205 protein-coding genes, 3 tRNA genes and 2 other RNA genes (2 of these 210 running past the window's edge) are annotated in these 225703 nt (G+C 69.3%); 103 read left to right on the top strand and 107 right to left on the bottom strand.

Annotated features, from left to right (window positions below; translation table 11 throughout):
* Nucleotides 1-1396, top strand: partial view of a SulP family inorganic anion transporter gene (locus D2K64_RS01570; protein WP_120005987.1) — the 3' portion only. 80 nt of this gene lie to the left of the window's left edge; 1396 of the gene's 1476 nt are visible here — the last part of the coding sequence; its start codon lies off the left edge, out of view; the stop codon is at nt 1394-1396.
* A 105-nt stretch (nt 1397-1501) separates the two neighbouring features.
* Nucleotides 1502-2779, top strand: a complete 1278-nt coding sequence (locus D2K64_RS01565; protein ID WP_120005984.1) for an Hsp70 family protein — start codon at nt 1502-1504, stop codon at nt 2777-2779.
* Here the strand turns inward: D2K64_RS01565 and proB are convergent.
* From proB to rplU, 4 genes are all read right to left on the bottom strand, one after another.
* Nucleotides 2771-3901, bottom strand: a complete 1131-nt coding sequence (proB, locus tag D2K64_RS01560) for a glutamate 5-kinase (RefSeq protein ID WP_120005982.1) — start codon at nt 3899-3901, stop codon at nt 2771-2773. The two genes, D2K64_RS01565 and proB, sit on opposite strands and share 9 nt — an antisense overlap.
* Nucleotides 3898-4920, bottom strand: a complete 1023-nt coding sequence (gene obgE / locus D2K64_RS01555; protein WP_120005980.1) for a GTPase ObgE — start codon at nt 4918-4920, stop codon at nt 3898-3900. The genes proB and obgE overlap by 4 nt, the downstream gene beginning before the upstream one ends.
* A gap of 112 nt (nt 4921-5032) precedes the next feature.
* Complete coding sequence (gene rpmA, locus D2K64_RS01550; protein ID WP_120005978.1) at nt 5033-5302, bottom strand: 50S ribosomal protein L27; 270 nt, start codon at nt 5300-5302, stop codon at nt 5033-5035.
* Nucleotides 5303-5328: 26 nt separating this feature from the next.
* Nucleotides 5329-5646 carry a 50S ribosomal protein L21 gene (gene rplU, locus D2K64_RS01545; RefSeq protein WP_120005976.1) on the bottom strand — a complete coding sequence of 106 codons (318 nt, stop codon included), beginning with the start codon at nt 5644-5646 and terminating at the stop codon, nt 5329-5331.
* A gap of 241 nt (nt 5647-5887) precedes the next feature.
* Between rplU and D2K64_RS01540 the strand changes: the two genes are divergently transcribed.
* Nucleotides 5888-5977 (top strand) — tRNA-Ser (locus tag D2K64_RS01540).
* Nucleotides 5978-6225: 248 nt separating this feature from the next.
* Here D2K64_RS01540 and D2K64_RS01535 read toward each other — a convergent pair.
* Nucleotides 6226-6852: a LysE family translocator gene (locus D2K64_RS01535; protein ID WP_120005974.1), complete on the bottom strand. Its 627-nt coding sequence runs from the start codon at nt 6850-6852 to the stop codon at nt 6226-6228.
* A gap of 351 nt (nt 6853-7203) precedes the next feature.
* Here D2K64_RS01535 and D2K64_RS01530 point away from each other — a divergent pair, with 351 nt between their 5' ends.
* The 5 genes from D2K64_RS01530 (at nt 7204) to arsH (ending at nt 11214) form a co-directional block, all read left to right on the top strand.
* Nucleotides 7204-7557, top strand: coding sequence for an ArsR/SmtB family transcription factor (locus tag D2K64_RS01530; protein ID WP_120005972.1), 354 nt, complete (start codon nt 7204-7206; stop codon nt 7555-7557).
* Nucleotides 7558-7568: 11 nt separating this feature from the next.
* Nucleotides 7569-7991 (top strand): arsenate reductase (glutaredoxin), encoded by a 423-nt coding sequence (gene arsC / locus D2K64_RS01525; protein WP_120005970.1) that lies wholly within the window; start codon nt 7569-7571, stop codon nt 7989-7991.
* Between the two features lie 108 nt (nt 7992-8099).
* On the top strand, nt 8100-9413 hold the full coding sequence (locus D2K64_RS01520) for an arsenic transporter (RefSeq protein WP_120005968.1): 1314 nt from the start codon (nt 8100-8102) through the stop codon (nt 9411-9413).
* Nucleotides 9410-10477 (top strand): ArsO family NAD(P)H-dependent flavin-containing monooxygenase, encoded by a 1068-nt coding sequence (locus tag D2K64_RS01515; RefSeq protein WP_120005967.1) that lies wholly within the window; start codon nt 9410-9412, stop codon nt 10475-10477. The genes D2K64_RS01520 and D2K64_RS01515 overlap by 4 nt, the downstream gene beginning before the upstream one ends.
* Nucleotides 10477-11214: an arsenical resistance protein ArsH gene (gene arsH, locus D2K64_RS01510; RefSeq protein WP_120005965.1), complete on the top strand. Its 738-nt coding sequence runs from the start codon at nt 10477-10479 to the stop codon at nt 11212-11214. The genes D2K64_RS01515 and arsH overlap by 1 nt, the downstream gene beginning before the upstream one ends.
* A gap of 255 nt (nt 11215-11469) precedes the next feature.
* On the opposite strand, the gene D2K64_RS01505 is transcribed toward arsH, so the two are convergent.
* The 3 genes from D2K64_RS01505 to D2K64_RS25305 all read right to left on the bottom strand — a co-directional run bounded on the left by D2K64_RS01505 (nt 11470) and on the right by D2K64_RS25305 (nt 14295).
* Nucleotides 11470-13371 carry a hybrid sensor histidine kinase/response regulator gene (locus D2K64_RS01505; RefSeq protein ID WP_202910413.1) on the bottom strand — a complete coding sequence of 634 codons (1902 nt, stop codon included), beginning with the start codon at nt 13369-13371 and terminating at the stop codon, nt 11470-11472.
* 93 nt (nt 13372-13464) lie between these two features.
* Nucleotides 13465-13926: a PAS domain-containing protein gene (locus D2K64_RS01500; protein ID WP_120005961.1), complete on the bottom strand. Its 462-nt coding sequence runs from the start codon at nt 13924-13926 to the stop codon at nt 13465-13467.
* A 6-nt stretch (nt 13927-13932) separates the two neighbouring features.
* Nucleotides 13933-14295, bottom strand: coding sequence for a type II toxin-antitoxin system ParD family antitoxin (locus tag D2K64_RS25305; protein ID WP_238383942.1), 363 nt, complete (start codon nt 14293-14295; stop codon nt 13933-13935).
* 155 nt (nt 14296-14450) lie between these two features.
* Here D2K64_RS25305 and D2K64_RS01490 point away from each other — a divergent pair, with 155 nt between their 5' ends.
* Both D2K64_RS01490 and map read left to right on the top strand, forming a co-directional pair.
* On the top strand, nt 14451-15068 hold the full coding sequence (locus tag D2K64_RS01490; protein ID WP_120005957.1) for a TetR/AcrR family transcriptional regulator: 618 nt from the start codon (nt 14451-14453) through the stop codon (nt 15066-15068).
* Nucleotides 15069-15100: 32 nt separating this feature from the next.
* On the top strand, nt 15101-15928 hold the full coding sequence (map, locus tag D2K64_RS01485) for a type I methionyl aminopeptidase (RefSeq protein WP_120005955.1): 828 nt from the start codon (nt 15101-15103) through the stop codon (nt 15926-15928).
* Nucleotides 15929-16141: 213 nt separating this feature from the next.
* Here map and D2K64_RS01480 read toward each other — a convergent pair whose 3' ends face one another.
* From D2K64_RS01480 to hflX, 3 genes are all read right to left on the bottom strand, one after another.
* Nucleotides 16142-16714: a hypothetical protein gene (locus tag D2K64_RS01480; protein ID WP_157985682.1), complete on the bottom strand. Its 573-nt coding sequence runs from the start codon at nt 16712-16714 to the stop codon at nt 16142-16144.
* Between the two features lie 73 nt (nt 16715-16787).
* Complete coding sequence (gene yghU / locus D2K64_RS01475) at nt 16788-17663, bottom strand: glutathione-dependent disulfide-bond oxidoreductase (protein ID WP_120005951.1); 876 nt, start codon at nt 17661-17663, stop codon at nt 16788-16790.
* 170 nt (nt 17664-17833) lie between these two features.
* Entirely contained in the window at nt 17834-19192 is a 1359-nt protein-coding gene (gene hflX, locus D2K64_RS01470; RefSeq protein WP_120005949.1) for a GTPase HflX, read from the bottom strand.
* Between hflX and D2K64_RS01465 the strand changes: the two genes are divergently transcribed.
* Entirely contained in the window at nt 19185-19550 is a 366-nt protein-coding gene (locus tag D2K64_RS01465; protein ID WP_238383941.1) for a hypothetical protein, read from the top strand. The two genes, hflX and D2K64_RS01465, sit on opposite strands and share 8 nt — an antisense overlap.
* 133 nt (nt 19551-19683) lie before the next feature.
* The gene (locus D2K64_RS01460; protein WP_120005945.1) at nt 19684-20031 is read left to right on the top strand and encodes a hypothetical protein; all 348 of its coding nucleotides are present in this window, start codon (nt 19684-19686) and stop codon (nt 20029-20031) included.
* A 76-nt stretch (nt 20032-20107) separates the two neighbouring features.
* On the opposite strand, the gene dinB is transcribed toward D2K64_RS01460, so the two are convergent.
* A complete protein-coding gene (gene dinB, locus D2K64_RS01455; RefSeq protein ID WP_274379284.1) occupies nt 20108-21238 on the bottom strand; it encodes a DNA polymerase IV in 1131 nt (376 codons plus the stop codon).
* 1259 nt (nt 21239-22497) lie between these two features.
* On the opposite strand from dinB, the gene D2K64_RS01450 reads away from it, so the two are divergent.
* Nucleotides 22498-22680: a hypothetical protein gene (locus D2K64_RS01450; RefSeq protein ID WP_120005940.1), complete on the top strand. Its 183-nt coding sequence runs from the start codon at nt 22498-22500 to the stop codon at nt 22678-22680.
* Between the two features lie 478 nt (nt 22681-23158).
* Here the strand turns inward: D2K64_RS01450 and D2K64_RS24160 are convergent, their stop codons facing one another.
* Nucleotides 23159-24070 carry a transglycosylase SLT domain-containing protein gene (locus D2K64_RS24160; protein WP_157985681.1) on the bottom strand — a complete coding sequence of 304 codons (912 nt, stop codon included), beginning with the start codon at nt 24068-24070 and terminating at the stop codon, nt 23159-23161.
* 316 nt (nt 24071-24386) lie between these two features.
* On the opposite strand from D2K64_RS24160, the gene D2K64_RS01440 reads away from it, so the two are divergent.
* Nucleotides 24387-25817, top strand: a complete 1431-nt coding sequence (locus tag D2K64_RS01440) for a M20 family metallopeptidase (RefSeq protein WP_120005936.1) — start codon at nt 24387-24389, stop codon at nt 25815-25817.
* 414 nt (nt 25818-26231) lie between these two features.
* Here the strand turns inward: D2K64_RS01440 and D2K64_RS01435 are convergent, their stop codons facing one another.
* From D2K64_RS01435 to D2K64_RS01410, 6 genes are all read right to left on the bottom strand, one after another.
* On the bottom strand, nt 26232-27728 hold the full coding sequence (locus D2K64_RS01435) for a glycosyl hydrolase (protein ID WP_162306137.1): 1497 nt from the start codon (nt 27726-27728) through the stop codon (nt 26232-26234).
* Between the two features lie 490 nt (nt 27729-28218).
* Nucleotides 28219-28410 (bottom strand): hypothetical protein, encoded by a 192-nt coding sequence (locus tag D2K64_RS01430; protein ID WP_120005932.1) that lies wholly within the window; start codon nt 28408-28410, stop codon nt 28219-28221.
* A gap of 31 nt (nt 28411-28441) precedes the next feature.
* A complete protein-coding gene (locus D2K64_RS01425; RefSeq protein WP_120005930.1) occupies nt 28442-28813 on the bottom strand; it encodes a phage tail fiber protein in 372 nt (123 codons plus the stop codon).
* A 28-nt stretch (nt 28814-28841) separates the two neighbouring features.
* Nucleotides 28842-30059, bottom strand: coding sequence for a phage head spike fiber domain-containing protein (locus tag D2K64_RS01420; protein ID WP_120005928.1), 1218 nt, complete (start codon nt 30057-30059; stop codon nt 28842-28844).
* Between the two features lie 2 nt (nt 30060-30061).
* A complete protein-coding gene (locus D2K64_RS24980; RefSeq protein ID WP_202910406.1) occupies nt 30062-32512 on the bottom strand; it encodes a glycosyl hydrolase family 28-related protein in 2451 nt (816 codons plus the stop codon).
* Between the two features lie 39 nt (nt 32513-32551).
* Nucleotides 32552-33205, bottom strand: a complete 654-nt coding sequence (locus D2K64_RS01410) for a hypothetical protein (RefSeq protein WP_120005926.1) — start codon at nt 33203-33205, stop codon at nt 32552-32554.
* A gap of 300 nt (nt 33206-33505) precedes the next feature.
* On the opposite strand from D2K64_RS01410, the gene D2K64_RS01405 reads away from it, so the two are divergent.
* The 9 genes from D2K64_RS01405 to D2K64_RS01365 all read left to right on the top strand — a co-directional run bounded on the left by D2K64_RS01405 (nt 33506) and on the right by D2K64_RS01365 (nt 43017).
* The gene (locus D2K64_RS01405; protein WP_120005924.1) at nt 33506-34621 is read left to right on the top strand and encodes a polyamine ABC transporter substrate-binding protein; all 1116 of its coding nucleotides are present in this window, start codon (nt 33506-33508) and stop codon (nt 34619-34621) included.
* 5 nt (nt 34622-34626) lie between these two features.
* Complete coding sequence (locus tag D2K64_RS01400; protein ID WP_120005922.1) at nt 34627-35679, top strand: ABC transporter ATP-binding protein; 1053 nt, start codon at nt 34627-34629, stop codon at nt 35677-35679.
* The gene (locus tag D2K64_RS01395) at nt 35679-36518 is read left to right on the top strand and encodes an ABC transporter permease (protein ID WP_120005920.1); all 840 of its coding nucleotides are present in this window, start codon (nt 35679-35681) and stop codon (nt 36516-36518) included. Before D2K64_RS01400 ends, D2K64_RS01395 begins: the two co-directional genes overlap by 1 nt.
* Nucleotides 36515-37327, top strand: a complete 813-nt coding sequence (locus D2K64_RS01390) for an ABC transporter permease subunit (RefSeq protein WP_120005918.1) — start codon at nt 36515-36517, stop codon at nt 37325-37327. Before D2K64_RS01395 ends, D2K64_RS01390 begins: the two co-directional genes overlap by 4 nt.
* A 164-nt stretch (nt 37328-37491) precedes the next feature.
* Entirely contained in the window at nt 37492-38304 is an 813-nt protein-coding gene (locus D2K64_RS01385) for a DUF2189 domain-containing protein (RefSeq protein WP_120005916.1), read from the top strand.
* Nucleotides 38305-38395: 91 nt separating this feature from the next.
* Nucleotides 38396-39598 carry a pyridoxal phosphate-dependent aminotransferase gene (locus D2K64_RS01380; RefSeq protein ID WP_120005914.1) on the top strand — a complete coding sequence of 401 codons (1203 nt, stop codon included), beginning with the start codon at nt 38396-38398 and terminating at the stop codon, nt 39596-39598.
* Nucleotides 39599-39799: 201 nt separating this feature from the next.
* Nucleotides 39800-40582, top strand: coding sequence for a M48 family metalloprotease (locus D2K64_RS01375; RefSeq protein WP_120005912.1), 783 nt, complete (start codon nt 39800-39802; stop codon nt 40580-40582).
* A gap of 162 nt (nt 40583-40744) precedes the next feature.
* Entirely contained in the window at nt 40745-41944 is a 1200-nt protein-coding gene (locus tag D2K64_RS01370; RefSeq protein WP_120005910.1) for a pyridoxal phosphate-dependent aminotransferase, read from the top strand.
* A gap of 80 nt (nt 41945-42024) precedes the next feature.
* Nucleotides 42025-43017: a GNAT family N-acetyltransferase gene (locus D2K64_RS01365; RefSeq protein ID WP_120006727.1), complete on the top strand. Its 993-nt coding sequence runs from the start codon at nt 42025-42027 to the stop codon at nt 43015-43017.
* 22 nt (nt 43018-43039) lie between these two features.
* Here the strand turns inward: D2K64_RS01365 and D2K64_RS01360 are convergent, their stop codons facing one another.
* Nucleotides 43040-43369, bottom strand: coding sequence for a multidrug DMT transporter permease (locus D2K64_RS01360; RefSeq protein WP_120005908.1), 330 nt, complete (start codon nt 43367-43369; stop codon nt 43040-43042).
* Nucleotides 43370-43513: 144 nt separating this feature from the next.
* Here D2K64_RS01360 and D2K64_RS01355 point away from each other — a divergent pair, with 144 nt between their 5' ends.
* Entirely contained in the window at nt 43514-43846 is a 333-nt protein-coding gene (locus tag D2K64_RS01355; RefSeq protein ID WP_120005906.1) for a hypothetical protein, read from the top strand.
* Nucleotides 43847-43857: 11 nt separating this feature from the next.
* Here the strand turns inward: D2K64_RS01355 and D2K64_RS01350 are convergent, their stop codons facing one another.
* The 3 genes from D2K64_RS01350 to trxB all read right to left on the bottom strand — a co-directional run bounded on the left by D2K64_RS01350 (nt 43858) and on the right by trxB (nt 46627).
* Nucleotides 43858-44130, bottom strand: coding sequence for a hypothetical protein (locus D2K64_RS01350; RefSeq protein ID WP_120005904.1), 273 nt, complete (start codon nt 44128-44130; stop codon nt 43858-43860).
* A 629-nt stretch (nt 44131-44759) separates the two neighbouring features.
* Entirely contained in the window at nt 44760-45653 is an 894-nt protein-coding gene (locus tag D2K64_RS01345) for a LysR family transcriptional regulator (RefSeq protein WP_120005902.1), read from the bottom strand.
* On the bottom strand, nt 45653-46627 hold the full coding sequence (gene trxB, locus D2K64_RS01340; RefSeq protein ID WP_238383939.1) for a thioredoxin-disulfide reductase: 975 nt from the start codon (nt 46625-46627) through the stop codon (nt 45653-45655). Before trxB ends, D2K64_RS01345 begins: the two co-directional genes overlap by 1 nt.
* Before the next feature lie 138 nt (nt 46628-46765).
* Here trxB and D2K64_RS01335 point away from each other — a divergent pair, with 138 nt between their 5' ends.
* Nucleotides 46766-47239: an Lrp/AsnC family transcriptional regulator gene (locus tag D2K64_RS01335; protein WP_120005898.1), complete on the top strand. Its 474-nt coding sequence runs from the start codon at nt 46766-46768 to the stop codon at nt 47237-47239.
* A gap of 28 nt (nt 47240-47267) precedes the next feature.
* Here the strand turns inward: D2K64_RS01335 and D2K64_RS01330 are convergent, their stop codons facing one another.
* The 5 genes from D2K64_RS01330 to carA all read right to left on the bottom strand — a co-directional run bounded on the left by D2K64_RS01330 (nt 47268) and on the right by carA (nt 54609).
* The gene (locus D2K64_RS01330; RefSeq protein ID WP_120005896.1) at nt 47268-48521 is read right to left on the bottom strand and encodes a threonine ammonia-lyase; all 1254 of its coding nucleotides are present in this window, start codon (nt 48519-48521) and stop codon (nt 47268-47270) included.
* 4 nt (nt 48522-48525) lie between these two features.
* Nucleotides 48526-48999 (bottom strand): transcription elongation factor GreA, encoded by a 474-nt coding sequence (greA, locus tag D2K64_RS01325; RefSeq protein WP_120005894.1) that lies wholly within the window; start codon nt 48997-48999, stop codon nt 48526-48528.
* Between the two features lie 128 nt (nt 49000-49127).
* Nucleotides 49128-52373 (bottom strand): carbamoyl-phosphate synthase large subunit, encoded by a 3246-nt coding sequence (gene carB, locus D2K64_RS01320; RefSeq protein WP_120005892.1) that lies wholly within the window; start codon nt 52371-52373, stop codon nt 49128-49130.
* 28 nt (nt 52374-52401) lie between these two features.
* Nucleotides 52402-53151 carry an SDR family NAD(P)-dependent oxidoreductase gene (locus tag D2K64_RS01315; RefSeq protein ID WP_120005890.1) on the bottom strand — a complete coding sequence of 250 codons (750 nt, stop codon included), beginning with the start codon at nt 53149-53151 and terminating at the stop codon, nt 52402-52404.
* A 45-nt stretch (nt 53152-53196) separates the two neighbouring features.
* The gene (gene carA, locus D2K64_RS01310) at nt 53197-54609 is read right to left on the bottom strand and encodes a glutamine-hydrolyzing carbamoyl-phosphate synthase small subunit (protein WP_277819104.1); all 1413 of its coding nucleotides are present in this window, start codon (nt 54607-54609) and stop codon (nt 53197-53199) included.
* Between the two features lie 160 nt (nt 54610-54769).
* On the opposite strand from carA, the gene D2K64_RS01305 reads away from it, so the two are divergent.
* The 5 genes from D2K64_RS01305 (at nt 54770) to D2K64_RS01285 (ending at nt 61439) form a co-directional block, all read left to right on the top strand.
* On the top strand, nt 54770-55228 hold the full coding sequence (locus tag D2K64_RS01305) for a GatB/YqeY domain-containing protein (RefSeq protein ID WP_120005885.1): 459 nt from the start codon (nt 54770-54772) through the stop codon (nt 55226-55228).
* A 41-nt stretch (nt 55229-55269) separates the two neighbouring features.
* Nucleotides 55270-57141 carry a DNA primase gene (dnaG, locus tag D2K64_RS01300; protein ID WP_120005883.1) on the top strand — a complete coding sequence of 624 codons (1872 nt, stop codon included), beginning with the start codon at nt 55270-55272 and terminating at the stop codon, nt 57139-57141.
* A 239-nt stretch (nt 57142-57380) separates the two neighbouring features.
* Nucleotides 57381-59306 carry an RNA polymerase sigma factor RpoD gene (gene rpoD / locus D2K64_RS01295; RefSeq protein WP_120005881.1) on the top strand — a complete coding sequence of 642 codons (1926 nt, stop codon included), beginning with the start codon at nt 57381-57383 and terminating at the stop codon, nt 59304-59306.
* Between the two features lie 2 nt (nt 59307-59308).
* On the top strand, nt 59309-59884 hold the full coding sequence (locus tag D2K64_RS01290) for a GNAT family N-acetyltransferase (RefSeq protein ID WP_120005879.1): 576 nt from the start codon (nt 59309-59311) through the stop codon (nt 59882-59884).
* An 85-nt stretch (nt 59885-59969) separates the two neighbouring features.
* Nucleotides 59970-61439, top strand: a complete 1470-nt coding sequence (locus D2K64_RS01285; protein ID WP_120005877.1) for a cache domain-containing protein — start codon at nt 59970-59972, stop codon at nt 61437-61439.
* Nucleotides 61440-61512: 73 nt separating this feature from the next.
* Here the strand turns inward: D2K64_RS01285 and ppa are convergent, their stop codons facing one another.
* Entirely contained in the window at nt 61513-62034 is a 522-nt protein-coding gene (gene ppa / locus D2K64_RS01280) for an inorganic diphosphatase (RefSeq protein ID WP_120005875.1), read from the bottom strand.
* 190 nt (nt 62035-62224) lie between these two features.
* Here ppa and D2K64_RS01275 point away from each other — a divergent pair, with 190 nt between their 5' ends.
* The 6 genes from D2K64_RS01275 to D2K64_RS01250 all read left to right on the top strand — a co-directional run bounded on the left by D2K64_RS01275 (nt 62225) and on the right by D2K64_RS01250 (nt 68155).
* Nucleotides 62225-63418 carry an E22 family MetX-like putative esterase gene (locus D2K64_RS01275; protein WP_120005873.1) on the top strand — a complete coding sequence of 398 codons (1194 nt, stop codon included), beginning with the start codon at nt 62225-62227 and terminating at the stop codon, nt 63416-63418.
* Between the two features lie 52 nt (nt 63419-63470).
* Nucleotides 63471-63543, top strand: a tRNA-Ile gene (locus D2K64_RS01270).
* A 178-nt stretch (nt 63544-63721) separates the two neighbouring features.
* Nucleotides 63722-65200 (top strand): sensor domain-containing diguanylate cyclase, encoded by a 1479-nt coding sequence (locus D2K64_RS01265; protein ID WP_162306136.1) that lies wholly within the window; start codon nt 63722-63724, stop codon nt 65198-65200.
* A 91-nt stretch (nt 65201-65291) separates the two neighbouring features.
* Complete coding sequence (gene ettA, locus D2K64_RS01260) at nt 65292-66971, top strand: energy-dependent translational throttle protein EttA (RefSeq protein ID WP_120005869.1); 1680 nt, start codon at nt 65292-65294, stop codon at nt 66969-66971.
* Nucleotides 66972-66975: 4 nt separating this feature from the next.
* Nucleotides 66976-67530, top strand: a complete 555-nt coding sequence (locus tag D2K64_RS01255) for a GNAT family N-acetyltransferase (protein ID WP_120005867.1) — start codon at nt 66976-66978, stop codon at nt 67528-67530.
* A 217-nt stretch (nt 67531-67747) separates the two neighbouring features.
* Nucleotides 67748-68155 carry a hypothetical protein gene (locus D2K64_RS01250; RefSeq protein ID WP_120005865.1) on the top strand — a complete coding sequence of 136 codons (408 nt, stop codon included), beginning with the start codon at nt 67748-67750 and terminating at the stop codon, nt 68153-68155.
* 18 nt (nt 68156-68173) lie between these two features.
* Here the strand turns inward: D2K64_RS01250 and D2K64_RS01245 are convergent, their stop codons facing one another.
* From D2K64_RS01245 to D2K64_RS01230, 4 genes are all read right to left on the bottom strand, one after another.
* Nucleotides 68174-68980: an ABC transporter permease gene (locus tag D2K64_RS01245; RefSeq protein WP_120005863.1), complete on the bottom strand. Its 807-nt coding sequence runs from the start codon at nt 68978-68980 to the stop codon at nt 68174-68176.
* A gap of 4 nt (nt 68981-68984) precedes the next feature.
* Nucleotides 68985-69830, bottom strand: coding sequence for an ABC transporter permease (locus tag D2K64_RS01240; protein ID WP_120005861.1), 846 nt, complete (start codon nt 69828-69830; stop codon nt 68985-68987).
* A gap of 61 nt (nt 69831-69891) precedes the next feature.
* Nucleotides 69892-71184 carry an ABC transporter substrate-binding protein gene (locus D2K64_RS01235; RefSeq protein WP_120005859.1) on the bottom strand — a complete coding sequence of 431 codons (1293 nt, stop codon included), beginning with the start codon at nt 71182-71184 and terminating at the stop codon, nt 69892-69894.
* Between the two features lie 98 nt (nt 71185-71282).
* Nucleotides 71283-72275 (bottom strand): ABC transporter ATP-binding protein, encoded by a 993-nt coding sequence (locus D2K64_RS01230; RefSeq protein WP_238383938.1) that lies wholly within the window; start codon nt 72273-72275, stop codon nt 71283-71285.
* 291 nt (nt 72276-72566) lie between these two features.
* On the opposite strand from D2K64_RS01230, the gene D2K64_RS01225 reads away from it, so the two are divergent.
* The gene (locus tag D2K64_RS01225; protein ID WP_157985679.1) at nt 72567-73460 is read left to right on the top strand and encodes a hypothetical protein; all 894 of its coding nucleotides are present in this window, start codon (nt 72567-72569) and stop codon (nt 73458-73460) included.
* A 7-nt stretch (nt 73461-73467) separates the two neighbouring features.
* On the opposite strand, the gene D2K64_RS01220 is transcribed toward D2K64_RS01225, so the two are convergent.
* Together D2K64_RS01220 and D2K64_RS01215 are read right to left on the bottom strand one after the other, a co-directional pair.
* On the bottom strand, nt 73468-74100 hold the full coding sequence (locus D2K64_RS01220; RefSeq protein ID WP_238383937.1) for an MlaC/ttg2D family ABC transporter substrate-binding protein: 633 nt from the start codon (nt 74098-74100) through the stop codon (nt 73468-73470).
* Between the two features lie 33 nt (nt 74101-74133).
* Nucleotides 74134-74940, bottom strand: a complete 807-nt coding sequence (locus tag D2K64_RS01215; RefSeq protein WP_120005851.1) for an MlaA family lipoprotein — start codon at nt 74938-74940, stop codon at nt 74134-74136.
* Nucleotides 74941-75155: 215 nt separating this feature from the next.
* Here D2K64_RS01215 and metF point away from each other — a divergent pair, with 215 nt between their 5' ends.
* Nucleotides 75156-76121 carry a methylenetetrahydrofolate reductase gene (metF, locus tag D2K64_RS01210; protein ID WP_120005849.1) on the top strand — a complete coding sequence of 322 codons (966 nt, stop codon included), beginning with the start codon at nt 75156-75158 and terminating at the stop codon, nt 76119-76121.
* A gap of 21 nt (nt 76122-76142) precedes the next feature.
* Here the strand turns inward: metF and D2K64_RS01205 are convergent, their stop codons facing one another.
* The gene (locus D2K64_RS01205) at nt 76143-76988 is read right to left on the bottom strand and encodes a hypothetical protein (protein ID WP_238383936.1); all 846 of its coding nucleotides are present in this window, start codon (nt 76986-76988) and stop codon (nt 76143-76145) included.
* Nucleotides 76989-77156: 168 nt separating this feature from the next.
* Between D2K64_RS01205 and D2K64_RS01200 the strand changes: the two genes are divergently transcribed.
* The 4 genes from D2K64_RS01200 to D2K64_RS01185 all read left to right on the top strand — a co-directional run bounded on the left by D2K64_RS01200 (nt 77157) and on the right by D2K64_RS01185 (nt 81766).
* Nucleotides 77157-77672 carry a pentapeptide repeat-containing protein gene (locus tag D2K64_RS01200; RefSeq protein WP_120005845.1) on the top strand — a complete coding sequence of 172 codons (516 nt, stop codon included), beginning with the start codon at nt 77157-77159 and terminating at the stop codon, nt 77670-77672.
* Nucleotides 77669-79876: an ATP-dependent helicase gene (locus tag D2K64_RS01195; protein ID WP_120005843.1), complete on the top strand. Its 2208-nt coding sequence runs from the start codon at nt 77669-77671 to the stop codon at nt 79874-79876. Before D2K64_RS01200 ends, D2K64_RS01195 begins: the two co-directional genes overlap by 4 nt.
* On the top strand, nt 79873-80772 hold the full coding sequence (locus D2K64_RS01190) for a 50S ribosomal protein L11 methyltransferase (RefSeq protein WP_120005841.1): 900 nt from the start codon (nt 79873-79875) through the stop codon (nt 80770-80772). Before D2K64_RS01195 ends, D2K64_RS01190 begins: the two co-directional genes overlap by 4 nt.
* A gap of 220 nt (nt 80773-80992) precedes the next feature.
* Nucleotides 80993-81766 (top strand): response regulator transcription factor, encoded by a 774-nt coding sequence (locus D2K64_RS01185; protein WP_157985678.1) that lies wholly within the window; start codon nt 80993-80995, stop codon nt 81764-81766.
* Between the two features lie 116 nt (nt 81767-81882).
* Here D2K64_RS01185 and D2K64_RS01180 read toward each other — a convergent pair whose 3' ends face one another.
* Both D2K64_RS01180 and D2K64_RS24975 read right to left on the bottom strand, forming a co-directional pair.
* Nucleotides 81883-82713, bottom strand: coding sequence for a hypothetical protein (locus D2K64_RS01180; protein WP_120005837.1), 831 nt, complete (start codon nt 82711-82713; stop codon nt 81883-81885).
* Between the two features lie 266 nt (nt 82714-82979).
* Nucleotides 82980-83318, bottom strand: coding sequence for a DUF1127 domain-containing protein (locus D2K64_RS24975; protein ID WP_202910404.1), 339 nt, complete (start codon nt 83316-83318; stop codon nt 82980-82982).
* A gap of 180 nt (nt 83319-83498) precedes the next feature.
* Between D2K64_RS24975 and D2K64_RS01170 the strand changes: the two genes are divergently transcribed.
* Entirely contained in the window at nt 83499-85280 is a 1782-nt protein-coding gene (locus tag D2K64_RS01170) for an aminopeptidase P family protein (protein WP_120005835.1), read from the top strand.
* A complete protein-coding gene (locus D2K64_RS01165) occupies nt 85280-86038 on the top strand; it encodes a lysophospholipase (RefSeq protein WP_238383935.1) in 759 nt (252 codons plus the stop codon). Before D2K64_RS01170 ends, D2K64_RS01165 begins: the two co-directional genes overlap by 1 nt.
* A gap of 31 nt (nt 86039-86069) precedes the next feature.
* Here D2K64_RS01165 and ligA read toward each other — a convergent pair whose 3' ends face one another.
* Nucleotides 86070-88220: an NAD-dependent DNA ligase LigA gene (ligA, locus tag D2K64_RS01160; RefSeq protein ID WP_120005831.1), complete on the bottom strand. Its 2151-nt coding sequence runs from the start codon at nt 88218-88220 to the stop codon at nt 86070-86072.
* Nucleotides 88221-88351: 131 nt separating this feature from the next.
* On the opposite strand from ligA, the gene D2K64_RS01155 reads away from it, so the two are divergent.
* Nucleotides 88352-89452, top strand: coding sequence for a TRAP transporter substrate-binding protein (locus D2K64_RS01155; RefSeq protein ID WP_120005829.1), 1101 nt, complete (start codon nt 88352-88354; stop codon nt 89450-89452).
* Between the two features lie 71 nt (nt 89453-89523).
* Here the strand turns inward: D2K64_RS01155 and recN are convergent, their stop codons facing one another.
* The 22 genes from recN to D2K64_RS01045 all read right to left on the bottom strand — a co-directional run bounded on the left by recN (nt 89524) and on the right by D2K64_RS01045 (nt 114643).
* Nucleotides 89524-91203, bottom strand: coding sequence for a DNA repair protein RecN (gene recN / locus D2K64_RS01150; RefSeq protein ID WP_120005827.1), 1680 nt, complete (start codon nt 91201-91203; stop codon nt 89524-89526).
* Nucleotides 91204-91225: 22 nt separating this feature from the next.
* Nucleotides 91226-92077, bottom strand: a complete 852-nt coding sequence (locus tag D2K64_RS01145) for an outer membrane protein assembly factor BamD (protein ID WP_120005824.1) — start codon at nt 92075-92077, stop codon at nt 91226-91228.
* A 94-nt stretch (nt 92078-92171) separates the two neighbouring features.
* Nucleotides 92172-93119, bottom strand: coding sequence for a UDP-3-O-acyl-N-acetylglucosamine deacetylase (lpxC, locus tag D2K64_RS01140; protein ID WP_120005822.1), 948 nt, complete (start codon nt 93117-93119; stop codon nt 92172-92174).
* Between the two features lie 227 nt (nt 93120-93346).
* Entirely contained in the window at nt 93347-94912 is a 1566-nt protein-coding gene (gene ftsZ / locus D2K64_RS01135; RefSeq protein WP_120005820.1) for a cell division protein FtsZ, read from the bottom strand.
* 61 nt (nt 94913-94973) lie between these two features.
* The gene (gene ftsA, locus D2K64_RS01130; RefSeq protein WP_370764146.1) at nt 94974-96269 is read right to left on the bottom strand and encodes a cell division protein FtsA; all 1296 of its coding nucleotides are present in this window, start codon (nt 96267-96269) and stop codon (nt 94974-94976) included.
* Nucleotides 96266-97174, bottom strand: a complete 909-nt coding sequence (locus D2K64_RS01125) for a cell division protein FtsQ/DivIB (protein WP_120005818.1) — start codon at nt 97172-97174, stop codon at nt 96266-96268. The genes ftsA and D2K64_RS01125 overlap by 4 nt, the downstream gene beginning before the upstream one ends.
* Nucleotides 97164-98075 (bottom strand): D-alanine--D-alanine ligase, encoded by a 912-nt coding sequence (locus D2K64_RS01120; protein WP_120005816.1) that lies wholly within the window; start codon nt 98073-98075, stop codon nt 97164-97166. The genes D2K64_RS01125 and D2K64_RS01120 overlap by 11 nt, the downstream gene beginning before the upstream one ends.
* Entirely contained in the window at nt 98072-98974 is a 903-nt protein-coding gene (gene murB, locus D2K64_RS01115; RefSeq protein ID WP_120006721.1) for a UDP-N-acetylmuramate dehydrogenase, read from the bottom strand. The genes D2K64_RS01120 and murB overlap by 4 nt, the downstream gene beginning before the upstream one ends.
* Before the next feature lie 58 nt (nt 98975-99032).
* Entirely contained in the window at nt 99033-100469 is a 1437-nt protein-coding gene (gene murC, locus D2K64_RS01110; protein ID WP_120005814.1) for a UDP-N-acetylmuramate--L-alanine ligase, read from the bottom strand.
* 1 nt (nt 100470) lies between these two features.
* On the bottom strand, nt 100471-101583 hold the full coding sequence (gene murG, locus D2K64_RS01105) for an undecaprenyldiphospho-muramoylpentapeptide beta-N-acetylglucosaminyltransferase (RefSeq protein ID WP_120005812.1): 1113 nt from the start codon (nt 101581-101583) through the stop codon (nt 100471-100473).
* On the bottom strand, nt 101580-102704 hold the full coding sequence (locus D2K64_RS01100) for an FtsW/RodA/SpoVE family cell cycle protein (RefSeq protein WP_456316358.1): 1125 nt from the start codon (nt 102702-102704) through the stop codon (nt 101580-101582). The genes murG and D2K64_RS01100 overlap by 4 nt, the downstream gene beginning before the upstream one ends.
* Entirely contained in the window at nt 102701-104092 is a 1392-nt protein-coding gene (gene murD / locus D2K64_RS01095) for a UDP-N-acetylmuramoyl-L-alanine--D-glutamate ligase (RefSeq protein WP_238383933.1), read from the bottom strand. The genes D2K64_RS01100 and murD overlap by 4 nt, the downstream gene beginning before the upstream one ends.
* On the bottom strand, nt 104092-105180 hold the full coding sequence (mraY, locus tag D2K64_RS01090) for a phospho-N-acetylmuramoyl-pentapeptide-transferase (protein WP_120005806.1): 1089 nt from the start codon (nt 105178-105180) through the stop codon (nt 104092-104094). Before mraY ends, murD begins: the two co-directional genes overlap by 1 nt.
* The gene (locus D2K64_RS01085) at nt 105177-106562 is read right to left on the bottom strand and encodes a UDP-N-acetylmuramoyl-tripeptide--D-alanyl-D-alanine ligase (protein ID WP_120005804.1); all 1386 of its coding nucleotides are present in this window, start codon (nt 106560-106562) and stop codon (nt 105177-105179) included. The genes mraY and D2K64_RS01085 overlap by 4 nt, the downstream gene beginning before the upstream one ends.
* Nucleotides 106559-108034 (bottom strand): UDP-N-acetylmuramoyl-L-alanyl-D-glutamate--2,6-diaminopimelate ligase, encoded by a 1476-nt coding sequence (locus D2K64_RS01080; protein WP_120005802.1) that lies wholly within the window; start codon nt 108032-108034, stop codon nt 106559-106561. The genes D2K64_RS01085 and D2K64_RS01080 overlap by 4 nt, the downstream gene beginning before the upstream one ends.
* On the bottom strand, nt 108024-110102 hold the full coding sequence (locus D2K64_RS01075) for a peptidoglycan D,D-transpeptidase FtsI family protein (protein WP_120005800.1): 2079 nt from the start codon (nt 110100-110102) through the stop codon (nt 108024-108026). The genes D2K64_RS01080 and D2K64_RS01075 overlap by 11 nt, the downstream gene beginning before the upstream one ends.
* 7 nt (nt 110103-110109) lie before the next feature.
* The gene (gene ftsL, locus D2K64_RS01070; protein ID WP_120005797.1) at nt 110110-110940 is read right to left on the bottom strand and encodes a cell division protein FtsL; all 831 of its coding nucleotides are present in this window, start codon (nt 110938-110940) and stop codon (nt 110110-110112) included.
* Nucleotides 110940-111875 carry a 16S rRNA (cytosine(1402)-N(4))-methyltransferase RsmH gene (gene rsmH / locus D2K64_RS01065; protein WP_274379282.1) on the bottom strand — a complete coding sequence of 312 codons (936 nt, stop codon included), beginning with the start codon at nt 111873-111875 and terminating at the stop codon, nt 110940-110942. The genes ftsL and rsmH overlap by 1 nt, the downstream gene beginning before the upstream one ends.
* Complete coding sequence (gene mraZ, locus D2K64_RS01060; protein ID WP_120005795.1) at nt 111872-112345, bottom strand: division/cell wall cluster transcriptional repressor MraZ; 474 nt, start codon at nt 112343-112345, stop codon at nt 111872-111874. The genes rsmH and mraZ overlap by 4 nt, the downstream gene beginning before the upstream one ends.
* Nucleotides 112346-112635: 290 nt before the next feature.
* An RNA gene (rnpB, locus tag D2K64_RS01055) (RNase P RNA component class A) lies at nt 112636-113047 on the bottom strand.
* A gap of 34 nt (nt 113048-113081) precedes the next feature.
* Nucleotides 113082-113762, bottom strand: coding sequence for an N-acetylmuramoyl-L-alanine amidase (locus tag D2K64_RS01050; RefSeq protein ID WP_238383989.1), 681 nt, complete (start codon nt 113760-113762; stop codon nt 113082-113084).
* Between the two features lie 125 nt (nt 113763-113887).
* A complete protein-coding gene (locus D2K64_RS01045; RefSeq protein ID WP_120005793.1) occupies nt 113888-114643 on the bottom strand; it encodes a TerB family tellurite resistance protein in 756 nt (251 codons plus the stop codon).
* Between the two features lie 189 nt (nt 114644-114832).
* On the opposite strand from D2K64_RS01045, the gene D2K64_RS01040 reads away from it, so the two are divergent.
* Both D2K64_RS01040 and D2K64_RS01035 read left to right on the top strand, forming a co-directional pair.
* Nucleotides 114833-118453 (top strand): hydantoinase B/oxoprolinase family protein, encoded by a 3621-nt coding sequence (locus tag D2K64_RS01040; RefSeq protein WP_202910402.1) that lies wholly within the window; start codon nt 114833-114835, stop codon nt 118451-118453.
* A complete protein-coding gene (locus D2K64_RS01035; protein ID WP_120005789.1) occupies nt 118453-121374 on the top strand; it encodes an AsmA family protein in 2922 nt (973 codons plus the stop codon). Before D2K64_RS01040 ends, D2K64_RS01035 begins: the two co-directional genes overlap by 1 nt.
* Before the next feature lie 53 nt (nt 121375-121427).
* Here D2K64_RS01035 and D2K64_RS01030 read toward each other — a convergent pair whose 3' ends face one another.
* The 5 genes from D2K64_RS01030 to D2K64_RS01010 all read right to left on the bottom strand — a co-directional run bounded on the left by D2K64_RS01030 (nt 121428) and on the right by D2K64_RS01010 (nt 124893).
* Nucleotides 121428-121679, bottom strand: coding sequence for a ribbon-helix-helix domain-containing protein (locus tag D2K64_RS01030; protein ID WP_120005787.1), 252 nt, complete (start codon nt 121677-121679; stop codon nt 121428-121430).
* 275 nt (nt 121680-121954) lie between these two features.
* Entirely contained in the window at nt 121955-122308 is a 354-nt protein-coding gene (locus D2K64_RS25300; RefSeq protein ID WP_120005785.1) for a hypothetical protein, read from the bottom strand.
* Nucleotides 122309-122449: 141 nt separating this feature from the next.
* A complete protein-coding gene (locus tag D2K64_RS01020) occupies nt 122450-122854 on the bottom strand; it encodes a VOC family protein (RefSeq protein WP_120005783.1) in 405 nt (134 codons plus the stop codon).
* Nucleotides 122854-123279: a RidA family protein gene (locus D2K64_RS01015; protein WP_120005780.1), complete on the bottom strand. Its 426-nt coding sequence runs from the start codon at nt 123277-123279 to the stop codon at nt 122854-122856. Before D2K64_RS01015 ends, D2K64_RS01020 begins: the two co-directional genes overlap by 1 nt.
* On the bottom strand, nt 123280-124893 hold the full coding sequence (locus tag D2K64_RS01010) for a fumarate hydratase (protein ID WP_120006715.1): 1614 nt from the start codon (nt 124891-124893) through the stop codon (nt 123280-123282).
* Between the two features lie 366 nt (nt 124894-125259).
* Here D2K64_RS01010 and D2K64_RS01005 point away from each other — a divergent pair, with 366 nt between their 5' ends.
* Nucleotides 125260-126885 (top strand): helicase HerA-like domain-containing protein, encoded by a 1626-nt coding sequence (locus D2K64_RS01005; protein WP_120005778.1) that lies wholly within the window; start codon nt 125260-125262, stop codon nt 126883-126885.
* Between the two features lie 51 nt (nt 126886-126936).
* Here the strand turns inward: D2K64_RS01005 and D2K64_RS01000 are convergent, their stop codons facing one another.
* Together D2K64_RS01000 and ssrA are read right to left on the bottom strand one after the other, a co-directional pair.
* Nucleotides 126937-127485, bottom strand: coding sequence for an SspB family protein (locus D2K64_RS01000; RefSeq protein WP_120005776.1), 549 nt, complete (start codon nt 127483-127485; stop codon nt 126937-126939).
* Nucleotides 127486-127588: 103 nt separating this feature from the next.
* Nucleotides 127589-127920: a transfer-messenger RNA gene (gene ssrA / locus D2K64_RS00995) on the bottom strand.
* Between the two features lie 126 nt (nt 127921-128046).
* Between ssrA and thyX the strand changes: the two genes are divergently transcribed.
* Both thyX and D2K64_RS00985 read left to right on the top strand, forming a co-directional pair.
* Nucleotides 128047-128985, top strand: a complete 939-nt coding sequence (thyX, locus tag D2K64_RS00990; protein WP_120005774.1) for an FAD-dependent thymidylate synthase — start codon at nt 128047-128049, stop codon at nt 128983-128985.
* A gap of 100 nt (nt 128986-129085) precedes the next feature.
* Nucleotides 129086-129310, top strand: coding sequence for a hypothetical protein (locus tag D2K64_RS00985; RefSeq protein ID WP_157985677.1), 225 nt, complete (start codon nt 129086-129088; stop codon nt 129308-129310).
* A gap of 7 nt (nt 129311-129317) precedes the next feature.
* On the opposite strand, the gene D2K64_RS00980 is transcribed toward D2K64_RS00985, so the two are convergent.
* Nucleotides 129318-130409: an Mrp/NBP35 family ATP-binding protein gene (locus D2K64_RS00980; RefSeq protein ID WP_120005770.1), complete on the bottom strand. Its 1092-nt coding sequence runs from the start codon at nt 130407-130409 to the stop codon at nt 129318-129320.
* A 186-nt stretch (nt 130410-130595) separates the two neighbouring features.
* On the opposite strand from D2K64_RS00980, the gene hflK reads away from it, so the two are divergent.
* From hflK to D2K64_RS00960, 4 genes are all read left to right on the top strand, one after another.
* Complete coding sequence (hflK, locus tag D2K64_RS00975) at nt 130596-131810, top strand: FtsH protease activity modulator HflK (RefSeq protein WP_120005767.1); 1215 nt, start codon at nt 130596-130598, stop codon at nt 131808-131810.
* Nucleotides 131807-132718, top strand: a complete 912-nt coding sequence (hflC, locus tag D2K64_RS00970) for a protease modulator HflC (RefSeq protein WP_120005765.1) — start codon at nt 131807-131809, stop codon at nt 132716-132718. Before hflK ends, hflC begins: the two co-directional genes overlap by 4 nt.
* Before the next feature lie 10 nt (nt 132719-132728).
* Entirely contained in the window at nt 132729-132923 is a 195-nt protein-coding gene (locus D2K64_RS00965) for a DUF2065 domain-containing protein (RefSeq protein ID WP_120005762.1), read from the top strand.
* Between the two features lie 179 nt (nt 132924-133102).
* On the top strand, nt 133103-134635 hold the full coding sequence (locus D2K64_RS00960; RefSeq protein ID WP_120005760.1) for a DegQ family serine endoprotease: 1533 nt from the start codon (nt 133103-133105) through the stop codon (nt 134633-134635).
* A gap of 163 nt (nt 134636-134798) precedes the next feature.
* Here D2K64_RS00960 and serB read toward each other — a convergent pair whose 3' ends face one another.
* Nucleotides 134799-135689: a phosphoserine phosphatase SerB gene (gene serB / locus D2K64_RS00955; protein ID WP_120005758.1), complete on the bottom strand. Its 891-nt coding sequence runs from the start codon at nt 135687-135689 to the stop codon at nt 134799-134801.
* 26 nt (nt 135690-135715) lie between these two features.
* Here serB and miaA point away from each other — a divergent pair, with 26 nt between their 5' ends.
* From miaA to ilvC, 4 genes are all read left to right on the top strand, one after another.
* On the top strand, nt 135716-136714 hold the full coding sequence (gene miaA, locus D2K64_RS00950) for a tRNA (adenosine(37)-N6)-dimethylallyltransferase MiaA (RefSeq protein WP_120005756.1): 999 nt from the start codon (nt 135716-135718) through the stop codon (nt 136712-136714).
* 70 nt (nt 136715-136784) lie between these two features.
* Nucleotides 136785-138581 (top strand): acetolactate synthase 3 large subunit, encoded by a 1797-nt coding sequence (locus D2K64_RS00945; protein WP_120005754.1) that lies wholly within the window; start codon nt 136785-136787, stop codon nt 138579-138581.
* On the top strand, nt 138581-139099 hold the full coding sequence (ilvN, locus tag D2K64_RS00940) for an acetolactate synthase small subunit (RefSeq protein WP_120005752.1): 519 nt from the start codon (nt 138581-138583) through the stop codon (nt 139097-139099). Before D2K64_RS00945 ends, ilvN begins: the two co-directional genes overlap by 1 nt.
* 133 nt (nt 139100-139232) lie before the next feature.
* Nucleotides 139233-140249 carry a ketol-acid reductoisomerase gene (ilvC, locus tag D2K64_RS00935; RefSeq protein ID WP_120005750.1) on the top strand — a complete coding sequence of 339 codons (1017 nt, stop codon included), beginning with the start codon at nt 139233-139235 and terminating at the stop codon, nt 140247-140249.
* A 76-nt stretch (nt 140250-140325) separates the two neighbouring features.
* Here the strand turns inward: ilvC and D2K64_RS00930 are convergent, their stop codons facing one another.
* Nucleotides 140326-141933 (bottom strand): ABC transporter substrate-binding protein, encoded by a 1608-nt coding sequence (locus D2K64_RS00930; protein ID WP_370764291.1) that lies wholly within the window; start codon nt 141931-141933, stop codon nt 140326-140328.
* Between the two features lie 119 nt (nt 141934-142052).
* Between D2K64_RS00930 and D2K64_RS00925 the strand changes: the two genes are divergently transcribed.
* From D2K64_RS00925 to D2K64_RS00910, 4 genes are all read left to right on the top strand, one after another.
* Nucleotides 142053-143225: a zinc-binding metallopeptidase family protein gene (locus D2K64_RS00925; protein WP_120005746.1), complete on the top strand. Its 1173-nt coding sequence runs from the start codon at nt 142053-142055 to the stop codon at nt 143223-143225.
* 54 nt (nt 143226-143279) lie between these two features.
* Nucleotides 143280-144203, top strand: a complete 924-nt coding sequence (gene puuE, locus D2K64_RS00920) for an allantoinase PuuE (protein WP_120005744.1) — start codon at nt 143280-143282, stop codon at nt 144201-144203.
* A 262-nt stretch (nt 144204-144465) separates the two neighbouring features.
* Nucleotides 144466-146049, top strand: coding sequence for a 2-isopropylmalate synthase (locus D2K64_RS00915; RefSeq protein ID WP_120005742.1), 1584 nt, complete (start codon nt 144466-144468; stop codon nt 146047-146049).
* A gap of 176 nt (nt 146050-146225) precedes the next feature.
* Nucleotides 146226-146444, top strand: coding sequence for a hypothetical protein (locus D2K64_RS00910; protein WP_120005740.1), 219 nt, complete (start codon nt 146226-146228; stop codon nt 146442-146444).
* Nucleotides 146445-146492: 48 nt separating this feature from the next.
* Here D2K64_RS00910 and D2K64_RS00905 read toward each other — a convergent pair.
* The 6 genes from D2K64_RS00905 to D2K64_RS00880 all read right to left on the bottom strand — a co-directional run bounded on the left by D2K64_RS00905 (nt 146493) and on the right by D2K64_RS00880 (nt 152177).
* A tRNA-Lys gene (locus D2K64_RS00905) sits at nt 146493-146568 on the bottom strand.
* Nucleotides 146569-146654: 86 nt separating this feature from the next.
* On the bottom strand, nt 146655-147803 hold the full coding sequence (gene rodA / locus D2K64_RS00900; protein WP_120005738.1) for a rod shape-determining protein RodA: 1149 nt from the start codon (nt 147801-147803) through the stop codon (nt 146655-146657).
* A complete protein-coding gene (gene mrdA / locus D2K64_RS00895) occupies nt 147800-149671 on the bottom strand; it encodes a penicillin-binding protein 2 (RefSeq protein ID WP_120005736.1) in 1872 nt (623 codons plus the stop codon). The genes rodA and mrdA overlap by 4 nt, the downstream gene beginning before the upstream one ends.
* Before the next feature lies 1 nt (nt 149672).
* Complete coding sequence (gene mreD, locus D2K64_RS00890) at nt 149673-150206, bottom strand: rod shape-determining protein MreD (protein WP_120005734.1); 534 nt, start codon at nt 150204-150206, stop codon at nt 149673-149675.
* 8 nt (nt 150207-150214) lie between these two features.
* Nucleotides 150215-151078 carry a rod shape-determining protein MreC gene (mreC, locus tag D2K64_RS00885; RefSeq protein WP_120005732.1) on the bottom strand — a complete coding sequence of 288 codons (864 nt, stop codon included), beginning with the start codon at nt 151076-151078 and terminating at the stop codon, nt 150215-150217.
* 55 nt (nt 151079-151133) lie between these two features.
* Complete coding sequence (locus D2K64_RS00880; RefSeq protein WP_120005730.1) at nt 151134-152177, bottom strand: rod shape-determining protein; 1044 nt, start codon at nt 152175-152177, stop codon at nt 151134-151136.
* 177 nt (nt 152178-152354) lie between these two features.
* Between D2K64_RS00880 and D2K64_RS00875 the strand changes: the two genes are divergently transcribed.
* Entirely contained in the window at nt 152355-152594 is a 240-nt protein-coding gene (locus D2K64_RS00875; protein ID WP_120005728.1) for a YMGG-like glycine zipper-containing protein, read from the top strand.
* Between the two features lie 411 nt (nt 152595-153005).
* Here the strand turns inward: D2K64_RS00875 and D2K64_RS00865 are convergent, their stop codons facing one another.
* Together D2K64_RS00865 and D2K64_RS00860 are read right to left on the bottom strand one after the other, a co-directional pair.
* On the bottom strand, nt 153006-153689 hold the full coding sequence (locus D2K64_RS00865; RefSeq protein ID WP_120005724.1) for a Fe2+-dependent dioxygenase: 684 nt from the start codon (nt 153687-153689) through the stop codon (nt 153006-153008).
* Nucleotides 153690-153694: 5 nt separating this feature from the next.
* Complete coding sequence (locus D2K64_RS00860) at nt 153695-155905, bottom strand: TonB-dependent receptor (protein WP_238383932.1); 2211 nt, start codon at nt 155903-155905, stop codon at nt 153695-153697.
* A 225-nt stretch (nt 155906-156130) separates the two neighbouring features.
* On the opposite strand from D2K64_RS00860, the gene D2K64_RS00855 reads away from it, so the two are divergent.
* The 7 genes from D2K64_RS00855 (at nt 156131) to D2K64_RS00825 (ending at nt 167086) form a co-directional block, all read left to right on the top strand.
* Nucleotides 156131-157237 (top strand): imelysin family protein, encoded by a 1107-nt coding sequence (locus D2K64_RS00855; protein WP_120005720.1) that lies wholly within the window; start codon nt 156131-156133, stop codon nt 157235-157237.
* Nucleotides 157238-157331: 94 nt separating this feature from the next.
* Nucleotides 157332-157991 (top strand): carbonic anhydrase, encoded by a 660-nt coding sequence (locus D2K64_RS00850; protein ID WP_238383931.1) that lies wholly within the window; start codon nt 157332-157334, stop codon nt 157989-157991.
* A gap of 170 nt (nt 157992-158161) precedes the next feature.
* Nucleotides 158162-159694, top strand: a complete 1533-nt coding sequence (locus D2K64_RS00845) for a glucan biosynthesis protein (RefSeq protein ID WP_120005718.1) — start codon at nt 158162-158164, stop codon at nt 159692-159694.
* A complete protein-coding gene (gene mdoH, locus D2K64_RS00840; protein ID WP_120005716.1) occupies nt 159682-161820 on the top strand; it encodes a glucans biosynthesis glucosyltransferase MdoH in 2139 nt (712 codons plus the stop codon). Before D2K64_RS00845 ends, mdoH begins: the two co-directional genes overlap by 13 nt.
* A gap of 81 nt (nt 161821-161901) precedes the next feature.
* Complete coding sequence (locus tag D2K64_RS00835) at nt 161902-162909, top strand: FkbM family methyltransferase (RefSeq protein WP_120005714.1); 1008 nt, start codon at nt 161902-161904, stop codon at nt 162907-162909.
* Nucleotides 162910-162986: 77 nt separating this feature from the next.
* The gene (locus D2K64_RS00830; protein WP_120005711.1) at nt 162987-164408 is read left to right on the top strand and encodes a M20 family metallopeptidase; all 1422 of its coding nucleotides are present in this window, start codon (nt 162987-162989) and stop codon (nt 164406-164408) included.
* Between the two features lie 182 nt (nt 164409-164590).
* Nucleotides 164591-167086, top strand: coding sequence for a cellulase family glycosylhydrolase (locus D2K64_RS00825; RefSeq protein WP_120005709.1), 2496 nt, complete (start codon nt 164591-164593; stop codon nt 167084-167086).
* Here D2K64_RS00825 and D2K64_RS00820 read toward each other — a convergent pair.
* Entirely contained in the window at nt 167083-167415 is a 333-nt protein-coding gene (locus D2K64_RS00820; RefSeq protein WP_120006711.1) for a DUF1491 family protein, read from the bottom strand. The genes D2K64_RS00825 and D2K64_RS00820 overlap by 4 nt on opposite strands.
* Nucleotides 167416-167528: 113 nt before the next feature.
* On the opposite strand from D2K64_RS00820, the gene D2K64_RS00815 reads away from it, so the two are divergent.
* Entirely contained in the window at nt 167529-167744 is a 216-nt protein-coding gene (locus D2K64_RS00815; RefSeq protein WP_120005707.1) for a hypothetical protein, read from the top strand.
* Between the two features lie 5 nt (nt 167745-167749).
* On the opposite strand, the gene D2K64_RS00810 is transcribed toward D2K64_RS00815, so the two are convergent.
* Nucleotides 167750-168271 carry a cytochrome b gene (locus D2K64_RS00810; RefSeq protein ID WP_120005705.1) on the bottom strand — a complete coding sequence of 174 codons (522 nt, stop codon included), beginning with the start codon at nt 168269-168271 and terminating at the stop codon, nt 167750-167752.
* Nucleotides 168272-168357: 86 nt separating this feature from the next.
* On the opposite strand from D2K64_RS00810, the gene D2K64_RS00805 reads away from it, so the two are divergent.
* Nucleotides 168358-169233 carry a hypothetical protein gene (locus D2K64_RS00805; RefSeq protein ID WP_238383930.1) on the top strand — a complete coding sequence of 292 codons (876 nt, stop codon included), beginning with the start codon at nt 168358-168360 and terminating at the stop codon, nt 169231-169233.
* A gap of 16 nt (nt 169234-169249) precedes the next feature.
* On the opposite strand, the gene D2K64_RS00800 is transcribed toward D2K64_RS00805, so the two are convergent.
* Together D2K64_RS00800 and D2K64_RS00795 are read right to left on the bottom strand one after the other, a co-directional pair.
* The gene (locus D2K64_RS00800; RefSeq protein WP_120005701.1) at nt 169250-170227 is read right to left on the bottom strand and encodes a ketopantoate reductase family protein; all 978 of its coding nucleotides are present in this window, start codon (nt 170225-170227) and stop codon (nt 169250-169252) included.
* 114 nt (nt 170228-170341) lie between these two features.
* The gene (locus D2K64_RS00795; RefSeq protein WP_120005699.1) at nt 170342-171541 is read right to left on the bottom strand and encodes a M20 metallopeptidase family protein; all 1200 of its coding nucleotides are present in this window, start codon (nt 171539-171541) and stop codon (nt 170342-170344) included.
* Between the two features lie 422 nt (nt 171542-171963).
* On the opposite strand from D2K64_RS00795, the gene D2K64_RS00790 reads away from it, so the two are divergent.
* The 3 genes from D2K64_RS00790 to D2K64_RS00780 all read left to right on the top strand — a co-directional run bounded on the left by D2K64_RS00790 (nt 171964) and on the right by D2K64_RS00780 (nt 175638).
* On the top strand, nt 171964-172557 hold the full coding sequence (locus D2K64_RS00790; RefSeq protein WP_120005695.1) for a hypothetical protein: 594 nt from the start codon (nt 171964-171966) through the stop codon (nt 172555-172557).
* 12 nt (nt 172558-172569) lie between these two features.
* The gene (locus D2K64_RS00785) at nt 172570-174072 is read left to right on the top strand and encodes a tripartite tricarboxylate transporter permease (protein WP_120005693.1); all 1503 of its coding nucleotides are present in this window, start codon (nt 172570-172572) and stop codon (nt 174070-174072) included.
* 132 nt (nt 174073-174204) lie between these two features.
* Entirely contained in the window at nt 174205-175638 is a 1434-nt protein-coding gene (locus tag D2K64_RS00780) for a mannose-1-phosphate guanylyltransferase/mannose-6-phosphate isomerase (protein WP_120005691.1), read from the top strand.
* A gap of 84 nt (nt 175639-175722) precedes the next feature.
* Here the strand turns inward: D2K64_RS00780 and gluQRS are convergent, their stop codons facing one another.
* On the bottom strand, nt 175723-176631 hold the full coding sequence (gluQRS, locus tag D2K64_RS00775) for a tRNA glutamyl-Q(34) synthetase GluQRS (protein ID WP_120006709.1): 909 nt from the start codon (nt 176629-176631) through the stop codon (nt 175723-175725).
* A gap of 66 nt (nt 176632-176697) precedes the next feature.
* Here gluQRS and D2K64_RS00770 point away from each other — a divergent pair, with 66 nt between their 5' ends.
* Both D2K64_RS00770 and D2K64_RS00765 read left to right on the top strand, forming a co-directional pair.
* Nucleotides 176698-177366 carry an alpha/beta hydrolase gene (locus D2K64_RS00770; protein WP_120005689.1) on the top strand — a complete coding sequence of 223 codons (669 nt, stop codon included), beginning with the start codon at nt 176698-176700 and terminating at the stop codon, nt 177364-177366.
* Nucleotides 177367-177535: 169 nt separating this feature from the next.
* Complete coding sequence (locus tag D2K64_RS00765) at nt 177536-178105, top strand: HNH endonuclease (protein WP_120006707.1); 570 nt, start codon at nt 177536-177538, stop codon at nt 178103-178105.
* On the opposite strand, the gene D2K64_RS00760 is transcribed toward D2K64_RS00765, so the two are convergent.
* The gene (locus D2K64_RS00760) at nt 178102-178560 is read right to left on the bottom strand and encodes a disulfide bond formation protein B (protein WP_120006705.1); all 459 of its coding nucleotides are present in this window, start codon (nt 178558-178560) and stop codon (nt 178102-178104) included. The two genes, D2K64_RS00765 and D2K64_RS00760, sit on opposite strands and share 4 nt — an antisense overlap.
* An 8-nt stretch (nt 178561-178568) precedes the next feature.
* Nucleotides 178569-179435, bottom strand: a complete 867-nt coding sequence (cysE, locus tag D2K64_RS00755) for a serine O-acetyltransferase (protein ID WP_120005687.1) — start codon at nt 179433-179435, stop codon at nt 178569-178571.
* Nucleotides 179436-179578: 143 nt separating this feature from the next.
* Between cysE and D2K64_RS00750 the strand changes: the two genes are divergently transcribed.
* A complete protein-coding gene (locus D2K64_RS00750; protein ID WP_120005685.1) occupies nt 179579-180202 on the top strand; it encodes a glutathione S-transferase family protein in 624 nt (207 codons plus the stop codon).
* A 41-nt stretch (nt 180203-180243) separates the two neighbouring features.
* On the opposite strand, the gene D2K64_RS00745 is transcribed toward D2K64_RS00750, so the two are convergent.
* The 6 genes from D2K64_RS00745 to rfaD all read right to left on the bottom strand — a co-directional run bounded on the left by D2K64_RS00745 (nt 180244) and on the right by rfaD (nt 185972).
* Nucleotides 180244-181176: a ribose-phosphate pyrophosphokinase gene (locus D2K64_RS00745; RefSeq protein ID WP_120005683.1), complete on the bottom strand. Its 933-nt coding sequence runs from the start codon at nt 181174-181176 to the stop codon at nt 180244-180246.
* A gap of 181 nt (nt 181177-181357) precedes the next feature.
* Entirely contained in the window at nt 181358-182299 is a 942-nt protein-coding gene (locus tag D2K64_RS00740) for a hypothetical protein (RefSeq protein WP_120005681.1), read from the bottom strand.
* 65 nt (nt 182300-182364) lie between these two features.
* A complete protein-coding gene (gene pgeF, locus D2K64_RS00735; RefSeq protein WP_120005679.1) occupies nt 182365-183135 on the bottom strand; it encodes a peptidoglycan editing factor PgeF in 771 nt (256 codons plus the stop codon).
* Nucleotides 183132-184106 (bottom strand): class I SAM-dependent methyltransferase, encoded by a 975-nt coding sequence (locus D2K64_RS00730; protein WP_120006703.1) that lies wholly within the window; start codon nt 184104-184106, stop codon nt 183132-183134. The genes pgeF and D2K64_RS00730 overlap by 4 nt, the downstream gene beginning before the upstream one ends.
* 56 nt (nt 184107-184162) lie before the next feature.
* On the bottom strand, nt 184163-184972 hold the full coding sequence (gene lgt, locus D2K64_RS00725) for a prolipoprotein diacylglyceryl transferase (protein ID WP_120005677.1): 810 nt from the start codon (nt 184970-184972) through the stop codon (nt 184163-184165).
* A gap of 7 nt (nt 184973-184979) precedes the next feature.
* Entirely contained in the window at nt 184980-185972 is a 993-nt protein-coding gene (gene rfaD, locus D2K64_RS00720; RefSeq protein ID WP_120005675.1) for an ADP-glyceromanno-heptose 6-epimerase, read from the bottom strand.
* A gap of 172 nt (nt 185973-186144) precedes the next feature.
* Here rfaD and D2K64_RS00715 point away from each other — a divergent pair, with 172 nt between their 5' ends.
* Nucleotides 186145-186543 (top strand): accessory factor UbiK family protein, encoded by a 399-nt coding sequence (locus D2K64_RS00715; RefSeq protein WP_120005673.1) that lies wholly within the window; start codon nt 186145-186147, stop codon nt 186541-186543.
* 38 nt (nt 186544-186581) lie between these two features.
* On the opposite strand, the gene D2K64_RS00710 is transcribed toward D2K64_RS00715, so the two are convergent.
* A complete protein-coding gene (locus D2K64_RS00710) occupies nt 186582-186893 on the bottom strand; it encodes a hypothetical protein (RefSeq protein WP_120005671.1) in 312 nt (103 codons plus the stop codon).
* Nucleotides 186894-187022: 129 nt separating this feature from the next.
* Entirely contained in the window at nt 187023-188357 is a 1335-nt protein-coding gene (gene purB / locus D2K64_RS00705; RefSeq protein ID WP_120005669.1) for an adenylosuccinate lyase, read from the bottom strand.
* 230 nt (nt 188358-188587) lie between these two features.
* Here purB and D2K64_RS00700 point away from each other — a divergent pair, with 230 nt between their 5' ends.
* From D2K64_RS00700 to D2K64_RS00690, 3 genes are all read left to right on the top strand, one after another.
* Nucleotides 188588-189244 carry a TerC family protein gene (locus D2K64_RS00700; RefSeq protein ID WP_120005667.1) on the top strand — a complete coding sequence of 219 codons (657 nt, stop codon included), beginning with the start codon at nt 188588-188590 and terminating at the stop codon, nt 189242-189244.
* Nucleotides 189245-189434: 190 nt separating this feature from the next.
* Nucleotides 189435-190064: a YjbE family putative metal transport protein gene (locus tag D2K64_RS00695; RefSeq protein ID WP_120005665.1), complete on the top strand. Its 630-nt coding sequence runs from the start codon at nt 189435-189437 to the stop codon at nt 190062-190064.
* Nucleotides 190061-190690, top strand: a complete 630-nt coding sequence (locus tag D2K64_RS00690; RefSeq protein WP_157985676.1) for a hypothetical protein — start codon at nt 190061-190063, stop codon at nt 190688-190690. Before D2K64_RS00695 ends, D2K64_RS00690 begins: the two co-directional genes overlap by 4 nt.
* A 45-nt stretch (nt 190691-190735) precedes the next feature.
* On the opposite strand, the gene D2K64_RS00685 is transcribed toward D2K64_RS00690, so the two are convergent.
* From D2K64_RS00685 to D2K64_RS00675, 3 genes are all read right to left on the bottom strand, one after another.
* Nucleotides 190736-191122 (bottom strand): hypothetical protein, encoded by a 387-nt coding sequence (locus D2K64_RS00685; RefSeq protein WP_157985675.1) that lies wholly within the window; start codon nt 191120-191122, stop codon nt 190736-190738.
* 21 nt (nt 191123-191143) lie between these two features.
* On the bottom strand, nt 191144-192136 hold the full coding sequence (gene moaA, locus D2K64_RS00680) for a GTP 3',8-cyclase MoaA (protein WP_120005659.1): 993 nt from the start codon (nt 192134-192136) through the stop codon (nt 191144-191146).
* Nucleotides 192137-192232: 96 nt separating this feature from the next.
* Nucleotides 192233-192406 (bottom strand): DUF3553 domain-containing protein, encoded by a 174-nt coding sequence (locus tag D2K64_RS00675; RefSeq protein ID WP_120005657.1) that lies wholly within the window; start codon nt 192404-192406, stop codon nt 192233-192235.
* A gap of 140 nt (nt 192407-192546) precedes the next feature.
* On the opposite strand from D2K64_RS00675, the gene D2K64_RS00670 reads away from it, so the two are divergent.
* The 6 genes from D2K64_RS00670 (at nt 192547) to D2K64_RS00645 (ending at nt 198805) form a co-directional block, all read left to right on the top strand.
* On the top strand, nt 192547-193134 hold the full coding sequence (locus D2K64_RS00670) for a histidine phosphotransferase family protein (protein WP_157985674.1): 588 nt from the start codon (nt 192547-192549) through the stop codon (nt 193132-193134).
* 149 nt (nt 193135-193283) lie between these two features.
* A complete protein-coding gene (locus tag D2K64_RS00665; protein WP_120005653.1) occupies nt 193284-195875 on the top strand; it encodes a hybrid sensor histidine kinase/response regulator in 2592 nt (863 codons plus the stop codon).
* Nucleotides 195876-195888: 13 nt separating this feature from the next.
* Nucleotides 195889-196380, top strand: a complete 492-nt coding sequence (locus D2K64_RS00660; protein ID WP_120005651.1) for a chemotaxis protein CheW — start codon at nt 195889-195891, stop codon at nt 196378-196380.
* 12 nt (nt 196381-196392) lie between these two features.
* Nucleotides 196393-196782 carry a response regulator gene (locus D2K64_RS00655; protein ID WP_120005649.1) on the top strand — a complete coding sequence of 130 codons (390 nt, stop codon included), beginning with the start codon at nt 196393-196395 and terminating at the stop codon, nt 196780-196782.
* Nucleotides 196779-197993: a protein-glutamate methylesterase/protein-glutamine glutaminase gene (locus tag D2K64_RS00650; RefSeq protein WP_306418926.1), complete on the top strand. Its 1215-nt coding sequence runs from the start codon at nt 196779-196781 to the stop codon at nt 197991-197993. The genes D2K64_RS00655 and D2K64_RS00650 overlap by 4 nt, the downstream gene beginning before the upstream one ends.
* Nucleotides 197990-198805, top strand: a complete 816-nt coding sequence (locus D2K64_RS00645) for a CheR family methyltransferase (RefSeq protein ID WP_120005645.1) — start codon at nt 197990-197992, stop codon at nt 198803-198805. The genes D2K64_RS00650 and D2K64_RS00645 overlap by 4 nt, the downstream gene beginning before the upstream one ends.
* Before the next feature lie 197 nt (nt 198806-199002).
* Here D2K64_RS00645 and D2K64_RS00640 read toward each other — a convergent pair whose 3' ends face one another.
* From D2K64_RS00640 to D2K64_RS00630, 3 genes are read right to left on the bottom strand one after another with little or no spacing between them, the layout of a single operon-like run.
* Nucleotides 199003-199113, bottom strand: coding sequence for a DUF2474 family protein (locus D2K64_RS00640; RefSeq protein ID WP_120005643.1), 111 nt, complete (start codon nt 199111-199113; stop codon nt 199003-199005).
* Nucleotides 199113-200210, bottom strand: a complete 1098-nt coding sequence (cydB, locus tag D2K64_RS00635; RefSeq protein ID WP_277819102.1) for a cytochrome d ubiquinol oxidase subunit II — start codon at nt 200208-200210, stop codon at nt 199113-199115. Before cydB ends, D2K64_RS00640 begins: the two co-directional genes overlap by 1 nt.
* The gene (locus D2K64_RS00630) at nt 200191-201606 is read right to left on the bottom strand and encodes a cytochrome ubiquinol oxidase subunit I (protein ID WP_120005641.1); all 1416 of its coding nucleotides are present in this window, start codon (nt 201604-201606) and stop codon (nt 200191-200193) included. The genes cydB and D2K64_RS00630 overlap by 20 nt, the downstream gene beginning before the upstream one ends.
* Nucleotides 201607-201752: 146 nt before the next feature.
* Between D2K64_RS00630 and D2K64_RS00625 the strand changes: the two genes are divergently transcribed.
* The 3 genes from D2K64_RS00625 to D2K64_RS00615 all read left to right on the top strand — a co-directional run bounded on the left by D2K64_RS00625 (nt 201753) and on the right by D2K64_RS00615 (nt 204895).
* Nucleotides 201753-202520: an SDR family NAD(P)-dependent oxidoreductase gene (locus tag D2K64_RS00625; protein WP_120005639.1), complete on the top strand. Its 768-nt coding sequence runs from the start codon at nt 201753-201755 to the stop codon at nt 202518-202520.
* Between the two features lie 106 nt (nt 202521-202626).
* Nucleotides 202627-203913, top strand: a complete 1287-nt coding sequence (hisD, locus tag D2K64_RS00620; RefSeq protein WP_120005637.1) for a histidinol dehydrogenase — start codon at nt 202627-202629, stop codon at nt 203911-203913.
* Between the two features lie 4 nt (nt 203914-203917).
* Entirely contained in the window at nt 203918-204895 is a 978-nt protein-coding gene (locus D2K64_RS00615) for a LacI family DNA-binding transcriptional regulator (protein ID WP_162306135.1), read from the top strand.
* A gap of 168 nt (nt 204896-205063) precedes the next feature.
* On the opposite strand, the gene D2K64_RS00610 is transcribed toward D2K64_RS00615, so the two are convergent.
* From D2K64_RS00610 to D2K64_RS00600, 3 genes are read right to left on the bottom strand one after another with little or no spacing between them, the layout of a single operon-like run.
* Nucleotides 205064-206446: a GntP family permease gene (locus D2K64_RS00610; protein WP_120005634.1), complete on the bottom strand. Its 1383-nt coding sequence runs from the start codon at nt 206444-206446 to the stop codon at nt 205064-205066.
* Nucleotides 206447-206482: 36 nt separating this feature from the next.
* Nucleotides 206483-207427: a 3-hydroxyacyl-CoA dehydrogenase gene (locus D2K64_RS00605; protein ID WP_120005632.1), complete on the bottom strand. Its 945-nt coding sequence runs from the start codon at nt 207425-207427 to the stop codon at nt 206483-206485.
* On the bottom strand, nt 207424-208467 hold the full coding sequence (locus D2K64_RS00600; protein ID WP_162306134.1) for a LacI family DNA-binding transcriptional regulator: 1044 nt from the start codon (nt 208465-208467) through the stop codon (nt 207424-207426). Before D2K64_RS00600 ends, D2K64_RS00605 begins: the two co-directional genes overlap by 4 nt.
* Nucleotides 208468-208779: 312 nt before the next feature.
* Between D2K64_RS00600 and D2K64_RS00595 the strand changes: the two genes are divergently transcribed.
* On the top strand, nt 208780-209547 hold the full coding sequence (locus tag D2K64_RS00595; RefSeq protein ID WP_157985673.1) for a hypothetical protein: 768 nt from the start codon (nt 208780-208782) through the stop codon (nt 209545-209547).
* A 7-nt stretch (nt 209548-209554) separates the two neighbouring features.
* Nucleotides 209555-210847: an OmpA family protein gene (locus D2K64_RS00590; protein ID WP_120005625.1), complete on the top strand. Its 1293-nt coding sequence runs from the start codon at nt 209555-209557 to the stop codon at nt 210845-210847.
* Nucleotides 210848-210858: 11 nt separating this feature from the next.
* Here the strand turns inward: D2K64_RS00590 and purN are convergent, their stop codons facing one another.
* Nucleotides 210859-211515, bottom strand: a complete 657-nt coding sequence (gene purN, locus D2K64_RS00585) for a phosphoribosylglycinamide formyltransferase (RefSeq protein WP_120005624.1) — start codon at nt 211513-211515, stop codon at nt 210859-210861.
* Nucleotides 211512-212582 (bottom strand): phosphoribosylformylglycinamidine cyclo-ligase, encoded by a 1071-nt coding sequence (gene purM, locus D2K64_RS00580; RefSeq protein ID WP_120005622.1) that lies wholly within the window; start codon nt 212580-212582, stop codon nt 211512-211514. Before purM ends, purN begins: the two co-directional genes overlap by 4 nt.
* Nucleotides 212583-212657: 75 nt before the next feature.
* Between purM and D2K64_RS00575 the strand changes: the two genes are divergently transcribed.
* The 7 genes from D2K64_RS00575 (at nt 212658) to D2K64_RS00545 (ending at nt 220362) form a co-directional block, all read left to right on the top strand.
* Nucleotides 212658-213503, top strand: coding sequence for a hypothetical protein (locus tag D2K64_RS00575; protein WP_157985672.1), 846 nt, complete (start codon nt 212658-212660; stop codon nt 213501-213503).
* 19 nt (nt 213504-213522) lie between these two features.
* Nucleotides 213523-214062 carry a CDP-alcohol phosphatidyltransferase family protein gene (locus D2K64_RS00570; RefSeq protein WP_120006699.1) on the top strand — a complete coding sequence of 180 codons (540 nt, stop codon included), beginning with the start codon at nt 213523-213525 and terminating at the stop codon, nt 214060-214062.
* Nucleotides 214059-215252, top strand: coding sequence for an AI-2E family transporter (locus D2K64_RS00565; protein WP_238383928.1), 1194 nt, complete (start codon nt 214059-214061; stop codon nt 215250-215252). Before D2K64_RS00570 ends, D2K64_RS00565 begins: the two co-directional genes overlap by 4 nt.
* Nucleotides 215253-215258: 6 nt before the next feature.
* On the top strand, nt 215259-216008 hold the full coding sequence (locus tag D2K64_RS00560) for a P-loop NTPase family protein (RefSeq protein WP_202910400.1): 750 nt from the start codon (nt 215259-215261) through the stop codon (nt 216006-216008).
* A gap of 9 nt (nt 216009-216017) precedes the next feature.
* Nucleotides 216018-218288 (top strand): RNA degradosome polyphosphate kinase, encoded by a 2271-nt coding sequence (locus tag D2K64_RS00555; protein WP_274379281.1) that lies wholly within the window; start codon nt 216018-216020, stop codon nt 218286-218288.
* Between the two features lie 30 nt (nt 218289-218318).
* Entirely contained in the window at nt 218319-219845 is a 1527-nt protein-coding gene (locus tag D2K64_RS00550; protein ID WP_238383927.1) for a Ppx/GppA family phosphatase, read from the top strand.
* A gap of 94 nt (nt 219846-219939) precedes the next feature.
* Complete coding sequence (locus D2K64_RS00545; RefSeq protein ID WP_202910398.1) at nt 219940-220362, top strand: DUF805 domain-containing protein; 423 nt, start codon at nt 219940-219942, stop codon at nt 220360-220362.
* Between the two features lie 5 nt (nt 220363-220367).
* Here D2K64_RS00545 and rnd read toward each other — a convergent pair whose 3' ends face one another.
* The gene (gene rnd, locus D2K64_RS00540) at nt 220368-221555 is read right to left on the bottom strand and encodes a ribonuclease D (RefSeq protein ID WP_120005616.1); all 1188 of its coding nucleotides are present in this window, start codon (nt 221553-221555) and stop codon (nt 220368-220370) included.
* A gap of 140 nt (nt 221556-221695) precedes the next feature.
* Between rnd and aspS the strand changes: the two genes are divergently transcribed.
* Nucleotides 221696-223498: an aspartate--tRNA ligase gene (aspS, locus tag D2K64_RS00535; RefSeq protein ID WP_120005614.1), complete on the top strand. Its 1803-nt coding sequence runs from the start codon at nt 221696-221698 to the stop codon at nt 223496-223498.
* Nucleotides 223499-223576: 78 nt separating this feature from the next.
* On the top strand, nt 223577-224464 hold the full coding sequence (locus D2K64_RS00530; RefSeq protein ID WP_238383926.1) for an EipB family protein: 888 nt from the start codon (nt 223577-223579) through the stop codon (nt 224462-224464).
* Between the two features lie 30 nt (nt 224465-224494).
* On the opposite strand, the gene D2K64_RS00525 is transcribed toward D2K64_RS00530, so the two are convergent.
* Nucleotides 224495-225322: a siderophore-interacting protein gene (locus D2K64_RS00525; protein WP_120005612.1), complete on the bottom strand. Its 828-nt coding sequence runs from the start codon at nt 225320-225322 to the stop codon at nt 224495-224497.
* A 228-nt stretch (nt 225323-225550) separates the two neighbouring features.
* Here D2K64_RS00525 and D2K64_RS00520 point away from each other — a divergent pair, with 228 nt between their 5' ends.
* Nucleotides 225551-225703 carry the start of a winged helix-turn-helix domain-containing protein gene (locus D2K64_RS00520; RefSeq protein WP_120005610.1) on the top strand. Its footprint extends 528 nt past the window's final position, so the window shows 153 of its 681 coding nt (coding positions 1-153); the start codon lies at nt 225551-225553; its stop codon lies off the right edge, out of view.

Raw genomic sequence — 225703 nt, 5'->3', positions numbered from 1 at the left:
GATGGTCGGCACCTTCGCCCTGATCCCGGAGGTGATCGCCTTCTCCTTCGTGGCGGGCGTGGACCCCGAGGTCGGGCTGTTCGCCTCCTTCATCATCGGCCTGGTGATCGCTCTGGCCGGCGGGCGGCCGGCGATGATCTCGGGGGCCGCCGGATCGGTGGCGCTGGTGGCGGCCGCGCTGGTGGCCAGCCACGGTTTGCAGTACCTGCTGGCCGCCACCGTGCTGACCGGGCTGATCCAGATCGCTTTTGGCCTGCTCCGGCTCGACGTGCTGATGCGCTTCGTGTCGAGATCGGTGCGCACCGGCTTCGTGAATGCGCTGGCCATCCTGATCTTCTCGGCCCAGGTGCCGCAGATGCTGGGCGTCACCTGGCACACCTACGCGCTGATCGCCGCAGGACTGGCCATCATCTATCTGCTGCCGAGGCTGACCACGGCGATTCCCTCGCCGCTGATCTGCATCCTGTTGCTGACCGGCTTCACCATGGTGGTGCCGATGCCCGTGCTGACCGTGGCCGATCTGGGGCGCCTGCCGGACTCGTTGCCCTCCTTCCTGATCCCGGAAGTTCCATTCAGCCTGGAAACACTGGGCATCATCGCGCCCTACGCGCTGGCCATGGCCATGGTCGGGCTGCTGGAATCCATGATGACGGCCAGCGTGGTCGATGACCTGACCGAAACCACCTCCTCCAAGGCGCGGGAATGCACCGGGCTCGGCCTCGCCAATCTGGCGGCCGGGATGTTCGGGGGCATCGCCGGGTGCGGCATGATCGGCCAGACGGTGGGCAATGTGCGTTTCGGCGGGCATGGCCGCCTGTCCACCCTGACGGCAGGGGCCTTCCTGCTGGTGCTGATGGTGCTGCTGCGCCCCTGGGTGGCGCAGGTGCCGGTGGCGGCGCTGGTGGCCATCATGATCATGGTCTCGGTGGAAACCTTCTCCTGGGCCTCGCTGCGCGACATGGTGCGCCACCCGAAGGTCTCCAGCATGGTGATGCTGGCCACCGTGGCGGTGACGGTGTTCACGCACAACCTGGCCGCGGGCGTGGCGGTCGGGGTGATGCTCAGCGGCGTGTTCTTTGCCTTCAAGGTGATGCGCCTGATGAACGTGCGGTCGGAATACGATGCCGCCACCGATACCCGCACCTATCGCGTCACCGGCCAGGTGTTCTTCGCCAGCGCCGAGATGCTGGCGGACAGCTTCGACCTGCGGGACGCGGCCCGCCGCATCCGCATCGACCTCACCGCGGCCCATCTCTGGGACATCACGGCGGTGGGCGCCCTGGAGGGCGTGGTCACCAGGCTTCGCCGCCACGGCGCCGAGGTGGAGGTGATCGGACTCAATGCCGCCAGCGCCGTGCTGGTGGACCGGCTGGGCCCGCAGATCCAGACGAGGTGAGGCGCACGCGGCGGTGTTTTCCGGCGCACATGTCCGGGGCTTGCCATCGGCCCCCATCCCTGCTGAATGGCCCGCCCCTTCGGGCAGCTTCGGGTTGGATGGCGGATGACGGCGATCATCGGACTGGATTTCGGCACCACCAACAGCGTCATTTCGCTGCTGGACGAGAACGGGCAGGCGAGCACCGCGCGCTTCGACGTCGGCGCTGGGGCGTTGGACGTGTTCCGCTCCGTGCTGTGCTTCTGGGCGGAAACCGGCCGCGGCAACGCGCTGCGCCACGAAGCCGGGCCGGCCGCCATCGAAGCGTATCTGGAAGACCCGCTGGCCAGCCGCCTCATCATGTCGATGAAGAGCCACCTGGCGACGGCGAGCTTCACCGAAACCCGCATCTTCGGCCGCGCCTACACGCTGGAGGGGCTGATCGCCCTGTTCCTGCGCGCGCTGCTGGGTGCTGCGGGAGAGCCGGCGCCGGATGCGCTGATGGTGGTCGGCCGTCCGGTGCGCTTTGTCGGCGAAACGGCAGATGACGTGCTGGCCGAGCGCCGGTTGCGCGCCGCCTTCGTCCAGGCCGGCCGCGATTCGCTGCACTTGGCGCTGGAGCCGGAAGCCGCCGGAACCCGTTTCGCCGCCACGCTGGACGGTCCGGCCACCGTGCTGGTTGGCGATTTCGGCGGCGGCACCAGCGACTTTTCGATCCTGCGCTTCGACCCGGCGGAGAATGGCGTCACCGCGCTGGGCCATGCCGGCGTCGGCATTGCCGGTGACGCGCTGGATTACCGCATCATCGACAAGGTGGTGTCCCCGGCGCTGGGCAAGGGCGACACCTACCGCGTCATGAACACTGACCTGCCGGTACCGCCAGCGTTCTTCTCCAACTTCGCGCATTGGCACCGCTTGTCGATGATGCGCGGCCCGAAGACCCTGCGGGAGATCGAGGAGGTGGCGCGGCTGACCGGCAACCCGGCCAAGCTGCGCCACCTGATCACGCTGATCGAGGACGAAGCAGGCTACGGCCTGTACCGCGCCGTCTCGGGCGCCAAGGCGGCGCTGTCCGGCGCCGACAGCACGCGGCTGGTGTTCGAGCATGAGGGCTTCCACGTCGATGCCGCCGTGACGCGCGCCGAATTCGAAAGCTGGATCGCGCCGGAGATCGCCCGCATGGCCCAGGCGATCGACGCGGCGCTGGCTGATGCGGGTCTGGCAGCGGAGGCGGTCGACCGGGTGTTCCTGACCGGCGGCACCTCGCTGGTTCCGGCGGTGCGGCGGCTGTTCGACCAGCGCTTCGGGGCCGAGCGGGTGGCCGGGGGCGGCGAGTTCGTCTCGGTGGCCGAGGGGCTGGCGCTGATCGGCCAGCGGATCGAGCGACGGACTGCCTTACAGTAACACCAGATCGTCGCGGTGGATGATCTCGTCCCGGCCGCGCCAGCCGAGGATGTCCTCGATCTCGACCGAGCGGCGGCCGGCGATCTGCCGAGCCGCTTCGGAAGCATAGGCGGACAGGCCGCGCGCCACCTCGTTGCCGAGGAGGTCGCGCACCGAGACCGGGTCGCCACGGCCGAAGCTGCCCGACACCTCGCGCACCCCGGCCGGCAACAGGGAACCGCCCTCGCGCAGCGCCCGCGCCGCGCCGTCATCCACCCGCAACGCGCCGAGCGGCGCCAGCGAACCGGCGATCCACTGCTTGCGCGAGGAGCGGCCTTCCGGCGCGGGCAGGAACCAGGTGCAGCGGGCGCCGTCGCGCAGTGCCGCCAGCGGGTTGTCGCGCTGGCCCAGCGCAATGGCCATGGCGCATCCGGCGCCCGTCGCGATCCTGGCGGCGATCAGCTTGGTGCGCATGCCGCCCGAGGAATAGCCCGGCGGCGGCTCGCCCCCCATGGCCATGATGTCGTCGGTCAGCCGCTCCACCACCGGCAGGTGCTGCGCCGCGGGATCGTTGCGCGGGTCGGCGGTGTAGAGCCCGTCGATGTCGGACAGCAGCACCAGCGCGTCGGCGTGGATCATCTCGGCGACACGGGCGGCGAGGCGGTCATTGTCGCCGAAGCGGATCTCGGCCGTGGCGACGGTGTCGTTCTCGTTGATCACCGGCACGCAGCCGAGGTCGAGCAGAGTGCCCAGCGTGGCGCGGGCGTTCAGGTAGCGGCGGCGGGCCTCGCTGTCTTCCAGCGTCAGCAGCAGCTGCGCGGCGTTCAGGCCGTGGCGCGACAGGGCGGTTTGCCAAGCACCGGCAAGGCGGATCTGGCCCACGGCCGCGGCGGCCTGCTTCTCCTCCAGCCGCAGCTTGCGGCGGGTCAGCCCCAGCGCGTGGCGGGCGAGCGCGATGGCGCCGGAGGACACCAGCACCACCTCGGCACCGCCCGCCCGCAGCGCCGCCACGTCGGCGGCCACCGAGGCCAGCCAGGCTTCGCGTGGCGCGGCCGTCTTGTTGTCCACCACCAGGGCCGAGCCGATCTTGACGACGATGCGCTTCGCCGCGGCGAGGCCGGGCGCGGTGGGGCGGGTGGTCATGCGGTCCTGGTTTCGGCTTCGGCTTCGCGATGGCGGTAGACGGTGTCGGCCAGTTCGCGCAGCACCGCCGGCACGCCTTCCTGGGTGGCGCCGGAGATCAGCCGCACGGGCCGGCCGGTGGCGCGCTCCAGCGCCTTGACGCGGCTGGCGCGGGCCTGCGGCGTCATGGCATCGAGCTTGTTCAACGCCAGGATCTCCGGCTTCTCGGCCAAGCCGCCGCCATATTCCGCCAGCTCCGTCCGCACCGTCTCATAGGCGCGCACCGGGTCGGGCTGGCTGCCATCGATCAGGTGCAGCAACACGGCGCAGCGCTCCACATGGCCAAGGAAGCGCGTGCCGAGCCCGGCGCCTTCCGCCGCGCCCTCGATCAGGCCGGGGATGTCGGCGAGGACGAATTCCTCGGTGGCGTTCAGCCGCACCACGCCGAGCTGCGGATGCAGCGTGGTGAAAGGATAATCGGCGATCTTGGGCTTGGCGGCGCTGACCACAGACAGGAAGGTCGATTTGCCGGCATTCGGCAGCCCCACCAGCCCGGCATCGGCGATCAGCTTCATGCGCAGCCACAGCCAGCGCTCCTCGCCCGGCCAGCCGGGATCGGCGCGGCGCGGGGCGCGGTTGGTCGAGGTTTTGAAATGGGCATTGCCGTGGCCGCCATCGCCGCCGCGGCAGATCACCACCCGCTGGCCGGGCTCCACCATGTCGGCCAGCACGGTTTCCTTGTCCTCGGCCAGGACCACGGTGCCGAGCGGCACCTTCAGCACCACATCCTCCGAGCCCGCGCCGGTGCGGTCGGCGCCGGCGCCGTTGCCGCCTTTCCGCGCCTTGAAGTGCTGGGTGTAGCGGTAGTCAATCAGGGTGTTCAGCCCCGGCACGGCCTCCACCACGATGTCGCCGCCCTTGCCCCCGTTGCCGCCATCCGGTCCGCCATACTCGATGAACCGTTCGCGCCTGAAGGCGACGACGCCGTTGCCGCCATCACCGGCTTTCACCCAGATCTTGGCTTCGTCGAGGAACTTCATCGGGGGAGGGGGTCCAGTGGCCGTATCGGAAATCTGTGAGGGAGCGAATACGAAAACGGGGGCCTCGCGGCCCCCGTCTGGTCTTTGGCGTCGTGCCGCGGGTGGCGCGAGATTACTCGGCGGCCTGCGGCAACGGCTCCACGGACACGTGGACGCGGCCTTCGGCGCGGCGGGTGAACTTCACCTTGCCCTCGACCGCGGCGTGAATCGAATGGGTGCGGCCGACCAGCACGTTGGTGCCCGGGACCATCTTCGTGCCGCGCTGGGTCACGATGATGTTGCCGGCCAGCACGTGCTCGCCACCGAACTTCTTGACGCCGAGGCGCTTGCCCGCGGAGTCGCGGCCGTTGCGGGAAGAACCGCCTGCCTTTTTGTGAGCCATGGGAAGTGTCTCCTACGGAAGCCGGATCAGGCCGCGTTGATGGCGGAGATGCGCAGCACCGTCTGGTGCTGGCGGTGACCGTTCTTGCGGCGGCTGTTCTGCCGGCGGCGCTTCTTGAAGATAATGATCTTGTCGCCGCGGTTCTGCTCGACCACGGTGGCGGTCACCGTGGCGCCGGCCACCGTGGGGGCACCAATGGTCAGGCCGCCTTCGCCGCCGATCGCCAGCACGTCCTGGAAGGTGATGGTGGCGCCGGCCTCGGCCTCAAGGCGCTCCACCGTCAGAACGGCGTCCGGGGTGACGCGGTACTGCTTGCCGCCGGTGCGGATCACTGCGTAGGTCATGGTTCGCCCTGAAAACTCTGCCGTTCGGCCTGATCTGAAACAAGGTGTCGGCCGAGAACGGCCATCGGCGGAAGCACAGGGCCCCGCCGGGAGGACGGGCGTATAACGCCACAGGGGGCGGAGAGTCAATCTTCAGGCCTGTTCGCCCCCGGGTTTTCGGTGTTTTCCGCCACCGCATCCGTTGCGCACCGCCGCGGCTGCCTTTATACCCCGCCCCGCCCGACGGCCAGGGCTTCACCGCGGAGAGGTGACAGAGTGGTCGATTGTGACGGTCTCGAAAACCGTTGTCCTCGCAAGGGGACCGTGGGTTCGAATCCCACCCTCTCCGCCACCTCATCCTCCCTGCATTGTTCTGGTCGGGATTCTTGAGCCATGGCTCGGGCCGGTCCGCGTTCCAATCCGCCTGGACCATTGGCAGGCTTTGCGCGGCAATCGATGCCGAAGCTCTCGAAATCATTGGCGGACCAAAAGCAGCTACCGTCGGCGACCATCGATGTGGTCTGAAAATGGCTCTGTGGCGGGCGGCCGGCGCCGGGTGGACGTATGTACGCCTTTACGGGCGCATCTCCCCCTCAGCCCTCACCGGCTCGTCGTGACCAGCGCCGCGCCGATGCCAACAAAGGTGCCGCCCGCCGCGCGGTTGAATATACGCCCGTGGCGCCCGAGCCATGGTGCGATCCGCCCCGCGAGGCCGGCCAGCAGCAATTCATAGACGACCTCCACCACCACGAAGGTGCCGCCGAGGAACAGGAACTGCGAGGCGAAGGAAGCCCCTGCGACCATGAACTGCGGAAGAAAGGCCGCGAAGAAGAGCAGCGCCTTGGGATTCGACACCGCGACGAAGAGGCCATCCCCGAACAACCGCAGCGGCCTTGCCGCGCCTCCCTCCGGCAGCCCGGAGGCATGGGCGAGCACCACCGGGGCTGGCGAGCGCCACAGCCGCACGCCGAGGTAGATGAGGTAGGCCGCACCGGCCCACTTCGCCGCCGCGAAGGCGGTTCCCGACGTTGCGAGAAGCGCCCCCAGACCAGCGAGCGAGGCCGCGATCAGGAGAAGGAAGCCGAATGCGCCGCCGAGCACCGTCCAGATGGTGGGTTGCAGGCCGTAACGAGCACCATGGGTCAGAGCGAGCAACCCATTCGGTCCTGGCGTGAGCGACAAACCGACTGCCGCGGCGAGGTAGACCAGCCATAGCTCCAGGCTCATCGCGCAGTTCTCCAGCTTTCTCCAAGCAAGCCATGACAGGGCATTGGCCCGCAAGCGACGGGCAGGCATGCAGTCTTGCTCATTTCGTAGCAAAGACCCAAATCCGGCGGAGCGCCGCGATTTCGCGCGGGTTCTCGGCCGCCAGACCGAGGTCGGGTCGAGAAGCATGCTGACGCCGCACTGTCGCGGCGGAGGCATTTCCAAAAGGCGGCGCGCCGGGACCGAGCCTCAGACGTCCTTCTGGATGTCATCCCCTGGGGGAGCGGATAACGATTCCACATTCTTCGAAATGTCATTGACTCTGGGCCGACAAACAGTGTTTTGATATTCCTCAAAGAATGGAGTGATGTCGTGGAACCGGATCAGGCCGTGGCGGCGCTTGGCGCCCTGGCCCATGAGCACCGCCTCACGGCCTATCGCCTGCTCGTGGAGGCAGGCCCTGACGGGCTGCCTGCGGGCACCATCGCGGAACGGCTCGGAACGCCATCCTCGACGCTGACCTTCCACCTCCAGCAGCTCCTGCACGCCGGACTGGTCTCGCAGCGCCGCGCCAGCCGCCAGATCATCTACGCCATGGTCCCGGCGTCCATGAACGCGCTGATGGCCTATCTGACCGAGAATTGCTGCGGCGGCCAGGCGAGCCGCGCCCCCGCCTGCGAACCGGCTGCCCCAGCGGCACGTTCCCGCAAGAGCCCCGCTGTTTGAGGAAGCACGCCGTGACCGTCACGATCTACCACAACCCGGCCTGCGGGACGTCCCGCAACACCCTGGCCCTCATCCGCAACAGCGGCGAGGAGCCGGAGATCATTGAGTACCTGAAGACCCCGCCGACGCGGGAGGTTCTGGCCGACCTCATCCGGCGCATGGGAATCACGACCCGCGACGTTCTGCGCCAGAAGGGCACCCCCTATGAGGAGCTTGGTCTCGCCGATCCGTCGCTCACGGACGACCAGTTGCTCGACGCCATGATGGCGCACCCCATTCTCATCAACCGCCCCATCGTGGTGACGCCACTCGGCGTGAAGCTGTGCAGGCCGTCCGAGGCCGCGCTGGACCTGCTGCCCAATCCGCAGAAGGGTGCCTTGGCCAAGGAAGACGGCCAGAAGGTCGTGGATGAGCAAGGCCGTCGCCTGACCTGAACGGCGTGTCTGCGCCGTTCCGTTCCGAAGAACAACACGTCGCGCCGCTGGCCGTTCCTGGACAGCGGATGACCCGGCGCGAGCCCATGTCCGAGAAAGCACGCCTGCATGCTGGCCCTGGCCATCTTCGTTCTCACCCTCGTCCTGGTCATCTGGCAGCCGCGCGGCCTCGGCATCGGCTGGTCAGCCATGGGTGGCGCCGTGCTGGCCCTGCTGACGGGCGTTATCGGCTGGGCCGACGTGCCGGTGGTCTGGGACATCGTCTGGGACGCCACCTTCACCTTCGTGGCGCTGATCGTCATTTCGTTGCTGCTCGATGAGGCGGGGTTTTTCCAATGGGCCGCGCTGCACGTCGCGCGCTGGGGCGGCGGAAACGCGCGGCGGCTGTTCCCGCTCATCGTCGTGCTGGGCGCCGTGATCTCCGCCTTCTTTGCCAATGACGGTGCCGCCCTGCTGCTGACCCCCATCGTCATGGCCATCCTGCTTCGGCTGAATTTTTCCGCGGGTGCCACGCTCGCTTTCATCGTGGCCTGCGGCTTCGTGGCCGACACCACCAGCCTGCCGCTGGTGATCTCCAACCTCGTGAACATCGTCTCGGCCAATTACTTCGGCATTGGCTTCGACCGCTACGCCACCGTCATGGTGCCGGTGAACCTGGTGGCGCTGGCTACGACGCTGGCCGTACTGTGGGCCTTTTACGGCCGTCAGTTGCCCGCCGCCTACGCGTTGGACCGGCTGGAGCGGCCCGGCGCCGCCATCCGCGACCACCTCGTCTTCCGGGTCGCCTTTCCGCTACTGGCGGTGCTGCTGCTGGCCTACTTCATCCTGGCACCGCTCGGGGTCCCGGTCGCAGTGGTGACCGGCGCCGCGGCCCTGGTGCTGCTGGTATTGGCGGGACGCTGGCACCGCGGCGGCGGCGGCGCCGTGGTGTCCATTCGCAAGGTGCTGGGCGAGGCGCCGTGGCAGATCGTTATCTTCTCGCTCGGCATGTATCTCGTGGTCTACGGCCTGCGGAACGCCGGGCTGACGGATCATCTGGCCGAGGCGCTGGAATGGCTGGCCGGGCATGGCCTGTGGGCGGCCACCATCGGCACGGGCATCGGCGCCGCGCTGATCTCCTCCGTGATGAACAACATGCCCAGCGTCCTGGTCGGTGCCCTGGCCATCGAGCAGGCGAAGAACATCCCGCCCGCCATCCGCGAGGCCATGATCTACGCCAACGTCGTCGGCTGCGACCTCGGCCCGAAATTCACCCCCATCGGCAGCCTGGCGACCCTGCTCTGGCTGCACGTGCTGGCGCGCAAGGGCACCATCATCACCTGGGGGCAATACATGAAGGTCGGCCTCGTCATCACGCCGCCCGTGCTGTTGGCCGTCCTGGCTGCCCTGGCGGCCTGGCTGCCCGTGGTCAACGCGTCATGAGCGGCCGCATCCTGCGCGACATGGTGGTCATCGGCGGCGGGCAGTCCGGCCTCGCCGCCGGGTACTTCCTGCGCCGCAACGGCATCGACTTCGAGATCCTGGACGCGAATGACCGGCCTGGCGGCGCCTGGCCCGATGCCTGGGACTCGCTGCGCCTGTTCTCGCCCGCCCCGATGAGTTCGCTGCCCGGCTGGCCCATGCCGCCCGCAGCGGGCTATCCGTCCCGAGATCACGTGGTGGACTACCTCACGCAATACGAGCAGCGATACAGCCTGCCCATCCAGCGGCCGGTGCGCGTCAAAGGCATCCTGCGCTCGGCCGACGGCTTGTTGGTGAGGACGGACCGCGGCACCTGGCTGGCCCGGGCGGTGATCAGCGCGACCGGCGGTGCCAGCCAGCCCTACATCCCGCCCTATTCTGGCCGGGCGCTGTTCCGGGGCAAGCAGATCCATTCCTCCGCTTATCGCTCCGCCGACGAATTCGCAGGCCAACGCGTGCTGGTGGTGGGCGGCGGCAATTCGGGCGCGCAGATCCTGGCGGAGGTTTCCGGGGTCGCCGACACGGCCTGGGTCACGCAGAAGCCGCCCCGCTTCCTGCCGGATGACGTGGATGGCCGCGCGCTGTTCGAACGTGCCACCGAACGGGTGCGCGCCCAGATGGAAGGCCGGGAGCCGGATCTGCCGAAGGGCAGCCTGGGCGACATCGTCATGGTGCCCTCCGTGCGGGAGGCGCGCGACCACGACGTGCTCCACAGCCTCCGGCCATTCGACCGCTTCGTGGGGGATGGTGTTGTCTGGCCGGACGGCGCGCGTACGGCGGTGGACGCCGTGATCTGGTGCACCGGCTTTCGGCCCGACCTGAGTCACCTGGCGCATCTGAACGTGCTGGAGGCGAATGGCGGCGTGGCCGTGGAGCATGGCCGTTCCACGCGTGAGCCACGCCTCTGGCTACTCGGCTATGGCGACTGGACCGGGACCGCCTCCGCGACGCTGGCCGGCATCACCCGCTCAGCCCGCGACACCGTCCACCACATCCAGCAATTCCTGACGCTGGGGAGAACCTGATGCCCGCCGACCGTGACCTCCCGCTGCCCAACATCGCCCGGGCGCAGTTCGAGACGCCGGATCCGCGCAGGCTCGGCATGCCTGGCGCCAGGCCGCATCCGCCGCGCATCCTGCTGCTCTATGGCTCGCTGCGCGAGCGGTCCTACAGCCGGTTTCTGACGCTGGAGGCCGAGCGCATCCTTCGCGGCCTCGGCGCCGAGACACGGGTCTTCGACCCCCGCAACCTGCCCCTGGCCGACAATGCGCCCGCCGACCATCTCAAGGTGGTTGAGCTCCGGGAACTGTCCCTGTGGTCCGAGGGCCAGGTCTGGTGCAGCCCCGAGCGGCACGGCGCGGTCACCGGCGTCCTGAAGAACCAGATCGACTGGCTGCCGCTGGAGAGCCGTGGCGTGCGGCCGACGCAGGGGCGCACCCTGGCGGTGATGCAGGTGTCCGGCGGCTCGCAAAGCTTCAATGCGGTGAACACCCTGCGCCTGCTCGGCCGCTGGATGCGGATGGTCACGATCCCCAACCAGTCCTCGGTACCCAAAGCCTACGAGCAGTTCGACGAGGCGGGCCGGATGCTGCCCGGGCCGCTTTACGACCGGGTCGTCGACGTCATGGAGGAGCTGGTGAAGTTCACCCTGCTGACGCGAGACCTCTCAGGCTACCTGACCGACCGCTACAGCGAGCGGAAGGAGCGGGCCGAGAAGGAAGCGAAGGCCGATCTGGCGAGGCTGTCCGGCGCCGTCGAATAGGTTCGCTTGCGGCCTCTCCGTTGACGGACGGGGGTGCCCCTGCCGGTTCGGGATGCCGGGCCCACCTGCGGGGCTGCGCCAGCGCCGGTGCCGAGCCAGCGCCGTGGTGCCGTCCCGCCGGGCGCGGCGTGCCGAACGGACGTATTCCGACAAGGCCGGGATGACAACAGGCCGGCCTGTCCGGAAACGGGCTGGAGGGCGCCGGCAGCCTTTGGGCAGTCACGGGGCCGGGCTGATACGGGCTGCGGTTCCGTGTCAGGCTTCGGCGATGATCTCTCTGACGCGGGTGGCAAGCAGCTCCATGGAGAACGGCTTCACCATCACCTGCATGCCTTCTGCCAGATGGTCGTGGCCCAGCACGGCGTTGTCTGCGTAGCCGGTGATGAACAGCACCTTGAGGCCAGGACGCAGCGCACGCCCCGCCTCGGCCATCTGCCGCCCGTTCATGCCGCCGGGCAGGCCCACATCCGTCACCAGCAGATCGATGCGCGTGTTCGAGCGCAGGATGTGCAGCCCTCCAGCGCCATCCGCCGCCTCGATGGGCGTGTAGCCGAGTTCCTCCAGCACCTCGGTCACCAGCATGCGCACGGTGGGCTCGTCATCCACCACCAGCACCGTTTCGCCCTGCTGCGCCAGCGGTGCTTCGGCCGGATCGAGGGAAGGTTCCTCCTCGACCGGCCTTCCGGCATGCGGAGGCAGATAGAGGCACACCGTGGTGCCCTGTCCCGGGCTGGAGGCGATGTGCGCCTGACCGCCGGATTGGCGCGCGAAGCCGTAGATCATGCTCAGGCCCAACCCGGTGCCCTCGCCGAGAGGCTTGGTGGTGAAGAACGGATCGAACGCTCGGGCGATTACCTCGGGCGTCATGCCGGTGCCGTTGTCGGTGACGCAAAGCGTCAGGTACTCGCCCGCCGGGATTTCGAGCTCCTGCGCCGCATGGCAATCCAGCGTCCGGTGGTGGGTCTCGATCCGCAGCCTTCCGCCATCCGGCATCGCATCGCGCGCGTTGATGCAGAGGTTCAGCAGCGCGTTCTCGAGCTGATTGGGGTCGATCAGAACCGGCGGAAGCTCCGGTTCGCCCACGATCTGGACCGTGATGGCCGGACCCACGGTGCGTCGGATCAGGTCCACCATGTCCCTGACCAGGCGGTTCATGTCGGTAGGCTTCGGATCGAGCGTTTGTCGCCGCGAGAAGGCCAGCAGCCGGTGCGTCACCGCCGTCGCGCGGTCGGCAGCGCCCCGGGCGGCACTGATGTAGCGTTCCAGGGAGCCGACCCGGCCCTGGGCCACCCGGGCCTGCAGGAGTTCCAGGCTGCCGGTGATGCCCGTCAGCAGATTGTTGAAATCATGGGCGAGGCCGCCCGTGAGTTGCCCCACCGCCTCCATCTTCTGGGATTGCCGGAGCTGCTCCTCGGTCCTGAGGAGGACATCGGCGATCGTCCTTTCCTCGGTGACGTCGCGGCCGGCGGCGATGATCAGGCCGTCGCCGGGTCCGGCGGCCCAGTTGATCCAGCGATAGGTACCGTCCGCGTGGCGGCACCGGTTCTCGAAACGCTTGAATGCCTGCCCCCCTGCGATGGCGGCCGCGCAGGCAGCCGTCCGTTCGAGGTCCTCCGGATGGACGAGGTCGAACAGGTTGCGGCCCACCAGATCATCCTCCGGCCAGCCCAGCGACTCGGCCCAGGCGGGGTTCGTGGCCTGGATGGTGCCGTCGAACCCGGCCACCAGCATGATGTCCTTGGACAAGGTCCAGAGCCGGTTGCGATCGGCGGTGCGCTCGGCGACCTGCTGCTCCAGGCTCTCGTTCAATCGGCGGAGTGCCTCCTCCGCGGCGCGGCGCGCCGTCACGTCGTTGGCGGTGCCGAACCATTCCGTGATCTCGCCTGCCGGACCGAGCAGGGGCACGGCCCTCGACTGCGTCCAGCCGATGCCGCCTGCCGCGAGCCGGACCTGGTGCTCGAGCGAGAACACCGCCTTGTTCCGGATCGCCTCCTGGATCGCCGCGGCGACGCGCGCCTGCTCGCCATCCGGGATGTGATCGGTCAACCACCGGGGGTTGGCCGAGCCCGTATCTGCCAGGAATCCGCCACCGGTGAGCTGGCGCATCTCGGACCAGTCGGCGCTCATGGAGTAGAGCACCTCCGAGGAAGCGCTCACCACGGCGGCCAGCCGCGCCTGGCTCGCCTGGAGGGCCTGGTTCTGCTGCGCGAGGGCGGCGTTGGCCTGGAGCAGGTCGCGCTCGGCGACGACTTAGCGTGTTGTCTCGGTTACCACCAGGAAGATGCCCGCGACCTTGCCTTGATCGTCCCACAGCGGGCTGTGGCAATGCGTGAAGTAGGCGTCCTTCTGCGCCCCGTCGCGATCCGGCGTGTACCGGGCGTTCTCGACAAAGAAGGATTGGCCGGACAGCACGCGGTCGAAAATGGGCGTGAGCTGGTCCCACATCTCCGACCACCACTCGTAGGCCGGTCGGCCGAGATTGCCCGGATGCTTCCGGCCCAGGCTCGGCGCGTAGGCGTCATTGTAGAAGGTGATCAGCTCCGGGCCCCAATGGATCATCATGGGGAATTCGGAACTGAGGAGGATGCGCACCGCCGTCTGCAACGAGAGCGGCCACCCCTCCACGGGACCCAGCGGATTGCTGGCCCAGTCGACCGCGCGCAGCCTGGCGCCAGCCGCTCCGCCGCCAGCAAGACACGTGTTGTCCAGCACGGGCGTCTAGCGCTCCGTTTCGGAGGAACAGGCTGCGAGGCGCAGGAATCGCTCCTGCTCGATGGCCTCCTCCCGCTCCAGCACCCGGAGTGCCGCCCGCACAACCTCGCTGGCGTTTTGGTAGCGGCCCGATGCGATCCGCTCGGCGATGAAGCGATCCATGGCGGGGGTGATGGAGACGTTTTTGCAGATCTGGCGGGTCATGCGTCGGGTGATGTGATGACTCAAAGGGACCATCAAAGATTGATGGCCATTGCCGGGCGTGGCAACTCCTTCCGGCCCGGAAGGTCTGCGCCCCATCGTAACGATGATCATGATGCGCGTTGGCGGTGCGCCGGTCAGCCTATGCCCGCTCGTCGAAAGGTCCATGCAACCGGTCAGTACCCGCGACCTGCACCGAGAGGCCGTTCAAGAGCAAAGGGGATGCAGCGGATCCACCCGCTTGCTCCGGACAGGATGCACATGGTCCCGAGGATAGCGAGCATGATATAGACAGACCATTCTAGAATGATTAATCTAATTGAATGGTCAGGACCGCACGCTTCTCGGCAGAGCACTTCATTGACGCTGCCATCGCCCTCGTCGCCGAAGGTGGCCCGGGCGCTGCCACCATGCAGGCCATTGCCCGGCGGGTCGGCGGACCGACCGGCTCGATCTATCACCGCTTCGCGTCCCGATCCGCCATTCTCGCCGCCGCGTGGAATGCCGGCTACGGCTCTCTGGTCCAGGTGCTGGTGCCGCTGTTGCATGCGGGCAGGCCGCGTGAGGCCGCCCTGGCGCTGCTGCCCTGGGCAGGCGAGGACCGGCATCGTGCCCGCTTCGTCCTGCTGCACGAGCCCGTGGCCCTGTTCGAGGACGCGCCGCCCCCGGAGCCGCTCCGGCAGGAGATGGAGCGGCTGGAAACCGGAATGGACGAGGCGTTCGGCGCCTGTATCGGCCGGGTCGGCGGCGGCGCCATCCGGGAGGAAGATCTGGCCCGCGCGAAATTCCTGATCTTTGACGCGCCCATCGCCATTCTCCGCCCGCACCTGCTGTCGGAGAATCCCGTTCCATCGTTCGCCGGACAGATGATCGCCGAGCTGCACGCCGGCGTGCCCTTCGCCAGCGCGAGCCATCGCGCCGGAACCACGCAGGCGGCCTGAGTTCCTGTCCGCCACACCGCCTCAGAGCAAACATGAACAACATCGTCGACGGCCGGCTCATCCCGCTGCACGGGCCTGAAGATTTCGCCGGGATGCGTGCGGCGGGACGGCTGGCGGCCGCCGCGCTCGACATGATCACGGCGCATGTCCGCGAGGGCGTCATCACCGCGGAACTTGACCGGCTGTGCCACGCCTTCATCCTGGAGCACGGCGCCGTCCCAGCTTCCCTTGGCTACCGGGGTTACACCCACGCGACCTGCATCTCCCTGAACCATGTCGTGTGCCACGGGCTGCCCGGCGACCGCATGCTGATGGAGGGAGACATCCTCAACATCGATCTGGCCGTTATCCTGGACGGATGGCACGGGGACAGCAGCCGCATGTACGCGGTGGGCGAGATCGGCACTCGCGCGGTACGGCTGATCGACGTCGCCTACGGGGCGATGATGCGCGGCATCGCGGCTGTGCGCCCCGGCGCGACCCTGGGTGACATCGGCTTTGCGATCCAGAGCCATGTCGAGGCCGCGCGGTTCAGCGTGGTGCGGGATTTCTGCGGCCATGGCCTCGGCCGCACCTATCACGACGCGCCCAATGTCCTGAATCACGGGCAGAAGGGCAGGGGTCCCGCGCTCCGGCCCGGCATGTTCCTGACGGTGGAGCCGATGGTCAATGCTGGCCAGGCGGACGTGAAGATGCTCAGCGATGGCTGGACGGCCGTGACCCGCGACCGCAGCCTTTCCGCACAATTTGAGCACAGCATCGGCGTGACCGAGAGCGGCTGCGAAATCTTCACGCTGTCTCCTGCCGGCTTCACCAAGCCCCCGTACCCGAGGGAGCAGCAAGCGGCGGCGGCTGGATAAGGCAGGGCCGGGACCTGCTTTCCCGATGCGTCAACTTGCGATCGGAGTTTTTCTTGGATCAGGCCGCGCCATGGAAGCCTGGTTGCTGGGTGGGCAAGCCATGGCGGTCGGAGGCATGGCTCCGATCCGGCGCCTAGGCTGGTTGCGCCGGCCCGTCCGGCGGGACCGCCGCCCACGCCACCTTCTGGCCTGATCGGCCACGGCCATCAAGGCTCAGCTCGGCGCCGCGTCCGGCGACAGGGCCACCGAGAGCCGGAAGCCGCGCAGGGTGCTCGCGTCCTGCCCGGATGCCTCGGCCGGCATCAGCAGGACGGGAGAGCTCTCCCCCATCTGCGACAGCATCTCGGGCAGGCTGATGGCGGTGACCAGACCCCTCACCTGGCGGGTCTCCTCGTCTTCCTCCCCGGCGCCCGCGCCGAATGGCACCGTCACGGCCCCCACCGGCTCCGGCGCGGCCTGATCCCCGGAGCCGATGCTGAAGCCCCGCACGGTCAGCCCGCCTGGCTTCTTCTCCACCACCCATCCGCTGATCCCATGGGCGCCGGGCCCGTCTCCCCTTGGCGCCTCGAGCCAGAACAGCGGCGGCAGGACGTCCAGCACGGCAGGGGATCGCGACACCTCGGAGACGGCCAGCCCACGGGCCAAGCCAGCGATATCCTCGCCCACCGCCAGGGCGGGCGCGCCTTCCGCCCGCAGGCGCCGCGCCGCGCGCCGGGCGTCCACCGGGGCGTGCTCGCCCAGCATGGCGGCCAGCAGGCTGTTGTCCGGAAATATCAGCCTCGGCATGGCCTGCACCTGCGCCTCCTCCATGGTGCCTGGAGAGCCCTTTCCCCAGGGCTCTCCCCCTCGTTCTTCGGCCTCAGGATGCGGGCGAGCCCGGCGGGGCCATGATGGCCGCGAAGTCGCTGGCGTCGTGCCTTTCGCGCAGCTGGTGCGACGGGTCGCCGGTGACACGGTTCACCATCGCGCCACGTTGCACCGCGGGCCTGGACCCGATCTGTGCCGTCCAGCGCTGAAGGTTGCGATACTCCTGCACCTGGAGGAATTCGCCGGCCCCATACAACTCGCCTTTCGCCAGCAGGCCGTACCAGGGCCAGATCGCCATGTCGGCGACGGTGAACTCCGGACCCGCGACGTATTCGCTGATGGCCAGGCGCTGGTCGAGGACGTCGAGCTGCCGCTTGACCTCCATGGCGAAGCGGTTGATCGGGTATTCGAATTTCTCGGGGGCATAGGCATAGAAATGCCCGAAGCCGCCGCCGAGAAAGGGGCCGCTTCCCACCTGCCAGAACAACCAGGACAGGCATTCCGCCCGGGCGGCGCCATCTCGCGGAAGGAAGGCGCCGAACTTCTCGGCCAGGTGGAGCAGGATGGCGCCCGATTCGAAGACGCGCACCGGCTCCGGACCGCTGCGGTCCATGAGGGCCGGGATCTTGGAGTTGGGGTTCACCTCCACGAAGCCGCTACCGAACTGATCACCCTTGCCGATCTCGATGAGCCAGGCGTCGTACTCGGCGCCGCTGTGGCCGGCCGCCAGCAGCTCCTCGAGCATGATGGTGACCTTCACGCCGTTGGGGGTGCCCAATGAGTAGAGCTGCAGCGGATGCCGGCCGACCGGCAGGGCCTTCTCATGCCTCGCGCCGGCCGTGGGACGGTTGATGTTGGCAAAGGTCCCGCCATTGTTCTGGTCCCAGGTCCAGACCTTGGGTGGCGAATAGCTGGAAGTGTTGTCCATGGTTCTCTCCGATCGATCTGTGGGCCGTGTCCAGCCATGGTTGGGCCGAATGGCAACCGGCCTGCGTCACGGCAGCCGCCGGGAAGCCGGCGGTCGCATTGATGGCCTGCGCTCATCGCGCCAGCCGTGGCGGGCGGCAGACACAAACACAGTGCCGCGCAGGGTGCCTGTCAGGCCCCATGCGCGGCGAGGCTCCGCCGCAGCCGTGCGATGGCCCCGGGCAGGCCGCGCACCTTCAGCACCCGCCCATTCTCGTCATACTCCTCCGACAGGACCCGCACGCTGTCGTAGATCTCGCCGATCAGCCCCTGCTGGGTGTAGGACAGCGCAAGCACATCCTCCACCATCTCCGCCTCGAAGAAGGCGACGATGGTGTCCCGTAACGCGCTGACGTCACCGGGCGCGTGGGCGGAGAGCAGGATGGCATCTGGATGCTTCTCGATCAGGGCGGCGCGTCCGGCCGCGTCCACGCGGTCCATCTTGTTCAGCACCAGACGGGACGGCACGGCATCCGCCCCGATCTCGCGCAGCACGCCGCGGCTCACCTCCAGCTGCGCCTCGTAGGTCGGGTCCGATGCGTCGACGACGAACAACAGCAGCGATGCTTCCAGCGCCTCCGTCAACGTCGAGCGGAACGAGGCGACCAGGTCGTGCGGCAGTTGCTTGATGAAGCCCACCGTGTCCGACACGAGCACGCGCGGCCGTGTCTCGGGTTGCAGGATGCGGACGGTGGTATCGAGCGTGGCGAACAGCTTGTCCTCCACCAGCACCTGGCTGCCGGTGAGCGCCCGCATCAGCGAGGATTTGCCGGCATTGGTGTAGCCGACCAGCGCCACCCGGAGCTGGTCCCGCCGGGCGGCGCGGCGGTTGTCGCTGTCGCGCTGCACGGCTTCCAGCTGGTCCTTCAGCTCCGCGAGCCGGTCGCGGATCTTGCGGCGGTCGAGGTCGAGCGTGCTTTCGCCGGCGCCCGGCCCCTGCCGCCGCTCGCCGCCACCCGAGGATTCCCGCAGGCGGGGCGCGACGTATTTCAGCCGCGCCATCTCCACCTGCAGCTTGGCCTCGCGTGTCTTGGCGTGGCGGTGGAAGATCTCCACGATGACGCCGGTGCGGTCCAGCACCTCGGCACCGGTGGCGCGCTCCAGGTTGCGGATCTGGCTGGGCGAGAGCTCGTGGTCGACGATGACGAATTCGGGCCTGCGGGTGACGTCGGGATCGGCCTCCGGCAAGGTGGCAGTCTCGGCGGCCTCCTCGAACCGGGCCCTGGCCTTGGACTTTAGGGTTGGCGCCGTGGAGCCGATCACGCCGGACCCGCCGGTCAGGGCCGCCAGTTCCGCCAACTTGCCGCTGCCGAGCAACGATCCGGCGCCGGTGCCTTCGCGGCGCTGCGATACGGTGCCGACCACCTCGTAGCCCAGCGTCTTCACGAGGCGCCCCAACTCTTCGAGGCTGGCCTCGTGGGCGACATCGTCGACCTCGGGCGTCTGGATGCCGACAAGAACGGCGCGGGGAACAGGGGGTCTGGTGTCCATGGAGCGTCCAGTAGCATGGGTCGGCCAATCTTCCGGCGTTCATGAACGCCGCACGCGGACGCGCGTTGTCACCGCGATGAACAACGGTCTGGAAGCGGCCCTCGCCCGGCTGGCGGCCCTGCCTGCCGGCTACAGTGATGGCCTGTACGGCGGCCGTCGCTACGGCGTCACCGTGAGAGCGTCGGAGGATGGGAGTCGCCGCTCGCTTTATGGCGAGGAACTCGGCGGCCGCGACCGCGTCAGCTGCAATGTTTATCGGCTAAACGGCGGTAGCTTGGCGTTGAGGCCCTGCGAGATGCCGCTCGGCAAGGTGGTCCGCTTTCTTCTGGAGTTCAGCCCGTTATCCCATCTCGAATAAGGACTTCTGTGGCAGTCCGGCTCCTGCGGAACGGCTAGGAACCGCCTATATGGTGGTGATCACACAGCATCCCTGGCCCTGCGCGGTACCTGGCTCCGGCAGCCGGGTCTGCGCCGCCGACACAGGATCCAGAATGAGCAAGAAGTCTGCCGCCGCCCGGAAGCCCGCCCGGGTCAATCTGCCGAAGCAGGCCCTGACACGCATCGCCGAGGTGGTCGGACGCGGCGGCTCTCCCGATCGGGTGGCGAGGGAGGTCCAGGCCATCGCGACCGCCTGGCGTGCGGATGCGGAACTGGACCAGGGCGAAGTCAACGAGCATCTGGCGGAGTGTTGCGAAAGCCTGGCGGAAGGCGTCGAGGCAGCGCGCACGCAGATGGAGGACGGCGACAGCAGCGACAAGGCCGCGGCCGCCCAGGGTGCCCGTTCCCTTGCCGCGCTGGAGGCCGCCTACCGGGCGATGAGCGAGGCCAGCCGCGGCTGAGCCGGCCGGAGCCCGCCCGGGCAGCGCCGGTGATCAGTCCGGCAACGACGAGCCGCCCACGCCTGCGCCACGACCATCAGGATGCTGAGGAACGCGACGCCGTTGTGCGGTCTGGCGCGATGGCGCCATCGTCGAAATCAAAGGCCATCTGGGCCTTGCCCGGTGCCTGATCACCCTCGAAGTTCGACACCGTGACGCCGAGGAGACGCACCTTCTTGAGCAACGGAAACAGGCCGCGCGCCAGTTCAATGGCCGTGCCGGCCAGCGCGGCGCGGCTCGACACCGGCTCGAAGGAGGAACGGCTGCGGGTGATCTGCTGGAAATCGGCGTACTTCACCTTGAGTGTCACGGTTCGGCCGAGCTTGCCACTCGTTTCGCACCATTCCCACACCTCGAGGCCGAGCGCCTCGACGCCCGCCTCGATCTCCTCTGGGCTGGCGAGGTCGCGCGGATAGGTGGTCTCCGAGCCTGAGGATTTCCGTGGCCGGTCGGGCACCACGGGCCTGTTGTCCTCGCCGCGGGAGATGGCATGGAAGTGGGCGCCCGCCTTTCCGAAATGTGCGGCCAGGAAGGCGAGGCCCTGCTCGCGCAGGTCACGCCCCGTGCGGATGCCGAGGCTGTTCATCCTGGCCGCCGTCGCCGGGCCGATGCCATGGAACCTGCCTACCTCGAGTTCAGCCACGAACTCGGCGCCCATCTGCGGCGTGATGACGAACTGGCCGTTGGGCTTGCGGTGGTCGGAGGCCAGCTTGGCAAGGAACTTGTTGTAGCTGATCCCCGCCGAGGCCGTCAGCGCGGTCTCACCGAGGATGCGCCCTCGGATCTCGCGGGCGATGCGCGTCGCCGTCGGCACGCCCTGCAGGTTCTCGGTGACGTCGAGATAGGCTTCGTCGAGGGACAGCGGCTCCACGAGCGGCGTGTAGTCGAGGAAGATGCCCCGGATGCGCTGCGAGATCTCGCGGTAGCGCTCGAAGCGCGGCGGCACGAACACCAGATCGGGACACAGCCTGAGCGCCGTCCGCGACGGCATGGCGGAGCGCACGCCGAACCGGCGTGCCTCATAGCTGGCGGCTGCCACAACGCCGCGCTCGCGCGAGCCGCCAACCGCCAGCGGCCGTCCGCGGAGGGACGGATCGTCGCGCTGCTCAACGGACGCGTAGAACGCATCCATGTCGATGTGGATGATCTTGCGGACTGGCGATGTCACGAGGAAAGCGACGGGATTGGTACGATGGTTGTAGCCCAGCGCCTCCCATGCATTCCAGCCGCTGGAGACGTCATCTGCCCCGAACTCACGACAGGTCTGGCACCGCGACTCAGCGCGGCACCGGGGCGGGGATGGCGAACCTGGCGAGGATCGATGCCGCGGCAGCGCAGCCGGTCGGCTGCTGGCCGATTCGGAGGTAAGCGCACCTGCGATCCTGGCGCTCGCCATCCGGACCAGGCGCGCACCCGACACAGCATGTTCCCGATCGGTTCCCAGAAGCCTGCGCCGGGCCTTCAGCGCTGGGCGTATCGCCGCCGATTCGCCAGCATCTGGCCAACCGCGCCATGCTGCAGCGGCATGCCGGGTCCGGGTGGGCAGGCGGCCTCCGTTTCCGGCCTCATGAGCGCTGTGCCATCCCAGGACTTGGGACCGCCGTGCAAGCCCGAGCGCCGCGCCTTGATCCGTACCGTGGTTGGTTCAAGCGCTTCTCGCTAGGCGCTGAGCGGGCGAGCTTCGCGGGAGGTGCCTCGGCGATGGTGCTGTCGATCATTGGCAATGCGGCGACGTCACCCGTCCCATTCTCCAGGCTTCGGCAACATTTCTCAGCCACCAGAGGTGGTCCAGCGCTGACATCGCCGGAAATGAGGTTCAGCCGCCCCGTTCACACGGCAGGCCGCGCCGGGGAAGAGCCGCCGCGCCGCCCCGAAGGCGGTATCCCGGACCGATGCCGGCTGGCCGATCGGGACCACGGAATGGGCCGGCTGCGACCATGCAGAACGTGAGCGAGGCTCACTCCTCGCACGGTCAGCACGCCGCAACAGCAGCGCCGCCGGCCAGGAGGTACCTTGAGGCACCTGCCAAGCCATCTCCTGCCTGACCCGGAATGCCGAGGCATGGTTGCTGTCTGGCCGTTATCCCGTATCCACGCGATTTACGGCTCCTGCCAATCCTGAGGCGGGTTCCGGGACTGGATGGCATGACCTTCAGCCAGGCAGGCGGATCAACAGACTGCGGCTCTGCCTCCCGGATTGGACCAGACAAGGCGCCGGTTCAGGCTCGCAGCGGCAACAAGAACGCCACGCATGTTCATTGCTGCCGGGAGGAGGGTCGAGCTGTTCCATGGCAACAATCCTGCCGCTCCTGAGCTTTCCTCATGTCACGGGTGACCCGCTCAGCCAGGGAAAAGGGCTGGGGCTGGACGAGCAAGGGCAGTACCCTCAGCGGGTTGCTTTGTTCTCAACCCAAGCAAGGATTTGCCGATGAGAAAGCCCAACTACAATTTCGAACGGTCGCAGCGTGAAAGTGCGAAGCGGACCAAGCTGGAAGCCAAGCTCCAGAAGAAGCAGGAGCAGGCTGCCGAGAAGGAGAAGCCTGATTCGGAACTTCAGGAAGCCCATCCTGAGGAGGAAGGGCGTGGCGGAGATGAGGTGGCGGAGAAATAGGCGCTACTGCCCGGACAGGGGCAGGCAACACCGGTCGGGAGCGTAACTTGCCTTTGAACCAGGCGCTTGAATGGTTTGCGCAGCACAGAACAGGCGCCATCATCATGGTGGCGGTGTTGTTTCTCACGCTGTGGCTGCGCAACCGTCGCTGAGGCCGGTGAGATACCACCGCCTCGCCGTCGGAACCGTCCGGAGATGCCTCTGCGCATTTCCGCGGTTCTGGCGGCGCAGCAATCAAGCCTGTCTAGACATATTCAGCATCAATGACACGCCCGGAAGGCCGGCTGCCTCGCCGGGAAGCTTCCCGGATAGAGCCACTGCCTCCCCGAAGCTACGCTTCCCGGGGTCGCCGCCGGCTCAGGGCCTGCCTGCTGACGGAGAAGCCGAGGCGTGGCCATAGGGCGCGGCCCGCGCCATTCTTCCTCACCGTGGTGCCGCCCCTGGGCATCGACCCTGGCCATCGGCCGAAATGCCGTGATCACTCCTCCGCGGCCGATGCCAGCATCTGCTGGGTCCGCCGCTCGGGCGGCGGCTCGAACATCTCCGCCACTTCCGCGTACACATGTGAGACGGGCAGTGGGCGCCCGCCGCGTTCGAAGACGCCAGGATTCACCGCGGCTGCCTGCCCCACGACCGCCAGGCTGGACCGGCTGGGTGTTTTCCGGAGAGCGGTAAGGAAGCGCCGTGCTCCGGTAGGGCCCAGCAAGTGCACCAGGTAAAGATCGGCAGGGCGAACGCGCCGGCCGACGGAATCCTCGAGACTGGAACCCACCTCCTTCATCCTTTCGGCCGCCAGCGTGGCGGAAAGCTGAGGATCGTCCCTGAGCTTGAGGATGCGCTGCAGGGTCTTCCAATCCCGCGCGCCGATGGTGCCGTCGCGATCCGTGGTCAGTGCCGCCGCCTGCCGGGCCAATCCGTGGCGCGGGCCGAAATCCCGGACCACCTCCAGCCAGGTATCGCGGGTGAACTGCATGAGGCCGCGGGCCGAGGAAAGGGGATTGCGCGCGTGGGGATCGAGCCGGCTTTCCCGCTCGGCGATGCGCCGCAGCACCTCGGCACTCATCCCTGTTGCATGTTCGGCACGCTGGAAGACGCGACTGCCCACCGGATTCGCTATGGCGGTGCCGCGGCCAGCGGAGCGGGCCTGGGGCCGGGAGGCGGCCTGCCTCGGGGCAGCCGCGCGCTTCGGCTGGGCGCGGGCTCGCGCACCGCGCTTCGCCTCGATTCGGGTCGGCGTGCGCTGTGCCGCATTGCGGCGCACGGTGCGTTGCGGTCGCGCATCTCGCCGCGCGTCACGGCGTGGCCTGACCGCCGCCTTCTGCGTACCGGCAGCGGCACGTGCCTGCGTTTCCCTGGCTGCCACGGCATCGGGGCTGATGAAGGTCAGCAAGGAAAACGCCGTGGCAAGGGCGAAAACAACCAGATGACCTTTCCACCGTGAGGTTAGGCTCCGCTGGATGGGGAGGGCAGGAGCGGGTGTAGGATAGGCGGGGGCCTTTGGGGGCACGTCGGACTCCTGGGGGAAGGGGCGGCGTGGATGGCAAGCCCGTCCTTAACGACGCAGCGCGCGATCGGTTCGTCCCAGAGATGAATCATCTGCATCCCGCAGGTCGGATGCATTTTGAGATGCATCCGCGATCCCGGCGGCTTGACGCGGCGCGTTGGCGCGCGGCACTCCGGAGAACCAGCGAGGCGGAGCCGCGATCATGCGCAATAGCGAAAACATCTGGAACCTGGTGGAGGAGCGCAAGCAGGCCTTCATCGAGCTCAGCGACCGCATCTGGGATATGCCGGAGCTGCTCTACAACGAGCACCGCTCCTGCGCCGAACATGCCTCGATGCTGGAGCAGCAGGGCTTCCGCGTCACCCGGGAGGTGGCTGGCATTCCCACGGCTGTGATGGGCGAGGCCGGGGAAGAAGGGCCGGTGATCGCCTTTCTGGGGGAATACGACGCGCTGCCGGGCTTATCCCAGGAATCGGGCGTCGCCGAGCGCCGTCCGGTCACGATCGGCGGACATGGCCATGGCTGCGGCCACAACCTGCTCGGCGCCGGTGCGCTGCTGGCAGCTGCCGCGGTGAAGGATTGGCTTCAGGAGAACGGAGTCAAGGCCCGGGTGCGCTATTACGGCTGCCCGGCCGAGGAAGGCGGCGCCGCCAAGACCTTCATGGTGCGCGCCGGCGCCTTTCGCGATGTGGATGCGGCGATCACTTGGCATCCCTTCGCCTGGGCCGGGGTGCAAGAAGCCGACTCTCTGGCGATGACGCGGATTGATTTCGCCTTCACCGGGCGATCAAGCCATGCGGCCGCGGCGCCGCATCTCGGCCGCTCGGCGCTGGATGCGGTGGAATTGATGAACGTCGGCGTGAACTACATGCGCGAGCACATGCCGAGTGATGCGCGCATCCATTATGCTTACCTGAATGCCGGCGGGATCGCCCCCAATGTGGTGCAGGGCGAAGCCAAGATCCGATACGCGGTGCGTGCGCATACCTTGCACGAGATGTTCGCGCTGATCGAGCGGGTGCGAAAGATCGCCGATGGGGCAGCGTTGATGACCGAAACCACTGTGGCGGTGAAGATCCTGTCCGCGACCGCCAACCTGCTGGGAAACGCGCCGCTGGAGCAGGTGATGCAGGACAATTTCATGCGGCTCGGTCCCGTGCCCTTCGACGAGGCGGACCGCGACTTCGCGCGGCAGATCCAGGCAACGCTGTCGCCGCAGGACATCGCCAGCAACTATAACCGATCCGGCTTCGCGCCGCGCAAGGACCTGCCGCTGACGGATGCCATCCAGCCGCCGATTGCCGAGCGCATGGGTGCCAGCCTGCTCGGCTCCACCGATGTGGGGGACGTATCCTGGGTAGTGCCGACGGTTCAGGCCAGCGGCGCCACGGAGGCGATCGGCACGCCGGCGCATTCCTGGCAATGGACGGCGCAGGGCAAGATGCCGGCCGCGCACAAGGGCATGGTGCATGTGGCCAAGGTAATGGCCGGCACGGCGCTCGATCTGATCAACAATCCGGCGTTGCTGACGGCGGCCAAGGCCGATCTCGCGGCGCGCACGGCCGCCACGCCGTATGTCTGCCCGATTCCGGAGAATGTGGCGCCGCCCCTGGCGATGGCGAGTGGCGGCTGAAACCAGCATGCAGGGCAAATCACTGCCCTGACAGGTGCTTTTCCGGATGTGGGCGCCGGCTTGTTCCATGAGAGCGGAGGCGCCTGCAGCCGGGACAGAGTTCAGGCAATGCCCATCGCCGCGATCGGTTTCAGCAGGATGGCTGCGGCGCGGGGAAGCCGCGAGAATGGCGGCTCCGCCCATGTCGTGATGGAGCGCGTTGCGCCATGGCGCGGCAGGTTGGGGAGCAGAGCGGTGAGTTTGCCGGTGATTCGCGGCCTCTGCTTTCCATTCCTCCGCGATCCGGCGCATGTTGGAGCGTCGAACGGTGCCCACCGTCCTCATGCCGCTATCGCCGACGGACATTGTCCGTTGGCAGGCAGCCAGGCCCGGCGAGAACGCCATGCCTGGCTGCATCATCGAGCGACAGGGAAATCAGCTCCAGCTGTAATCGCTGGCGGACAAGCTGGTGATACCGCTGATCGTCACCTTGGTCACCGAACCGTCAGCGCTGCGCAGGGACCAGACATCGCCCTCATGGCTGATGTAGGTGCCGCCGCCGAAGCCCTTAAACGCGATCTTATCGCCTTCCCACTCACGGAAGTCGGTGATGCGGTCGTGGCCTTGTGCCTTGCCGATCACAAAGGTATCCGCACCACTGCCGCCGGCGAGCCGGTCCTGGCCACCCATGCCATTCAGCACATTGTGGCCGCTATTGCCGATGATGATGTTGGCTAGGCCATTGCCGGTTCCGCTCGACCAGCCATGGCCGGTCAAGGTCAGGTTCTCGACATGGTCCGGAAGGGCGTAGCTGCCGATCCAGGTCTGCACCGTGTCAGTCCCCGATCCGGCCTTCTCCACCACGCGATCATGGGCTGAGGAGATGACATAGGTATCATCGCCGGCGCCGCCCTGCATGGTGTCTCGGCCGCCATTCGACTGGTACCGGTCGTTGCCGCTGGTGCCATACCAATTGTCGTAGCCGCTGCCGCCCCAGGCCTGCTTGGTCCAGCCGCCCGACGCATGCGCGTTGCCCGCGCCGCCGCCTGACGACGTACCACCGGAGCCGCTGCCGACATTGGCAGGAGGGGTGCTGGCGTCACCGAAATAGGATTTGTAGGTCCGGCCAGAGTTCGGATCACTGCCATCCGATGTGCGACCGGGATAATTGGCATTCGAATCCCAGAACGACTGGTAGACGACGTTATGGCTGTCGAACCAGTCATGCGCCGCCTTGATGAAGCCGGACGCGTTGTCGCCCTGTGCGCCCCATTCCGAATAAGCGGTGGGTTTGCCGTGGGATTTGGCGAAGTTCTCCACCCATTGCAGGCCATATTTCTGGTCGCGCACATGGGCAAAGGCCTTGGCCGAGTCCCAGTCCTGCCACTGTGGATGGAAGTAGAAATCCATGCCGACGATGTCGACGTATTTGTCACCGGGATAAGCTTTGGACGGGTCCATGCCGCCATGAGCTTCATTCGCGTTCCACTCGAACTTGAAGCGGTCCGAGACGGAGCGGAAGGTGTCGACGAACTGCCGAAAGGCGCCGATGAAGGCGGTCTCTTTGCCTTCGGCGGACCACTGGAACCAGCTTCCGTTCATCTCCCAACCGGTGCGGACATAGATGTCCCCCGTCGGATTGTTAGCATATCGGACCAGATTCTGGGCGACCTGCTTGTAGTAATGGTTGTAATCGCCATCGGAGGCGGACCAGAGATCGGCGCCGCCTGCGAGCAGTGGAACAGACCAGAATACCTCGCGCCCGGTCGGCTTCCACAGCGTGTCCACGGACCACCGGGAGCTGGAAACGAAGTCGCCCCAATTGGCGCTGCCGACCACGCCGTGAATGCCGTCTACCGGCCGACCCAGCCATTTCTCAAACTGCCTGACATGCTGGGCGCTGTTATCAACATAGACCCCGAGAAGAGCCATTCTTGCTTCCTGTGCGTCGGGTACAAGAGTTTCCATTCCCGGCTGCGTGCGGCAGCAAGGTTGGTGAACTCCGGTACGAGTTGCGCGAGGTTCGCTGGCGAAAGTGGCCGCCCGCCATGCGCTCGGAACACGCACTGCCTAGCCTGAGGCTCACGAAAACGCGAGCAGTTATTACAGCTCTTCGATGAAGTCGCAGCGCAAAAATTCAACTTTTAGTAAAATTGCTGTCTCTTACAGGGAAGATCCAGAGCATCCCAGAAAAAAGATTCTTCACAGCTGCCGCAGCAGTTCCTTTTGATGAAAATACTAAAAAAGAATTCTACTTTCTGGATTGTAGTGAATGTTGGCTTGGCCCACCAGAGCGCCCGTACTCATTGTCGTTACCTGATACCCAAGGCGCTGAAGGCACCCCGATGCGCGGCTGCCAGAAGGCCGGCGGCTACCATCGAGGCGCAAATGCCAGAACACTGGGCGTGATGGATGCCCTGGATCAGGCACCCGGTTCGCCGAATTGGCGGCCTTTGCGGATCGCCTCCCAGACGCCCAGCAGGGCGATAGCGAGGTTGGGAATAGCCGTCTGCAACTCGGCCGAGATGCTGACGCCGAACAATGCGGTGATCAGCAGAAACAGCCCGCGCCAAGTGCTCGGCTGGGTCAGCTGCATGCGAATCCAAACGTCCATCGCGATGATCCTTTGCGTCGGAAAGAGTTGGTCAGTCGCCACTCACGGTGAGCGCCTCGGCGGCGATGGTGACCGTGCCCGGGCCGGTGATGGCGGCGCTCTGCGTCAGCAGCCCGTAGGCCAGCGCATTGCCGCCGGAGAGCGCGTCATACAAACCGACATGGGTGAGCGTTCCGACCGCGGCGTTGAAGATGAAACGCACCACCTCCGCGTTGCGCTGGGCACCGGTGCCGGTGAAGGTGATGCGCTGGCGGGCATAGCCGTTGCCGGCCGGCTCCCCCGTTACGCCATTGGTGCCGCCGCCGCTGCCGAGGGCGACATATACGGCGTTCGGCAATGCCGGGTTGCGGCCGCACAAGGCACGGGCGAGCAGATTGCGGCCATGGTCGGTCAGGATAGGCATGGTTCATTCCTTTGGAGGAGGGGAGGCTTCAGGCCGCGGCAGTCATGGCCCGGAGGTGGCTGTCGGGCAGCCGCGCCGCGCTGAGGTGAAGCTCGGCGATCTCGCCATTCGCCGCCTTGTTCAGGGCCGCCGAGGCATGGCCGACCAGCAGGCGGTTCAGCGCGGCCGGCATGCTGGACGAGGTGGATTGCACGGCCGCGCCGTTGAGGCAGAGCGCGAGGCCGGCGGGTGACCAGGCCAATGCGATGCGGAACGGCTGGCCGGGCACCATGTCGCCGGCTGACAGGGCGGCGAGGGCTGCTCCGCCGATGACCGGGAAGCCCTGGACGCTGCTTCCGCCAGCGGCATTGCACAGAACCAGGCGATTCTGGTCGGTGCCGTCATCCAGTTGCAGCAGGCCCTGTTCGAGGCCGGCAGGCGCCGCTTGCGGCAACTGCGCCTGGAGGAGCAGCGTGCCCGCCGCGTTGAACGCCAAGGGATGATCCCAGAACGGCTGATCGGCCGCGCGCGTCGTCATGGCCATCGTTCCCGCTGGCGGCAGGATGGGTGACGTCGCGGTGGCACCAATCTCAAGCTGCGGCGCCGCGATACGCAATGTGACATCGAAGCTGCCGCCGGCCTGGAAGCGCAGTCGGTTGACCAGCGAGGTCGCGGAGCCGGAATGCGTCCAGATCCACGTTGTACGTTGCCTGCCGAGGGACTGATCCACGGGCGTCACCGCCAAGGAGCTTTGCGCGCTGCCGCCCGTAATGAAGTTGTTCTGGATCAGGAGGTTTGACAGGCTGCCGCCCGTGAGCCGCAGAAAGAAGCTGGAGGCATAGCTTTGCCCTGAGATCGCAGTCAGCGGGTTGGCAGCATCGAAGCGGATCGCGAAGGTCGAGGAGCCGGTGAAGCGAACCTCGACGAAGGGCAGCCCGTCCTCGACGCCGGTGGCGAGAACGGTGATGCCGGGAACCGTGCCATCGATCTGCCAGTATTCCGGAAGTCGGGCGCTGCCGCTGCCCGGCGTCGCCCCTTCGCCGCGGGGATTGCGCAGGAAATTGCTGCGCGCCTCCTCCACGAGCAAGCGGCGTGCCGCGCCCTGGAAGCGCGGCGTGTCCTGATTGGCGGTTTCGAACCCACCCGAGGAGGCCTGCACCAGCGCTGCCCCGGCGCGGCTGTGTTGCAGGCGATCCGCATAGCCGGAGCCGACGAGCCGGAGTGCCTGGCCCGATGCAATGAAGCCGGGAGCGAGAACGGCCATCATGCTCAGGGAGCTCCCGCTCCGGCCAGCTGGCAGATCCGGGTGGTGCCACCATCCGGCGAATACACCATCAGGGTCGCCACGCCGCCGGACCGGATCCGGGTGAAGCCGTCGCTGTTGGTGGGCGCGGTGTTGCTGGTGAAGCCGGACAGGGTCAGCCCCAGATCAGCGCCGCTGCGGTTGATCACCGTGCAGGAAAAGCCATCCAGCGTGTTGCTCCAGGACAGGCTCAGCGAGGTGCCGGCATTGGCCATCAGCACGCGGTTGTTGTGCGCGGCGTAGTTCACCGTTGTGGCCGTCGCGAGCGGCAGGGTAGCCATGCGCCGCTCGGTAAACTGGCTGTCCACATATTGCTTCGGCGCGGCCTGCAGATTCGCCGTGGGATTGGCGGGCAGCAGCAGCGGGCCGGCCAGCGTCACGGTGCCATTCGCGGACAGGCGGAACCGCTCGGCGATGCTGCCGCCAGATCGGGTTTCCAGCACCACCGCGCCCGCCTTCGACCCCGTGGCGACGTTCTCCGCCACTGTCACCAGCCGGGCAAAGACCTGCTCGGTGCCGCCACTGTTGTTGCCGGCCGCTTCCAGCACGCTGATGCGGTCGCTGCTGGCTGGGTTGGCGGAGAGCCGCCGCAGCCGCACCGTCTGCGGCGCCGTCATGCCGCTGCCGCCGAAGGTGAAGCCTGCATTGAGATTGCCGGTGTCGCCGGCGAAGACGCAGTCCGTGCCGCTGAGGGTGAGGCTGGCGGCGCTGGCATTGCCGGCGTTGAACAGCTTGATCTGGCCGCCGAGGCTGGCGCTGCGACGATGGATGTTGATGGCGCCGTCGGTATCAGTGGAGAGCCGCGTCTCGATCGCGGCGGCCGATGACACGGATGCCAGCTCAACCCGGCCCGCGGCGATGCGCTGGGTCGTCGCGGCGCCGGGCAGCCGGTTGCCCAGCAATTGCAGCTTCTGCATGGCCGCCGCAGTGTCGGCCGTGAAGGTGACGGCGGTGGTGTCGCAGCCGGCGACGATCAGGTTGCCGGCACCGCTGCCCATGTGGATGGCGCTGACCGTGACGTTGCTCGTGCCTGGCGCACCGGTGAAGTCGCAGCCGATCAGGGACAGTTGGCCGCCCAGCACCTCGGCAATGCGACGGCCACCACCCGTGACATTGACGCCAATTACCTCATGCTGCTCGGCACCGGTGGTGTTGACCTGGATCGAGCAGGCCTTGGAGGACAGGAAGCCGCCCACCCACTTGGTGCGCAGCGCGGTGCCGCCGATGCGGATGCCGACCGGCACCGGATCCGCCATGTCCACCCAGCCATCGGCGCCGATGTTGAAGAAGGAGCAGGAATGCACCGCGTCCTGCACATCATAGCCGACATCGTGACCGTATTCGAAGCAGTTCTCGAAGCTGGCCATGTCGCAGTCCTTGACCACGTAGCCGCTGCCGAGCCGGCGATTGGCGTTGACGTAAACCGCCCCACCCGAGGTCCAGCCGGCCGCGAAGCTGGAGCCCACCAGATCGAAGCGGCTGCCGTCCACCACGGTGATGGTCCAGCGCCCATAGAGGGTGGAGGCACCGGAACTGCGGACCTCGGCGATGTTGATCAGGTCTCCGGTGGCGAGACCATGCGCGGTCGCGGTGGTCACGCGGAACTGGCCGGCGCCGTTGTTGGCGACCGCGGAAATCAGCAGCCGCGTGTTGGACCAGGAACGCGAGGTGGTCACCAGCGGATGGAAGTTCACCGCACTGATCCGCGACACATCGTAGGAGCGGCCGAGATACAGGCCGTTGGTGCAGTCGCCCAGCACGTCGCTGACGCGGAGCCGCGCATTGCCGTCGCTGTAGATGCCCCAGTGGAAGCCCAGGATCAGCAGCCGCGTCAGCAGCGCATCGGCGCCATTGCCGTCGCTGTTGCCGCTGCCCCCATCACCCACGGTGACGGCCGTGCCGCCGAAGGCCGCGGCGGCGTCGAGGCCCTGGCGCAGCGTGGTGGGGGCGGTCAGGCCTTCGCGCAGGATGGCCATGCCGGCCAGGCCGGCATTGCGCCGCACCCGCACCGTGCGCGCCGGGTGCAGCAGCAGCGCGTAATTGACCTGGGCAAAGTTGCCATCCTTGCGCCAGCCGCCGGACCCGGGCCGCCCCTGCAAAAACACGTCGTCCTTGACGTCCAGCTCCGCCGAAGCGATGCGGTAGCGCCGCGGGCCGAGCTGCACCGTGCCTCCGCCCTGCGCCGCCGCCGCGTTGATGGCGGCCTGGATCGCGGCGGCGTCATCGGTCACACCGTCACCGATCGCGCCGAAATCGCGCACATGAACGCTGCGTTCGGTCAGGATCGCACCGCGCAGCTGCGCCACGGTGGCGCGCCGGGTCTCGGCCAGCGCCAGGCTGCCCTGAACAAGCGGTGCGGCGTCATGGTCGTTGAGAACCGTGACAATGGGAAGTTCACTGATCTTTTTATCGGACATGGGGAAGGTTCTCCGGATGCGGGGCGGGCAGGCGGCGGTTCAGAGCAGGATCTCGCCGCCCTCATCGGCGGTGAGGGTGGCGCCGCTTTCCGTCAGCAGCGCGTAGGGCTCGGTGACCACGAAGGACGGGGAGGTCTGGGTTGCCAGCGGCTCGGCCGCATCGGCGACGCGGATGCGGTAGCCCGAGCCCGGGTCGGGCGCGGTGAAGGTGGCGGACGCCCCGCCCGAGGCGACCTGCGCCGAGACCGGTCCCGCGATCACCGCACCGGCCGCGTTGAGGATGCTGAACACCAGGGTGTCGACCGGTCCGGTGGCCGTGGCGCCGATGGTGAACTGCCGGCCCACATAGAGCCCGCTCGGCACCGCCCCCAAGGCCACGCTGCGCGCCACCGCCTCGATGGGCGGGATGTTGAAGGAGAAGCCGAGCCCGGCGTAGCCATTGAGGCGTAGCGGCGGCGCGGAGGCATCCAGCACGAGGCCGTTGCCGACACCGGCATTGCTACGCACCGGCAGGAAGTTCATCGAATCGGCCGCCTGCACGATCAGCATGTGCCCAGGCAGCAGGCGATCGGCGACGCTGTTGAAGTAGCCGCTGGCCAGCACCCCGGCGCGCGTGTCGGTGGTCACGTAGAGCCAGAGCGTGAAGCTGCCGGTGCTGCTCAACGCCGAGAGCCCACGGGGGTCGAAGGGCATGCGGATCTCCTGATGGGTGCAAGGGCGGCGATCCACCCGGTCCGGCACGGCGCGCTTCACCGGAAAGGCCGCGCAAACGCGGGCGCCCGGCCGCGGAAAGCCGCAGGCCGGGTGGGGAAGGCGCCATCATGGTGGGGTGTGGTGCGGACGCATGTCGCCCGCTGACAGCGCAGGAATTAATAGATAAAGCGCGTCTTTGTCAAGGATAAAAATCCTATGTTGGCGTCAGCCGTGGACCCGCCCTGCAAGCTCTTCTAGCCTGCGCAGCCTTCTTCCTCATTGCCGCGATGGAACGCCGCCATGCTCCGACGCCTGCTCGCCGCCACGATGTGTGCCGCCGTTCTGCTGCCATCGGCGGGCCTGTTCCCCGCCGCCATGGCGCAACAGGCGCCGACATTGAATGTCTACAACTGGTCCGACTACATCGATCCCAAGGCGGTGGAGCGCTTCCAGCAGGAGACGGGAATCCAGGTCCGCTACGATGTGTTCGACAGCCTGGAAACGCTGGAAGGCAAGCTGTCGGCCGGCCGCTCAGGCTATGATGTCATCGTACCGACCAGCGAGCCGACCTTTGCCCGGCTGATCCGTGCCGGCGCGCTCCGCCCGCTCGATCGCGCGGCCCTTCCGAACTGGAACAACCAGGACGCCACGCTGCTGCGGCGGGTGGAGAGCAGCGACCCCGGCAACAGGCACGGTGCCATCTACCTGTACGGCTCTGTCGGGCTCGGCATCCGTCCGGACAAGGTGCGCGCGGTGCTTCCCGACGTGCCGCTCGACAGCCTGGACCTGCTGATGAAGCCGGAAAATGCCAAGGCCCTGGCCGGCTGTGGCATCGCCGTGATGGATTCGGCCATCGACGTGCTGCCCAGCGTGCTGCGCTGGCTCGGGAAGGATCCGAACAGCACCGATGCCGCCGACCTCCGTGCCGCCGAGCAGGCCATGCTGGCAATCCGCCCGCATGTGCGCGCCATCACCGCCAGCGGCAGCATCCTGGATGCGCTGGCCACCGGCGAATACTGCGTCGCGATGACCTATTCCGGTGACGTGATCCAGGCCAAGGCGCGTGCCGCCGAGGCAAGGCGCGGCGTCGACATTGCCTATGTGCAGCCGAAGGAGGGCGCGCAGCTCTGGTTCGACATGCTGGCTATCCCCGCCGATGCGCCGCATCCGGACGCCGCACAGCGCTTCATCAACTTCCTGCTGCAGCCGGAGGTGATGGCAGGCATCACCAACGAGGTGCGCTACCCCAACGCCATTCCGGCCGCCACGCCGCTGGTCGACGATGCGGTGCGCGGCGACCCGAACGTGTATCCGACGCCGGAGATGCTGGGCCGCTCCTTCACCGCCGAGGCGCTGGGGCCGCAGGCGGAGCGTGCGCGCTCGCGGCTCTGGAGCCGCTTCAAGGCCGGGCGCTGAGCACCTTGGCACTGCTGTCCCTAAGGGGCTTGGTGAAGCGCTTCGGTGACACCGTGGCGCTGGACCACCTCGACCTCGACGTGGCGCCGGGCGAGTTCCTGACGCTGCTGGGCGGCTCAGGCTCCGGCAAGTCCACGCTGCTGCGCGTGGTGGCCGGCTTCGAGACCGCCGAGTCCGGCGCCGTGCTGCTGGAGGGTCGCGACATCGCCGCCGTGCCGCCGCATGCGCGGCCGCTCAACATGATGTTCCAGTCCTACGCGCTGTTTCCGCACCTGTCCGTCGCGGGCAACGTCGCCTATGGGCTGAAGCGGGATGACGTGCCGCGGGCCGAGCGCGACCGCCGGGTGGCCGAGGCGCTGGCCCTGGTCAGGCTGCAAGGCTTCGAGCGCCGCCTGCCATACCGCCTGTCCGGCGGGCAGAAGCAGCGTGTGGCGCTGGCCCGTGCGCTGGTGAAGCGGCCACGCCTGCTGCTGCTGGACGAGCCGCTCGGCGCGCTGGATGCCAACCTGCGTGAGCGCACCGGCTTCGAGCTGCGCGCCCTGCAGCGTGAAACCGGCGCGGCCTTCATCATGGTGACGCATGACCAGAACGAGGCGCTCGCCCTGGCCGACCGCGTCGCCGTGCTGGAAGCGGGGCGGCTGGTGCAGGCCGGTCCGCCGCGGGCGGTATATGAGCGTCCGGCCACCCGCTTCGTCGCGGGCTTCCTCGGCGGCGCCAACGTGCTGGAAGGACAGCCTGACGGGGCAGGGGGCTTCGATTGTCCCGGCCTGGCCGCCACGCTGCGGGCCGAGGCGCCGGTTGATCGGGGCACCGCCGCCTGCGCCCTGCGCCCCGAGCGCATCACCCTGCGCCCCTCTCCCCTGGCAGGCGCCAACGCGTCGCAGGGCGTGGTCGAGGAGGTCGCCTTCCGCGGCGATGACAGCCTCCTCCTGGTGCGCGCCGCCGGCGGCGCGCTGCTGCGCGTCGGCCATGCCGAGGAGGATGGCGCCCCGCCACCGCGCGGCAGCACGGTGCATCTGGCCTGGGAGGCGGCGGCCGTGGTGCCGCTGCGCGGCTGATGCGGCGGCTTCCCTTGCTGCTGCCGGCGCTGTGGCTCGCCCTGCTGGTGGCGGTGCCGCTGCTGGTGGTGGTGGCTTTGTCGGTCTCCTTTCCGGCCGAGGGCATCCCGCCCTTCGCGCTGCCCGGCCGCGCCGAGGGCATCAACGGCGAGCCCTTCGCTCTGCTGCTGGAGGACCCGTTCTACCGCGACGCCTTTCTCGGCGCGGTGCTGGTGGCCGGCGGCACCGGGCTGCTCTGCCTGGGGCTGGCCTTTCCCATGGCGCTGGGCCTGGTGCGGGCGGCGCCGCGCTGGCGGCCCTTGCTGCTGGCGCTTGTGCTGCTGCCGTTCTGGACCGGCTTCCTGCCGCGCCTCGGCGCCTGGATCGGCCTGTTGCGCGACGAGGGCTGGATCAACACCCTGCTGCTCGGCCTGGGTTGGATCGCGGCACCGCTGCCGCTGTTGTATTCCTGGCCGGCATTGTTTCTCGGCATGACGCATGCCTACCTGCCTTTCGCCGTGCTGCCGCTCTATGCCAGCCTGTCGCGCCTGGATCCGGTGCTGGAGGAAGCCGCCGCCGATCTCGGCGCCACGGGGCCGGTCGCCTTTCTGACCGTGACGCTGCCGCTGGCGCTGCCCGGTGCCGCGGCGGCGTTTCTGCTGGTGTTCATTCCCGCGGCCGGGGAATACGTGATCCCGGAGCTGCTCGGCCCGCCCTCGGCGCAGTTGGTCGGTCGCGTGCTGTGGGGCGAGTTCTTTCAGAATCGCGACTGGCCGGTGGCGGCGGCCTTGGCGGTGGCATTGCTGGTGATGCTGATCATCCCGATCCTGCTGTTTCAGCGGCTGGAGGCCCGCCGATGAGGCGGCTGCCCGTGGCGGCGCTGGGCCTCGCGCTCGGCCTTCTGTTTCTGTGGCTGCCCGTGTTGCTGCTGGCCGCCTATGCGTTCAGCGACGCGCGCATCCCGTTCCAGTGGGGCGGCTTCTCGTTGCGCTGGTTCGCCGCCCTGGCGGCGAATGCCCGGCTGATCGAGGCCGCGTTGCTGTCGCTGCGGGTGGCATGCGGCGCCGCGACCCTGGCGGTGCTGCTCGGGGGTGCCATCGGCTGGGTGCTGGCGCGGCGCGGGCCGTTCCGCGGCCGCGCCCTGTTCGGCGCGCTCGCCGGCACGCCGCTGGTGCTGCCGGACGTGGTCACCGGGCTGTCCCTGCTGCTGTTCTTCGTGCTGCTGGAGGGCATCACCGGCTGGCCAGCCGAGCGGGGCGCCACCACCATCCTGTTGGCCCACGCCACGATCGGTGCCGCCTACGTCGCGGTGCTGGTGCAGGCGCGGCTGGCGGAAATAGCGCCGGAGCTGGAGGATGCGGCCCGTGACCTGGGGGCCTCGCCGCCGGTGGCCTTCGCCACCATCACCCTGCCGCTGCTGGCGCCCAGCCTGGTGGCCGGCTGGCTACTCGCCTTCACCCTGTCGGTCGACGACGTGGTGGTGGCCAGCTTCGTGTCCGGCCCGGCCGGCACCACTCTGCCGATGGTGGTGTTCTCCATGCTGCGCCTCGGGCTGACGCCGGAGGTCAACGCGCTGGCGGTGGTGATCCTGGTGCTGGCGGCCGCGCTGCTGGCCGCGGGCGCGCTGGCGTTGCGGCTGGCGCGGCGGCGGCGCGGCCCGGCGATCTGATGTCAGGACTGATCTCCTGATCTCCGGTCGGTGCTTGCAACGCCGCCGCCACATCCCAGATCGAAGCCTGTGGACGACCCGACCGTGGTCGCTTCCGGGACCGTCGGGCCTTCCGCGCTCATGGCGAGGCCTGCGGACAATCCGCAGGCCCGGGAGGACACATAATGGAATCCACTTGGTCCCTGCAGCAAACGGTTCCGGCCGAAGCACCCCGCATCCGCCGGATCACCATGGCCGATGCCGTGGACGCGCTGCGTCTCGGCTGGCGCGACTTCCAGGCAAACCCGACCCAGCTGATCTTTCTGGCCATCCTGTATCCGGTGATCGGGCTGGTCGCGGCCCGCGCCATGGCGGGCGGCGCGGTGCTGCCCCTGGTCTGGCCGCTGGCCTCCGGCTTCGCCCTGGTGGGCCCCTTCGCCGCGCTGGGCATCTATGAGCTGAGCCGGCGCCGCGAGCGGAACCTGCCGGTATCCTGGCACCATGCCGCCGACGTGCGGCACAACCCCGCACTGGGCGCCATCCTGCTGATCGGCGTGATGCTGCTGGCGATCTTTGCGGCCTGGCTGCTGGTGGCCGGTCTGATCTACAGCACCACGCTCGGCGCCACTGCCTACATGCCGGCCAACCTCGCCGAACTGGTCGAAGCGGTGTTCACCACGCCCGAGGGGTGGCGGCTGCTGCTGCTGGGCAATGGCGCCGGCTTCCTGTTCGCCGTTCTGGTGCTGAGCCTGACGGTGGTGTCCTTCCCGCTGCTGCTCGACCGCGGCGCCGAGGGCCGCCCGGTCGATGCCGGCACCGCCTTGCGCACTTCGCTGCGGGCGGTGCTGTCCAATCCGGGGCCGATGGCGCTGTGGGGGCTGCTGGTGGCGGGGCTGCTGGCGCTGGGCAGCGTGCCGTTGTTCGTTGGCCTGGCGGTCGTGCTGCCCGTGCTGGGTCACGCCACTTGGCACCTGTATCGGAAGGTGGTGGTGCGCTAGGCCGCGGGGCGGGAGCTGCCGCGGGTTGCCCCCGCAGCCCGGAGAGGGGTAGGGTCCGGCGCATTTTTTCGTTCCGGACCCGTCCCGCACCATGACCCTGACCGCCGAGCGGCTCGACCGCGTTTCGCCATCCCAGACCATCGCCATCACTTCCAAGGCGCGTGCCATGAAGGCCGCGGGCAAGGATGTGATCAGTCTTTCGGCCGGCGAGCCGGATTTCGACACGCCGGACAACATCAAACAGGCGGCGGTGAACGCCATCATGGCCGGCGAGACGCGCTACACCGATGTCTCCGGCACCCGCACGCTGCGCCAGGCGGCCGCCGATTATTTCAGGCGCGAACACGGGCTGGACTACACGGTGGAGCAGATCGTCGTTTCCACCGGCGGCAAGCAGGTGATCTTCAACGCCATGCTGGCCACCATCAATGCCGGCGACGAGGTGATCATCCCGGCGCCGTGCTGGGTGTCCTACCCGGACATCGTCTCCCTGGCCGACGGCAAGCCGGTGATCGTGGCGGCGGGACCGAACCAGGGCTTCAAGATCACGCCCGAGCAGCTCGAGGCGGCGATCACGCCCCGTACCCGGTGGCTGATGCTGAACAACCCGTCCAACCCGACCGGCGCCGCCTACAGCGCCGCGGAGCTGAAGGCATTGGCCGAGGTGCTGCTGCGCCATCCGGATGTCTGGGTGTTCACCGACGACATTTACGAGCAGCTGGTCTATGGCGGCTTCAAGGCCTCCACCATCGCCGCCGTCGAGCCGCGGCTGAAGGACCGCACCGTCACCATGAACGGCTGCTCCAAGGCCTGGGCGATGACCGGCTGGCGCATCGGCTTCGCCGGCGCGCCGCTTCCGCTCGCCAAGGCGATGGACAAGCTGCAGAGCCAGTCCACGTCCAACACGTCCTCCGTGTCCCAGGCGGCGGCGGTGGAGGCGCTGAACGGCCCGCAGGACAGCGTCGCCGCCATGCGCGTGGTGTACCAGCGCCGCCGCGACCTTGTGGTGGGTATGCTGAACGAAGCCGCCGGCATCCACTGCCCGACGCCGGAAGGGGCGTTCTATGTGTTTCCCTCATTGGCCGGCTGCATCGGCAAGACCAGCAAGGGCGGCACGCCGATCGCGGATGACGAGGCCTTCGTCACCGCCCTGCTGGAGGAGGAGGGCGTCGCCGCCGTGCACGGCTCGGCCTTCATGTTCCCAGGCCACATGCGCATCTCCTATGCCACCTCGGACGCGCTGCTGACCGAGGCCTGCACCCGCATCCAGCGCTTCTGTGCCGGGTTGAAGTAGGCGGAAGGCAGGGGTGGGTTCCGACCCGCCCTTTCGCGGCCACGGGCGCTGCCGGGGCCGGAGGGAGCAGGCCGGGCGCGGGTTCCGCCGCGCCGCTGCTTCCCGCCGGCCGCCCTGCCTCCCTGAACGGGCCGTGACGCCGCCCTGCATCCCGGTCAGCCACCGGGCGTTGCAACCCTGACCGCCGGAGCCCGTTCCGCCATGCGCCCTGCCTTGCTGCTGCTGCTGCTGCTGCCGTTGCTGGCCTGCGCCGATCCCTACTACCAGGGCCCCGGCTTCACGCCCGAACAGCAATATGCCGCCACGGCCGAAATCGCCGGCGGGCAGGCCCCCGTGCGCCGGCCGATGAGCGAGGAACAGGCCAAACAGGCCGTGGCCCGCGTCGCGCGGCGCCTGGCGCCGGCCGGCAGCAGTGCCTGCCAGGAACTGGGCCGCAGCTGCAACTGGCGCTTTATCTACGACCCGAGCCAGGAACTGAACGCGGCGGCCACTGGCGAGGGTGACATCATCATCCAGCGCGGTGTCGCCGAATACGCCCGGACCGATGACGAGATGGCGTTCGTGATCGCGCACGAGATGGCGCACCACGCCGCCAACCATGTGCAGAGCACCACGCAGCGGGCCCAGATCGGCGGTGCGCTGGCAGGCATCCTGGCGTCGCTGGCGGGGGCCTATGCCGGCGTGTCGGCGGATGGGCTGGCACAGGGGGCTGCCGGAATCGGCTCGAAGCTGGCGGTGATCTCCTACAGCAAGGCACAGGAGCGCGAGGCCGACGCCATCGGCGCCACCATCATGCGCCGTGCCGGCTATGACGTGGCGCAGGCGCGCACCATGCTGCTGGCCCTGGCGCGGCTGTCAGGGCGGACCGAGACGTCCCTGCTGTCCACCCACCCGGCCGGTCCGGATCGGATCGCCTCCTTCGACGCAGCGGTGGCCGACATGCAGGCGGCGAACTGGCGCCTGGGGCGCAGCCAGGGCGGTTGAGGCGCCGCGGCCGAAGGAACAGGCCGGGCGGCGCGTCGGTCGGCAGAGCGGGCGAGGCATCAGCCGCATTGATGGAGGCATCAGCCGGGGTGGCCTTGGCGTGGCCTTCCGCCGCTTCTAGGGTGTCAGGCCTCAGCCTCGCTGCTCGGAGTTCACGCTGCCATGCCTGCCCTCGCCGGTCGCCTGAAGGACATCGCCGTTTCCGCCTCGGTCATCATGGGCACCCGCGCCCGTGAGTTGGCCGCCGAGGGCAAGCAGGTCATCAGCCTTGCCGCCGGCGAGCCGGATTTCGCCACCCCCACCCACGCCATCGAGGCCGCCTACCAGGCGGCGCTGCGCGGCGACACCAAGTACCCGCCCACGGACGGCACCCCGGCGCTCAAGAAGGCGGTGCAGAAGAAGTTCAAGCGCGACAACAACCTCGACTACGCGCTGGACGAGATCCTGGTGGCCAATGGCGGCAAGCAGATCATCATGGATTCGCTGCTGGCCACCTGCGATCCGGGCGACGAGGTGCTGATCCCGGCGCCGTTCTGGGTCAGCTACGCCGACATGGCGAAGCTGGCGACGGCCACGCCGACCTTCGTCAATTGTCCGCAGAACAACGGCTTCAAGCTGCGCCCGGAGGATCTGGACGCCGCCATCACGCCGAAAACCAAATGGCTGTTCCTGAACTTCCCGTCCAACCCGACCGGCGCCGCCTGTTCCCGCGCCGAGATGGCGGCGCTGGCCGCCGTGATGCTGAAGCACCCGCATGTCTGGATCCTGACCGACGACATGTACGAGCACCTCGTCTATGAAGGCGAATTCTGCACCATTGCCGAGGTCGAGCCGCGGCTGAAGGACCGGGTGCTGACGGTCAATGGCGCCTCCAAGACCTATGCCATGACCGGCTGGCGCGTCGGCTTCGCCGGCGGCCCGAAGCCGCTGATCAAGGCGATGGCCAACATGCAGGGCCAGCTCACCTCCGGCATCAGCACCATCAGCCAGGCCGCCGCCACCGCCGCGCTGGACGGCCCCCAGGATTTCCTGGCCGAGCGCGCCGCCATCTACCGGCAGCGCCGCGACCTCGTGGTGTCCATGCTGTGCGAGGCGCCGGGGTTGACCTGCCACAAGCCGGAAGGCGCCTTCTACGTCTACCCGAACATCGCCGCCTGCCTCGGCAAGACCAGCAAGGGTGGCAAGAAGCTCGACACCGACACCGACTTCGCCCTGGCGCTGCTGGAGGAGAAGCTGGTGGCCACCGTGCAGGGCACGGCCTATGGCATGAGCCCCTATATCCGGATCTCCTATGCCACCGACACGGAAAGCTTGCGCGAGGCCTGCACCCGCATCCAGGAATTCTGCCGCGAACTGCGTTGAAGGGTCCTCCGGCCTACCATGACCGCCTTGCGGCCTGCCGATTCCGGCCGGCGGCCGCCGAAGAACTGCTCAGGACTGCCATGCTCACCATCCGCCCGGGCCGCGACAACGATGCGGCCGACTTCATCCGCCTGATCGGCGACGCCTGGGCGGAATACCCTAACTGTATCCTGGACGTGGATGGCGAGGTGCCGGAGCTGCGCGCCCTGGCCAGCCACTTCCGGCGGGCTGGCGGCGCGGTCTGGGTGGCGGATCGGGATGGACGCATCACCGGCATGGTGGCGGCGCGGCCGCTCGGCTCGGACCGTGCCTGGGAAATCAACAAGATGTATGTGGAGGCGTCGGAACGCGGCAGCGGTCTCGCGCACCGGTTGCTGGGCGATGCCGAGGCGCATGCGCGGGAGCAGGGCGCCGAGCGCCTGGTGCTGTGGACCGACACCCGGTTCGAGGCGGCCCACCGCTTCTACGAGAAGCGCGGCTATGTACGCGCCGGCTCGATCCGTATTCTGGACGACGTTTCGAAATCGCTGGAGTTCCGCTACGCCAAGCCGGCGCGCGGCCTGGTGGTGGAGGCGCTGGACGCCGCCGCCGCGGCCAGCGCCGAGCGCAGCCTGGCCGAGATCCTGGTGGCCTGCGTCGCCGATGGGGCGCCCCTCGGCCACCGGCACCCGTTGTCGCTGGATGCGGCGCGGGTCCAGTGGCGCAAGACCTCGGCCGAGGTAGCGATGGGCAACCGGCTGCTGCTGGTGGCGTGGCAGGAGGGGCGCATGGCCGGTACGGCGCAGCTCGATCTCACGACGCCGGATACTGAGGCGCACCGGGCCATCCTGCGGCAATTGCTGGTGCATCCCGAATTCCGCTGCGCGGGGGTGGGGCGTGCCCTGGCGCAACGGGCGGAGCAGGCGGCGCGGGGCATCGGCCGCTCCTTGCTGACGCTGGATTGCCGGGCGGGAGAGGCGGCGGAACGGTTGTTCGGCGGCCTCGGCTGGGTGGAGGCGGGCCGTATTCCGGGCTTCGGCCGCGACGCCGCCGGGCGGCTGGCGGACCAGCTGCTGCTCTACCGGGCGCTGTAGCCCGCCGGACACAGCAAAGGCTTCAGCCGGCCAGCACCGTGTAGACCCCGAGCGTCAACCCGATCGAGGCCAGGATCATCGACAGGCCGGGCCAAATAGGCCTTGGGCCGCGAATGGCCAGCAACACGTTGAACAGCAGCGACAGCACAAAGGCGGCCACCACCGTCATCAGCGGCCGCTGGTAAGCGCCCCAGACCAGCAGGCCGATCCAGAGAAAGAAAGCGAAGCGGGCCAGCAGCTTCCACGCCGTGTCGGCGGCTTCGGATGCGGGGCGCAGCTCGGGCACGTTCGAGCGGCTGTGGATAAAGGCGCCGCCGGACAGCAGCATCATCGCGGGAAGGTAGAGGTCCATGCCTGGGCGGTAGCCTCCGCCATGCCGCTTGCCAAGACTTAAGCGCATCCTGCCCATCGACAGCGGCGCCGTCATGCGTAGTGTCGGGCCCATGATTGGCCGGCCCGCGAATCCCTGGGCCGTGCCTGGCAATGGAGTGATGCGATGGGGCGTGGCCGATCCAAGGGAACCGTCAGGCCGACGCGGCAGATCACGGACCCGGGGCGTGAGATTTCCCGGCTGCGGCAGGAGCTGGAGGAAGCACAGGCGTTGCTCAGGCAGGTGGAGCTGAGCCGCACTGAGGCGGGCAGCCTCGTGCTGGCCAAGCGCCTGGCGACGCTCGAGGAGGAGCGGCAGGTGGCGCGCGGTCTGGCCGTGGAGGCGACGCTGGCGCGCTCCAAGGCGGAAGCCGAGTTGCGCCAGCTCCGAGATGCCATCGACAAGGCATCCGGATGGCAAGGCTGGCTGCTGCGCCGCGCGAAGCGCGGACTGCGCTGATCTTCCCTGCTTCAGCCCGCCGGGACGGCTTGATCACGATGCGGCGGCATGGTCTCGGCTGCGGGCAGGGAAGCACCGGCAAGGCAGGCGGCGCGCGCCGTGCCAGCGAGGCTGATGCCGACGAGACCGGAATTGACCGTGCGAAGCCGGTCTTCCGTTTCCCGCCCGACAACGGCACAATCCAGTTCGTCGGGGGCGAACAGGGACTGGGTCAACAGGCCGCTCGTCATCCAGAAGCACAGCAGGAAAGCGACCGACCCCAGAAGCAGCTTGAGGCTACGCATGTGATCCCTTCTTGGGACAGGAGGCGAGCCGGACGGGGGGACCGGCCCTGGAGGCAAGTCTAGCGCTGTAAATCTCACCGAATCGTTAAGGTTGCAGAATTCCGAATCAATGCGCGTGGATTGTCAGGCAGGTCTGACGCTCCCGGATGGCGCCGGCCTGGGTTCGGCAATCATTCGGCAGGTCTCGAGAACTCCGGATGACGAACAAGCTCAGGGCGTCCCGGGTGCCGGTGAAAAGCCATAGATCAGCAGGCTGCCGACAATGACGACGGCCAGAACAATGATGATGATCCGGAAGGGCTTCGTGGCTTTGGCCATGATCAAACAACCTTTGTCGTTGATAAGGGCCACCTGGGGTGAGGCGGTCTCCGGGGCAACCCGCCAGGACGCCTAAGGTTAACGGCCGAGCCAGAGCAGGAGGCAGAGGCCAACCCATAAAAGAAAGCCCGCTCACCCAGAGGGTTCGCGGGCCAAGTGATACAGGGAGGCTTCACGTCTGGGAGACGTAGGGTCAATGACCCTGTCCGAAGAATCAGTCGGATAACCAGACGGTAAGCTCCACCATCTCATGCAAGAAGATGCTTTATCGCGGCGCACCCATGCGGAACATGCATAGTGCGCCTTGCATGTCAGCTGTTCGCCGCGGCGAGTTCCGCAACAAGAAAGTCGCGGAACACGCCCACCCGTTTGGAATTCCGCATTTCCTCCGGATACACGAAATACGCCTCGATGCGGGGCGCCTTGTAATCCTGCAGCACGGGAACGAGGTCGTTCAGCTGATCGCCCATGTAGTCCGGCATGGCCGCCAACCCGAGGCCGGAGCGCACCGCGTGCAGCATCGCGGGAAGGGAGTTCACCTCCACCGCCGCCCGACGTGGGCTGCCGGGGCGGCGGCCTGCTTCCAACAGCCAGTTGATGCTTTCCACCGGCGGGCGGTAATCGCCGTAAACGATCAGCCGGTGCGCATCGAGGTCCTCTGGCCGCTGCGGGATGCCCGCCTGTTTCAGGTAATCGGCATGGCCCACCACCTTCCAGCCGAAGGTCGCCACGTGGCGCTGGATCAGGTCCGGCTGCTTCGGCGGATGCATGCGGATCGCCACATCGGCCTCCCGCATGGCGAGGTCGAGTTCGGCATCGTCCAGCAGCATGGTGACCGTGACGTCCGGATTGATCCCCATGAACTTGCGCAGCCGCGGCGCCAGCCAGGTGGCGCCGAAGCCGGTGGTGGTGGTCACCTTGAGGCGGCCGGCCGCGCGCTCACGGCTTTCAGTCAGCAAGGCCTCGGTCATGGCCAGCTTGGCGAACACCTCCCGCACTGTGCGGTTCAGCGTCTCCCCCTGCTCGGTCAGGATCAGGCCCCGCGCATGGCGGTGGAACAGGGGCACCGCCAGCGCTTCCTCCAGCGCCTGGATCTGGCGCGACACGGCGGACTGGCTGAGATTCAGCGATTCCCCCGCATGGGTGAAGGAGCCGGCCTCGGCGACGGCATGGAAGACCCGGAGCTTGTCCCAGTCGAGCGGCATCAGGCGGCCTCGGCCGCTTGCTCTTCCTCGCTGACGGCGAGGAACTTCTCGGCCTCGAGCGCTGCCATACACCCGGTGCCGGCGGCGGTGACCGCCTGCCGATAGGTGCGGTCCTGCACGTCGCCGGCGGCGTAGACGCCTTCGCGGCTGGTGCGAGTCGAATCAGGCGCCGTCACCAGATAGCCCTCCGCATCCATGTCGAGTTGTCCGTGGAACAGGCTGGTCGCGGGGGCATGGCCGATGGCGACGAAGACGCCATCCACTGCCAGTTCCCGTGCCTCGCCGCTCCTGCGGTCGCGCAGGCGCAGGCCGCGCGCGACGGGCGTGCGGCCGCCGGTCTCGGCCAGCACCTCCTCCGTCACCGTGTCCCACAGCACCGTCACGTTGGGCTTGGCAAGCAGCCGCTTCTGCAGGATGCGCTCGGCGCGCAGCGAATCGCGGCGGTGGATCAGCGTCACGTGCTTGGCCAAGTTGGCGAGGTAGAGTGCCTCCTCCACCGCCGAGTTGCCGCCGCCGATCACCGCCACGTCCTTGCCGCGGTAGAAGAAGCCGTCGCAGGTGGCGCAGGCTGAGACACCGAAGCCGGACAGCTCCTTCTCGCCGGGAATGCCGAGCCACTTGGCCTGGGCCCCGGTCGCGATCACCACGGCATCCGCCACATAGGTGTCGCCCGAATCGCCGGTGGCGCGGAATGGCCGCTGGCCGAGATCGACCCCGGTTATCAGGTCGTACTGGATGCGGGCGCCAACATGCTCGGCCTGCTCCCGCATCTGCTCCATCAGCCACGGTCCCTGGATCGGCTGGGCGAAACCGGGAAAGTTCTCGACCTCGGTGGTGATGGTGAGCTGCCCGCCCGGCTGCATGCCGGCGACCACCAGCGGCTCCAGCCCGGCCCGGGCGGCATAGATGGCGGCCGTGTACCCGGCGGGTCCGGCGCCGAGGATCAGCAGGCGGGTACGATGGGTCTCGGGCAAGGCTCTGGTCCTGAAATCGCTTTGGGTTCCAAGCATATCGGAAAGAAGACCGTTGCTGGCAACCCGATGCCTTGAAGTGGGAGGGCTCTGCAAGGATATTGCGTCGGAAACGCCGCGCCAGCAACGAAATGGTCTCTGATGAAGTCTGATTCGACCGAAGCCCTGGATGCCGTGGATCGCCAGATCCTGGCCGAGCTGCAGGCCGATGGCCGCATGACCAATGTGGAGCTGGCCCGGCGTGTGGACCTTTCGGCGCCGCCCTGCCTGCGCCGGGTGCGCCGGCTGGAGGAGGCGGGCATCATCCGCGGCTACCATGCTGACATCGACCCTGTGGCGCTGGGCTGGCAGATCACCTTCTTCGCCGTGGTCGGGTTGGAAAGCCAGAAGCACGCCGTGCTGTCCGCCTTTGAGGCCGATGTCACCACCTGGCCGGAGGTCCGCGAATGCCACATGATTCGCGGCGGCGGCGATTTCATGCTGCGGCTGGTGGCGCGCGACACGGCGCACGAGAATCAGTTGACCAGCCGCCTTACCTCAGCCTCCAACGTGGCGCGGGTGATGACGCTGCAAACCATCCAGACGGCCAAGGAAGAGCCCGGCGTGCCGATCTGACGGCGTCAGCCCGCCTCGACCGGATGCCTCACTGTGCCCGGCGCACCACGTAGTCCGCCGCCACCAGCGCGGCGATGATAGCCTGGCCCTGCACGGAGTCGCGCACCTCGATCATCAGTTCCAGCTCGGTGGATTGCACCGTGGGCGCCCCGAACAACTGCTGGTGCTTGACCTCGATGACGTTGCCGCCGGCGTCCGAGATGCGCTTCGAGATATCGGCCAGCATGCCGGGCCGATCCGGAATGTCGAAATGCAGCCGCAGGATGCGGCCGTCGCGCAGCAACTGCCGCAGCAGCACGTTGGACAGTGCGCGGGCATCAATGTTGCCGCCACAGACCGGAGTGCCGACGCGGCGGCCGGCGAAGCGGACGGGATGGGTCAGCAGGGCGGCAACGCCGGCGGCCCCGGCACCCTCCGCCACTACCTTGGCGCCCTCCGCCAGCAGCGCGATGCCCTGTTCCACGGCCCGCTCCGGCACCACCAGCACCTCGATGTCCAGGCGCTTCAGCAGGGCGTAGGGGTTTTCCCCCACATCGCGCACGGCGATACCCTCGGCGATGGTGGGGCCGCCCACCGAAACCGGCTGGCCGGCCAGGCGCTGCGCCATGGCGGGGTATCCCTCCACCTCGACGCCATACACCTTCAGCGCGGGATTTAGCTCCAGCGCGGCGGCGGCGCAGCCAGCCAGCAGCCCGCCGCCGCCGACCGGGAATATCAGGGTGTCGAGGCCCGGGCCGTCCTCGATCATCTCGATCGCCATGGTGCCCTGGCCGGCCATGACGCCCGGATCATTATAGGGATGGATAAAGGTCAGCCCGTCGCGCAGGGCCAGCAGATGGGCATGGGCCGCGGCCTCGGCCAGGGTTTCGCCATGCAGCACCACGGTGGCGCCCCAGCTCTCGGTGCGGACCACCTTGGTGGCCGGGGTGAAGCGCGGCATCACGATGGTGGCGCGAATGCCAAGCAAGCTGGCATGTCGCGCCACCGCCTGGGCGTGGTTGCCGGCCGACATGGCGATCACGCCGGTGGCCTTCTCCCGCGCCGTCAGCAGCGCCAGCCGGTTGGCCGCGCCGCGCTCCTTGAAGGCGCCGGTGGCCTGCAGGTTATCGAGTTTCAGCCACACCTCGCAGCCGGCGACGCGGCCGATGGCCGGCGCCGGCACGAGCGGCGTGCGCAGCACCGCACCCGCGATCCGCACGGCGGCCTCCCGCACATCGGCCAGGGTAATGAAGGTGGGCGAGGGGTCCTCGATCAGCGATCCCGGCAGGCTGCGACTGGGCATCGCGTTAGACGAAGCGGACCTTGGTGATCTCATAAGCCCGGGCGCCACCCGGCGCCGGCACCTCGACCGTGTCGCCCACCGACTTGCCGAGCAGCGCCTTCGCCAGCGGCGAGGACAGCGAGATCGAGCCCTGCTTGGTGTCGGCCTCATGCTGGCCGACGATGCGGTAGGTCTTTTCTTCCTCGCTGTCGTCGTCGATGATCGTGACGGTGGCGCCGAAGCGGACCTGGTCGCCCGACAGCTTCGACACGTCGATCACCTCGACGGAGGGAATCACCCCTTCCAGTTCGGCGATGCGGCCCTCGATGAACGACTGGTGCTCACGGGCCGCGTGGTATTCGGCATTTTCCGACAGGTCGCCATGCTCGCGCGCCTCGGCGATCGCCCGGATGACGGCGGGGCGTTCCTCCGACTTCAACTGCCGCAACTCCTCCTCCAGCTTGGCGAGGCCCTGTGCGGTCATCGGGAACTTCTGCACGGCAGTCCCTTCCTTCATACGCGGCTACGGCCGCCGGGCTGTTCGCCGGGCGGCTGCCGGCCCCTCCAGCGGGGCCTGTGGCGAAAAATACGGAACGGGCGGATCCGGTTGCACGGATCCGCCCGTCATCAGAAAGAGGTATGAAAATAAGCCTGAAGCGGCGCCACATCAAGGGTTCCGGCCTTCAGCGCCGCAATGGCGTGCACGGCGGCCCGCGCGCCGGCCATGGTGGTGTAGTGCGGAACGCCCTGGGTCAGCGCGCCGCGGCGGATGTCGAAGCTGTCCGACACCGCCTGGCCGGTGCCGGTGGTGTTGATCACCAGCTGGATCTCACCGTTGCGGATGGCGTCCACGCAATGCGGCCGGCCCTCCATCACCTTGTTCACCACCGAAACCGGCAGGCCAGCATCGCGCAGCACTGCGGCGGTGCCCTTGGTGGCGGTCACCTGGAAGCCCATTTCAGTCAGCCGGCGGGCGAGCTGGATGGCGGTCTTCTTGTCGCTGTCCTTGACGGAAACAAACGCGTTCCCGGCCTCTGGCAACTTCACGCCCGCCCCCAGCTGCGACTTGGCGAAGGCACGTTCGAAGGATGCGTCGAGACCCATCACCTCGCCGGTCGACTTCATCTCGGGGCCGAGGATGACGTCGACATTGGGGAAGCGGTTGAAGGGGAACACCGCTTCCTTCACGGCGACGTGGCGGCTGATCGCCTCGTCATCCAGCTTGAATTCGGACAGCTTGGCGCCGGCCATCACGCGGGCGCCGATCTTGGCCACCGGAACGCCGGTCGCCTTGGCGACGAAGGGCACGGTGCGGGAGGCGCGGGGGTTGACCTCCAGCACATAGATCTCACCGTCCTTGACGGCGTACTGGACGTTCATCAGGCCCTTGACCTTGAGGGCCTTGGCCATCGCCTCGGTTTCCGCCTTCAGCTCGGTGATGATGGCGGGCGAGAGCGAGTAGGGCGGCAGGGAGCAGGCGCTGTCGCCGGAATGGATGCCGGCTTCCTCGATATGCTCCATCACGCCGGCGACGTAGACCTCGCCCGCCGCGTCGGCGATGCAGTCCACGTCGACCTCGATGGCGTCCTGCAGGTATTGGTCAATCAGGATCGGGTTCTCCCCCGACACCTTCACCGCCTCCTGCCCGAAGCGCAGCAGCTGCTCCTTGTTGTAGGCGATCTCCATGGCCCGGCCGCCGAGCACATAGGAGGGGCGCACCACCACCGGATAGCCGATGCGCTCCGCCTCCTCCACCGCCTCCTCCAGCGTGCGGACGATGCCGTTCTGCGGCTGCTTCAGCCCCAGGCCCTTCAGGAGCTGCTGGAACCGCTCGCGATCCTCGGCGATGTCGATGGCCTCGGCGGAGGTGCCGAGGATCGGGATCCCGGCCTTGTCGAGCGCCTGGCTCAACTTCAACGGCGTCTGGCCGCCATACTGCACGATGCAGCCCAGCACCTCGCCACGCTCCTGTTCCTTGCGGATCAGCGAAATCACGTCCTCGGCCGTCAGCGGCTCGAAGTAGAGGCGATCGGAGGTGTCATAATCGGTGGACACCGTTTCGGGATTGCAGTTGACCATGATGGTCTCGAAGCCGGCGTCGCGCAGCGCATAACAGGCATGGACGCAGCAATAGTCGAACTCGATGCCCTGGCCGATGCGGTTCGGACCGCCGCCCAGGATCACGATCTTCTTCCGGTCCGTCGGCTGGGATTCGCACACCGGCGTGCCGAAGCCACCCTCATAAGTGGAATACATGTAGGGCGTGTCGGAGGCGAACTCGCCGGCGCAGGTGTCGATGCGCTTGAACACCGGCAGCACGCCCAGCTCCTGCCGCAGCGCCATCACCGCGGCCTCGTTCTGCCCGGTCAGCACGCCGAGGCGCTTGTCGGAGAAGCCCATCGCCTTCAGGCGGCGGAGGCCGGTGGCATCCTGCGGCAGGCCCTCGGCGCGGACGCATTCTTCGGCGCGGACGATTTTCTCGATCTCGCGCAGGAACCAGGGCTCGAACTTGCAGGCGGCGTGGATCTCCTCGACCGTGAGGCCGGCGCGGAAGGCCTGTGCCACGTTCAGCACGCGGTCCGGCTTCGGCGTGGCGAGGGAGGCGATGTGCGCCTCCTTCGAGCCGTCGCTCGGATGGCCGATATCGTCGAGGCCGGAGAGGCCGGTCTCGAGCGAGCGCAGGCCCTTCTGCAGCGCCTCGTTGAAGGAGCGGCCGATGGCCATCGCCTCGCCCACCGACTTCATCGAGGTGGTCAGCGTGGCCGGCGTGCCGGGGAACTTCTCGAAGGTGAAGCGCGGGATCTTGATGACGACGTAGTCGATGGTCGGCTCGAAGGAGGCCGGCGTCACCATGGTGATGTCGTTCTTCAGCTCGTCCAGCGTATAGCCGACGGCGAGCTTGGCGGCGATTTTGGCAATCGGGAAGCCGGTGGCCTTGGAGGCCAGCGCCGAGGAGCGCGACACGCGCGGGTTCATCTCGATCACCACCATGCGGCCGTCAGCAGGGTTGACGCCGAACTGCACGTTGGAGCCGCCGGTGTCGACGCCGATCTCGCGCAGGCACGCGATCGAGGCGTCGCGCATGCGCTGATATTCCTTGTCCGTCAGCGTCAGCGCCGGCGCCACCGTGACGCTGTCGCCGGTGTGCACGCCCATCGGGTCCAGGTTCTCGATGGAGCAGACGATGATGCAGTTGTCCGCGCTGTCGCGGACCACCTCCATCTCGTATTCCTTCCAGCCCAGTACCGATTCCTCGATCAGGACCTCGTTGGTCATCGAGGCGGACAGGCCGGCCGAGACGATCTGCTCGAATTCTTCCTTGTTGTAGGCGATGCCGCCGCCCGTGCCGCCCAGCGTGAAGGAAGGCCGGATGACGCAGGGCAGCTTCACCTGCTCCAGGCCCGCCCGCGCCTCCTCCATGGTGTGGGCGATGTGCGAGCGCGGGCTCTCGATGCCGATCTTGGTCATCGCGTCGCGGAACTTCAGCCGGTCCTCGGCCTTGTCGATCACCTCGGCCTTGGCGCCGATCAGCTCGCAGCCATACTTCGCCAGCACGCCGGCCTCGGCCAGCTTCAGGGAGGTGTTGAGCGCCGTCTGGCCGCCCATGGTGGGCAGCAGCGCGTCTGGCCGTTCCTTGGCGATGATCTTCTCGACCATCTCCACGGTGATCGGCTCGATATAGGTGGCGTCCGCCAGGCCGGGGTCGGTCATGATGGTGGCGGGGTTGGAGTTCACCAGGATCACCCGGTAGCCCTCCGCCCGCAGCGCCTTGCAGGCCTGCGCCCCGGAATAATCGAATTCGCAGGCCTGGCCGATGACGATGGGGCCGGCCCCGATGATCATGATGGACTTGATGTCGGTGCGCTTCGGCATCGGGGGACCCCGTCGTTAAGGGAGAAATTCAGCCATGCACCGACAGGCCGCCATCCACGGGGATGGCGGTGCCGGTGATGAAGGCGGCATCGTCGCTGGCCAGAAAGGCGGCGATGCCGGCGAAGTCGCGGGGCAGGCCCCAGCGCTTCTGCGGCGTGCGCGACAGCACGCGCTCGTTCAGTTCCGGCATGTCGCGCTTGGCGCCGGCTGTGAGTTCCGTCTCGATCCAGCCGGGCAGGATGGCGTTGGCCGTGATGCCGTCCGGTCCCCAGGCCACCGCGAGCGACCGGGTGTATTGCACGATGCCGCCCTTGCTGGCGCCGTAGGCTGGCGAGAGCGGCAGGCCGAAGATCGACATCATGGAACCGATGCAGATGACGCGGCCACGGCCATTGGCCTTCAGATGTGGGTAGGCGGCGCGGCTCATCCGCATGGCGCTGGTCAGGTTGGCATCCATCACCGCGTGCCAGTCCTCGTCCGTCACCTCCTGCGGCAGGCGGCGGATGTTGGTGCCCGCATTGTTAACCAGGATGTCGAGGCCGCCCGCCTGATCCACCACCTGCGCGATCACGCGGTCGGCGGCGCCGGCTTCGGCCAGATCGGCCTGGATGGCGAAGGCGTCCTTGCCCAGCTCGGCCACAGCGGCCTTGTTCTTGTCGGCGTTGCGGCCCACCACGGCGACCCAGGCGCCGGAGGCGGCCAATCCACGCGCCATGCCGAGGCCGATGCCGCCATTGCCGCCGGTGACCACTGCGACGCGGCCGCTGAGATCGAACATGCCCTGCTTCCTTCCCGTGTTCGGCCGTGGAGATCCCCTCCGGGATCAGCCCTTGTGCTTCTCGATCATCTCAACGAAGCGGTGGAAGAGATAGTGGCTGTCGGACGGGCCGGGGCTGGCTTCCGGGTGGTACTGCACGGAGAAGGCCGGCCTGTGCTCGGCGGCGATGCCCTCGTTGGAGCCGTCGAACAGCGACACATGGGTGATCTTCACGCCTTCGGGCAGGGATTTATCATCCACCGCGAAGCCATGGTTCTGCGAGGTGATCTCCACCCGCCCCGTCGCCAGATCCTTCACTGGCTGGTTGGCGCCGCGATGGCCGCGATCCAGCTTGTAGGTCCTGGCGCCCAGCGCCAGCGCCAGCAGCTGGTGACCGAGGCAGATGCCGAACACCGGCTTGCCCGCCTCCAGCACGCCCCTGATGGCCGGCACCGCGTACTCGCCCGTTGCCGCCGGGTCGCCGGGACCGTTGGACAGAAACACGCCATCCGGGTTCTGCGACAGGATATCCTCGGCGGTGGCGGTGGCGGGCAGCACCGTCACGTCGCAGCCGGCATCGGCCAGGCAGCGCAGGATGTTGCGCTTGGCGCCGTAATCCACGGCCACGACCTTGTGCTTCTTGGCCGGCGACGGCTCGAAGCCCTCGCCCCAGTGCCAGAGTCCTTCTTCCCAGCGGTAGGACTGGCGGCACGACACTTCCCTGGCGAGGTCCATGCCTTCCAGCCCCGGCCAGCCAGTGGCCTGCGCCCGGAGGGCCGCGAGGTCGAACCGGCCATTGGCGGGAAAGGCCAGCACGCCGTTCGGCGCCCCGGAGTCGCGGATGCGGGTGGTCAGCGCCCGGGTGTCGAGGCCGGCGATGCCGGGAATGCCATGGCTCTTCAGCCAGTCATCCAGGTGGCGCGTGGCGCGGTAATTCGCGGGCTCGGTCAGGTCCAGCTTCACGACAAGGCCGCGCGCGGCAGGGGTGATGCTTTCCACATCCTCGGCATTGGCGCCGACATTGCCGATATGGGGAAAGGTGAAGGTGATGATCTGCCCGGCGTAGGAGGGGTCCGTCAGGGTTTCCTGATAACCCGTCATGCCGGTGTTGAAGCAGATTTCCCCGACGCTGGTGGTGTGGGCGCCGAAGCCCAGGCCCCAGAACACGGAACCATCGGCCAGCACCAGGGCCGCGGTGGCGCCGGCGGGCGGCTGCTGCTGCGGTGCGGCGCCGGGGGTGATGCCTGGGACGGTTTCGGGGGCCATGCTCGTCTCCGCGTTCGAAGGGGTCGTGGGGGAGGACAGCCGGGCCAGCGCATCCAGCGGCAATCCGGTGGCGGCACTGACGGCCGGCCAGTGCTTGGGTGGAATGGCACGCGCTTGCCGCCACTTCCGCACGGCTTCGGTGCCGACGCCGCATCGCGTCGCCAGGGCTTCGGCGCCGCCCATCAGGGCAATGATATCTTCCACGGACCGCATGATGTCCTTATCTGGGAAAATATTTCCCAGTTCAAGGCGTATCCGCCACTTGGGAAAATTCTTCCCAAGTGGCTTCCCGGTGTTGCCGGGTTCTGAAGCCGCTTTATACCCCGCCCTCGCGAGAGGGCCTACCCTCCGCCCGAACCAGGAGCTTCAAGCCATGAGCCTGCGCGCGCGCTTCACCGAGGAATTGAAGATCTCCATGGTGGCCAAGGATGCGCCCCGCACCTCCACCATCCGCATGATCATGGCCAAGCTGAAGGATGCTGACATCGCCGCCCGGCCCACGGGGATCGAACAGGTACCGGAGGAGCAGATCGTCTCTATGCTGCGCGGCATGGTGAAGTCCCGACGGGAAAGCGAGGCTCTGTACCGCCAGGGCAACCGCCCCGAGTTGGCCGACAAGGAAGCTGCCGAGATTGCCGTGATCGAGGGCTTCCTGCCGCAGCAGATGGACGAGGCCGCGCTGCAGGCGGCGGTGGCCGAGGCGGTGCAGGAAGCGGGCGCCACCTCGATCAAGGACATGGGCAAGGTGATGGCGGTGCTGAAGACCAGGCACGCGGCCAGCATGGACATGGCCAAGGCCGGGCCGCTGGTGAAGGCGGCGCTGGGCGCCTAAGCTCGACGCGGCCGGAACGGAACAGAACAGAGGAGGATCGGGTGTCGCTGCCGCCGAACTTCCTGGAGGAGCTGCGCCTGCGCACGCCGCTGGCGGCGCTGATCGGGCGCAACACCAAGCTGACCCGTGCCGGCCGGCAATGGAAAGGGTGCTGCCCGTTCCACGGGGAAAAGTCTCCCTCCTTCTACGTGTACGACGACCACTACCACTGCTTCGGCTGCGGTGCGCATGGCGACGCGATCGCCTTCGTGATGCAGAGCCAGGGCGCCACCTTTCCCGAGGCCGTGGAGCGGCTGGCCGCCGAGGCCGGGCTCGACGTGCCCAAGGCGACGCCGCAGCAGGCGAAGCGTGAGGCTAAGGCGCGGGACCTGCACGGCGTGCTCCAGGCGGCCGCCGACGCGTTCCAGCGCCGGCTGCGCCTGCCGGAAGGCCGCGCCGCACTGGACTACCTCCTGCGCCGGGGCCTGACCGAGGAGACCATCCGCAAATTCGGCCTGGGCTGGTCCGGCGGCGGCCGCGGCGCCCTGGCGGCCGACCTGAAGGGCCAGGGCATCGAGATCCGCCAGCTCTGCGAGGCCGGGCTCATGCGGGAAGGGGAGGGCGACCAGCCACCCGTCGACCTGTTCTTCAACCGCGTCATGTTCCCGATCCGCGATCGGCGCGGCCGCATCATCTCCTTTGGCGGGCGCATCCTGGGCGACGGGCTGCCGAAATACGTGAATGGTCCGGAAACCGAACTGTTTTCCAAGCGCCGCAACCTGTACGGCCTCGACTTGGCGCGGGAAGCCGCCTTCAAGGGGGCGCCGGTGGTGGTGGCGGAAGGCTACATGGATGTCATCGCCCTGCATCAGTCGGGCTTTGCCGGCGCTGTTGCCCCGCTCGGCACCGCGCTGACGGAGGAACAGCTGGCGGAGCTCTGGCGGCTCGCGCCGCAACCCCTGCTGTGCTTCGACGGCGATGCCGCGGGTGCCCGCGCCGCCGCCCGCACCGCCGAGCTGGCGTTGCCGCTGCTCTCGCCTGACCGGTCGCTCGGCTTTGTCGCCCTGCCATCGGGCGAGGACCCGGACACGCTGATCAAGTCGGGCGGACCGCGCGCCTTCCAGGCGGTGCTGGAGGCGGCCAAGCCCCTGTCCGGCGTGCTCTACGACATGCTGGCGGCACGCTTCCCCGGCGGCGACACGCCGGAAAGCCGCGCGGCGCTGCGCCACCTCCTGGAGGAAACCGCCGGCAAGATCCCCGACAAATTCCTGGCCGGCGAATACCGCCGGACGCTGCTGGACCGCTTCTTCGCCAGCCAGCGGCGGTCGCCTCCGCCACGCCCCTGGAGCGGACGGGATGGCGGGCGCGGGGGCGGTGACCGTGCGGGGCGCGGCCTCCGCCACGCCCCCGGCTTCACGCCGCTCCGGCCCGGCATCGACCCGGCCCAGGTGCGGGTGGAACAGGCGCGCTGCCTGTTGGCCATCACGGCCGCGCATCCCTGGCTGCTGCCGGAGATCGAGGAAGCCCTGGGCCAGCTCGACCTGCCGGATGGCCTGCCGCACCAGCTGCGGCAATGCCTGCTGGCCTGGCACGGCGCGGCGTCCCAGCTTGAAGCCGCCCTGTTATCCGACCATCTGCAGGCAACCGAGCCGGAAGGCTGGCGATGGCTGCGGCAATCGCCCCGCATGCTGCCCGCGGCCTGCGCGGCGGAAGCCCTGCCGAAGCTGGTGGCGGAGCAGTGGTGGTATTTCTTCGGCCGTTTCCGTGGCGAAGCCGCCTTGCTGGCCGAGCGCCAGCAGGCCGAGCGCGACTTCGCCGCCACGGGCGACGCGGTGGCGCAGACGCGGTTGATCCGGCTCAACGAGCTGCTGGCCGCCCAGCGTCGCGGCGACCTGCAGGAAGAAGCCTTCGGCGACGCCGGCGAGTTGCATTAGTCGCCGGCGCGCCGGGCACTCGCGCGGCGATGCCCGGCGCGCCGTCATCAGACAACCATCTTCGGTACGCTCACGCGCGCTCTTGTGTTGGCGGGGGCGGGGGCGTTATGGCCCTAGGGTGGGGTGCCTTGTGCCTCTGCGCGGAGGCCACCGGCCGGTCCGACAGGGCGGGTTGCGGAACCAGGGTGAGGCACCCGGGCCAAAACGGGCCTGGGCAGTGTCAGACGGAGCGAATCGGCATGGCGAGCAAGGTCGCAAACGGCACCGACACGGTCGAGAACCGCGACGAGGCGGTGGAAGGGGCGCTCCTCGACACCCTCTCGGCGGCGGTCAAGAAGCTGGTCGCGCGCGGCAAGGAGCGCGGCTACGTCACTTATGACGAGTTCAACGCCTCCCTGCCGCAGGAGCAGGTGTCCTCCGAGCTGATCGAAGACACCATGGCGATGCTGAGCGACCTCGGCATCAACCTGGTCGAGGCCGAGGAAGCCGAGGACCCGGAAGGTGCCAGCAAGGCCCCCGCCAAGGCGGAAGGCACCGAGGGCGAGGAGGAAGAGGAAGAATCCTCCGGCAATGTGGACGAGGAAAGCGTCGGCCGCACCGACGATCCGGTCCGCATGTACCTGCGCGAGATGGGCAGCGTCGAACTGCTCTCCCGCGAGGGCGAGATCGCCATCGCCAAGCGCATCGAGGCCGGGCGCGACATGATGATCGGCGGGCTCTGCGAGAGCCCGCTCACCTTCCAGGCCATTCTCACCTGGCACGAGGCGGTCAAGGACGGCCGCATGGCGCTGCGCGAGGTGATCGACCTCGAGGCGACCGCCAGCGCCGACAGCCCGGACGTGCCGCCGCCGGCCGAGGCCGAGGAATTCGAGGAGGGCGAGGAAGGCGAGGGCGTCGGCCTGTCGCTGTCGGCGCTGGAGGAAAAGCTGAAGCCCGAGGCGCTGGCCGCTTTCGAGGCGATCGAGGACCTGTACGGCAAGCTGCAGAAGCTGCAGTCCAAGCGCATGGACGCCTACACCGCCGGCGAGGAACTGGTCGGCAAGAGCGAGAAGACCTACGAGAAGCTGCGCGACGAGCTGGTGGCGCTGGTGGAGAAGGTTCAGCTTCACAACAACCGCATCGAGGAGCTGGTCGACCAGCTGAAGGGGCTGAACCGCCGCATCACCGGCTTCGAGGGGCAGGTGCTGCGCCTTGCCGAGGCCAGCAAGGTGAAGCGCGAGGATTTCCTGCAGCATTGGCGCGGCGCCGAGATCGATCCGGCCTGGTTCGAGCGTATCGCCGCCCTGCCGCAGAAATCCTGGAAGAACTTCGTCGAGCGCTCGCGCGGCGATGTGGAGCAGATCCGCGCGCAGATCAGCCAGACCGCGGCGCTGACCGGACTTCCGGTGGACGAGTTCAAGCGGGTCTATTCCACCGTGTCGCGCGGCGAGCGCGACATGACCCAGGCGAAGAAGGAGATGATCGAGGCCAACCTCCGCCTCGTCATCTCCATCGCCAAGAAATACACCAACCGTGGCCTGCAGTTCCTGGACCTGATCCAGGAAGGCAATATCGGCCTGATGAAGGCGGTCGATAAGTTCGAGTACCGCCGCGGCTACAAGTTCTCGACCTACGCGACCTGGTGGATCCGGCAGGCGATCACCCGCTCCATCGCCGACCAGGCACGCACCATCCGCATCCCCGTGCACATGATCGAGACGATCAACAAGCTGGTGCGGACCAGCCGCCAGATGCTGCACGAGATCGGCCGCGAGCCGCAGCCGGAGGAACTTGCGGAAAAACTCGGCATGCCGCTGGAGAAGGTGCGCAAGGTCCTCAAGATCGCCAAGGAGCCGATTTCGCTCGAAACGCCGATCGGCGACGAGGAAGACAGCCACCTCGGCGACTTCATCGAGGACAAGGCCGCCATCATCCCGCTGGACGCCGCCATCCAGACCAACCTGCGCGAGGCCACGACGCGGGTGCTGGCCAGCCTGACCCCGCGCGAGGAGCGCGTGCTGCGCATGCGCTTCGGCATCGGAATGAATACCGACCACACCCTGGAAGAGGTCGGCCAGCAATTCAACGTGACGCGCGAGCGCATCCGCCAGATCGAGGCCAAGGCGCTGCGCAAGCTCAAGCACCCGAGCCGCAGCCGCAAGCTGCGGTCCTTTCTGGACAGCTGACCATGGGATTGTCCCTGGTGGAGCCGGCGATCCGCGTCGCCGTGCAGGTGACCTTTCTGCGCATGGCGACGCCGCCTGCCGAGGCGGGGCCGCCGCTTCCGGGTGATGCCCATCTGGACAAGCTGGCGCGCTGTACCGTGCCTTTCTATCGCTACCTCTACAATACGGTCGGCGGCGACTACGTCTGGTGGCTGCGTCGCGCGGCGTCCAATGCCGAGCTGGATGCCATCCTGGGCGATCCGGCCGTGTCGGTGCATGTGCTGTACCGCGGCGGTGCTCCGGCCGGCTTCTTCGAGCTGGAGCGGCGGCCCGCCACCGGCACCACCAACATCGCCTATTTCGGCCTGCTGCCGCATGCGGTGGGCCACGGCCTGGGCCGCGGCTTCCTGCGCGCCGCCATCGGCGCGGCCTGGGCCACGGGCTGTGGCGTGGTGACGGTGAACACCTGCACCGCCGATCATCCGCGCGCGCTGCCGAACTATCTGGGCGCCGGCTTCACCCGCCTGCGCACCGTGCGGGAAATCTGGCCGGTGCCGGTCCGGCTCGGGCTGAAGGTTCCGGAACACCTGCTGGCCTGAGCCCGCTCCGGCGGGAAAGATCTTCTTAACACTTCCGCGCCATGGTCGCCGCGCCGCCGGTGGCTGGCGGCCGGAGGCCGGCCTGATGCCCTTTGCTCCTCGCGCCGCTCACCTCGGGCGCCGCCTGTGGACGTCTCCCTGGGGCGTCGCAGGTCTGGCGCTGGCAGCGTTGCTGCCGCTTCTGATCCTGCTGGCGCTGCCACTTCGGCCGGCACCGGATATGGCGCTGGAACGGGCGCGCCTCGACACCGCACGGGCCGCGATCGGCTGGGTGGCGGTGTTGGCGGCCAGCCAGGCGACCGAGGTGGAAGCCGGCCGCCTGCCGCTGGACCAGGCGCAGGCGGCGACGTTGCGCGCCGCGCGTGGCCTGCGGCACAGTGGCGTCGAGAGTGTTTTCATCCTGGATGCGGCAGGCGACGTGTTGCTGTTCCCGGCCCAACCGGAGCTGGAAGGCCAGCCGGCCAGCGCCGTGCGCGATGTTGACGGGCAGCCCTGGCTCGCGGCCATGGCCGCCACGGCCGCGGCCGCCGATTGGACGTTGGTGCCGTTCCGCCAAGCATCGCCGCAGACCGGGCACCGGCAGGAGAAACTCGGGACGTCGCGGCGCAGCGTGGCCTGGAACTGGACCATTGGCAGCGCGGTGGCCGTGGACGACCTGCGGACTGCGTCGCGGGGAGTGGCCTCGCGCCATGGTTTGGTGCTGGCGCTGCTGGGTGTCGGCTCGGCCGCGCTTCTGTTGCTGCTGGGGTGGCGGGGTTTCCGACCGGGACCCGCGGCCCGCCCTGCCGCGGCACCCGCCGGCGGGGCGGGTCCCGGGCCGGGCCTGGAGCCGTCACCCTTGCAGCAAGCCTCCACGGTGACGCGGGATGCGGCCACAGCACTGGAACAGGCCGATCCCAACTGGGATCAAGCCCTCGGACGTGCCGAGGCGCTGGTCGCGACCTTGCTTGCCGCGGCACCCGCCCCGCGCGATGCGGAGCGTCTCGTCGTCGCGGTGGACCATGTGGCGTCCCTGGCCGCGGCGCTGGGCGCCAGGCTGCGCGAGGCTGCCACTGCCGCCGGCGACGCAGCCCAGCTGGCCCGCGCCGGAGCGCGGAGCGCCGGGTCCCTGACCGAACAGACGCTCGGGCTGGGGGAGACGGCGCGGCGCATGACCGGTGGTGCCGGTTCCGTCGCGCGGCTGCTTCCGGCTGTTCAGCGCGCCGACAGGCCCCGGCGGCCGGGGATGGAGCGGGTGCATCGCTTGGCCGACGATGCCGGCCATGCCGGTGGGCAGGCCAGTGCCCAGTTGCGGATGCTGCAGGAGGCCACGATGCGGATCGTGGCAGGGCTGCGGGCGGTGGAGGCGGCGCTCCTCGAGCCAGACCAGGCAGCATCGCCGGAGCCGCGCGGTGCAGCGCCGCACCGCGCGGAACCAGCGGCGGCGCCCGCGCGGGAAACCCACCCGGCGCAGATCAAGGAAGCGTTGCAGCAGGTCGCCCTTCAGGGCGAAGCGCTGCACGCAGCCTTGCACGGATTGCAGCAGCGGATGGATCGCGAAGCCGCCACCGACTAAGAGGTGGCGGCAGCGGCAGGCCCGGAAACGTCGTGCCGCCGTGGCGCCAGGATAATCGCTGGCGCCGATCGGCTCACCGGGCGGCGGCGATCTGCTTCTCGATGATCTCGGCGGCCTGGGCGGCGTTGCCCCAACCCTTCACCTTCACCCACTTGCCCGGCTCCAGATCCTTGTAGCGGGTGAAGAAGTGCTCGATGGCGTCGCGGGTGATCTTCGGCAGGTCTTCCAGCTCCTTCACATCGGTGAAGGCAAGGGTGATCTTGTCGTGCGGTACGCAGACCAGCTTCTCGTCCTGGCCGCTTTCATCCTCCATGAACAGCACGCCGACGGGGCGCGCGCGGATCACCGCGCCGGGCACCACCTGGGTCGGAACCAGCACCAGCGCGTCGGACGGATCGCCGTCATCGGCCAGCGTGCCGGGGATGAAGCCATAGGCGGCGGGATAAGCCATCGGGGTAAACAGGAAGCGATCCACCACCACGGCGCCGCTGTCCTTGTCCACCTCGTACTTCACCGAGCTTCCCTGCGGAATCTCGATCACCACGTTGATGTCGTGCGGCGGCGTCTTGCCGGTGGAAATCTTGGTCACGTCCATGGCTGGAATCCGTTCCGAAGGAAGAGGTGAGGCGGTGGCTGGTTAGCAGGGGGCGGCGGCAGCGGCAACGCAAGCATGGCCGGCTGGTGGGGGCTTGCCGGACGGGCCGGGCTCCGCGCAGCATGCCCGATCAACCCGGCGCGCGGCCACGCAGCACGGGACGCCAGGGATGCAGAGGGGACGCCCGACCATGACCACCCGCCGCCGCTTGCTTTCGGCAACCGCCGCCCTGCCCATGCTCGCCCTGCCGGCCGTCGGACGTACCCAGCCGGCCGCGGCGCCTGTGGTGGCGCGGCTGGATTTCAGCTTCACCGACTACACCACGCGTGGCGGCGGGCGCCTGCCGGTGGTGCGCATCGGCTACCAGACGGCCGGACGACTGAACGCAGCAGGCGACAACGCCGTGCTGATCACGCATTTCTTCAGCGGCAACGGCCACGCCTTCGGCCGGCTGGAGCCGCAGGGACCGCTCGGCTGGTGGGACAGCATCATCGGCCCCGGCAAGCCGATCGACACGGACCGTTTCTACGTGGTCGCCTCGGACAGCCTGGTGAACCTGAACGCCCCGGACCGGCACACCATCACCACCGGGCCCGCTTCGGTGAACCCATCCACCGGGCGGCCCTGGGGGCTGAATTTTCCGGCCGTCTCGATCCGTGACTTCGTGGAGGTGCAGAAGCGGCTGCTGGAATCGCTCGGCGTCCGGCGCTTGGCGCTGGTGGCGGGACCCAGCATGGGCGCGCTCCAGGCCGTGGAATGGGCCGCCGCCCATCCCGCCATGGTGGAGCGGGTGATCCCGGCGATCGGCACTGGCGAGGTGGATGCCTGGATGATGGGCTGGCTCGACCTCTGGTGCGCTCCGATCCGGCTCGATCCCAATTGGCGCAACGGCGATTATTACGGCCAGGGACGCGACGCGCCGCTGCGCGGGCTGGCCGAATCGCTGAAGCTGGTGACCTTGCATTCGCGCGATCGCGGCTGGGCCGCGCAATTCGGCCGCCGCCCGGCGGAAGGCCAGGAGCCGGCCCGCCGCGTGCAGGACCGCTTCGCCATCGAGCAATGGCTGGACAGCGCCGCCAGCGCCCGTTCGCGGCTCTCCGATGCCAATTCCTTTCTCTATCTCGCACGGGCCAATCAGTTGTTCTTGAACGAATACGAGAGCGGCGCCGCGGCATTGGCCGGCGCGCCGCAACGCTGGCTGGTGCTGCCGAGCCAGGGCGACCGCGTGTTCCCGATCGAATACAGCCGTGAACTGGAGGCCACGCTGCGCCAGGCCGGCAAGCAGGTGGAACTGGTGCCGCTGCGCGGCGGCCTCGGCCATCTGGAAGGGGTCAGCAACATCGCCCAGGCCGAGGACGCGATCCGGCGCTTTCTTGCTCCGTGACGCGGCTCGGTTTAGCACTGCGCTGGGCGCTCAGGGCGCCCGTCGCTGCCTCGCGCCCGTAGCTCAATGGTCAGAGCGGGCCGCTCATAACGGCTTGGTTGCGGGTTCGAGTCCTGCCGGGCGCAAGGCGTGACGAAAAACCAGGACGGGATGCAGCTACAGGTTGCTTTCAGGCCCGTGTGATGATCCATAGAGCGAGGTTCTGGCAGGTGGCCAGCCTTGGAGGGTGGATTGTCCAGTTCCCTGCTCTTGCCGCCTCCTGAGAGCCGGGCCGGCAATGCCTCACCCATGATCTGGCGCGACATGGCCGCAACGCCTGACTGGTGCCAGCGAGGCGGGCTGGAGCTCTGGATCGGCCTGAACCTCGGAGTGGCGCTGGCCTATCTCGGCCTGGGCTGGGCCGTGGGCCGCTTCTTCGCCGCCTATGGATTGTTTCCGGCCCCGATCTGGCTGCCGGCCGGCCTTGCCGGGGTGGCGGCGATGCTGGGCGGCCCCCGCTTGCTGCCCGGTGTCTTTCTCGGCTCCTTTCTGGTGAATGCCGGCGTCTTCGGCAGCGCGCCGCCGCTGGCGGCGATGATCTCGGCCGGCAATGCGCTGGGTCCCTGGGCGGGCGCCGTGCTGACCCGGCGTTTTCGCCCCCACACCGGCTTGTTCACCCGCTTCCGCGGGGTGGTGGCATTCCTGGCCGGCGTCGTGCTGCTGCACGCCGCCTTGTCCGCGGCTGGCGGCACCCTGTCGCTCTGGCTGGCGGGCGAGGCGCCGGCCGGGGCGCTGCCCGGCATCTGGAGCCGCTGGCTGCTCTGCGATGCGGGCGGCACCTTCTTCTTCGCGCCGTCCCTGGCCCTGTGGCTGGGGGTCGAGCGGATTCCGGCGGATGCGGGCCACACCCGCCTGGCACCACTGGATGCCACCGTGTGGTTCGGCACCGCCGGGCTGGCCCTGCTGGTGTTCCTGAGCAAGCTGCCGCCGGCGCTGCCTTCGGCCCAACTGGTCTTCCTGCTGGCGGTGCCGCTGTCCTGGATCGCGCTGCGGATCTCGCTGCGCGCCGCCTATACCTTGCTGACGCTGATCTGCGTGATCGCCTCGGCCGGCACGGTGGCGGGGTATGGGCCATTCCAGAATGGCGGGGCCGGCAACCCGATGCAATCGGTCGGGCTGCTGATCGTGCTGTGCGCCATGAACGTCCTGACCCTGCTGGCCCTGGTCAGCGAGCGGCGGGAGGCGGAGGTGGCGCTGGCCGAGGCCAATCTGCTGCTGGAACGGCGGGTCAGCGAACGCACCGCTGAGCTGCGGCGGCTGGCCGAGACCGACGTACTGACCGGGCTGGCGAATCGGCGCTGCTTCATGGCGGCGGCCGAGGCGGCGCTGCAGCGGGGTGGCCGACCCTTCGCCCTGATCGCCTTCGACCTCGACCACTTCAAGAGCATCAACGACACCGCCGGCCACGCCGCCGGGGACACGGTGCTGCGGCTGGCCGCTGAGCGCTGCACCGCGCAGCTGCGCCAGCGTGACCTGTTCGGCCGCATCGGCGGCGAGGAATTCGCCATCGCGCTGCCGGTCACCGGCCGCGCTGAGGCGCGGCGCCTGGCCGAGCAGCTGCGCCTGGCACTCGCCAGCATCACCCTGCCGCCGGCGGCGCCGCGGCCGCGCGTCTCGGGTAGCTTCGGCCTGGCCATGGCGGAGGAAGGGGAGGACGGGCTGGAAGGATTGCTGCGACGGGCGGATCTGGCGCTGTATGCCGCCAAGCATGCCGGGCGCGACCAGGTGTGCGAAGCGGTCTGAGCCGCCCTGCCAGCCCTACGCTTGGCGTTCGGCGCCATGCTGGCTAGAACCGGGGGCCGAACCCCCCTCGCATTCCCGGAAGTGTGTGATCATGGCCGCTCACCAGTATGTCTACGTGATGAAGGATCTCACCAAGTCCTACCCGGGCGGCCGAGAGATCTTCAAAGGCATCACCCTGTCCTTCCTGCCCACCGCGAAGATCGGCGTGCTGGGGCCGAACGGCGCCGGCAAGTCGACGCTGATGCGGATCATGTCGGGCATGGACAAGGAATTCGGCGGCGAGGCCTGGGCCGCCGAGGGCGTCAAGATCGGCTACCTGCCGCAGGAGCCTCATCTCGATGCCAGCAAGAACGTGGGCGAGAACGTGCGCGACGCCTTCGGCACGCTGGCCGCCGACCTGGAGCGCTTCAACGAGATCTCCATGAAGTTCGGGGAGGAGATGAGCGAGGAGGAGATGAACACCCTTCTCGCCGAGCAGGCTGAGCTGCAGGAGCGGATCGACGCCGCCAATGGCTGGGACCTGGACCGCACCATCGACATCGCGCTGGACGCGCTGCGCTGCCCGCCGGCCGAAAGCGCCGTGGCCCACCTGTCGGGCGGCGAGCGGCGCCGCGTCGCGCTGTGCAAGCTGCTGCTGGAAAAGCCCGACCTGCTGCTGCTCGATGAGCCGACCAACCACCTCGACGCCGAGAGCGTGAGCTGGCTGGAGAAGACGCTGCGCGACTACCAGGGCGCCGTGCTGATCGTCACCCACGACCGCTACTTCCTCGACAACGTCACCAACTGGATCCTGGAGGTCGATCGCGGCCGCGGCATCCCGTATGAGGGCAATTATTCCGCCTATCTCGCCGCCAAGCGCAAGCGCCTGCAGCAGGAGGAGAAGGAGGAGAGCAGCCGCCAGCGGCAGCTGGCCGAGGAGCAGGAATGGATCGGCCGCTCCCCCGCTGCCCGCATGTCCAAGAGCAAGGCGCGTATCGCGGCGTATGAGGAGCTTCTGGCCAAGTCGCTGGACCGCGCCCCGGACCCCACCGAGATCCAGATCCCGCCCGCGCCGCGGCTGGGCAACACCGTCATCGAGGCGGAAGGGCTGCGCAAGGGCTTCGGCAACGAGCTGCTGATCGACGACCTGTCCTTCAAGCTGCCGCCCGGCGGCATCGTCGGCGTGATCGGCCCCAACGGCGCCGGCAAGTCCACCCTGTTCAAGATGATCACCGGCAAGGAGAAGCCGGACGCCGGCACGCTGAAGGTCGGCGAGACGGTGTCGCTCGGCTATGTCGACCAGTCGCGCGACACGCTGGACGACAAGCGCACCGTCTGGCAGGAAATCTCCGACGGCCAGGACATGATCATGATGGGCAAGCGCGCGGTGCCGAGCCGCGCCTATGCCGCCGCCTTCAACTTCAAGGGCGGCGACCAGCAGAAGCCGGTGGGCGTGCTGTCGGGGGGCGAGCGCAACCGCCTCCACCTCGCGAAGATGCTGCGCGACCCGCACAATGTCATCCTGCTCGACGAGCCCACCAACGACCTCGACGTGGACACGCTCCGCGCCCTGGAGGAGGCACTGACCGACTTCGCCGGCTGCGCCGTGATCATCTCGCATGATCGCTGGTTCCTCGACCGGCTGGCCACGCACATCCTGTCCTTCGAGGGTGAGAGCCACGTCGAGTGGTTCGAAGGCAACTACCAGGCCTATGAGGCGGATCGACGTCGGCGCCTCGGCGCGGCGGCCGACCAGCCGCACCGGATCAAGTACCGCCCGCTCACCCGGTAACGCCATGGACGCGCTGGCGCGGGTGGGATCCCCGCACACCGTCCGTACGCGCCGCTTGGTGCTACGGCCGGTGGAGGCCACCCATCTGGCCGATCTCGTGGCCCTCAAAGGGGATGAGGCGGCCTTCGGGCTGATGCTGCACGGCGTCCGCACGCCGGATCGCACCGAACAGGAACTGCGGGACGACATCGCCTTCTGGGCGGTGCGCGGCTATGGCACCTGGGCGGTGCACCGGGCGGAAGACGACGCCTTCCTCGGAATCGCCGGGCTGATGGAGCGCCCGGATGGGCGCGGCGTGGCGCTGCGCTTCGCCTTGTGGCCCTGGTCGCGCGGCCAGGGCTACGCGCGGGAAGCGGCGCGGGCCGCGCTGGAGTTCGGCCATCGGGCAGGGCTGAAGCGCATCATCGCCGTGGCGCGGGACAGCAACCACGCCTCGCGCGCCGTACTCGGCGATCTGGGACTGCGGCCCTGCGGCGGCTTCGAGCACCAGGGTCATCCCATGCTAGTTTTCGAGAGCCTGCGCGCACCAAGCCCACCGGCACAGCAGACGCCGCGCTGAAGCCGTTCTGCATTGTCCGACATGTCTCCCGCCTTCTTCGCGCCTGCGAAGGAAGCGCTCAACACCGCATCAACAGGTTGGGGGTAGTTCCGACGTGACGGATAGAAGAAATCAAGGCGAGGCTGCCACATTGTGGTTGAAATAGGGCAAGCTTAAGCTTCATACGGGCGGCAACAACACAGGGAGGGAGCAACGGCCTGACAGGAGCTTTCAGCCGATGCATCCCCAGCGTACCGGGTGGCTTGCCGCCGCCCTCGTAGCCTTCGCCGCCACCGTCTCCGTGGCACCCGCGCAGGCCCAGCCTCGCCCGGGCTTCACCTTGAATGCCGCGCTTGGCGGCTCAGTGCCCTATGCCGGCCGGGAATCCTTCGTGGTCGCGAGACTGGCCGGCGTGCAGGGCGCAGCGCAGCGGGTCGTCGTCTCCGGCACCTTACCGCTGGTCAGCCTGGCACGGCCCGTCTTCGATCCGCGGCCGCAGCTCGTGCTGCAAGGCGGCATGCCGCTGGCGGAGATCGGTGGCGCGGCGTTGTCGCTGAACGCCTACATGTCCACCGGCGTTCTGCACAACACGCCGGACGAGCCGCGACCTTTGCTGGGTTTCGCGGCGCTGCGCCTGTTGTTCTGAGGCGGGTGGGCGCGGAGCTCAGCGTCCGCGCCGGCGGCCCATCACCCGCGCGCCCAGGATGGCGCCGCCGATCACCAGAAGGGACACGGCGGTGGAAACGCTGCCGAGCGCATACAGCACCGGCGTCGTCACCGTGGTGGTCATGCCCAGGATCTCCAGCGGCAGGGTGTTGCCGCTTCCCGCGGTCAACAGGGTGCGGGCGAACTCATCGAAGGACAGGGTGAAGCCGAACAGCGCGATGCCGATCACGCTCGGCGCGATGATCGGCAGCACGACGTGCCAGAAGCCCTGCCAGCGCGTGGCGCCGAGGTCGCGTGCCGCTTCTTCCCAGGAGCGGTCGAAGCGGTTGAAGACTGCGAACATGATCAACAGGCCGAAAGGCAGGGTCCAGGTCAGCTGCGCCCCGAAGGCCGAGGAATACCAGGCCGGCTCCCATTCCATCAGCGTGAACAAGAGCCCGACGCCGAGGCTGACCAGGATCGATGGCACGATCAGGCTGGCGATCGTCAGGATGAACAGCGCGCTGCTCCCGGCGAAGCGGTGGCGGAAGGCCATGCCGGCGGCGAGCGACACCACCACCGTCACCACCGTCACCATGGCGGCGAGGCCCAGCGTGCGCGTCATGGCGGCGCCGAGGTCGCCCACCGCCTGCGGCTGGAACAGCCGGGTGAACCACACCGTGGACATGCCGTTCATCGGAAAGGTCAGCCCGCCATCCGGCCCCTGGAAGGACAGGATGCCGATGGTGATGGTCGGGCCATACAGGAACAACAAGAACAGCGCGAACAAGGCGCCGAGCAGGAAGCGCGCAACGTGGCCGGGCATCGGCTCAAAGCTCCTTGCGGATGTCGATCATGCGCAGCATGGCGCCGACCAGCAGCAGCACCATGGCGAGCAGCACCACCGCGTTGGCTGCCGCCGCCGGATACTGCATCAGCCCGATCTGGTTGGAGATCATCAGCCCGACGGAAGCACTCTGGCCGCCGCTCATCAGCCGCACCGTGGCGAAGTCACCCATCACCAGCACCACCACGAAGATCGATCCGATGCCGATGCCGGGCTTGCACAGCGGCAGGATGATGAACCACAGCGCCTGCCAGAAGCCGGCGCCGGCATCGCGCGCGGCTTCCAGCAATTGGCGGTCGATCCGCATCATGGTGTTGAAGATCGGCACCACCATGAACAGCGTATAGAGATGAACAAGGGCCAGGATCACCGCGAAGTCGGAGAATAACAGGAACTCCAGCGGCCGATCGATGGCGCCGGCCTTGATCAGCGCGTTGTTCAGGATGCCGTTGCGCCCGAGGAAGGGGATCCAGGCGATCATGCGGATCAGGTTGGAGGTCCAGAACGGAACGGTCGTCAGCACGAAGAGCAGCATGCGCCAGCCCGGGTCCCGCACCACGAAAGCCAGGAAGTAGGCCAGCCAGAAGCCGAGGCCGAGCGTGATCGCCCAGGTCAGCGCGGCGAACCACACCGTCTTGAGGTAGGTCTGCCAAGTCACCCAGGAGGAGAACACGTCCCGGTAGTTGGTCAGCACGAAGTCCGGGATCAGGCTGAAGCTGTCGTAGTCGTAGAAGCTGACGACGACCAGCATGGCCATCGGCACCAGCAGGAACACCGCCAGGATCAGGAACAGCGGCGCGGCCTGCAGGAAGGGCAGGTATCTGGACATGGAGCGTGGTTCCCCGTCACGCCCTCCGGTGGGAATGATCTCGCCGGAGGGCGCTTCAGCCTCAGGCGGCGATGAACTCGTTCCATTTCTGGACCATGTAGCGGTCCTCGTTCATCACCGAGTTCCAGCAGACCACCTTGCCCATACGCTCCGTGAAGGAGCCGCCGTCGCGGACCGCGCCGGCCTTCTCCATCTCGCGGCCATCCGGCGACATGATGGAGGCGGTGGCAGGCTTGCCTTCCATCCAGTAGCCCCACTCATTCTCGCTCATGTTCTGCTGCGCCGTCTCCAGCACCGCCGAGTAGTAGCCCTGGCGGTTGAGGAAGGCGCCGACCCAGCCGGAGAGATACCAGTTCAGGTATTCATAGGCTGCGTCGAGCTGCAGCCCCGAGACATGCCGCATGATGCCAAGGCCGGAGCCCCAGGCGCGATAGCCCTCGGTCAGCGGCTGGTAGGTGCAGGCGATGCCGCGCGAGCGCACCGCGGCCACGGCGGGCGACCACATGGACTGGATCACCACCTCGCCCGAGGCCATTAGGTTGACGCTCTCATCGAAGGTCTTCCAGAAGGCGCGGAACTGGCCGGAGCGCTTGGCGTCGATCAGGAAGGCGATCGTCTTGTCGATCTCGGCGCGGGTCATGTTGCCCTTGTCGCCATATTTCACGATGCCGGCGCTTTCCGCCACCATAGCCGCGTCCATGATGCCGATACCCGGGATGTTCAGGATCGCCGCGCGGCCCTTGAAGGCCGGGTCCAGCAGATCCTTCCAGCGGGCGATCGGACGGCCCACCAGGTCGGGGCGGATGCCCAGCGTGTCGGCGTTGTAGATGGTGGGCAGCAGCGTCATCAGCTCGGTGCGCTGGCCGGCGAAGCCCTTGGCGCCCTTGCTGTTGACGAAGCCGACCGAGAAGGGCGAGGTGCCCTGGCCCATCTGGCCGTCCGGCGTCAGGCGGCCGGTGGTGAAGATCGGCACGATCTTGTCCATCAGCTTGATGCGCCCGGTGTCGATCGGCTGCACCGCTCCGGTCGGGTAGACCTTCTTGATCGAGAAATACTCGATGTCGGCAATATCGAAGGAGCGCGCCTGTGTCGCCGCGCGCTGCGCCACCGCGTCGGTGTCGGAGACGGTAAGCTGCAGGTTGAAACCCAGATCCTTCTTCACCTGCTCGGCAATCGGATTCAGGCCCGAGACGCCGGTGCCGATCTGGCGCAGCGTCACGTCCTTGATGTTCTGCGCCCAGATGGTGGGGAAGCCGGACACGGCGCCGCTGCCCAGCGCCGCGCCAGACAGGGCCAGCAGGCTCCGGCGGGACCAGGAGGTCCGGGACAGGGCGGTCTTGTTGCTGTTGGTCATGTTGAACGCATCTCCTGTGCAGGATGATCGACACGGCTCGAGGGGGGAGGGGGCGGACCCGCAGGGATGCCCGATCCTGTCCCTGGGCTGGGGCGGGATCAGGCCGGGGTGGGGGCTGGAAGGCGATGGGCGGCGGCGGTATCCCAGCCGAGCGTCGCCGCTTCGCCTGGGGCGACCGGCGCGGCGTGGAACAGGTGGTCGGGCAGCAATGCCTCGGCGCTCTGGCCATTCGCCGCCTGCACCACCACGCGCACGGCCGTGCCCTGGTATTCCACCGCCGTGACGCGCCCGGACAGGCGGGCACCGCCCGGCGGCGGCGAAAGCGTGGTGCGGTCGGTCCGGATCGCGAAGCGCCCTTCCGGAAGGTCCAGAACATTGTGGCCGCCGATGAAGCGGGCCACGAAGGCGCTGGCCGGGCGCTCGAAGATGTGGCGCGGCGGAGCGGCCTGGGCGATGCGGCCATGGTCCATCACCACGGCCAGGTCGGACAGGGCCATAGCCTCCTCCTGTCCATGGGTGACATGGATGAAGGTGATGCCCAATTCCCGCTGCAGGCGCTTCAGTTCCTCGCGCATCCGCGTGCGCAGAAACGGGTCCAGCGCCGATAGCGGCTCGTCCAGCAACAGCACCTTGGGCCGGGTGATCAGGGCCCGCGCCAGCGCCACGCGCTGCTGCTGCCCGCCGGAGAGCTGGGCCGGCAGGCGTTCGGCCATCGCCTCCAGCTGCACCAGCCTGAGGTATTCCGATGCCCGGGCCAGACGTTCTGCCTTGCCGACGCCCCGCATGCGCAATCCGAAGGCAATATTCTCCAGCGCGGTCAGGTGCGGGAACAGGGCATAGGATTGAAACATCATGGCGGTGCCGCGCTCGGCCGGTGCCAGTTCCGTGACGTTGCGACCGGCGAGCAGGATGTCGCCGTCGCTGATGCTTTCATGCCCCGCGATCATGCGCAGCGTACTGGTTTTGCCGCAGCCGGAGGGGCCGAGCAGGCAGCAATAGCTGCCGGAAGGAATTTCCAGCGAGATGGCATCCACGGCCGCGGTGGTGCCGTAGCGCTTGGTCACCTTGATCAGTTCAACATCGGGTCGCAATGCGTCAGGCCTTGTCCCAGCGGGTTCGGCCATGAACCATGCAAGTGCCGCACCACTGGCGGACACCACTGGACCCTGTCGCCGGGCAAAGGCTGAACAAGCGCCCGAGACCACCTCCAGAGGGCGTTCCAAAAATGATGCGGCAGCAACAATGTTGCGTCGGCGCCGCTGTCTTTGTTATCAGTTTGGTAAGAAATATTGGGGCGGGAATCGGCCGACATGTCGGATACGTCGCTGCCTTTCACGGCAGGTTCAGCAGATCTCGCTGGTTCCACGGAGCTGAAGCAGACCTTGGATGCTCTGGTGGAGTTGGCGTGGGAGCCCGGCTGGGCGCCACTCTTTCTGCAGAGACTGGTCTCGATCTGCGAGACGTTGCGGAAACAAGGTGACGTGGCCTGGGCCGATGCGGTGGCCCAGCTTCGTGCCCATCCGGTGCGCCGCCTGATCCATGAGGACCCTGTCTCGGCCCTGACCTACGTCACGGCAGGGCGCGACCCGTGCAGGCTGCTCGACCTGCTGGACCACCACCCGGCGGCCGCGCCGCTGCTGCAAGGCAGTTCAAGGGCCGGGATGGACCTTATGGCCGCTGTCTCGGAACTGGGATTTTTTGCGGCCCAGCGGGGAATTCCGCGCTACCTCGCCCGCATCGTGGACACGGTGGCCGACCAGAAGAACGGCGCCGAGATCCTCACCTTGTCGGCCGGTTATTTGCGGGAAGCAGGATACGTCACACAGGAGAAGCGCATTGCCCGCTGGGTGGCGCAGGATGCGAGCCGGGAAGCGCTGCAGGTGCTGCGCCACGATCTGCACGCCCGGCTGCCGCTGCGGACGCTGCATTGCGGTCTGCCGCACTTCGCCCGCCGGCCCTATCAGCGTGGCGCCTTCGACCTCATCACCCTGGCGAGCCTGCCGGAGGATCAGCCGGCCCACCGCCTGCGCGAACTGGTGGAAGCCAGCTTCGACGCGTTGAAGCCGGGAGGGCTGCTGCTGTTGGGCAGCCCCGCGGCAGCGCCGCCGGAAGCGGCGCTGCTCGAAGCCCTGATGCGGCTGACCCCCCGCTGGCGTGGTCCGGAGGAGATCTCCGGGTTGCTGGCGGGCCTGCCTGCGGCCAAGGTGGCGCGGCGCCGGATCGTCACCGATGGGCAGGGCCGCAGGATTTATGCGCTGGTCAGCCGCGTCGGCTGAACTGCGCTCAGCGCCCTTCGCGCGCCGCGAGGGCTGAGATCTGCCGCCGCATGGCATCGAGCAGGGCAGCGACCTTGCCGCCGTTGCGGCTGATCACCGCCGAATATTCGCTGCGCTGGGTCAGCCGCAGCGAGGTGCCTTCGGCGATCACGTCCACCACCCGCGGCTGCCCGCCGACCTCGCCGACCCGCCAGTCGAGGCTGAACGCCGCCATGTTCGGACGGTCGATCACGGTGTTCACCAGCGCGTCATCCTCGGTGCGCTGTTGCGACCGGCCGAGGCTGAATGTGACCCCCTGGTACTCGCCGAAGCGGGCGGACAGGTTGCGGATCAGCGTTTCCTCGAACAGCGTCATGTATTCCTGCTGCTCGGCCGGTGTCGCGACGCGCCACCAGCGGCCCAGGATGAAGCGGCCGACACCTTCGACATCCACGGCCTGGCGCAGGATGTCGGCCACCTTCTGGCGGCGCGCGGTGATCGGCTGGTCCGAGTTCAGCGTCGCCACCAGCTCGCGGCCGGTGTTCTCGATGAAGGAGGAGGCGCGGTTGATGTCCATCTCTGCCCGGGCCGGCACGACGCTCAGCAGACCGGCGGTCAGCGGCAAGGCCAGGGCGGTGGACAACAGGATGCGGCGGTTCATGCGGGGGGTTCTCATGCTGGTGTCTGGCTGGGCTCAGCGGGGCGCGCTGCTTGAGCCGCCGGCGCCCAGGCCGGTGCCGATCGCGTCGGCCGGCGCGGCATTCGCCCCGCCATTGCGGATTTCCTGGGCACGGCGCTGGCGGTACGCGCTGCGCAGCGTCGCATAAGGGTCCAGACTGGTTTCGTTCACGCTGTCGATGGCCTCGATCAGGCTTTCCCGGGTATCCAGGGCCGTCAGTCCGGTGCGGGTCCAGCCCAACGCCTCGGCCGTGCTGTCGCCATCGGCGATAACCCAGGTCATCGGGTCGGCGGCGATGTCCACACCAAACCCGGCCAGGTCACGCGGGTTGCTCGGGCCGAGCACCGGGATGAACAGGAACGGGCCATCGCCCAATCCCCAGACTGCCAGGGTCTGGCCGAAATCCTCGGTATGGCCGGGCAGGCCGGCAGCCTCGGCGACGTCGAACAGGCCGGCGACGCCAAAGGTGCTGTTCATCAGGAACCGCGCCAGTGTGGTGGCTGCGCGCTCCGGGCTGCCTTGCAGCACGTCGTTCACGAAGATCACCGGGCTGCGCAGGTTGCCCAGCGCGTTGCGCACGCCACCGCGTATCGGCTGCGGGATCAGGAAGCGGTAGAATTCCGCCGCCGGGCGTAGCAGCACCGTGTCGATGCCATTATGCACGACGTAGAGGCCGCGGTTCAGCGGCTCCAGCGGGTCGTTGTTCAGCTCATACTCGGCCAGCGCCTCGGGCTCGCTTGCCGGGGGCCGTGTGGCACAGGCGGACAACGCCAGCAGCGCAGCCAGCGCAAGCGAGAACAGGGGGCGTCGAGAGAAGGACATCGGGCGGGAGGTTCCTGTCAGCGCCACCAGGGCGGAGGGCCGGGGAGGCCAAGAAGGCTAACATACATTCTGGGATGAATGTAAGATACCCCCACCCCGCGGGGACGGCGAACCGCCATGCGCACAATGCACGGCCCAGTCCCGGGTTGGCAGGGATATCAGGCAAATCCGGCCGAACAGTTCAATTTCCTGCGGGGCTGCGGTATGCACCACGCATGAACCAGATCGCCGACCATGCCGCGGCGCCCGCGGCCGCCTCCGAAGGTACCCTGCAGCGCTGGCTGACGGCCCCGCGCGTGGCCGGCCTGCCCACCGAGATGGCGCCGCCCGCGCTGTCGTTCGAGTTCTTTCCGCCACGGACCGATGCGCTGGAACAGCAGCTCTGGGCCTGCGTCCGCCGCCTGGAACCTTTGGCGCCGCGTTTCGTGTCCGTCACCTATGGCGCGGGCGGCACCACGCAGGAGCGCACGCATGCCATGGTGGCGCGGCTGGTGCGCGAAACCTCGCTGACGCCGGCGGCGCACCTCACCTGCGTCGGCGCCAGCCGTGGCGAAGTGGATGACGTGGCCCGCGCCTACTGGGATGCCGGGGTGCGCCACATCGTGGCGCTTCGCGGTGACGCTCCGGCGGGGGAGGCCAGCTACGTCCCGCATCCCGAGGGCTATGCCTATGCCGCGGATCTGGTGGCGGGGCTGAAGCGGGTGGCGGATTTCGAGATCTCGGTGGCCGCCTATCCGGAGATCCACCCCACGGCGCAATCCGACTCGCACGATATCGACAACCTGAAGCGCAAGATCGATGCCGGCGCGACCCGTGCCATCACCCAGTACTTCTTCGACACCGACGTGTTTCTGCGCTTCCTCGACCGCGCGCTGGCCGCCGGCATCACGGTGCCGATCGTGCCGGGCATCCTGCCGGTGTCGAACTTCAAGCAGGTGGCCAAGTTCTCGGCCATGTGCGGCGCCAGCGTGCCGGCCTGGATGGGCAAGCTGTTCGAAGGGCTGGACGATGATCCCGAGACGCGCCGCATGGTGGCCGCCTCGCTCGCCGCCGAGCAGGTGCGGCTGTTGCGCGCCAATGGCGTGGACGAGTTCCACTTCTACACCCTGAACCGCGCTGACCTTACCTACGCCATTGCACACATCCTGGGCGCCAGGCCGCGCCAGCCAGCCGCGGCCTGATCCTGCGGCGCCGCGCCCGGCTCAGGCCGGGCGCAGCAGCCGGTGGTACAGCGGCTTCAGCAGGAACGGGCTGAAGAACAGCGGGAACTGGCACAGGGCGAAGAACAGCAGGATGCGCGGGTCGGTGGCTGCCGGCAGCACCGCAAGATACAACGCCATGTTTCGGTTGCCGGACAGCAACCCGGCCGACAGGGCGGGGCGGACTCCTGCGGGCCGGAAGGCCAGCGTTGTCATCAGGTTGAGGCCGAGGCTGCCGGCGAACGCCAGAACGGTGCCGCCCAGCACCAGCGCCGGCTCCGCCAGCAGCCGCGCCAGCACGCCATCCATGACGCCGAAGCCGTAGATCACCACCAGCAGCACCACGGCGCCGTCCACCGCACCGCCGGCCCGGACCAGCCGCGCCGGCCCGGCCCAGCGGCGGATCGCCAGCGACAGCAGCAACGGCAGGCCTACCAGCAGCGCCAGCCGCCCCGTCAGGCCGCCAATCGAGATCGATAGGTCTACGCCCAGCAATCCCAGCGCCAGTGGCGGGGCCGTAAAGGGCACGAGCAGAGTGGTCAGCAACGCCACCACCAGCGACAATTCGCCATCCAGCCCGACCAGCCGGGCAAAGGCGGGGGACGAGGTGGCGGCGCAGCCCGTCGCCATGATCACCAGCGCTGCGCCGAAGGGTGCCGCCGCTCCTGCGGTCAGGCCGGCGCTCCAGGCGAGGCCGAAGAACGCCAGCGGGCAGGCCAGCAGCACCCAGACGCAGAGCGCCGCCACCAGCAGCGGCCGCCGCAGATAGGAGAGTGCCTGCGCCGGATCGACCCGCAGCAGCACCAGCAGCATCAACAGGAAGACCGAGGGCGTCAGGGCCAGCCGCATGGCACCGGCCAGCGGCGGCAGGGCCAGACCGAGCAGGATGCCGAGCGCCAGCAGCGTGCTGCCGCGACGGGCGCACCACTCCAGGGCACGGGTCAGCGAGGCAAGGATGGCGGCCGCTCCTCCGGGTCATGACGGCCGGAGGTTGGCCGCGTTCGCATCCCGTTCTATATGCCGGGGGTGCTCGCGCCAATCCTGCCTCTTCGCCTCGCCCTGTTCCTGTCCCTGCTGCTGCCGGTGCTGCCGGCGCATGCCAGCTGCAGCGATGCCGCTGCCCCAGGGGTGAACTGGCGGCGTTGCATCCAGGATGGGCAGGATCTGTCCGGGGCTGACCTGTCCGGCTCCACACTGCGCGACACCAGCTTCGCCCGCGGACAGCTGAAGGGCGTCCGGCTGAACGGGGCCGATGCCGCGAACGCCCGCTTCACCTCGGCCGATCTGCAGGGCGCCGACCTGACCGGGGCCGTTCTGCGCGGGGCCGAATTCACCCGGGCGCGGCTGGTCGGCGCCAAGCTGGTGCGTGCCGACCTTCGCGGCGCCCGATTGTTCCGGGCCGACCTGACGGAAGCCGACCTGACCGGGGCCATGATCAGCGGTGCCGACCTGTCCACCGCCACGCTGGATGGCGCCCGGTGGGTGGACGGGGAAAAGCTCTGCGCCGCCGGATCGGTGGGAACCTGCCAATGACCGAATACCTCACCCGCCTGAACCCCGAGCAGCGTGCCGCCGTGGAAACGGTGGACGGGCCGCTGCTGGTGCTGGCCGGCGCCGGAACCGGCAAGACGCGGGTGCTGACCACCCGCTTCGCCCACATCCTGATGACCCGTCGCGCCTTTCCGAATCAGGTGCTGGCCGTCACCTTCACCAACAAGGCGGCGCGCGAGATGCGCGAGCGGGTCGCCGCCATCCTGGGCCAGCCGGCCGAGGGGTTGTGGCTCGGCACCTTCCACGCGCTTTGTGCCCGGATGCTGCGGCGGCACGCCGATCTGGTGGGTCTGACCAGCAATTTCTCGATCCTCGACACGGACGACCAGATGCGCCTGCTGAAGCAGGTGATGGACGCGGCCGGCGTCGACATGAAGCGCTGGCCTCCGCAAGGGCTGATGGCGATCATCCAGCGCTGGAAGGATCGCGGCCTGACGCCGGCGCGCATCACGGCGGCCGAGGATTCGGATTTCGCCGGCAACCGCGCCCGCGCGCTCTACGCCGAGTACCAGGAGCGGCTGAAGCAGCTCAACGCCACCGATTTCGGCGACCTGATGCTGCACATGACGGAGATCCTGCGCACCCACCAGGACGTGCTGGCCAATTACCACCGCAGCTTCCGCTACATCCTGGTGGACGAGTACCAGGACACCAACACCGTCCAGTACCTCTGGCTGCGGCTGCTGGCGCAGCGGCCCAATCAGGCCGAGCGCAACATCTGCTGCGTCGGCGATGACGACCAGTCGATCTATTCCTGGCGCGGCGCCGAGATCGAGAACATCCTGCGCTTCGAGAAGGATTTTCCCGGCGCCACCATCGTGCGCCTGGAGTCCAACTATCGCTCCACGGCGCCGATCCTGGCCGCCGCCTCCGGGCTGATCGCCAAGAACAGCGGCCGCCTCGGCAAGACGCTGCGCCCCGGGCGCAACGACGCCAAGGGCGACAAGGTGCGCGTGGTGTCGCTGTGGGATTCCGAGGAGGAGGCCCGCATGGTGGGCTCCCGCATCGAGGCGGCGCGGCGATCGGGCGACAACCTGTCCGAAACGGCCATCCTGGTGCGCGCCGGCTTCCAGACCCGCGCCTTCGAGGAGCGGATGATCACGCTGGGCATCCCCTATCGGGTGGTGGGCGGCCAGAAATTCTACGAGCGCGCCGAGATCCGCGACGCCATGGCCTATCTGCGGGTGCTGAACCAGCCCGCCGATGACCTGGCCTTCGAGCGCATCGTCAACACGCCGAAGCGCGGCCTGGGCGACACCGCCATTCGCGCCATGCACGACGTGGCCCGGGCCGAGCAGCGGCCGCTGCTGGTGGCGGCCTGGCGGCTGATCGAGACGGGCGCGCTGCGCCCCAAGCCCCGCGCGGCGCTGCGCGAGCTGCTGGAAGCCTTTGCCCGCTGGCGCGAGATGCTGCCCAAGGACGGCCATGTGGTGGTGGCCGCCACGCTGCTGGACGAGAGCGGCTACACCGAGATGTGGAAGCAGGACAAGTCGCCCGAGGCGCCGGGGCGGCTCGATAACCTCAAGGAGCTGGTGCGGGCGCTCGGCGAGTTCGAGACGCTAGCCGGCTTCCTCGAGCACGTCGCGCTGGTGATGGAGAATGACGAGAACGCCGAGGGTGAGCGCGTGTCGCTAATGACGCTCCATGCCGCCAAGGGGCTGGAATTCGACAGCGTATTCCTGCCCGGCTGGGAGGAGGGGCTGTTTCCCCATCAGCGCGCCCTGGATGAGGGTGGCGAGAAGGGCCTGGAGGAGGAGCGGCGCCTCGCCTATGTCGGCATCACCCGTGCCCGCAAGCGCTGCGTGATCAGCCACGCCGCCAATCGCCGCATCTACGCCAACTGGACCAGCCAGATTCCCAGCCGCTTCCTCGACGAACTGCCGCCCGATCAGGTGGTGGTGGAGGGCGGCGCCGGCGCCGAGCGGCAGCGCCTGCTGAACCAGCCCTCCGCCTTCGGCAACGGCCAGTTCCCGCTGGTGGCGCGCAAGCCGCGCATCATCGAGGCGGGGTCCTGGGAAGTGAACGAGCGCCCGGCCCGGGCTGCCGCGCTGCCGCAGGGCGCGCGGGTGTTCCACCAGAAATTCGGCTACGGCCGCGTGGTCGCCGTCGACGACAACAAGCTGGATGTCGAGTTCGACAAGGCCGGTCGCAAGCGCGTGCTCGACACCTTTGTGGAAAAGGCCTGACCCCGTTGAACCGCCGCCATCCCCCGACGCTTGAAACCCTGTCCATCGACGGCCTGCCCGAGCATGCCGTGCCCGCCTTTGAGGCGGCGTTCCAGACCGTCTGCCCCAGCGTCGGCTATTTCAAGGACGACCCGACCGACACCTGGCGGTTGGAAGCGGTGCGCGAGACCAATGCCGGCGACGAGGAACTGCTGCCCGCCCTGGTGCTGGCCGCCGCGCTATCCGGCATCGAGCCGCCGGAGCTGCTGCGCGAGCCGGTGGAGGCCGAGGGCTGGCTGGCGCGCACCGTGCAGGCCTTCCCTGAGCAGGAGATCGGCGCCCGCGTGCTGATTCGCCCGACGCACCTTCCGAACCCGGTAACCTATGGCCGCACCGTGCTGCTGCTGGATGCCGGCATCGCCTTCGGCTCGGGCGAGCACGGCTCGACCCGCGGCTGCCTGATCGGCTTCGAGCGCATGGCGCATCGCCGGCCGCGCCGCATCCTCGACATCGGCACCGGCTCCGGCATCCTGGCCATGGCGGCGGCCAAGCGGCTGCATCGCCGAGTGCTCGCCACCGACATCGAGCCCTGGAGCGTCCGCATCACGGCCGAGAACGCCAAGCTGAACGGTTTGCGCAACCAGATCCGGGCCAGGCTGGCGGATGGCTGGCGCAGTCCGGCGGTGCATGCCGGGCGCTATGACTTGGTGTTCGCCAATATTCTGGCGCGTCCGCTCTGCGCCATGGCGAAGGATCTGGGCGATCATCTGGCGCCGGGAGGCACCGCCATCCTGGCCGGGCTGCTGGGCACCCAGGTCCGCATGGTGCTGGCCGCCCATCGCCGCGCCGGGCTGGTGCTGGAGCGGCGGATCGACCAGGGCGCTTGGTCGGCGCTGGTGCTGCGCCGCCGCGGCTGAGGCCGGCGCCCCCTGCCACGGGTGCAGTCCGGAAGGACAGGCTGCAAGGGCCGGGAACGCGACGTTCCCGTTCATTAATTTGCCAATCCAGAATTTATTTAACGATTCAGAATACAACCTTTGCTTGATAAGTGGTCCTCGGATCTGTACCCACGAATTCGTGAGGACAAGGCTGGCTGTCAGCCTCCGACGTTCACCGCGAAAACCGCCAGGTAGAGCCATGCGCATCCTTGTCGTGTCGCAATCTGAACAACGAGTGGGTCTGCACCAGCAGCTTGAGCAGCTGGGCCATGGCTGCGACACCGGATTTCCCCTGGCCGATGCTGGCGAGGTGGTTCAGTTCAACGGCCCGTATGACGCGGTGATCCTGCACGCTTCCGGCATCGCCGACTGCTTCGGCGCTCTGCGCGACATCCGCCGCCGCCGGCTGCACATGGCCGTGGTGGTGGTCGCCGCGCGCATGCAGGCGGAGGATGAGCAGATGGCCTTCCACCTCGGCGCCGATGACGTGTTGGCCGGCCCGCTGAACACCAAGTCGCTGGTGGCGCGCCTGCAGGCGATCCGCCGGCGTGGCCTGGGTCATGCCACGGCGACGCTGAGCTGCGGCAATGTGGTGCTCGACCAGGGCCAGCGCGACGTCACCGTCGACAGTCGGCGCGTGCCGGTCACGGCGCGCGAGTTCGACGTGCTGGAAACGCTGATGCTGCACCGGGGCGTGGTGCTGACCAAGGAGCAGTTCCTCAGCCGGTCCTATGGGCTGAACGAGGGACCGAATGTCCGCATCCTGGACGTGTTCATCTGCAAGCTACGGCGCAAGCTCTCGATCGCCGGCGCGCCCGAGATCATCCGCACCGTGTGGGGTAGCGGCTTCGTGCTGCAGGAGCCGAGCAAGGCCGACATGGCGCTGGCCCGGCAGCGCCACCAGGAAGGAACGCCGCGCCAGCGCCGTGCGCACATGCAGCCTGTCGCCGGTGGGATGATGGCGGCGGCCTGATCCGCTCACCCACGCGGTGCCGCTGCGGCTGGTGCGCCGGGGGTAGCAGGGCGCCGGCATTCCACGTGGCTGCCGGGAGGGCGCGGTGACCATGGCGCCGCCAGCGCGCCGATCGGCTAATGCCGCCATCCCTTGGACGAGAGGGAACCCAGGCGCGCCGCTCCCACGGGCGATGTTGTTGCGCGGCCGAGGCCGGACCGTGCCTGAACCGGGGTGCGAACGGCCGCGGTCAGCGACATCGCCGTAATGCCGCGGTCCAGCACCAGGTGCAGCAGCAGGGCTCGCAGCGCCAGCGCAACCGCCAGCATCTCGCCCATTTCTTCCAGCGTGATCAGCACGGTCATCAGCGGCGTCTTGGTCAGGGTGGCCAAGTCGGCGTCGCGCAATGCCACGCCTTCACCGGCGCCCTGCTGGATCAAGACCGACTCCGCCATCTCCAGGCCCATGGCGCAGCTGACGAACAAGGCCCCTGCCAAGGTGAGGCGCAGCAGGGTGCGACGGGGCAGTTGCAGCGCCAGGGGCACCAGCAGCACGGCGCACAGCACCACCAGCGCCAAGTATGGCAGCACCCAGCCGATGTAGAAGATGCCGTCCAGATCCAGCAATCCCTGGATCGGAAAGGTCAGGCGGTCGTGCAGCGCGGCGCCCTCATCCAGGGACAGGAACAGCAAGCAGCCCAGCACGAAGGCCCAACTCCGCCACAGCGGATCCCGCTGCTCCCGCGCTGCCGCCATGATCAGGCCAGCGGCCCCGGCGGCGGCCAGGAGCCCGGCTACGGACAGCACAGTCGGAACCGAGCTTTCCTCGGCGAAGCTCAATGCCTTGGTGATGCTGCTTTCGCGGCCGAGCCATCCGAAGGCGATGCGCGAAAGCACATGCGCCAGGGTGGCTGCGGCAATCAGCCAGCAATGTGCGCGGAAAAGCCTTTCGGCAGACAGGCACGGCATGGCTGATCTCCAGACCTCGGGGGGCGGGGCTCCAGAAGGGCACCACAGGTACTGAAGACCTTAACAAAAACGTCATAAAAAGTCAGAAAAAAGATCATCTTGCCGCTGCGGGACAAAAAAACGCCCGCCTCTGGGGGAGAGGCGGGCGCAAGAGCGAAAACGGCGCGGGGAGGAAGTATAGTAGGGGGGAGAAAGAACGCCGTTTCCGTTGGTATGCAGGTCCTTAAACCCGGCGCATCGCGCCGGGTTTCAACCGAGCTGACAAATCAGGCAGCGAGTCGGCGGGCGCCGGCAGGCGCGTCCACCGCCCGGTTATCCTGGGCAGCGGCGCCGGTCTCGAAAACGTGCGGGATGTCGCCGCGGGTCAGGCCGATATCAGCCAGCTCCCGGTCGGACAGCATCGACAGCTCGTCATAGACACGGCGGCGCCGGGGGTAATCCACCACGGCCCGCAGCACGGTGGTCAACGCGTTGCGCAGCCACCGGCCCATCGCCTCGTCCCGGTTGCGCGCCGCCTCAAGCTGCACGACCTGGGCCGGGGCCAGGGACATCATGCTGCTGGCGATTGCGCAGTCGAATTCCGGCTTGGTGACACGGGCGTTCATTGTTTCTAGCGTTCCGATGATGCCGCGGTGCGGTCTGCGGGATCGGCTCCTGCCGTCAACCGCCCGCCCCGTGGCTGTGGCCAGGATGTAGTCCTTTCGGCTTGCCAACAGGAGCGCAGCCATTGAAGTTGAGCCATGCGCCACACGCATTGAAACCCACGGAAACATGTTCTTAACGGGATGCTAACGGAAGTGACATACGCCGAGCGCCTTGCCGCCCTGAGGGCTGAACTCGCCACCATGGCGGTGGAAGGCTTCCTGGTTCCGCGCAGCGATGAATATCTTGGGGAATATGTTCCACCCAGTGGCGAAAGGCTGGCCTGGATCAGCGGCTTCACCGGCAGTGCCGGCATGGCCATTCTGCTGGCCGACCGGGCCGCGGTGTTCACCGATGGCCGCTACACCTCCCAGGTGGCGGCGCAGACCGATCCCGCGCTCTGGGAACGTCGCCACATCACCGAACAGCCGCCGCAGGACTGGCTGGCCGAGCACGCGGCCGGGCGCCGCATCGGCTATGACCCCTGGCTGCACCCGCAGGCGCAGATCGACCGGCTGGCCGCCTCCGGCGCGGTGCTGGTGCCGCTGGCCGTGAACCCCCTGGACGCGGTATGGCGCGACCGGCCGCCGCCGCCCCGCAGCCCGGCCGTGCCGCAGCCGCTGGATTACGCCGGCCGCGATGCCGCCGGGAAGCGTGCCGAGTTGGCGGCGATGCTGCAGAAGGCGGGCGAGGACAGCGCCATTTTGTCCGATCCCCATTCGGTGGCGTGGCTGCTGAACATCCGCGGCGGCGATCTCGACCACACACCGCTGGCCCTCGGCTTCGCGCTGCTCCGCTCCGATGCCACGGTGGACCTGTTCATGGAGCCGTCCCGGCTGGACGAGCGGATGCTGGAGCACCTCGGCAACGCGGTGGCGGTGCATCCGCCGGCGGCGCTGCCCGCCATCCTGGCCGGCCTGGCGGGGCAGGCGGTGCGGATCGACCTCGACACCACGCCGATCTGGTTCGCCACCACCTTGCGGGAGGCCGGCGCTACGCTGCGGCCTGGCGAGGACCCGTGCCGCCTGCCGCGCGCCTGCAAGAACCCGGTGGAGCAGCAGGGCGCGCGCGCCGCGCAGCGACGCGACGCTCAGGCGCTGATCCGCTTCCTGCATTGGTTCGCCGAGCACGCGCCCGGCGGTGGCGAGAGCGAGATCAGCGCCGCCGAACGCCTGCTCGCCTTCCGTCGTGAACTGCCGTTGTTCCGCGGCGAAAGCTTTCCCGCCATCTCCGGCGCCGGCGAGAACGGCGCGATCGTGCATTACCGGGCCACCGCCACCAGCAACCGGCCCATCCACCCCAACGAAAGCTACTTGATCGACAGCGGCGCACAATTCACCGATGGCACCACGGATGTCACCCGCACCCTGTGGACCGGTCCCGGCGACCCGCCGCCGGATCTGGTGGAGCGCTACACCCGCGTGCTGCGCGGCCATGTCGCGCTGGCCACGCTGCGCTTCCCGCAAGGTGTCGCCGGGCCGCATATCGACGCGGTGGCGCGGGCGCCGCTGTGGCAGGCCGGGCTGGATTACGACCACGGCACCGGCCACGGCATCGGCAGCTTCCTGTCGGTGCATGAGGGGCCGGTCAGCATCAGCCGGGCTGCCCGGACAATCCCGGTGCAGTCCGGCATGATCCTGTCGGACGAGCCCGGCTTCTATCTGCCCGGCGCCTACGGCATCCGCATCGAGAACCTGCTGCTGGCGCGGGAGGCGGCGCCGCAGCCGGCCCAGCTGCGGCCCTTCCTGGAGTTCGAGACGTTGACCCTGGCGCCTTATGACCGCCGGCTGATCGCCACGGCCCTGCTGACGCCGGGTGAGCGCGCCTGGATCGATGCCTACCAGGCGCGCGTGCTGGCCGAGGTCGGGCCGGAACTGGAGGCGCCGGTGAGGGCGTGGCTGGAGCAGGCTTGCGCGCCGCTCTGATGCCCGCCCGACTGCGGGGCCGGCGCATTCTGATGGCCTATGGCCTGCTGGGGGAGGCGCTGAACCGGCTACGCCCCTTCGGCATGGACTACATGGGGGCGCAGCTGGCCTGGCTGCAGACCGAGGGCGCGCGGGCGGAGGTGGTGACGGTGCCGACCTCCGCTCCCGTGGCGGCGAATGCCCGGCGCATCGCCGAGGCCATCCTGTCCGAGCCGGAACCCTGCCTGTTGGTGGCGCACAGCAAGGGTGGGCTGGAATCCCTGGCGGCGCTGCTGCTGCCTGGCGTGGCGGAGCGCTGTGCCGGGTTCATTGCCATCCAGTCGCCCTTTTTCGGTTCCCCCGTGGCGGACGCATTGATGGGCACGCCGGGCCTCCACGGCGTGGCGCGCTGGCTGGCCCATACGCTGCGGGTGGGTGAGGGGGACGGGCTGGCGGACCTGACCACCCCTTCCCGGGCCAATTGGATGTGCCAGAACGCGGAGGCGATCGCCGCGCTCACGCGAAGCCTGCCCGTGCTTTGCCTGGCCGGCCGGCTGGACCGCGCCACGGCCCGCGGCCCAGACCGGCGCTACCTGCCCTTGGTGTACTGGGTGGAGCGCCGCGGTGGCGGCCCGAATGACGGGCTGGTGCCGGTGGAATCCGCCCTGCTGCCGGGCGCCCGGCACCTCGTGCTGAATGCCAGCCATCGGGCCCTGGTATCTTCCGGGGAAGGACGCGATCCAGTCGGGGTGCTGCGCGAGGCGCTGGAGATGATCTGAGCCGGGACGGTGATCCGGGCCGGCGCGGCGCTCAGAGCCCCGCCATCTCGCGCCATTCCGCCTCGCTCAGGGTGCGCAGGCCGAGTTCCGCGGCCTTCTTCGCCTTGGAGCCGGCATCGGCGCCGACGATCACGAAATCCGTCTTCTTCGAGACGCTCTTGGTGACCTTGGCCCCGAGGCGGTCGGCCACGGCCTCGGCCTCGTCGCGGGAGCTTTGCTCCAGCGTGCCGGTGAACACCACCACCTTGCCGGCGAAGGGGCTGTCGCTGCCGCCCACCGCTTCGGCATCCTGCGGCGGGGCGAGGGCGGCGAGATCGTCCAGCGCTTCCCGGTTGCGGGCCTCGGCGAAGAACTCGGCCAGTTCCGCCGCGATGGCCGGGCCGATGCCCTGGATGGAACCCAGTTCTTCCCGTGCCTCGGAGCCCAGGGTGGTGGCCGCCAGCATCCTCGCCCGCCAATGGGCAAAGCTGTGGTAGTGGCGGGCCAGCAGCTTGGCGTTCTGCGCGCCGATGCGGCGAATGCCGAGGGCGAAGATGAAGCGCTCCAGCGGCGGGTTGCGCCGGTCCTCGATCGCCGCCAGCAGGTTGTCCAGCTTCTTGGAGGATTTGGCGCCCTTGCCCCAGCCTTCCCACTGCCGGATCGTGCCGGCATGGTCCTTCAGGCGGAAGATGTCGGCCGGGCTCTTCACCAGCCCGGCCTCGTGCAGGGCGACAATGTTTTCCTCGCCAAGGCCCTCGATATCGAGGGCGTTGCGGCCGACGAAATGCTTCAGCCGCTCCACCGTCTGGGCCGGGCAGATCAGCCCGCCGGTGCAGCGCCGCACCACCTCGCCGTCCGGCCGGACGGCATGGCTGCCGCAGGCGGGGCAGCGTGTCGGGAACTCGAAGGCGCGGCTATTGGCCGGGCGCTTCTCGGCAACGACGCCGATGATCTGCGGGATCACGTCCCCGGCGCGCTGCAGGATCACCGTGTCGCCGATCCGCACATCCTTGCGCGCGACCTCGTCCTCGTTGTGCAGCGTCGCGTGCTGCACCATGACGCCGCCGACATTCACCGGCTGCATCACGGCGCGCGGCGTCAGCGCCCCGGTGCGGCCGACCTGGATTTGGATCTCCTGCAGCACCGTCATGGCCTGCTCGGCCGGGAACTTCCAGGCGATCGCCCAGCGCGGCGCCCGGCCGACGAAGCCGAGGCGCGATTGCCAGTCTAGCCGGTCCAGCTTGTACACAACGCCATCGATGTCATAGGCGAGGCCGGCGCGCTGCGCGGCCATCTCCGCCTGGAAGGCCTCGGCCGCGTGCTCGTCCGGCAACAGGCGGGACAGCGGGTTTACCTGGAAGCCCCAGCCTTCCAGCGTCTTCAGATACTCCGAATGCGTCTCCGCCACCGGCGCCGATGACACGCCCTGGGCATAGGCGAACAGCTTCAGCGGCCGCCTCGCCGTGATGGCGGGGTCGAGCTGGCGCAGCGAGCCGGCGGCGGCGTTGCGCGGATTGGCGGGGATGCGGATCGCCTCGCCCACCTTCTCGCCGCGCTCACGCCGCGCCTCGCGCTCCTCGTGCAGCCGCTGCTGCTCGTCGCGGAAGGTGAGGAAATCGGCCTTGGTCATGAAGACCTCGCCGCGGATCTCGATGCTGGACGGAAAGGGAGCCTGCAGCTGGCGCGGCACCTCGTCCAGCGTCTGGAGGTTGCGGGTGATGTCTTCCCCCTCGGTTCCGTCACCCCGCGTGGCGCCTCGGACAAAGCGGCCATCCTCGTACAACAGGTTGACCGAGAGGCCGTCGATCTTCGGCTCCGCCACGAAGCGCAGCACCTCGTCCTCGGGAAGCTTCAGGAAGCGGCGGATGCTTTTGCTGAACTCGGTGAAGTCGTCCGGGGCGAAGGCATTGTCCAGGCTCAGCATCGGCGTGAAATGGCGTGACTTGGCGAAGCCCGCCGCGGGCTCGGCCCCCGGTGGCGCATCGGACGGGCTGTCGCCGCGCTTCATCGCCGGGAAGCGTGCCTCGATGGCGGTGTTGCGCCGCCGCAGCGCGTCATACTCCGCGTCTGTCATGATCGGCGCGTCGTTCTGGTGATAGGCGATGTCGGCGTTGCCGATGGCCTCGGCCAGGGCGGCAAGGTCCTCGGCCGCCTGGGCCTCGGTCAGCTGATCGACGGGAATGTCGCGCGGCGCGGTGGTCATGGCGTTTTTGCTAACGCGTGAGGCGGCCGCTGGGAAGCCAAGCAATATTCGGAGGCGGGCGACCCTGTTCAAGATCGCCTTGTTGTGCTTCCTGCGCCTTCCCACGCAAGAACAGAACAGCGGGAAATGCCATGCGTCGTCGCGCCCTGTTTCGCCATGCCAGCCTCGCCGCCGCTGGCACCGCCGCCACCGGCGGCCTCGCCGCCCCGGCCATTGCCCAGGGCCAGCCCGCCCTGCGCTGGCGCATGACCTCCTCCTACCCGAAATCGCTCGAAACCATCTATGGCACGGGAGAGGTGTTTGCCCGGGCGGTGGCGGAGCTGACCGACAACCAGTTCCAGATCCGCGTCTTCGGCGCCGGCGAGGTCACTCCGCCCTTGCAGGCGCTGGACGCGGTGCAGGCCGGAACCATCGAGTGCGCGCACACCACGAGCTTCTTCTACACCGGCAAGAACGAGGCTTTCGCCATCGCCACCGGCCTGCCCTTCGGCCTGAACACCCGGCAACAGGAAGCCTGGCTGTACCAGGGCGGCGGGATCGAGCTGCTGAACGCCTTCTTCGCCAAGTTCAACGTGTTCGGCCTGCCGCTCGGCTCCACCGGCGCCCAGATGGGCGGCTGGTTCCGCAAGGAGGTGCCGACGCCCGCCGACCTCAAGGGGCTGAAGATGCGCATCGGCGGCCTGGCCGGCACGGTGCTGGAGCGCATGGGTGGCGTGCCGCAGCAGCTGGCCGGCGGTGACATCTACCCGGCGCTGGAGCGCGGGACGATCGACGCCGTGGAATGGCTCGGCCCGGTGGATGACGAGAAGCTGGGCTTCGTGCGCGTGGCGCCCTTCTACTACTACCCCGCCTGGTGGGAGGGTGCCGCCAACACCCAGTTCTTCTGCAACCTCGACCAGTACAACAGCCTGCCTAAGCCCTATCAGGCGGCGATCCGTGCCGCCTGCACCGAGGCCACCAGATGGATGGTGGCGCGCTACGACACGCATCACCCCGAGGCGCTGCGCCGGCTGGTGGCGCAGGGCGCCAAGCTGCGCCCGTTCTCGCGTGACATGCTCGATGCCTGCGCCCGCGCCTGGGAAGGGTTGGAAAAGGAAATCGTTGCCCGCAACCCGGATTTCGCCGCCATCCATGCGAGCTGGAGCAAGGGGCGGGACGAGATGCGGCTCTGGCACCGCATCTCCGAGTTGTCCTTCGACAGCTACGCCGCGCAGCTGTCAGCGCGGCGCTGACGCTGGCGGGGCAGGCCCCCGCACGGCATCCATGGTCACGGCCTCCATCGTCGCAGATGAGGGATGGCCGCTCAGGCGGCGCCGCGCAGCAGGGAATCCGCGGCGGCCCGGGCGGCCTCGGTCACCGTCTCGCCGGCCAGCATCCGCGCCAGCTCCTCGCGCCGCGCGGCCGGGTCCAGCGGTTCCACCCTGGTCTCGGCACGGTCGGCGCGGACGCCCTTGGCGACGCGCCAATGCTGCGTGCCGCGTGCCGCCACCTGCGGGCTGTGCGTCACCACCAGCACCTGTAGCCGCTCCGCGACCTTGGCCAGTCGCTCGCCCACCGCGGCGGCGGTAGCGCCGCCGACGCCGCTGTCCACCTCGTCGAACACCAGGGTCGGCACTGGGGAGCCGCGGGCCAGCACCACCTTCAGGGCGAGCATCAGGCGAGACAGCTCGCCGCCCGAAGCGACCTTGTCGAGCTGCCCCGGCTTTTGGCCGGGGTTGGTGGATACCAGGAAGGTGACGCGGTCCTGGCCATCCGCGGCCCAGGCGCGCTCCTCGCGCGCGGCGATCTCGATGTGGAGCCGGGCACGATCCAGCTTCAGCGGTGCCAGTTCCTGCGCCACGGCCTGTTCCAGCCGTCCGGCGGCTTCCTGGCGGGCGGCCGTCAACGCGCCGGCCGCCTGCGCATAGGCAGCCCGGGCCGCCGCCGCAGCGGCTTCCAGCGCGGCGGCGCGTTCGGCACCGGCATCCAGCGCCGCCAGACGCCCTGACAAGTCGCGCAGCAATGCCGGCAGTTCCACCACCGCCACCGCGTGCTTGCGGGCCGCGGCCCGCAGGGCGAACAGGCGTTCCTCCACCTGCTCCAGCCGTCGCGGATCGGGGCCGAGGTCGGCGCCCAGCCGCTCCAGCATTCCTTCGGCCTCCGCCAGCGCGTCCTGCGCCTGACCCAGCGCCGCCAGGATCGGGGACGCTTCCTCGTTGGGGGCCGGCAGGCGTTCCAGGGCGCGGGCGGCGTTGCGCAGGGCCGCGGCGGGCCCGGTGGAGCCGCGGCGGTCGCGCGGCTGCAACTCGGACAAGGCGGAGGCCACCGCCTCGGCCCGGCGCTCGCCCTGCTGCATCGCCTGCCGCTCGGCGGACAACGCATCTTCCTCGCCTTCCTCGGGCGCGAGCAGGCTGAGCTCCTCCACCGCATGGCGCAGCCATTCCTCGTCGCGCTGCGCCTGGGCGATGGCCTCCTGCGCCGCCTTCAGGGTGCGCTCGGCGCCGCGCCAGTCGCGAAACGCATCGGCCACGGTGTTGCGCCGCGCCTCCAGCGCGCCGAAGGCGTCCAGCAGGCCGGCATGGGTGGCAGGGTCGGCCAAGCCGACCTGATCATGCTGCCCCTGCACCTCGACCAGCAGCGCGCCGAGGCGGCGCAGCAATCCGACCCCGACCGGCTCGGCATTGACGAAGGCGCGGGACCGGCCATCGGCCTGCACCACGCGGCGCAGCACCAGATCCTCCTCGGGGTCGATTCCCTGCTCGGTGAGCAGCGCCTGCGCCGGATGGTCGGGGGCGAGATGGAAGCAGGCGGTGACCGATGCCTGGGATTGTCCGGCCCGGACCATGCCCGCCTCGGCCCGCTGGCCAAGGGCGAGGCCCAGGCTGTCGAGCAGGATGGACTTGCCGGCACCGGTTTCGCCGGTCAGCACCGTGAGGCCCTGGCCCAGTGCCAGATCCAGCCGCTCGATCAGCACGACGTCGCGGATGGCGAGCGAGGTCAGCATGGCAGGGCAGCCGGCCCGGTGCTCAGAAGACGGAATTCCAGGCGCGGGCAAAGAAGCCGGGGCGGCTGGCGGCGGGTCCATCCGTCTCGATGCCGCGATCGGCGAGCAGCGCGTAGGAATCCTGGTACCAGGAACTGCCCGGATAGTTGTAGCCCAGCACGCTGGCGGATTTGCGCGCCTCGTCGGTGAGGCCGAGCGCCAGGTAGATCTCGGTCAGGCGGTGCAGCGCCTCAGGCACGTGGTTGGTGGTCTGGAACTCGTCCACCACGCGGCGGAAGCGGCCGATCGCCGCGGTGTAGAGCCCGCGGCTCTGATAGAAGCGCCCGATGTTCATCTCGCGCCCCGCCAGGTGATCGCGCGCGAGGTCCATCTTCAGCCGCGCGTCGCGGGCATAAGGCGTGTCGGGAAACCGGTTGATCACTTCCTGCAACTGGTTCAACGCGATCTCGGTGCCGCGCTGGTCGCGCTCGGCATCGACAATCTGCTCATAATAGCAGAGCGAGCGCAGGTAATAGGCATAGGCGATGTCGCGATGCGCCGGATGCAGCTGGATGAAGCGGTCCAGCGCGCCGATCGCCTCGGTGTAGCGGTTGCGCATGTAGTCGGAATACGCCGCCATCAGCCGCGCATTGGTGGCCCAGGTGGAATAAGGGTGCTCGCGCTCGATGCCGTCGAAATACCCGATGGCCTCCTGATACTCGCCCTGCCGCATGGAATCGATGCCCGCGGCATACAGAGAGTCCGGCGTCACCGCGGCCGCGGATCCGCTCGGGTTCAGGCTGGATTGCCGGCCATCCCACTGGGAACAGGCGCCGGCCAGCAGGGGCAGGGCCAGGAGGAGCGGGAAGCGGAAGGTCCGAGGGGTAAGACGCATGGCGGCCGCTCTATACCATGGCATTCCGCCGAGACGAAGGGGCGGCGGAATGCGGGCGGCCGGCCTGCAGGCAGGCGGGCCAGGACCGGAATGATCAGGCCGCGACGGCCTCGCCATGCCGGATCATGGCGGACTCGGCCAGGCCCGCCTCGCGCCAGCGCCAGGCACTGGCATCGGCCATCAGGGCACGGGCCAGACGGTTGTTGATGGCATGACCGGACCGGCGCCCCTCGAAGCGTGCCAGCAACGGCGCACCCAACAAGGCAAGATCGCCCACGACGTCCAGCATCTTGTGGCGCACGCATTCATCCGGATGCCGAAGGCCGCCGGGGTTCAGAACCAGCGGCCCGTCCACCACCACGGCGTTGCTCAGGCTGCCGCCCAGCGCCAGCCCGGCAGCCCGCAGCCGGGCCACATCCTCCGCCAGGGTGAAGGTGCGCGAATCGGCCAGGGCGCCGCGGAAGGAGGCTTCGGTGACGCGGAGCGACAAAGCTTGCCGGCCAATGGCGGAGGAGGGGAAGTCGATCTCCAGCTGCGCCTCGAAGCCCGGGGTGGCAATCGGATGCAGCGCAGCCCAGACCGCCTTGTCGCCCTCGCCGTCCTGAACGCGCACCGTCTTCAGAACCTCGATGCTGTTGCGCGGCATGGCAGTGGTGGCGATGCCGGCGCAATCGATCAGGAACAGAAACGGCGCGGCCGAACCGTCCAGGATCGGAACTTCGGGCCCGTCCACCTCGATCAGCAGGTCATCGATGCCGCAGGCGGACAATGCCGCCATGACGTGCTCGATCGTGCCGAGACGGGCATGCGGCCGATCGGGCAATGCGATGGCGGTGCACAGCCGAGTGTCGAATACCAGGTCGTAGCGGGCCGGGATGTCGACCCCGAGATCGGTGCGGCGGAACACGATGCCGTGGCCGACCGGAGCAGGTCGCAGGGTCAGGCTCGCGCGTCGGCCGGAATGCAGGCCAACGCCCACGCAGCCGATGGCTGCCTTCAGCGTCCTGCGTCGTTCCGTTCCCGTGGCGATAAAACCGTCCATCATCCTACCTGGCTGCGCTCTCAGTCCCATGGCCGAAAACGCGGCCCGTCGTTCGAAGTTCTAGATGGCACCGCAGCGATGCCAGGGCCAGTCAACGCTTATTTCCGATTATTACCTCGGAAGATCGACCTGTAAGTCCCTGCAAGTAAATAGATGTTGCAATGCAAAAAGGCCCCGCACATTTTCGGTGCGGGGCCTCGTCACGGCGCGGAATCGAACGCCGGCGGTCAGTTGTTCTGCCGGCGGAGGAACGTTGGGATGTCGAGACCCATCTCCTCGGCCGGCTGCTGCTGCGCCGGGCGTGGCGCGGCTGCAGGCTGCTGCACGGACTGGCGGGGCATCGCCGACGGCGCTTCCGCTTCGGCACCCAGGTTGCGGCGCATCAGCCCGGTGGCCTTACGGAACAGGTTGAATCCACCGCCGACCGGAGGAGCAGACACCGGGGACGGCGCCATCGGACGGGCCGCCTGCACGGGGCGCGCGGGGTCAGCCGCGCCACCAAGGGTCGCGGGAACGTCCTCGGGCGAGGGTGCCTCCGGCGACAGGCCCTGGGGCAGCTGAGGCGGAGCCGCCTCGAAGGTCGCGGGTGCCGGAGCGCCGGCCATGCCTGCCGGACGGCGCGGCGCGCCGGCCTGAGCCGGATGGCCGCCCACGCGCACCGGCGAGGCCGGCTGCGGCATCACCGGCCGCGGCGCCACCGGCGCACCGACCACGCTGCGCGGGCCCTGATGCGTCGGAATGGCCTGGGTCGCCACGGCCTGCACCGGCGCACCGCCACCCATTGCGACCAGCTTCGGCCGCTCCGAGACGCTCTCCTCCTGAACAGCGTCTATGCCAGTCGCGACCACCGACACGCGCAGCCGGCCGTTCATTTCCTCGTCGATCGAGGAGCCGAAGATGATGTTGCAATCCTGATCGACTTCGCGGCCGATGCGGTTCACGGCCTGGTCGACCTCGAACAGCGTCATGTCGTAGCCGCCGGTGATGTTGATCAGCACGCCGCGCGCGCCGAGCATCGAGGTATCTTCCAGCAGCGGATTGCTGATGGCAGCCTCGGCGGCTTCCACCGCGCGGTCCTCGCCCTCGGACTCGCCGGTGCCCATCATCGCCTTGCCCATCTCCGCCATCACGGTGCGGATATCAGCGAAGTCGAGATTCACCAGGCCGGGATTGACCATCAAGTCGGTCACGCCGCGCACGCCCATGTAGAGCACGTCGTCCGCCATCTTGAAGGCTTCGGCGAAGGTGGTGCGCTCGTTCGCTTTCCGGAACAGGTTCTGGTTCGGGATCACGATCAGCGTGTCGACGTAGGTCTGCAGATCCTCGATGCCCGCTTCCGCCGAGCGGCGACGCTTCATGCCTTCAAAGTCGAAGGGCCGGGTCACAACGCCAACCGTCAGGATGCCGCGTTCGCGCGCCATGCGCGCGATCACCGGGGCCGCGCCGGTGCCCGTGCCACCGCCCATGCCGGCGGTGATGAACACCATGTGCATGCCTTCGAGATGACGCGCCAGATCTTCCGTCGCCTCTTCCGCCGCCGCGCGACCGATCTCCGGCTTGGCACCGGCGCCGAGGCCCTGCGTCAGGTGCGGCCCGAGCTGCACGCGGCGTTCCGCGCGGCTGTTGACCAGTGCCTGCGCATCGGTGTTGGCGACCAGGAACTCGACGCCGTCGAGGCCCATGGCGATCATGTTGTTGACCGCGTTGCAACCGGCGCCGCCAACACCGACAACGGTGATGCGCGGACTGAAATCCGTGTGCTGCTGGCGTGGAATGGTCAGGTTCAGCGTCATGCCAGCGATTCTCCTTGGGCGTTGTCCGGCGAGCGGCGATTCGGCGTGTCGGTACTTTGCATCAGACTCGCTCCCGAAGCCAGTTGACGAATCGAGCAAATCGACCAAATCCGCGTTCTGGAGCGGGATCTATATCAATCAGAGGTCGTCCTTCGCCGGTGCCCCAGGCGACGAGACCCAGCGTTGTCGCGAAATCCGATCCTTGTGCCGGATCTGGCAAACCGCGCACAAAAGCGGGACGCCCGAGACGCACCGGACGGTCCAAAATCTGCGCCGCCATTTCGCGCAAACCGACGAGCTGGCTGGCACCGCCGGTCAGCACCACGCGTGCACCGGCTTCCCGACCCAAGGCCGCGGCGTCGATTCGGTCACGCACCAGCTCCAGGGTTTCCTCGATGCGCGGGCGGATGATGTTGATTACGGTGCTGCGCGGCACGCTGACCAGATGATCCTCGTCTTCGCCGACCTGCGGCACGTTCACCATGGCCTTGGCATCGTCGCCGCCTTGCAGCGCGCAACCATCCAGGATCTTGATGCGCTCGGCCTGCGCGATGGGCGTCGCGAGGCCGCGCGCCAGATCATTGGTGACCTGCCAGCCGCCCACCGGAATCTGCGCCGTGTGCAGCAGGTGGCCCTCGCCATAGATGGCGATGCTGGTGGTGCCGCCGCCCATGTCGACCACCGTGGCGCCGAGCTGCCGCTCATCTTCCACCAGCACCGACAAGGCTGCGGCGAAGGGAGCGGACACCAGCTCCTCCACCTCCAGGTCGCAGTGGCTGAGACAGATGCCGAGGTTGCGCAACGCGCTGGATGCGGAATCCACCAGATGCAGATGCGCCGCCAGCGTCTCGCATTCCATGCCGCGCGGATCGGGAACACCCGGCGTCGCATCGATGGTGAAGCCGAGCGTGGTGGCGTGAACGGTTTCGCGGCCTTCCTCGGCAGCGCGGCGACGGCCTTCCGCCAACACCGCGCGCAGATCGGCGTCGGTCACCGCGCGGCCGCCGATCGGCCATTGAATGTTCATCAGACGCGAGGCCGGCTGGCCGCAGGACAGGTTCACAATGGCGCCGGACAGCTTCAGTTCCGCCGCTTCTTCCGCCTGGGCCACGGCGGCGCGGATGCATTGTTCGGCCTCCTGCAGGTCGACGATGTTGCCGCCTTTGATGCCGCGGGCGCGTTGCCAGCCGCAACCGAGGATGCGGGCCTGCCCATCCGCCTCGACCCGCGCGATCAGGCAGACCACCTTGCTGCTGCCGATGTCGAGCACGCCGTAGGGCCCGCTGCGCGCGCGACGCCGGCGGGAGACGGGCGTGGCGAGTTCCGGCGGCGGGGTGAGGCGTTGCACCGGCATCATCCGCGGCTGCTCCCGCGCTTGACCTTGACGGGCTCGGCTTCTTCCGGTTGCGGCTGCTGGCGCACCACCAGCCGATCGGGCATGCGCATGTCGATCGCCACCAGAGTGCGGTCCATCAAGGCACTGCTGCGCTGCAACTCGCCCAGCCGGCGGATCGCCGCATGTTCGTGCCCTTCGGGCAGCAGCACGTCAGTGCCGTTGTGCAGCCGCAGGTTCCAGCGGCGCTGGCTGACATACACCAGGGCTTGCACGCGGCGCTGCACTTCGGGTTCCGCCTTCAGAGCGTCATACAGCGCGCCACCCATCTTCTGCGCTCCGTCGCCCACCAGCAGGGGCAGCGGCCCGAACGCGTCCAACGTTTCCGCCGTCACGATGCGACCCTCGCGGTCGATGACGGCGAAGCGATTGTCGTGTTGCCAGATGGCGAAAGGCTGACGTTCGCGCAGCGTGATCAAGATGTCGCCGGACATGTGGCGCTGCACCTCGGCTTCCTCGATCCAGGCAATGCTTTCCAGCCGTGCCTTGACCTGCGCCGGCGAGAACGCCAGCAATGGTTCGCCGCGGCCGGTGCCGATGGCGGTGCGGATCAGTTCACGCGGCGTGTTCTGCTGTCCGCGCACCACGATGTCGCCAACCGTCAGCCCGGCCTCTGCAGCGATGCCGGAGACGCCCTGGCCGAGCCAGGCGAAGCGCCCGGCCGGATCCAGCGCCGCCACGGCCACGGCGCCGGCACCCAGGCAGCATGCGCCGGCGATGCCCAGCAGGATCGGCCGCAGATGCGGGCGCTGCCGCCGGAGCCACAGCCGCAGCGCGTTGGGACGCTGCGCCGCCAACTGCGGCGGGCGCCCATCCTGTGACAGCCGCGTGCGTTCGCCCGTCTGCAGGCGTGTCGGACTACGGGCCATGGCGTGCCTCCTGCACCATCCAGGCGCAGAGCGCCGCGAAGTCGATCCCGCAATAGGCGGCCTGCTCCGGCACCAGGCTGGTGGGCGTCATGCCGGGCTGGGTGTTCACTTCCAGCAGCACGATGCGGCCGGTGCTGTCGTCGTAACGGAAATCCGAGCGCGACACGCCGCGGCAGCCCAGCGCCTGGTGTGCGCGCAGTGCCGCCTGCCGCGCCGCCTCGGCCACCGCGTCCGGCACCTGCGCCGGCAAGGTGTGCCGGCTGCCGCCTGCCGCATACTTGGCATCGTAGTCGTAGAACATGTGGCCGGTGCCGATCTCGGTCACCACCAGTGGCCGGTCGCCCATCACGGCCACCGTCAATTCGCGGCCGGGGATGTATTCCTCCGCCATGACCTTCTGGCCGAAGCGCCAGTTGCGGGCGATCTCGCCGCGGCGATTATCGCCGTCCTTGACGATCTCGACGCCGACCGACGACCCCTCGTTCACCGGCTTCACCACATAGGGGCGGGGCAGGGGGTCGGCGGCTTCCAACTCCTCCGGCGTCACCAGCCGGTGCTCGGCGAGCGGCAGCCCGTGCGCGGCGAACACCGCCTTGGCCGCGACCTTGTCCATCGCCACGGACGAGGCGCGCACGCCGGAATGCGTGTAGGGAATGCCGAGCCAGTCCAGCACGCCCTGGACGCAGCCATCCTCGCCGAAGCGGCCATGCAGCGCGTTGAACACCACATCGGGCCTGATCTGCTGCAGCGTGGCGATGAGTGCCGCCAGATCCTCGGTCACCTCGATCGGGCTCACGGTGAAGCCCGCCTCCCGCAGCGCCGCGACCACGCCGCGGCCAGTCGAGAGCGAAACCTCGCGCTCGGTTGAAATGCCACCTTGCAGCACCGCGACATGCGTCATGCCGCTTCCTCCCCGATGCGTCGGATTTCCCATTCCAGCGTGATGCCCGATGTTCCCGCCACCCGGTCGCGCACCGTTTCCCCCAGCGCTTCCAGATCCGCGGCGCTTGCCCTACCGAGATTGAGCAGGAAGTTGCAATGCTTTTCCGACACCTGTGCGTCGCCAATCCGCAAGCCACGGCATCCTGCGGCGTCGATCAAGGCCCAGGCCTTCCCGCCGGGAGGATTCTTGAAGGTCGAGCCACCGGTTCGCGCGCGCACCGGCTGCGCTTCCTCGCGTGCCGCGCGGATCCCCGCCATGCGCTCGCCGATCGCCGCCGCGTCTCCGGCGGCGGCCCGGAACCGCGCCCGGATGACGATGCCACCATCCGGCAGAATGGCGCGGCGATAAGCGAAGCCCAGCTCGGCGGCGCCGAGGCGCTGCAGCCCGGACGGCGTGGCGATCTCGGCCCAGTCGAGTATGTCCCGGATCTCGGAACCGTAGGCGCCGGCATTCATCGCGACGGCGCCGCCGATGCTGCCCGGGATACCGCAGAGAAATTCCAGCCCGGCCAGCCCGGCGGCTGCCGCGTGCTCGGCCACCGTGACGTCGAGCGCTGCGGCGCCGGCGACGATGCCGTCCGCTTCCACCACGATGTCGGAAAAGCCACGCGCCAGCTTCACCACGATGCCGCGAACCCCGCCATCGCGCACCAGCAGGTTGGATGCGGCGCCGATCACTGTGAGCGGCAGGCCGCGCGGGTGGTCGCGCAGCAGCAGCATAAGGTCGTCACCATCGGCGGGACGCACCAGCCAATCGGCCGTACCCCCTGTGCGGAACCAGGTGAACGGCGCCAGCGGCGCGGCGGCCTGCACCCGGCCGCGCAAGGGCGGCAAGCGGTGTTCAACCTCGTTGCCCATGCGCCTCACCGCACGCTTCCGGCGACCGAAACCATCGTGCGCGTCCGGCCGGCCCAGCTCATCGCGCGCCTCCGGCACGACGCGGGCCGCGCGGCGCCAGCGCCTGCAACTGCTCTGGCAACGCGTGCGCCCAGCCCGTGATGTTGCCGGCGCCGAGGCAGACCACGTAATCGCCCGGCTTAGCGATGGCGTTGATCATCTCCGGCAGGCTGTCGGGGCCGGGCAAGGGAACCACGCTGCGGTGCCCATGGGAACGCAGCCCGTCTACCAGGGAGTCCCGGTCGGCGCCCGGGATCGGCTGTTCGCCCGCGGCGTAGACGTCGGCCACGATCACCGTGCCCGCGTCATTCATGCATTGACAGAATTCCTCGAACAACTGCTTCAGGCGCGAATAACGATGCGGCTGCACCACCGCGATCACGTCCCGCGCGCCGGCCTGCCGCGCCGCCTTCAGCACCGCGGCGATCTCCACCGGATGGTGACCGTAATCATCGATGATCTGCACGCCGTTGGACTCGCCCACCCGGGTGAAGCGCCGCTTCACGCCCTTGAAGCCGGCAAGTGCCGAGCGGATGGTGCCTTCGTCGATATCCATCTCGATGCCGACCGCGATCGCCGCCAGCGCGTTCTGCACGTTGTGCTGGCCAAGCATCGGCAGGCGCATCGGCTTCAGCGCACGGCTGCGGCCGGTGGCGCGGTCCTGCACCGTAACCTCGAAAGTCGCGCCCATGCGGTCGGTGATCAGACGCTCGGCCCGCACGTCAGCCTGCGGCGAGAAACCATAGGTGATCAGCCGGCGGTCCAGGTGCGGGATCATCGCCTGGACATTGGGGTGGTCGGCGCACAGCACCGCAAAGCCGTAGAACGGAATGTTGCCGACGAACTGGGCATAGCCCTGCTTCATCGCCTCCTCGGTGCCCCAATGGTCCAGGTGCTCGGCATCCATGTTGGTCACCACGGCGGCCACGGCCGGAAGGCGCAGGAAGGACCCGTCGCTCTCATCCGCCTCGACCACCATCCAGTCGCCTTCGCCGAGCCGGGTGTTGGTGCCGTAGGCGTTGACGATGCCGCCATTGATCACGGTGGGGTCGAGCTTGGCGGTCTCCAGCACCGTCGCCACCAGCGAGGTGGTGGTGGTCTTGCCATGCGTGCCGCCGATGGCGATGCCCCATTTCAGCCGCATCAGCTCGGCCAGCATCTCGGCGCGGCGCACCACCGGGATCAGCCGCTGGCGGGCAGCCATCACCTCAGGATTGTCGCGCTTCACTGCGGTGGAGGTCACCACCACTTGCGCCGCGCCCAGATTGGCTGCGTCGTGGCCCACCATCACCGAGATGCCGGCACCGCGCAGGCGCTCGACGTTGTAGCCCTCGGCGATGTCGCTGCCCTGCACCTGGTAGCCAAGGTTGTGCAGCACCTCGGCGATGCCCGACATGCCGATGCCGCCGATGCCGACGAAGTGGATAGGTCCGATATTGAGCGGCAGCGCGCGCATTCTACGAGGCTTCCTGAAACCGGCGCGCTTCTGCGCGGGAGAGAACAAGGTCGGCGAGGCGGGCCGCGGCATCCGGCGCGGCCAGGCGGGCCGCAGCGGCGGCGGCGGCGGCCAGCGCCTCCGGCGCGCCGAGCATGCGCTCCAGCGCGGCGGCCAGGGCGGGCGGGGTGAACTCCGGCTGCTTCATCGGCATGGCGGCGCCAACATCCGCCAGGGCGCGCGCATTGGCGCTCTGATGATCATCGATGGCGTGCGGCAGCGGGACCAAGATGGCGGGACGCCCGGCACAGGCCAGCTCGGCCACGGTGGAGGCCCCGGCCCGGGCGATCACCAGATGGGCCGTGTCGTACAGCCCGGCGATGTCGCCGAAGAAAGGCGCCAGCTGCGCAGGGATGCCGAGCTGCTCGTAAGTGGCGCGCACCGGCGGCAGATCCTCGGCGCGGCATTGCTGCACCACAGACAGGCGGCCGCGCAGCGTCGGCGGCAGCAACGCCACGGCCGCGGGCACCACCTCGGAGAAGATCCGCGCACCGAGGCTGCCGCCCAGCACCAGCAGGCGCAACGGCCCCTGCGGCGCGACGAAGCCCTGGCCGGCGAGCGCGGCCAGTGCCGGGCGCACCGGATTGCCGACGATCTCGCTGCGCGTGCCGGCCGGCACGCGGGTGGTGGTGGCGAAGGACAGCGCCAGCGCATCGGCGCCGCGGGCCAGCAGGCGGTTGGCGCGGCCGAGCACGGCATTCTGCTCGTGCAGCACCAGTGCCGGCCGGCCGCCCAGACTGCGCGCCGCCAGCATCGGCGCCACGGAGGGATAGCCGCCGAAGCCCACCACGGCGCGGGGCCGCAGCCGCAACAGCAGCTTACGGGCCTGCAGCGTACCGGCGGCCATCGCCCATGCGCCCGCCGCCGCCCGCTTCACGCCGCGCCCAGCCAGTCCCGCGCCCTTCAGGACGAAGCGCTCGGCCTGCGCAAAGGAGGGCGTGGCATAGTCGGCGCTGCGGGCGTCGGTCATCAGCGCGATGGTGTGGCCGCGCCGCAGCAGCTCCGCGGCCAGGGCCTCGGCCGGAAAGAAATGCCCGCCAGTGCCGCCGGCGGCGATGATGATGGGATCGCTCACTCCGCATCCGCCCGCATCAGGCGGCGCCGCGTCAGCGCCAGCAGCATGCCCATGCCGAGCGCCACCGCGATCACCGAGGAGCCGCCATAGGAGATGAAGGGCAGGGTCATGCCCTTGGTCGGAATCAGGTGCAGCGTCGAGGCCATGTTGATGAAGGCCTGCAGCCCGAACTGCGTCAGCAGGCCGGTGGCGCCGAGGATGATGAACAGGTCCTTCTCACCCAGCAGGCGCAGCATGCCGCGCAGCACGATGAAGCCGAACACGGCCAGGATCAGCAGGCAGATGGCCAGGCCGAACTCCTCGCCGGCGACGGCGAAGACGAAATCGGCATGCGCGTCGGGCAGCAGGCCCTTCAGGCGGCCCTCGCCAGGGCCGACGCCCAGCATGCCGCCATGGCCGAAGGCCTCCATGGCGATGGTGACCTGATAGGTATCCCCCGATTCCGGGTTCAGGAAGCGGTCGATGCGGGACCGGAAATGCGGCAGCACGAAATACGCCATGACGCCACCCACCACGCCGGCGACGCCGCAGCCCGCAACGATGATCATGTTGATGCCGGCCACGAAGAGCTGCGCGCAGAACACCGCGCCGACCACGATCAGCATGCCCATGTCTGGCTGCTTGGCCAGCACGCCCGCCACCAGAAGAAACAGGAAGCAGGCGGCCACCGTGGCGCGCCAGCCGATCGAGCGAGTTTCCGACAGCAGCCATGCGGCCACCACGGCAAAGCAGGGCTTCAGGAACTCGGAAGGCTGCAGCGTCATGCCGGGCAGGTGCAGCCAGCGCCGCGCGCCCTTGATCTCGACGCCCATGGACAGAGTCGCGGCGGTCATCAGCAGGGCGCCGAAGAATCCGAGCAGCGCCAGCCGGCGGACCTGCTTCACCGGCAGTAGCGAGATCACCACCATCACGCCGATCGACAGGCCGAGAAAGAACACCTGCTTCAGGATGAACAGGTCGCGCGACGACGCGCCGATGCGCTCGGCGACGCCGGGGCTCGCGGCCAGCAGCATGACGTAGCCAAAGCCCACCAGCATCAGCAGCGCCGCCAGCGTCCAGCGATCCACCGTCCACCACCAGCGGCCCAGCACAGAGGTATCAGCGCGCGAGAGAGCCATCACACAATCTCCGGCAACTGGGCCACGAGGGCGCGGAAACGGTCGCCGCGCGCATCGAAGCCGGTGAACTGGTCGAACGAGGCGCAGGCGGGCGACAGCAGCACCACCTTGACGCCGAGGCGCCGCGCTGCCGCCAGCGCCGCGGGCACTGCCGCCTCCAGCGTGCCGGCGACCTCGTTCGGCACGCCCTGCGCCGAGAGCGTTTCGGCGAAATCCGCGGCCGACTGACCGATCAGCACGCCATGCGCGATGCGGTGGAACAGCGGGCCGAGGCTGTCGATGCCGCCCTGCTTCGGCACGCCGCCGCCGATCCACACGACGCGGTCATAGCTGGCGAGCGCGCGCTCGGTGCTGTCGGCGTTGGTGGCCTTGCTGTCATTGACGAACAGGATGCCGGCGCGCTCGCCCACCCGTTCCTGCCGGTGCGGCAGGCCCGGAAAGGAGTGCAGTCCGGCGGCGATGGCGTTGCGCGGCATGCCCAGCGCCAGCACGATGGCGGCGGCGGCCGCCGCGTTCTGCGCGTTGTGGCTGCCCGGCAGGGCCGGCGCGGCGTCGAGATCGGCCAGGACGCCCTGATCGTCGCGGAGGGCCCGGGCCTCGGCCCAGACTCCGCCAGGCTGCGGCGCGGCGCCGGAGACCGGCACCACCCGCGCTGCGCGGCCCTCCGCGAAGCCGCTGCCCGAGGCATCATCCATCCCGATCACCGCGACATCGCCGGGCAGTTGCCGGTCGAACAGCCGCGCCTTGGCGGCGGCGTAGCCCTGCATGTCGCCATGGCGGTCGATGTGGTCGGGCGACAGGTTCAGCACCGCCGCCACATCGAAGCGCAAGGCCTGCAGGCGTTCCAGCATGTAGCTGGACATCTCCAGCACATAGGTTCCGTCATCGCCGAGCAGCTCCAGGCCCAGCGCCGCGGGGCCCAGATTGCCGCCAACCTCGGCCCGCATGCCCGCCGTCAGCAGCAGGTGATGGACCAGCGCCGTGGTGGTCGACTTGCCGTTGGTGCCGGTGATGCCGACGAAGCGGGCGCGGCTGCCGCTGGCGCGAACGGCGCGGAACAGCAGGTCAGCATCGCACAACACCGGCACGCCGGCGGCCCGCGCCGCCACCGCGGAGGGATGCGCCCGGGGCCGGATGTGCGGAATGCCGGGAGACAGCAACAGCATGTCGAACGGGAAGCCCCGCTGCGCCGCCGGGTCACCGATCGGGAGGCCGGCGGCCACGGCGGCGGCCCGCGCAGCCTCGCCATCGTCCCAGCACAGCAGCTCCGCGCCCCAGTCGCGCAGCCGCGCCGCCGCCGGCAAGCCGGCCCTGCCCAGGCCGACCACGGCGATGCGCTGCCCCGCGAAGGGCCGGAAGCCGAGGGTGGATGGGACGGCGGCGCTCTGCATCAGCGGATCTTCAGCGTCGAGAGACCGACCAGCGCCAGGATCATGGCGATGATCCAGAAGCGGATCACGATGGTGGGCTCGGCCCATCCCTTCTTCTCGAAGTGATGGTGCAGCGGCGCCATCAGGAAGACCCGGCGTCCGGTGCGCTTGAACCAGAAGACCTGGATCATCACGCTCACCGTCTCCACCACGAACAGCCCGCCCACGATGGCCAGGACGAGTTCGTGCTTGGTGGCGACGGCAACCCCTCCGAGCGCGCCGCCCAGCGACAGGCTGCCGATGTCGCCCATGAAAACCTTGGCCGGCGGCGCGTTGTACCAGAGGAAGCCGAGCCCGGCGCCGATCATGGCGGAGCAGAACACCGCCAGCTCGGACGTGCCGGGCACGCCATTCAGCTGCAGGTAGTCCGCAAAGATGCGGTTGCCCACCAGATAAGCGATCAGGGCGAACACGGCGGCGGCCAGCATCACCGGAACAATGGCCAGACCGTCCAGACCGTCCGTCAGGTTCACGGCGTTGGACGCGCCCATCATCACCAGCATCCCGACCAGGGGAAACAGGATGCCGAAATTGATCATCACGTCCTTGAAGAAGGGCAGGGCGAGCCGGTTGCTGATGGCCTCCGGCATCAGCCAGGTGATCCACACGGCCGCGACGAGGCCGGCCCCGGCCTGCACCGCCAGCTTCGCCTTGCCGGACACGCCCTTGGTGTTGCGCTTGGTGACCTTCAGCCAGTCATCCCAGAAGCCGAGCAGCCCATAGACCAGCGTCACCAGCATCACCGCCCAGATCAGGCCATTGCGCAGATCCGCCCACAGCAGCGTGGAGCCCAGCAGGCCGAGCAGGATCAACACGCCGCCCATGGTGGGCGTGCCCTTCTTGGTCAGCAGATGGCCTTCCGGCCCGTCGGTGCGGATCGGCTGTCCGCCATTCTGAAAGGAGCGCAACCAGTTGATCACGGCGGGACCGAGAAACAGGCTGATCGCCAGCGCCGTCATGCAGGCGGCACCGGCCCTGAAGGTCGTATAGCGGAACAGGTTGAACAGGATGAACCCGTCCGCGTAACCGGACAGGAGATTGAAGATCATGTCGGCGCCCCTTCGCGCGCAGTCAGGGCACGGACAATCACCGCCATGCGGCTGCCCAGCGACCCCTTTACCAGGATGACGTCTCCCGGGCGGATCGCCTGACGCACCAGCGGGGCCAGCGCATCGCTGTGATCCCGATGCGCGCCGCGCCGGTCCTCCGGTAGCGCGTCGTATAAGCCGCGCATCAGCGGACCGCAGCAAAAGACCAGATCGGCGGAGGCCAGCACATCGGGCAGCAGACCCGCGTGCAATGCGGGACCAAATTCGCCCAATTCGCGCATGTCGCCGAGCACGGCGATTCGCCGCCCCGGCTGCGCGCCGAGAACGCCGAGCCCGGCGCGCATCGCCGGCGGCTGGCCGTTATAGCTGTCATCGATCAACAGGGCGGAGCCGCCGGCCAGTTCCAGCGTGACACGGCCGCCGCGTCCCGCGCCCGGGCGGAAGCCATCCAGCGCGGCGATGAAATCGGCTGGTTCGACGCCGAGCGCGGCGGCCACCGCCAGCGCGCATGCGGCGTTCATCGCGAGGTGCCGGCCGGGGGCTGCGATCCTCAGCTCATGCGTCCGCCCACGAAACGCGATCTGCGCGACGCCCGATTCTGCCGCGCCGCCATAGGATAGCAGCCGCACCTCCGCTTCTTCGTGCAGGCCGAAGCCGAGCACCGCCAGACCTGCCGCCGCCGCCCGTGCTTCGAGCCGGGGAAACATCGCGGAGTCGCGCGGCAGCACCGTGACGGAGCCGCGGGCGAGGCCCTGCATGATGTCGGCCTTCTCCTCCGCGATCTCCTCGATCGAGCCGAGATGGCCGATATGCGCCGCCTCCACCGTCGTGATGGCGGCGACGTGCGGGCGGGCGAGGCGGGCCAGCGGCGCGATCTCGCCGCGGTGATTCATGCCGATTTCTAGCACGCCGTATTCCGCATTGCGGGGCATGCGGGCCAATGTCAGCGGCAGGCCCCAATGATTGTTGTAGCTGGCCACGGCCGCATGGGTCGGGCCGAGCGCGGACAACCCGTGGCGCAGCATCTCCTTGGTGGTGGTCTTGCCGACGCTGCCGGTGATCGCGGCGATGCGGGCCGTGCTGCGCGCGCGGCCGGCGCCACCCAGCGCCTGCAGCGCTGCCAGTGTTTCCGCCACCCGCAGCAGCGGCGCATCGGCGGCAACGGCCGGCGGGTCGCGATCCACCAGCGCCATCGCGGCACCCCGCGCCAGCGCATCGGCGACGAAATCATGGCCATCGCGCGCATCGCGCAACGCGACGAACAGCTCGCCCGCGCCGGTGCCGCGGCTGTCGATGCCGATGCTGCGAATATGGATACCATCCGGGCAACGTCCGCCGGTGGCCTCGCGCAGTTCGGCGGAGGTCCAGAGCGGGGCCGTCATGCCGGCGCTCCCACCAGGCGGCGCACCGCCTCGGCATCGTCGAAGGGATAGGTTACCGTGCCGATGGTCTGGCCAGACTCATGGCCCTTTCCGGCCAGCGCCAGCACGTCGCCCGGACGCAGCGCGGCCAGCGCGGCGCCGATGGCCGTGGCACGGTCGCCGATCTCCTCGGTGGCGGCGGAACCGGTCATGCCGGCCCGCACCGCGGCCCGGATGGCGGCGGGATTTTCCGTGCGGGGATTGTCGTCGGTGACGATGGCATGATCTGCGAGGCGGGACGCGACTTCGCCCATCAGCGGGCGCTTGCCGGGATCGCGGTCGCCTCCGGCGCCGAACACCACGCGCAGGCTGCCTGCCGTGTGCGGGCGGAGCGCGGTGAGCAAACGCTCCAGCGCGTCCGGCGTATGCGCGTAGTCCACATACACCGCCGCACCGTTCGGCAGAACCGCGGCGCATTCCATGCGGCCGCGTACGCCCGTCAGGCGCGGCAGCATCGCGATCACCTCGGGCGCGTCCAGACCACTGGCCACCGCCAATCCTGCCGCCAGCAGCGCGTTGTCGGCTTGGAAGCGGCCGGGCAGGGCCAGGTGCAACTCGGCGCGCATGCCGAAAGCGTCGATCTCCAGCACCTGCCCGTCGGGCACGGGCTGCTGGCGCAGCAGGCGGATGGCCTCGCCGCCCGAGCCCACGGTCAACAGGCGCAATTCCCGGCGTGCGGCGATGTCGCGCAGCCGCGCCAGAACCTCCGGTGCCAAGTCGCTGTGTGCCACGGACGCAGCACCGGGCTGCAGCAGCGTATCGAAGAGCCGCAACTTCGCCGCCGCATAAGCTGCCATGTCGCCGTGGTAGTCGAGATGGTCGCGCGTCAGGTTGCTGAACCCGCCGGCGGCGAGGCGAAGCCCGTCGAGCCGCCGTTGTTCCAGCCCATGCGACGAGGCTTCCAGCGCCACATGCCCGATGCCGGCAGCCGCCAGCTCGGCCAGGATGCGGTGCAGCGCCACCGGGTCCGGCGTGGTCAGCGACGGCGTCGGCGGGAAGCCCTCGGCGCGCAGCCCGAGCGTGCCGAGCGAGGCGGGACGCAGCCCGGCCATGGCCCAGATCTGGCGCAGGAAATCAACCGTGCTGGTTTTCCCGTTGGTACCGGTGACCGCCACGGCCACGGCCGGCGGCGGTGCATGCAGCGCCGCGGCGAGCAGCGCCAGGGCGCGCCGCGCATCTTCCGCCGGGATCAGCGGCACCGACACGCCTTCGGGCAATGGCGTGCCGGCAGGCACCAGAATGGCGATGGCGCCCCGCCGTGCGGCTTCGGCGATGAAGGCGCGGCCATCGAGCTTCGTGCCGGGCAGCGCGGCGAAGACGAAGCCGGGCCGCACGGCCCGGCTGTCCGCCGTCAGGCCCGCGACCTCGGCATCCGCAACGCCGCCGGCCGTCAGAAGGCCGGGAACGCGATGGAGGAGCTCCTCAAGGCGCAACGAGGCCTCCCCGCGGTGCCTCCCCGCGCTCCATCATGGTCAGGCGCAGCGGAACCGGCTGCGGCAGCGGTGCGGGCTGCGCGGGCAGGTTGGGGATCGGCATGGCGCGGGCGCCATCACGCAGGCCGGGCGGCACCACGGGCGGATGAACACCGGTGCTGCGGGGGGCGGCCGCTTCGGCCGGCGGTACCGCGCGGGGCGCCGCGCTTTGCGGCGGCCGGGCGGTGGCCGGAGTCATCACCGCGGCACCGCCGGCCTGCGCGGTCGGGCGCGCCGGAGCCCGCGGCTGCAGCGGAAGCGACGTGGCCTGAATGATCGCCGGATTGGCGGGGTCTTCCGGCACCAGCCCCAGGATCGGCGCGATGCGCGCGATCACCGAATGCGCCGCCGGCGCGGCAACCCAGCCGGCGGTGGCATAGCCGAAGCTCTTGCTGTTCGGCTTCGGCTCATCAACCATCACGTACAGCGCGTAGCGCGGCGACTGGATCGGGAAGGCGCCGACAAAGGCGGCGATGCGCTTGTTCATCAGATAGCCGCCATGCGGCCCGGTCTTCTGCGCCGTGCCAGTTTTGCCGCCGAGGAAGTAGCCCGGCACTTCGGCGCCCTTGGCGGAGCCGTCGGTGACCACCAAGCGCATCAACTTGCGCATCGTGGCCGAGGTCGCCTCGCTGACGATGCGGGTGCCCTCGCGCTGCGTGCCGGGCGGCTGTGCCAGCAGCGTCGGCTGCCGCAGGATGCCGCCATTGGCCAGCGCCGAGATGCCGGTCACCACGTGCAGCGGCGTGACGCTGATGCCGTGGCCGAAGGCGATGGTGAACATGTTGATGTCGCGCCAGTGGCTGGCCGGTGGCACCAGCGGCGCGGCGCGCTCCGGCAGCTCGATCGACTGGCGCGCCAGCATGCCGGCGGTCTTCAGGAACTCCCGCTGGCGCTGCGGCCCGAAGGTGGCCGCCATGTGCGCCGCCCCGAGATTGGACGAATAGGCCAGCATCTCGGGAAAGGTGATCCAGCGATTCTTGCCCTTGAAGTCGCTGATGGTGAAGCGGCCATAGCGGATCGGCCGCGATGCATCGAACATCGAGCTGTTGACGTTGGCCGTGCCGTATTCGAGCGCCGCCGCCGCCGTCAACAGCTTGAAGGTGGAACCGGGCTCGTAGATGCCGACGGTGACGCGGTTGAAGCGCTGCTCGGGCGAGGCGTCGCTGATGTCGCCGGCGTCGTAGTCCGGCAGGCTGACCATCGACACCACCTCGCCGGTGTTGACGTCGAGCACCACGCCGGCACCGCCGATGCCGTTGAAATCGGTGATCGCCTGGTTCACCGCGTCGCGCAGGGCCAGCTGCACGCGCACGTCGATCGACAGCTTCAGCGGCTTCTCGGGATGCTGGCGCAGAACGGCATCAAAGGTGCGCTCGATGCCGGAGATGCCATTGCCATCGACGTCCACATTGCCGAGCACGTGCACCGCGGCGCGACCCTGCGGGTAGTAACGGCGATCGGCTTCCTCGAAATCCAGCCCGGCGATCCCGAGGTTGATGACACCCTGCTGCTCACGCGGGGTCATGGCGCGGGTGATGTAGACGAAGCCGCGATCGCCCGACAGGCGCTCCACCAGCTTGTCGCGGTCGAGATACGGCATCACCGTGCGCAGTTTGTCCGCGACGTCGGCGGGGTCCTGCAGCACGCGGGGATTGGCCACCAGCGCGGTCACGGGCAGGGAGATCGCCAGGATCTCGCCGTTGCGATCGGTGATCGGCGCGCGGCGCGCGGCGTGCTCGGTGGAAGGCTGGGTGGCGCGCACCGCGGCGTTGAGCCGCACCGGATCGGCGGGCGCGATCACCGTAGACCAGGTCGCCTTCATTGCCACGGCCAGAAACAGCGCGCCGAAGCCGAGCGAGGAAAGGACCAGCCGTCCCCGCGTGCGCTCCAGCTCCTGCCGGCGCTTCAGGTCGGGCTGGGTGACGCGCACCAGCACGCCTGGCCCGGCATCGGCCGCGTGCTCGGCCGCCGCGCGCGAAGGCCGCCGCAGCGGCAGGGAGTCGGGGGAGGGCGGGGGGAGCAGCGTCATGGGGCGCTCAGCGGTTCCAGTTGCCGGACACGACGGGAACGGGACGGCCGAGCGGCACCGGCGGCGCCAGGGTGCTGCCGCCATAGCCCAGGGCCGATGCCTGCGGCGGCGCCGCCATGGCGCGGCCCATGGGCAGCTGCGCGGCGGCGGTCCGGAGCAGCCGCCCCTCGTTGCGCATCGGGGCGTCGGCCATCATCGGACCGGCGGGGCGCAGCGGACGGGCCACCGGCAGCACGGCGGCGGGCGCAGCCGGCTCGGCGACCACACGGCGCGGTTCCGGCCGTGCCTCGGGGCGTGGCTCACTCCGGGCCTCCGGGCGGGAAGCGGCCATAGTGGCGGGGCGGGGTGCCGGGCGCGGCGCCGCCTCGGCGGTGGCCACGGCCACCGGCTGCGAAACGGGGGCGCTGCGCGATGCCGGGGTTGGCGGAGCCGCCTGGGCCACAGGCAACGTGGTCGCCACGCTGGTGACCTGCGGCGCCATGGCCGGGGCCGCGGCGGCGATCGCCACCTCGGGAGCGGGGCCGAACAGATCCACCGGGCCGGCAAAGGCCACCGGGGCCGGCAGGCGCTTCTCTAGGTCGGCCATGCGCAGGAACTGCGTCGGCGTCATGTTCTCCAGCGGCAGATGGCTGCGCGCCACTTGCCGCAGCCGGTCTGGCTCGTTCAGCATCGCCCATTCGGCGCGCAGCACCTGGGTGCGCTCCTTGGCGGTCTCGATCTGCCGGGAGATCGAGCGGAACTCGCGGTCCAGCTTCTCGGCGGCGTCCTCCGCACGGTAGACGTGCCAGCCCACCAGGCTGAAAGCGGTGATGGCAACCACGGTGAGGGGGCGGAACATCAGGCCGTCTCCAGTTTTTCGAGCGCCCGCAGGCGGGCCGAACGAGCGCGTGGGTTGGCCGAGGTTTCGGCTTCACCCGGACGCAGGGCATTGGTGGTGACCAGGCGGTAGGCCGGCTTCGTGGCCGGCCCGAGCATGGCGGAGGGAGCATGGCGAGAAGCGCCGGGCGCGCGCCCCGCCGCCTGCTGCATGAACCGCTTCACGATGCGGTCTTCCAGCGAATGGAAGGCCACGACAACGAGCCGGCCACCCGGCGCCAGCAGCTGTGCCGCGGCAGCGAGACCGCGCTCGACCTCGCCCAGCTCGTCATTCACCTTCAGGCGCAGCGCCTGGAAGGACCGCGTCGCGCTGTCGATGCCGGAGGGATCGCGTGGCATCACCGAATGGATCAGGCGGACCAGCTGTCCGGTGGTCTCGATCGGCGCCTCGCGGCGGGCGGCAACGATGGTGCGGGCGATGCGGCGGGAATGCCGCTCCTCGCCGAGTTGCCACAGGATGTCGGCCAGCTCCGCCTCGGGCAGGCGGTTGACCAGATCGGCGGCGGACGGGCCGCTCTTCTCCATCCGCATGTCGAGCGGGCCGTCAGCGCGGAAGGAGAAGCCGCGCTCCGCCTGGTCGATCTGAAAGGACGACACGCCGAGATCGAGCACCACCCCGTCGAGCCGGGTCACGCCGCGCGCCGTCAGCAGCTCCAGCATGTCGCCGAAGCGGCCTTCCACCAGCGCCAGGCGCTCCGGGAACTCGGCGGCGAGGGCGGCGCCGCGGGCAATGGCGTCCGGGTCGCGGTCAATGGCGAGCAGGGTGCAGCGCGCGGCCCCGAGAATGGCGCGGGCATAGCCGCCACCGCCAAAGGTGCCATCCAGATAGATCCCGCCGTCGCGCGGGGCGAGCTGCTCGATCACCTCGTGCAGCATCACGGGCCGATGGCCGCTCACGCCGAGCCCTCCGGCCGGGCCGCGCCGCGGCCGGGCAGGGTCAGGCCCTTCTCGCCAACACGGGCGCGAGCCTGGGTATTGCGCGACTTGGCGGCGTCCGGATCCCAGATCTGGAACTTCTTGCCCATGCCGATGAAGGCCACGGTGTCCTGCAGCCCGGCATGTGCGATCAGCGCCTCGGGCATCATGATGCGGCCTTCCGAATCAGGCCGCATGGCGTGCGCGTCGGCATACAGCGTCGCCGCCAGATCCTCACGGTCTTCTGAAAATTCATCGAGGTTTTCGAGCTTCTCAACCAGATCATCGAAGGCGCGGCTGGTGTAGGCTTCGATGCAGGCCTCACGGTGTGAGGGCACGAAGATCAGCTCGTCCGTGTCGGCCCGGGCCAGTTCGGCGCGGAACGGCGCCGGGACGGAGACCCGCCCCTTCCGGTCCAGCCGATTGACATGCGTGCCCAGGAACCGGGTCATCGAAAGCCGCCATGCCCCCCTGCGGCAATGATCCAAGTCTGCTGGCCGGAAAGCGGCCGGCAGGGCCCCCCGACCCCGCCGGCTCACCCGACCATCCCTGCTTTCGATCCCTCGCCCCCCCGAGCTCCGGACCGTTCATGGGATAACGTGGAGACTAACTGGGATGGCATGGGTCATCAAGCGAAAACCCCGCAATCACGCGCGCGCGAGACCAAGAAAAAACATGCGATTACACGGCGAGATGCGAGCCCCGTATGATCGGGTCCATCAATCGTGACAGGGAAGGGAAAGGCGTCAGAGGGCCTGTAAGCCGGGTTCTGTCCGATCCGCCCGGTGAAGGAAGAATCGGGGCGACCATTCCTCTGGGACATGCCTCACGGCATGCCTCTCGCGGCCAACCCGGGTGGCGGGGCGGGAACGCCCCCGCGTCACGATCCAGATCGGATCGCCGCCGGCCACCCCTATTCGGCCTTGCTCCCGGTGGGGTTTACCGTGCCACCCCTGTTGCCAGGGGCGCGGTGCGCTCTTACCGCACCGTTTCGCCCTTACCGGGGCGGCAAGCCGGCCCGGCGGTTTGATTTCTGTGGCACTGTCCCTGGGGTCGCCCCCGCCGGCCGTTGACCGGCACCGTATTCCCGTGGAGCCCGGACTTTCCTCCAGCCCCGGGACCTGCCCGGAACCAGCGGCCGCCCGGCCCTCTGACGCGGGGCGGGTGTGTGCCGCGCCGGGCGGGAAGTCAACCGGCGTTTTCGCCCGGTGCCGCCTCGGCCAGCGCCGCCACGGCTTCGAGCCGGGCCAGCGTGCCGGCATCGGCCCGGCCATCGATCCGTTCCTGCCGCCAATGCCGCTGAAACGCAGTGATGGCGAGATCCGGCCGCAGCGCATCGAGCGGGTAGCCGATGCGGGACAGCAGGTCGGCGGCCCTGGCGGCGCCATCGGGCGACAGCGCCGCGTTTCCGCCCGCCACCCCGGCGGGCCAGAGACCAACTCCCTGGCTGGCCAAGCCTTCCCAGTCGAACAGCTCGCCCGGGTCCTGCTTGCGATCCGGCGCGATGTCGCTGTGCGCCACCACGTTGCGCGACGGAATCGGGTGGCGACCGAGGATGTCGAGGCACAGCTCGGCCACCGCCGCCATCTGCAGCATGGGAAAGGGGCGGTAGCCCCATTCATGGCCCGGATTGACGATCTCGATGCCGATGGAGCGGCCGTTCAGCGGCGAATGTCCGCGCCAGGCGGAGCGGCCGGCATGCCAAGCCCTGCGATGCTCCGCCACCAGCTGCCAGATCAACCCGTCCTCTTCCACCAGGTAGTGGCAGGACACCCGTGGCAATCCCTCCGGCGGCGCCGGGTCGCAGAGGCGGTCCAGGGCTGCGCGGGCGGTGGGCATGCCGGTATAGTGCAGCACCAGCGTATCGATGGGTTCGCCGGCCGGGCGATCATCCTGGTTCGGACTGGGCCGTCGCCGGTGTTCCGGCGCGGCGGTGGCGGCGCGCCAGGCGCCGCCGGCGAGCGAGGCCCGGGAAGCCTCCTGGGGCGCCCCGGTCACAGCCGGCGTTCCCGCTTGATCCGATCCCAGGCAGCGTTGATCTCGGCCACGCGTTCGGAGGCGCGATGCACCAGATCGGGGGCGGCGCCGCGCGCGGCCAAGCTGTCGGGGTGGTGTTCCCGCATCAGGCGGCGCCAAGCCAGCCGCACCGCTTCGTCGCCCGCATCCGGCGCGATGCCCAGAACGCGGTAGGGATCCGGCCCGCGCGACAGGCTGGGTGGCGGCACCTGCTGCCGCGCCTGCTCGCCGGCGGCTCCATCCAGCCGGAAAGCTTCCCGCACCTTGGCCAGGAAGGCCGCCTCGCCGCGGGTCATCGGGCCGTCGGCCCGGGCGATCTGGTGCAGCGCCGCCAGCACTTCCTCCAGCATGGCGCGATTATCGGCGAACACCTCGCCCATGCGGCGGGCAAAGGGCTCGAAGCCGTCGGCGTCCTCGCGCGCCTTGTCGAACAGGACGCCGACATGGCGCTGGTTCTCGGGCGGGATGCGGAAGGCGCGCTTGAAGGCGTTGATTTCCTCCCGCTTCACCGCACCGTCCGATTTCGCCAGCTTGGCCGAGAGCACGATAACGCCGATGGAGAAAAGCTGCTCCCGGTTGGTGATGCGGGCCAGCGCCTCGGGCCGGGCATCCAACTCAGGGATGCGCCCGTTTTCCTCGGCGGCATGGCCCAGAGCCGCGCCCACCACTGCGCCGAACGGCCCGCCCATGGCAAAGCCGGTCATGCCGCCCAGGATCTTGCCCCAGAAACTCAAGGCTGAATTGCCCCCACCCCACTGGCCATCCAGATGGCCATTGCAACACACCCCTAACATGCCGCCCCATTGCCTGCCATGGCGCCGGGACGCCTCCTGTGCCTTCACAGCTCGACCCAAGCGGCTGTGAAGCCCTTGCGCCGCGCGCGGCTGGGGGCCACACGGAAAGCGGATGGGGCGGAGGCGGGCATGGGCACTGCGGGCTGGCAATTCTGGATCGACCGGGGTGGTACGTTTACCGATATCGTCGCCCGCGATCCAAAAGGCAAGTTTATCACCCGCAAGTTGTTGTCCGAGAATCCTGGCCGCTACCGCGACGCCGCCGTGGCCGGGATCCGTGCCTGCCTCGGCTTGGCCGAGGACGCGCCGATTCCCGCCGGCCTGATCGACGCGGTGAAGATGGGCACCACCGTTGCCACCAATGCCCTGCTGGAGCGCAAGGGCGAGCGGGTGCTGCTGCTGGTGAACCGCGGCTTCGGCGACGCGCTGCGCATCGGCAACCAGGCCCGGCCGCGCTTGTTCGACCTCAACATCCGGCTGCCCGAATTGCTGCACGAGCGCGCCGTGGAGGTCGGCGGCCGTCTCTCTGCCGACGGATCGGAGGTCGAGCCGCTGGACGAAGCCGCTGCCCGACGCGCCCTGGCGCAAGGCTTCGCCGACGGCTTCCGCGCCGTGGCCATCGTGCTGATGCATGCCTGGATCGAGCCGCGCCACGAGCAGCGCCTCGGCATGCTGGCGCGGGAGGCCGGCTTCGCCCAGGTCAGCCTCAGCCATCAGGCCTCGCCATTGCCGCGCATCGTGCCGCGCGGCGACACCACCGTGGTAGATGCATATCTGTCGCCCATCCTGCGTAAGTATATAGAGCAAGTCGCGGAACAACTTCCGGGCGTGCCGCTGTTCTTCATGCAATCCTCTGGCGGGCTGACCCGGGCGAACCGCTTCCAGGGCAAGGACGCCATCCTGTCCGGCCCGGCCGGCGGCATCGTCGGCGCCGCCCGCACCGCCGGCATGGGCGGCTTCGACCGCATCATCGGCTTCGACATGGGCGGCACCTCGACCGACGTGGCGCTGTATGCCGGGCAGTTCGAGCGTGCCTTCGAGACGGTGGTGGCGGGCGTCCGGATGCGCGCGCCCATGATGGCCATCAACACGGTGGCGGCGGGTGGCGGCTCCATCCTGTGCTTCGACGGCGCGCGGTTCCGCGTCGGGCCGGAAAGCGCCGGCGCGGTGCCGGGCCCCGCTTGCTACCGGCGCGGCGGCCCGCTCACCGTGACCGACGCCAACGTCATGTTGGGCAAGATCCAGCCGGCGCATTTTCCGCCCATCTTCGGCCCGCAGGCCGACCAGCCGCTCGACGCCGATGTGGTGCGCGAGAAGTTCGCCGCCATGGCGCGCGACATCGCCGCCGCCACCGGACAGCCGGAGCAAGACCCGCGCGAGGTGGCAGAGGGCTTTCTGCGCATCGCCGTGGCCAACATGGCGCAGGCGATCAAACAGGTCTCGATCCAGAAGGGCCATGATGCGGCGCGCCATGCCCTGCAGTGCTTCGGCGGCGCCGGCGGGCAGCATGCCTGCCTCGTCGCGGACGAGCTCGGCATGGAAACGGTGTTCCTGCATCCCTTCGCCGGGGTGCTCTCGGCCTATGGCATGGGGCTCGCCGATCAGAGCGTGATCGAGGAGGCGGCGATTGAGGCGCCGCTGGACGCCGCGGCGATGCCGGGCCTCGGCGCGCGCGTCGCGGAACTGACGGAGCGGGGCCGCGCCGCCCTGGTCGCACAGGGCGCCGAGCCGGCCTCGCTGCGCGCCGAGCCGCGCCTGCATCTGCGCTACGCCGGCACCGACAGCTTCCTGCCGGTGCCCTTCGGCGATCACGCCGGGGCACTGGCCGACTTCACCGACGCGCATCGCCGCCGCTTCGGCTTCGCCACCCCGGACCGCCCGGTGCTGGTGGAAGCCTGCGTGGTGGAGGTGATCGCCCCGGGCGAGGCGGTGCGCGAGCCGCGCCTGGACCCGCGCCCGGCGGGCGAGGCGCCGCCGGCGCTGGCCACGGTGGAATTGTTCACCGCCGGGGAGGCGCATCGGGCGCCGGTGCTGGATCGGGACGTGCTGCGCGCCGGCGACCGCATCGCCGGTCCGGCGCTGATCCGCGAAAGCACCGCCACCACGGTGGTGGAGCCCGGCTGGGCGGCCGAGGTCACCGGGGCCAACCACATGCTGCTGCGCCGCGCCGCGCCGCGCGCCGGGGCGGTTGTGGCCGAGGGCGCCGCCGCCAGGCCCGATCCGGTGTTGTTGGAATTGTTCAACAACCTGTTCATGAGCATCGCCGAGCAGACCGGCACGGTGCTGCAGAACACCTCGCTGAGCGTCAACATCAAGGAACGGCTCGACTTTTCCTGCGCCATCTTCGACGCCGAAGGCCGGCTGGTGGCCAATGCGCCGCATGTTCCGGTGCATCTCGGCGCCATGGGCCAGAGCGTGCGCACGGTGATCAACAGCCGCGGCGCGACCCTGAAGCCGGGCGACGTGGTGGCGCTGAACAACCCGTACAATGGCGGCACCCATCTGCCGGACGTCACCGTGATCACGCCGGTGTTCGACGCGGCGGGCCAGGAGATCCTGTTCTTTGTCGGCAGCCGGGGCCACCATGCCGATATCGGCGGCCTGACCCCGGGTTCCACCCCGCCGGATTCCACGACTCTGGAGGAGGAAGGCGTGGTGATCGACGACGTCCTGCTGGTGGATGGCGGCGAGTTCCGCGAGGCCGAGTTCCGCGCCCTGCTGTCCGGCGCCGCCTATCCGGCGCGCAGCCCGGACGTGAATGTGGCCGACATCAAGGCGCAGGTCGCCGCCAACGAGGCGGGGGTGCAGGAGCTGCACCGGGCGGTGGCGCAGTTCGGCCTGGACACGGTGCGGGCCTATATGGGCTACGTCATGGCGAATGCCGAGGAAGCCGTGCGCCGGGTGCTGGACCGGCTGCAGGATGGCGCGTTCGCCTACACCATGGATGACGGGACGCCGCTGCGCGTCGCCGTGCGCGTCGACCGTGCCGCCCGTCGCGCCGTGGTGGACTTCACCGGCACCGGCCCTCAGCGCCCCGGCAATTTCAACGCACCCGAGGCCGTGACCCGCGCCGTGGTGCTGTACTGCTTCCGCTGCCTGGTGGGCGAGGACATTCCGCTCAACGATGGCTGCCTGGTACCGCTCGACATCGTGGTGCCGGAAGGCTCCTTTCTGTCCCCGAAGCCGGGCGCGGCCGTGGTGGCTGGCAACACCGAGGTCAGCCAGGCTGCCGCCAACGCGTTGCTGGCGGCGCTGGACGCCTGCGCCGGGGCCCAGGCGACCATGAACAACCTGCTCTTCGGCGACCATCGCTACCAGTACTACGAGACGGTGTGCGGCGGCACCGGCGCGGGTCCCGGCTTCGACGGGGCCTCGGCGGTGCAGACGCACATGACCAACACCCGCATGACCGATCCCGAGATCCTGGAGCTGCGCTACCCCGTCCGGCTGGAAGAATTCTCGATCCGGCGCGGTTCCGGCGGGGCGGGGCGGTGGCACGGTGGTGACGGCGCGCGGCGGCGCATCCGCTTTCTTCAGCCGATGACGGCGATCATCGTCGCCTCCCGCCGGGAGGTGCCGCCGCACGGCCTGCACGGGGGCATGCCCGGCGCTCCCGGCCGACAATGGGTGGAGCGTGCCGGTGGCGAGGCCGAGGCGCTGAGAGGCCGCGACCGCGCCGAGCTGAAGGCGGGCGAGGTGCTGGGCCTTGAAACCCCGGGCGGCGGCGGCTGGGGAGACGCGCCCGGCTGATGCCGCCTGCCGAAACCCGGCCACGGCATCGCGCCGTCGCCATCGCTATTCTGCTGCTGCCCGTGCTGGTGCTGGCCGCCTTGTGGCTCGGCCCGCGCCTGACCGACTGGAACGAGCATCGCGACCGGCTGGCTATCCTGGCCGCCGGCCGGCTCGGCCAGCCCGTCACCCTAGAGGGCCCGGTGCGCCTGACGCTGCTGCCGCAGCCGATGCTGGAAGCGGGCGGCGTCACCATCGGGGGCGTGGAGGGCGACGTGTCGCTGCAGGCCCGCGCGCTACGCCTGCGCCTAGACTGGCCGGCGCTGCTCCGGCTGCAGATGGAGCCGCGCGAGGTCGCGGTGGTCGGCGCCGAGATCCGCCTGCCCTGGCCGCCCAGCCCGGGCCAGCCCTTCCGTCCGCCGCCCTGGCTGACTGGATTGCAAGGACGCATCCAGGACAGCCGGGTGGAGATGGGCGGACTCGAGCTGGACCAGGTGGATGCGACGCTAGCGGCCTCCGGACCCAATGATGCGTTGCGCATCCACGGCAAGTTCCGCTGGCGGCAGAAGGAGGCCGGCTTCACGGCCACGCTGGGCCGCTCCGGTCTTGACGGCGTGGCGCCGCTCTCACTGACGCTGACGGCGGCCCGGGCCTCGGTGTCCGCCAGTGGCGTGCTGCTGCCGGAAGGCGGCTTCGAGGGCAGCCTGCAGGGAGGCGGCAGCGACCTGTCGGCGCTGATCCCGGCGCCTGCCGGCAGCTTCCGCCTGCGCGGCCGGTTATCCGTCACCGCCGAGCTGATCACCGCCGACGAGCTGGCCCTGGACCTTAACGGCACCCCGGTGCGCGGCGCGGCGACGCTGCGGGTCGCTCCGGCGCCGCGGCTGGACCTGGCGTTGAGCGCCGGGCGGCTGGAGCTGGACCCCTGGGTCGCGGCATTGCAGAAATCTGGCCGGCTGCCTCTACCTTTCGGCCTCGACCTGTCCGCCGAGGCCGCCGGCTTCCGCGGCATGACGCTGCGCCGGCTGCGCGGGGCCACCTTTCTGGAAGGTGACCGCCTGACGCTGACTGATTTCGGCGCCCTGCTGCCCGGCGACACCGAGGTGACGTTGAACGGGACCACCAGCCGGGTGCCTGGCACGGCGCCTGCCGGTTCCGCCGCCAATGCGGCACCCGGCCGCCTGGAGGCCTCCGGCCGGTTCCACGGCAACAACCTGCGCGGGACGCTGGCGGCGCTTGGCGCGCCGCTGGACGGCGTCGCGCCGGGGCGGCTGCGCCAGGGGGAGGGGCGCTTCCGCCTCACCCTGGACGGCAACCAGATCGGCATTCCGGAATTCGTCGGCACGATCGATGGCGGCCGGGTTTCCGGCGCCGGCACGCTGCGGCTGGGCAACCGGCCGGCCATGGGGCTGGGGCTGAACCTGGAGCGGCTGCCGCTGGATGGCTGGCTGCCGCCAGGAACCGGCTGGCCAGAGGTGCAGGCGCGCCTGGCCGGCGTCGATGCCAATCTGCGCCTCTCGGCGGAACAGGCCAGCTGGCATGACCTTGCCATCGCCGGCCTGTCCGCTGACCTGTCGCTGGAAAGCGGGCGGCTGACGGCGCGCCGGGTGGCCGGGCGCCTGGCGGAAAGCGACCTCGTGCTGTCCGCCGTGGCGCAGCTGGGCGAGGCACCACGCTTGGCCGAGCTGGCCCTGGAAGCCTCCGCCGAGCGCGGCGCGCCATTGCTCGCCCTGCTGGCCGGCAGCCCTGCCATTCTGCCGCCGCTGGCAGAGGGCAAGCTGGCGCTGCGGCTGTCCGGCAACGGCCCTCCCCAGGCCCTGGCGCTTCAGGGCGGCCTGGAGCTGGGCGACCTGCGGGCCGAGGCGAATGGCGCGCTGGACCTGCCGGCGCTGCGCTATGCCGGCTCGCTGACGCTGCGCCACCCGGGCGCGCCACGGCTGCTGAAGGAAGCATGGCGGCTCCCGGCGCCGGACTGGCTGGGGGAAGGTTCCTTCTCGCTCGCCGGCAATGTGGCGCTACGGCTGTCCGGCAGCCGCCAGGAATGGTCGGCCAGTCATTTCGACCTGATCGCCGCTGGCCTTCGGCTGGGCGGCCAGGTGCAGGCGGTCACGGGGGATGGCGTGCCCCGCGTCACCGGAAAGCTGGCCGCCGACACGCTGCCGCTGCCGGGCCTCGATATGACCTCCCGCGAGCCGCTGGAGTTCGGCGCGCTCAGCGCACTGGATGCAGAGCTGGCGATCACGGCGCAGCGCGTCGAGCCGCTGGGCCTGCCGGCGTTGCACGGGGCTTCCACACAGCTTCGCCTGACCGGCGGTACCCTGCAGCTCGACAGGCTGCAGGCGCGCTGGGCGGGCGGCACGCTGGCCGCATCGCTGCGGGCCGAGGGCGCGGCCGGCCCGCCGGCCCTGGCGGTGCAGGGCACACTCAGCGGCGCCACGGTGACGGAGCCGCTGAGCGGCCTGCCGGTGGATCTGCGCGCCGGGCAACTAAATGCCGAGGCATTTCTGCGTGCTGCCGGCTACAGCCCCGCCGCCCTGATGGCGACCCTGAGCGGCCAGGCCGGAGTGACGGTTCGGAACGGCGTATTGGAAGGATTGGATTTGCGGGCTGCCCTGGCCGCCATTGAGGGAGCCGCGCTGCCGGAAGTGGAGAGCGGGCTGCGGCAGGCGCTGACGCATGGCGCCACCGGCTTTGAGGCGTTGAACATGGCCGTGACCCTGGAAGCGGGGCGCGCCAGCGTGACGGAGGGCAGCCTCGTCGTTGCCGAAACCCCGGGTGCCCGCCTGATGGGTGAGGTGGACCTGGCTCGCAGCGGACTGAACCTTCTACTGGCGGTGCGGGATGGCGATGCGCCGGCATTTGGCCTGCGCCTGGGGGGCAGCGTCGCGACACCGCGGCTGGTGCCGGAACTGGCCGACTGGCTTCGCTGGCGGGCGGTCCGCTAGCGCCGGCCCCACGAGCCGGCGCGGGATGCGGGCGGCCGCCGGCGCGCGACCAGTCAGCCCGTGGTGGCGCCGGAAATGGCCCCGATCTCTGCCTGCGAGACCAGCGCATGCACCCGGAGCGCACTGGCCAGCGGTAGATCCGGCTCGTCGCGCCCGGCATCCACCTGCTGAACCAATGCCGAAAGGGTCATGCCGCGAGTCCGCGCCAGGGCTTCCAGGACCGACCAGAAGGCCGGTTCCAGCGCCACGCTGGTGCGATGCCCCGCCAGGGTGAAGGAACGCTTCTGCAGGTGCGGACCGGTCATCCGGCACCTCGCTGAACCGATGCGCCTGGTGCGGCGACCGGCATGCTGGACCGAAGACTGGCGCGGAGCCGAGGGTGATCGTGGGCGCGGCTACTCACCCCGGTACGCCAGGGTGAGCAGCAGCCAACCGAGACTGCGGCGGTGCTGCGGCGGCCGAATGCGGTGCAGGCACGGGCCATGCGCGGATCTCCCCTTGTCGCAGGGGAGATCAGGTCAATGCCTGGTTTCGCAAGGGTCGCGGCCGAAGGACCGGCCCTGTGACCGGTCCTCGGGCATCACCATCCGTAGCCGTAGCGATAGGGCGGAGGCGGGGCGTAGTCGTAGCCGGGCGGCGGTGGCGGCGGAGCGTAATAGATCACAGGCGGCGGTGCCTCGTAGACCACCGGCGGCGGTGCATAATACACGCGTGGCGGCGGTGGTGGCGCGTAATAGGCGACCGGTGGCGGCGGCGGTGCGGCCATCGCGGCACCGGCCAGCGCCCCGATGGCCAGTCCACCGATGATGCCGGCGGCAACGGCGCCGCCGCTATGGCCGCGGTGGCGCCAGCCATCGGCCTGCGCCGCGGGCGCTGCCAGCGTCAGCGCCGCACCCAGTGCGGATGCCAGGATCGCGAAACGAAACAATGCCATTCTTCGGGCCTCCCGGAGCGCATAATCCCCATCATAGGCAGCGATCGGCGCCGAATTATGACATCCTTGCGACGCATCCGTGGCGGCTGGTCTGCCGCCGGTGCGTGCCATCCGGCCCTGCGGCCGGGATCGCCGCTGTCGTCAGGCGGCCGGCCCATAGGTGGCGATCTCGATCAGGTTGCCGTCCGGATCGCGGCAATACACCGAGGTGATTGGCCCGAGTGCGCCGGCCTTGGGGGCTGGGCCGGCTTCCACCGTGACGCCGCATTCATGCAGGTGAGCGATCACGTCCTGAGCCGTCACCGCCACCACGAAACAAAGATCCTGGCTGCCGGGGGCGGGGGCGACGCCGGTGAACCATTCCTCCTGCGATGCCGTGGCGGGCCGCAGGTTCAGCTTCTGGCCGCCGAACTTCAGCGCCGTGCGGCGGTGCTCGCCGAAAGCATCGCGCTCCATGCCCAGCACGCGCTGGTACCAGGACGCGCTCTTCTCCAGATCGGCGCAGGTGATCACCAAATGGTCCAGCCGGTCGACCGCGAACCGCATCAGGCCTGTCCCCCTTCGTTCCTGTCCACGCTGTCCACAAGGATAGGGACGCGCTGCGCCGTCACTTCGATCTCGATCCGCATGGCCTCGTCCTGCAGCCCGGCGTGGAGCAGCGTGGCGGCCGGGCGGACCTCGCCCAGCCATTTTCGCGTCACCGGCCAGCAGGCCTGCCAATCCTCGCGGCGCGGTACGATAAAAGTGACGCGCACCACATCCTGCATGCCGGAGCCGGCCTCGGCCAGCGCCGTCTGGATGTTGCGAAAGCATTGCTCGCACTGCGCCTCCACACCCTCGGGCAGGGTCATGGTGGCGTAGTCATAGCCGGTGGTGCCGGCGACATGGACGAAGTCGCCCGCCACCACCGCGCGGGAATAGCCGATCTCCGCCTCGAAGCGGCTGCCGGAGGAGATCAGGCGGCGGGTCATTTATTCCAGCCCGTCGTAGAAGTCGTTGCCCTTGTCATCGACCACGATGAAGGCCGGAAAATCCTCGACCTGGATCTTCCACACCGCCTCCATGCCGAGCTCGGGATATTCCAGCACCTCGACCTTGCGGATGCAGTCCTGCGCCAGGCGCGCCGCCGGGCCGCCGACCGAGCCGAGATAGAAGCCGCCATGCTGCTTGCAGGCATTGGTCACCGCCTTGGAGCGGTTGCCCTTGGCCAGCATCACCAGCGAGCCGCCGGCCGCCTGGAAGCCCGCCACGTAGCTGTCCATGCGCCCCGCCGTGGTGGGGCCGAAGGAACCGGTGGGCATGCCTTCCGGGGTCTTGGCCGGGCCGGCGTAGTACACCGGATGGTCCTTGATGTATTGCGGCAGGCCCTCGCCGCGATCCAGCCGCTCCTGCAGCTTGGCATGGGCGATGTCGCGTGCCACCACGATGGTGCCGGTGAGCGAGACGCGGGTCTTCACCGGGTGTCGCGACAGCTCGGCGCGGATCTCGTCCATCGGGCGGTTCAGGTCGATCTTCACCGCGTCGCCGCCCCCTGGGCCGCCCAGCATCTCGTCCGTGGTCTCGGGCAGGAAGCGCGCCGGGTCGTGCTCCAGTTCCTCGAGGAACACGCCCTCGGGGGTGATCTTGGCCTTCACCTGGCGGTCGGCCGAGCAGGAGACGCCGATGCCGATGGGCAGGGAGGCGCCGTGGCGCGGCAGACGCACCACCCGCACATCGTGGCAGAAATACTTGCCACCGAACTGCGCGCCGATGCCGAGGTTCTGCGTCAGCTTGTGGATCTGTGCTTCCAACTCCGGATCGCGGATCGCGTGGCCGGCCCTGCTGCCCACCGTCGGCAACTCATCGAGGTAGCGGGTCGAGGCCAGCTTCACCGTCTTCAACGTGGTCTCGGCCGAGGTGCCGCCAAGCACCACCGCCAAGTGGTAGGGCGGGCAGGCCGAGGTGCCGAGGGTGCGGATCTTCTCTTCCAGGAACTTCAGCAGCTTCTCCGGGTGCAGCACGGCGCGGGTCTGCTGGAACAGGAAGGTCTTGTTGGCCGAGCCGCCACCCTTGAGCACGAACATCATGTGGAACTCGTCCGCACGATATTCGCCGGGGGACGCGTAGATGTCGAACTGCACCGGCAGGTTGTTGCCGGTGTTCACTTCCTCGAAGGTCGAGATCGGCGCCATCTGCGAGTAGCGCAGGTTGGTTTCGGTGTAGGTGCGGTGGACGCCGTAGCTCAGCGCCTCCTCCTCATTGCCCTCGACCCAGACCCGCTGGCCCTTCTTGCCGAACACGATGGCGGTGCCGGTGTCCTGGCACATGGGCAGCTTGCCGCCGGCGGCGATGGACGCGTTCTTCAGCAGGTCCAGCGCCACGAAGCGGTCATTGGCGCTGGCCTCGGGATCCTTCAGGATGTTGGCCAGCTGCTGCAGGTGTCCGGGCCGCAGAAAATGCGACACCTCCTTGCAGGCGGTGAAGGCCAGTTCCTCCAGCGCCCCGGGCGACACCTTCAGGACCTTCTTGCCGTCCACCTCGATGACCTTGACGCCCTCGATCGGCAGGCGGCGGTAGCGCGTCTTGTCCTCGCCGAGCGGCGTCATCGGGCTGTACAGAAAGCTTTCCGGGCGCGTCGCGGCGAGGGGCGTGCCGGCGTCGGTCTCGTTGATCGGCGTATCGGCCAGCGGGGCGGCGGGGGGGATGTTGTCGGCGGGGAGGTTGTCAGGGGTCATCGGCGGACGCTCCGGCAGGAATCGGGCCGCGGCTTGGGGGCGCGGCCTTCGGGCGTCGCGACGCGCGGCGCCTCGCTCTTCCGGGGGGAGGTAGCGCAGGCGGCACCACAAGCCAACGGGGAATGCCTGCAAGGCTGCGGCGCCGGCAGAGCGCGGCGGCTGGACAGCCCCGGCCTTGCCATGGCTGCATGGCGCCACGAAAGAGGGACGCCACCGCCCCGGCCAGGAGCCTGCCGCATGAGCCAGACCGCATTGAGCGACGAATCGCAGATCCTGATCGGCGCGGCCGGCGGCGAACCGCAATGGCTGCACCTGGCCCTGGCCAACCGGCACGGGCTGGTGGCCGGTGCCACCGGCACCGGCAAGACCGTCACCCTGCAGATCCTGGCGGAAGGCTTTTCCCGCGCCGGGGTGCCTGTGTTCTGCGCCGACATCAAGGGCGACCTGTCGGGCATCGGCCGCCCCGGCAAGCCGAACCCCAAGGTCGAGCAGCGCGCCGCCTCCACCGGCATGTCGGAATTCGGCTACGAGGCCGCGCCGGTGGTGTTCTGGGACGTGTTCGGCCAGCAGGGCCACCCAATCCGTGCCACGGTGTCCGAGATGGGCCCGCTGCTGCTGGCGCGCCTGCTGGAGCTGAACGACACCCAGGAAGGCGTGCTGAACATCGCCTTCGCCCTGGCGGACGACGAGGGGCTGCTGCTGCTCGACTTCAAGGATCTGCGGGCGATCCTGGCGCATGTGGCCGAACGCGCGCCGGAACTGTCGGCGCATTACGGCCAGATCAGCAAGGCCACCATCGGCACCATCCAGCGCCGCCTGCTGACCCTGGAACAGCAGGGCGCCGAGCACTTCTTCGGCGAGCCGGCGCTGGAGCTGGAGGACCTGATGCTGCTGGCCCCTGACGGCCGCGGTGCGGTGAACGTTCTGGCGGCCGACCAGCTGGTGCAGCGGCCGCGCCTCTATGCCACCTTTTTGCTCTGGCTGCTGTCCGAGTTGTTCGAGGAACTGCCGGAAGCCGGCGACCTCGCCAGGCCGAAGCTGGTGTTCTTCTTCGACGAGGCGCACCTGCTGTTCGATGGCGCCCCGAAGGCGCTGCTGGAGAAGGTGGAGCAGGTGGTAAGGCTGATCCGCTCCAAGGGCGTGGGGGTGTATTTCGTCACCCAGAACCCGCTCGACGTGCCGGCGGGGGTGCTGGGGCAGCTCGGCAACCGGGTGCAGCACGCGCTGCGCGCCTTCACCGCCGCGGACCAGAAGGCGGTTCGCGCCGCCGCCGAAACGTTTCGCGCCAACAAGGGCTTCGACACGCAGGAGGCGATCACCGCCATGGGCGTGGGGGAGGCGCTGGTGTCTTGCCTGCAGCCCGGCGGCATTCCGGGCGAGGTGCAGCGCACCAAGATCCGCCCGCCGCGCTCGCGCATGGGCGTGGTAACGCCGGAGGAGCGGGCGGAGATCCTGGAGGCCAGCCCCTTGCGCGGCAAGTACGATCAGGCCGTGGACCGCGAATCCGCCTATGAGATGCTCCAGGACCGGGCCGCCACCGTGCCCGTGGCGGATACGCCGCACGCGCCTTGGGGCGACGCGGCGCCGGTGCGCGGCGGCAATCCCTGGGGCGGCCTGCCCACGCCGAGCTGGGGCGGAACGGACGCGCCGCGGCGCCGGGCGGGCCGCCGGGCGCCGGCGCCGCAGCCGCAGCCGCAGGCGGGTGGCGGCCTTCTCGCCGAAATCCTGGGCGGTGGCGGGCGGCGTGACAGCGCTGCGGCGGTCCTGGCCAAATCCGTGGCCCGCGGGGTGGGATCACAGGTCGGCGGGCAGATCGGCCGCGCCCTGGTGCGTGGCATCCTGGGCTCGATCCTGAAGCGCTGACGGCGCCGCAGGCTGCCGGCAGCCGCGCGGCTGCCAACGGAAGCGGAGGCCTTAGGCCCCGTCGCGCGCCGGCCGGCGGCGGAACGCGTCGAGGCTGACCACCTGCGCCGCGCCTTCCTCCTCGGGCGCCTCGCCGGCTCCGGCCTCGGGCGCGGCCTGGGCCGCCATCGGCGGCGCCGGCACCGGCTCCGGCACCGCCACGGGAACCGCGGTGGTGGCCTCGGCCGAGGGGAATCGCAGCCCCACCCGCACATGCGGGTCCCAGAAGGCGGTCAGCGCGGCGATCGGGATCACCAGCGTCGCCGGCACCCCGCCAAAGGACAGGCCGGCGGTGACGAAGCCCTTGTCCCGATCGACCTTCAGGTCCCAGAACTGGTGCTGCAGAACAATGGTCATCTCCTCCGGATAGCGTGCCTTCAGGTGGCTGGGGATGGAGATGCCCGGATGATCCGTGCGGAAGGTGAGGTAGAAATGGTGCTCGCCGGGCAGTCCATGCGTACCCGCATGGTCCAGCGCGCGCAGCGCCACCTCGCGCATCGCGTCCTCGGTCCAGCGATCATAGGGCAGCAGGCTCTCGACCTGCTTGGTATCCTCGGTCATGCAATTCTACCCCGGTGCCGGCCAGTCATCTGCATCGACCCATACCGGATGACGCCGTGTGGTGAAATGCGGCTGAAGAACAAATCATGGCGCGCGGAGCTTGAGTGGGGGGATTCTGTTGCCCGGTTCCCCCCGGACCGCGCTTACCTATGGTTAGGCAGCGAGCGCCATGGTCTCGCGACCATTATCGTTGGCACTTGTGATTTAGCCCGATAACGGCGGTACAATGCCGGGCAAAAGACATGGCTTTACCACGCGCGTCGAGCCTGTTTCGTCCCCAGAAGCGCACCCGACGATTCCAGGTGCCTGAAGCTGGTGGAGACGCCGGGCACTGCCCCCGGGTCCGCAACGCTTATTCCACATGCCGTTTATCGCCATAGCCGCCCGAAGGCGAGCGCTCCGGATATAGGCCGGAGCGCGCCAAATTGCGAGAGGGAGATGCGGGAAAAGCGTTCAGGATCGGCGGCTGGAATCAGTGGCCGGAAGCCGGCCGACAGGCTAAGGGCAGGCGCCGGGCCGCTCGCGCGGCTCCCTATTTCCGCGACTGCAAAGGCTGACCCGATGGCCCTCACCGATGCCCAGCTCCAGGAACTCGCCGAGGCCCGTTCGGTGACAGCCGAAACCCGCCGCCCCACCGTGCCGGCGCTGGAAGCCATGTTGTACGAGGCGGTGCCGGTGCTCGACCACGGCTTCGTGCGCGTGGTCGACTATATGGGCGACGACAACGCCGTGGTGCAGGCGGCGCGCGTGTCCTATGGCCGCGGCACCCGCGCGGCGAACGAGGATCGCGGGCTGATCCGCTACCTGATGCGGCACCGCCACTCGACCCCGTTCGAGATGTGCGAGATCAAGTACCATGTGAAGCTGCCGATCTTCGTGGCGCGGCAGTGGATCCGCCACCGCACCGCCAACGTGAACGAGTATTCCGCCCGGTACTCGATCATGGACCGCGAATTCTACCTGCCCGCGGCGGACCAGTTGGCGGCGCAATCCGCGGATAATCGCCAGGGCCGTGGCGCCGTGCTGCAGGGCGAGGAAGCAGCGCGCGTTCTGTCGCTGCTGCGGCAGGACGCCATGACCAATTACGACCATTACCAGGAGATGCTGAACGCCGACGAGGCCGGCAATACCCTGGACCCCTCCCGGCAGGGCTTGGCGCGCGAGCTGGCGCGCATGAACCTGACGCTCAACGCCTACACCCAGTGGTACTGGAAGAGCGACCTCAACAACCTCCTGCACTTCCTCAGCCTGCGTGCCGACGCCCATGCCCAGTACGAGATCCGCGTCTATGCCGAGGCGATGCTGCGCTCGCTGGAAGCCTGGGTGCCGGCGGTGGCGGAAGCCTTCCGGGACTACCGCCTCGGCGCGGTGACGCTGTCGGCGCAGATGCTGTCGGTGGTAAAGCGCCTGCTGGCGGGGGAGGCGGTGGCGCAGGAGGGCAGCGGCCTGTCCAAGCGCGAATGGCGCGAGCTGATGGCGCAGCTCGGCCGCGAGGCCTGAGGCCGGGCACGTCATGGCGGCACCGGCCAGACCATCACGCCAGCCGGCTGCGGCCCGCCGGTCCGCGCCCAAGGCCCGGCCGGCGCGCGGCCTTGGGCTGATGCGCGCGCCGGCGGCGATGCTGGCCGGCTTTCACTGGCGCCGCTGGCTGGCGGTGATAATCTGTGTCGCCGTGCTGTTGATCGGCGTACCGCTGGCGCATGCGCTGGTGGGCGACCTCGGCGCGCTGCTGCTGCTGGTGGGGGTGGGCGGCTTCGCCCTCGGCCGCGCCACCGCGCCGCGGCCGCTCCCGATCCTGCCGCGCAAGGGGCGCGGGCGGGGCTAGCGCCGCCTCACAGCCGCTGCCGCAGCGCCTCGGCGATGGCACGGTACTGGGCGGCGGCCTCGCCTTGCGGCTGCGCCACCATCACCGGCGTCCCGGCATCCGACAATTCGCGGATCTCGAGGCGCAGCGGCAGTTCGCCCAGGAAGGGCACCCCCATCCGCTCCGCCTCGGCCCGCGCGCCGCCATGGCCGAAGGGATGCGCGGTGTGGCCGCAATTCGGACAGCAGAAATACGACATGTTCTCGATCAGCCCGAGCACCGGCACGTTCACCTTCTCGAACATGCGGATGCCCCGGCGTGCGTCGATCAGCGCCACGTCCTGCGGCGTCGAGACGATCACCGCGCCGGCCATCTTGACGCGCTGGCTGATGGTCAGCTGCGCGTCGCCGGTGCCGGGCGGCATGTCGATCACCAGGATGTCGAGTGCGCCCCATTCCACCTGGCCCAGCATCTGCTCCAGCGCGCCCATCACCATGGGGCCGCGCCAGACCATCGGCGTCTCGTTGTCCACCATGAAGCCGATCGACATCGCCTTCAGCCCCCAGCGCTCCAGCGGCAGGATGCGGCCGCTTTCGGCCTTCGGGCGCTCGCTGATGCCAAGCATCATCGGCAGCGACGGGCCGTAGATGTCGGCATCCAGCAGGCCGACGCGCAGGCCCGACTGGGCCATCGCGACCGCGAGGTTCACCGCGGTTGTCGATTTCCCGACGCCGCCCTTGCCGGAGGCCACCGCCACCACCGCGTTGATCAGCGGCAGCGGGATCTGGCCGGTGCCGCCGTGGCGCGCCTGGATCGCGGCGGAACGCTGCGGCGGTGGCGGCGGCGCGGCGGCTTCGCGGTGCGCGGTCAGCACGCAGGTGGCGGACGCCACGCCGGGCACGGCGGCGGCGGCGGCCTCGGCCGCGGCGCGCAGCGGCTCCAGGGCGCGGGCTTCCTCCCGCGCCACGGCCAGCGCGAACTGCACCAGACCTCCGCGCACCACCAGTCCTTGGAGCATGCCGGCGCTCACCACGTCCTGCCCGGTGCGGGGGTGCCGCACCGTTGCCAGCGCGGTGCGGATCGCATTCGCCAGCGCTTCTTCGGCCTTCGGTTCCGCCATAGCTTGAAAACCCCCAGAAAGCGGACAATATCGGGCCTGCCCCCGTCGGTTGCGCCGCGTCGCGTTGCATCCGGCCCGGACAGGGCGACATATGGACTGATTGGTCCGGCCCTGTCGCGCATGCACCACCATCGCGCAAGCACTTCTGGCCGGGCCACCGAGAGATGACGGGAGAACAGCCAGCCGATGCCCTGGAACAATAGTGGCGGATCCGGCCAAGGGGGGAGCCCTTGGGGCAATCCTCGTCCGGGCGGACCCTGGGGGCAACCACCCTCGGGTGGTGGGCGCGGCCCAGGTCAGGGGGGACCCGACCTGGACGAGGCCATCCGCCAGGCGCAGAACGCGCTGCGCCGGATCCTTCCGGGCGGCGGCGGTGGCGGCAGATGGATCGGGCTCGGCGCGCTCGCCCTGCTGGCGGTCTGGGCGGCCAGCGGCATCTACCGCGTGCAGCCGGACGAGCAGGGCGTGGTGATGCGCTTCGGCGCCTTCAACCGCGTCACCCAATCCGGCCTGAACTACCGCATCCCCTGGCCCGTCGAGAGCGTCACCACGCCGCGCGTCACCCGCATCAACCGGATCGACGTCGGCTTCCGCGCCCCGGCAGACGCGCCGCTGACCCGGCCCGTGCCGGCCCGGGACGTGGCCGAGGAAAGCCTGATGCTGACCGGCGACGAGAACATCATCGACATCGATTTCGCGGTGTTCTGGCAGATCCGCAACGCCGGCGAATACCTGTTCAACACCCGCAATCCTGAGCAGACGGTGAAGTCGGCGGCCGAAAGCGTGATGCGCGAAGTGGTGGGCCAGACAGCCATCCAGCCGGCGCTGACCGAGGCCCGCGCGGACATCGAGACCCGGGTCCGGAGCGGCGTCCAGTTTATCCTGGACCAGTACAAGTCGGGCATCGACGTGACGCAGGTGCAGCTGCTGAAGGTCGACCCGCCGAACGAGGTGATCGACACCTTCCGCGACGTTCAGCGCGCCAATGCCGACCGCGAGCGCCTGCGCAACGAGGCCGAGGCCTACCGCAACGAGGTGATTCCGCGCGCCCGCGGCGAAGGCCAGCGGCTGGTGCAGGAAGCCGAGGGCTACAAGGAAAGCCAGGTGGCCCGCGCCCGCGGTGAGGCCTCACGCTTCACCTCGATCCTGTCGGCCTATCAGGTCGCGAAGGACGTCACCATGCGCCGCCTCTACATGGAGACGATGGAGGATATTCTGCGCCGCAATCCAAAGCTGCTGGTGGATGACCGGCTGCAGGGCGTGGTGCCGTACCTGCCGCTGGAGTCGCGCGGCGGACAAACCCGGCCGCCGGAAGGCGCCACGCCGGCCCCGCCGGCCGTGCTCGACCCGCCCGCGGTCACCACCACACCGCCCCGTCCGCAAACCGGAGCCAGCCGATGAACCGCGCCCTGATCCTGGGCGGCGTCGCCGCCGTGGCGCTGCTGGCGGCCGCCTCCTCGCTGTTCACCGTGCAGCAGACGGAGCAGGTGCTGGTGACGCAGTTCGGCGAGCCGGTGCGGGTGATCAAGGAGCCCGGCCTGCACGCCAAGATCCCGTTCATTCAGACGGTGATCTCGTTTGACCGACGCCTGCTCGATTATGATGCGCCGGGCGAGGAAGTGATCCTGGGCGACCAGCGCCGGCTGATCATGGACAGCTTCACCCGCTTCCGCATCGTTGATCCGCTGTTGTTCTACCAGACCGTCGGGGCCCAGGAGACCGGCATCCGCGGTCGCCTGTCCTCCATCGTGGTCTCGGCGCTGCGCCGCGTGCTCGGCAATGAGCCGCTGCTGGCGGTGCTGTCCTCCGACCGGGCGCGGATCATGACCGAGATCCAGCGGCAGGTGAATGCCGAGGCAGGCCGCTTCGGCGTCGCTGTGGAGGATGTCCGGGTCCGCCGCGCCGACCTGCCAGAGGAGAACACCCAGGCCATCCTGCGGCGCATGCAATCCGAACGTGAACGCGTGGCGCGCGAGGCGCGGGCGGAGGGCGGCGAAGTGGCCGCCCGCATCCGCGCCGGCGCCGAGCGTGAGCGCACCGTGCTGCTGGCCGAAAGCCAGGCGCAGGCGGACACGCTGCGCGGTCAGGGCGACCAGGAAGCGATCCGCATCTTCGCTGAGGCGGCGCAGCAGGACCCGGAATTCTGGGGCTTCTACCGCTCCATGCAGGCCTATCGCGAGGCGTTCTCCGAGGGCGAGACGCGGCTGATCCTGACGCCGGATTCGGATTTCTTCCGCTACTTCCGTCAGGCCATGCCGCAAACCGGGTCGCAGCCCGCCGCCCCGGCTCCGGCCCCGGCGGCGCCGTGAGGCACCTGGTTTGACGAGCCTTCAGCTGCTCGCCGGTGTGGCGGTGGTGATGGCGCTGGAAGGGCTGCTGTATGCCGCGTTTCCGGACGTCATGCGCCGTGCCCTGGCGGGCATCAGCACCGTGGCGCCGGAACGGCTGCGCCTGGTCGGCCTGGCCGTTGCCGTGGCCGGCCTGGCGGCCGCGACCTTTCTGGTGCGGGGCTAGAGGGTGGCAACCCGACGCTTCGCCGCCGGTTCCATCACCGCCGGGGCGGCCGCACGCTTCGCCCCGGCCGGCATGTGGGGCGCCGGGGTGAGCGGCCCTTCCGCCGCGGCGCCTTCCGCCCCATCTTCACCCTCCGGGCCCGAGCCGGCCCGGCTCCGTCCTGCCAGCGAGGTTTGCCGATGCGTCTCGCCACCCTGATCCTGTCCGCCACCGTCGCCTCGGCGCCGCTGATCCTGCCGCCACGGGCCCTGGCCCAGGCGCAGCCGGCCCCGGCTCCCGCTTCGGCCCCGGCCACCCCGGAAAGCTTCGCACCGCTGGCGCGGCGGCTGCTGCCCTCCGTGGTCAACATCCAGACCAACCAGACGCTGCAGGCGCGCGGCAACCGCCCCGATGCGCCCGAGATGCCGCAGGCGCCGCCGGGCAGCCCGTTCGAGGAACTGTTCCGCGACTTCTTCGAACGCAACCGGCCGCCCGGCGCCCGCCCCGGCCAGCCGCCGCGCCGCCAGCAGAGCCAAGGCTCGGGCTTCATCATCGAGGCGTCCGGCATCGTGGTCACCAACAACCACGTCATCGACGGCGCCGACGAGATCAACGTGGTGCTGCAGGACAACACCACGCTGCGGGCCGAACTGGTCGGCACCGACCAGCGCACCGATCTTGCGGTGCTGCGGGTGAAGTCGGACAAGCCGCTGCCGGTGGTGGGCTTCGGCGACTCCGATCGGGCCGAGGTCGGTGACTGGGTGCTGGCCATCGGCAACCCGCTCGGCTTCGGCGGCAGCGTGACCTCGGGCATCGTGTCGGCCCGTGGCCGCAACATCAATGCCGGGCCGTATGATGATTTCATCCAGACGGATGCTGCCATCAACCGCGGCAATTCCGGCGGTCCCTTGTTCAACGTCCAGGGCGAGGTGATCGGCATCAACACGGCCATCGTCTCCCCCTCGGGCGGATCGATCGGCATCGGCTTCGCCATTCCGTCCAACCTGGCCAAGAACATCGTGGCGCAGCTGCAGGACACCGGAAAGGTGCGGCGCGGCTGGCTCGGCGTGAACATCCAGCAGGTGACGGACGAGATCGCCGAGAGCCTCGGCCTGCAGGGTGGTGGCCGCGGCGCGCTGGTGGCCCGCGCGCAGGAAGGCGGCCCGGCTGCCCAGGGCGGCATCCAGAACGGCGACGTGATCCTGCGCTTCAACGGCCACGACGTGCGCGAGATGCGCCAGCTGCCGCGCGTTGTTGCCGAGACCCCGGTTGGCACCAAGGCGCCGGTGGTGGTGTGGCGCGACGGCCGGGAGCAGACGCTGGAACTGACCGTTGCCGAACTGCCGGCCGAGCAGCAGCAGGCTGCCGCCGCCACCGCGCCCGAGGCGCCGCGCCCCGGCGCCACGATGGAGCTGTCGGGCCTGGGCATGAAGGTGGCTCCGGTTTCGCCCGAAACGCGTGAGCGCTTCAGCCTGAAGGAGGATGCGCGCGGCGTGGTGGTGACGGAGGTGTCACCCGGCAGCTCCGCCGCCGAGCGCGGGCTGTCCGCCGGCGACCTGATTGTCGAGGTGCAGCAGAACCGCGTCACGACCCCGCAGGAAGTGCAGGAGCAGCTGGAGCGGCTGCGCCGGCAGAACCGCCCCTCGGCCCTGCTGCTGATCGAGAACGGCCAGGGACAGCGTTTCGTGCCGTTGCGCCTGGCGCCGGAAGGCGGCAGCGGCAGCCCAGGGTAAGGTGGGGCAGGAGCCGCGTTCCGCCACGGGTGACTGAGCCAGCCTGGTCACCTGCGGTGGCGGGTGGACCATGCCGCCGATCCGGTCGGGAGGATCACGGTTCCGACCGGCGGCCAGTACCCGCAGCCGGGCATCCGGAGGAGGGACGCGCCTCCTCCGGCCTTTACGCGACGAACTCGGCCGCGCGATACCCCTGCGCGAAGAGCAGGGCCCGCAGATCCGAATGATCCACCCGAACCCGCGCCGAGGCCGCCACCACCGGCTTGGCATGATAGGCCACCCCCAGCCCAGCGGCGCCGATCATTGCCAGGTCGTTGGCGCCGTCGCCGACCGCGATGCTGTCCGCCAGGGGCAGGCCCCGTTCGGCGCAGAGCCGCTTCAGCGTCGCCAGCTTGCTGTCGCGGTCGAACACCGGCTCGGCCACAGTGCCGGTCAGCACCCTGCCGTCATCCTCCAGGATGTTGGCGTGATGGCTGGTGAAGCCGGCCCATCGCGCGACGCGGCTGGTGAACCAGGTGAAGCCCCCCGAGGCCAGGGCGCAATGCGCGCCTCCGGCCGCCATGGTGCGCACCAGCGCCTCGGCACCCGGCATCAGCCGCACGCCCTTCCAGGTTTCCTCCAGCGCCGACACATCGAGGCCCCTCAGCATGGCGACGCGTTCGCGCAGGGCGGTGGCGAAGTCGATCTCGCCATTCATCGACCGACGGGTGATCTCGGCCACGCGCTCCTTCAGCCCGGCATAGGCGGCCAGCTCGTCCAGCGTCTCGCTGGTGACGATCGTGCTGTCCATATCGGCGATCAGCAGCTTCTTGCGCCGTCCTTCCGCCGGCTGGGCGACGAGGTCCACCGCGGCGCCATCCAGCGCCAGCCGCGCAGCGGCCTCGGCCTGTTCCGTGGCCAGGCCGGTGAAGGGCAGGTCCACCGCCTCGGCCTCCGACAGCCAGTCCGGCGTGCCGGTATCGGCACCGAGGGGGGTGAGCGCATCGCGGATGCGCGCGGGAAGGGCGCCCGGCAGGGCGCCGGGCGGGGCGATCAGGGTGAGCACATGCTGCATGGCGCGCGGACCATGCCCGGTGCGGCATGAGCGATCAACCATTCGCTCTGCTGATCGCGGGCCCGACAGCCAGCGGCAAGTCGGCCCTGGCGCTGGGCGTGGCCGGGGCGCTGGGCGGCACGGTGATCAACACCGACAGCATGCAGGTCTATGCCGGGCCGCGGGTGCTGACCGCGCAGCCGAGCGAGGCGGAGATGCAGGTGGTGCCGCACCGCCTGTACGGCGTGCGCGATCCGGCGGAGGCTGCCAGCGTCGCCTGGTGGCGGGAACAGGCACTGGCCGAGATGGCGGCCGCCCGGGCGGCGGGCCGGCTGCCCATCCTGTGCGGCGGCACCGGCCTGTATTTCCGCGCCCTGACCGAAGGTCTGACCGAGATCCCGCCCGTGCCGGCTGTGGCGCGGGAGGAAGCGCGGCACCTGCTGTCCGCCGAGGGTCCGGCCGCGCTGCACGCCCGGCTGCTGGCGGCCGATCCGGACAGCGCCGCGACGCTGCGTCCTTCCGACGGTCAGCGCCTGGCCCGTGCCTGGGAGGTATGGCGGGGCACCGGGCGCGGCATGGCCTTCTGGCACCGGGAAGGCGGCACCGGTCCCGCGATGCTGCGGGACGTGCCCTGGCGCTTCGCGGCAATCCGCCTCGACCCGCCGCGCGATGCCCTGCGCGCGGCCATTGGCCTTCGCTGGGCCGCCATGCTGCGGGGCGGGGCGGAGGCCGAGGTGGCGGCGCTGCTGGCGCGTGGCCTCGATCCCGCCCTGCCGGCGATGCGGGCGCATGGCGTGCCGGAGCTGGGCGCCGTGCAGCGCGGCGAGATCGGGCTGGAGGAGGCAGGGCGGCGGGCCTGCCTTGCTATCGGCCAGTACACCAAGCGCCAAGCCACCTGGTACCGGCACCACGCCCTGGCTGCCCCGAGCCAGACGCATACGATCCATGCGCGAATCACGGGTATGGAGCAATTTTCAGAAAGAGAAAGGCTGGAAATTTTAGCGTTTGTTCGTTCCTGCGTTGACGGGTCAGGAACGGCCCATTAGACCGGCGCTTCCGGCCACAGTTTCGGCTGCCAAGCAGAACGCTTTAAGCAACCGCAGGAAAGCCAGCATCATGTCCTCCGCCATCCTTCCCGCCGCGTCCGAGACCCAGTCCATGACGGGTGCCGAGATCGTCCTGCGCGCGCTGAAGGAACAGGGCGTCGAGGTCATCTTCGGCTATCCGGGCGGTGCCGTGCTGCCGATCTACGATGCCATCTTTCAGCAGAACGCCATCCGCCACATCCTGGTGCGGCACGAGCAGGCGGCGGTGCACGCTGCCGAGGGCTATGCCCGCTCCACCGGCAAGGTGGGCTGCGTGCTGGTGACTTCCGGCCCCGGCGCCACCAACGCGGTGACCGGGCTGGTGGACGCGCTGCTGGACAGCATCCCCATCGTCTGCCTGACCGGGCAGGTACCGACTCACCTGATCGGCAACGACGCCTTCCAGGAGGCCGACACCACCGGCATCACCCGTCCGGCCACCAAGCACAACTACCTGGTTAAGCAGATGGACCGGCTGGCCAGCACGGTGCACGAGGCGTTCTACGTGGCGCGCTCCGGCCGCCCCGGCCCGGTGGTGATCGACCTGCCCAAGGACATCCTGATCGGCAAGGGGCAGTACTCCCCGCCGCCGTCGCAGGAGCACCGCTCCTACCGCCCGCAGACCGAGCCCGATGCCGGGCAGATCCGCAAGGCGGTGCGGCTGCTGAAGGAAGCCCGCCGCCCGGTGGTGTATGCCGGTGGCGGTGTGATCAATGCCGGACCGGAAGCCTCCGCGCTGTTGACGAAATTCGTCCGCATGGCCGGGCTGCCCTGCACCAACACCCTGATGGGGCTCGGCGCCTACCCGTCCTCGGACCCGCAGTTCCTGGGCATGCTGGGCATGCACGGAACCTATGAGGCCAACATGGCCATGCATGGCAGCGACGTGATGTTCAACATCGGTGCGCGCTTCGATGACCGGGTGACCGGGCGGCTGAACGCCTTCGCGCCGAACTCGGTGAAGATCCACGCCGATATCGACCCGTCCTCGATCAACAAGAACGTCAAGGTCGAGGTGCCGATCGTCGGCGACGCCGCCGCCGTGCTGCGCGCGCTGATCGCCGCCTGGGAGGAGGACGGCGCCGGGCAGGATCGCCCGGCGCTGGCCGCATGGTGGCGCCAGATCGACGAGTGGCGCGGCCGGAGCTGCCTGCACTATGTTCAGGAAGGCCGCATCATCAAGCCGCAGCACGCGGTGAAGCGCCTGTACGAGCTGACGCAGGAAAGCGGCCGCGAGACCTTCATCACCACCGAAGTCGGCCAGCACCAGATGTGGGCGGCGCAGTATTTCGGCTTCGAGAAGCCGAACCGCTGGATGACCTCGGGCGGGCTCGGCACCATGGGCTACGGCCTGCCGGCGGCGATGGGCGTGCAGGTGGCGCATCCGGACGCGCTGGTGATCGACATCGCCGGCGAGGCCTCGATCCTGATGAATATCCAGGAGATGTCGACGCTGGCGCAGTATCGCCTGCCAGTGAAGGTGTTCATCCTGAACAACCAGTACATGGGCATGGTGCGGCAGTGGCAGGAACTGCTGCATGGCGGCCGCTATTCCGAGAGCTATTCCGAGGCACTGCCGGATTTCGTGAAGCTGGCCGAGAGCTTTCACGGCGTCGGCATGCGGGCCGAGACCGCCGATGACCTCGACCGAGTGATCCGCGAGATGATCGCCATCGACCGCCCCGTCATCGTTGATGTCGCGGTGGACGAGAAGGAAAACGTGTTCCCGATGATCCCGTCCGGCGCCGCGCATAACGAGATGCTGCTGGCGCCCGGCCAGATCGCCGCCGGCTCCGGTGTCACCGATGAAGGGACGGCGCTGGTCTGATGCCCGACGCGAGCGACAATTCCTTTCGCGCGGCGACCATCGCCGTGCTGGTGGAAAACGAATCCGGCGTGCTGGCCCGCGTCATCGGTCTGTTCTCGGGCCGCGGCTACAACATCGACAGCCTGACCGTGGCGCCGGTGGATGCGGACGGGAAGCTGTCCCGCATCACCGTGGTGACTTCGGGCACCGAGATGGTGATCGAGCAGATCAAGGCGCAGCTCGACCGCTTGGTGCCGGTGCATAAGGTGGCCGACCTCACGCTGGAAGGGCCGCATGTCAGCCGCGAGCTGGCGCTGATCAAGGTGGCCGGCTCCGGCTCCGGCCGCCAGGAAGCGCTGCGCCTCGCCGATGCGTTCCGTGCGCGCGTGGTGGATGCGACAACCGAAAGCTTCGTGTTCGAGATGACGGGCAGCGGCGAGAAGCTTGACGCCTTCATCGCGCTGATGCGGCCGGTCGGCCTCGTGGAAGTGTCGCGCACCGGCGTGGTGTCGATCGCACGGGGTGCGAAGGGCCTTTAAGACCGCCAGGGGCATCCCGCCCCTGGATCCTATCCATCTGGCAGGTTCCGGGAACCGCGTTCCAGGCAGGACTCTGCGGAAGGAAGGACGTCTCCTTCCGCAGAATGAGCAAACCAAGGGGAGAGCGCTGACGATGCGTGTCTATTACGACCGTGATGCCGATGTGAATTTGATCAAGGCGCGCAAGGTTGCCGTGATCGGCTTCGGCAGCCAGGGCCATGCCCATGCCATGAACATGCGGGATTCCGGCGTGGCCGAGGTCGTGATTGGCCTGCGTCCCGGCGGCTCCGCCCAGAAGGCCGAGGCGGCCGGCTTCAAGGTCCTTCCGCCCGCCGAGGCGGCGAAATGGGCCGACGTGGTGATGGTGCTGACGCCGGATGAGGGCCAGGGCGACCTGTACCGCGACCATCTGCACGCCAACATGAAGGAAGGCGCGGCGCTGGCTTTCGCTCACGGCCTGAACGTGCATTTCAACCTGATCGAGCCGCGCCCGGACATCGACGTGTTCATGATCGCGCCGAAGGGTCCCGGCCACACGGTGCGCGGCGAGTACCAGAAGGGCGGCGGCGTGCCCTGCCTGGTGGCGGTGCACCAGAACCCGTCGGGCAACGCGCTGGAGATCGCGCTGTCCTACGCCTCGGCCGTCGGTGGCGGCCGCTCCGGCATCATCGAGACCACCTTCAAGGAAGAATGCGAGACCGACCTGTTCGGCGAGCAGGTGGTGCTGTGCGGCGGCCTAGTGGAGCTGATCAAGGCCGGCTTCGAGACGCTGGTGGAAGCCGGCTACGCGCCGGAGATGGCTTACTTCGAATGCCTGCACGAGGTGAAGCTGATCGTCGACCTCATCTATGAGGGCGGCATCGCCAACATGAACTATTCCATCTCCAATACGGCCGAGTATGGCGAATACGTCACCGGGCCGCGCATCATCACCGCCGAAACCAAGGCCGAGATGAAGCGCGTGCTGGCCGACATCCAGTCGGGCAAGTTCACCCGCGACTGGATGCTGGAGAACAAGGTCAACCAGGCTTCCTTCAAGGCCACGCGCCGCCGCCTGGCCGAGCACTCCATCGAGGAAGTGGGCACCAAGCTGCGTGGCATGATGCCGTGGATCACCAAGGGCGCGCTGGTCGACAAGACCAAGAACTGAGCGGCGCCGGGGGCGACTTCCCGGCCTTTCCCGATCCGAAGGCGCACCGGCTCTGGCCGGGGCGCCTTTTTCACGTTCAGGCGCGGCGCAGGTTCCAGAACACCGGGGCGCCCTTCACCATGCCGGACAGCTCGGCGCGGTAGGCGGTGCTCTGATAGAACAGCCCGACCGGGATGAACGGCACGTCGGCGAAGGCCGCCGCCTGCATGGCGCGGCCCAGGGCCGGATGGTCTTCCGGCGGCGTGTCGAACCACTGGTCGCGCAGGGCTTCCAGCCGCTCGCTCGTTGGCGAGCCGACGATGGAGCGGCGCCCATTGCCGCGCAGGTAGTTGTGCGCCGCCGGGTTCACCCAGCTTGCCCCCGCCGTGCTGACGCAGACCGAGTTCCAACCACCCCGCTGGGGCGGTTCCTGATTGGCGATGCGGCGGATGAAGGTGCCGAAATCCATCGCCTGCAGATCGACGTTCAGGCCGCACCGGCGCAGCAAGTCGGCCGCCACCAGGTTCATGGCGCTGACCGACGGGTAATCGGTCGGCTGCAGATGGACGATGCGCTCACCCCGGTAGCCGGCCTCGGTCAGGGCCCGCCTCACCGCATCGAGGTCGCGCGGGCCGGTCAGCGCCGCCATGCCTTCGTCGCTGGCCATCGGGGAGCCGGGCAGGAAGAAGCCCAGCTCGTCCCGCCACAGGCTGCGGTCGGTGCCGGCTACCGCCTGCATGAAATCGGCCTGCGACACGGCGCCGAGCAGGGCGCGGCGCATCTCCGGCCGGTCGAAGGGCGGGTGCAGCTGGTTGAACCGCAGGAAGGCGGGGGAGCCCGCGGTGTCCAGCACCTCCAGCCGGATGCCGCGGCGCCCGCGCAGCGCCTCGGCCAGGTCGGCGGGGGGCTGTTCCCACCAATCCACCTCGCCCTGCTGCAGCGCCGCCGCGGCGGTGGCGGGATCGGGCAGGGACACCCATTCGACCCGGTCGAAATGCGCCACCTTGGGACCGGCCAGCAGGCTGGGCGCGTCGCCCTCCCGCGGGACGTAGCCCTCGAAGCGCTGGTACACGGTGCGGGCGCCGACCACATGCTCGCCGGCCACGAAGCGGTAGGGGCCGCTGCCCACCATCTCGGTGACCTGCGTGCCGGGATCGGTCAGCGCCAGGCGCTCCGGCATGATGAAGCAGTTCATGGTGCCGGGCTTGCCGAGGGCGTCGGGCAGCATCGCGAAGGGACGCTTCAGGCGGAACAGCAGCCTGGTGTCGTCCAGCGCCGCGACCTCGTCGCACATCGCCATCAGGGCGATGCCGAAGGTGTCGCGCTGACCCCAGCGGCGGATGCTGGCCACGGCGTCGCGGGCGCGCACCGGTTCTCCGTCATGGAAGCGCAGGCCCGGCCGCAAGGTGATGGTCCAGCGGCGGCCGCCATCCTCCACCACGTGGCCGGCGGCCATCTGCGGCTGCGGTTGAAGCCCGGTGTCCACGCCGTAGAGCGTGTCGAACACCATCAGCCCATGGTTGCGGGTGACGATGCCGGGCGTCCAGACCGGGTCCAGGATGGTGAGGTCGGCCTGCGGCACGAAGCGCAGCGGCCGGGCGGATTGGCCCCGGGCGAGGCGCGGCATGGCCAGGCCGGCGGCACCGCTCAGCAGGGCGGCCAGTGCCGGGCGGCGGCCGAGGAAGGCGGTGCGGAAGCGGGGCATGTGCGGCATGGCGGCACAGCCTGTGGGCCGCCGGCCGGGGCCGTCAATACGTTCCTGCCCTGCAACCTCGCCCCCGGCGCAGCATTGCACCGCAGCAGCAGCCCCAAGGAAGCGTCACGATGCGCCTGTTCAATTGCGAGGTCTGTGGACAGCTTCTCTACTTCGAGAACACGCAATGCATGCGCTGCGGTGCCACGCTGGGCTATCTGCCGAACAAGAACCGGCTGAGCGCCCTGAACCCGGCGGCGGGCGAGGAGGGGGTGGTGTCCGGCGGAACCGCATCGGAAGAAGCGGCGCAGGGGCAGGCGGCCGGCGCCGATGGTTCGGGACAGCCGGAGGTCGGCGCCCAGGCGGCACCGCAGTTCTGGCGCCCGAGGGCCGATCCGGACCGCACCTACCGGTTCTGCACCAATGCCCAGCACGAGGCCTGCAACTGGATGCTGCCGGATGACGCGCCGGACCAGTTCTGCCAGGCCTGCCGCCATAACCGCACCATCCCCGACCTGTCGGACCAGCAGAACCTGGAGCGCTGGCGCAAGATCGAGGTGGCGAAGCGCCGCGCCTTCTATGGCTTCATCCGCCTGGGCCTGCCGTTGCGCAGCCGCGTGGAGGACCCCGTGGCCGGGCTGGCCTTCGACTTCCTGGCGGATGCGCCCGACGCCGCGCAGAAGGTGATGACCGGCCATGACAACGGCCTCATCACCCTGGCGCTGGTGGAGGCCGACGACGTCGAACGGGTGCGGCGGCGCAACATGATGGGCGAGCCCTACCGGACGCTGCTGGGGCATTTCCGGCATGAATCCGGCCATTACTTCTGGGACCGCCTGGTGCGGGACGGCGGCAGGCTGGCGCAGTGCCGGGAGATCTTCGGCGACGACACGCAGGATTACGGCGCTGGCCTGCAGCGACACTACAAGGAGGGCCCGCCGCCGGAATGGCAGGAGCACTTCGTGTCCAGCTACGCCACCGCCCATCCGTGGGAGGATTTCGCCGAAACCTGGGCGCATTACCTGCACATCGTCGACACCATGGAGATGGCGCGGGCCTTCGGCATCGGCATCGACCCAGCGGCCGACCGTCGCAACGAACTCACGGCGGAGGTGGATTTCGACCCATATCGCTCCACCGACATCAACGAGCTGATGGAGGCCTGGGTCCCGCTCACCGCCGCGGTGAACAGCCTGAACCGCTGCATGGGCACCGCGGACCTGTATCCCTTCGTGCTGTCGCCGGGCGTGGTGCGGAAGCTCGGCTTCATCCAGGCGCTGGTGCACAGTCTTCCGCCGGACTGAGCGGAGCATCTGGCCCGTTGACGGGCGGGCCACTCCCTGGCCACGCTCGTTGCCATGACCATCCTGGCCCCAGACAGCTGCTACCCCCGCGACTTCGCCGGCTACGGCGCCAACCCGCCGGACCCTCAATGGCCGGGCGGCGCCAGGCTCGCCCTGTCCTTCGTGCTCAACTACGAGGAAGGCGGCGAGAACACGGTGCTGAACGGCGATGCCGGCAGCGAGATCTACCTGAACGAGACCCCCGGCGGAGCGCCGGTGCTCGGCCAGCGCGACATCGGCAAGGAAAGCCAATTCGACTACGGCGCAAGGGCCGGGGTGTGGCGCATCCTCCGCCTCTTCGCGGAGCGTGGCCTGACGCTCACCGTCTACGGCGTCGGGCGGGCGCTGGAGCTGAACCCGCAGGTCGGCGCCGCCTTCGCCGCCGCCGGTCATGAGGTGGCCAGCCATGGTTGGCGCTGGATCAACTACCAGGACGTGGACGAGGCGACCGAGCGCCGGCACATCGCGCAATGCGTCGAGACGATCGGGCGGGTGGTGGGGAAGAAGCCGGTCGGCTGGTACACCGGCCGCATCAGCGAGCGCACGCGGCGCCTCGTCGCCGAGCATGGCGGCTTCCTGTACGACAGCGACGCCTATGACGACGACCTGCCCTATTACGTCACTGCCGCCGGCAGGCCGCTGCTGGTGGTCCCCTACACGCTCGACAACAACGACATGAAGTTCGCGGTGCCGCCCGGCTTCACCGCCAATGACGGCTTCACCCAGCACCTGACCGATGCCTTCGACTTCCTGCGCGAGGAAGGGCGGACGGCGCCCAAGATGATGAGCGTCGGGCTGCATTGCCGGCTGGTCGGCCGCCCCGGCCGCGCCGCCGCCCTGGCCCGCTTCCTCGACCACGTGGTGGCGCATCGGGATGTTTGGGTGGCGACCCGGGAGCAGATCGCCCGCCACTGGCTGGCGGTGCATCCGCCGCGTTGAACGGCAAGCGGACGCGCCCCTTGCGTGCTGCCCGCCCACTGGCCTATCGTTTCGCCCATGTTCGCCACCCCGCGCGCCCTTCCGCTGCCGACCGGCCGTTCCGCCGGCCCCGGCGCTTGCGCGCTGTCCGGCCTCCTTCTTCTTCGACTTAGCCGCCCCTGGGCGTGACGCCCGGCTGACTTGCCGGCTTCGCTCAGGGGGATGACCCGGGCGAGGCGCGCCCGCAGCCCACGTCACATGGCTTTAAAGAAGGAAACGGCCCATGGCCCTGAACCATCCCAGCTTCGGCACCATCGACGACAACCGCGTCATCGTGTTCGACACCACCCTGCGCGACGGCGAGCAATCCCCCGGCTTCTCCATGAACCTGGAGGAGAAGCTGCGCATGGCCGACGCCCTGGCCGAGCTGGGCGTCGACGTGATGGAAGCCGGCTTTCCGATTGCCAGCCAGGGCGATTTCGAGAGCGTGCGCTCGATCGCCGAGCGCTTCGCCAAGGAGGGCCCCGTGGTGTGCGGCCTGTCCCGATCGGCCCCCGGTGACATCCTGCGCGCCGCCGAAGCGGTGAAGCCCGCCGCCCGCCAGCGCATCCATACCTTTCTGTCCACCTCGGACCTGCACATGCGCGTCAAGCTGCGCATGAGCCGGGAAGACGTTCTGGAAGCGATCTCCCGATCGGTCACCCTGGCCCGCGACCACGTAGCCGATGTGGAATGGTCGGCCGAGGATGGCTCGCGCACCGATCCCGATTTCCTGTGCCGCTGCGTCGAGGCGGCGATCCGCGCCGGCGCCACCACCATCAACATCCCCGATACCGTGGGCTATGCCGTGCCGGCCGACCTGCACCGCATCTTCGCCATGCTGCGGGAGCGGGTGCCGGGCGCCGATGGCGTGATCTTCTCGGCCCACAACCACGATGATCTGGGCCTGGCGGTCGCCAACACCCTCGCCTCCATTCAGGCGGGAGCGCGGCAGGTGGAGGCCACCATCAACGGCATCGGCGAGCGGGCCGGCAATGCCAGTCTGGAGGAGGTGGCGATGGCGCTGCGCACGCGCCAGGATGCCATCCCCTTCACCACCGGCATCAACACCCAGAACATCCTGCGCACCAGCCGGCTGCTGGCCACCATCACCGGCTTCGACGTGCAGCCCAACAAGGCGATCGTCGGGCGGAACGCCTTCGCGCATGAGAGCGGCATCCACCAGGATGGTGTGCTGAAGGACAAGGCCACTTACGAGATCATGACGCCGGAAAGCGTCGGCTGGAGCACCAACTCGCTGGTGCTGGGCAAGCATTCCGGCCGCGCCGCCTTCCGCGATAAGCTGTCGACGCTGGGCTACACGCTGGGCGACAACCAGCTGAACGACGCCTTCCGCCGCTTCAAGGATCTCGCCGACCGCAAGAAGGTTGTCTACGACGAGGACATCGTCGCGCTGGTCGATGACGAGGTGGTCCGCATCAAGGACCGGGTGAAGCTGGTGGCGCTGACCGTGGCCACCGGGCTCGGAACTCGTCCCGCCGCCAGCCTGTCGCTGGAAGTCGATGGCGAGCTGTGCGACGCGGTAGCCGGCGGCGATGGCGCGGTGGATGCCACCTTCAATGCCATCCAGCAGGTGGTGCCGCACCGCGCCGAGCTGAAGCTGTTCGCCGTGCAGTCGGTCACCGGCGGCACCGACGCCCAGGCGCGCGTCACGGTGCGGCTGGAGGAGGATGGCAAGCTGGTGGACGGGCAGGGTGCCGATACCGACACCATCATCGCCTCGGCCCGTGCCTATGTGCACGCCTTGAACAAGCTGCTGGCGAAGCGCGGCCGGACGGCGCCGCCGGAGATGGCCCAGGCCGGCTGAAGCCGCAGGCGGCCTTCCGGTCCGATGAACGGGCAGGGGCGCTTCGGCGCCCTGCTTCTTTGCGGGCTGGTGACAACCGGTCCCGCGATGCGATCTTGGCTTGTGCCGGGCCGCGGTTTGGTGGTGTTGTGGAATTGTCGCGATGCCGGCAGGCCATGCGCGCGAAGGAGGCCAGAATGCCCCATCATTGGATTGAGAAGCCGTCCGACCTGACGCTGTGCCTCAGCGGCTACCCGATCCGCCTGCGTCTCCGCACCGGCCGGGAGCAGCCCTATACGCTGGAATTCGATGGCCGGCCCGACCGGCATTTCTCAGGGCTGGCTCAGGCCAAGACCGAGGCGCTGATCAGCGCCGCCGAATGGGATTTGCTGATCGCCCGCGCCCTGGCGGATTGAACACCCGACCTAGGCATCGCATCAGTGATGTTGAGATGGGGAAGGGAATGGTGGGCGCACAAGGGCTCGAACCTTGGACCCGCTGATTAAGAGTCAGCTGCTCTACCAACTGAGCTATGCGCCCCCAAACGGGGAATTCCCAACCGGTCTGGCGTGTCCGCCTTGCCCGTGGCGGGGCTTTTAACCGATCCAGACCGTCGCGCAACCCCCTTATTCCCGGCTGGCCGCAAATTCCGCATCGCGATGCACGAAGACGGACATCATCAATCCGAAGCCCAGCATCGAGGTCAGCATCGCCGAGCCGCCATGGCTGATCAACGGCAGCGGCACCCCGCCCACCGGGATGGAGCCGGTGACCATGCCGATGTTGACAAACACGTACAGGAAGTAATTCACGCCCAGCCCGACCGCGACCAGCCGGCCATACTGGTGCCGGGTGCGCAGGGCCACCAGCAGCGCGAACAGCACCACCGCCGCCAGCAGCAACAGCGTGCCCATGGCGCCGACCATCCCGAACTCCTCGGCCAGCATGGTAAAGATGAAGTCGGTCTGCTTTTCCGGCAGGAAGTTCAGGTGGCCCTGCGTGCCCTGCAGAAAGCCCTTGCCCCAGAGGCCGCCGGAGCCGAGCGCGATCTTGGACTGGATGATGTTGTAGCCGCTGCCCAGCGGATCGCTTTCGGGGTCCAGGAACACATCGATCCGCGCCCGTTGATAGTCGTGCAGATGCCCATAGGCCAGCGGTGCGATGCCGGCGGCGGCGCCGATCACCAGGGCGAACTTCCACCAGCGAACCCCGGCGGCCCAGAAGACGGCGCCGCCGATCATCAGCGTGATCAGCCCGGTGCCCAGATTGGGCTGCTTCAGGATCAGCCCGACCGGCAGCAGCACCGCCAGAAGCGGCGGGATCAGGAACAGGATGTTTCCGGCGCGTTTCCAGCTGGCGCGGTGGAACCAATGCGCCAGGGCCAGCACCAGCATAATCTTCATCAGCTCGGAAGGCTGCAGCTGCACCGGCCCGATCTCGATCCAGCGTTGCGCGCCCTTGCCGACCTGGCCGTGCAGTGCCACCAGCACCAGCAGCGCCACGCCCAGCGCGTAGCCGGCCCAGGACAGCTTCGCGATCACCCGGATGTCCACCAGGGCGATGCCCAGCATCATCACCAGCCCGAAGGCGAAGCGCAGCGCGTGCCGGCCGGCATAGGGCTCCGGCGCGCCGCCGCCGGCGGAATACAGCGCCACGTAGCCCACCCCGGCCACGCCGCAGAGCAACAGGACAAGCACCCACGGCACGCGCCACAGCTTGCCCAACAGGCCGGAACCACGGTCCCGGGTCAGCAGGCGGCGCTCGAACACGGTCATGGCCGCGGGCCCTGCCGGTCCGCCAGCCGGGCGGGCGGCGCTGGCGGCGCGTCGCGCAGGCGGTGCATCACGTCCACCATGATGTCGCGCGCCAGCGGGGCGGCGGCGCCGGCGCCGCTCAGGCCATGCTCCACCACCACGGAGATGGCGTAGCGCGGGCTGTCATAGGGGGCAAAGGCCACGAACAGGGCATGCGGCCGCCATTCCCTGGGCATCGCCTCCGCACGGTAGCCGCGCTCGCGCTGCTCGCGGGTGACGCGGCGCACCTGCACCGAGCCGGTCTTGCCGGCCATGATGCCGAGATGGCCGGGAAGCGCGGCCGCCCTGGCCGTGCCGCTGCCCTCGTTCACCACGGCCCACATGCCCTCGCGGATCAGCGTCAGGTCGCGATGGGGAATGTCGAGGCTGGGCCAGTCCTCGGCGCGGTTGCCCCGCACCGGCCTGCCGTCCACGCTGTGCGTCAGGTGGGGCTGCACGGCGCGTCCGGTGGCCAGCCGGGCGGTCATGGTGGCCAGCGACAGCGGCGTCATCTGGTAGAAGCCCTGGCCGATGCCGTGCACCACCGTGTCGCCCAGGTTCCAGGGCTTGCCCTGGCGGATGCGCCATTCGCGCGTCGGCACGAAGCCCGGCTTGGCGCCCGGCAGGTCGATCTCCGGGTCCACGCCGAGGCCGAGGCGGCGCGCCATGGCGGCGATCCGGTCGATGCCGGTGCGCCGCGCCGCCTCGTAAAAATAGCAGTCGCAGGAATGCTTCAGCGCACCGCGCAGGTCGAGGCTGCCATGGCCGGTGCGGCGCCAGCAGTGGAACCGCGTGTCGCCCAGGTCGTAATGGCCTGGGCAGGGGATGCGCTCGGTCGGCGTCATCGTCTTGGCATCCAGCGCCGCCAGTCCCACCACCATCTTGAAGGTGGAGCCGGGGGCATAGAGGCCGGTGGTGGCCTTGTTGATCAGCGGAGTCACGCGGCTGCGGGTCCATTCGCGCCATTGCGCCGCCGAGATGCCGGAGGAGAACAGGTTGGGGTCGAAGGAAGGCTGGCTGGCCAGAGCCAGCACTTCTCCGTTCTGCGCGTCCAGCACCACCACGCTGGTGCCGTCCCCGATGCGGCCGCGCACCGCCTTCTGCAGCTCGGCATCCACAGATATCTGCACGTCCTGGCCGGGGAGGCCCTCGCGCCGGTCCAGCTCGCGGATCACGCGGCCGACGGCGTTGACCTCCATCTCCACCGTGCCGGCACGGCCGCGCAGCACGCGGTCGTGGAAGCGTTCCACTCCGGCCCGGCCGACGCGGATGCCGGGCAGGCTCAGCAGCGGGTCCTCGTTCATGTCGGCCTCGGCCGGCGGGGCGACATAGCCCACCACATGCGCCAGGTGCTCGGCATAGGCATAGGCACGGGTGGTGCCGACATCCACCGAGATGCCGGGCAGATCCGGAGCGTTGACCTCGATGCGTGCCATCTCCTCCCAGCTCAGGAACTCGCGCACCACCACGGGCACGAAGCGGCGACGGCGGCGGATCTCGCGCGCGATGCGCGCGCGCTCGGCCTCGGTGAGCGGCACGAGGTGGCTGAAGGTATCGAGGGTGGCGCCGACATCCTCGGCCTGCTCGGCGGTCAGCAGCACCCGCCAGTTCAGGTCATTGGCACTGACCACGCGTCCGGCGCGGTCCAGGATGCGGCCGCGGGGCGGCGCCAGGAGACGGGTGGAAACGCGGTTCTCCTCGGCCAGCGTGGCATAGCGCTCGCCTTCTTGCAGCTGCAGCTTCTGCAGCCGGTAGCCCAGGAAGCCGAACAAGCCGAGCTGGCCGGCACCGAGCAACAGGGCGCGGCGGGTGAACACGCTGCGGCGGAGTTCCTCGTCCCGTCGGCTCATCTCAGGCGAGATCCTCAGCGCGCTGCATGGAACGGTGCAGGCGGGTCAGCAGGGCGGCCACGGGCGGGTAGAAGCCGATCGCGAGCAGAAGCTGCACCACCGCCGCAGCAGCCTGTGGCAACCGCCAGGTCAGCACAGCCTGCAATCCGTGGCCCAGCAGGGTGGCGGCGAGGGCAAAGGCGGCGAAGGCCAGCCACACCGTCCAGAAGGCCTGCCGCGCCAGGACGCGGCGCAGCCGCAGGGCGGCACCCTGCATCAGCAGCGCGATCAGCACTCCGGTGCCGACCGGCGCGAACACCAGCAGGTCCTGTAGCAGGCCGAGCAGGCCGCAGAGCGGCGGCGGCAGCGCCGCGGGCCGGAACACCGACCAGAAGAACAGGCAACACAGCAGCAGGGCCGGCACCGCGCTCGGCAGGCCGACCGGCGCGGCCGCCAGAATCATGGCCAGGGCGGTGGCGGTGGCGGGCAGGGCGGCGCGCCCCCAGGCATCGAGGTGCTTCAGCAACTCGGACAGGGGATGGGCGCCCTGCTTCATGGTCGGGGTCAGCGCCGGGCGCGGGGTTCGGGCCGCGCCACTGCCTCCGGCGGCAGGATGCCGGACAGGCCGAACTCGAAGATCCGCAGCATGTCCAGCCGGTCCAGCCGGGCGAACAGTTCGACCTCGGGCGTGCCGTTGGCGCCCCGGCGCACCACCCCCACCGGCAGGCCTGCGGGAAACACGCCGGCCTCGGCGCTGGTGACCACGCGCTCGCCTTCCTGCGGCGGCGCATCGGCCGGGTAGTGCTCGAGGCGCGGCAGGCGGCCATTGGTGCCGGCCAGCATGGCGCGGGCCCGGCTGCGTTCCAGCACCACCGGGATGCGGCTATTCATGTCGGTGACCAGCAGCACGCGGGCGGAGCGACTGCCCACCTCGGTGACCCGACCGGCCAGGCCGCGCTCATCCAGCGCCACCTGCCCTTTGCGGAGCGGCACGTCAGGCGGCACCGCCAGCAGCACGGCCCGGGCATAGGTGCCTCCGGCATCGGCGACCACGCGGGCGGTGTGGAAGCTGGCCGGTGCCTCGGGCAGGAAACCCAGCTGCCGGCGCAGCAGCGCGTTCTCCGATCCGAGCGACAGGGCGGCGGCCTGCCAGCGGTGCAGGCGGGCGTTCTCGTCCCGCAGCCGTGCATTCTCCGCCCGCAGGTCGCGCCATTCGGCCAGTTCGGACAGCAGGCCGCGCACCGCCGACACCGGCTCGGTGATCAGGCCGTAGACCGGCGCCAGCGTGTCCGCCAGCGCCATTCGGCCGCGCTCAACCATGGCGGTATCCGCCTTGCCGAGCAGCATGATGCCCAGCGCCGCCGCGATCAGGACCGGCAGGGAAAGGCGGGACAAAGCCTGCCGCAGCGGAATGCTGAGACGGATCACGCAGCCTCCAACCACCCGGAATCAGCGGGCGAGGCGAGTATAGGACGTCCCGGCCTTAATACATCGACGATAGAACGTGGCGCAGCCGTTTCATCTCATCGAGTGCACGGCCTGTGCCCAGGGCGACACAGGCGAGCGGGTCCTCCGCCACCGAGACCGGCAGGCCGGTCGAGTCGCGCAGCACCTCGTCGAGCCGCTGCAGCAGGGCGCCGCCGCCGGTCAGCACGATGCCCTTGTCGACGATGTCGGCGGCCAGTTCGGGCGGCGTGTTCTCCAGCGCTACCTTCACCGCCTCGATGATCTGCGACACCGGCTCGGCGATGGCCTCGGCCACCTGCCGCTGGCTGACCACCACCTCGCGCGGGACGCCGTTCATCAGGTCGCGGCCCTTGACCTCGGCCATCGGGCCTTCCTCGCCATAGCCGGGATAGGCGGCGGCGCCGATCTGCAGCTTGATGCGCTCGGCGGTGCTTTCGCCGATCAGCAGGTTGAAGTGGCGGCGGATGTAGCTGATGATCGCCTCGTCGAGCTTGTCGCCACCGACGCGGACCGAGCGTGCGTAGACGATGCCGCCCAGGCTGATCACCGCGACCTCCGTGGTACCGCCGCCGATGTCCACCACCATGGAACCGGAGGGCTCCGTTACCGGCAGGCCGGCACCGATCGCGGCCGCCATCGGCTCCTCGATCAGCATCACCTTGCGTGCTCCGGCGGATTCGGCACTCTCCTGAATGGCGCGGCGCTCCACGGCGGTGGAGCCGGAGGGCACGCACACGATGATCATCGGCGAAGCGAAGCCTCGCCGGTTGTGCACCTTGCGGATGAAATGCTTGATCATCTCCTCCGCGACCTCGAAATCGGCGATGACGCCGTCGCGCAGCGGCCGGATGGCGGCGATGTTGCCCGGCGTGCGGCCCAGCATCATCTTGGCTTCTTCCCCCACGGCCAGCACCTGCTTGCGGCCCCTGATGTCGGCGATCGCCACCACCGACGGCTCGTTGAGCACGATGCCGCGCCCCTTCACGTAGACCAGCGTGTTGGCAGTGCCGAGATCGATGGCCATATCGGCCGAGAGGAAGCCGAACAAGCGGGAGAACATGCAGCGGACCTTCCGGGCAAGTCACCCGGCGCGAACCGGCGTGACAGGGCGCCGTGGATTACCGCTGCGGCAAGGGTGGCTCAAGCTGCAATCGTTGATCGTGCCGAAACCTTCCCGCCAAGGTTGCGTTCCGGCCACAGCATCCCCCCACGAAAATGGCTTGAGGAGCTTTATCTCATGCGCAAGATCACCCTGGCCGTGCTGGCGAGCGCCGCGCTCGGCCTGACCGGCTGCGGCTACAGCACGGGCGACCGTGCGGCGTCGGGCGGCCTGCTGGGCGCCGGCACGGGTGCGGCCATTGGCTCCTTTTCGGGCAATGCCGGCGCCGGAGCCCTGATCGGCGGTGCCGCGGGTGCCGCAGGTGGCGCGCTGACGGGCCCCGACAGCGTCAATCTCGGCCGTCCCGCCTGGCGCTGATCGCCCGCTCGCGGAATGCCGCGGCCTTGCTTGGCAACCGGGATCAGGCGGCTCTGGCCTGCTCCCGGCCTTCCCGTGTCCGGCCGTCGGCGCGGAACAACTGAACCGCCCGGCGCACCTGCCGCTCCAGTTCCCCAAGGTTGTCCGACCTGAGGCCGTCAGCCTGAAGGGCTTGTTGCGCTACGGCGCGAAACATCCAGCCGGGCCGCGCCCGGGCTGCGATGGCGACGCCCATGAAGCAGCCGCCGATGTCCAAAGGCCGTGAACGGATCATAAAGGCGGGGTCCAGTTTGGCGCCGGGAATGGCGAGCGGGCCGGGAGATGAGGGCTCCGCCGCCGTTCCACAACGCACAACATTGCCCGGCTCCTCCGGCGGGCACGCATGCATAGCCCCATGCGCGAAACGCAGGACTACATTTCAACCCATTCGCGCAGTAGATTATGGTATGCCGCCGTCACTCCCAGTACGCCAGCGTGGCCATCGCCCAGATCCGCCCGCAGGTGGCGGATCGACAGGTCCATCTCGTACAACATGCGGCGACGGTCATCCTGCTTGACCAAGGACTGCGTCCAGAAGAACGACGCCCAGCGGGAACCCCGGGTCACCGGCTCCACCCGATGCAGGCTGCTCGCGGGGTACACCACCATGTGGCCGGCCGGCAGCTTCACCCGCTGCTGGCCATAGGTGTCCTCCACCACCAGCTCGCCGCCGTCATAATCATCCGGCGGCGTCAGGAACAGGGTGGAAGAGACATCGGTGCGGATGCGCGCGCCGGTGCCCGGCACGGGGCGGATGGCGTTGTCCACATGAGCATGAAACGTCATGCCCATGTCATACCGGTTGAACAAAGGTGGAAACACCTTCAGCGGCAGCGCGGCGGTGGCGAACTGCGCGCTGCGCCCCAACGCTCGCAGCACCAGCTCGCTCAACTCGCGGCCCTGGGGTGAATCCTGCGGCACCTGAAGATTGCGCTTCGCCTGGGCCGACTGGTCGCCGGCGGTGACGCGGCCATCCACCCAGGCGGCCGCGGCCAGCACCTGCCGGCAATAGGCCACCTCGTCGGCGGTCAGCAGGTCCGGGATGTGCACCAGCATGGCGGTCAGAACTCCGCGGCCAGCGACACCAGAACCGTGCGCCCGGGGGAGGGAACGGCGCGGCTATTGAAGAATGCTTCGTAGTTCAGCGCGTCACCCAGATTATAGCCATTCACCTGCAGGCGGAGGTTGCTGTTGATCCGGTGAGAGATCAGCGCATCGAACACCAGGTTCGCCGGCACCTCGTTGGTGTTTGCGGCATCGGTGAAGACCTTGTCGCGCCACGTCACGCCGCCGCCCAGCGTCAGGTTCCAGGGCTGGTCCTTGTTGACCTCGTAGGTGGTCCAGAGCGACGCCGCGTTCTGCGGCACGTACTGCACGCGCTTGCCGAGATTGGCGGGATTGATGGATTCGCGCGTCTCGCTATCCATCGCGGTATAGTTCGCGGTGATCATCCAGGCGGGGGTGATGTTGCCGGTGACGCCGACCTCGACGCCCTGGTTGCGCTGCTGGTCACTGGTCTGGAACGCCGCGCCGGCATCATCCGTCTGCGTCGCATTGTCTTTGTCGATGCGGTAGAGCGAGCCATACAGGCCGAGCCGGTTGTTCAGCACGCCCACCTTCGCGCCCAGCTCCCACAGCGTGTTGCGCTCGGGGTCGAAGCCGCTCCGATAGTTCAGGGTGGCGGCGGGGAAGGTGGTGAACAGGAAGCCCGGCGGCGTCGAGGAGGTGGAGTAGGTCGCGTAATAGGTCTGGCTGGGCGTCGGCTGCCACACCACCGATGCGCGCGGGTCGACCACGGTGCTGTCGGTCTTGATGCTGTCCGCCGCGCCGGTAGCGAAGGCGAGGGAGTTGTAATCCACCTCGAAGCGGGAAACGCGCAGGCCACCGATTAGGGAGAGTTCCGGCGTCAGCCACAGCCGCTCGTTCAGGAATGCGGCGTAGGTGGTGATGCCGGCGGTGCGATTGTTGCTCGCCGCGCCGCGGGACAGGGATACGTTGTCGGTGCCGCCGAACACCGAAACGGCGGGGCGTGCCGAAGCGTAGCCATAGCCCGTGCGGTCGAAATCCTCGTAGGATACGTCGATGCCGCCCACCAGTTCGTGCCGCAGCGGGCCAGTAGTGAAACGCGCCGTCGCGGTGGCGACGTTCTGGATCGCCCAGCTTTCCTGGTGATAGGGCGTGCTCGGCCCGGCGCCGACCGTGACGTTGGGCCGCCCGCCTGCCCGCAGCCCAGCGAAACAGGCCGCATCGCAGGAGGCGGTGGTGTAGGCGAAGTCGCGATCGATGAAGGACAGCCGCGTGTCGTTCTGCAGCGTCAGCCAGTCATTCACCGTGTGGCTCAGCCGCGCGGTCAGGACGTCCGTCGTCACCTCGTCCCGGTCGCTGCCGAGCCCGTACCAGGTGCCACGCGGCACGCCATACTCGGTGATCGGCCGCCCGGTGGTGCTGCCGGGCACGCGCACGATCGGCACGCCGGCATCGGTGGCGTTGTCGTACTCATAGTGCTGGTAGTGCAGCGAGAAGGTGGTGTCGGTGCCGAGGCCGAAGGCGATGGAGGGCGCGATGCCCCACCGCCTGCTGTCGACATCCTCGCGCCCGACCACTTTGCTGGACTGGCCCATGAGGTTCAGCCGGATCGCGCTGGTTTCGCCGATCTGCTGGTTCAGGTCGAGCACGCCGCGCGCGAAGGGGCCCATGCCGCCGGTCGCGGTGCCGCCATAGGAATTGCCCAGGTGCGGCGTGCGCGTCTGCACCGCGATGCCGCCACCCACAGCGCCGGCGCCCAGGGCGAAGCCGGACGGGCCCTTCAGCACCGACACGTCCTCATAGGTGAAGGCATCGCGCTGGTAGGCGCCGAAATCGCGCAGCCCATCGACGTAGATGTCGTTCTGCGCGGCGAAGCCGCGGATGCGGAACTGGTCGCCGGCGACGCCGCCATTGCCCTCGCCGGCGGACATGGTGATGCCGGGGACGTTGCGCAGCGCCTGTTCCAGCGTGGTGACGTTCTGCTGCTCCAGCACCTCGCGCGGGATCACATTCACCGTTTGCGGGGTATCCTGGACAGAGCCGGGCAGGCGGCCGATCGGCACGGCGCGGCGCAGGGTGTTGGCGGGCTCGGCGGCCTCCACATCCACCTGTGGCAGCAGCAGCACGCCACTGCCTGCGGCTGGCGCCCCGCCCTGGGCCAGGGCCAGGCCTGGAAGGCCGGCGGCGAGTCCGGCGGCCACCACGGCATGCGAGCTGGCCCCACGCGGCCCGGATTGGCTGGTCATGTTCAAACGTCCGCAAGTGATACTTATTCGCATTTGCTAGGGCGATGAGCCGTCACGGTCAATCCAGATTCGGCGCGCGGTGGCCGGCTTCGAGACGCCTGGGCTCCGCCAGGCGTTTTCCCACCGCCGATCCTGCGCCATGATGAAGGATGACCCGGCGTCCCGCATTCTGGCGTCAGGCGTTCCTCGGGCGGCCCCGCCGCCCCGCAGCTGGATCACCCCGCCATGCGCCTCGGCCGCCGTGCCACATTGCTGCTTCCGGTTCTGCTGGCCGGCCGCGCCCGTGCCGCCCCGGACGACACGGCGCTGCGCGGGTTGAACCGCGCCGTGGTGGAGCAGGTGCTGCTGCCCGGCTACCGGCGTTTCACCGCCGTCACCGCCAATGTCACGGCCCGGCTCGATGCGCTGTCACGCGCGCCGGGCGACGCCGCGGCGCTGGCATCGGCGCAGCAGGGCTTCGCCGATACGCAACTCGCCTGGGAAGCGGTGCAGCCCGTTCGCTCCGGACCGGCGGACCTGTTCAGCCGCCATGCGCGGATCCAGTTCTGGCCGGACCCGCAGGACCGGGTCAGCCGGGATCTGGCGCGTGCCATCGCCAACCGGGATACCAGCCTGCTGGAAATCCGCTCCAACGCGCTCAATGCCGTCACCGTGCAGGGCCTGCCGGCGCTGGAGCGGCTGTTGTTCGATCCGGGAGCGGCCGAGGCCCTGGCGGCCGGCGATGCCGGGGCCGGCTACCGTGCCGCGCTGCTGCGGGCGATCGGCGGCAATCTCGCCGCCCTGGGCCGCGACCTCTTGGGCGGCTGGACCGGGGGCGAAACGCCGCATGCCGCGGCGCTGACCGAGCCGCGCGTCCCCTATGCCACGCCGCAGGATGCGACGCGGGAATTGCTGCGCATCGTGATCGGTGCCGTGGCCGTCGTGGCGGATCGCAAGCTCGGCCCCGCGCTGGCCACCTCGGCCGCGGAAGCCCAGCCGCGCTGGCTGGAATGCTGGCGCAGCCGCCTGTCCGGGCGTGCGATCCAGGCCAACCTCGATGCCGCCGCGGCCATGCTGGGGCAGGGCTTCTGCCCGGTGCTGGAGGGCGGCGGCGAGGCCTCGCTGGCCGCCACGCTGCGCCGCGCCGCGGAGGAGCTGCAGCAAAGCGCCGCCGCCCTGCCGCCGGTGCTGGAGGACGCGATCACGGATCCGGCGCAGCGCACGGTGCCCGAGCGCCTGCAGGGACAGGCGGCGGGGCTGCGAATCCTGCTGGCCCAGCGACTGCCGCCGGCCCTGGGCCTAGCTGGCTCCGGCGAGTTGCAAGGCGATCCGATCGATGCACCACTGCCTTGAGTGGGGCCGGGCCGTGGTAATATTTTGCATCGCAGCATGGAGGCGTTAGGAGAGGACCACCAGATGCCCGCGGAGCTTGAGCGGAAACCCGACGATGAACAGCCATCCCAGCATGACCCCGCAGGCCCCGGCCGGCCTCGAAGACCTGTTCGCCGGATATCAGCGCTTCCGCGCCGAGGTCTGGCCCGAGCGCCGCAAGCTGTTCGAAGCCCTGGCCCGGGACGGGCAGAGCCCGCGGGCCCTGGTGATCGCCTGTTCCGACAGCCGGGTGGACCCGGCCATGGTATTCAACGCGGCGCCGGGCGAATTGTTCATCGTGCGCAACGTCGCCAACCTGGTGCCGCCCTATAAGCCGGATGGCGATTACCACGGCACGTCGGCGGCCATCGAATTCGCCGTGTGCGTGCTGGAGGTGCCGCGGATCATTGTGCTCGGCCATGCCATGTGCGGCGGCGTGAGGGCGCTGTTGAACGGTTTTCCGGATGGCACCCGTGACTTCGTGCAGCCGTGGATGACCGGCATCGCTGCCGAGGCGCGGCGCCGCACCCTGGCCTGCACCCCGGTTGAGGCCGAGGAGGCCCAGGCGCAATGCGAGCTGGAAACAGTGAAGCTGTCGCTGCGGAACCTGCTGACCTTTCCCTTCGTGGCGGAGCGGATCGCCTCCGGCAGCCTGACGCTGCATGGCGGCTCCTTCGACATCCGCACCGGTCTCTGGTCGCGGCTGGTGGATGGGCAGTTCACGCCCATCGCCTGAATCGGCCATGATTCCGCCGCATGCGCGGGCTCTGATCCGTCAGCGGACGGCGAAGGCGAAGCCGATTGCCAGCTTGACCGTGGCTGTGCAACCGTCGGATCCGATCGACGTTGCGCGATCAATCCCTGCTACGCACCGCACCGTTTTTTGCTCCAGGAGATCGGGCCACCGTGACTCGCCGCGAAGCCTTGCTGGCCACCTTGTCGCTTCCCGCCTTGACCTTGGCCGCTTATCCGGGCCGCGCGGCGGCGCCCCAGCCCGCGGCCAGTCCGGAACCGACGCGCTTCGAGGCCGGCACGGTGCACGACATCGCGCGGCAGATCGCCCAGGTGCCGTTCAAGGCGCCGCCCGAGGATCTGCCGGCGGTGCTGAACGACCTGACCTACGACCAGTACCGCGACATCCGCTTCAATCCCGACCGGGCGTTCTGGCGGCAGGACGGGCTGCCCTTCCAGATGCAGCTGTTTCATCGCGGGTTCCTCTACAAGCCGAAGATCGACGTGTACGAGGTGCGGGACGGCATGGCCCATCCCGTGCTGTACGACCCGAATTTGTTTTCCTTCCAGAACCTGCAGCGCCCCGAGGCGGGCAATCTCGGCTTCGCCGGCTTCCGCCTGCATGCGCCGATCAACCAGCCCGATTATTTCGATGAGGTGTGCGCGTTTCTCGGGGCCAGCTATTTCCGCGCGGTGGCCAAGGCGCAGATCTACGGCCTGTCGGCGCGGGGCCTGGCGATCGGCACTGCGGATCCGAAGGGCGAGGAATTCCCGCTGTTCCGTGCCTTCTGGGTGGAGCGCCCGCGCCCCGGCGTGAACGCCGCGCAGGTGCATGCGCTGCTTGACAGCCCCTCCTGCGCCGCCGCCTTCCGCTTCGCCATCCGCCCCGGCGAGGTCACGGTGTTCGACGTAGAGGCCACCATCTTCCCGCGCAACGACATGCCGACGCCGGGCATCGCGCCGCTGACCAGCATGTTCTGGTTCTCGCCGATGAACCGGAGCGGGCGCGACGACTGGCGCCCGGCGGTGCATGATTCCGACGGGCTGCTGTTGTCCACCGGCCGCGGCGAGCGGATCTGGCGACCGCTGAACAACCCGCGCGACCTGCAGATCTCCTCCTTCGGCGACATCAATCCGCGCGGCTTCGGTCTCATGCAGCGCCGCCGCGAGTTCAGCAGCTACGAGGATCTGGAAGCACGCTACGAGAAGCGCCCGAGCCTGTGGATCGAGCCGATCGGCGACTGGGGGGAAGGTGTGGTGCAACTGGTGGAGATCCCCACCACGGGCGAGATCCATGACAACATTGTGGCCTATTGGCGGCCGAAGGAGCCGTTGCGCGCCAAGGGCGAGTATCGCTTCACCTACCGCATGCACTGGTGTGACGAGGCGCCGGTCGATCCGGCGCTGGCGCGCATCGCCGAGGCGCGTTCCGGCAGCAACTTCAACAAGAATGGCCGGCAGGTGGTGCTCGACTACAGGGGCGGCACGCTGGACAGGCTGCCGCAGGATGCCGCGGTCGAAGTCGTGGTCGCCACGGATCGCGGCGAGGTCCGTCATGCGGTGGCGCACCGCAACCCGGAAACCGGCGGCTGGCGCCTGAGCTTCGAACTGATCCTCGGCAATGAGCGGGTGGCGGAGCTGCGCGCCGAGCTGAGGCATAATGGCAGGCCGCTGGCCGAGACGATGCTGTACCGATGGACGGCCTGAAGCCCGGGGGCGGCTGGCGCGCCCTTCCGCCCGAAGCGCCGCTGGAGATGCCCGTGCAATCGCTGCGGCAGCGCCCGGTGCGGCGCGCGGGCGGGATCGCGTCCCGACCCGCCGCGATGTGGCTGCGCCGGCTGCTGGTGATCGGTGCCGCCATCGTGCTGACCATCTATGGCGCCCGCGAGATGTGGCTGGTGCTCGGCAGCGGCAATCCTACGCCGCTGCAGGGCTTCGTGCTGGTGCTGTTCGTGGTGCTGTTCGCCTGGATCGCCCTGTCCTTCACCAGCGCCTGCTGCGGCTTCGTCCGCCTGCTGCTGGGGCCTGACCGCCGGCTGGGCATTGCGCCGGATGGCCCGCCGCCGATGCCCGGCGTCAGAACCGCGCTGCTGATGCCGACCTACAACGAGGATCCGGCGCGCATCATGGCCGGCCTGCAGGCGATCCACGAATCGCTGGCGGCCACGCACGCGCTGGCCCGTTTCGACATCTTCATCCTGAGTGACAGCACCGAGCCTGCCGCCTGGATCGCCGAGGAAGCCGCCTACCTGTCCCTGCGCGAGCGGACAGGGGAGGCGGGCAACATTTTCTATCGCCGCCGCCCGAAGAACATCGAGCGCAAGGCCGGCAACATCGCCGAATGGGTACGGCGGTGGGGCGGGGCTTATCCGCAGATGCTGGTGCTCGACGCCGACAGCGTCATGGACGCCGACACCATCCTGCGCCTGGCCGATGCCATGCAGCGGCACCCGGATGTGGGGCTGATCCAGACCCTGCCGATCATCGCCGGCGGCAACACGCTGTTCGCGCGGATGCAGCAATTCGCCGGCCGCGTCTACGGCCCGCTGATCGCCGAGGGCATCGCCTGGTGGCACGGCTCCGAAGGCAATTACTGGGGCCACAACGCCATCATCCGCACCGAGGCCTTCGCCACCGCCGCCGGTCTGCCGGAGCTGCACGGCCGCAAGCCGTTCGGCGGCCACATCCTGAGCCATGATTTCGTCGAGGCGGCCTTGCTGCGCCGCGCCGGCTGGGCGGTGCACATGGTGCCGTGGCTACGCGGCACCTATGAGGAAAGCCCGCCCTCCCTGATGGACCTCGCGATCCGCGACCGGCGCTGGTGCCAGGGGAATCTGCAGCACGCCGCGGTGCTGCCGGCGCGCGGCCTGCACTGGGTCAGCCGGCTGCACCTGTTGACCGGCATTGGTTCCTACATCACCGCGCCCATCTGGCTGGTGTTCCTGGCGTGCGGCGTGCTGCTCGCCATCCAGGCGCGCTTCATCCGCCCGGAATACTTCCCGGCCGGTCCGGCACTGTTCCCGGACTGGCCGGTGGTGGATCCGGTGCGCGCCATGTGGGTGTTCATCGGCACCATGAGCCTGCTGCTGCTGCCCAAGGTGATGGCGTGGTTCGCGCTGCTGTTCCACAGCCGCGACCGGCGCGGCAGCGGCGGCGCTATCCGCGCCTTTCTGTCCATGCTGCTGGAAACGCTGGTCGCGGGCCTGCTGGCGCCGGTCACCATGCTGACCCAGTCGGCGGACGTGTTCTCCATCCTGATGGGGCGGGATTCCGGCTGGAATGCGCAGCGGCGCGACGACGGCTCCGTGCCGTTCGGCCAGGTGGCGCGGCTGTACTGGAAGCATACCGCCTTTGGCCTGATCTTCGGTGCCGCCGCGTGGCTGGTTTCACCCTACCTGGCCTTGTGGATGTCGCCGGTGGTGCTGGGCCTGGCATTGGCGATCCCGCTCGCGGCCTGGACCGCACGGCGCGGCGTCGGCGTCGGGCTGCGGCGCCTCGGGCTGTTGTTGACCCCGGAAGAAGCGGCGACGCCGCCGGTTCTGGCGCGGGCCCGTGCCCTGCTGGCGGAATGGCGGGACGTCGCGGGCGAGGCGGAAGTGGCACGCTTGTTCCGCGAGCCGGCCTTGCTGGACGCGCATCGCCGCATGCTGCCGCCGCCGCGACGGCCCCGGTTCGACCCAATCGACGCTTCGCTGCTGATCGGCCTTGCCAAGCTGGAGGAGGCGGAGACCCTGCGCGAGGCGCTGTGCCTGCCGCGTGCCGAACTGGCGGCGGTGCTGGCCGATGCGGGGGGCATCGACCGCCTCGCGAAGCTGGCTGCGTCCGGCCCCTGATCCTGGTTCGCGGCGCGGCCGGTGGCGCCCGAAACCGCCAGGATCTAGGATGGCGCGTGTTTTTCCGGGCTCGACCTCGACATGCCGCCAGCCGCTCTCGATCCTGAAACCTATGTGTCGCAGCTTTATCGCCTGGCCTTGAAGCGCGAGCCGGATGCGGCGGGCCTGGCGCACTGGGTCGCCGAACTGGCCGGTGGCGGCGATCCCACGGCGGTGCTCGCGGGAATCCTGGGCAGCGAGGAGTTCCGCCTCGCCCAGGGTGTGCCCGCATGGACACCGCCACCCGCCCTGCTGGACGGGCTGGCGGAGGTGCTCGGCGACGAGCCGTTCACCATCGTCGATGTCGGTGCGCAGATGCTGGGCGAGCCGCACATCTACGAGCCGCTGCTGCGCGCCGGCATCCGCCACCGGGTGATCGGCTTCGAGCCGTTGCAGGATCGGATCACCGAGCGTGTCGCGGCGGAAGGCGGCGGTACGCTGCAGATGCTGCCCCATGCCGTTGGCGATGGTGCGCGGCACCGGCTGCACGTCAACAACGACGATGCGACCTCGTCACTGTTTCCGCTGAACCGGGCGCTGACCCAGCACTTCAACCACCTGAACACCCTGCGCACCGTGCGGGAGGAGGAGGTCGAGACCCGCCGCATGGACGAGGTGGTGCCGCCCGGGCCGGTGGATTTCCTCAAGCTCGACATCCAGGGTGCGGAGTTGATGGCGCTGGAAGGCGCCGGCGCCGTGCTCGGCCGCACCGCGCTGATCCACTGCGAGGTGGAGTTCTCCCCGATCTATCTCGGCCAGCCGCTGTTCCAGGACGTGGCCGCTCACCTGCGCATGCGGGGCTTCAGCTTCATCGATCTCACCTCCGAGGCGCGCTACAGCTATCAGGGAGCCGCCGGCGGCGTCTCGAACGACCGCCTGCTCTGGGGCGATGCCCTGTTTCTGCGCGATGAGGGCGGGGCGCGGGTCCTGGCGGCCCAGGCGCTGGCCGCCCTGCTGATCTATCGCAAGCCTGGGCTGGCGGAACATGTCACGCAGCAACTGGACGGCATCACGGGTGGCAGCCTGGCAGCCCGGTTCGCCGGCGGGTAGCGGCCCGGCCACTCTCGACAAGTGCCGGCCGCGGCCGCAGTTTGCTGTGCCTGACTGACACAGCATGGGAGGTCGCGATGCAGAACAGCGAAGAAATCTGGCGTCTGGTGGATGACCACAAGGACGCCTTTATCGCCCTGAGCGATCGCGTCTGGGACATGCCGGAGCTGGCCTATGCGGAGTTCCGCTCCTGCGCCGAACACAAGAAGGAGCTGGAGGCGCACGGCTTCCGCCTGACGGAAAACCTCGCCGGCATCCCGACCGCCCTGATGGGCGAGGCGGGCGAGGGTGGCCCGGTGATCGCCATCCTCGGCGAATATGACGCGCTGCCCGGACTGAGCCAGGCGGCCGGCGTTGCCGAGCGGCGCCCGCTGCCGGGGGATGGCTCCGGCCATGGCTGCGGCCATAACCTGCTCGGCTCCGGCGCGCTGCTCGCCGCCACGGCGGTGAAGGACTATCTGGAGAAGAACGGCATCAAGGGCCGGGTCCGCTATTACGGCTGCCCTGCCGAGGAGGGCGGCGCCGCCAAGGCCTTCATGGTGCGGGACGGCGCCTTCAAGGACGTGGACATCGCCATCTCCTGGCACCCGGCGCCTTTCGCCGCGGTGAACGAGGCGAAGTCGCTGGCCAACACCCGCATCGACTTCTCCTTTGTGGGCCGGTCCTCGCACGCCGCCGCGGCGCCGCATCTCGGCCGCTCCGCGCTGGATGCGGTGGAGCTGATGAATGTCGGCGTCAACTACATGCGCGAGCACATGCCCGCCGAGGCGCGCATCCACTACGCCTATCTCGATGCCGGCGGCATCGCGCCCAACGTGGTGCAGGGCACGGCCAAGGTGCGCTACCTGATCCGCGCCTCCGACCTGCCGATGCTGACCGGCCTGGTGGCGCGGGTGCGCAAGATCGCCGATGGCGCCGCGCTGATGACCGAGACCAGCGTCACCACACAGGTGGTCTCGGCAGTGTCCAACCTGCTCGGCAATACGCCGCTGGAGCGGGCGATGCAGAACAACATCGAGCGCCTCGGCCCGCCGCCCTTTGACGATGCCGACCGGGCGCTGGCCGCCGAATTCCAGAAGACCCTTTCGGACGAGGACATCGCCTCCGCTTTCCAGCGCATGGGCGTTCCGGTGCGGCGCGGCGTGCCGCTGGCCGACCAGATCATCCCGCTGGAGGCCAAGGGCGCGGCCATGGTGGGCTCCACCGACGTGGGCGACGTGTCCTGGGTGGTGCCGACGGTGCAGGCGCGCGGCGCCACCTACGCCATCGGCACGCCGGGCCATTCCTGGCAGCTGACGGCGCAGGGTCAGTCGCCGCTCGCGCACAAGGGCATGGTCCATGCCGCCAAGATCATGGCCGGGGTCGCCGTGGACGCGCTGAAGGACCCGGCGTTGATCGAGAAGGCGAAGGCCGACCTGAAGGCCCGCACCGATGCCAGCCCGTATGTCTGCCCGTTGCCGGATGACCTGACACCGCCGATCAAGATGGCATCTGTCTAACTGACCTGCCGCCAGGTTCGCTCCGGCGGCGGAATTTCATTGCCATGGTCAAGGTCGTGATCATAAGTTTGTGATCGCGAGCTGCCTGCCCAGGCGGACCGACATGTCCGCCGAAAACCGGCGCCTCTTTTGTTTCGGACGGGCCCGGACGGCACGGCCGTTCCGCCCTGCGGAGAACGAGCGTGCCAGCGACCCTGACCTACGCGGTGCCCCAGTCCTGGGGCGGCGGCTTCCTTGGCGACCTGACGCTGAACGGTGGCGATGCCGGGCTGAATGGCTGGATGGTGGCCTTCGATGCCGGCTTCGCCATCACCAACACATGGGGCGCCGAGATCGTCAGCCATGTCGGCACCCACTACGTCCTACGGAACCTCGGCTGGAATGCCGTGGTGCCGCCCGGCGGCAGCTTCTCTTTCGGCTTCCAGGGCAGCGGTGACAGCGCGGCCAGCGGCCTGGCTCTGAACGGCGCGGCGCAGGGCGGCACCACGCCGCCTCCCGAACCCGAGCCGCCGCCGGCGATCGGCGTCAGCGCCGGCAGTGCCGCCGAGGCGGAGGGGCCGCTGCATTTCACTATCAGCTTCGACAAGCCTTCGGCCATCCCGGTCACGGTGAGCTATGCCACGGCGGACGGCACGGCGCTGGCCGGATTGGATTACCGCACGGCTGGGGGCAGCCTGACCTTCGCACCAGGCGAAACCCGCAAAACCGTCAGCGTCACCCTGCTGAACGACGCGGCGCATGAGGGAACCGAGAGCCTGTCCCTGCTGCTGGCCAATCCGTCCGGGGCCACCCTGGCCGGAGGCGGGGTCGCCACCGGCACCATCCGGGACGATGATCCTCCGCCGGCGCCGCTGCCGGTGCTGTCTGTCTCCGACGCGGCAGGGCTTGAGGGCACACCGGACGCCGCCAGCGACGGAGTGGCGGCCGGCTTCTTCAGCACGCGCGGCAACCAGATCGTCGATGCCGCCGGGCAGGCCGTGAAGATCGCAGGCGTCAACTGGTTCGGTCTCGAATCCAGCAATCTGGCGCCGCACGGCCTCTGGGCACGCGGCTACAAGGAGATGATGGACCAGATGAAGGCGGAAGGCTTCAATGCCATCCGCCTGCCATTCTCCTCCGAATTGCTGCACACCACTCAAGTGCCGAATGGCATCGACTTCTCGAAGAACCCGGAGCTCGCCGGGCTGTCCGGCCTGGAGGTGATGGACAGGATCATCGACTACGCCGGCGAGATTGAGCTGCGCATCATCCTCGACCACCATCGCGGCAGCGCGGGCGCCGGCGCTTCGGACAATGGCCTGTGGTATGGCGGCGGCCACTCCGAGGCGCAGTGGATCGCGGATTGGGCGATGCTGGCGGCACGTTATGCCGGCGATGCCACGGTGATCGGCGCCGACCTGCACAACGAGCCCTACAATGGCAGCTGGGGCGACAACTCCGCCACCGACTGGGCCGCCGCGGCGGAGCGCGCCGGCAACGCCGCGTTGTCGGCCAATCCGGACTGGCTGATCTTCGTGGAAGGCATCGGCACCTACCAGGGCAACAGCTACTGGTGGGGCGGCAATCTGATGGGGGTGCGGGACCGGCCGGTGCAGCTCGATGTCGCCAACAAGCTGGTCTACTCGGCGCATGACTATCCGAATTCGATCTATGGCCAGAGCTGGTTCAGCGGCGGCGGCTGGGAAGGCCAGCTCACCGCCAAGTTCGACCAGATGTGGGGCTACATCTACAAGGAAGGCATCGCCCCCGTGTTCCTGGGCGAGTTCGGCAGCAAGCTCTCCGACCCCAAGGATCTGGTGTGGCTTGAGAAGCTGACCGCCTACCTCTCCGGCGATCTCGACGCCGACGGCGCGCACGACATCCCGGCCGGTGCCGAGGGGGTGAGCTGGACCTGGTGGTCATGGAACCCGAATTCCGGCGATACCGGAGGCATCCTGGCCGATGACTGGAGCACGGTGATCGGCGCCAAGACCGCCTGGCTGGACCCGCTGATGTTTGATCTCGACGGGGAGCCGGCCGGTGGCGGCTCCGCCGGCCCAGGTGGCCAGGCACTGCATTTCGCGGTGCAGCTCTCGGCCGCCGCCAGTCGCGACGTTTGGGTGGATTTTGCCACCATCGCCGGCAGCGCGGATGCCTCGGACTTCACTCCCGTGGCCGGCACGCTGCATTTCGCGCCGGGCGAGACCAGCAAAACGGTGGCGGTGGCGCTCACAGCCGATGTCCGGGTCGAGCCGGACGAGCAGTTCACCCTGCAACTCTCGAACCTGCGCGGCGCGGCGCCAGCCCAGCTGGCCGGAGCCGGCACCATCCGCAACGACGATGCGGCGGCCCCGCCTCTGGTGGAAGCGCCGCCCGTGGTGGTTCCGCCCGAGCCGCCAGCACCCTCTGGACTGGACGGCCGCTACAGCGTTGCCAATGCCTGGGGCGGCGGCTTTCAGGGCAGCGTGGCCGTGCAGAACCACGGGCCCGTCCCGGTGAATGGCTGGAGCCTGCGCCTCGACATGCCGTTCGAGATCACGCAGATCTGGAATGCCGAGATCGTCTCGCACGATGCGGCAGGCTACCTGATCCGCAACCTCGCCTGGAACGGCACGCTGGCGGATGAGCAGAGCGCCAGCTTCGGCTTCATCGGCACCGGGTCGGGCAGCGCGGCCCAGGTGGACCTGGTGTTCGGCTAGAGGATCTTCGCCTCGAAGGGCGGCAGCAGGTCGGGGGCGTCGAACTCCAGCACCCACAGGTCCGGATCGCGCCCGACCTGGCGCTGGACGTAGCTGTCCGCGTCGGGCTCGGGCACCGGGTTCTTGCCGGTGCCCCGGAGCCACGCGGCGTTGCCCTCCGCGTCGCGCGTCTGGCTCAGGACCACGCAGCCCTCGCGGCCGCGCAGCAGGCAGAGCACGCCTCCGGCATCGGGATCGCCCTTGCGCAGCACCATGCCGGAGCGGCCGGCGATATCGGCCAGACGCAGCGCCATCTGCGCCCAGAGCCCAGCCTTCACTTTCGGTTCCATGCCCACCAGGGTGACGCCGACGGCGGCCGATGCAAGCGGCAAAAACACCTTGCGGCGGCGCGGCTGCCGCGTCATCCACCGGCTGGCGGGAAGCCCAGGCGGAGAGCGGATCCATGGCGGCGAAGGAGCAGGTGCGGCTGAGCGAAGGCCAGCGCGCCTATGAGGCGAAGCGGGCGGCGAAGGCGGGTGTCAGCCTGGAGAAGTGGCTGTCGATGAAGGCGCAGGATCGCGAGAAGCTGGCCGCCGCCACGGCCAAGGCGGCCGAGCCGGCGAAGAAGCAGGGCTTCCTGGCGCGGCTGCTGGAGCGCGCGCAGCGTCCGATCGGCTGAGGCCGCTACAGCATCCGCCGCAGCGTGTCGTCGCGGCGGCCGAAATGGTGCCACAGCGCGGCGGATGCGTGCAGTGCCACCAGCAGAACCAGGGCCAGCGCCAGCATCTCGTGCCATGCCGACAGCACCGGCGCCCAGGCCTCGCTGCGGCCGATCGGGCTGGGGACCGGGATCACGCCCCAGGCCACCAGCGGAAAGCCCCAGGCATTGGTGGCCAGGAACCCCACCACCGGCTGCGCGATCAGCAGCGCGTACAGCGCCGCATGATTGGCAAAGGCGACGCCGTGCAGCACCGGCGGCAGCGGCGGGTGGACCGGCGGCGGCGGATGGCGCCGGCGCCAGGCCAGCCGCGCCAGGGTCAGCAGCAGCAGGGTCAGGCCGAGGCTTTCATGGATGTTGTAGAGCCTGAGCTTGAAGGCCTCGTCCGCCGGCTCGAACCGGCCGATCCAGAGGCCGAGCACCGCCAGGGACAGCACGGCCGCCACGGTGATCCAGTGCAGCCAGCGCGCCGTGCGTGTGTAGCGCATCGCATCCTCCCCGACGCCACGCCCGCCGGGCGGCGCCGGTGATCGCAGCGCATGCCGATTGGAGTGTCGACCCTCGTAAGAATTGGGTGACACTGGCCCGGCGCAAGGAGGGGGTCTGGCAGGCAGCCGCGCCGCGCCCGGTCGGCGATCCGGCCGTCCTGCTCGCCGCGCTGCTGCGGGACGCGGATGCGGTGGTGCTCGGCCTCGACCTGCCCCTGGGCCTGCCGCGCGGCTTCGCGGCGGGGCGGCCGGAGCCGGACTTCCCGCGCTTCCTGCACGGGCTGGGCGCCGAGGATCCCTTCTTCCAGGTCAATGCCGGGTTGGACACGGTGTCGCCGGGGCGCCCCTTCTACCCGTTGCGCGGGGTGCGCGGCATGACGCGCGCGGCCCATGCGGCGGCGCTGGGCCTGCCGGACGCGGCGGCACTGAACCGCTGGTGCGACCGCGCCACCGCCGAACGCCCGGCCGGCGCGCCGTTGTTCTGGACGCTCGGGGCCAACCAGACCGGCAAGGCGGCGATTGCCGCCTGGCGCGGCTGGCTCTGCCCGGCATTGCGGGCCGGGGCGCCGCTGCGGCTCTGGCCCTTCGGCGGAGGCGTGCGGGAGTTGCTGGCGCCGGGCGCCGCCGTGCTGGCCGAGGTATATCCGGCCGAGGCGCTGCGGCACCTCGGTGTTGTGTTGTCCGGCAGCAAGCGGGCCCGCGAAGCCCGGCGCGCCGCGGGGCCGTCCCTGTGCCTGGCCATGCACTGCCTCGGCGTGCGGGCGGAGCCTGCGCTGCGGCAGGCGCTGGAGGATGGCTTCGGCACCGACGCCTTTGGCGAGGACCGCTTCGACAGCCTACTCGGGCTGCTCTGCGTGATCGGCGTGCTGGAGGGCGTCCGGCCGGATTTCGTGCCGGACGATCCCTGGGTGCGGCGCTGGGAAGGCTGGGTGCTGGGCCAGACCGCCTTGCCGCGGACCTGACCCAGGCCCCGGCCGCTCAATCCTTGTAGAGTCCCGCGGCGCGGGCCGCTTGCGTCGCCAATGCCACCGAAAGATCCAGCGTCGGTGTCTCCACCCCCGCCATGCGGGCCAGCTCCAGCGGCACCCGGAACAGCGCATCCACCTCCATCGGTCGTCCCAGCTCCAGGTCCTGCAGGATGGAGGGCTTGTGGGAAATCTTGGCCGAGCCGGCGAGGCGCTTCTCGAGATCGAACTCGAAGCCCTGTCCCAGCGCCGCGGCGATCGCCATGCTTTCTCCCATGGCCCGGCGGATCGCGCCGCGGACGGCCGGGTCGGACAAGGTGCCGGACATGCCCTGGCGCGACAGGATGGTGAAGGGTCCCTGCGATAGGTTGCCCATCAGCTTCATCCAGACCTCGCGGCGGATCTCCGCCGTGACCTCGCCGGAGATGCCGCCCTTGCTCAAATAAGCGGCAATGGCGCGGGCGCGGGGGCTGTCCCGCCCGTCCACCTCGCCCAGGATGACGCGGTTGTTGGCGTGTTCCACCAGCACCTGCCCGGGTTCGGTGACGGTGCAGGCGGAATACACCACGCCGCCCAGGGTGCGGTCGACGCCGATGGCGTTGCGCAGCGCGTCGCCGGGATCGATGACGGGCAGGCGGCGGCCGTCCAGCGCGCCGCCATGCCGGTCGAAATACCACCACGGGATGCCGTTCATCACGAAGGCCACGGTTGTGTCGGGCCGCAGCAGCGGCGCGATCGCCTCAGCCACCTGCGGCAGCGCCGGCGCCTTCACCGTGACGATCACCGCGTCCTGCGGTCCCAGCTCGGCCGCCGTGCCCGCCTTCGGACGCACGCTGTGGGTGCCGTCCGGCGCCCGGATGGTCAGGCCGCGGGCACGGATCGCTTCCAGCTGCGCGCCGCGCGCGACCACGCTGGTTTCCGCGCCGCCGAGGGCCAGGCGGGCCGCCACATGGCCGCCGATCGCGCCGGCGCCGAACACACAGATCTTCATGATGGCAACATCGTCCTCGCTTCAGGTGCCGCCGGTTCAAGCAGGAACGGGGCCAGAACGGCACCGGGACCCGGCGGGTTGGGGGCCTTGGGCGGCCCCGACAGGAAACATGGATCAGGCGCGGCGGGAGAGCAGCTCCAGCGCCACGCGGGACAGCGCCTCGACGCCGGCCGGCAGGCACCCCTCGTCCGGCTGGTAGAAGGCGTTGTGCAGCCGATCCTGCCGGCCCGGCGCGGAGGAGCCGATGCGCAGCTGCGCCGATGGCACCCGTTCGGCGAAGGCGGCGAAATCCTCGGAACCCATGGAGGCTTCGCCTTCCTCGACCCGCGCCTCGCCGAACTGGGCGCGCAGCGCCGCCACGGCCGGGTCCAGCACCCGGTCGTCATTGACCAGCGCCGAGATCATCCGCCGGTAGCTCAGCGTCGCCTGGACCCTGAGGCCGGTTTCGATGCCGCTGACCAGCCGGCGCAGTGCCGCCTCGGCGATGTTGCGGGCTTCGGCGTGCAGGGTGCGCACGGTGCCCTTCAGCTGAACGCGCTCGGGGATGATGTTGTAGGTGGTGCCGCCGACGGACTGGCCGATGGTCACCACTACCGGCTGCAAGGGAGGCACCTCGCGGCTGACCACCGTCTGCGCCTGGGTGACGAAATGCGCCGCCGCCACGATCGGATCGACCGCCGCGTAAGGATGCGCCGCGTGGCCCGACTTGCCCCGCAAATCGAGGTCGAACAGGTCCGACGCGGCCAGGGCCGGGCCGCGCACGAAGCCGAAGGTGCCGGACGGCATGTCCGGATGGTTGTGGAAGCCTACCGCCATGTCGACGCCCTCGGCCGCGCCGTCGGCGATCATGGCGGCGGCGCCTTCCAGCGTTTCCTCGGCCGGCTGGAACACCAGCACGATGCGGCCACCCAACTGGGGGGCCAGGCCCTTCAGCACGGCGGCAACGCCCAGCAGGGTGGTGGTGTGCAGGTCATGGCCGCAGGCATGCATCTGACCCGGAACGGTGCTGGCGAAATCAAGGCCGGTTTCCTCGTGGATCGGCAACGCGTCCATGTCGGCGCGCAGCGCCAGCGTTGGGCCGGGCAGCCCGCCTTCGATGATGCCGAGCACGCCGGTGCGGCCGATGCCCGTGCGGTGTGGAATGCCGAGCCGTGCCAGTTCCGCCGCCACAATGCCCGCGGTCCGGGTTTCGGCGAAGGCGAGTTCCGGATGCGCGTGAAGGTCGCGGCGCAGGGCGGTCATCCAGGGGATCAGGGCCGATGCTTCCTGGTTCAGGCGGGTCACGGGATCATTGATCAAAAATTCGCTTGGCATCGTTCTCGACTTTTCATTGGGAACCCGGGCCTCACATGGCAAACAGCATCATTGCGCCGCAGCATCCATAAACTTTCAGCAAGCTGACGCGGCCGACTTGCTCCCGGGCATCGCGGTGCCATAGGTTGCCGGCGATCGCGTCTGAGGGGGAGGGGCGAAATCGCGGGCCACCGCAATGCTTTGCCGCGAAAGCGGACCAGCATGCGCTGGTAGGGCTACACGATCCGCAGAGATCGGCCAGGCTCGTCGCTGCGTCGCACCAGTGCCACCTGTCGTCATCACGAGCAGAGCTTCCCCGTTCGGGCGAAGAACGACCCTTATCGGATGATCGGACCACCCGACGATACTAGCCGGGCGACCCGACATCCTGCACTGTTGGACAGGGTGCGTGCTTGCACGCAGGGTTCCAAGAAAGGACTGGCATGAGGATCAATGCAAAAGACTTCTGGTCGGGGATATTGCTGCTGACGCTGGCCGGCGTGGGCCTTTGGCTGAACTTGGACCACACGCTTGGCTCCGCCCGCCGCATGGGCCCCGGCTACATGCCGATGATGACCTTCTGGGTACTCTTGGGGCTTGGCGCGATTGTTCTCGGGATCTCGTTCTTCAGCGGCCAGGATTCGCTGGAGAGATGGGCCAAGCTGGACTTCGTCACTCTCTTCGTCGGCATCGGCGTCACGCTGGGCGCCTATCCGATCATCGCCGCGGTGCCGGCCCTGACCAACAACTGGTACCCGCTCGGCATCGCGCTGATGCTGGGGCTCGGCGTGATGGCGGTCAGCCCCGGATGGCGCAAGTTGGCCCTGGTGCTGGCCGGCATGACGGTGTTCGGCATCCTGCTCGACCAGGGCGGTCTGATGCTGGCGCTGGCGGCCCTGATCGTGGTGGCGGCTTTCGCCGATCCGACGCATCGCCCGCTCGGCGTGCTGGGCTGCATCGTGTTTCTGCTCGTGCTGTGCTGGTGGGTGTTCATTTACGAACTGGATATCCGCGTCAACGTTTGGCCGGTTTTCTGAGGGCGCGAGACCATGGACCTGCTTTTCGCCAATCTGGCACATGGCTTCGGCGTTGCGCTGAGCTTCGACAACCTCTTCTTCGCGCTGCTGGGCGCCCTGATCGGCACGGCGATCGGCGTGCTGCCGGGCATCGGCCCGGTGGCCACCATCTCGCTGCTGCTGCCGATCACCTTCGGCCAGCCGGCCACCACGGCCATCATCATGCTCGCCGGCATCTATTACGGCGCGCAGTATGGCGGCTCCACCACGGCCATCCTGCTCAACCTTCCCGGTGAGGTGTCGTCCGTCGTCACCACGCTGGAAGGCTACAAGATGGCGCGCAACGGCCGTGCGGGCGCGGCGCTGGCCATCGCGGCGCTCGGCTCCTTCTTCGCCGGCTCGGTGGCCACCATCCTGGTGGCGGCCTCGGGGCCGTTGCTGACGGAGGTGGCGCTGAGCTTCGGGCCGGCCGACTACTTCTCCCTAATGCTGCTCGGATTGATCATCTCGGCCGTGCTGGCGCAGGGTTCGGTGATCAAGTCGGTCGGCATGGTGGTGTTCGGCGTGGCCCTCGGCTTGGTCGGCACCGACGTGCAGACTGGCCAGCAGCGCTTCACCTTCGGCGTGCCGGAACTCTCGGACGGGCTGAACTTCGCCGCCATCGCCATGGGCGTGTTCGGCATCGCCGAGATCATCCTGAACTTGGAGCGGCCCGAGGTGCGCGAAGTGCTGACCACCAAGGTGGGCAGCATGTTCCTCACCAAGGAGGAATGGAAGCGCGCCACCCCGTCGGTGCTGCGCGGCACCCTGATCGGCTCGGCGCTCGGCATCCTGCCGGGCGGCGGCGCCTCGCTGGCCTCCTTCGGCTCCTACATGATGGAGCGGAAGATGTCGAAGGGCCGCGCCGAGTTCGGCAACGGCGCCATCGAGGGCGTCGCCGGCCCGGAGGCGGCCAACAACGCCGCGGCGCAGACCTCCTTCATCCCGCTGCTGACGCTGGGCATTCCGTCCAACGCGGTGATGGCGCTGATGGTGGGCGCGCTGATCATCCAGGGCATCCAGCCCGGCCCGCGCATGGTGGAATCGCAGCCCGACCTATTCTGGGGCCTGATCTGCTCTATGTGGATCGGCAATGCGATGCTGCTGGTCATCAACCTGCCCTTGATCGGCATGTGGGTGAAGCTGCTGCAGGTGCCCTACAAGTACATGTACCCGGCGATCCTGTCGTTCTGCGCGATCGGCGTGTATTCCATCAACAACAACGTCTTCGACGTGTACCAGACGGTGTTCTTCGCCATTCTCGGCTACACCTTCTCCAAGCTGAAGATGGAGCCGGCGCCGCTGCTGGTCGGCTTCGTGCTCGGGCCGATGATGGAGGAGCACCTGCGCCGCGCCATGCTGCTGTCCCGCGGCGATCCGTCAGTCTTCATCGAGCGGCCGATCTCGGCCGTGCTGCTACTGATCGCGACGCTGGCGCTCGGCCTGATGCTGCTGCCCGGCCTGCGCAAGAAAAAGGAAGCCGCCATGGCGGGCTGAGCCTGCTGACCAATTGGCCCTGATGGGGCAAGTCGGTTAAATTAAGGAGCCGTTCCGGCCGCAGGGCCGGAACGGCTTTTACTTTTTTTGCAGTGCACCGTATTCTTCTCGAAGTTGTGAGGAGCTGGGTTGATGAGCGTGACAGGACACCCCACTATCGTCCCGGTTGTATTGTGTGGGGGCACAGGAAGCCGCCTGTGGCCGCTGTCGCGTGAGGGCTTCCCGAAGCAGTTCTGGCCCTTGCTGTCCAAGAACAGCATGTTGCAGGACACTGTGAACCGCGCGCGTGGGCCGTTCTTCAAGAGCCCGGTGGTGGTCTGCAACGAGGCGCATCGCTTCCTGGTGGCCGAGCAGCTGCGCGACGCCGGCATCCAGGAACCGAAGATCGTGCTGGAGCCGGTGGCCCGCAACAGCGCCCCGGCCATCGCCGCGGCCGCGTTGCTGGCGCATGAGGCCGATCCGCAGGCGGTGCTGTGGCTGATGGCCGCTGATGCCGCGATCACCGATGCCGAGGCGCTGCACCTGGCGCTCGACAAGGCGGCCGCGGCTGCCCGGGCCGGCCGCGTCGTTGCCTTCGGCATGAAGCCGACGGCACCCGAGACCGGCTATGGCTATATCGAGGCAGGGGCGGCCCTGCCAGGCCTGGATGGCGTGTCCGCCATCGCCAGCTTCGTCGAGAAGCCCGATCTGGCGACGGCCAAGCTCTACCTGGAGGGCGGCCGCCATCTGTGGAACTCCGGCATGTTCGTGGCCACCGCCGCCACCATGCTCACGGAACTCGAGCGGCTGGCGCCGGAGGTGCTGACCGCGGTGCGCGCGGCGGTGCAGGGCGCCACCCGCGACCTCGACTTCGTCCGCCTCGATGCGGCAGCCTTCGCCGGCGCGCCGGATATTTCCATCGACTACGCGGTGATGGAGAAGACCACGCAGAGCGCGGTGGTGCCGGCCTCGCTCGGCTGGTCCGATGTTGGTTCCTGGGCGGCGCTCTGGGAAGTGGCCCCCAAGGACGCGGCGGGCAACGTGGCCGAAGGCAAGGTCGAGCTGTACGACGCCCGCAACTGCTATGTCCGCTCCGAGGGCATGCTGACCGGCGTGGTCGGGCTGAAGGACGCGGTGATCGTGGTTACCGACGACGCCGTGCTGGCGATGCATCGCGACCGGGCGCAGGACGTCAAGAAGCTGCTGGAGCAGCTCAAGGCGAACGGCCACAAGGAGGCCACCGAGCATCGTCGCATGTACCGCCCCTGGGGCCACTACGAAGGGCTGATCAAGGGCGACCGCTTCCAGGTGAAGAAGATCTCGGTGAAGCCGGGCGCCAAGCTGTCGCTGCAGAAGCACTTTCACCGGGCCGAGCACTGGGTGGTGGTGGCCGGAACCGCCATCGTGGAGCGCGATGCCGAGCGCATCATGCTGCGGGAGAACGAGTCGATCTATCTGCCGCTCGGCTGCGTCCACCGGATGGAGAATCCGGGCATGATCCCGCTGACGCTGATCGAGGTGCAGTCCGGCTCCTATCTCGGCGAGGACGACATCGTCCGCTTCGAGGACACCTACGGCCGCGCCTGATGCGCCGGGGCAGGGCCGGCGCCACCGCGGCGCCGCCCCGCTGAAGCAGGATCCGGGCGCGGCCGCACCTTCCTAATGAAGGGTTCAGCCTAGCGGGGCTACAGGACCCGCGAGCCAGATCGCCGCGCTGGAGGTCGCCGCCCCCGCCGCCATGGCCCGCACCGCGGCCGGCTCATGGCCCTCCCGGCGCAGCGCCGCCAGGGTCGGCGCCTTGTCGCGCTTGGACAGGCGCTTGCCGTCAGCCCCGAGCAGTAATCCATGGTGCCGGTAGCGGGGCGCCGGCCAGCCCAGCAGCGCTTGCAGCAGGCGATGCAGATCAGTTGCGGGACGCAGATCCAGCGCGCGGGTCACTAGGGTGACGCCCTGCGCCGCGTCGTCATGCGTGACGCACAGGTGGTAGGAAGCGGGAATATCCTTTCGCGCCAGCACCACATCGCCGAACCGGGAGGGATGGCAGCGGATGCGGCCCTCGCCCATCTCGAGAAACCCCAAGGGGGCAGGGGCGTGCCGCAGCGCCGCCGCCATGTCGAGCCGCAGCGCGTAGGGCGCGCCGGCCATGATCCGGTCCGATCGCTCGGCCGGTGACAGCCGCCGGCAAGTGCCAGGATACAGCACGCCGTCGGGGCCGTGCGGCGCATGTCCGATCGCCACGACCTCGCGCAGGATATCGGCGCGGGTGCAGAAGCAGGGATACAGCAGGCCCATGCCGGTCAGCCGGTCCAGCGCCGCGCGATAGCCGGGCAGGTGGCGCGATTGCACCCGCACCGGCCCGTCCCAATCGAGGCCGAGCCAGCGAAGATCGTTCAGGATGCCGTCGGTGAACTCCTCCCGGCATCGCACCGGGTCGATGTCCTCGATGCGCAGCAGGAAGCGGCCGCCGGACTCGCGCGCCGCCCGCCAGCCGATCAGCGCGCTGTGCGCATGGCCCAGATGCAGCCCGCCAGTAGGGCTGGGCGCGAAGCGGGTGACGATGGTGCGCGGGGTTGCGGGCATGGCTTCCGGCGCGTAGCGGAGGAGCAGGCCGGCGATCAAGCCGGGTGGCGGAACAGGAGAGGTGGCATGGCCGCATTGGAAGGGCCGCGCTGGGGTCCGAAGCATGGCGGGGCGCCGAAGCTGCTGGTGGTGCTGCTGCATGGCTACGGCGCCGATGGCAATGACCTGATCGACCTGGCGCCGCATTGGGCGCAGGCGGTACCGGAGGCCCTCTTCGTGTCGCCGCACGCGCCGCTCCCCTGCGAGGCGGGGCCATATGGCCGGCAATGGTTCTCCCTGCAGGACCGCAGCCCTGCCATGCTGCTGGCCGGCGCGCAAACGGCCCGGCCTCTGCTGGACACCTTCATCGCCGCCGAGTGCAGGGCCGCCGGCCTGCCGGAAACCCATGTGGTGCTGATGGGCTTCAGCCAGGGTGCCATGATGGCGCTGTTCACCGGCCTGCGGCGGCAAACGGCGCCGGCCGCCATTCTGGCCTATTCCGGCCGGCTGATCGGGCCGGACCTGCTGGGCGGCGAGATCGCCGGGCGCCCGCCGGTGTTGATCGTGCATGGCGAGGCCGACCAGGTCGTGCCGGCGGAAGCGAGCCGCGCCGCCGAAGCCGCGCTGCGCGAGGCCGGGGTGCCGGTCGAGTCGCTCTACGCGCCGGGGCTGGCGCACGGCATCGATGATGCCGGGCTCAATGTCGGATCGCTGTTCCTGCAACGCGCCGCATCGACATTGCCAGCCTCAGCGTGACGGCCCTGTGAAACTGTTGCGGGTGGCTGTTGCACCACCCGTTGCGGACTGGCATGAATCCTGTCGCACACCGGCGGCGCCACGACATCTGGGGCCTGCCCGCCCGGTCCGGCCCCAGCGGTTGAGGCGCGGCGCTTGAAAGGAGCGGCGCTTGCCTGACGGGATGTTGATGGGTGGCCAGGCCGGCCCTGCCGGCGGCCATCCGGCTTTGGTGTTGAATGCCGACTTCCGGCCCTTGTCGTATTTTCCGCTGTCGCTCTGGTCCTGGCAGGATGCGGTGAAGGCGGTCTACCTGGATCGGGTGTCCGTGCTGTCGGAATACGACACCGCCGCGCGTTCGCCGCGCCAATCCATTCGCCTGCCCAGCGTGATCGCGCTGAAGGAATTCATTCCGGCGGCGCGCCGTCCGGCCTTCACCCGCTTCAACGTCTTCCTGCGCGACGGCTTCGCCTGCGTGTATTGCGGCGAGCATCATCCGACGCACGACCTGACCTTCGACCATGTGATCCCCCGCTCGCGCGGCGGCCGCACCTCGTGGGACAACGTTGTCACCGCCTGCGGGCCGTGCAACCTGCGCAAGGGCAACCGCCTGCCGCGCGAGATCCGCATGTTTCCGCGCCGCACGCCGCGCCAGCCGACCAGCTGGGAGTTGCAGGACAATGGCCGGTCCTTTCCGCCGAACTACCTGCATGAGAGCTGGCGCGACTACCTGTACTGGGACACCGAACTGGAGAATTAGCGCCGGCGCCGCGCCGCCCACAGCGTGACGCCCGCCAGCCCCACCGCGTAGATCAGGTTCATGGCCGCCATGGAGACGGGCAGGCCAGGGATCAGGAAGGTGGGCTCGTCGCAGGGCTTGTTGGGGCGCACCGACAGGGTCGCCAGCATGTCCTCGATGGATCGGGCCTGCCCGGCATGTGGCGCCGCGCAACCGGGCAGCGGGGAGGGCCACCAGCCGAACTCCACCCCGACATGCACAAGGGCGGCTGCGCCCGAGAACAGGATGGCGAGCGCCGCCAGGGTGAGCATCAGCCGCCGCGGCAGAACCAGGGCAAGCACTGCCAGCACCGCCGCCACCCAGTAGGACGGCCGTTGCCACAGGCAGAGCAGGCAGGGATTGAGGCCGCCCCAGCGTTCCGTGGCCATGGCGAGGAGCGGTGCCGCGGCGGCCAGCAGGGCGATCAGCAACGGCATCGGCAATGTCAGGCGTGGCCCAGCGGCGCGTCGCATTCGTTCAGCATGTGGTCCATGCTGCGCGCCGGCTCGGCGCAGCCGGCCTGCCCGACCACCCGGGCCGGCACCCCGGCGACGGTGGTGCCCGGCGGCACTGCCTTCAGCACCACAGAACCGGCGGCCACACGGGCGCAGGCGCCCACCTCGATATTGCCCAGCACCTTGGCGCCGGCGCCGATCAGCACGCCGTGGCGGATCTTGGGATGGCGGTCGCCGCCCTGCTTTCCGGTGCCGCCCAGGGTGACGCCCTGAAGGATCGACACGTCATCCTCGATCACCGCCGTCTCGCCGACCACCAGCCCGGTGGCATGATCGAGGAAGATGCCGCAGCCCAGCCGCACGGCCGGATGGATGTCCACCGCGAACACTGCCGAGGCGCGGGATTGCAGCCAGAGCGCCATATCCCGCCGTCCGTCCAGCCACAGGCGGTGCGCCAGGCGCTGCGCGGAGATGGCGTGGAAACCCTTGTAGTAGAGCAGCGGCTCCAGCGCCCGGCGCGTCGCCGGATCGCGGTCCAGCACCGCCACGATGTCGCGCCGCATCGCTTCCCGGAGCAGCGGGTCGGCGTCTAGGGCGCGTTCCATGGTTCGGCGGAGCAGCGCGTCGGGAAGGTCGGCATGCTCCAGCCGGGCGGCGATCCGGCCGGCCAGCGCGGATTCCAGCGATGCATGTTGCAGCACCGCGGCGTGGAGGAAGCCGGCCAGCTCGGGCTCGCTCTCGGCGGCAGCCTCGGCCTCGCGCCGCACCCGCGACCAGACCGGGTCCAGCATCTGGCTGGGCTGGTGGCTGGCGCCGGCCGGCTCGGTGGCGGACAGATGCGGCACGGGCTTGTTCATGCGGGCTCCTCGCGGCCGGCGGCCGCGCAGGCCTGTGACCGAAGGGAAAGCTGGCCCCGCCGCCGCCCTGGGTCAAGCATGGTCGCGGCTGGACCGACCGGCGGCACGCGCATACCGTCCCATCGGGAAAAAGAGAGGCCGGCATGAGGGTGATCTGGGGCCGCAGCAACAGCAGCAACGTGATGAAGCTGCTGTGGTTCTGCGAGGAGACGGGCATCGCATTCGAGCGGCGCGATGCCGGCGGTGCCTTCGGCGTGGTCGGCGAGGCACCCTACAAGGCCCACAACCCGATGTCGCTGGTGCCGATGCTGGAGGAGGCCGATGGCTGGACGCTGTGGGAAAGCAACAGCATCCTCCGCTATCTGGCCTCCACCCATCCGCAGGGCACCGCGCTGTGGCCGGTCGAGCCGCGCCGCCGGGCCGGCATCGAACGCTGGATGGACTGGCAACTCGCCCACCTGACCCCACCGATGACGGTGATCTTCTTCACCTATGTCCGCACGCCGGAGGCGGAGCGCGACTGGCCGGCGACGCAGGCAGCACTGGCACGCGCGGCGGCGATGTGGCGGGTGGTGGATGGGCATCTGGCCGGCGGTGACTTTCTGGAAGGCGGGTTCTCGCTCGCCGACATCGCACTCGGCATCTTCGCGCATCGCTGGTTCAACCTGCCCGTGGAACGGCCCGACCTGCCGCGGCTGCGCGGCTGGTATGAGCGGCTGCTGGCCCGCCCTGCCTATGCCCGGCACGTCGCGCTGCCGATGAGCTGAGCCGAACGGGAAGGGGGCGCGGGAGCCCCCTTCCGGCCGGCTCAGTTGAACAGGGTGGACACCGAGCTTTCCTCGGAGATGCGGCGCACCGCCTCGGCCAGCAGCGGCGCGATGGTCAGCTGCCGGATGTTGGAGGAGACGCGCACCGCCTCGGTCGCCTGGATGCTGTCGGTGACCACCATCTGCTCGATGTTGGCGGCGCCGATGCGGGCCACGGCGCCGCCCGAGAACACGCCGTGGGTGACGTAGACGCTGACCGACTTGGCGCCATTCTTGATCAGCGCATCGGCCGCGTTGCAGAGCGTGCCGCCCGAATCCACAATGTCATCCACCAGAATGCAGTCACGGCCTTCCACATCGCCGATCACGTTCATCACCTCCGACACGCCGGCGCGCGGGCGCCGCTTGTCGATGATGGCGAGGTCGGTGTGCAGGCGGGCCGCGATGGCGCGGGCGCGCACCACGCCGCCAACATCGGGGGACACGACCATCAGGTCGCGGCCCTTGTAGCGCTCCAGGATGTCGCGGGCGAACAGCGGCGCGGCATACAGGTTGTCCACGGGGATGTCGAAGAAGCCCTGGATCTGCCCGGCATGCAGGTCGAGCGTGAGGACACGGTCGGCGCCGGCCTCGGTGATCAGGTTGGCCACCAGCTTGGCGCTGATCGGCGTGCGGGGGCCGGACTTCCGATCCTGCCGGGCATAGCCGAAATACGGCACCACGGCGGTGATGCGCCGCGCCGAGCTGCGCTTCAGCGCATCCAGCGTGATCAGCAGCTCCATCAGGTTGTCGTTGGCCGGGTAGGAGGTGCTCTGCACCACGAAAACGTCCTCGCCGCGGATGTTCTCGTGGATCTCCACGAACACTTCCATGTCCGCGAAGCGGCGGATGGAGGCCTGGGTCAGCGGCAGGTTCAGCGCGGCGGCCACCGCCTCGGCGAGCGGGCGGTTGCTGTTGCAGGCGACGATCTTCATGGGGGCGGCATCTCCGGGCAGCGGGACCCGCGAAGGCCCTGGGGGAAGCGCCGGGGGGAAACCCCGGGATTGGTTCGGGCCCGGCGAGGAACGGGCGCGTCGTAACAAGGTGACGGGGTGATGTCCATGACCTGCTGCAGCGACGCAGCAGCCGACCCCGGGGCAAGGTGGCTGTGCGGCCTCAGCGAGCAGCCGGCCGGGCGGGCTCCGGGGGTACGGATCCGGCGGGCGGGGCGCCCTCCGGCGCCTCCGGCGGTGCCTGGGTGGCGTTGTCCAGTACCTGCCTGATGCCGGACGCCGCCTGCTCGGCGGCGACATAGGCGACGTCGCCCCACAGCCCGTTCAGCGTGCCGCGCGGCACCTCGTTCAACTGCACCACCCGGCCCAGCTCGTAGCCGTCCCGGCGCGAGACGATCCATTGCAGCTCGATGCGCTGCTTGTTGTCCGCCACGTTCACCGCGTTGACTACGCCCTGCACGGCGTAGGTGGCGCCGTCGGCGGTGTTCTGCGGCACCAGGCCGAACTTGGTCAGGAACTCGGCCAGGCGGCTGTTCAGGCTGGTATTGCCGTCGCCCGGGGCGCCCCGCACCCCCGCCAGACGTACCTTGAGGGGTCCCTTGCCGGCCAGAGCCGCCGGGTCGCTGGCCTTGCGGCTGGCTTCCACCTGGCCAAGCAGCGTGGCGATGGCCGGGGCATCGCGCGCGGCCACTTCCTTGAGCAGCGGGGGAGCCGCCCCATCCCAGTCGCGCGCCGGCACCGGCCGCCCGGCGGCCTGGCCGAGGGAGGAGCCATCGGCGTCGCGCAAGGCGTAACGCGGCACCACCTGGGCACCCTGCCGGTCAGCTGCCACCTGCAGCGTCCAGTCCAACGGATTGCCTTCCGTGGCGCTGGCCGGCACCTCGGCGGCGACCAGCGCCTCCGCCAGCAGTGCGGCATAGCGAGCGGCGGCCTCGGGCGGCAGGCCTGCGCCATCCGGCACCGGCACGGCGATGCGGTAGGCCGGCGGCACGATCAGCCGGGGGGCGTTGCCGCCGGGATTGCCGGCAAAGGGCCGCAGGTCGGTGCAGCCCGCGGCCAGCAGCAGCAAGGGCAGCAGGAGGGAGAAGCGGCTAAACCAGCGCAAAGCAGGAAACCAGAAGTGTGAGCAGCATCAGGACGACGAACATCACCATGTAGGGCATGGCAGCCTCAGGCGGGGAGGGCGATGGCGGAAAGCTGGTGGCCGATCGGCCCCTCATTGTTCAGGGTGCGGCGGCGATGGCTGAAGAACCGCTCGGCGTCGGCGCAGGTGTCGGCGGCGATCACCCCCACCCTTCCCGTTCCCGCCGCCACCAGCCGGGCCGCGCAATAGCCGGGGAGATCGAACATCCAGCGGCCGGGACGGCGCGAGGCGATCAGGAAGCGTTCGGCCTCGGGGCTCTGCGCCAGCACCGCGTCGCGCAGGTCGGCACCGACCTCGTAGGAATTCTGCCGGATGCAGGGTCCCACCACGGCGGCGATGTCGGTGCGCCGGGCGCCGAGGCGCTCCATGGCCACCAGCGTTGCCTCCAGCATGCCGGCCACGGCGCCGCGCCAGCCGGCATGGGCTGCGCCCACCACCCCGGCCTGGCGATCGGCGAACAGCACGGGCCCGCAATCAGCGGTGACGACGCCGAGCGCCAGGCCCGGCACCCGCGTCACCAGGGCATCGGCCCGGGGGCGGTTCTCATTGGCGATCGGGGCCGTCACCTCGGCCACCTCGATGCCGTGCACCTGATGGGCCCCGGACAGCGCCGAGGCCGGCAGCCCCAACGCCGCCATGGCGCGGCCGCGGTTGGTGGCCACGCGCTCCGGGTCGTCCTTCCCGGACAGGGAGCAGTTCAGCGTGGCGAAGCCGCCGCCGGACACGCCGCCCCGCCGGGTGAAAAAGCCATGCGGCAGGCCGGCAAACGGGTCGGCGGTGATGAATTCGGCGCTCATGAAGGCTGAAACCCGGGCAAAGAGGACAAGGCAGGGTGGCAAAGCGCCAGCGCCTTGAACAGCCGCCCCATGCCTTCGGGCGCGATCAGGCGCTGGGCGGCGGAAAGCTGCCGGCCGGCATGGGCCGGCGCCGCGCCGGCCAGGGCCGCGGCGCGGGTCACCAGCCCGATCGATTGCAGGAACATCCCCTGCGGCAACGGGCCCTGCACGGCGGCGCCGGCGGCGCGCGCGGCCTCCGCCACCGCCTGGAAATCCACATGCGCCGTGATGTCGGCGGTGCCCGGCGCGGCCAGCGGATCGGCGGCACGGTGCACGGACAGCGCCTGCAGGCTATCGCCGAGGCCGCTGCGGGCCGGGCCATAATCCAGGAACAGCGCGGCGCCGCCCTGCGCCGCCAGCCGCGCGCCGAGCATCGCCGCCACGGCGCGACAGGCTTCGCTGACTTCCTGGACCGCGCCTTCGGGCGCGTCGGGGGGCAGCGGCACTCCGGGGCCGACGTCCTGCTCCACAAAGGCGCCCGCCTGCACGAAGCGCTCGCGCCAGCCATCGCCGCGGCGGATAAACTGGCGGATCGGCAGCGCGTCGAGGAACTCGTTACCCAGCACCAGCGCCGGGCCGGCGGGCAGGCTCGACAGCTCGTCGTGCCACATGGGATCGGCTTGGCCGAGGGCGCGGCGCTGGGCCTCCCGCAGCGCCGGGCTTTGTTCCACCAGATGCAGGCGCAGCGCCGCGCGGAAGGCGGGCAGCACGCCGGCCACCGCGCGCAGCGCATCGGCCATCAGCGTGCCGCGCCCGGGGCCGAGTTCCACCAGCAGCACCGGATCGGGGCGTCCCATCTCCTGCCACACCACGGCGGCCCATAGCCCGAGGCACTCGCCGAAGGCCTGGCTGATCTCGGGGGCCGTGATGAAGTCGCCGCGCGCGCCGAACGGGTCGCGGCCGGCGTAATACGCCGCGGCGGCACGGGCCATGAAATGGTCCAGCCGCTCCGGCCGGCCGGCCGTTCCGCCCAGGGGCGTGCCGCCGCTCAAGCGGCGGCCCGCGCCGGCACCGGCCGCGACAGCACCATCAGCAGCAGGCCCGCCAGCACCATCGGGATCGACAGCAGCTGCCCCATGGTGGCGCCGCCCCACAGGAAGCCGAGCTGCGCATCCGGCTGGCGGAAGAACTCGCCGATGATGCGGGCCACGCCGTATCCGGCGAGAAAGGTACCGGCGGTGAAGCCGGGCCGCGCCCGCAGCGCCGGGACACGGACGACCAGCTGCACCAGGAGGAACAGCAGCAGCCCTTCCATCGCCGCCTGGTAGAGCTGGCTCGGGTGGCGCGGCTCTGGCCCGCCATGAGGGAACACCATGGCCCAGGGCAGGTCGGCGGGGCGGCCCCACAGCTCGCCATTGATGAAGTTGGCCAGGCGGCCGAAGAACAGGCCGATCGGCACCACCGCCGTCAGCCGGTCGCCGAAGCGCAGGATGGACAGGCCGTGGCGGCGGCAGAACAGGATGATGGCGGCAATCACCCCCGCCGCACCACCGTGAAAGGACATGCCGCCCCGCCACAGATACAGCGCCTCCCACGGCGCCGACAGGTAGTGGTCTGTTTGATAGAACAGCACGTAGCCGAGCCGACCGCCCAGGATCACGCCCAACACCGCCCAGGTGACGAAATCATCCACCTGGTCCTGCGACGCCGCCACCGGCTCCAGCACCACGAGGCGGCGCATCAGCCGCCAGCCGATCACGATGCCGGCGATGTAGGCCAGGGCATACCAGCGGATGGCGAACGGGCCGATCTGCACCAGCACCGGATCGATCGCGGGAAAGGGGAGAGCGAACAGCATCGGGCGCTCAGCGATACGGGTCGGGCTGGGTGAGGAAATCCTGCACGTAGCGGCGGACACCCTCCTCGAGCGGGGTCGACTGGCCCTCATAGCCTGCGCCGCGCAGGCGATCCATGCGCGCCTGGGTGAAGTACTGATATTTGCCTTGCAGATCCGCCGGCATCTCGATGAAGGCGATGTCGGCCGGCTTGTCCAGCGCCGCATAGATGGCACGGGTCAGGTCGAGAAAAGAGCGCGCCGTGCCGGTGCCGACGTTGAACAGGCCGGAGGTGCCGGGATGGTCCAGCAGCCACAGCATCACCGACACGCAATCATCCACATGCACGAAGTCGCGCAGCTGCTCGCCATCGGCGATGTTGTCGCGGTCCGAGCGGAACAGGGTCGCCGGCGCGCCGGTCATGATCTGGCGGAACTTGTGCAGCACCACGCTCGCCATGCGGCCCTTGTGGAATTCATTGGGGCCGTAGACGTTGAAGAACTTCAGCCCGGCCCATTGCGGCGGCGCGGCGTGGCCGCGCGCCAGCAGGTCGGCGATGCGGCGGTCGGTGGCGTGCTTCGACCAGCCATACAGGTTGAGCGGGCGCAGCCTGGCCAGGAAATCCGGCGCCGCATCATCCTCGAAGCCGTGCCCGCCATCACCATAGGTGGCGGCGGAGGACGCGTAGATCAGGCGCACCCCGTGCTCGGCGCACCAGCTCCAGAGCTGCAGGGTGAGGGACAGGTTGTTGTCCGCCACGAGGTCGCCATCGGTGACGGTGGTGTCGCTGACCGCGCCGAGATGGAAGATCGCCTCGGGCTTCGGCGACTCGGCCAGCCAGGACCACAGGCGCTCCGGCGGCAGGATGCCGGCGATGTTGTGGTGGGCGATGTTGCGCCATTTCTCGCGCCCCGGGTCGCCCGCCCGTAGCCGGTCGCAGACCAGCACCTCGGCGCCGCGCTCGCAAAGCGCCGCAACAAGGTTGGAGCCGATGAAACCGGCACCGCCCGTGACCAGATACATGAGCGCGAGACCTCCAACCGCTGCGAGGCGGAACACCGCCTGGGCGACATCCCCTGTGGCCGGATCGCCGTCCGCCGGCCGGGCCGGGTATAGGCGCCGTGCCGGCCGCGGGGCAAGTTGGAGGCGGATCAAGGCAACGCGGCACAGGCGCCGCCAGAGGAGTACCCGACGCATGAACACCGGTTCCGACACAGGCACAGGGGGCGGCCCCGGCCGCCGCGGCCGCTTTTTTGACGATCTCGCCGGCATGGCCGGCGGCGCCTTCTCCGTCGCGGCCGGCCTGCGCGCCGAGGTGGAGTCCATGGCCCGCTCCCAGCTGGAGGTGCTGGTGCAGCGGCTCGACCTGGTGAAGCGCGAGGACCTCGACGCGGCGCTGGAAGTGGCGCGGCGGGCGCGGGAGGAAAGCTCGGCCCTGGCGCAGCGGGTCGCGGCGCTGGAGGCGAAGCTCGGCGGTGCCGCCGGGCCGAAGGTGGAGCCGATGGCGGCGGGCGCGCCGCCGGTGGTGGAGCCGGACACCTCCGGGACCTCCACGCCGAAGCCCGGCCCATTGCCGGAACAGGATATCGGCTGACGCGAGACGGGCGGGGACCATAGCCCCCGCCCGATTAGTCAGTAGCGGTAGTAATAACGTGGCGGCGGCGGGCGGTAGAAGTGCGGCGGCGGCGCGTAATAGGCTCGTGGCGGCGGCCGGTAATAGCCCCGCGGCGGCGGCGCGTAATAGGCCCGCGGCGGCGGCCGGTAGTAGCGGCGTGGCGGCGGATAATAGCCCCGGCCCCATCCGGGCGGCGGGCCGCGGCGCCATCCATCCCGCACCAGAACGATCTCGTCGGCCTTGGCAGGGGTGGAAAGGGTCGCGGCGGTGCCCAGCACCAGGCCGGCGGCGGCCAGCCCGATCGTGGCCAGTTGACGCAAGCGGCGCATGGCTTCGGTCCTCCTCGTCATGCCCTCCATATGGTGAGCGGCTCGGGGCAGAACCGTGGCGGCGGCGCGGCGCGGAGGTGGCCGCGGCAACACGAGCGCGTGTTGCCGCGGCGCAACCTCCGCCCGTGGTCAGCCGCCGAAGACGCGGGCGAAGATGGTGTCCACGTGCCGGAAGTCGCGGCGGGGATCGATGGCGGCATTCAGCGCGGCGGCGTCCAGCTTGCCAGCCACCTCCTCATCCGCCAGCAGGTTGTCGCGGAAGCTCTGGCCGCCCGGCTCTGCCAGCTTCGTCCAGGTGGCCATGGCGGCCCGCTGCACGGCCTTGTAGGCGCCCTCCCGCGACAGCCCGGCCTGGGTCAGGGCCAGCAGCACCTTCTGGCTGTGCACCACGCCGCCCAGGCTTTCCAGGTTGGCCACCATTCGGTCCGGATACACCGTCAGCTTGTCCATCATGCCGGTGAGGCGGGCGAGGGCGAAGTCCAGGGTGATAGTAGCGTCGGGGCCGACGAAGCGTTCCACGGAGGAATGGCTGATGTCCCGCTCGTGCCACAGCGCCACGTTCTCCAGCGCCGGGGTGGCATAGCCGCGCACCACGCGCGCCAGGCCGGTCAGGTTCTCGCTCAGCACCGGGTTGCGCTTGTGCGGCATGGCCGAGGATCCCTTCTGGCCGGGGTGGAAGAACTCCTCCGCTTCCCGCACCTCGGATCGCTGCAGGTGGCGCACCTCGGTGGCCAGCCGCTCGATCGCCGAGGCGGTGACGGCCAGGGCGCAGAAGAAGGCGGCGTGGCGGTCGCGCGGGATCACCTGGGTCGACACCGGCTCCACCTGGAGGCCGAGCCTGGCGGCGACGAATTCCTCCACCTTCGGATCCACGCTGGCAAAGGTGCCGACCGGGCCGGAGATGGCGCAGGTCGCGACCTCGGCCCGCGCCGCGACGATGCGCGCGCGGCAGCGGGCGAACTCGGCATAATGCCCGGCGAGCTTCAGGCCGAAGGTGGTGGGCTCGGCATGGATGCCGTGGGAGCGGCCCACGGTGGGGGTGAATTTGTGCTCCTCGGCACGGCGGCGCAACGCGGCCAGCAGCAGGTCCAGATCGGCCAGCAGCAGGTCGGCGGCGCGCACCAGCTGCACCGACAGGCAGGTGTCCAGCACGTCGGACGAGGTCATGCCCTGGTGCATGAAGCGGGCGCTGTCGCCGATTCCTTCGGCCATCCAGGTCAGGAAGGCGATCACGTCGTGCCGGGTTTCGCGCTCGATCTCGTCGATCCGGGCGATGTCGGCGGCCGAGATCGCGTCGGCGCGTGGTTGGCCCTTCTCCCGGATGATGCGGGCATCCTCCGCGGGGATGGTGCCGAGCTGCCCCATCGCCTCGGCCGCCAGCGCCTCGATCTCGAACCAGATGCGGTAGCGGGACTCGGGCGACCAGATGGCGGTCATCTCGGGGCGGGCGTAGCGCGGGACCATGGGCGGATTCCTGCCTGGGAAGGAGAATGGCGGCCAACCGGGGACGAGCCGATGGAAACAGTGACGGGGCCGGGGAATGGCCATCTTCACCGCCTCCGTCAACCGCGTCGCGGCCTGTTCCGGGCGGCGAGCGAACATGAAGGAATGTTTAGAAAAGGGACATGAAGGTTGTGCAATGCACAGGAGGGCTCTAAGCGCGAGCAACTGTTGATGGGAACGGGAACAGGTTCATGGATTTGGCCGCCTTCATGCCTGAGCTGATCGCGCTTGGGCAGGTTCTGCTGATCGACCTCGTGCTGGCCGGCGACAACGCCATTGTGGTCGGCATGGCGGCGGCCGGCCTGCCTGCGGAGCAGCGCCGCAAGGCGATCTTCTGGGGCATCGTCGCCGCCACCGTCATGCGCATCGGCTTCGCCGCCATCACCACCCAGTTGCTGGCGATCGTCGGCCTGACGCTGGCCGGCGGCGTGCTGCTGCTCTGGGTCTGCTATAAGATGTTCCGCGAGTTGCAGCGGGGCCACCAGCCGGAGGTCACCGAGGCCGAGCTGGAAGCGCAGCAGGCCAGCGGCACCGGCGAGCGCAAAACCCTGCGCAGCGCCATCATCCAGATCCTGGTGGCCGATGTGTCCATGAGCCTGGACAACGTGCTGGCGGTGGCCGGCGCGGCCAAGGAGCACCTGTGGGTCCTGGTGGTGGGTCTTGGCATCTCCGTGGTGCTGATGGGCGTTGCCGCCACCTTCATCGCCAAGCTGCTGGAGAAGCATCGCTGGATCGCCTGGGTCGGCCTGCTGGTGATCCTGTACGTCGCGGTGGAGATGATCTGGCACGGCGGCGGAGAGGTGCTGCCCTACGTCACCGGCAACGGATCGGCCACGCCGACGCCCTGAACCGGCTTCATGGTTCGAGACCCGGGCCGCTTCCGCAAGGAAGCGGCCCGTTTAGTTTGCGGCCCGGTTAAGCCCCTGTCATTTCAGGGGACTGTGCCTTCCCGATCCATTTTCCCTCCACTAGCGTGCCGGCTTTTGGAGCGGGGCGCAGCGTTCGGCGCCCCGCAGGCTCGGGAAAGAAGCAGGTTCCATGGAAGCGTTCACCAGCATGTTGCCGGCGTTGGCCGAGATCATGTGGCTCAACATCATCCTGTCCGGCGACAATGCGGTGGTGATCGGGCTGGCGGCGGCGGGCCTGCCGGCGCATCAGCGCGGCAAGGCAGTGATGTTCGGCGTAGTCGCCGCCGCCGTGCTGCGCATCGTGTTCTCGGTGTTCGCCAGCATGCTGCTGGCCTTGTGGTGGATCGACCTGCTGGGGGGTCTGGCGCTGCTCTACATCGCCTGGAGCTTCTTCAGCGAGTTGCGGCACGGCGGCAGCGATCAGGCGGATGGAGGTGCGGCGCCGGCCGAAAAGACGCTGGTGCAGGCCTTGTGGCAGATCGTGCTGGCCGACGTCTCGATGAGCCTGGACAACGTGCTGGCCGTGGCGGCCGTGGCCCGGGCCAACCTGCCGCTGCTGATCGTCGGACTGGTGGTTTCCATCCTGATGATGGGCCTGCTGGGCGGTTTGCTGGCCAAGCTGCTGGATCGGTACAGGTTCATCGCCTACATCGGCGTGGCGCTCATCACCTATGTGGGGCTGGAGCTGTTGTGGGAAGGATTGATCATGGCGAACACGGTGCTGGGCCTTGGGCTCGGCTTGCCCGAGGCGAGCCATTGAGGTTGCGCGGCCTGGCCGCCGCCGGGCTGCTGGCTGGAACCCTGGGCGCCTGCGTCGCGCCCGGTTCGCAGGATGACGCCGCGCTGCGCCCATCGCTGGACCAGGTGGTGGGGCGGTTGCCGGTGGAGGCCGCCGGCTTCACCCGCGGCATGACCGCCGACATGGAGGCCAGCCAGCCAGGCCAGGGACGTGCCGTGGACTACGCGACCGCCGCGCGTGACGGCGTGGCGGCGCGGGCGGCGATCGCCTCGGTGATGGTGTATGATCACGGCGTCCCGCCGCTGCCCTCCGATACGCCGGATGCCGTCGTTCTGGCCAAGCTGGGGGAAGGCGTGGCCGAGGCGCTGAGCCCGGCGCCGGGGCGCAGCATGACGGAGCGGGAGCGGCATGCCCTGCCGGTGGCCGGTGGCGGGCCGCTGCAATGTGCCGTGCTGGGTGGCAGCTACGGCCGCACGGCGATGTGGCAGCAGGTTTGCGTCGGTGTTGCCGGCGGCCGCTTCCTGAAGGTGTTCGTGGCGGTGCCGGAGCGGCAGCGCAGCCTGCTCAACCTGGATGCCGATGGCTTCGCCCGCGGCATCGCACTGGCCACGCGCGGTGTGCCGGCGGCAGGCGACGCGGCGCGCTGACGCGGTGGCGCCGGCGATGTCCGCACGCCGATGCGTTCACCGGGATCAGCGCTGGCGCGGCCAGTCCAGCCGCGGCTCGGCGCGGGAAGGGCGAGGCGGCCGGTCCGGATAGGAGGCGGGCGGCAGCACCGGTGGAACGATCCGCGGCGCCCGGTCCTGCGACGCGGTGTTCTGGAACGAGGGCGGCTCCACCCAGCCATCGCTGCTGACGCTGGCACGGCGCGCCGCCACGGGGTCCTGCAGGGCGAAGGCGAGTTCGCGGATCTCGCCCTGGATCTCATCGAGCTGCACTTCCAGCGCCTCGAGCCGCGCCTTCACCCCGAACACGCTGAATGGCATCAGAAGAAAGGCCGCGGCGCATAGCAGCCCCAGCAGCAGCAGCAGCAGCCCGGTCCATTCCGGCATGCCGGGGATCGCGAGGGATGAGACCATCTGCCGCACATCCTCCATGGCTTACCCGCCCGTCATGCTCATGTGCCGGCCCACCGCCGGGCGGTCGCGCCGGCGGTCGATCACGAAATCATGCCCCTTCGGCTTGCGGGCGATGGCATCCTCGATGGCCTGCCGCAGCCCCTCATCATCCATCGCAGGATCGCGCAGCACATTGCGCAGATCGGCCGCATCTTCCTGGCCCAGGCACATGAACAGCGTGCCGGTGCAGGTCAGGCGGATCCGGTTGCAGCTTTCGCAGAAATTATGGGTCATCGGCGTGATGAAGCCGAGCCGCTGCCCGGTTTCCTGGACCACCCAGTAGCGCGCCGGGCCACCGGTGGCGTAGTCGGTCTCCTGCAGCGTCCAGTGCGCCCGCAGCCGGTCGCGGACCACGGACAGGGGCAGGTACTGGTCGACCCGCTCGGCATCGATCTCGCCCATCGGCATGGTCTCGATCAGGGTCAGATCGAAACCGTGCTCGCCGCACCAGATCACCATGCGGTCGAACTCGTCCTCGTTGACGCCCTTCATGGCCACCGCATTGATCTTGACCTGCAGGCCCGCCGCCTTGGCGGCGAAGATGCCGTCCAGCGTCTTGTTGATGTCGCCCCAGCGGGTCAGGGCGCGGAACCGCCCGGGATCCAGCGAATCGAGCGACACGTTGATGCGGCGCACCCCGGCCGCGGCGAGCTCCCCGGCATATTTGGTGAGCTGCGTGCCGTTGGTGGTCAGCGTCAGTTCCTGCAGCCCGTCCGGACCAATGCGGTCGCCCAGGCTGCGCACCAGGCGCATCACATCCTTGCGGACCAGCGGCTCGCCGCCCGTGAGGCGGATGCGCCGCACGCCGAGGTCGATGAAGGTGCCGCACAGGCGGTCAAGCTCCTCCAGCGTCAGCACCTCGGCCTTCGGCAGGAAGGTCATGTGCTCAGCCATGCAGTAAACGCAGCGCAGGTCACAGCGATCAGTCACGGAAACGCGCAGATAGCTGATCCGCCGGCCGAACGGATCAATCATGGCGGGCAACTCCCCGGCGGGTGATGAAGCGGAACCAGGATGTCATTTGGGCCGTCACCCCCCGCCGGCGCAAGGCCCGGCTGCGGCTTGGGCCTTTCATTCAGGGTCAACCACGTCGAGGGCGACCTGGGCGGTGTTGATCAGCAGCTTGCCGACATGCTCGAAATTCACCGTGACTCGGTCTCCGGCCACGGATTGGATCTGGCCGGTTCCCCATTCGGGATGAACCGGATGGCGTACGAACAGGCCGGGCTCTAGCGGAGTGATCATGCCGCGAGGGTGCCGCCGCCGGAGGCGCGACGCCAGCGGCGAATCCAGCGTTTCAGCAAATCTTAAGCTTCTCTCAACAAGCAGCCGCTACATCACGAAGCTGGGTCCGTGCCGTTCGGGCCAGGGCTGGAGGGATGAGCATGGATCTTGAAACGACGCTGGCGCAGGATCTGTGCGCGCGATTGTGCCACGATCTGGTCGGGCCGCTCGGCACGGTGGCCGGCGCGCTGGACATGCTGCGCGACGACCCCGACGCGGCGGAACTGGCGCGCGATGCCGCCGCGGACATGCGGCGGCGGCTGAAGTTCTGGCGCGTCGCCTGCGGCGGCGGCACCGGCAGCATGGCCGTGGCGGAGATCACCGGGTTGCTTGACGGATTGCTGTCCGGCGGCCGGGCGCGGCTGGAACTGCAGGGCCTGGATACCGACGAGGAACTGCCAGCCGCGGTGGCACAGATGCTGCTCGTGGCTGCGCTGCTGGCGGGGGAGGCGCTGCCGCGCGGCGGCACCGTGATGCTGCTGCGTGAGAATGACGGCTTCACGCTGCGGCCGGAGGGCCGGATCGTGGCGTGGCCCCCCGCGCTGCTGGCCACCCTGGCCGGAAGTGCGGCCCAGGGCCCGCGCGAAGTGCCTGCCGGCTTGCTGCGGCGGCATGCGGAACTGGCCGGATGGATGATGCGGATCGTGGAACGGGAGCCGGCCCTGCAACTGCACCCCCTGCAGGGCTGAAGCCAGCGTTCCGCAGGGCGCGGACGAGGCGGCGCGCCGCCGCCGCGTCCGGGAGGCGCCGGGAGGTGCGAATCCGGCACCGCGATTTACCGGTTGTTGTCGGTCTGCCGCACAGGTTGAGAGGCGAACCCAGCCTGTCGGGGACTGTGATGGACGATCTGCTCGCCGATTTTCTGACCGAAACCAACGAGGGGCTGGCCGCCCTGGATGGTGCGTTGCTGAAGCTGGAAAAGGCGCCTGATGACAGGCAGACCCTTTCCGAGATCTTCCGCAACGTCCACACCATCAAGGGCACCTGCGGCTTCCTCGGCCTGGCGCGCCTGGAGAAGGTCGCGCACGCCGCGGAGAACGTGCTCGGCCGCTACCGCGAGGGCACGCTTCAGGTGACCCCGGAAGGTATCACGCTGATCCTGTCGGCACTGGACGGGCTGAAAAGCATCGTCGCCGGCCTGGAAAGCACCGGCAGCGAGCCGGCCGGCGATGATGCGCCGCTGATCGCGGCCCTGGATGCCGCCTGGCGCGGCGAAGCGCCCGCCCTGGGAGCCGCCGCCGCCGAGGCGTTGTTCGAGGCCGCGCCCGAACCATTGGCTTCCGAATCGCCGGCACCTGAACCATCGGCGCCCGCGGCCCTCGCGCGCCCTGAGGAGACGGAAGTGACGGCCGCCGCCACGCCCGCCGCCGGCGGCGGGCCGATCACGCCGGCCCAGACCATCCGCGTCTCGGTGGACGTGCTGGAAGACCTGATGACGCTGGTGAGCGAATTGGTGCTGACCCGCAACCAGCTGCTGCAGCTGGTACGCGCCCGCAGCGATGCCGCGCTCACCGTGCCACTGCAGCGCCTGTCGCACATCACATCCGAGCTGCAGGAAGGCGTCATGAAGACGCGCATGCAGCCGATCGGCAACGCCTGGCAGAAGCTGCCGCGCATCGTGCGCGACTTGGCCAACGAGCTCGGCAAGAAGATCGAGCTGGTGATGAAGGGCGCCGACACGGAGCTGGACCGGCAGGTGCTGGAGCTGATCAAGGACCCGCTGACGCACATGGTGCGCAACAGCGGCGACCACGGCCTCGAGAATCCGGAGCAGCGTCGCGCCGCGGGCAAGCCGGATGTCGGTCGCATCACGCTGAACGCGTATCACGAAGGCGGCCACATCATCATCGAGATCGGCGATGACGGACGCGGCCTGTCGGTGGACAAGATCAAGGCCAAGGTGCTGAGCCAGGGCCTCACCACCGAGGCCGAACTGGCCGGCATGAGCGAGCGCGAGATCCAGCACTTCATCTTCCGCGCCGGCTTCTCCACCGCCGCCGCCGTCACCTCCGTGTCCGGCCGCGGCGTCGGCATGGACGTGGTGAAGACCAACGTGGAGAAGATCGGCGGCACCATCGAGCTGCGCTCGGTGGAAGGCAAGGGCACCACCTTCTTCATCAAGATCCCGCTGACGCTGGCCATCGTCTCGGCGCTCATCGTCGAGGCCGGGGGGGAGCGTTTCGCCGTGCCGCAGATCGGCGTGGTGGAGCTGGTGCGCGCCGGCGGCAGCGTGGAAGGCGCGCAGATCGAGCGCATCCACGACACGCCGGTGATGCGCCTGCGCGAGCGCCTGCTGCCGCTGGTGTCGCTGTCGCGGCTGCTGCAGTTGGACCAGCGGCCGGAGGAGGCCGGCCAGGAAGAAGGCTTCGTCATCGTCACCCAGGTAGGCGGCAACGTCTTCGGCATCATCGTCGACAAGGTGTTCGACACCGAGGAGATCGTCGTGAAGCCCGTGGCGCCGATCCTGCGCCACGTGACGATGTTCAGCGGCAACACCATCCTGGGCGATGGCAGCGTCATCATGATCCTCGACCCGAACGGCATCGCCCGCGCCACCGGCGTCGGCGCCGATGGACCGACGGATGAGCTGGCGCAGGCCAATGCGATGCTGCGCGGCGCGGGGTCCGGCGAGCGCACGGCGCTGCTGCTGTTCTCCGCCGGAGACGGCACGCCGAAGGCGGTGCCCCTCGGACTGGTGGCGCGGCTCGAGGACCTGCCGGTCGAGAGCATCGAGCATTCGGGCGGCAAGATCCTGGTGCAGTACCGCGGCAAGCTGATGCCGCTGGTGCCCATGTCGGGCCATTGGACGCCGCCGGAGCCGGGCCGCCGCCAGGCGGTGCTGGTGTTCAACGACCGCGACCGCGCCATGGGCCTGATGGTCGACGCGATCCTCGACGTGGTGGAGGAATGCCTGAACATCGAAGGCGCTTCGGAGCAGCCGGGCTTCCTCGGTTCCTCGGTGATCTGCGGCAAGGTGACCGATGTGATCGACTGTTCCTGGTGGCTGCACCAGGCCGGGGACGACTGGTTCCGCCAGCGCTCCGAGGTCGCGCCCTTCCGGCTGCTGCTGGTCGAGGACAGCGCCTTCTTCCGCCATCTCCTGGTGCCGGGCCTGGGCGCCGCCGGTTATGCCGTGACGGCGGTGAACAGCGGCGCGGAAGCGCTGCGGCTGCGGGAGCAGGGCGCCATGTTCGACATCGTGGTGTCGGATATCGAGATGCCGGATCTCGACGGCCTCGGCCTGGCCCGCGCCGTGCGCGCGGAAGGGCCGTGGCGGGATCTGCCGATGATCGCGCTGAGCGGGCGCATGGACCATGACCGGCTGCGCAGCGCCATAGCTGCCGGCTTCAACGCTGGGCTCGGCAAATCCGACCGCGACGCCCTGCTGGCGGCGCTGGGCGACTGCCTGGCCGCGCAAACCCTGGCCTGAGGAACAAGAGGCGATGCAAACCAACATGCAGGGCGCCGGGACGCCGACGCGCGGCGGCACCGTGCTGATGGGCGACAGCGCGGCGCAGATGTACCTGACGCTGACGGTGGCGGGGCAGCTCTGCGGCGTGCCGGTGCTGGCGGTGCGCGACATCATGGCCGCGCCGTCGATCACCCGCGTGCCGCTGGCGCCGCGCGAAGTGGCGGGCAGCCTGAACCTGCGCGGCCGCATCGTCACCGCCATCGACCTGCGGCGGCGACTCGGCCTGCCACTGCGGGAAGCTGGCGCGCCGCCGCCGATGAGCGTGGTCGTTGAGCAGGGCAGCGAGCTGTACAGCCTGCTGTGCGACGCGGTCGGCGAGGTGGTGCCGCTGCGGTCCGAGGGCTTCGCCAGCAATCCGCCGACCCTGGACACCGTGTGGCGGGAGGTTTCGCAAGGGGTGCACCGGCAGGATGGGCAGTTGCTGATCGTGCTCGACGTCGACCGCATCCTGACCATTGATTGAGGAACCATCGCCATGAGCGACCGGAAAACCGTTCTGTGTGTCGATGACAGCCGTGTCGTGCGCAAGGCCGCCCGGCGCATCCTGGAGCGACATGGCTTCTCCGTCCGCGAGGCGGAGAACGGCCTCCTCGCACTGGAGGCCTGCCGCGCGGAAATGCCCCGCCTCGTGCTGCTGGACTGGAACATGCCGGTGATGGACGGCATGCAGTTCCTGGGCGTGCTGCGGGCCGAGTTCGGCCCTGACGAGCCGCTGGTGATGCTGTGCACCACGGAAAGCGAGTTCGCCCGCATCGTGCTGGCGCTGCAGAATGGCGCCAACGAGTACATCATGAAGCCGTTCGACGATGAGATCGTCGCCGGCAAGCTGGTGCAGCTGGGCCTGCTTGAGGAAGCGGAGCCGTGACTCCCTTGTCCCCGGCCCCTTCGGGTGGTGCGCGGCAGGTAGTGCGCGTCATGCTGTGCGATGACAGCGCCACCGTCCGCTCCGCCTTCGCCCGGCTGCTGGGCCATGATCCGGGCATCGAGATCATCGGTCGCGTGGGCGATGGCCAGCAGGCGCTCGACGCCATCGCGGCGTTGCCGCCGGCCGATCGGCCGAACGTGCTGCTGCTGGACCTCGAGATGCCGGTGATGGACGGCATGACGGCGTTGCCGCTGCTGCTGAAGCTGCAGCCGAGCCTGGCGGTGATCGTCGCCAGTGCGCTGACCCAGCGCGGGGCGGAGGTGACCATGGCCGCGATGCGCTCCGGCGCGGCGGATTATGTGCCGAAGCCCAGCGCAAGCGCCGGCGGCATGAGCGATCCGGCCTTCGGCGCCGAGCTGCTGGCGAAGGTGAGGGGATGGGCGCGGGTTCGTTCGGCGCTGCGTCCGTCATCGCAGGCGGCCCTGCCGATGCCGCGCTTCGTGCCGGCGCGGCGGCCCGCTCCTGCGGCGGCACCGGCGCCGGTGGTGCTGCCTGCGACCGCGGTGCCGCGCCGTCCGGCGGCACCGTCCCTGGCCGCGGTGCCGCGTGGACGGCCGCGGCTGCTGGCGATCGGTTCCTCCACCGGCGGGCCGCAGGCGCTGGCCAGCTTTGTTCGCCGGCTGACATCGCCGCTGCCGGTGCCGGGCGTGATCGTGCAGCACATGCCGGCCGGCTTCACCGCCATGCTGGCCGATCACCTGTCGCGCCTTGGCGGCCCCGGTGTGGCCGAGGCGCAGGATGGCGAGGCGCTGCGCCCAGGACGGCTCTATGTCGCGCCGGGCGACCGGCACCTGCTGGTGGAAGCGGCATCGGGAGGGCTCGTGGGGCGGTTGACCAGCGATCCGGCGGAGAATTTCTGCCGGCCTGCCGTGGATCCGATGCTGCGCAGCGCCGTGAAGGCCTGTGACGGCAAGGTTCTGGCGGTGATCCTGACCGGCATGGGCCAGGACGGGATGCTGGGATGCAAGGCTGTGGCGGCGGCGGGTGGCACGGTGATGGCACAGGATGAGGCATCCAGCGTGGTCTGGGGCATGCCCGGCGCGGTGGCAAAGGCGGGCCTCGCCGAGGTCCTGCTGCCGCCGGAGCAGTTGGCGGAACGTGTGGTGGCGCAGTTGGGAACGGCACTGGCTGCCGCAGGGGGAATGGCATGAACGCGGAAGGTTTCGCCTCGATCGCGGCGCTGGTGAAGGCCCGGTCCGGAATCGTGCTCACGCCCGACAAGGAATACATGCTGGAGACGCGCCTGACGCCGCTGCTGAAGGCGCAGGGCATCCAGGACCTCGATATGCTGGCGATGCGGCTGCGCGATCCCCGCGCGGAGAGCCTCGCCCGAACCGTGACGGAAGCGCTCACCACCAACGAGAGCAGCTTCTTCCGCGACGGCAAGCCGTTCGATCACCTAAAGCGGCTGGTGCCGGGCCTGCTTCCGGCCCGGCCGGCGGGGCACCGGCTGCGGATCTGGTCCGCGGCTTGCTCCACCGGACAGGAAGCCTATTCTGTGGCCATGGTGCTGGCGGATCTAGGCGTCCGCAACGCGGAGATCTACGGCACCGATCTGTCACGTGAGGTGGTCGAGCGCGCACGCGAGGGCGTTTTCACCCAGTTCGAGGTGCAGCGTGGCCTGCCGGTTCAGATGATGGTCAAGTATTTCAGGCAGGAAAGCGGCCGCTGGCGCGTCGTGCCGGAATTGCGTGCCATGGCCCGTTTCGAGGAGCGTAACCTGCTCTCGGACCATCGCATGCTCGGGCGGTTCGATGTGATCTTCTGCCGCAACGTGTTGATCTATTTTGACCCTCCAACCAAGGGACGGGTGCTGAACGCGATGGCAGCCCAGCTCGCACCCGACGGAGTGTTGTATCTGGGGGGCGCGGAAACGGTGCTGGGACTCACCGACAGGCTCGCGGCGGTTCCGGGGGAGCGAGGTGTTTACGCGCCGGTGGCACAACGCGCGGGCGCCGCGTGAGGAAAGCCGGCCGGCGGAACAGGATCGTTCCGCCGGCCGGAAACAGGCGCCCGCTCCGTCAAGGAACAAACGGAAACCTTCCTCAGTCGGCAGAGAGACAGCGGGATGGATGTTGGGGAACCCTCAAGGCGCCGGCATCTGCACTCTCGATGTGCCCGTTGGCGCAAGGTTGAGCCGCAATTGCCGGCCACCCTGTCTCAGCCCATCCCGAGTACCCAGCGGATCAGGTACGCCACGGCCGTCAGGCTGCCCACGCCTGCGGCCCAGAGAAGGGCGAACCAGCCCAGGCGCCGCAGGAGGGGAGGCATCAGTGATAACCCTCGCCGACCCGCACCTTGCCGCGGAACAGCCAGTAAACATAGGCCGTGTAGGTGAGGATGATCGGGATCAGCACTGAGGCTCCGACCAGCAGGAAGAGCTGTGACGCCGGCGAAGCAGCGGCCTGCCAGATGCTGATGGAGGGCGGGACGATATTGGGCCACAGGCTGATGCCGAGTCCGGTATAAGAGAGAAAGAACCACCCGAGCACGTACAGGAACGGCGCGCCGTCCCGCCAACGGAACGAACGGCCGGTGGGATCGTGCGCGGCCTGCGCCTCCCGCGTCTCGGTGAAATCGATGGCGCGGAAGAAGCGCCAGGTAAACAGCGCCACCAGGATCGGCACCGGCGCGGCCAGCGCCAGCCAGGGCAAGGTGAACCACCGCGCCGCAAAGGCCGATTGCTGGAACGGCATGATCATGCTGACCACCACGATGAAGCCCAGCGTCGCGACGCCGAGGCGCCGCGCCATGTGCCGCGCCCGCGCCGCCAGCGGGCCCTCGGTGCGCCAGATCAGCCAGCAGGCGCCGAGGAGGGCATAGCCCACCACCAGCGCCACGCCAGTCAACAGCGAGAACGGCGTCAGCCAGTCCCACCAGCCGCCGGCATAGGCGCGGTTCTCCACCCGGATGCCCTGCACCAGGGCGCCGAGGCAGATGCCCTGGCAGAAGCCGGCCACGTAGCTGCCCCAGCAGAAGGCGCGGTCCCACCAGGTCTGGGCGCGTTCGTTATGCGCCTTGAAGCGCATCTCGAAGGACACGCCACGGAAGATCAGCGCCAGCAGCATCAGGATCAGCGGCATGTAGAGGGCCGGGAAGATGGTGGCGTAGGCCAGCGGAAACACCGCGAACAACCCAGCCCCGCCCAGCACCAGCCAAGTTTCGTTGCCGTCCCACATCGGCGCCACCGAATTCACCATCACGTCCCGGTCATCCTTGTGGCGAAACCAGGGAAACAGGATGCCGAGCCCGAGGTCGAAGCCATCCATGCACACGTACAGGAAGACTGCGGTGGCGATCAGGATGGCCCAGATGAGCGGAAGATAGAATTCCACGACGTGCTCTCCCTCAGTCGCCGTGGCCGGCATGGCGGATGCCGGGGGCGGGGGTGATGCCGCTGGTGCGGATCGGTTCGTCCTGCCGCGGCCCGCTTTCGGCGGGGTAGGGCGCGTGGCCGAACAGCCGGAACAGGAACCAGATGCCGGCACCAAAGACGATGAAGTACACCACGATGAAGGCCAGCAGCGAGGCACCCACCGCCGGCGCGGCCAGCGGCGCGACGCTGTCCGCCGTACGCAGCAGACCATAGACGGTGAAGGGCTGCCGGCCGGCCTCGGTGGTGATCCAGCCGGCGGTGACCGCGATCAGGCCGGAGGGGCCCATCAACAGGGCGATGCGATGAAACCAGCGGCTGTCATACAGCCTGCCGCGCCAGCGCAGCAGCAGCGACACCACCCCCACCGCCGCCATGGCGCTGCCGAGTCCCACCATCACGCGGAACGCCCAGAACACCAGCGGCACGTTGGTTGGCCGCTCGTTCGCCGGGAAATCCTTGAGGCCCGGCGTCTCGCCATCCAACTCATGCGTCAGGATCAGCGCCGAGGCCTTGGGGATCTCCAACCAGACGCGGGTTTCCTCCCGCTCCATATCCGGATGGCCGAGAATGATCAGCGGCGCGCCACGCTGCCGCTCCCAATGCCCTTCCATGGCGGCGACCTTCTGGGGCTGGTGTTCCAGCGTGTTCAGCCCATGCGCGTCGCCGATCAGGATCTGGATCGGCGCCACGATGGCCGCCATCCACATCGCCATGGAGAACATGGTCCGGGTGCGCTCGTTGCGGCGGTCATACAGCAGGTGCCAGGCCCCCACCGCGCCGACGATGAAAGCGGTGGTCAGGTAGGCGGCGGTAACCGTGTGCACGAAGCGGTAGGGGAAGGAAGCGTTGAAGACGATCGCCCACCAATCCTCCGGCATGAAGCGCCCATCCGCGTCGATGCTGAAGCCACCGGGCGTCTGCATCCAGGAATTGGCCGACAGGATCCAGAAGGCCGAGATCAGCGTGCCGACGGCGACCAGACAGGTGGCGGTGAAGTGCAGTCCCTTGCCGACGCGCTGCAGGCCGAACAGCATGATGCCGAGGAAGCCGGCCTCCAGGAAGAATGCCGTCAGCACCTCATAGCCCATGACCGGCCCGAGCACGTTGCCGGTGCGGTCCGCGAAAACCGACCAGTTGGTGCCGATCTGGTAGGACATCACCACGCCCGACACGACGCCCATGGCGAAGGCGATGGCGAAGACCTTCAGCCAGTAGCGGAACAGGTCGAGGTAGACGTCGCGTTTCGTCCACAGCCACAGCCCCTCGAGCACGGCCAGAAAGCTGGCCAGGCCGATGGTGAAGGCGGGAAACAGGAAATGAAAGGCGATGGTGAAGGCGAACTGGAACCGGGCGAGGTCCAGTGCGCTTGGCAGAAAATCCCAGCCCATGCTGACGCTCCCAGGCGGTGTGGCCGCTGGCGCCGACCGGCGGAGGTGGCGCCTCGATCTTCTAGATGGGTTCGGGGGGTCCGGGTATCCACTGCCGGCCGAATTGTTCCATCCTGTGTACCGAACTATCAAGGAGACGCCGCATCATGGTTTCACTGCCCACCATGCCCAGCCTGCGCCTGGAAGGGCGCCGTGCCCTGGTCACCGGCGCCGGTCGCGGCATCGGCCTGGCGGCCGCCGCGGCACTGGCCGCGGCGGGCGCGCATGTCACCCTTGCCGCCCGTAGCGTTGCCGAGATCGAGGATGCCGCTGCCGCCCTCCGCAGCCGCGGAGACTCGGCCGAGGCCCTGGTGCTGGATGTCGGCGATCTTGCCGCCGTGGCGGCGGCCCTGACCGCCGCCGAACCGTTTGACATTCTTGTGAACAACGCCGGCACCAACCGTCCGGCACCTTTCGTCGATGTGACGCCGGAGGATTTCGACGCCGTGATGGCGCTGAACGTGCGGTCGGCGTTCTTTGTGGCCCAGGCGGTGGCGCGGCGGCTGATGGTGACTGGCCGCCCCGGTTCGATCATCCAGATGTCGTCGCAGATGGGTCATGTCGGCGGGCCGGGCCGCACCGTCTACTGCGCCAGCAAGCACGCGCTGGAGGGCCTGACCAAGGCGATGGCGGTAGAGCTGGGCCGCCACGGCATCCGGGTGAACACGCTGTGTCCGACCTTTATTGAAACGCCGTTGACCCGCCCCTTCTTCGAGAAGCCCGAATTCCGTGATTGGGCGCTGGGCAAGATCAAGCTGGGGCGCATCGGCGTGGTCGAGGATGTGATGGGAGCGGTGGTGTTCCTGGCGTCCGATGCATCGGCGCTGATGACGGGCAGCGCCGTGATGCTGGATGGCGGCTGGACGGCCGACTGACCGGCACCACGGCGGAGAGCGATGCATCCGGATGCAAAGTTCTTGCATCCGGATGCAAACATCATCAATCTTTGTCGTGAAGCCAAGCAAGAAGGAGAGGCACGCCATGATCCGCTACCTGAAGAAGGGCGCCGAGTCCGCCGAGACGGCCGAATATGACCGCAAGGTCCGTCAAACGGTGGAAGGCATCCTCGCCGACGTGGAAGCGCGCGGAGACACCGCGGTGCGCGAGCTTTCACAGAAATTCGACAAATGGTCGCCGGCCAGCTTCCGCCTGTCGCAGGACGAGATCCAGGGCCTGATCGACAGCCTGCCGGCGCAGGTGATCGAGGATATCAAGTTCGCCCAGGCGCAGATCCGCCGCTTCGCCGAGGTGCAGCGCGCCTCCATGCAGGATGTCGAGGTGGAGACGCTGCCGGGCGTGACGCTGGGCCACAAGCACATCCCGGTGGAAAGTGTCGGCTGCTACATCCCCGGTGGCCGCTACCCGATGGTGGCTTCCGCCCATATGAGCGTGTTGACGGCCAAGGTGGCGGGCGTGCCCCGCGTGGTCGCCTGCACCCCACCGTTGAACGGCGTGGCGCCCGCCGCCACCGTGGCGGCCATGGCGATGGCCGGCGCCGACGAGATCTACCTGCTGGGCGGCATCCAGGCCGTCGCCGCCATGGCCATCGGCACGGAGACGGTGAAGCCGGTGGACATGCTGGTCGGCCCCGGCAACGCCTTCGTCGCCGAGGCCAAGCGCCAGCTCTACGGCCGCGTCGGCATCGACCTGTTCGCCGGCCCCACCGAGACGCTGGTGATCGCCGATGACACCGTGGACGCCGAGATCTGCGCCACCGATCTCCTGGGCCAGGCCGAGCACGGCCCGACCTCGCCGGCGGTGCTGCTGACCACCTCGAAGAAGATCGCCGAGGGGATCGAGGACGAGATCCAGCGCCAGCTCAAGGTGCTGCCCACGGCCGACATCGCCAGCGTGTCCTGGCGCGACCACGGCCAGGTGATCCTTTGCGACACGGAGCAGGAAATGCTGCAGGTGGCGGACGACATCGCCTCCGAGCATGTGCAGGTCATGACCAGGGACCCGATCTGGTTCCGCGACAACATGCGCAACTACGGCGCGCTGTTCCTTGGCCCCGAAACCAACGTGGCCTATGGCGACAAGGTGATCGGCACCAACCACACCCTGCCGACCAAGAAGGCGGCCCGCTACACCGGCGGCTTGTGGGTGGGCAAGTTCATCAAGACCTGCACCTGGCAGCAGGTGAAGCCCGAGGCTTCCGCGATGATCGGCGAGTATTGCTCGCGCCTTTGCGCCATCGAGAATTTCGCCGGGCACAAGGAACAGGCCGACATCCGCGTGCGGCGCTATGGCGGCAAGAACGCTGCCTGAGCCGTTGCCGGGTCCCGTCACCGCGCGGGATCTGGCGCGGCATCTCGGCGTATCGCAATCGATGGTGTCGCGGGCGTTCAGCCCCGGCGCCTCGGTGGCGCCGGAGATGCGCTCGCGGATCCTCGCGGCGGCGGCGGAACTCGGCTACCGGCCCAACGTCATCGCCTCGGCCCTGTCGCGCCGGCGGAGCGGCATCGTCGGCGTGGTGATGGGCGAATTGTCCAACCCCTTCTATCCCGCCGTGCTCGAATGCCTTTCCGAGGCGCTGCGCTCCGCGGGTTTCCAATGCCTGCTGCTGACCGTGCCGCGTGGCGAGGAGGCCGATGCCTGCCTGCCGATGCTGCGGCAATACCACGTGGATGGCGTGGTCCTGACCTCGGCGAACCTGTCCTCCGCAGGGGCCGCCCACTGGATCGCCGATGGCCGCGCGGCGGTGCTGTTCAATCGCACCGCCGCCGGGGAATCGGCGCTGCACAGCGTCGCCTGCGACAATGTGGCGGGCGGCCGCATGGCGGCGGACGCGCTGCTGGCGGGCGGTCGCCGGCGTCTCGCCTTCGTGGCCGGCCGCAGCGACACCTCGACCAGCCGGGAGCGCGAGCGGGGCTTCCGCGAGGCGCTGGCCGAGCAGGGGCTCGCCGCATGCCGCATCGAGGCCGGCGCCTTCAGCTACGAGGCCGGACACAGCGCGGCCTTGCAGGCGCTGGAGCAATCGGCCGACGGCATCTTCTTCGCCAACGACATCCTGGCGCTGGGTGGGCTCGACGCGCTGCGCCACACCGCCGGGCTGCGCGTGCCGGACGAGGTGGCGGTGGTCGGCTTCGACGATATCCCGATGGCCGGCTGGCCCGCCTACAACCTCACCACGCTGCGGCAGCCGGTGGAGGCGATGGCCCGGCGCACCGTGGACTTGCTGCAGGATGGCGCCGCGGCGGCGCAGGCGTCGCGGCTGCCGGCCAGCCTGGTCCGGCGCGGATCCCTCTGAACCCCGGCGGGCGAACATCGCTGGTACGGGGCCGCGGAGACGAACCTGCGTCCCGCGGCCCGGGGCCGTTTCCCTGGCGGCCGGGAACCGGCTCGCACGGATCCGATTACGCCTTGCACCCTGAGCGATGCCCGGCGGCGGGGCGCTCGCCGCCGCCGGTCGCTGCCTTCAGAAGGACCCCACCAGGGTGCCGAGCACGATCACCACGATCAGCGCGGTCACCGGGATCAGCAGGTTCACCACGAAGATGTCCTTGTAGGACGAGCGATGCGTCAGCCCGGTGATGGTCAGCAGCGAGATCACCGCGCCGTTGTGCGGCAGGGAGTCGAAGCCGCCCGAGGAGATGGTGGCGATGCGGTGCAGCAGGTCTGGGCTGATGCCCAGCTCGTTGGCGCGCGCCAGATAGGTGCTGCCCAGCGTGTCCAGCGCGATCGACAACCCGCCCGAGGCCGATCCGGTGATGCCCGCCAGCGCATTGACCGCGATGGCCAGCGAGATGGTGGGCGTGCCGGGTGCGATTCCGACCACGAAATCGCGCACCACCACGAAGGCCGCCAGGGAGGCGATCACCGCGCCGTAGCCGACCTCGCTCGCCGTGTTGAAGATCGGCAGCAGCGAGCCCATCGTGCCCTCGTTCAGCGTCTTCTGCGCATCGCGCAGGTAGCGCCGCTGCAGCAGCAGCACGCTCAGGATGGCGCCGACCAGTGCCACCACCAGGGCCCAGGTGCCGATCACCGCCGTGGGCGCGACATTGCCGTAGACCTGCTGCGACAGGTAGCCGAGGTCCATGCCGGGAAACACCCAAAGGGAGAACAGTGCGTTCAGCCCGATCACCACCACGATGGGCAGGAGCGACAGGGCGAAGCCCGGGCGTTCGCCATCCTCGAACTGCGGAAGGTTTTCCTGGTGCTGCCCGTATCCTTCGCCGGCGAGCCGGGCCCGGCGTGACTGGTATTGCAGCCAGGCCAGCCCGCCGAACAGCATGATGCAGCCGGCGATCAGGCCGAGGCCGGGGGCGGCGAAGGTGGTGGTGCCGAAGAAGCGCGTCGGGATCGCGTTCTGGATCGCCGGCGTGCCGGGAAAGGCGGTCATGGTGAAGGTGAAGGAGCCGAGCGCGATGGCGGCGGCGATCAGCCGCTTCGGCACGCCCGCCTCGCGGAACAGCGCCGCGGCGATCGGGTAGATCGCGAAGGCCACCACGAACAGCGACACGCCGCCATAGGTCAGCACGCCGCAGGCCAGCGTCACCGCGGCGATGGCGTGCTTCGCCCCGAGCTTCTGCACGATGGTGTGCGCGATGGTGGTGGAGGAACCGCTATCGGCCATCAGCTTGCCGAAAATGGCGCCGAGCAGGAAGATCGGAAAGAACAGAACGACGTAGCGGCCCATGCTGGTCATGAAGACCTGCGTGTAGGTCGCCAGCACCGGGCCACCCTGCGCCAGCAGCACGGCAAAGGCCGCCATGATCGGGGCCAGGATCAGCACGTTGATGCCGCGATAGGCGAAGTACATCAGCCCCGCGAGCGATAAGACGATGGCCAGGGTTCCCATGCAGGAACAACTCCTCGTTGTGTGAAGCTCAGTCCGTTACTTCGGCTGGCTGCGCAGATGCGCGACCAGTGCCATCAGGCGCCGGTTGCGCCAGTCGGTGCGCTGCTGAAGCTGGTCGGCGGGCAGGATCTCGCGGCGCTCGGCCTCGGCGGCGCGGATCGCCGCCGGAGACCACGGCTGCGGATCGGCGCGGGAGACGGCGATGTTGTGGTAGAGTGGCGCCAGCCGCGCGGAATAATCGGCGATGCCGCCCGGCGCATTGAGGTCGATGGTTTCGAACGGCCCCATGAACGCCCAGCGCAGGCCCAGGCCCTGGGACACCGTCAGGTCGATGTCGGCGGCGGAGGCGAGGCCCGCCTCGTACAGCGCCCAGGCCTCATTCAGCAGGGCGCCCTGCAGCCGGTTGAGGATGAAGCCCTCGATCTCGGCCTTCACCACGATCGGCGCCTGGCCCCAGCGCTGCATCGCGTCCCGCAGCACCGGCAGGATTTCCGGGTCGGTCCAGGGCGCCGGCACCAGCTCCACCAGCGGAACCAGGTGCGGCGGATTGACCGGATGCGCCACCAGGAAGCGCGACCGCCTGGCCAGCGCCTCGGTGAAGGCGGATGCGGGAATGCCGGAGGAGGAGGAGCCGCAGATCGCATCCGGCCGCATCGCCGCGCCGATCTCGGCGCACACCGCCTGCTTGACGTCCACCCGCTCCAGTACCGATTCCTGGATGTAGTCGGCAGGGCCCACCGCGTCGGCCAGCGTGTCGCACACGGTGATGCGGGCCAGCGCCGCATCCACCTCCTGCACCAGCCCGGCACCCTGCATGTCCTGCAGCATCTGGCGGATGCGCTCCGGCGCGCGGGCGCGCAGCGCGGCGTCGCCATCGTAGATCCGGACGGTGGCGCCGGCGCGGGCGAAAACCAGCGCCCAGCCGGATCCGACCAGACCACAGCCAACAACCGCCACGGTGTTCAGCGAGGTCGTGTTCATGGGCAAGTCTCCTGGAACAAGGAAAGCGGCACCGGGCGCGTGGTGCCCCGCGCCACCAATTCGGCGGGCAGCCGCAGCACGCAGCCGGCATCCACCGCGGCGTCGGGCGCGTTGAGCACCCAGGCCAGGGTTTTCTCCACCATGGCGGCCAGCGGCTGGCGCATGGTGGTGAGGTCATGCGCGGGCCAGGCGGCCATCGGGATGTCGTCGAAACCGGCCACGGCGAGATCCTCCGGCACGCGCAGCCCGAGATCGCACCGGGCCGCGTCGATAGCCCCGAGCGCCAGAATGTCCCCGGCGCAGAACAGCGCATCCGGCCGGTCGGCACGGTTCAACAATCGGCGCGCCGCTTCCCGCCCCGCGTCATAGGTGAAGGCGCCGCCGGGCTCCTCCCGCACGGCCATTCCCGTTTCCGCGCAATGCTTGATGAAGCCTTCGCGCCGCTCGCGGTGGGTGGACGTGTTTTCCTGCCCGCCGATGAAGCCCGGGCGCCGCATGCCGCCAGCGATCAGGTGCGCCGCCATGGCCGCGGCGCCACCACGGTTGTCGCAGACCACGGCCCGCGCTTCCCGAGCATCCGGCACGCGGTTGACGAACAGCAATGGCACCCCCGCCGCGGCACAGGTGGCGGTGGCTTCCGTGGTCAGGCTCGTGGCGAGCACCACCGCGTATTCGGGACGGTAGGACAGCAACAGGCGCAGCGCCGCATCCACCGCTCCGGCAGGCTCCGCGACCACCAGCATGGTGTTGAAGCCGGCGCCCTGCAGCGCCGGGCTGAGCAGCGCTAGGGCCTGCGGATAAAAGGGATTGTGCAGGTCGGCCACGACGACGCCGACGATGCGGGTGCGGCCGGTGATCATGCTGCGGGCCAGCGCATCCGGCTGGTAGCCGCGCTCGGCCGCCAGCCGCAGCACTGAGGCGCGCGTGCCGGCAGCGATGTCCGCTTCCGGGTGAAAGGCACGAGCCACGGTGGCCACGGACATGCCGAGCTCGCGCGCCAGATCCTTGATAGTGATGCGCTGCGTCAGCCGCGTGGGCATGGGCGGGCCGATCGGGTGCGCGGGCAATGCCCCGGGGTCATGGCGTCCTCCTCCATCAGGCCTCTCCGGGCCCGGATTGTTAGGAGAGAACGTTCTCGGAGCGGCGCCTCCTGTCAATGTGACCCTCATGACAGCTTCGTGAGGCAGACGCGACGTTGAGGAGCAGGCACCCTAGTTAGGTGGACCAATCGTCGGCCCACGGCTCGGGACGAACCGGAGCGCAGCATGAAAAGCGAAACGCAGCAGCCAATACGGCAATGGGAGAGGCTTGCGGGTCAGGCAGCCATTCCAGGTCTCGCAGCGGGGTTGCTGGTGACCCTGGGCACTCTGGTGTGGTCCGCGCACCAACCCTTGCCGCATCTTCCCACGCTGGACCAGTCGGTCGACATCGCCGCCGCCCAGCGCCCAACGACGCAGGGCGCAGCCCGGATGGCACCGCGCGGCATGCCTGCCGCGGCCCCCGGCGATCTTCAGGATCTTGCGGAAAGCCAAGGCCAGACCAGGGAGCAGGAGGCCGAAGCGCTGCTGGCCGAGGTGGAGGAGTTGCTGCGGCAGGCCGACGCCATGCAGGCCACGCTGGACCGCCTCGACACGCCCCGGTCCAGCTGGCCGGAGCCCGAGGTGCTGGCGGCGCTGGCGCCCGAGTCCGTTGTTGAAGCCGAACTTCCGGCGATTGCCATGGCGCTGCCGGTATCACCGGTACCGGCGCCCGGCGCGGCCGCGATTGCGAAGACGCTGCTGGTCGAACCCCCCGCCGCCATGGCCTCCCTGGCGCTGCCCGAGCTGTTCACGGCGCGCCCGGCCGAGGAAACCATGCCGTCCATGGTCGCGGCCCTGCCGCCGGCCCCGGCCGCGTCACGGCCTTCCGCACCGGCACGCAATTCCGCGCCACAGCGAACCATGACGCCGCCGCGTTCCGCACCGGTGCGCATGGCGGTGGAACGCTCCGCCATGCAGGTGCAGCCGGTCTCGATGCCCGGGCCGATGCAACGCCGCTGCCGTGCCATCATTCTCAGGGCTCAGCTAGGAGAGGAGCCGACGCGTGCTGATCAAGATTTCCTGCAGGAAGGCTGTCGCTGACGGCCGGATGCGGCCCGCGCGTCTGATGCTCGCCGGGCTTGGACTGGCGGTCCTGGCCGCCTGCGCCCATCCTGGCGGCGGCGAGGCCCAGGGCTCGTCGCGCGAGGCCCTGGCCTCGCGTACGCCATTGCCGATGCGCGTGGCGGATGCGCCGACGCCCCCGAAAACCGCGCAATCGCTGGATCAGGCGGTGCTCGACATGACGGTGGCGCTGTTTGACCGCGCCCGCATCGATCCCCCCGGGCCGTCCGGCCGCTACGATCTGGTGATCGATCCGCTGATCGACCGCGCTACCGGCGTGCAATCCGTCACCACGCGCGGCATGGAGCAGCGGATCGGCGCCGTGGTCCGCGAGCGATATCGTGATTTCGAGCTGCGGCCCTTCACCAGCGCCTCGCTGGCGGAGAAGCCGATCATCCTGCTCGGCGCCATCACGCCGGTGGCGGGAGCCGGCATCATTCCGCCGACGCGGGAGCCGCGCCCGAATGTTTACCGTATCTGGGCCGTGCTGGGCGATCTGCGCACCGGCAAGGTGGTGTCGCACGAGACGTCGTGGGTGCAGGGCGACGTCGTGGACCCGACGCCCACCGGCTTTTTCCGAGACAGCCCGACCTGGGCGAACGAGACGATCACCACCGCCTATCTGCAGACCTGTGCCGGCAATCCGGGCGACCCGATCGACCCGCGCTACCTGGAGGCCCTGCAGGCCCAGGCCTTGGTGGCCGATGGCATCCGCGCCTATGAGGGCGGCGAGCCGCGGCAGGCCCTGTCCTTCTATCAGGCGGCCTTGCAGCAGCCGGGCGGCGACCAGCTGAAGGTGCGCAACGGCATCTATCTGAGCAACCGTGCGCTGGGCGATGCGGCGGCGGCGGAGCGGGCCTTCGGCGACGTGGTGGAGCACGGTCTGGATCGTGGCCAGCTGGCGGTGAAGTTCCTGTTCCGGCCCGGCACCACCGAGTTCTGGCCGAACCGCGAGATCAGCGGCGATTACCCGATGTGGCTGCGGCAGATCGCGCACCGCACGGCGCCGCGCGATGTCTGCCTGGCCATGGTCGGACATGCCAGTCCGACCGGCAGTGCTGCCTGGAACCAGCGCCTGTCGCTCGGCCGGGCGCAAACGGTGCGGCAATCGCTGGTGTCCGAAGAAGCCGTGCTGGCCCGCCGCACGGAAGCGGAGGGTGCCGGAGCCGCCGCGCCGCTCGTGGGCACGGGCACCGACGACTTGGCCGATGCGCTGGACCGCCGGGTCGAGTTCGCGCCGGAAGCCTGCCCGTTCCCGGTGACCGCCCAACTGCGCTGACGGAGGCCGGGTTAGCCGGGGTTGCGCAGCGCCCCGACATGCGGGGCAGGGGCGTTGTCCAGTTGGACGCGGCCCTGCTCCAGCCGCAACTGCCCCGCCGCCAGCCAGCGCAGCGCGTCAGGGTACAATCGGTGCTCCTCGGCCAGCACTCGGGCCGCCAGAACGTCCTCCGTGTCATCCGGCAGCACGGGCACGGCGGCCTGTGCCACGATCGGCCCCTCATCGACGCCGGGCGTCACCAGATGCACCGTGCAGCCATGCAGCCGCACGCCCGCGGCCAGGGCGCGCGCATGGGTATCGAGGCCGGGGAAGGCCGGCAGCAGGGAAGGATGGATGTTCAGCATCCGTCCCGACCAGCGGGCTGTGAAACCCTCTGTCAGCACGCGCATGAAGCCGGCCAGCGCGATCAGCTCGATCCCGCGCGCCCCCAGCACTTCCTCCATCGCCGCCTCGAAGCCGGCGCGATCCCGGCCGAAGCGGCGCGATTCCACCACGGCCGTGTCGATCCCGGCCTCCGCGGCGAGGGCCAGCCCGGCGGCGTCGGCGCGGTTCGACAGCACCAGCGCGATCTCCGCCGGATAGGCAGGATCGGCGGCGGCGGCCAGCAGGGCGCCCATGTTGCTACCGCGGCTGGAAATCAGGATGGCGGTACGGCGTCGCCCGCTCATGCGGCGGGCCAGCCCGGCGACAGCTTTTCTACCCGCACCTCCGGCGCAGCGCCTTCGGAACCGGCCTCGACCCGACCGATGCAAAACACGGTTTCGCCATGCTCCGTGAGCAGGGCCGTGGCGGCGTCCGCGTCGGCTTCCCTCACCACCACGCACATGCCGATGCCGCAATTGAACACGCGCAGCATCTCCTCCGGCGCGATGTTGCCGTTGCGCGCCAGCCAGCCGAAGACGGGCGGCAGCGTCCAGGCGGTGGCGTCCAGCACGGCCACCATGCCGGCCGGCAGCACGCGCGGCAGGTTGCCTGGCAATCCGCCGCCGGTGATGTGCGCGGCCGCCTTCACCAACCCCGCGCGGTGCAGCGCCAGCACCGACTTCACATAGATCCGCGTCGGTGCCAGCAGTGCCTGGCCCAATGTCTGGCCGGCCGAGAACGGGGCCGGCGTGTTCGCGTTCTGGTTGGTGGCCTGCAGCACGCGCCGCACCAGGGAGAAGCCGTTGGAATGCACGCCGGAGGCGGCCAGGCCCAGCACCACGTCGCCGGCACCGACATCGGGCTTCGGCAGCAGGCCGTCGCGCTCGGCCGCACCCACCGAAAAGCCGGCGAGGTCATAGTCGTCCCGGCTGTACATGCCTGGCATCTCGGCCGTCTCGCCGCCCACCAGCGCGCAGCCGGCCTGCTTGCAGCCTTCCGCGATGCCGGCGATCACGGCGCGTGCCTGATCCAGCTGCAGCTTGCCGGTGGCGAAGTAGTCGAGGAAGAACAGTGGTTCCGCACCCTGCACCACGAGATCGTTGACGCACATGGCAACCAGGTCGATGCCCACCGCGTCATGCATTCCGGTGTCGATGGCCAGCCTCAGCTTGGTGCCGACGCCATCGGTGGAGGACACCAGGACGGGGTCCGTGTAGCCGGCCGCCTTGAGGTCGAACAAGGCGCCGAAGCCGCCGAGCGAGCCCATGCTGCCGCTGCGGCTGGTGGCCCGCGCCAGCGGCTTGATGGCATCGACGAGCGCGTCGCCGGTTTCGATGTCAACGCCGGCGTCGCGGTAGGTGAGACTGGTCATCAGGGGGCCCGATCGGCTATGCGCAAAAGACCCGGACGCAAGAGTTCCGCGAGGCCGGGTATCCAAGGGGGCGGAATGCAACATTTTCGGCGTCTCGCCGCAACCATTGTCGTGGGAAGCCTGGCCGGAATGGGCTTCGGGGCGGTGATGCAGGCGCCGGCCTTGGCCCAGGCGCTGCCGCCATTGTCGGATGCGGCGATCGACCCAGTGGCCAGCAGCACCACGCAGCGCGGCGTGCCGGCCGAGGCCACGGCGGAGAACGCGGTGATCGCCCGCACCCGCGCCATCGCCTCGGCGCAACGCATCGCCTACGAGCGGATGGCGACGGAGCTCGGCCTGCCGCGGGGCCTGAGCGATTCGCAGATCGATTCCATGGTGTCCTCGATCATCGTCGAGGAGGAGCGCAGCAGCCGCACCGGCTACAGCGGCCGTTTCACCATTAATTTCAATCCCAACCGGCTGCCGGGCGCCAACCGCGGCATGGCCGGCAGTGCGGGCGGCGCGGCGCCGCCGTTGCGCCCGGGGGATGCCGCGGCCCCGCCGGTGATGCCGCGCCAGGCACCCGCCGGCTTCATCCAGGCCGAGGTGCGCTACAGCGGCCTGCGTGAATGGCTGGAAGTGCGGCGGCGGCTGGCCAGCAACCCCGAGATCGCCTCTGTGGACGTGGAAGCCATCGCGGTGGATGGCGCCCGGCTGCGGCTGGGGCTCCGGCACGATCCGCAAACCGCAGCGCAGGCGCTGCCCTCCAGCGGGCTGGCCATGGCGCCCGGCCTGTCGCCGCAGCCCGCTTCTTCGCCGGCGCCGGGCCGGCTGGCGCCCCCGGTGCCCTGGGGTGCGCCCGCACCCGCCACGACGGTGCCATCCGCTCCGGCCGAAGCAGGGATGGGACCCTGGCAACTCGGATTGACGGGTGGCCTCTGAGGGCATTCCGGCGGGCGGCATGCTCCGCCTGCTGCCCAACGCCATCACCCTGGCACGGCTTTGCGCCGTACCGGCCACGGTTTGGCTGATCCTGCACGACCGGCTCGACGCCGCCTTTCTGATGTTCGCCGCGGCGGGCGTGTCCGATGCTCTGGATGGCTGGCTGGCACGGCGCCTCGACGCGCATTCGCCGCTCGGCGCCATGCTGGACCCGGTGGCCGACAAGGCACTGCTGGTGTGCACCTATCTGTGCCTGACTTGGCGCGGGGTGCTGCCGGACTGGCTGACCATTCTGGTGGTATTCCGTGACGCGCTGATCGTGGGCGGCGTGGCGCTGCTGGCGCTGCTGGGCCAGCCGCCGCGCATGGCGCCGCTCCGGCTGTCCAAATGGAACACGGCGGCACAGATCGTGCTGGCGGGTCTGGCCCTCGCCACCGCGGGCTTCGCCCTGCCCGCCGAAACGCTGGTGGAGCTGATGATCGTGGTGGTGGCCGTCACCACCGTGCTGTCCGGGGCGGGTTATTTCCTGCGCGGACTGCGCGGCGGGGTGCCGCTGTGAACGCAGCCCCTCCCGCTGGCCCGCGCGATCCGAACCTGCCGGTTCCCCGCGCCGGCCTTCCGCCGCTGGCGGCGTCGCCCCGGTCGGTGCGCCCGCCCGGACCCTCGGTGCGCACCGCGACCCGGGGGCAGCGCATCACGCTGGTGCTCAGCCTGCTGGCGGCCGCGCTGTTCCTGCTCTGGCTGTTCTCCAACATCCTGACCCCGTTCGTGCTGGCCGCCTGCATCGCTTACTTCCTGGATCCGGTGGCGGCCCGGCTGTCGCGGCTCGGCGTGCCGCGGGGCCTCGGCGCGCTGCTGCTGATCACCACCATCATGGCCCTGGCATTGCTGGCCCTGCTGCTGCTCTACCCGCTGATCATCTCGCAGGTCGGCACGCTGCTGGCCCGGTTGCCGAGCTACATCGCGGGGGTCGGGTCCGCCATGCAGGAAGCGGTACAGGCGCTGGAGCAGCGCTTCGGGCCAGAGGTGCTGGACACCCGGCTGCGCGACCTCGCCGTGAGCCAGATCGGCGCCATCCTGAGCTTCCTGGGCACCGCGGCAACGCGGCTGATCGGCGGCGGTTACGCCCTGTTCTCGGTGTTCACCCTGGTGGTGGTGACGCCGGTGGTCGGCTTCTACCTGCTGCGCGACTGGCCCAGCATCATGCTGCGCATCGAGCGCTGGCTGCCGCGCCGCTATGCCGCCACGCTGCGCCAGCTGGCACGCGACACCGACCGCGTGCTGTCCGCCTGGTTGCGGGGCCAGCTGCTGTGCTGCGCCCTGCTGGCCGTGTACTACGCCATCGGCCTCTCCGCCGTCGGGCTGGAACTGGGGCTGATCGTCGGGCTGACCTCCGGCCTGCTGTCCTTCATCCCCTATGTCGGCTCCATGACCGGGCTCGGTACGGCCCTGCTGCTGGCGGTGGGCCAGTTCGGCACCTGGAGCGGCATCGGCATGGTGGCGGCGGTGTTCGTCACCGGCCAGGTGGTGGAAGGCTACATCATCTATCCGCGGCTGCTGGGCGACCGGGTCGAGCTGCACGCGGTCTGGGTGATCTTCGCCCTGTTCGCCGGCGGCGTGGCCTTCGGCTTCCTGGGCGTGCTGCTGGCGGTGCCGATGGCCGCCGCGATCGGCGTGCTGGCCCGCTACTGGCTGCGCCGCTACCTGGAAAGCCCACTCTACCTCGATCCGCCGCGAACGGGTGAGTAGGGCGTCATGCCCGCCGCGACCTCCGCTCCACCTCCCGCCGGCATCATGCAGTTGGCCCTGCCACTGGACCTGCCGGTGCTGTTCAGCGGGGAGATGCTGCCGGACCGTTCCAATGCCGAGGCGCGCGCCTGGCTGGCCCGTGTCGAGGAATGGCCGGTCGGCCGCCTCGCCCTGTTCGGCCCGGAAGGCGTGGGCAAGTCGCACCTGCTGCAGCGCCAAGCGGCGGCGCATGGCTGGCGCGTCCTGTCCGGCCCCGCGCTGCGCGGGGTGCCGGAGCCGGCGCCCACCGCGCTCGACGATGCCGATGCGGCGGCCGAGGAGGCGGCGCTGTTTCACCTGATCAATGCCTGCGCGGCGCAGCGCCTGCCACTGCTGCTGGTCGGCCGCACGCCACCGGCGCGCTGGCCGGTGCAACTGGCCGATTTGCGGAGCCGGTTGCGCGCCACCGCCGCGGTGCGCATCGGCGAACCCTCCGACGCGCTGCTCGCCGCCCTGCTGGCGCGCCATTTCGCCGAGCGGCAGCTTCGCGTGCCCGAGGCGGTGCAGGACTGGCTGCTGGCCCGCCTGCCGAGGGAGGCCGCGGCAGTGGCCATCGCCGCCGCGCGGCTGGACCGCGCCGCGCTGGCCGTCGGCGGCGCCGTGACGCGCTCCCTGGCCCGCGCAGCCCTGGCCGACTGGCCCGGGTTCCAGGGCTTTGATGATGTTTCGGTGGAACTTGCCGAGCTTGCCTCGCCGGGCACGCCGGCCTTGCTGTAAGGTTCTTCGATGGACACCGACGCTCCGGCCGCCGCCAGCCGCGGCACTGCCCCCGCCCCGACGCGCCCCGCCGCCGCGCCGCGCCCCGCCGAGCCGCCGCGCCCGCGCGAGGATCAGGCACCCGCCATCGCGATGACCGCGCCAGAGCGCTTCATCAATCGCGAGCTGTCCTGGCTCGACTTCAATGCCCGCGTGCTGGAGGAGGCGGCCAACCCGCACCACCCGCTGCTGGAGCGGCTGCGCTTCGTGGCGATCTCGGCCTCCAACCTCGACGAATTCTATTCGGTCCGCGTTGCCGGCTTGGTGGGGCAGGAGCGGGCAGGCATCCAGCCCTCCTCGCCGGACGGGCTGACGCCAGGTCAGCAATTGTCGGCCATCCACGCCCGCGCCGCCGCGCTGATCGACGAGCAGCAGGCGACCTGGCGCAGCCTGCGCGTGCAGATGCGCGAGGCCGGCCTGATCGTCTGCGGCAACGAGGAACTCTCGGAAGCCGACCGGGCATGGCTGGAGACCTATTTCCTGGAGCGGATCTTCCCGGTGCTGACGCCGCTGGCGGTGGACCCGGCGCATCCCTTCCCCTTCATCACCAATCTGGCGCTGTGCATGGTGATGAAGCTGGTGCGGGAGGAGGATGGCGGCACCATGCGCGCCCTGCTGCCGTTGCCGTCCCAGATCGAGCGCTTCGTGCGCCTGCCGCCGGCCGAGGATGCCCCGCAGATCACCCCCGGCACCGGGCCGATCCGCTTTCTGCGCCTCGAAGACCTGATCAGCCTGTTCCTGCCCCGCCTGTTCCCCGGCTACATCAATGCCGAGCAGGGCATGTTCCGGCTGATCCGCGACACCGACGTCGAGTTCGAGGAAGAAGCGGAAGACCTCGTCCGCTCCTATGAGAGCGCGCTGAAGCGCCGGCGCCGGGGCCGCGCCATCCAGCTCTCGGTGGATGCGCACATGGCCGCCGACCTGGTGGATTTCGTGGTCGAGGAACTGGACGCGCCGCGCGCCGAGATCTTCGTGGTGGAAGGGCTGCTGGGTCTGGCCGATCTGAAACAGCTGATCGTGGACGACCGGCCCGACCTGCTGTTCACCCCCTACACCCCCCGTTTCCCGGAGCGCATCCTGGATTTCGGCGGCGACTGCTTCGCCGCCATCCGCGCCAAGGACATCGTCGTCCACCATCCCTACGAATCCTTCGACGTGGTGGTGCAGTTCCTCAGGCAGGCGGCGCGCGACCCCAGCGTCGTGGCCATCAAGCAGACGCTGTATCGTACCTCCCGCGACAGCCCGATCGCCCGCGCCCTGATCGAGGCGGCGGAGATGGGCAAGTCCGTCACCGCCATGGTGGAGCTGAAGGCGCGCTTCGACGAGGAGCGCAACATCGCTCTGGCGCGGGAGCTGGAAGCGGCGGGTGTGCAGGTGGTCTACGGCTTCGTCGACCTGAAGACCCACGCCAAGGTGTCGCTCGTGGTGCGGCGCGAGGGCGGCTCGCTGCGCTCCTATGCGCATTTCGGCACCGGCAACTACCATCCGGTCACCGCCCGCATCTACACGGACCTGTCCTACTTCACCGCCGATCCCAACCTGACGCGCGATGCGCAGAAGCTGTTCAACTACATGACCGGCTATGCCCGCCCCGAGGCGATGGAGAAGCTGGCCTTCTCGCCGCTGACCATCCGGCCCGCCATGCTCGGGCTGATCGAGGCGGAGATCGTGCATGCCCGGGAAGGCCGCCTGGGCGGCATCTGGCTGAAGATGAACTCCCTGGTGGACGAGCAGCTGATCGACGCGCTGTATCGGGCCAGCCAGGCCGGCGTGAAGGTGGATTGCGTGGTGCGCGGCATCTGCTGCCTGCGCCCCGGCGTGCCCGGCCTGTCCGAGAACATCCGGGTGAAATCCATCGTCGGCCGCTTTCTGGAGCATTCGCGCATCTACATCTTCGGCAACGGCCACCGCTTGCCGTCGCGCCGGGCGCGGGTGTTCATCTCCTCGGCCGACTGGATGGCGCGCAACATGGACTGGCGGGTCGAGACCATGGTGCCGGTGGAGAACTCCACCGTGCACGCGCAGATCCTGGACCAGATCATGGTGACCAACCTGAAGGACACCGCGCAATCCTGGCAGCTGCGCCCCGATGCCTCCTGGCGGCGCCTGCCGCCGGGGGCGCAACCTATCTCGGCCCATGAGTATTTCATGACGAACCCGTCGCTGTCCGGCCGCGGCAGCGCGCTGAAGCAGAGCAATGCCGCGGTGCGCCGCCGGCAGGACCGCGTCGCTCAGGACTGATCCGTCACCTCGTCAGGGAATTCCGCCACCTTGGACATCAACGCCCCCGCCACCGCGGCCGAGCTGGCCCATCCGCTGCGCAGCGGGATCGTGGATCTGGGTTCCAACTCCGTGCGCCTGGTGGTGTTCGAGGGCTCGGGCCGCAATCCGCTGGCCATCTTCAACGAGAAGGCGGTGCTGGGCCTCGGGCGTGGCTTGCAGAACACCGGCAAGCTGAACGAGGAGGCGGTGCCGCAGGCGCTGACCGTGCTGGAACGCTACGGCGCGGTGGCCCGCGGCATGGGCGTCAGGCCGCTGGAGGTGCTGGCCACCGCCGCCGTGCGCGACGCGGAGAACGGCCCGGCCTTCGCCGCCGCCATCGCCGAGCGCATGCCGGGCGTTCCCATCCGCATCCTGGACGGGGAGGAGGAGGCCTCCCTGTCAGCCGACGGAGTGCTGCTCGGCTTCCCGGAGGCGGATGGCATCCTGGGCGACCTGGGCGGCGGTTCGCTCGAGCTGGTGGAGCTGGGGCAGGGGCGGGCCGGAGCCATCGCCTCGCTGCCGCTAGGCGCCATCCGGCTGGCCGACAAGGCGGATGGCGACATCGGCAAGGCGCGCGCCATCGCCGAGGCCGAGCTGGGACGGCTGCCCTGGCTCGCGCATGGCAAGGACCGGGACCTTTATCTGGTAGGCGGCGCCTGGCGCGCCCTGGCCAAGATCCACATCGCGCAGACCGCCTATCCGCTGTCCATCGTGCATCACTACGTGCTGCGGCGGGAGGAGGCGCGCGACCTGTGCGGGCTGGTGATGGCCGCCACCCGCCGCACGCTGGAGCGGCTGCCCGGCGCGCCCTCTAAGCGCCTGCAGGACCTGCCCTTCGCCGCCGTGGCGCTGCGCCGCCTGTTGCGCGCCACCGGCGCCCGCCGCGTGGTGTTCAGCGCCAACGGGCTGCGGGAAGGCTGGTATGCCCGGCACCTCGATCCCGTGGTGCGGGGGGAGGATCCGCTGCTCGCCGCCGGCCGCGAGATGGCGGCCCGCTTCGGCCGCGACACCGCCCTGCCGGCCGCCTTGTCGGCCTGGACCGCGCCGATCTTCGTCGGCGAGACGCCGGCCAGCGGCGCGCTGCGGCAGGCGGCGTGCTGGCTCTCCGACATCGGCAGCCATGACCACCCGGATTACCGCGCCGAGCAGAGCTTCCTGCGCGTGCTGCGCCAGCCGGGCATCGGGCTCGACCATCACGAGCGCGCCTTCCTCGCCCTGGCGGTCGCGCTCCGCTACGAGCCGGAGCTGGACGCGTCCTGGCTGTCCACCGCGCGCACGCTGCTGGACAGCGTTTCGCTGAGACGGGCGGAGGTGCTGGGGGCGGCGCTGCGGCTCGCCTATACGCTCTCGGGCGGCACGCCGACGCTGCTGGCCGGCACGGCGCTGCACCTCGGCGATGGCAGGCTGACGCTGCGGCTGGTGGAGGGCGGCGGCGTTTTCGCTGGCGACAGCGTGCAGCGCCGGGTGGAAGCCCTGGCCGCCATTCTCGGCCTCGGCGCTTCGGTCGAGGTGGCGGCGGACAGAACGCCCTCCTAGCCGGCCCTGCCTGCAGAACTGCCGCGCAAGGCTGGCCGCAGGTGCAATGTCATGCTTAAGCTTCCGTCACCCTCATCGGGACGGATGGCCGGACGTGCTGTTGCGCTGGATCAGCTTCAAGGGCCGGATCGCCCTGGGCCGCTATTGGCTGCTCTACGTCCTGCCGCTGTTCGGCCTCCACTGCCTGGCGCTCGGGATCGATCTTCTGCTGTTCGGCTGGCTGGGCTGGAGCATCGATCCCGGCCTCGTGCCGTCCGCCTCCGCCACGGAGGGCGGGACGCGCTATTCCATGCATCTTGGGGAACCGGTCAGCGACGCCTGGTGGTGGCTCTCCTGCATCCCCGGCTTCGCCGGAATGACCAAGCGCTGGCATGACCGGAACCGCAGCGGCTGGTGGAGCCTGCTGCTGCTGGTACCGGTGATCGGCTGGATCTGGGTGTTCATCAGCCTGGGCTGCCGCGACGGATCCCGCGGGCCGAACCGCTTCGGCCCAGACCCGCTGGAAGCGAAGGCCTGACTCGCTCAGCCCTGGATCAGCTTCACCTTCCGGCCTTCCACTCCCAGGGCGAGCTTGCCGTTCTTCAGCGCCAGGGCGGACTGGCCGAACACCTGCCGCCGCCAGCCATGCAGCGCCGGAATGCCGGGCTCGGCCTCGGTGGCCAGCCGCTCCAGCTCGTCGGAGCTGGCGATCAGCCGGGGCGCCACGTGGTGTTCCTCGGCCTTCGCCGCCAGCAGTACCTTCAGCAGCGCGATCAGCGCCGGAGAGGCCGGGGCGCCCTGGTTCTGAGCCTGGCGGGGCGGTTCCGGCAGTTCCGCCTCGGGCAACTCCTTGGCGGCGGCCAGCGCGGCCAGCAGACCGGCGCCGGTCTTGCCGTCGGCGAAGCCCTTGGTGATGCCGCGGGCCCGGGCCAGTTCGCCGGCGGTGGCGGGCTGGGTGGCAGCGATCTCCAGCAGCGTCTCGTCGCGCACCAGACGCTGGCGCGGGATGTTGACGCGTTGGGCCTCGCGCTCCCGCCAGGCGGCGGCGGCGCGGATGGCGGCCAGGTAGCGGCGGTTGCTCGTCCGGGGCTTCAGGCGCTCCCATGCCGTGTCCGGATCCTGGCGGTAGGTGGCCGGATCCATCAGCTCGGCCATCTCCTCGGCCACCCAGGACAGCCGGCCATCCTCGGTCAGCCGCTCCACCAGGGCGGTGTAGACGCGGCGCAGATGCGTCACATCGGCGGCGGCATAGGCCACCTGCGCCGCCGAGAGCGGCCGCGCCGACCAGTCGCTGAAGCGGTGCGCCTTGTCGATCGAGGCACCGGCCAGTCCGCGCACCAGGCTGTCATAGGACGCCTGGTCGCCGAAGCCCGCCACCATCGCCGCCACCTGCGTGTCGAACAGCGGGCGGGGAGGGGCGCCGAAGCGCAGGATGCAGATCTCCACGTCCTGCCGCGCGGCATGGAACACCTTGGTCACCGCCGGATCGGCGAACAGCTCGCCCAGCGGCGCGAGGTCCAGGCCTTCCGCCTGGGCGTCGATCACCGCGACGTCCGTCTGGCCGCCGAGCTGCACCACGCATAATTCCGGCCAGTAGGTCTTCTCCCGCATGAACTCGGTGTCGACCGTGACGAAGGGTTCGGCACGCAGGCGGGCGCACAGCTCGGCCAGCGCCTCGGTGGTGGTGATCAGGACCGGGTCGGCGTCCTGCGCCTGGGTGCGTCGGCTCATGGGAACAGGGTTTAGCGAAGCCGGGCGGTGGCGCAAAGTGCGGGCGGCTCCGGGATGCTCCTTGGGTTTCGCTTGACAGCGGGCGGCGGGGCGCCCCTTCTGCGGCCCTTTCCGTCCGAGCCTCGGGGTTGAACTGATCCATGCACGCCTACCGCACCCACTCCTGCGGCGCGCTGCGCGCCAGCGACGCGGGGCAGACCGCCCGCCTTTCCGGCTGGGTGCACCGCAAGCGCGACCATGGCGGGCTGTTGTTCATTGACCTGCGCGACCATTACGGCATCACGCAATGCGTCTTCCCGGCCGGCTCGGAGGTCTTCGCGCAAGCCGATGCCATCCGCCCGGAAAGCGTGATCACCGTCACCGGCGAGGTGGTGGCGCGCGAAGGCGGCACGGTGAACGACAAGCTGCCGACCGGCGCCATCGAGCTGCGGGTCCGCGCCCTGGAGGTGCAGTCCCAGGCCGAGGTGCTGCCGATCCAGGTGGCCGGCGATCAGGAATTCCCAGAGGACCTGCGCCTGCGCTACCGCTTCCTGGACCTGCGGCGCGAGAAGCAGCACCGCAACATCATGCTGCGTGCCGGCGTCATCGCCTCGATCCGCCGCCGCATGATCGAGCAGGGCTTCACCGAGTTCCAGACGCCGATCCTGACGGCGTCCTCGCCCGAGGGCGCGCGCGACTTCCTGGTGCCCTCCCGCAACCATCCCGGCACCTTCTACGCGCTGCCGCAGGCGCCGCAGCAGTTCAAGCAGCTGGCCATGGTGGCGGGCTTCGACCGCTACTTCCAGATCGCCCCCTGCTTCCGCGACGAGGCCTCCCGCGCCGACCGTTCCCCGGGCGAGTTCTACCAGCTCGACTTCGAAATGAGCTTCGTCACCCAGGAAGACGTGTTCGCGGCGATCGAGCCGGTGATGGAAGGCGTGTTCAACGAATTCGGGGCGGGGCGCAAGGTGACGCCGGCGCCGTTCCCGCGCATTGCCTACGACACCGCCATGCTGGATTACGGCTCGGACAAGCCGGACCTGCGCAACCCGCTGCGCATCACCGATGTGACGGAACAGTTCCGCGACTCCGGTTTCGGCCTGTTCAGCAAGGTGGTGGCCGGCGGCGGCATCGTGCGCGCCATTCCGGCTCCCGGCGCGGCGGCCAACCCGCGCGGCTTCTTCGACAAGCTGAACGAATGGGCCCGCGCTGAGGGCGCCGGCGGCCTCGGCTACATCCAGTTCGCGGCGGACGGCCCCAAGGGCTCCATCGCCAAGAACCTGGAAGCCGATCGTGTGGAAGCCATCCGCAGCGCCTGCAACCTGAACCCTGGCGACGCCGTGTTCTTCGCCGCCGGCAAGAAGGACGAGACCCCGAAATTCGCCGGCAAGGTGCGGACCAGGCTGGGCGAGGAGCTGGGCCTGATCGAGCAGGGCGAGTTCCGCTTCTGCTGGATCGTCGACTTCCCGATGTATGAGCTGAACGAGGAAACCCGGCAGGTCGATTTCAGCCATAACCCGTTCTCCATGCCGCAGGGCGGGCTGGAGGCGCTGAACTCGATGGACCCGCTGGAGATCAAGGCCTTCCAGTACGACATCGTGTGCAACGGCATTGAGCTGTCCTCGGGCGCCATCCGCAACCACCGTCCGGACATCATGGTGCGGGCCTTCGAGATCGCCGGCTACACGGCCAAGGATGTCGAGGAGCGTTTCGGCGGCATGCTGAACGCCTTTCGCTACGGCGCCCCGCCACATGGCGGCTCGGCCCCCGGCATCGACCGCATGGTGATGCTGCTGGCCGATGAGCCGAACATCCGGGAGGTGATCCTGTTCCCGCTGAACCAGCAGGGGCAGGACTTGATGATGGGGGCGCCCGCGGCGGTGGAGCCGGCGCGGCTTAAAGAACTGTCCATCAAGCTGGATCTGCCGCCCGCCAAGGGTGCCGCGGCGCCCAAGGCTTCCTAAGTCCAGCGCGATGCGCGTGGCGGTCCGCTCCGCCGCGCGAGATGCTTCCCCGGGATGCCCCAGGAAAAGGACCATGCGATGCCCTTGCGCGACACCATGACCGGATACGCGATCATCCGCCCTGTGGCGGCGCTGTCCCTGGCGGCGGCGCTGGGCCTCGGCCTGATGATGTCGCCGGCTGTGGCGCAGCCCGGCATCGCCCCGGCCGCCAACGCGCAGGTATCGCCGCAATCCATGGTGTCGCATCGCGCCGCCTATAAGCTGAATCTCGACCGGGTGCGGCAGGGCGGCGAGGTGATCGGCGCCGAGGGTGCCATGCTGTTCGAGGTGCTGGATGCCTGCGATGGCTGGACCACCCGGCAGCGCCTGCAACTGACGGTGGCGGACCGCGCCGGCTCGCTGGTGGAAACCGCATCCGATTATTCCACCTGGGAAAGCAAGGACGGCAGGCGCTTGCGCTTCACCCTGACCCAGTCGGCTCAGGGCGCGGTGACCCAGCGCATCAGTGGCGAAGCCGTGCTGAAAGGCGCGGGGCAGGAGGGTGCGGTGCGCTACGAATCGCCGGCGCAGACGGAGGTGAAGCTGGCCCCGGGCACGCTGCTGCCGATGGCGCACACCATTCGCACGCTGGAGATGGCGCGCGCCGGGGAACGCCTGCTGGTGACGCCGCTGTTCGATGGCACCAGCGAGGATGGCGCGCAGGACAGCACCACCATTCTGTCCGGCTGGACCGCTCCGAAGCCCGCGGTCCGCTTTCCGCTGCTGGCGAACCAGGGCAGCGCCCGCATGCGCATCGCCTTCTTTGGCCAGAATGCCGCCAGCGCCGCCGGTGCCGCCGCGCCGGAATACGAGGTCGGCCTGCGCTATTACGCCAACGGCGTGGCCGACGAGATGAACATGGATTTCGGCGATTTCGCGGTGAACGCCGTGATGCAGAGCCTGGACCCGCTGCCGTCCGGCTGCTGAGGTCCGGCGCGGTGTCGCCCGGCCGGGAGGCTAGCCGGCTTCGCCCACCGTTTCATGCGTCCCGGCGGCGCCGCGCTGCCAATAGCCGGCGGCGCGCAGCCAGCGCGGTTCCGCGCCGCGCTCCAGCAGCGCCTGGCGCACGGCGCGGGCCACGCCGGACTCGCACGCCACCCAGGCCTGGAATGCGCCGGGCGGAAAGGAAACAGCTCCAAGCTCTGCCAACAGCCTGGCCGCCTCGCCGGCCGGCGCGCCGCGCCGATAAACCCAATGCGTCGACAGCTCGGCCGCGCTGGCGAAGGGGATGCGGTCCTCCGGATCCTCCACCTCTGCGATCACCACGGCACGCTGCCCGGCCGGCAACTCCTCCAGCCGGCGGGCGATGGCAGGCAGGGCGGTGTCGTCGCCCACGAGCAGGTGCCAGTCAAAGGCGGTGGACAGGATCAGCGAGCCGCGCGGGCCGCCCACCAGCAGGATCTGGCCGGGCGCGGCCTGCTGCGCCCAGGCGGTGGCCGGACCGGCCTCGTGCAGGGCGAAGTCGATCTGCAGCGTGTTGCTCACCGGGTCGTGGCGGCGGGGCGTGTAGTCACGCGCTGCCGGCCGCTCGGCGGCGGGAAATACGACGCCGTCCGGGCCCTGAACCGGCAGCACCGAGGCATCCTGGCCCGGTTGCAGAAAGAACAGTTTCACATGGTCTCCGAAGCCCGGGCTGTGGAAGCCGCGGAGCTCCTCGCCGCCCAGCGTCACCCGCAGCATGTGCGGCGTCAGCCTTTCGGCCGACAGAACGGTGAGGCGGCGCAGCCGCGTCACGTGGCGCTCGCGGCGGGCGGCGCGGGGGTCCTCAGGCGGATGATCGGTCATTCGGCGGGAAAGACGATAGTGAGATGCATTCGCATCTGACACTCATAAGCACTCCGGGCACGACCCGCAAGCCTCGGGCCACAATGTCAGGGGCTCTGGCATGAAGGCCCGGGGCAGGGCATCTTGTGCCCGGCCAGCCGGTGGCCTGGCCTTGGCGGGACCAGCGAAAGCCCGCCGGACTGTCGGGCGCAGCGGCCGCGCAGGCCCGCAAGATGGAGTAAGCACACCATGCGCATCCTGCTGGTGGAAGACGATGCCGAGGTCGGCCGGTTCGTGCGCAAGGGCCTTCAGGAGGCCGGCCACACGGTGGAGCATGCGCAGAATGGCCGCGACGGCCTGTTCATGGCCGCCAGCGAGGGCTTCGACCTGCTCGTGCTCGAC

Origin of the sequence: Teichococcus vastitatis, from assembly GCF_003604215.1 — a bacterium.
GTDB classification, from domain to species: domain Bacteria; phylum Pseudomonadota; class Alphaproteobacteria; order Acetobacterales; family Acetobacteraceae; genus Pseudoroseomonas; species Pseudoroseomonas vastitatis.
This window is presented reverse-complemented; position numbering and strand designations above follow the sequence as displayed.

Bases quoted from the DNA above. Each gene is read 5' to 3' on its own strand.
- D2K64_RS01565 (WP_120005984.1), top strand. From the start codon at position 1,502: ATGACGGCGATCATCGGACTGGATTTCGGCACCACCAACAGCGTCATT.
- proB (WP_120005982.1), bottom strand. From the start codon at position 3,901: ATGACCACCCGCCCCACCGCGCCCGGCCTCGCCGCGGCGAAGCGCATC.
- obgE (WP_120005980.1), bottom strand. From the start codon at position 4,920: ATGAAGTTCCTCGACGAAGCCAAGATCTGGGTGAAAGCCGGTGATGGC.
- rpmA (WP_120005978.1), bottom strand. From the start codon at position 5,302: ATGGCTCACAAAAAGGCAGGCGGTTCTTCCCGCAACGGCCGCGACTCC.
- rplU (WP_120005976.1), bottom strand. From the start codon at position 5,646: ATGACCTACGCAGTGATCCGCACCGGCGGCAAGCAGTACCGCGTCACC.
- D2K64_RS01535 (WP_120005974.1), bottom strand. From the start codon at position 6,852: ATGAGCCTGGAGCTATGGCTGGTCTACCTCGCCGCGGCAGTCGGTTTG.
- D2K64_RS01520 (WP_120005968.1), top strand. From the start codon at position 8,100: ATGCTGGCCCTGGCCATCTTCGTTCTCACCCTCGTCCTGGTCATCTGG.
- D2K64_RS01515 (WP_120005967.1), top strand. From the start codon at position 9,410: ATGAGCGGCCGCATCCTGCGCGACATGGTGGTCATCGGCGGCGGGCAG.
- arsH (WP_120005965.1), top strand. From the start codon at position 10,477: ATGCCCGCCGACCGTGACCTCCCGCTGCCCAACATCGCCCGGGCGCAG.
- D2K64_RS25305 (WP_238383942.1), bottom strand. From the start codon at position 14,295: ATGGACCTTTCGACGAGCGGGCATAGGCTGACCGGCGCACCGCCAACG.
- D2K64_RS01490 (WP_120005957.1), top strand. From the start codon at position 14,451: ATGGTCAGGACCGCACGCTTCTCGGCAGAGCACTTCATTGACGCTGCC.
- map (WP_120005955.1), top strand. From the start codon at position 15,101: ATGAACAACATCGTCGACGGCCGGCTCATCCCGCTGCACGGGCCTGAA.
- D2K64_RS01480 (WP_157985682.1), bottom strand. From the start codon at position 16,714: ATGCCGAGGCTGATATTTCCGGACAACAGCCTGCTGGCCGCCATGCTG.
- yghU (WP_120005951.1), bottom strand. From the start codon at position 17,663: ATGGACAACACTTCCAGCTATTCGCCACCCAAGGTCTGGACCTGGGAC.
- hflX (WP_120005949.1), bottom strand. From the start codon at position 19,192: ATGGACACCAGACCCCCTGTTCCCCGCGCCGTTCTTGTCGGCATCCAG.
- D2K64_RS01460 (WP_120005945.1), top strand. From the start codon at position 19,684: ATGAGCAAGAAGTCTGCCGCCGCCCGGAAGCCCGCCCGGGTCAATCTG.
- D2K64_RS01450 (WP_120005940.1), top strand. From the start codon at position 22,498: ATGAGAAAGCCCAACTACAATTTCGAACGGTCGCAGCGTGAAAGTGCG.
- D2K64_RS01440 (WP_120005936.1), top strand. From the start codon at position 24,387: ATGCGCAATAGCGAAAACATCTGGAACCTGGTGGAGGAGCGCAAGCAG.
- D2K64_RS01435 (WP_162306137.1), bottom strand. From the start codon at position 27,728: ATGGCTCTTCTCGGGGTCTATGTTGATAACAGCGCCCAGCATGTCAGG.
- D2K64_RS01430 (WP_120005932.1), bottom strand. From the start codon at position 28,410: ATGGACGTTTGGATTCGCATGCAGCTGACCCAGCCGAGCACTTGGCGC.
- D2K64_RS01425 (WP_120005930.1), bottom strand. From the start codon at position 28,813: ATGCCTATCCTGACCGACCATGGCCGCAATCTGCTCGCCCGTGCCTTG.
- D2K64_RS01420 (WP_120005928.1), bottom strand. From the start codon at position 30,059: ATGATGGCCGTTCTCGCTCCCGGCTTCATTGCATCGGGCCAGGCACTC.
- D2K64_RS24980 (WP_202910406.1), bottom strand. From the start codon at position 32,512: ATGTCCGATAAAAAGATCAGTGAACTTCCCATTGTCACGGTTCTCAAC.
- D2K64_RS01410 (WP_120005926.1), bottom strand. From the start codon at position 33,205: ATGCCCTTCGACCCCCGTGGGCTCTCGGCGTTGAGCAGCACCGGCAGC.
- D2K64_RS01405 (WP_120005924.1), top strand. From the start codon at position 33,506: ATGCTCCGACGCCTGCTCGCCGCCACGATGTGTGCCGCCGTTCTGCTG.
- D2K64_RS01395 (WP_120005920.1), top strand. From the start codon at position 35,679: ATGCGGCGGCTTCCCTTGCTGCTGCCGGCGCTGTGGCTCGCCCTGCTG.
- D2K64_RS01390 (WP_120005918.1), top strand. From the start codon at position 36,515: ATGAGGCGGCTGCCCGTGGCGGCGCTGGGCCTCGCGCTCGGCCTTCTG.
- D2K64_RS01385 (WP_120005916.1), top strand. From the start codon at position 37,492: ATGGAATCCACTTGGTCCCTGCAGCAAACGGTTCCGGCCGAAGCACCC.
- D2K64_RS01380 (WP_120005914.1), top strand. From the start codon at position 38,396: ATGACCCTGACCGCCGAGCGGCTCGACCGCGTTTCGCCATCCCAGACC.
- D2K64_RS01375 (WP_120005912.1), top strand. From the start codon at position 39,800: ATGCGCCCTGCCTTGCTGCTGCTGCTGCTGCTGCCGTTGCTGGCCTGC.
- D2K64_RS01370 (WP_120005910.1), top strand. From the start codon at position 40,745: ATGCCTGCCCTCGCCGGTCGCCTGAAGGACATCGCCGTTTCCGCCTCG.
- D2K64_RS01365 (WP_120006727.1), top strand. From the start codon at position 42,025: ATGCTCACCATCCGCCCGGGCCGCGACAACGATGCGGCCGACTTCATC.
- D2K64_RS01360 (WP_120005908.1), bottom strand. From the start codon at position 43,369: ATGGACCTCTACCTTCCCGCGATGATGCTGCTGTCCGGCGGCGCCTTT.
- D2K64_RS01355 (WP_120005906.1), top strand. From the start codon at position 43,514: ATGGGGCGTGGCCGATCCAAGGGAACCGTCAGGCCGACGCGGCAGATC.
- D2K64_RS01350 (WP_120005904.1), bottom strand. From the start codon at position 44,130: ATGCGTAGCCTCAAGCTGCTTCTGGGGTCGGTCGCTTTCCTGCTGTGC.
- D2K64_RS01345 (WP_120005902.1), bottom strand. From the start codon at position 45,653: ATGCCGCTCGACTGGGACAAGCTCCGGGTCTTCCATGCCGTCGCCGAG.
- D2K64_RS01335 (WP_120005898.1), top strand. From the start codon at position 46,766: ATGAAGTCTGATTCGACCGAAGCCCTGGATGCCGTGGATCGCCAGATC.
- D2K64_RS01330 (WP_120005896.1), bottom strand. From the start codon at position 48,521: ATGCCCAGTCGCAGCCTGCCGGGATCGCTGATCGAGGACCCCTCGCCC.
- carB (WP_120005892.1), bottom strand. From the start codon at position 52,373: ATGCCGAAGCGCACCGACATCAAGTCCATCATGATCATCGGGGCCGGC.
- D2K64_RS01315 (WP_120005890.1), bottom strand. From the start codon at position 53,151: ATGTTCGATCTCAGCGGCCGCGTCGCAGTGGTCACCGGCGGCAATGGC.
- carA (WP_277819104.1), bottom strand. From the start codon at position 54,609: ATGCGGTCCGTGGAAGATATCATTGCCCTGATGGGCGGCGCCGAAGCC.
- D2K64_RS01305 (WP_120005885.1), top strand. From the start codon at position 54,770: ATGAGCCTGCGCGCGCGCTTCACCGAGGAATTGAAGATCTCCATGGTG.
- rpoD (WP_120005881.1), top strand. From the start codon at position 57,381: ATGGCGAGCAAGGTCGCAAACGGCACCGACACGGTCGAGAACCGCGAC.
- D2K64_RS01290 (WP_120005879.1), top strand. From the start codon at position 59,309: ATGGGATTGTCCCTGGTGGAGCCGGCGATCCGCGTCGCCGTGCAGGTG.
- D2K64_RS01285 (WP_120005877.1), top strand. From the start codon at position 59,970: ATGCCCTTTGCTCCTCGCGCCGCTCACCTCGGGCGCCGCCTGTGGACG.
- ppa (WP_120005875.1), bottom strand. From the start codon at position 62,034: ATGGACGTGACCAAGATTTCCACCGGCAAGACGCCGCCGCACGACATC.
- D2K64_RS01275 (WP_120005873.1), top strand. From the start codon at position 62,225: ATGACCACCCGCCGCCGCTTGCTTTCGGCAACCGCCGCCCTGCCCATG.
- D2K64_RS01265 (WP_162306136.1), top strand. From the start codon at position 63,722: ATGGCCGCAACGCCTGACTGGTGCCAGCGAGGCGGGCTGGAGCTCTGG.
- ettA (WP_120005869.1), top strand. From the start codon at position 65,292: ATGGCCGCTCACCAGTATGTCTACGTGATGAAGGATCTCACCAAGTCC.
- D2K64_RS01255 (WP_120005867.1), top strand. From the start codon at position 66,976: ATGGACGCGCTGGCGCGGGTGGGATCCCCGCACACCGTCCGTACGCGC.
- D2K64_RS01250 (WP_120005865.1), top strand. From the start codon at position 67,748: ATGCATCCCCAGCGTACCGGGTGGCTTGCCGCCGCCCTCGTAGCCTTC.
- D2K64_RS01245 (WP_120005863.1), bottom strand. From the start codon at position 68,980: ATGCCCGGCCACGTTGCGCGCTTCCTGCTCGGCGCCTTGTTCGCGCTG.
- D2K64_RS01240 (WP_120005861.1), bottom strand. From the start codon at position 69,830: ATGTCCAGATACCTGCCCTTCCTGCAGGCCGCGCCGCTGTTCCTGATC.
- D2K64_RS01235 (WP_120005859.1), bottom strand. From the start codon at position 71,184: ATGACCAACAGCAACAAGACCGCCCTGTCCCGGACCTCCTGGTCCCGC.
- D2K64_RS01220 (WP_238383937.1), bottom strand. From the start codon at position 74,100: ATGAACCGCCGCATCCTGTTGTCCACCGCCCTGGCCTTGCCGCTGACC.
- D2K64_RS01215 (WP_120005851.1), bottom strand. From the start codon at position 74,940: ATGTCCTTCTCTCGACGCCCCCTGTTCTCGCTTGCGCTGGCTGCGCTG.
- metF (WP_120005849.1), top strand. From the start codon at position 75,156: ATGAACCAGATCGCCGACCATGCCGCGGCGCCCGCGGCCGCCTCCGAA.
- D2K64_RS01205 (WP_238383936.1), bottom strand. From the start codon at position 76,988: ATGCGGCTGGCCCTGACGCCCTCGGTCTTCCTGTTGATGCTGCTGGTG.
- D2K64_RS01200 (WP_120005845.1), top strand. From the start codon at position 77,157: ATGCCGGGGGTGCTCGCGCCAATCCTGCCTCTTCGCCTCGCCCTGTTC.
- D2K64_RS01195 (WP_120005843.1), top strand. From the start codon at position 77,669: ATGACCGAATACCTCACCCGCCTGAACCCCGAGCAGCGTGCCGCCGTG.
- D2K64_RS01185 (WP_157985678.1), top strand. From the start codon at position 80,993: ATGCGCATCCTTGTCGTGTCGCAATCTGAACAACGAGTGGGTCTGCAC.
- D2K64_RS01180 (WP_120005837.1), bottom strand. From the start codon at position 82,713: ATGCCGTGCCTGTCTGCCGAAAGGCTTTTCCGCGCACATTGCTGGCTG.
- D2K64_RS24975 (WP_202910404.1), bottom strand. From the start codon at position 83,318: ATGAACGCCCGTGTCACCAAGCCGGAATTCGACTGCGCAATCGCCAGC.
- D2K64_RS01170 (WP_120005835.1), top strand. From the start codon at position 83,499: ATGCTAACGGAAGTGACATACGCCGAGCGCCTTGCCGCCCTGAGGGCT.
- D2K64_RS01165 (WP_238383935.1), top strand. From the start codon at position 85,280: ATGCCCGCCCGACTGCGGGGCCGGCGCATTCTGATGGCCTATGGCCTG.
- ligA (WP_120005831.1), bottom strand. From the start codon at position 88,220: ATGACCACCGCGCCGCGCGACATTCCCGTCGATCAGCTGACCGAGGCC.
- D2K64_RS01155 (WP_120005829.1), top strand. From the start codon at position 88,352: ATGCGTCGTCGCGCCCTGTTTCGCCATGCCAGCCTCGCCGCCGCTGGC.
- recN (WP_120005827.1), bottom strand. From the start codon at position 91,203: ATGCTGACCTCGCTCGCCATCCGCGACGTCGTGCTGATCGAGCGGCTG.
- D2K64_RS01145 (WP_120005824.1), bottom strand. From the start codon at position 92,077: ATGCGTCTTACCCCTCGGACCTTCCGCTTCCCGCTCCTCCTGGCCCTG.
- lpxC (WP_120005822.1), bottom strand. From the start codon at position 93,119: ATGGACGGTTTTATCGCCACGGGAACGGAACGACGCAGGACGCTGAAG.
- ftsZ (WP_120005820.1), bottom strand. From the start codon at position 94,912: ATGACGCTGAACCTGACCATTCCACGCCAGCAGCACACGGATTTCAGT.
- ftsA (WP_370764146.1), bottom strand. From the start codon at position 96,269: ATGATGCCGGTGCAACGCCTCACCCCGCCGCCGGAACTCGCCACGCCC.
- D2K64_RS01125 (WP_120005818.1), bottom strand. From the start codon at position 97,174: ATGGCCCGTAGTCCGACACGCCTGCAGACGGGCGAACGCACGCGGCTG.
- D2K64_RS01120 (WP_120005816.1), bottom strand. From the start codon at position 98,075: ATGACGCATGTCGCGGTGCTGCAAGGTGGCATTTCAACCGAGCGCGAG.
- murB (WP_120006721.1), bottom strand. From the start codon at position 98,974: ATGGGCAACGAGGTTGAACACCGCTTGCCGCCCTTGCGCGGCCGGGTG.
- murC (WP_120005814.1), bottom strand. From the start codon at position 100,469: ATGCGCGCGCTGCCGCTCAATATCGGACCTATCCACTTCGTCGGCATC.
- murD (WP_238383933.1), bottom strand. From the start codon at position 104,092: ATGCAGAGCGCCGCCGTCCCATCCACCCTCGGCTTCCGGCCCTTCGCG.
- mraY (WP_120005806.1), bottom strand. From the start codon at position 105,180: ATGATCTTCAATCTCCTGTCCGGTTACGCGGACGGGTTCATCCTGTTC.
- D2K64_RS01085 (WP_120005804.1), bottom strand. From the start codon at position 106,562: ATGACGGCCCCGCTCTGGACCTCCGCCGAACTGCGCGAGGCCACCGGC.
- D2K64_RS01075 (WP_120005800.1), bottom strand. From the start codon at position 110,102: ATGACGCTGCTCCCCCCGCCCTCCCCCGACTCCCTGCCGCTGCGGCGG.
- ftsL (WP_120005797.1), bottom strand. From the start codon at position 110,940: ATGTTCCGCCCCCTCACCGTGGTTGCCATCACCGCTTTCAGCCTGGTG.
- mraZ (WP_120005795.1), bottom strand. From the start codon at position 112,345: ATGACCCGGTTCCTGGGCACGCATGTCAATCGGCTGGACCGGAAGGGG.
- D2K64_RS01040 (WP_202910402.1), top strand. From the start codon at position 114,833: ATGGGCACTGCGGGCTGGCAATTCTGGATCGACCGGGGTGGTACGTTT.
- D2K64_RS01035 (WP_120005789.1), top strand. From the start codon at position 118,453: ATGCCGCCTGCCGAAACCCGGCCACGGCATCGCGCCGTCGCCATCGCT.
- D2K64_RS01030 (WP_120005787.1), bottom strand. From the start codon at position 121,679: ATGACCGGTCCGCACCTGCAGAAGCGTTCCTTCACCCTGGCGGGGCAT.
- D2K64_RS25300 (WP_120005785.1), bottom strand. From the start codon at position 122,308: ATGGCATTGTTTCGTTTCGCGATCCTGGCATCCGCACTGGGTGCGGCG.
- D2K64_RS01020 (WP_120005783.1), bottom strand. From the start codon at position 122,854: ATGCGGTTCGCGGTCGACCGGCTGGACCATTTGGTGATCACCTGCGCC.
- D2K64_RS01015 (WP_120005780.1), bottom strand. From the start codon at position 123,279: ATGACCCGCCGCCTGATCTCCTCCGGCAGCCGCTTCGAGGCGGAGATC.
- D2K64_RS01010 (WP_120006715.1), bottom strand. From the start codon at position 124,893: ATGACGCCGCTCGGCGAGGACAAGACGCGCTACCGCCGCCTGCCGATC.
- D2K64_RS01005 (WP_120005778.1), top strand. From the start codon at position 125,260: ATGAGCCAGACCGCATTGAGCGACGAATCGCAGATCCTGATCGGCGCG.
- D2K64_RS01000 (WP_120005776.1), bottom strand. From the start codon at position 127,485: ATGACCGAGGATACCAAGCAGGTCGAGAGCCTGCTGCCCTATGATCGC.
- thyX (WP_120005774.1), top strand. From the start codon at position 128,047: ATGGCCCTCACCGATGCCCAGCTCCAGGAACTCGCCGAGGCCCGTTCG.
- D2K64_RS00985 (WP_157985677.1), top strand. From the start codon at position 129,086: ATGCGCGCGCCGGCGGCGATGCTGGCCGGCTTTCACTGGCGCCGCTGG.
- D2K64_RS00980 (WP_120005770.1), bottom strand. From the start codon at position 130,409: ATGGCGGAACCGAAGGCCGAAGAAGCGCTGGCGAATGCGATCCGCACC.
- hflK (WP_120005767.1), top strand. From the start codon at position 130,596: ATGCCCTGGAACAATAGTGGCGGATCCGGCCAAGGGGGGAGCCCTTGG.
- hflC (WP_120005765.1), top strand. From the start codon at position 131,807: ATGAACCGCGCCCTGATCCTGGGCGGCGTCGCCGCCGTGGCGCTGCTG.
- D2K64_RS00960 (WP_120005760.1), top strand. From the start codon at position 133,103: ATGCGTCTCGCCACCCTGATCCTGTCCGCCACCGTCGCCTCGGCGCCG.
- serB (WP_120005758.1), bottom strand. From the start codon at position 135,689: ATGCAGCATGTGCTCACCCTGATCGCCCCGCCCGGCGCCCTGCCGGGC.
- miaA (WP_120005756.1), top strand. From the start codon at position 135,716: ATGAGCGATCAACCATTCGCTCTGCTGATCGCGGGCCCGACAGCCAGC.
- D2K64_RS00945 (WP_120005754.1), top strand. From the start codon at position 136,785: ATGTCCTCCGCCATCCTTCCCGCCGCGTCCGAGACCCAGTCCATGACG.
- ilvN (WP_120005752.1), top strand. From the start codon at position 138,581: ATGCCCGACGCGAGCGACAATTCCTTTCGCGCGGCGACCATCGCCGTG.
- ilvC (WP_120005750.1), top strand. From the start codon at position 139,233: ATGCGTGTCTATTACGACCGTGATGCCGATGTGAATTTGATCAAGGCG.
- D2K64_RS00930 (WP_370764291.1), bottom strand. From the start codon at position 141,933: ATGCCCCGCTTCCGCACCGCCTTCCTCGGCCGCCGCCCGGCACTGGCC.
- D2K64_RS00925 (WP_120005746.1), top strand. From the start codon at position 142,053: ATGCGCCTGTTCAATTGCGAGGTCTGTGGACAGCTTCTCTACTTCGAG.
- puuE (WP_120005744.1), top strand. From the start codon at position 143,280: ATGACCATCCTGGCCCCAGACAGCTGCTACCCCCGCGACTTCGCCGGC.
- D2K64_RS00915 (WP_120005742.1), top strand. From the start codon at position 144,466: ATGGCCCTGAACCATCCCAGCTTCGGCACCATCGACGACAACCGCGTC.
- D2K64_RS00910 (WP_120005740.1), top strand. From the start codon at position 146,226: ATGCCCCATCATTGGATTGAGAAGCCGTCCGACCTGACGCTGTGCCTC.
- rodA (WP_120005738.1), bottom strand. From the start codon at position 147,803: ATGACCGTGTTCGAGCGCCGCCTGCTGACCCGGGACCGTGGTTCCGGC.
- mrdA (WP_120005736.1), bottom strand. From the start codon at position 149,671: ATGAGCCGACGGGACGAGGAACTCCGCCGCAGCGTGTTCACCCGCCGC.
- mreD (WP_120005734.1), bottom strand. From the start codon at position 150,206: ATGAAGCAGGGCGCCCATCCCCTGTCCGAGTTGCTGAAGCACCTCGAT.
- D2K64_RS00880 (WP_120005730.1), bottom strand. From the start codon at position 152,177: ATGTTCTCCCGCTTGTTCGGCTTCCTCTCGGCCGATATGGCCATCGAT.
- D2K64_RS00875 (WP_120005728.1), top strand. From the start codon at position 152,355: ATGCGCAAGATCACCCTGGCCGTGCTGGCGAGCGCCGCGCTCGGCCTG.
- D2K64_RS00865 (WP_120005724.1), bottom strand. From the start codon at position 153,689: ATGCTGGTGCACATCCCGGACCTGCTGACCGCCGACGAGGTGGCCTAT.
- D2K64_RS00860 (WP_238383932.1), bottom strand. From the start codon at position 155,905: ATGACCAGCCAATCCGGGCCGCGTGGGGCCAGCTCGCATGCCGTGGTG.
- D2K64_RS00855 (WP_120005720.1), top strand. From the start codon at position 156,131: ATGCGCCTCGGCCGCCGTGCCACATTGCTGCTTCCGGTTCTGCTGGCC.
- D2K64_RS00850 (WP_238383931.1), top strand. From the start codon at position 157,332: ATGAACAGCCATCCCAGCATGACCCCGCAGGCCCCGGCCGGCCTCGAA.
- mdoH (WP_120005716.1), top strand. From the start codon at position 159,682: ATGGACGGCCTGAAGCCCGGGGGCGGCTGGCGCGCCCTTCCGCCCGAA.
- D2K64_RS00835 (WP_120005714.1), top strand. From the start codon at position 161,902: ATGCCGCCAGCCGCTCTCGATCCTGAAACCTATGTGTCGCAGCTTTAT.
- D2K64_RS00830 (WP_120005711.1), top strand. From the start codon at position 162,987: ATGCAGAACAGCGAAGAAATCTGGCGTCTGGTGGATGACCACAAGGAC.
- D2K64_RS00820 (WP_120006711.1), bottom strand. From the start codon at position 167,415: ATGGAACCGAAAGTGAAGGCTGGGCTCTGGGCGCAGATGGCGCTGCGT.
- D2K64_RS00815 (WP_120005707.1), top strand. From the start codon at position 167,529: ATGGCGGCGAAGGAGCAGGTGCGGCTGAGCGAAGGCCAGCGCGCCTAT.
- D2K64_RS00810 (WP_120005705.1), bottom strand. From the start codon at position 168,271: ATGCGCTACACACGCACGGCGCGCTGGCTGCACTGGATCACCGTGGCG.
- D2K64_RS00800 (WP_120005701.1), bottom strand. From the start codon at position 170,227: ATGAAGATCTGTGTGTTCGGCGCCGGCGCGATCGGCGGCCATGTGGCG.
- D2K64_RS00795 (WP_120005699.1), bottom strand. From the start codon at position 171,541: ATGCCAAGCGAATTTTTGATCAATGATCCCGTGACCCGCCTGAACCAG.
- D2K64_RS00790 (WP_120005695.1), top strand. From the start codon at position 171,964: ATGAGGATCAATGCAAAAGACTTCTGGTCGGGGATATTGCTGCTGACG.
- D2K64_RS00785 (WP_120005693.1), top strand. From the start codon at position 172,570: ATGGACCTGCTTTTCGCCAATCTGGCACATGGCTTCGGCGTTGCGCTG.
- D2K64_RS00780 (WP_120005691.1), top strand. From the start codon at position 174,205: ATGAGCGTGACAGGACACCCCACTATCGTCCCGGTTGTATTGTGTGGG.
- gluQRS (WP_120006709.1), bottom strand. From the start codon at position 176,631: ATGCCCGCAACCCCGCGCACCATCGTCACCCGCTTCGCGCCCAGCCCT.
- D2K64_RS00770 (WP_120005689.1), top strand. From the start codon at position 176,698: ATGGCCGCATTGGAAGGGCCGCGCTGGGGTCCGAAGCATGGCGGGGCG.
- D2K64_RS00765 (WP_120006707.1), top strand. From the start codon at position 177,536: ATGGGTGGCCAGGCCGGCCCTGCCGGCGGCCATCCGGCTTTGGTGTTG.
- D2K64_RS00760 (WP_120006705.1), bottom strand. From the start codon at position 178,560: ATGCCGTTGCTGATCGCCCTGCTGGCCGCCGCGGCACCGCTCCTCGCC.
- cysE (WP_120005687.1), bottom strand. From the start codon at position 179,435: ATGAACAAGCCCGTGCCGCATCTGTCCGCCACCGAGCCGGCCGGCGCC.
- D2K64_RS00750 (WP_120005685.1), top strand. From the start codon at position 179,579: ATGAGGGTGATCTGGGGCCGCAGCAACAGCAGCAACGTGATGAAGCTG.
- D2K64_RS00745 (WP_120005683.1), bottom strand. From the start codon at position 181,176: ATGAAGATCGTCGCCTGCAACAGCAACCGCCCGCTCGCCGAGGCGGTG.
- pgeF (WP_120005679.1), bottom strand. From the start codon at position 183,135: ATGAGCGCCGAATTCATCACCGCCGACCCGTTTGCCGGCCTGCCGCAT.
- D2K64_RS00730 (WP_120006703.1), bottom strand. From the start codon at position 184,106: ATGGCCCGTGCCGCCGCGGCGTATTACGCCGGCCGCGACCCGTTCGGC.
- lgt (WP_120005677.1), bottom strand. From the start codon at position 184,972: ATGCTGTTCGCTCTCCCCTTTCCCGCGATCGATCCGGTGCTGGTGCAG.
- rfaD (WP_120005675.1), bottom strand. From the start codon at position 185,972: ATGTATCTGGTCACGGGCGGTGCCGGTTTCATCGGCTCCAACCTTGTT.
- D2K64_RS00715 (WP_120005673.1), top strand. From the start codon at position 186,145: ATGAACACCGGTTCCGACACAGGCACAGGGGGCGGCCCCGGCCGCCGC.
- D2K64_RS00710 (WP_120005671.1), bottom strand. From the start codon at position 186,893: ATGCGCCGCTTGCGTCAACTGGCCACGATCGGGCTGGCCGCCGCCGGC.
- purB (WP_120005669.1), bottom strand. From the start codon at position 188,357: ATGGTCCCGCGCTACGCCCGCCCCGAGATGACCGCCATCTGGTCGCCC.
- D2K64_RS00700 (WP_120005667.1), top strand. From the start codon at position 188,588: ATGGATTTGGCCGCCTTCATGCCTGAGCTGATCGCGCTTGGGCAGGTT.
- D2K64_RS00695 (WP_120005665.1), top strand. From the start codon at position 189,435: ATGGAAGCGTTCACCAGCATGTTGCCGGCGTTGGCCGAGATCATGTGG.
- D2K64_RS00685 (WP_157985675.1), bottom strand. From the start codon at position 191,122: ATGGTCTCATCCCTCGCGATCCCCGGCATGCCGGAATGGACCGGGCTG.
- moaA (WP_120005659.1), bottom strand. From the start codon at position 192,136: ATGATTGATCCGTTCGGCCGGCGGATCAGCTATCTGCGCGTTTCCGTG.
- D2K64_RS00675 (WP_120005657.1), bottom strand. From the start codon at position 192,406: ATGATCACTCCGCTAGAGCCCGGCCTGTTCGTACGCCATCCGGTTCAT.
- D2K64_RS00670 (WP_157985674.1), top strand. From the start codon at position 192,547: ATGGATCTTGAAACGACGCTGGCGCAGGATCTGTGCGCGCGATTGTGC.
- D2K64_RS00665 (WP_120005653.1), top strand. From the start codon at position 193,284: ATGGACGATCTGCTCGCCGATTTTCTGACCGAAACCAACGAGGGGCTG.
- D2K64_RS00660 (WP_120005651.1), top strand. From the start codon at position 195,889: ATGCAAACCAACATGCAGGGCGCCGGGACGCCGACGCGCGGCGGCACC.
- D2K64_RS00655 (WP_120005649.1), top strand. From the start codon at position 196,393: ATGAGCGACCGGAAAACCGTTCTGTGTGTCGATGACAGCCGTGTCGTG.
- D2K64_RS00645 (WP_120005645.1), top strand. From the start codon at position 197,990: ATGAACGCGGAAGGTTTCGCCTCGATCGCGGCGCTGGTGAAGGCCCGG.
- D2K64_RS00640 (WP_120005643.1), bottom strand. From the start codon at position 199,113: ATGCCTCCCCTCCTGCGGCGCCTGGGCTGGTTCGCCCTTCTCTGGGCC.
- cydB (WP_277819102.1), bottom strand. From the start codon at position 200,210: ATGCCGGCCACGGCGACTGAGGGAGAGCACGTCGTGGAATTCTATCTT.
- D2K64_RS00630 (WP_120005641.1), bottom strand. From the start codon at position 201,606: ATGGGCTGGGATTTTCTGCCAAGCGCACTGGACCTCGCCCGGTTCCAG.
- D2K64_RS00625 (WP_120005639.1), top strand. From the start codon at position 201,753: ATGGTTTCACTGCCCACCATGCCCAGCCTGCGCCTGGAAGGGCGCCGT.
- hisD (WP_120005637.1), top strand. From the start codon at position 202,627: ATGATCCGCTACCTGAAGAAGGGCGCCGAGTCCGCCGAGACGGCCGAA.
- D2K64_RS00610 (WP_120005634.1), bottom strand. From the start codon at position 206,446: ATGGGAACCCTGGCCATCGTCTTATCGCTCGCGGGGCTGATGTACTTC.
- D2K64_RS00605 (WP_120005632.1), bottom strand. From the start codon at position 207,427: ATGAACACGACCTCGCTGAACACCGTGGCGGTTGTTGGCTGTGGTCTG.
- D2K64_RS00600 (WP_162306134.1), bottom strand. From the start codon at position 208,467: ATGCCCACGCGGCTGACGCAGCGCATCACTATCAAGGATCTGGCGCGC.
- D2K64_RS00590 (WP_120005625.1), top strand. From the start codon at position 209,555: ATGCGGCCCGCGCGTCTGATGCTCGCCGGGCTTGGACTGGCGGTCCTG.
- purN (WP_120005624.1), bottom strand. From the start codon at position 211,515: ATGAGCGGGCGACGCCGTACCGCCATCCTGATTTCCAGCCGCGGTAGC.
- purM (WP_120005622.1), bottom strand. From the start codon at position 212,582: ATGACCAGTCTCACCTACCGCGACGCCGGCGTTGACATCGAAACCGGC.
- D2K64_RS00575 (WP_157985672.1), top strand. From the start codon at position 212,658: ATGCAACATTTTCGGCGTCTCGCCGCAACCATTGTCGTGGGAAGCCTG.
- D2K64_RS00570 (WP_120006699.1), top strand. From the start codon at position 213,523: ATGCTCCGCCTGCTGCCCAACGCCATCACCCTGGCACGGCTTTGCGCC.
- D2K64_RS00560 (WP_202910400.1), top strand. From the start codon at position 215,259: ATGCCCGCCGCGACCTCCGCTCCACCTCCCGCCGGCATCATGCAGTTG.
- D2K64_RS00555 (WP_274379281.1), top strand. From the start codon at position 216,018: ATGGACACCGACGCTCCGGCCGCCGCCAGCCGCGGCACTGCCCCCGCC.
- rnd (WP_120005616.1), bottom strand. From the start codon at position 221,555: ATGAGCCGACGCACCCAGGCGCAGGACGCCGACCCGGTCCTGATCACC.
- aspS (WP_120005614.1), top strand. From the start codon at position 221,696: ATGCACGCCTACCGCACCCACTCCTGCGGCGCGCTGCGCGCCAGCGAC.
- D2K64_RS00530 (WP_238383926.1), top strand. From the start codon at position 223,577: ATGCCCTTGCGCGACACCATGACCGGATACGCGATCATCCGCCCTGTG.
- D2K64_RS00525 (WP_120005612.1), bottom strand. From the start codon at position 225,322: ATGACCGATCATCCGCCTGAGGACCCCCGCGCCGCCCGCCGCGAGCGC.